Origin of the sequence: Thiobacillus sp. (genome assembly GCF_013693775.1) — a bacterium.
Taxonomy (GTDB): domain Bacteria; phylum Pseudomonadota; class Gammaproteobacteria; order Burkholderiales; family Thiobacillaceae; genus Thiobacillus.
The window spans coordinates 57,672-288,357 of the sequence record NZ_CP059257.1; the positions used below are offsets into that span (position 1 = coordinate 57,672).

General features: G+C 60.9%; 201 protein-coding genes, 5 tRNA genes and 18 pseudogenes (2 of these 224 only partly in view). 136 read left to right on the forward strand and 88 right to left on the reverse strand.

Features of this window, described 5'->3' with window-relative positions; all coding sequences use genetic code 11:
• From epsG to HZY77_RS00355, 13 genes are all read left to right on the forward strand, one after another.
• Positions 1 to 714 carry the 3' portion of a chain length determinant protein tyrosine kinase EpsG gene (gene epsG, locus HZY77_RS00295; RefSeq protein WP_296817703.1) on the forward strand. Its footprint begins 171 nt before the window's first position, so 714 of the gene's 885 nt are visible here — the last part of the coding sequence; the start codon falls outside the window, past its left edge; it ends in the stop codon at positions 712 to 714.
• Between the two features lie 58 nt (positions 715 to 772).
• Positions 773 to 1,999 carry a polysaccharide polymerase gene (locus HZY77_RS00300; protein WP_296817704.1) on the forward strand — a complete coding sequence of 409 codons (1,227 nt, stop codon included), beginning with the start codon at positions 773 to 775 and terminating at the stop codon, positions 1,997 to 1,999.
• Complete coding sequence (locus HZY77_RS00305; protein ID WP_296817706.1) at positions 1,989 to 2,912, forward strand: glycosyltransferase family 4 protein; 924 nt, start codon at positions 1,989 to 1,991, stop codon at positions 2,910 to 2,912. The genes HZY77_RS00300 and HZY77_RS00305 overlap by 11 nt, the downstream gene beginning before the upstream one ends.
• Positions 2,913 to 3,126: 214 nt before the next feature.
• Positions 3,127 to 4,161 carry a glycoside hydrolase family 5 protein gene (locus HZY77_RS00310; protein ID WP_296817708.1) on the forward strand — a complete coding sequence of 345 codons (1,035 nt, stop codon included), beginning with the start codon at positions 3,127 to 3,129 and terminating at the stop codon, positions 4,159 to 4,161.
• Positions 4,162 to 4,287: 126 nt separating this feature from the next.
• Positions 4,288 to 6,051 (forward strand): glycosyltransferase, encoded by a 1,764-nt coding sequence (locus HZY77_RS00315; RefSeq protein ID WP_296817710.1) that lies wholly within the window; start codon positions 4,288 to 4,290, stop codon positions 6,049 to 6,051.
• Between the two features lie 121 nt (positions 6,052 to 6,172).
• Complete coding sequence (locus HZY77_RS00320) at positions 6,173 to 7,675, forward strand: oligosaccharide flippase family protein (protein ID WP_296817712.1); 1,503 nt, start codon at positions 6,173 to 6,175, stop codon at positions 7,673 to 7,675.
• A gap of 14 nt (positions 7,676 to 7,689) precedes the next feature.
• Positions 7,690 to 8,817: an acyltransferase family protein gene (locus tag HZY77_RS00325; RefSeq protein WP_296817714.1), complete on the forward strand. Its 1,128-nt coding sequence runs from the start codon at positions 7,690 to 7,692 to the stop codon at positions 8,815 to 8,817.
• Between the two features lie 84 nt (positions 8,818 to 8,901).
• Positions 8,902 to 9,648 (forward strand): WecB/TagA/CpsF family glycosyltransferase, encoded by a 747-nt coding sequence (locus tag HZY77_RS00330; protein ID WP_296817716.1) that lies wholly within the window; start codon positions 8,902 to 8,904, stop codon positions 9,646 to 9,648.
• 59 nt (positions 9,649 to 9,707) lie between these two features.
• Entirely contained in the window at positions 9,708 to 10,952 is a 1,245-nt protein-coding gene (locus HZY77_RS00335) for a lipoprotein-releasing ABC transporter permease subunit (RefSeq protein ID WP_296636670.1), read from the forward strand.
• The gene (gene lolD, locus HZY77_RS00340; RefSeq protein ID WP_296817718.1) at positions 10,945 to 11,625 is read left to right on the forward strand and encodes a lipoprotein-releasing ABC transporter ATP-binding protein LolD; all 681 of its coding nucleotides are present in this window, start codon (positions 10,945 to 10,947) and stop codon (positions 11,623 to 11,625) included. The genes HZY77_RS00335 and lolD overlap by 8 nt, the downstream gene beginning before the upstream one ends.
• An 11-nt stretch (positions 11,626 to 11,636) precedes the next feature.
• Positions 11,637 to 13,979 (forward strand): DNA internalization-related competence protein ComEC/Rec2, encoded by a 2,343-nt coding sequence (locus HZY77_RS00345; protein WP_296817721.1) that lies wholly within the window; start codon positions 11,637 to 11,639, stop codon positions 13,977 to 13,979.
• Positions 13,972 to 16,113, forward strand: coding sequence for a bifunctional (p)ppGpp synthetase/guanosine-3',5'-bis(diphosphate) 3'-pyrophosphohydrolase (locus HZY77_RS00350; RefSeq protein WP_296817723.1), 2,142 nt, complete (start codon positions 13,972 to 13,974; stop codon positions 16,111 to 16,113). Before HZY77_RS00345 ends, HZY77_RS00350 begins: the two co-directional genes overlap by 8 nt.
• Positions 16,114 to 16,142: 29 nt before the next feature.
• Positions 16,143 to 16,550: a hypothetical protein gene (locus HZY77_RS00355; RefSeq protein ID WP_296817725.1), complete on the forward strand. Its 408-nt coding sequence runs from the start codon at positions 16,143 to 16,145 to the stop codon at positions 16,548 to 16,550.
• 15 nt (positions 16,551 to 16,565) lie between these two features.
• Here the strand turns inward: HZY77_RS00355 and mnmH are convergent, their stop codons facing one another.
• The 3 genes from mnmH to smpB form a co-directional block, all read right to left on the reverse strand.
• On the reverse strand, positions 16,566 to 17,603 hold the full coding sequence (mnmH, locus tag HZY77_RS00360) for a tRNA 2-selenouridine(34) synthase MnmH (RefSeq protein ID WP_296817727.1): 1,038 nt from the start codon (positions 17,601 to 17,603) through the stop codon (positions 16,566 to 16,568).
• 221 nt (positions 17,604 to 17,824) lie between these two features.
• Positions 17,825 to 17,998, reverse strand: a complete 174-nt coding sequence (locus tag HZY77_RS00365; RefSeq protein ID WP_296817728.1) for a hypothetical protein — start codon at positions 17,996 to 17,998, stop codon at positions 17,825 to 17,827.
• Positions 17,999 to 18,122: 124 nt separating this feature from the next.
• A complete protein-coding gene (gene smpB, locus HZY77_RS00370; protein WP_296817730.1) occupies positions 18,123 to 18,566 on the reverse strand; it encodes an SsrA-binding protein SmpB in 444 nt (147 codons plus the stop codon).
• Between the two features lie 53 nt (positions 18,567 to 18,619).
• On the opposite strand from smpB, the pseudogene HZY77_RS00375 reads away from it, so the two are divergent.
• Positions 18,620 to 19,053 (forward strand): annotated as a pseudogene (locus HZY77_RS00375) (type II toxin-antitoxin system RatA family toxin).
• Positions 19,050 to 19,366, forward strand: a pseudogene (locus HZY77_RS00380) (RnfH family protein). The pseudogenes HZY77_RS00375 and HZY77_RS00380 overlap by 4 nt, the downstream one beginning before the upstream one ends.
• A gap of 63 nt (positions 19,367 to 19,429) precedes the next feature.
• Here the strand turns inward: HZY77_RS00380 and HZY77_RS00385 are convergent.
• Positions 19,430 to 19,750 (reverse strand): hypothetical protein, encoded by a 321-nt coding sequence (locus HZY77_RS00385; protein ID WP_296817732.1) that lies wholly within the window; start codon positions 19,748 to 19,750, stop codon positions 19,430 to 19,432.
• Between the two features lie 226 nt (positions 19,751 to 19,976).
• Here HZY77_RS00385 and guaB point away from each other — a divergent pair, with 226 nt between their 5' ends.
• The 4 genes from guaB to HZY77_RS00405 all read left to right on the forward strand — a co-directional run bounded on the left by guaB (position 19,977) and on the right by HZY77_RS00405 (position 25,291).
• Positions 19,977 to 21,437 carry an IMP dehydrogenase gene (gene guaB, locus HZY77_RS00390; protein ID WP_296817734.1) on the forward strand — a complete coding sequence of 487 codons (1,461 nt, stop codon included), beginning with the start codon at positions 19,977 to 19,979 and terminating at the stop codon, positions 21,435 to 21,437.
• Between the two features lies 1 nt (position 21,438).
• Positions 21,439 to 22,149: an SIMPL domain-containing protein gene (locus HZY77_RS00395; RefSeq protein ID WP_296817736.1), complete on the forward strand. Its 711-nt coding sequence runs from the start codon at positions 21,439 to 21,441 to the stop codon at positions 22,147 to 22,149.
• 26 nt (positions 22,150 to 22,175) lie between these two features.
• A complete protein-coding gene (guaA, locus tag HZY77_RS00400; RefSeq protein ID WP_296817738.1) occupies positions 22,176 to 23,738 on the forward strand; it encodes a glutamine-hydrolyzing GMP synthase in 1,563 nt (520 codons plus the stop codon).
• Between the two features lie 296 nt (positions 23,739 to 24,034).
• Positions 24,035 to 25,291 carry a tyrosine-type recombinase/integrase gene (locus tag HZY77_RS00405; RefSeq protein ID WP_296817740.1) on the forward strand — a complete coding sequence of 419 codons (1,257 nt, stop codon included), beginning with the start codon at positions 24,035 to 24,037 and terminating at the stop codon, positions 25,289 to 25,291.
• On the opposite strand, the gene HZY77_RS17675 is transcribed toward HZY77_RS00405, so the two are convergent.
• Positions 25,269 to 25,493 (reverse strand): AlpA family phage regulatory protein, encoded by a 225-nt coding sequence (locus tag HZY77_RS17675; RefSeq protein ID WP_363154585.1) that lies wholly within the window; start codon positions 25,491 to 25,493, stop codon positions 25,269 to 25,271. The genes HZY77_RS00405 and HZY77_RS17675 overlap by 23 nt on opposite strands.
• Before the next feature lie 358 nt (positions 25,494 to 25,851).
• Here HZY77_RS17675 and HZY77_RS17680 point away from each other — a divergent pair, with 358 nt between their 5' ends.
• From HZY77_RS17680 to HZY77_RS00450, 9 genes and pseudogenes are all read left to right on the forward strand, one after another.
• Positions 25,852 to 26,031 (forward strand): ATP-binding protein, encoded by a 180-nt coding sequence (locus tag HZY77_RS17680; RefSeq protein ID WP_363154076.1) that lies wholly within the window; start codon positions 25,852 to 25,854, stop codon positions 26,029 to 26,031.
• A 2-nt stretch (positions 26,032 to 26,033) separates the two neighbouring features.
• Positions 26,034 to 26,489, forward strand: a complete 456-nt coding sequence (locus tag HZY77_RS00415) for a helix-turn-helix transcriptional regulator (RefSeq protein ID WP_296817742.1) — start codon at positions 26,034 to 26,036, stop codon at positions 26,487 to 26,489.
• A gap of 17 nt (positions 26,490 to 26,506) precedes the next feature.
• Positions 26,507 to 26,770 carry a hypothetical protein gene (locus HZY77_RS00420; protein WP_296657319.1) on the forward strand — a complete coding sequence of 88 codons (264 nt, stop codon included), beginning with the start codon at positions 26,507 to 26,509 and terminating at the stop codon, positions 26,768 to 26,770.
• A gap of 352 nt (positions 26,771 to 27,122) precedes the next feature.
• Positions 27,123 to 27,221, forward strand: a complete 99-nt coding sequence (gene hemP / locus HZY77_RS00425; protein ID WP_296657470.1) for a hemin uptake protein HemP — start codon at positions 27,123 to 27,125, stop codon at positions 27,219 to 27,221.
• Positions 27,222 to 27,301: 80 nt separating this feature from the next.
• Positions 27,302 to 27,847 carry an iron transporter gene (locus tag HZY77_RS00430; protein WP_296817745.1) on the forward strand — a complete coding sequence of 182 codons (546 nt, stop codon included), beginning with the start codon at positions 27,302 to 27,304 and terminating at the stop codon, positions 27,845 to 27,847.
• A 20-nt stretch (positions 27,848 to 27,867) separates the two neighbouring features.
• Positions 27,868 to 29,409: a carbohydrate porin gene (locus HZY77_RS00435; RefSeq protein ID WP_296657325.1), complete on the forward strand. Its 1,542-nt coding sequence runs from the start codon at positions 27,868 to 27,870 to the stop codon at positions 29,407 to 29,409.
• Between the two features lie 18 nt (positions 29,410 to 29,427).
• Positions 29,428 to 29,787, forward strand: coding sequence for a cupredoxin domain-containing protein (locus HZY77_RS00440; RefSeq protein WP_296820767.1), 360 nt, complete (start codon positions 29,428 to 29,430; stop codon positions 29,785 to 29,787).
• Positions 29,788 to 29,844: 57 nt separating this feature from the next.
• A pseudogene (locus tag HZY77_RS00445) lies at positions 29,845 to 30,614 on the forward strand (FTR1 family protein).
• Positions 30,611 to 32,014: a 4Fe-4S binding protein gene (locus HZY77_RS00450; protein WP_296657332.1), complete on the forward strand. Its 1,404-nt coding sequence runs from the start codon at positions 30,611 to 30,613 to the stop codon at positions 32,012 to 32,014. Before HZY77_RS00445 ends, HZY77_RS00450 begins: the two are co-directional and overlap by 4 nt.
• A 21-nt stretch (positions 32,015 to 32,035) precedes the next feature.
• Here the strand turns inward: HZY77_RS00450 and HZY77_RS00455 are convergent, their stop codons facing one another.
• The 12 genes from HZY77_RS00455 to HZY77_RS00510 all read right to left on the reverse strand — a co-directional run bounded on the left by HZY77_RS00455 (position 32,036) and on the right by HZY77_RS00510 (position 45,906).
• Complete coding sequence (locus HZY77_RS00455) at positions 32,036 to 34,369, reverse strand: heavy metal translocating P-type ATPase (RefSeq protein WP_296817750.1); 2,334 nt, start codon at positions 34,367 to 34,369, stop codon at positions 32,036 to 32,038.
• 48 nt (positions 34,370 to 34,417) lie between these two features.
• Positions 34,418 to 34,621, reverse strand: coding sequence for a zinc ribbon domain-containing protein (locus HZY77_RS17685; protein WP_363154079.1), 204 nt, complete (start codon positions 34,619 to 34,621; stop codon positions 34,418 to 34,420).
• 199 nt (positions 34,622 to 34,820) lie between these two features.
• Positions 34,821 to 35,159, reverse strand: coding sequence for a P-II family nitrogen regulator (locus tag HZY77_RS00465; protein ID WP_296817755.1), 339 nt, complete (start codon positions 35,157 to 35,159; stop codon positions 34,821 to 34,823).
• A 56-nt stretch (positions 35,160 to 35,215) separates the two neighbouring features.
• Positions 35,216 to 38,302: a CusA/CzcA family heavy metal efflux RND transporter gene (locus tag HZY77_RS00470; RefSeq protein WP_296817757.1), complete on the reverse strand. Its 3,087-nt coding sequence runs from the start codon at positions 38,300 to 38,302 to the stop codon at positions 35,216 to 35,218.
• Between the two features lie 10 nt (positions 38,303 to 38,312).
• Entirely contained in the window at positions 38,313 to 39,542 is a 1,230-nt protein-coding gene (locus HZY77_RS00475) for an efflux RND transporter periplasmic adaptor subunit (protein ID WP_296817759.1), read from the reverse strand.
• 32 nt (positions 39,543 to 39,574) lie between these two features.
• Positions 39,575 to 40,885, reverse strand: a complete 1,311-nt coding sequence (locus HZY77_RS00480) for a TolC family protein (RefSeq protein WP_296817761.1) — start codon at positions 40,883 to 40,885, stop codon at positions 39,575 to 39,577.
• A gap of 82 nt (positions 40,886 to 40,967) precedes the next feature.
• Complete coding sequence (locus tag HZY77_RS00485) at positions 40,968 to 41,327, reverse strand: hypothetical protein (protein ID WP_296768651.1); 360 nt, start codon at positions 41,325 to 41,327, stop codon at positions 40,968 to 40,970.
• 169 nt (positions 41,328 to 41,496) lie between these two features.
• Positions 41,497 to 42,120: a Spy/CpxP family protein refolding chaperone gene (locus tag HZY77_RS00490; RefSeq protein WP_296817764.1), complete on the reverse strand. Its 624-nt coding sequence runs from the start codon at positions 42,118 to 42,120 to the stop codon at positions 41,497 to 41,499.
• Between the two features lie 55 nt (positions 42,121 to 42,175).
• Entirely contained in the window at positions 42,176 to 42,418 is a 243-nt protein-coding gene (locus HZY77_RS00495; protein WP_296817767.1) for an SHOCT domain-containing protein, read from the reverse strand.
• Positions 42,419 to 43,142: 724 nt separating this feature from the next.
• Positions 43,143 to 43,538, reverse strand: a complete 396-nt coding sequence (locus HZY77_RS00500) for a DUF302 domain-containing protein (protein ID WP_296768661.1) — start codon at positions 43,536 to 43,538, stop codon at positions 43,143 to 43,145.
• A gap of 32 nt (positions 43,539 to 43,570) precedes the next feature.
• Positions 43,571 to 45,487 carry a cation-translocating P-type ATPase gene (locus tag HZY77_RS00505; protein WP_296768662.1) on the reverse strand — a complete coding sequence of 639 codons (1,917 nt, stop codon included), beginning with the start codon at positions 45,485 to 45,487 and terminating at the stop codon, positions 43,571 to 43,573.
• Positions 45,487 to 45,906 carry a metalloregulator ArsR/SmtB family transcription factor gene (locus HZY77_RS00510; protein WP_363154084.1) on the reverse strand — a complete coding sequence of 140 codons (420 nt, stop codon included), beginning with the start codon at positions 45,904 to 45,906 and terminating at the stop codon, positions 45,487 to 45,489. Before HZY77_RS00510 ends, HZY77_RS00505 begins: the two co-directional genes overlap by 1 nt.
• A gap of 195 nt (positions 45,907 to 46,101) precedes the next feature.
• Between HZY77_RS00510 and HZY77_RS00515 the strand changes: the two genes are divergently transcribed.
• On the forward strand, positions 46,102 to 46,950 hold the full coding sequence (locus tag HZY77_RS00515) for an undecaprenyl-diphosphate phosphatase (RefSeq protein ID WP_296817769.1): 849 nt from the start codon (positions 46,102 to 46,104) through the stop codon (positions 46,948 to 46,950).
• Positions 46,951 to 47,602: 652 nt separating this feature from the next.
• On the opposite strand, the gene HZY77_RS00520 is transcribed toward HZY77_RS00515, so the two are convergent.
• Both HZY77_RS00520 and HZY77_RS00525 read right to left on the reverse strand, forming a co-directional pair.
• Positions 47,603 to 48,988: a heavy metal sensor histidine kinase gene (locus HZY77_RS00520; protein WP_296817771.1), complete on the reverse strand. Its 1,386-nt coding sequence runs from the start codon at positions 48,986 to 48,988 to the stop codon at positions 47,603 to 47,605.
• Positions 48,985 to 49,677, reverse strand: coding sequence for a heavy metal response regulator transcription factor (locus HZY77_RS00525; RefSeq protein ID WP_296657384.1), 693 nt, complete (start codon positions 49,675 to 49,677; stop codon positions 48,985 to 48,987). Before HZY77_RS00525 ends, HZY77_RS00520 begins: the two co-directional genes overlap by 4 nt.
• A 169-nt stretch (positions 49,678 to 49,846) precedes the next feature.
• On the opposite strand from HZY77_RS00525, the gene HZY77_RS00530 reads away from it, so the two are divergent.
• From HZY77_RS00530 to HZY77_RS00545, 4 genes are all read left to right on the forward strand, one after another.
• Positions 49,847 to 51,532: a copper resistance system multicopper oxidase gene (locus tag HZY77_RS00530; RefSeq protein WP_296817776.1), complete on the forward strand. Its 1,686-nt coding sequence runs from the start codon at positions 49,847 to 49,849 to the stop codon at positions 51,530 to 51,532.
• Positions 51,533 to 51,562: 30 nt separating this feature from the next.
• A complete protein-coding gene (locus HZY77_RS00535) occupies positions 51,563 to 52,570 on the forward strand; it encodes a copper resistance protein B (protein ID WP_296817779.1) in 1,008 nt (335 codons plus the stop codon).
• Between the two features lie 148 nt (positions 52,571 to 52,718).
• Positions 52,719 to 53,081, forward strand: a complete 363-nt coding sequence (locus HZY77_RS00540; protein WP_296657393.1) for a copper-binding protein — start codon at positions 52,719 to 52,721, stop codon at positions 53,079 to 53,081.
• 218 nt (positions 53,082 to 53,299) lie between these two features.
• On the forward strand, positions 53,300 to 53,962 hold the full coding sequence (locus HZY77_RS00545) for a cytochrome c (protein ID WP_296817781.1): 663 nt from the start codon (positions 53,300 to 53,302) through the stop codon (positions 53,960 to 53,962).
• 282 nt (positions 53,963 to 54,244) lie between these two features.
• Here HZY77_RS00545 and HZY77_RS00550 read toward each other — a convergent pair.
• From HZY77_RS00550 to HZY77_RS00565, 4 genes and pseudogenes are all read right to left on the reverse strand, one after another.
• Positions 54,245 to 57,386: pseudogene (locus HZY77_RS00550) on the reverse strand (efflux RND transporter permease subunit).
• A complete protein-coding gene (locus tag HZY77_RS00555) occupies positions 57,383 to 58,873 on the reverse strand; it encodes an efflux RND transporter periplasmic adaptor subunit (RefSeq protein ID WP_296657400.1) in 1,491 nt (496 codons plus the stop codon). Before HZY77_RS00555 ends, HZY77_RS00550 begins: the two are co-directional and overlap by 4 nt.
• Complete coding sequence (locus HZY77_RS00560) at positions 58,870 to 60,159, reverse strand: TolC family protein (RefSeq protein WP_296657404.1); 1,290 nt, start codon at positions 60,157 to 60,159, stop codon at positions 58,870 to 58,872. Before HZY77_RS00560 ends, HZY77_RS00555 begins: the two co-directional genes overlap by 4 nt.
• A 117-nt stretch (positions 60,160 to 60,276) precedes the next feature.
• On the reverse strand, positions 60,277 to 60,516 hold the full coding sequence (locus HZY77_RS00565) for a hypothetical protein (protein ID WP_296657407.1): 240 nt from the start codon (positions 60,514 to 60,516) through the stop codon (positions 60,277 to 60,279).
• Between the two features lie 312 nt (positions 60,517 to 60,828).
• On the opposite strand from HZY77_RS00565, the gene HZY77_RS00570 reads away from it, so the two are divergent.
• From HZY77_RS00570 to HZY77_RS00625, 13 genes are all read left to right on the forward strand, one after another.
• The gene (locus tag HZY77_RS00570; RefSeq protein ID WP_296657474.1) at positions 60,829 to 61,242 is read left to right on the forward strand and encodes a DUF411 domain-containing protein; all 414 of its coding nucleotides are present in this window, start codon (positions 60,829 to 60,831) and stop codon (positions 61,240 to 61,242) included.
• 28 nt (positions 61,243 to 61,270) lie between these two features.
• Positions 61,271 to 61,717, forward strand: coding sequence for a hypothetical protein (locus HZY77_RS00575; RefSeq protein ID WP_296817783.1), 447 nt, complete (start codon positions 61,271 to 61,273; stop codon positions 61,715 to 61,717).
• A gap of 63 nt (positions 61,718 to 61,780) precedes the next feature.
• Entirely contained in the window at positions 61,781 to 62,008 is a 228-nt protein-coding gene (locus HZY77_RS00580) for a thioredoxin family protein (RefSeq protein WP_296657411.1), read from the forward strand.
• Positions 62,009 to 62,035: 27 nt separating this feature from the next.
• On the forward strand, positions 62,036 to 62,407 hold the full coding sequence (locus HZY77_RS00585) for a cytochrome c (RefSeq protein ID WP_296817786.1): 372 nt from the start codon (positions 62,036 to 62,038) through the stop codon (positions 62,405 to 62,407).
• Positions 62,404 to 63,387 (forward strand): YncE family protein, encoded by a 984-nt coding sequence (locus HZY77_RS17690; protein ID WP_363154090.1) that lies wholly within the window; start codon positions 62,404 to 62,406, stop codon positions 63,385 to 63,387. The genes HZY77_RS00585 and HZY77_RS17690 overlap by 4 nt, the downstream gene beginning before the upstream one ends.
• Positions 63,388 to 63,467: 80 nt before the next feature.
• On the forward strand, positions 63,468 to 63,782 hold the full coding sequence (locus HZY77_RS00590; protein WP_296817788.1) for a hypothetical protein: 315 nt from the start codon (positions 63,468 to 63,470) through the stop codon (positions 63,780 to 63,782).
• Positions 63,783 to 63,825: 43 nt separating this feature from the next.
• A complete protein-coding gene (locus HZY77_RS00595) occupies positions 63,826 to 64,203 on the forward strand; it encodes a periplasmic heavy metal sensor (protein ID WP_296817790.1) in 378 nt (125 codons plus the stop codon).
• A 97-nt stretch (positions 64,204 to 64,300) separates the two neighbouring features.
• A complete protein-coding gene (locus HZY77_RS00600) occupies positions 64,301 to 64,537 on the forward strand; it encodes an SHOCT domain-containing protein (protein ID WP_296817792.1) in 237 nt (78 codons plus the stop codon).
• 59 nt (positions 64,538 to 64,596) lie between these two features.
• Positions 64,597 to 64,878: a hypothetical protein gene (locus tag HZY77_RS00605; protein WP_296657425.1), complete on the forward strand. Its 282-nt coding sequence runs from the start codon at positions 64,597 to 64,599 to the stop codon at positions 64,876 to 64,878.
• 81 nt (positions 64,879 to 64,959) lie between these two features.
• Positions 64,960 to 65,241: a hypothetical protein gene (locus tag HZY77_RS00610; RefSeq protein ID WP_296817794.1), complete on the forward strand. Its 282-nt coding sequence runs from the start codon at positions 64,960 to 64,962 to the stop codon at positions 65,239 to 65,241.
• Positions 65,242 to 65,336: 95 nt separating this feature from the next.
• Positions 65,337 to 65,720, forward strand: a complete 384-nt coding sequence (locus tag HZY77_RS00615; protein WP_296817796.1) for a hypothetical protein — start codon at positions 65,337 to 65,339, stop codon at positions 65,718 to 65,720.
• Between the two features lie 58 nt (positions 65,721 to 65,778).
• Positions 65,779 to 67,908 carry a copper-translocating P-type ATPase gene (locus tag HZY77_RS00620; protein ID WP_296817798.1) on the forward strand — a complete coding sequence of 710 codons (2,130 nt, stop codon included), beginning with the start codon at positions 65,779 to 65,781 and terminating at the stop codon, positions 67,906 to 67,908.
• On the forward strand, positions 67,892 to 68,374 hold the full coding sequence (locus HZY77_RS00625) for a YHS domain-containing protein (RefSeq protein ID WP_296657435.1): 483 nt from the start codon (positions 67,892 to 67,894) through the stop codon (positions 68,372 to 68,374). Before HZY77_RS00620 ends, HZY77_RS00625 begins: the two co-directional genes overlap by 17 nt.
• Positions 68,375 to 68,732: 358 nt before the next feature.
• Here the strand turns inward: HZY77_RS00625 and HZY77_RS00630 are convergent, their stop codons facing one another.
• The 22 genes and pseudogenes from HZY77_RS00630 to HZY77_RS00735 all read right to left on the reverse strand — a co-directional run bounded on the left by HZY77_RS00630 (position 68,733) and on the right by HZY77_RS00735 (position 94,006).
• Positions 68,733 to 68,960 (reverse strand): DUF2274 domain-containing protein, encoded by a 228-nt coding sequence (locus tag HZY77_RS00630; protein ID WP_296657440.1) that lies wholly within the window; start codon positions 68,958 to 68,960, stop codon positions 68,733 to 68,735.
• The gene (locus tag HZY77_RS00635; protein WP_296817800.1) at positions 68,957 to 70,231 is read right to left on the reverse strand and encodes a TrbI/VirB10 family protein; all 1,275 of its coding nucleotides are present in this window, start codon (positions 70,229 to 70,231) and stop codon (positions 68,957 to 68,959) included. Before HZY77_RS00635 ends, HZY77_RS00630 begins: the two co-directional genes overlap by 4 nt.
• 2 nt (positions 70,232 to 70,233) lie before the next feature.
• Positions 70,234 to 71,238, reverse strand: a pseudogene (gene trbG / locus HZY77_RS00640) (P-type conjugative transfer protein TrbG).
• A gap of 9 nt (positions 71,239 to 71,247) precedes the next feature.
• Positions 71,248 to 71,955, reverse strand: coding sequence for a conjugal transfer protein TrbF (gene trbF / locus HZY77_RS00645; RefSeq protein ID WP_296817802.1), 708 nt, complete (start codon positions 71,953 to 71,955; stop codon positions 71,248 to 71,250).
• A gap of 26 nt (positions 71,956 to 71,981) precedes the next feature.
• Positions 71,982 to 73,343 carry a P-type conjugative transfer protein TrbL gene (trbL, locus tag HZY77_RS00650; RefSeq protein WP_296817804.1) on the reverse strand — a complete coding sequence of 454 codons (1,362 nt, stop codon included), beginning with the start codon at positions 73,341 to 73,343 and terminating at the stop codon, positions 71,982 to 71,984.
• A gap of 3 nt (positions 73,344 to 73,346) precedes the next feature.
• Positions 73,347 to 73,610: an EexN family lipoprotein gene (locus HZY77_RS00655; protein WP_296657458.1), complete on the reverse strand. Its 264-nt coding sequence runs from the start codon at positions 73,608 to 73,610 to the stop codon at positions 73,347 to 73,349.
• A gap of 9 nt (positions 73,611 to 73,619) precedes the next feature.
• Positions 73,620 to 74,309, reverse strand: a complete 690-nt coding sequence (gene trbJ, locus HZY77_RS00660; protein WP_296817806.1) for a P-type conjugative transfer protein TrbJ — start codon at positions 74,307 to 74,309, stop codon at positions 73,620 to 73,622.
• A 33-nt stretch (positions 74,310 to 74,342) separates the two neighbouring features.
• Entirely contained in the window at positions 74,343 to 76,781 is a 2,439-nt protein-coding gene (trbE, locus tag HZY77_RS00665; RefSeq protein ID WP_296817809.1) for a conjugal transfer protein TrbE, read from the reverse strand.
• Between the two features lie 10 nt (positions 76,782 to 76,791).
• Positions 76,792 to 77,076 carry a VirB3 family type IV secretion system protein gene (locus HZY77_RS00670; RefSeq protein WP_296657476.1) on the reverse strand — a complete coding sequence of 95 codons (285 nt, stop codon included), beginning with the start codon at positions 77,074 to 77,076 and terminating at the stop codon, positions 76,792 to 76,794.
• 11 nt (positions 77,077 to 77,087) lie between these two features.
• Positions 77,088 to 77,419, reverse strand: a pseudogene (locus HZY77_RS00675) (TrbC/VirB2 family protein).
• Complete coding sequence (trbB, locus tag HZY77_RS00680; RefSeq protein WP_324778807.1) at positions 77,416 to 78,432, reverse strand: P-type conjugative transfer ATPase TrbB; 1,017 nt, start codon at positions 78,430 to 78,432, stop codon at positions 77,416 to 77,418. The pseudogene HZY77_RS00675 and the gene trbB overlap by 4 nt, the downstream one beginning before the upstream one ends.
• Positions 78,429 to 78,917: a CopG family transcriptional regulator gene (locus HZY77_RS00685; RefSeq protein WP_296767740.1), complete on the reverse strand. Its 489-nt coding sequence runs from the start codon at positions 78,915 to 78,917 to the stop codon at positions 78,429 to 78,431. Before HZY77_RS00685 ends, trbB begins: the two co-directional genes overlap by 4 nt.
• Positions 78,914 to 80,905 carry a conjugal transfer protein TraG gene (locus HZY77_RS00690; protein ID WP_296817811.1) on the reverse strand — a complete coding sequence of 664 codons (1,992 nt, stop codon included), beginning with the start codon at positions 80,903 to 80,905 and terminating at the stop codon, positions 78,914 to 78,916. Before HZY77_RS00690 ends, HZY77_RS00685 begins: the two co-directional genes overlap by 4 nt.
• 290 nt (positions 80,906 to 81,195) lie before the next feature.
• The gene (locus tag HZY77_RS00695) at positions 81,196 to 81,438 is read right to left on the reverse strand and encodes an EexN family lipoprotein (protein WP_296661586.1); all 243 of its coding nucleotides are present in this window, start codon (positions 81,436 to 81,438) and stop codon (positions 81,196 to 81,198) included.
• 41 nt (positions 81,439 to 81,479) lie between these two features.
• Complete coding sequence (locus HZY77_RS00700; protein ID WP_296817813.1) at positions 81,480 to 82,385, reverse strand: LysR family transcriptional regulator; 906 nt, start codon at positions 82,383 to 82,385, stop codon at positions 81,480 to 81,482.
• Between the two features lie 265 nt (positions 82,386 to 82,650).
• On the reverse strand, positions 82,651 to 84,171 hold the full coding sequence (gene ilvA / locus HZY77_RS00705; protein ID WP_296817815.1) for a threonine ammonia-lyase, biosynthetic: 1,521 nt from the start codon (positions 84,169 to 84,171) through the stop codon (positions 82,651 to 82,653).
• Between the two features lie 121 nt (positions 84,172 to 84,292).
• Complete coding sequence (locus tag HZY77_RS00710; protein ID WP_296817817.1) at positions 84,293 to 85,975, reverse strand: tannase/feruloyl esterase family alpha/beta hydrolase; 1,683 nt, start codon at positions 85,973 to 85,975, stop codon at positions 84,293 to 84,295.
• A gap of 294 nt (positions 85,976 to 86,269) precedes the next feature.
• Complete coding sequence (locus HZY77_RS00715; protein ID WP_296817819.1) at positions 86,270 to 86,854, reverse strand: carbamoyltransferase C-terminal domain-containing protein; 585 nt, start codon at positions 86,852 to 86,854, stop codon at positions 86,270 to 86,272.
• Complete coding sequence (locus HZY77_RS00720; protein WP_296817822.1) at positions 86,761 to 88,089, reverse strand: carbamoyltransferase N-terminal domain-containing protein; 1,329 nt, start codon at positions 88,087 to 88,089, stop codon at positions 86,761 to 86,763. Before HZY77_RS00720 ends, HZY77_RS00715 begins: the two co-directional genes overlap by 94 nt.
• The gene (locus HZY77_RS00725; protein WP_296817823.1) at positions 88,082 to 90,211 is read right to left on the reverse strand and encodes an iron-containing redox enzyme family protein; all 2,130 of its coding nucleotides are present in this window, start codon (positions 90,209 to 90,211) and stop codon (positions 88,082 to 88,084) included. Before HZY77_RS00725 ends, HZY77_RS00720 begins: the two co-directional genes overlap by 8 nt.
• A gap of 36 nt (positions 90,212 to 90,247) precedes the next feature.
• Positions 90,248 to 91,729, reverse strand: a complete 1,482-nt coding sequence (locus HZY77_RS00730) for an MFS transporter (protein WP_296661592.1) — start codon at positions 91,727 to 91,729, stop codon at positions 90,248 to 90,250.
• A 1,353-nt stretch (positions 91,730 to 93,082) separates the two neighbouring features.
• A complete protein-coding gene (locus HZY77_RS00735; RefSeq protein WP_296817825.1) occupies positions 93,083 to 94,006 on the reverse strand; it encodes a phytanoyl-CoA dioxygenase family protein in 924 nt (307 codons plus the stop codon).
• 26 nt (positions 94,007 to 94,032) lie between these two features.
• Between HZY77_RS00735 and HZY77_RS00740 the strand changes: the two genes are divergently transcribed.
• From HZY77_RS00740 to HZY77_RS00750, 3 genes are all read left to right on the forward strand, one after another.
• The gene (locus tag HZY77_RS00740) at positions 94,033 to 95,268 is read left to right on the forward strand and encodes an ISL3 family transposase (RefSeq protein WP_296820769.1); all 1,236 of its coding nucleotides are present in this window, start codon (positions 94,033 to 94,035) and stop codon (positions 95,266 to 95,268) included.
• A gap of 250 nt (positions 95,269 to 95,518) precedes the next feature.
• Positions 95,519 to 96,934 (forward strand): PLP-dependent aminotransferase family protein, encoded by a 1,416-nt coding sequence (locus HZY77_RS00745; protein WP_296661595.1) that lies wholly within the window; start codon positions 95,519 to 95,521, stop codon positions 96,932 to 96,934.
• Positions 96,935 to 97,192: 258 nt separating this feature from the next.
• Positions 97,193 to 97,420, forward strand: a complete 228-nt coding sequence (locus tag HZY77_RS00750; RefSeq protein WP_296661596.1) for a hypothetical protein — start codon at positions 97,193 to 97,195, stop codon at positions 97,418 to 97,420.
• A gap of 5 nt (positions 97,421 to 97,425) precedes the next feature.
• Here the strand turns inward: HZY77_RS00750 and HZY77_RS00755 are convergent, their stop codons facing one another.
• The 9 genes and pseudogenes from HZY77_RS00755 to HZY77_RS00795 form a co-directional block, all read right to left on the reverse strand.
• Entirely contained in the window at positions 97,426 to 99,384 is a 1,959-nt protein-coding gene (locus tag HZY77_RS00755; RefSeq protein ID WP_296661597.1) for a relaxase/mobilization nuclease and DUF3363 domain-containing protein, read from the reverse strand.
• Positions 99,385 to 99,701: 317 nt separating this feature from the next.
• On the reverse strand, positions 99,702 to 100,226 hold the full coding sequence (locus HZY77_RS00760) for a S26 family signal peptidase (RefSeq protein WP_296661598.1): 525 nt from the start codon (positions 100,224 to 100,226) through the stop codon (positions 99,702 to 99,704).
• A complete protein-coding gene (locus tag HZY77_RS00765) occupies positions 100,223 to 100,756 on the reverse strand; it encodes a DUF2840 domain-containing protein (protein ID WP_296661599.1) in 534 nt (177 codons plus the stop codon). The genes HZY77_RS00760 and HZY77_RS00765 overlap by 4 nt, the downstream gene beginning before the upstream one ends.
• Complete coding sequence (locus tag HZY77_RS00770; RefSeq protein ID WP_296817827.1) at positions 100,753 to 100,998, reverse strand: chromosome partitioning protein ParB; 246 nt, start codon at positions 100,996 to 100,998, stop codon at positions 100,753 to 100,755. The genes HZY77_RS00765 and HZY77_RS00770 overlap by 4 nt, the downstream gene beginning before the upstream one ends.
• A pseudogene (gene parA, locus HZY77_RS00775) lies at positions 100,995 to 101,631 on the reverse strand (ParA family partition ATPase). The gene HZY77_RS00770 and the pseudogene parA overlap by 4 nt, the downstream one beginning before the upstream one ends.
• A gap of 273 nt (positions 101,632 to 101,904) precedes the next feature.
• Positions 101,905 to 102,729: pseudogene (locus HZY77_RS00780) on the reverse strand (replication initiator protein A); the annotation flags it as partial.
• Positions 102,730 to 102,756: 27 nt separating this feature from the next.
• A pseudogene (locus HZY77_RS00785) lies at positions 102,757 to 103,050 on the reverse strand (helix-turn-helix domain-containing protein); the annotation flags it as partial.
• Positions 103,051 to 103,157: 107 nt separating this feature from the next.
• Complete coding sequence (locus HZY77_RS00790; RefSeq protein ID WP_296817829.1) at positions 103,158 to 103,931, reverse strand: DUF2285 domain-containing protein; 774 nt, start codon at positions 103,929 to 103,931, stop codon at positions 103,158 to 103,160.
• A gap of 210 nt (positions 103,932 to 104,141) precedes the next feature.
• Positions 104,142 to 104,486 (reverse strand): annotated as a pseudogene (locus tag HZY77_RS00795) (DUF2958 domain-containing protein).
• Positions 104,487 to 104,789: 303 nt separating this feature from the next.
• Between HZY77_RS00795 and HZY77_RS00800 the strand changes: the two are divergent.
• A complete protein-coding gene (locus HZY77_RS00800; RefSeq protein WP_296661606.1) occupies positions 104,790 to 105,077 on the forward strand; it encodes a helix-turn-helix transcriptional regulator in 288 nt (95 codons plus the stop codon).
• A 42-nt stretch (positions 105,078 to 105,119) separates the two neighbouring features.
• Here HZY77_RS00800 and HZY77_RS00805 read toward each other — a convergent pair whose 3' ends face one another.
• The 4 genes from HZY77_RS00805 to radC all read right to left on the reverse strand — a co-directional run bounded on the left by HZY77_RS00805 (position 105,120) and on the right by radC (position 108,892).
• On the reverse strand, positions 105,120 to 105,467 hold the full coding sequence (locus tag HZY77_RS00805) for a DUF2958 domain-containing protein (protein ID WP_296767732.1): 348 nt from the start codon (positions 105,465 to 105,467) through the stop codon (positions 105,120 to 105,122).
• A gap of 523 nt (positions 105,468 to 105,990) precedes the next feature.
• Positions 105,991 to 106,296: a DUF736 domain-containing protein gene (locus HZY77_RS00810; RefSeq protein WP_296767730.1), complete on the reverse strand. Its 306-nt coding sequence runs from the start codon at positions 106,294 to 106,296 to the stop codon at positions 105,991 to 105,993.
• Positions 106,297 to 107,034: 738 nt separating this feature from the next.
• Positions 107,035 to 107,862, reverse strand: coding sequence for a DUF932 domain-containing protein (locus HZY77_RS00815; RefSeq protein ID WP_296817831.1), 828 nt, complete (start codon positions 107,860 to 107,862; stop codon positions 107,035 to 107,037).
• Positions 107,863 to 108,427: 565 nt separating this feature from the next.
• Complete coding sequence (gene radC, locus HZY77_RS00820) at positions 108,428 to 108,892, reverse strand: DNA repair protein RadC (protein ID WP_296653371.1); 465 nt, start codon at positions 108,890 to 108,892, stop codon at positions 108,428 to 108,430.
• 531 nt (positions 108,893 to 109,423) lie between these two features.
• On the opposite strand from radC, the gene HZY77_RS00825 reads away from it, so the two are divergent.
• The 3 genes from HZY77_RS00825 (at position 109,424) to HZY77_RS00835 (ending at position 111,373) form a co-directional block, all read left to right on the forward strand.
• Entirely contained in the window at positions 109,424 to 109,897 is a 474-nt protein-coding gene (locus HZY77_RS00825; protein ID WP_296817833.1) for a hypothetical protein, read from the forward strand.
• Positions 109,894 to 111,105 (forward strand): XRE family transcriptional regulator, encoded by a 1,212-nt coding sequence (locus HZY77_RS00830; RefSeq protein ID WP_296817835.1) that lies wholly within the window; start codon positions 109,894 to 109,896, stop codon positions 111,103 to 111,105. The genes HZY77_RS00825 and HZY77_RS00830 overlap by 4 nt, the downstream gene beginning before the upstream one ends.
• A 19-nt stretch (positions 111,106 to 111,124) precedes the next feature.
• Entirely contained in the window at positions 111,125 to 111,373 is a 249-nt protein-coding gene (locus HZY77_RS00835) for a hypothetical protein (RefSeq protein WP_296653361.1), read from the forward strand.
• A 1,396-nt stretch (positions 111,374 to 112,769) separates the two neighbouring features.
• On the opposite strand, the gene HZY77_RS00840 is transcribed toward HZY77_RS00835, so the two are convergent.
• Both HZY77_RS00840 and HZY77_RS00845 read right to left on the reverse strand, forming a co-directional pair.
• Complete coding sequence (locus HZY77_RS00840; protein WP_296653356.1) at positions 112,770 to 114,065, reverse strand: hypothetical protein; 1,296 nt, start codon at positions 114,063 to 114,065, stop codon at positions 112,770 to 112,772.
• A 29-nt stretch (positions 114,066 to 114,094) separates the two neighbouring features.
• Positions 114,095 to 114,406, reverse strand: coding sequence for a helix-turn-helix transcriptional regulator (locus tag HZY77_RS00845; protein ID WP_296817838.1), 312 nt, complete (start codon positions 114,404 to 114,406; stop codon positions 114,095 to 114,097).
• A 92-nt stretch (positions 114,407 to 114,498) separates the two neighbouring features.
• Between HZY77_RS00845 and HZY77_RS00850 the strand changes: the two genes are divergently transcribed.
• From HZY77_RS00850 to HZY77_RS00935, 18 genes and pseudogenes are all read left to right on the forward strand, one after another.
• On the forward strand, positions 114,499 to 114,909 hold the full coding sequence (locus HZY77_RS00850) for a hypothetical protein (protein ID WP_296653350.1): 411 nt from the start codon (positions 114,499 to 114,501) through the stop codon (positions 114,907 to 114,909).
• 163 nt (positions 114,910 to 115,072) lie between these two features.
• Positions 115,073 to 116,152, forward strand: a complete 1,080-nt coding sequence (locus tag HZY77_RS00855; RefSeq protein ID WP_296653347.1) for a type IV toxin-antitoxin system AbiEi family antitoxin — start codon at positions 115,073 to 115,075, stop codon at positions 116,150 to 116,152.
• Entirely contained in the window at positions 116,152 to 117,048 is an 897-nt protein-coding gene (locus HZY77_RS00860; RefSeq protein WP_296817840.1) for an antitoxin, read from the forward strand. Before HZY77_RS00855 ends, HZY77_RS00860 begins: the two co-directional genes overlap by 1 nt.
• 120 nt (positions 117,049 to 117,168) lie before the next feature.
• On the forward strand, positions 117,169 to 117,915 hold the full coding sequence (locus HZY77_RS00865) for a Hachiman antiphage defense system protein HamA (RefSeq protein WP_296817842.1): 747 nt from the start codon (positions 117,169 to 117,171) through the stop codon (positions 117,913 to 117,915).
• A 14-nt stretch (positions 117,916 to 117,929) separates the two neighbouring features.
• Entirely contained in the window at positions 117,930 to 121,439 is a 3,510-nt protein-coding gene (locus HZY77_RS00870; RefSeq protein ID WP_296653339.1) for a DEAD/DEAH box helicase, read from the forward strand.
• A 326-nt stretch (positions 121,440 to 121,765) separates the two neighbouring features.
• A complete protein-coding gene (locus HZY77_RS00875; RefSeq protein WP_296653336.1) occupies positions 121,766 to 122,239 on the forward strand; it encodes a MerR family transcriptional regulator in 474 nt (157 codons plus the stop codon).
• Entirely contained in the window at positions 122,236 to 125,199 is a 2,964-nt protein-coding gene (locus HZY77_RS00880) for an N-6 DNA methylase (protein WP_296817843.1), read from the forward strand. The genes HZY77_RS00875 and HZY77_RS00880 overlap by 4 nt, the downstream gene beginning before the upstream one ends.
• A 47-nt stretch (positions 125,200 to 125,246) precedes the next feature.
• Positions 125,247 to 125,861, forward strand: a complete 615-nt coding sequence (locus HZY77_RS00885) for a hypothetical protein (protein WP_296817845.1) — start codon at positions 125,247 to 125,249, stop codon at positions 125,859 to 125,861.
• A 381-nt stretch (positions 125,862 to 126,242) separates the two neighbouring features.
• Positions 126,243 to 127,485: pseudogene (locus HZY77_RS00890) on the forward strand (TIGR03862 family flavoprotein).
• Entirely contained in the window at positions 127,469 to 129,127 is a 1,659-nt protein-coding gene (locus HZY77_RS00895; RefSeq protein WP_296817847.1) for an NAD(P)/FAD-dependent oxidoreductase, read from the forward strand. Before HZY77_RS00890 ends, HZY77_RS00895 begins: the two are co-directional and overlap by 17 nt.
• A 107-nt stretch (positions 129,128 to 129,234) precedes the next feature.
• The gene (locus HZY77_RS00900) at positions 129,235 to 129,591 is read left to right on the forward strand and encodes a metalloregulator ArsR/SmtB family transcription factor (protein ID WP_296817849.1); all 357 of its coding nucleotides are present in this window, start codon (positions 129,235 to 129,237) and stop codon (positions 129,589 to 129,591) included.
• A complete protein-coding gene (locus HZY77_RS00905; RefSeq protein ID WP_296817851.1) occupies positions 129,588 to 130,061 on the forward strand; it encodes an ArsI/CadI family heavy metal resistance metalloenzyme in 474 nt (157 codons plus the stop codon). Before HZY77_RS00900 ends, HZY77_RS00905 begins: the two co-directional genes overlap by 4 nt.
• 87 nt (positions 130,062 to 130,148) lie before the next feature.
• Positions 130,149 to 130,520: an arsenate reductase ArsC gene (locus tag HZY77_RS00910; protein WP_296817853.1), complete on the forward strand. Its 372-nt coding sequence runs from the start codon at positions 130,149 to 130,151 to the stop codon at positions 130,518 to 130,520.
• A gap of 17 nt (positions 130,521 to 130,537) precedes the next feature.
• A complete protein-coding gene (locus HZY77_RS00915) occupies positions 130,538 to 131,035 on the forward strand; it encodes an arsenate reductase ArsC (RefSeq protein WP_296817855.1) in 498 nt (165 codons plus the stop codon).
• A gap of 28 nt (positions 131,036 to 131,063) precedes the next feature.
• Positions 131,064 to 132,152 carry an ACR3 family arsenite efflux transporter gene (gene arsB, locus HZY77_RS00920; protein ID WP_296817857.1) on the forward strand — a complete coding sequence of 363 codons (1,089 nt, stop codon included), beginning with the start codon at positions 131,064 to 131,066 and terminating at the stop codon, positions 132,150 to 132,152.
• Positions 132,153 to 132,168: 16 nt separating this feature from the next.
• Positions 132,169 to 132,609, forward strand: coding sequence for a hypothetical protein (locus tag HZY77_RS00925; protein ID WP_296817859.1), 441 nt, complete (start codon positions 132,169 to 132,171; stop codon positions 132,607 to 132,609).
• Between the two features lie 13 nt (positions 132,610 to 132,622).
• A complete protein-coding gene (locus tag HZY77_RS00930) occupies positions 132,623 to 133,546 on the forward strand; it encodes an MBL fold metallo-hydrolase (protein ID WP_296817861.1) in 924 nt (307 codons plus the stop codon).
• A 224-nt stretch (positions 133,547 to 133,770) separates the two neighbouring features.
• On the forward strand, positions 133,771 to 137,727 hold the full coding sequence (locus tag HZY77_RS00935) for a DUF1631 family protein (RefSeq protein WP_296817863.1): 3,957 nt from the start codon (positions 133,771 to 133,773) through the stop codon (positions 137,725 to 137,727).
• Positions 137,728 to 138,137: 410 nt separating this feature from the next.
• Here the strand turns inward: HZY77_RS00935 and HZY77_RS00940 are convergent.
• Positions 138,138 to 138,213: transfer RNA gene (locus HZY77_RS00940), tRNA-Thr, on the reverse strand.
• A gap of 1,240 nt (positions 138,214 to 139,453) precedes the next feature.
• Between HZY77_RS00940 and HZY77_RS00945 the strand changes: the two genes are divergently transcribed.
• Positions 139,454 to 140,173, forward strand: coding sequence for a hypothetical protein (locus tag HZY77_RS00945; protein ID WP_296817865.1), 720 nt, complete (start codon positions 139,454 to 139,456; stop codon positions 140,171 to 140,173).
• 802 nt (positions 140,174 to 140,975) lie between these two features.
• On the opposite strand, the gene HZY77_RS00950 is transcribed toward HZY77_RS00945, so the two are convergent.
• Positions 140,976 to 141,302, reverse strand: coding sequence for a helix-turn-helix transcriptional regulator (locus HZY77_RS00950; RefSeq protein ID WP_296817867.1), 327 nt, complete (start codon positions 141,300 to 141,302; stop codon positions 140,976 to 140,978).
• 129 nt (positions 141,303 to 141,431) lie between these two features.
• On the opposite strand from HZY77_RS00950, the gene HZY77_RS00955 reads away from it, so the two are divergent.
• The 6 genes from HZY77_RS00955 to HZY77_RS00980 all read left to right on the forward strand — a co-directional run bounded on the left by HZY77_RS00955 (position 141,432) and on the right by HZY77_RS00980 (position 148,845).
• Positions 141,432 to 142,367: a hypothetical protein gene (locus tag HZY77_RS00955; protein ID WP_296817869.1), complete on the forward strand. Its 936-nt coding sequence runs from the start codon at positions 141,432 to 141,434 to the stop codon at positions 142,365 to 142,367.
• An 897-nt stretch (positions 142,368 to 143,264) separates the two neighbouring features.
• The gene (locus HZY77_RS00960) at positions 143,265 to 143,570 is read left to right on the forward strand and encodes a hypothetical protein (RefSeq protein ID WP_296817871.1); all 306 of its coding nucleotides are present in this window, start codon (positions 143,265 to 143,267) and stop codon (positions 143,568 to 143,570) included.
• 132 nt (positions 143,571 to 143,702) lie between these two features.
• Complete coding sequence (locus HZY77_RS00965) at positions 143,703 to 144,005, forward strand: type II toxin-antitoxin system Phd/YefM family antitoxin (protein ID WP_296817873.1); 303 nt, start codon at positions 143,703 to 143,705, stop codon at positions 144,003 to 144,005.
• A 15-nt stretch (positions 144,006 to 144,020) separates the two neighbouring features.
• Positions 144,021 to 144,413, forward strand: coding sequence for a type II toxin-antitoxin system RelE/ParE family toxin (locus HZY77_RS00970; RefSeq protein WP_296817875.1), 393 nt, complete (start codon positions 144,021 to 144,023; stop codon positions 144,411 to 144,413).
• A gap of 5 nt (positions 144,414 to 144,418) precedes the next feature.
• The gene (locus HZY77_RS00975; RefSeq protein WP_296817878.1) at positions 144,419 to 147,388 is read left to right on the forward strand and encodes an SNF2-related protein; all 2,970 of its coding nucleotides are present in this window, start codon (positions 144,419 to 144,421) and stop codon (positions 147,386 to 147,388) included.
• Positions 147,388 to 148,845 (forward strand): AIPR family protein, encoded by a 1,458-nt coding sequence (locus HZY77_RS00980; protein ID WP_296817880.1) that lies wholly within the window; start codon positions 147,388 to 147,390, stop codon positions 148,843 to 148,845. The genes HZY77_RS00975 and HZY77_RS00980 overlap by 1 nt, the downstream gene beginning before the upstream one ends.
• 3 nt (positions 148,846 to 148,848) lie before the next feature.
• Here HZY77_RS00980 and HZY77_RS00985 read toward each other — a convergent pair whose 3' ends face one another.
• Positions 148,849 to 150,084 (reverse strand): ISL3 family transposase, encoded by a 1,236-nt coding sequence (locus HZY77_RS00985; RefSeq protein WP_296820769.1) that lies wholly within the window; start codon positions 150,082 to 150,084, stop codon positions 148,849 to 148,851.
• 144 nt (positions 150,085 to 150,228) lie between these two features.
• On the opposite strand from HZY77_RS00985, the gene HZY77_RS00990 reads away from it, so the two are divergent.
• Together HZY77_RS00990 and HZY77_RS00995 are read left to right on the forward strand one after the other, a co-directional pair.
• A complete protein-coding gene (locus HZY77_RS00990; RefSeq protein ID WP_296817882.1) occupies positions 150,229 to 150,516 on the forward strand; it encodes a hypothetical protein in 288 nt (95 codons plus the stop codon).
• Between the two features lie 75 nt (positions 150,517 to 150,591).
• A complete protein-coding gene (locus tag HZY77_RS00995) occupies positions 150,592 to 151,338 on the forward strand; it encodes a phage Gp37/Gp68 family protein (RefSeq protein WP_296817884.1) in 747 nt (248 codons plus the stop codon).
• Between the two features lie 115 nt (positions 151,339 to 151,453).
• Here HZY77_RS00995 and HZY77_RS01000 read toward each other — a convergent pair whose 3' ends face one another.
• Positions 151,454 to 152,707 (reverse strand): IS256-like element ISMaq7 family transposase, encoded by a 1,254-nt coding sequence (locus HZY77_RS01000; RefSeq protein ID WP_296816209.1) that lies wholly within the window; start codon positions 152,705 to 152,707, stop codon positions 151,454 to 151,456.
• A gap of 103 nt (positions 152,708 to 152,810) precedes the next feature.
• Between HZY77_RS01000 and HZY77_RS01005 the strand changes: the two genes are divergently transcribed.
• The 6 genes from HZY77_RS01005 (at position 152,811) to HZY77_RS01030 (ending at position 162,830) form a co-directional block, all read left to right on the forward strand.
• Positions 152,811 to 154,007 carry a three-Cys-motif partner protein TcmP gene (locus tag HZY77_RS01005; RefSeq protein ID WP_296817886.1) on the forward strand — a complete coding sequence of 399 codons (1,197 nt, stop codon included), beginning with the start codon at positions 152,811 to 152,813 and terminating at the stop codon, positions 154,005 to 154,007.
• Positions 154,004 to 155,677, forward strand: coding sequence for a site-specific DNA-methyltransferase (locus tag HZY77_RS01010; RefSeq protein WP_296817889.1), 1,674 nt, complete (start codon positions 154,004 to 154,006; stop codon positions 155,675 to 155,677). The genes HZY77_RS01005 and HZY77_RS01010 overlap by 4 nt, the downstream gene beginning before the upstream one ends.
• Positions 155,674 to 158,469, forward strand: coding sequence for a TrlF family AAA-like ATPase (locus HZY77_RS01015; protein ID WP_296817891.1), 2,796 nt, complete (start codon positions 155,674 to 155,676; stop codon positions 158,467 to 158,469). Before HZY77_RS01010 ends, HZY77_RS01015 begins: the two co-directional genes overlap by 4 nt.
• A 13-nt stretch (positions 158,470 to 158,482) precedes the next feature.
• The gene (locus tag HZY77_RS01020) at positions 158,483 to 161,230 is read left to right on the forward strand and encodes a DEAD/DEAH box helicase family protein (protein ID WP_296817893.1); all 2,748 of its coding nucleotides are present in this window, start codon (positions 158,483 to 158,485) and stop codon (positions 161,228 to 161,230) included.
• A gap of 233 nt (positions 161,231 to 161,463) precedes the next feature.
• Complete coding sequence (locus HZY77_RS01025) at positions 161,464 to 161,769, forward strand: hypothetical protein (protein ID WP_296817896.1); 306 nt, start codon at positions 161,464 to 161,466, stop codon at positions 161,767 to 161,769.
• A 128-nt stretch (positions 161,770 to 161,897) separates the two neighbouring features.
• Positions 161,898 to 162,830, forward strand: coding sequence for a site-specific integrase (locus tag HZY77_RS01030; RefSeq protein WP_296817898.1), 933 nt, complete (start codon positions 161,898 to 161,900; stop codon positions 162,828 to 162,830).
• A gap of 19 nt (positions 162,831 to 162,849) precedes the next feature.
• Here HZY77_RS01030 and HZY77_RS01035 read toward each other — a convergent pair whose 3' ends face one another.
• Positions 162,850 to 163,065, reverse strand: a complete 216-nt coding sequence (locus tag HZY77_RS01035) for an AbrB/MazE/SpoVT family DNA-binding domain-containing protein (RefSeq protein WP_296817900.1) — start codon at positions 163,063 to 163,065, stop codon at positions 162,850 to 162,852.
• 325 nt (positions 163,066 to 163,390) lie between these two features.
• Between HZY77_RS01035 and HZY77_RS01040 the strand changes: the two genes are divergently transcribed.
• Together HZY77_RS01040 and HZY77_RS01045 are read left to right on the forward strand one after the other, a co-directional pair.
• Positions 163,391 to 163,834, forward strand: coding sequence for a hypothetical protein (locus tag HZY77_RS01040; RefSeq protein WP_296817902.1), 444 nt, complete (start codon positions 163,391 to 163,393; stop codon positions 163,832 to 163,834).
• A 443-nt stretch (positions 163,835 to 164,277) separates the two neighbouring features.
• Positions 164,278 to 165,378, forward strand: a complete 1,101-nt coding sequence (locus HZY77_RS01045) for a hypothetical protein (RefSeq protein ID WP_296817904.1) — start codon at positions 164,278 to 164,280, stop codon at positions 165,376 to 165,378.
• A gap of 214 nt (positions 165,379 to 165,592) precedes the next feature.
• On the opposite strand, the gene HZY77_RS01050 is transcribed toward HZY77_RS01045, so the two are convergent.
• The 4 genes and pseudogenes from HZY77_RS01050 to gltX form a co-directional block, all read right to left on the reverse strand.
• Positions 165,593 to 166,009 (reverse strand): hypothetical protein, encoded by a 417-nt coding sequence (locus HZY77_RS01050; protein WP_296817906.1) that lies wholly within the window; start codon positions 166,007 to 166,009, stop codon positions 165,593 to 165,595.
• Positions 166,010 to 166,056: 47 nt separating this feature from the next.
• Positions 166,057 to 166,176, reverse strand: a pseudogene (locus HZY77_RS17695) (DUF6499 domain-containing protein); the annotation flags it as partial.
• Positions 166,163 to 167,311: a site-specific integrase gene (locus HZY77_RS01055; protein ID WP_296817908.1), complete on the reverse strand. Its 1,149-nt coding sequence runs from the start codon at positions 167,309 to 167,311 to the stop codon at positions 166,163 to 166,165. The pseudogene HZY77_RS17695 and the gene HZY77_RS01055, both read right to left, overlap by 14 nt.
• Before the next feature lie 249 nt (positions 167,312 to 167,560).
• Positions 167,561 to 168,964, reverse strand: a complete 1,404-nt coding sequence (gene gltX / locus HZY77_RS01060; RefSeq protein WP_296817911.1) for a glutamate--tRNA ligase — start codon at positions 168,962 to 168,964, stop codon at positions 167,561 to 167,563.
• Between the two features lie 110 nt (positions 168,965 to 169,074).
• On the opposite strand from gltX, the gene HZY77_RS01065 reads away from it, so the two are divergent.
• From HZY77_RS01065 to HZY77_RS01075, 3 genes are all read left to right on the forward strand, one after another.
• Positions 169,075 to 169,149 (forward strand) — tRNA-Val (locus HZY77_RS01065).
• Positions 169,150 to 169,290: 141 nt separating this feature from the next.
• Positions 169,291 to 170,733: a DEAD/DEAH box helicase gene (locus HZY77_RS01070; RefSeq protein ID WP_296817913.1), complete on the forward strand. Its 1,443-nt coding sequence runs from the start codon at positions 169,291 to 169,293 to the stop codon at positions 170,731 to 170,733.
• 42 nt (positions 170,734 to 170,775) lie between these two features.
• Entirely contained in the window at positions 170,776 to 172,302 is a 1,527-nt protein-coding gene (locus HZY77_RS01075; RefSeq protein WP_296817915.1) for a class I SAM-dependent methyltransferase, read from the forward strand.
• Between the two features lies 1 nt (position 172,303).
• Here HZY77_RS01075 and HZY77_RS01080 read toward each other — a convergent pair whose 3' ends face one another.
• The 3 genes from HZY77_RS01080 to HZY77_RS01090 are packed head-to-tail and all read right to left on the reverse strand — an operon-like array spanning position 172,304 to position 175,023.
• The gene (locus HZY77_RS01080) at positions 172,304 to 172,801 is read right to left on the reverse strand and encodes a hypothetical protein (RefSeq protein ID WP_296636125.1); all 498 of its coding nucleotides are present in this window, start codon (positions 172,799 to 172,801) and stop codon (positions 172,304 to 172,306) included.
• 52 nt (positions 172,802 to 172,853) lie between these two features.
• Positions 172,854 to 173,600 (reverse strand): DUF4197 domain-containing protein, encoded by a 747-nt coding sequence (locus HZY77_RS01085; protein ID WP_296817917.1) that lies wholly within the window; start codon positions 173,598 to 173,600, stop codon positions 172,854 to 172,856.
• Positions 173,601 to 173,625: 25 nt separating this feature from the next.
• Positions 173,626 to 175,023 carry a PhoH family protein gene (locus HZY77_RS01090; protein WP_296636131.1) on the reverse strand — a complete coding sequence of 466 codons (1,398 nt, stop codon included), beginning with the start codon at positions 175,021 to 175,023 and terminating at the stop codon, positions 173,626 to 173,628.
• Positions 175,024 to 175,192: 169 nt separating this feature from the next.
• On the opposite strand from HZY77_RS01090, the gene HZY77_RS01095 reads away from it, so the two are divergent.
• The 10 genes from HZY77_RS01095 (at position 175,193) to HZY77_RS01140 (ending at position 181,962) form a co-directional block, all read left to right on the forward strand.
• Positions 175,193 to 175,639 carry an HIRAN domain-containing protein gene (locus tag HZY77_RS01095; protein WP_296817919.1) on the forward strand — a complete coding sequence of 149 codons (447 nt, stop codon included), beginning with the start codon at positions 175,193 to 175,195 and terminating at the stop codon, positions 175,637 to 175,639.
• 39 nt (positions 175,640 to 175,678) lie between these two features.
• Positions 175,679 to 176,368 (forward strand): tRNA (adenosine(37)-N6)-threonylcarbamoyltransferase complex dimerization subunit type 1 TsaB, encoded by a 690-nt coding sequence (gene tsaB, locus HZY77_RS01100; RefSeq protein WP_296817921.1) that lies wholly within the window; start codon positions 175,679 to 175,681, stop codon positions 176,366 to 176,368.
• Positions 176,365 to 176,832 carry a ribosomal protein S18-alanine N-acetyltransferase gene (gene rimI / locus HZY77_RS01105; protein WP_296817923.1) on the forward strand — a complete coding sequence of 156 codons (468 nt, stop codon included), beginning with the start codon at positions 176,365 to 176,367 and terminating at the stop codon, positions 176,830 to 176,832. Before tsaB ends, rimI begins: the two co-directional genes overlap by 4 nt.
• Positions 176,826 to 177,488: a uracil-DNA glycosylase gene (locus HZY77_RS01110; protein ID WP_296817925.1), complete on the forward strand. Its 663-nt coding sequence runs from the start codon at positions 176,826 to 176,828 to the stop codon at positions 177,486 to 177,488. The genes rimI and HZY77_RS01110 overlap by 7 nt, the downstream gene beginning before the upstream one ends.
• A gap of 34 nt (positions 177,489 to 177,522) precedes the next feature.
• Positions 177,523 to 178,575 carry a class I SAM-dependent methyltransferase gene (locus tag HZY77_RS01115; protein WP_296817927.1) on the forward strand — a complete coding sequence of 351 codons (1,053 nt, stop codon included), beginning with the start codon at positions 177,523 to 177,525 and terminating at the stop codon, positions 178,573 to 178,575.
• 37 nt (positions 178,576 to 178,612) lie between these two features.
• A complete protein-coding gene (locus HZY77_RS01120) occupies positions 178,613 to 179,245 on the forward strand; it encodes a LemA family protein (protein WP_296817930.1) in 633 nt (210 codons plus the stop codon).
• 7 nt (positions 179,246 to 179,252) lie between these two features.
• Positions 179,253 to 180,215, forward strand: a complete 963-nt coding sequence (locus tag HZY77_RS01125) for a YgcG family protein (RefSeq protein WP_363154123.1) — start codon at positions 179,253 to 179,255, stop codon at positions 180,213 to 180,215.
• Entirely contained in the window at positions 180,121 to 180,600 is a 480-nt protein-coding gene (locus HZY77_RS01130; RefSeq protein WP_363154125.1) for a TPM domain-containing protein, read from the forward strand. Before HZY77_RS01125 ends, HZY77_RS01130 begins: the two co-directional genes overlap by 95 nt.
• Positions 180,601 to 180,609: 9 nt before the next feature.
• Positions 180,610 to 181,017 carry an NfeD family protein gene (locus HZY77_RS01135; protein WP_296817934.1) on the forward strand — a complete coding sequence of 136 codons (408 nt, stop codon included), beginning with the start codon at positions 180,610 to 180,612 and terminating at the stop codon, positions 181,015 to 181,017.
• Between the two features lie 15 nt (positions 181,018 to 181,032).
• Positions 181,033 to 181,962, forward strand: coding sequence for a stomatin-like protein (locus HZY77_RS01140; RefSeq protein WP_296636162.1), 930 nt, complete (start codon positions 181,033 to 181,035; stop codon positions 181,960 to 181,962).
• 8 nt (positions 181,963 to 181,970) lie between these two features.
• On the opposite strand, the gene lplT is transcribed toward HZY77_RS01140, so the two are convergent.
• Positions 181,971 to 183,188 (reverse strand): lysophospholipid transporter LplT, encoded by a 1,218-nt coding sequence (gene lplT, locus HZY77_RS01145; protein WP_296817936.1) that lies wholly within the window; start codon positions 183,186 to 183,188, stop codon positions 181,971 to 181,973.
• Between the two features lie 160 nt (positions 183,189 to 183,348).
• Between lplT and HZY77_RS01150 the strand changes: the two genes are divergently transcribed.
• From HZY77_RS01150 to HZY77_RS01160, 3 genes are read left to right on the forward strand one after another with little or no spacing between them, the layout of a single operon-like run.
• A complete protein-coding gene (locus HZY77_RS01150; protein ID WP_296817938.1) occupies positions 183,349 to 184,293 on the forward strand; it encodes a LysR family transcriptional regulator in 945 nt (314 codons plus the stop codon).
• Positions 184,293 to 184,481 (forward strand): DUF2281 domain-containing protein, encoded by a 189-nt coding sequence (locus HZY77_RS01155; RefSeq protein ID WP_296817941.1) that lies wholly within the window; start codon positions 184,293 to 184,295, stop codon positions 184,479 to 184,481. Before HZY77_RS01150 ends, HZY77_RS01155 begins: the two co-directional genes overlap by 1 nt.
• Positions 184,457 to 184,660 (forward strand): hypothetical protein, encoded by a 204-nt coding sequence (locus HZY77_RS01160; protein ID WP_296817943.1) that lies wholly within the window; start codon positions 184,457 to 184,459, stop codon positions 184,658 to 184,660. The genes HZY77_RS01155 and HZY77_RS01160 overlap by 25 nt, the downstream gene beginning before the upstream one ends.
• Before the next feature lie 13 nt (positions 184,661 to 184,673).
• Here HZY77_RS01160 and HZY77_RS01165 read toward each other — a convergent pair whose 3' ends face one another.
• Entirely contained in the window at positions 184,674 to 184,982 is a 309-nt protein-coding gene (locus HZY77_RS01165; protein ID WP_296817945.1) for a DUF2007 domain-containing protein, read from the reverse strand.
• A gap of 18 nt (positions 184,983 to 185,000) precedes the next feature.
• Positions 185,001 to 185,411: a transcriptional repressor gene (locus HZY77_RS01170; protein ID WP_296817947.1), complete on the reverse strand. Its 411-nt coding sequence runs from the start codon at positions 185,409 to 185,411 to the stop codon at positions 185,001 to 185,003.
• 154 nt (positions 185,412 to 185,565) lie between these two features.
• On the opposite strand from HZY77_RS01170, the pseudogene hisD reads away from it, so the two are divergent.
• The 12 genes and pseudogenes from hisD to HZY77_RS01230 all read left to right on the forward strand — a co-directional run.
• A pseudogene (gene hisD, locus HZY77_RS01175) lies at positions 185,566 to 186,858 on the forward strand (histidinol dehydrogenase); the annotation flags it as partial.
• A 27-nt stretch (positions 186,859 to 186,885) separates the two neighbouring features.
• Complete coding sequence (hisC, locus tag HZY77_RS01180) at positions 186,886 to 187,950, forward strand: histidinol-phosphate transaminase (RefSeq protein ID WP_296820771.1); 1,065 nt, start codon at positions 186,886 to 186,888, stop codon at positions 187,948 to 187,950.
• A gap of 30 nt (positions 187,951 to 187,980) precedes the next feature.
• Entirely contained in the window at positions 187,981 to 188,568 is a 588-nt protein-coding gene (hisB, locus tag HZY77_RS01185; protein WP_296817949.1) for an imidazoleglycerol-phosphate dehydratase HisB, read from the forward strand.
• Between the two features lie 28 nt (positions 188,569 to 188,596).
• Positions 188,597 to 189,283: an imidazole glycerol phosphate synthase subunit HisH gene (gene hisH, locus HZY77_RS01190; RefSeq protein WP_296817951.1), complete on the forward strand. Its 687-nt coding sequence runs from the start codon at positions 188,597 to 188,599 to the stop codon at positions 189,281 to 189,283.
• A 30-nt stretch (positions 189,284 to 189,313) separates the two neighbouring features.
• Positions 189,314 to 190,071 (forward strand): annotated as a pseudogene (gene hisA / locus HZY77_RS01195) (1-(5-phosphoribosyl)-5-[(5-phosphoribosylamino)methylideneamino]imidazole-4-carboxamide isomerase).
• A gap of 16 nt (positions 190,072 to 190,087) precedes the next feature.
• Positions 190,088 to 190,843: an imidazole glycerol phosphate synthase subunit HisF gene (gene hisF / locus HZY77_RS01200; RefSeq protein WP_296817953.1), complete on the forward strand. Its 756-nt coding sequence runs from the start codon at positions 190,088 to 190,090 to the stop codon at positions 190,841 to 190,843.
• Complete coding sequence (hisIE, locus tag HZY77_RS01205) at positions 190,840 to 191,541, forward strand: bifunctional phosphoribosyl-AMP cyclohydrolase/phosphoribosyl-ATP diphosphatase HisIE (protein WP_296817956.1); 702 nt, start codon at positions 190,840 to 190,842, stop codon at positions 191,539 to 191,541. The genes hisF and hisIE overlap by 4 nt, the downstream gene beginning before the upstream one ends.
• Entirely contained in the window at positions 191,534 to 191,872 is a 339-nt protein-coding gene (locus tag HZY77_RS01210) for a histidine triad nucleotide-binding protein (RefSeq protein WP_296636198.1), read from the forward strand. The genes hisIE and HZY77_RS01210 overlap by 8 nt, the downstream gene beginning before the upstream one ends.
• A gap of 18 nt (positions 191,873 to 191,890) precedes the next feature.
• Positions 191,891 to 192,103 carry a Sec-independent protein translocase subunit TatA gene (gene tatA / locus HZY77_RS01215; protein WP_296636201.1) on the forward strand — a complete coding sequence of 71 codons (213 nt, stop codon included), beginning with the start codon at positions 191,891 to 191,893 and terminating at the stop codon, positions 192,101 to 192,103.
• 79 nt (positions 192,104 to 192,182) lie between these two features.
• Positions 192,183 to 192,662, forward strand: coding sequence for a Sec-independent protein translocase protein TatB (gene tatB / locus HZY77_RS01220; protein ID WP_296817959.1), 480 nt, complete (start codon positions 192,183 to 192,185; stop codon positions 192,660 to 192,662).
• Positions 192,659 to 193,477: a twin-arginine translocase subunit TatC gene (gene tatC / locus HZY77_RS01225; protein ID WP_296817961.1), complete on the forward strand. Its 819-nt coding sequence runs from the start codon at positions 192,659 to 192,661 to the stop codon at positions 193,475 to 193,477. Before tatB ends, tatC begins: the two co-directional genes overlap by 4 nt.
• Before the next feature lie 149 nt (positions 193,478 to 193,626).
• The gene (locus HZY77_RS01230) at positions 193,627 to 194,829 is read left to right on the forward strand and encodes an ammonium transporter (RefSeq protein ID WP_296817962.1); all 1,203 of its coding nucleotides are present in this window, start codon (positions 193,627 to 193,629) and stop codon (positions 194,827 to 194,829) included.
• A 5-nt stretch (positions 194,830 to 194,834) separates the two neighbouring features.
• Here HZY77_RS01230 and HZY77_RS01235 read toward each other — a convergent pair whose 3' ends face one another.
• The 5 genes and pseudogenes from HZY77_RS01235 to hpnC all read right to left on the reverse strand — a co-directional run bounded on the left by HZY77_RS01235 (position 194,835) and on the right by hpnC (position 199,755).
• Positions 194,835 to 196,070 carry a serine/threonine-protein kinase gene (locus HZY77_RS01235; RefSeq protein WP_296817964.1) on the reverse strand — a complete coding sequence of 412 codons (1,236 nt, stop codon included), beginning with the start codon at positions 196,068 to 196,070 and terminating at the stop codon, positions 194,835 to 194,837.
• 13 nt (positions 196,071 to 196,083) lie between these two features.
• Positions 196,084 to 196,825: pseudogene (locus HZY77_RS01240) on the reverse strand (SDR family NAD(P)-dependent oxidoreductase).
• Complete coding sequence (gene hpnE / locus HZY77_RS01245) at positions 196,822 to 198,009, reverse strand: hydroxysqualene dehydroxylase HpnE (RefSeq protein ID WP_296817967.1); 1,188 nt, start codon at positions 198,007 to 198,009, stop codon at positions 196,822 to 196,824. The pseudogene HZY77_RS01240 and the gene hpnE overlap by 4 nt, the downstream one beginning before the upstream one ends.
• A gap of 85 nt (positions 198,010 to 198,094) precedes the next feature.
• Complete coding sequence (hpnD, locus tag HZY77_RS01250; protein ID WP_296820774.1) at positions 198,095 to 198,940, reverse strand: presqualene diphosphate synthase HpnD; 846 nt, start codon at positions 198,938 to 198,940, stop codon at positions 198,095 to 198,097.
• 2 nt (positions 198,941 to 198,942) lie between these two features.
• Entirely contained in the window at positions 198,943 to 199,755 is an 813-nt protein-coding gene (gene hpnC / locus HZY77_RS01255; RefSeq protein WP_296817969.1) for a squalene synthase HpnC, read from the reverse strand.
• 109 nt (positions 199,756 to 199,864) lie between these two features.
• On the opposite strand from hpnC, the gene HZY77_RS01260 reads away from it, so the two are divergent.
• The 9 genes from HZY77_RS01260 (at position 199,865) to HZY77_RS01300 (ending at position 208,519) form a co-directional block, all read left to right on the forward strand.
• Positions 199,865 to 199,947, forward strand: a tRNA-Leu gene (locus HZY77_RS01260).
• A 49-nt stretch (positions 199,948 to 199,996) separates the two neighbouring features.
• A complete protein-coding gene (tig, locus tag HZY77_RS01265; RefSeq protein ID WP_296817971.1) occupies positions 199,997 to 201,223 on the forward strand; it encodes a trigger factor in 1,227 nt (408 codons plus the stop codon).
• Between the two features lie 70 nt (positions 201,224 to 201,293).
• Positions 201,294 to 201,950, forward strand: coding sequence for an ATP-dependent Clp endopeptidase proteolytic subunit ClpP (gene clpP, locus HZY77_RS01270; protein WP_296636709.1), 657 nt, complete (start codon positions 201,294 to 201,296; stop codon positions 201,948 to 201,950).
• A 13-nt stretch (positions 201,951 to 201,963) separates the two neighbouring features.
• Positions 201,964 to 203,238 carry an ATP-dependent Clp protease ATP-binding subunit ClpX gene (gene clpX / locus HZY77_RS01275; protein ID WP_296817972.1) on the forward strand — a complete coding sequence of 425 codons (1,275 nt, stop codon included), beginning with the start codon at positions 201,964 to 201,966 and terminating at the stop codon, positions 203,236 to 203,238.
• A 117-nt stretch (positions 203,239 to 203,355) separates the two neighbouring features.
• Positions 203,356 to 205,773, forward strand: a complete 2,418-nt coding sequence (lon, locus tag HZY77_RS01280; RefSeq protein ID WP_296817974.1) for an endopeptidase La — start codon at positions 203,356 to 203,358, stop codon at positions 205,771 to 205,773.
• A 146-nt stretch (positions 205,774 to 205,919) separates the two neighbouring features.
• On the forward strand, positions 205,920 to 206,192 hold the full coding sequence (locus HZY77_RS01285) for an HU family DNA-binding protein (RefSeq protein ID WP_296636700.1): 273 nt from the start codon (positions 205,920 to 205,922) through the stop codon (positions 206,190 to 206,192).
• A gap of 61 nt (positions 206,193 to 206,253) precedes the next feature.
• Positions 206,254 to 206,329, forward strand: a tRNA-Val gene (locus HZY77_RS01290).
• Positions 206,330 to 206,387: 58 nt separating this feature from the next.
• Positions 206,388 to 206,463, forward strand: a tRNA-Asp gene (locus tag HZY77_RS01295).
• 160 nt (positions 206,464 to 206,623) lie between these two features.
• Positions 206,624 to 208,519 carry a SurA N-terminal domain-containing protein gene (locus tag HZY77_RS01300; protein WP_296817976.1) on the forward strand — a complete coding sequence of 632 codons (1,896 nt, stop codon included), beginning with the start codon at positions 206,624 to 206,626 and terminating at the stop codon, positions 208,517 to 208,519.
• Positions 208,520 to 208,583: 64 nt separating this feature from the next.
• On the opposite strand, the gene fabI is transcribed toward HZY77_RS01300, so the two are convergent.
• Positions 208,584 to 209,363 (reverse strand): enoyl-ACP reductase FabI, encoded by a 780-nt coding sequence (fabI, locus tag HZY77_RS01305; protein WP_296817978.1) that lies wholly within the window; start codon positions 209,361 to 209,363, stop codon positions 208,584 to 208,586.
• 74 nt (positions 209,364 to 209,437) lie between these two features.
• Between fabI and HZY77_RS01310 the strand changes: the two genes are divergently transcribed.
• The 4 genes and pseudogenes from HZY77_RS01310 to HZY77_RS01325 all read left to right on the forward strand — a co-directional run bounded on the left by HZY77_RS01310 (position 209,438) and on the right by HZY77_RS01325 (position 216,251).
• Positions 209,438 to 211,594, forward strand: coding sequence for an ABC transporter substrate-binding protein (locus HZY77_RS01310; protein ID WP_296817980.1), 2,157 nt, complete (start codon positions 209,438 to 209,440; stop codon positions 211,592 to 211,594).
• Positions 211,594 to 212,571, forward strand: a complete 978-nt coding sequence (locus tag HZY77_RS01315; protein ID WP_296817982.1) for an ABC transporter permease — start codon at positions 211,594 to 211,596, stop codon at positions 212,569 to 212,571. The genes HZY77_RS01310 and HZY77_RS01315 overlap by 1 nt, the downstream gene beginning before the upstream one ends.
• Positions 212,568 to 213,987, forward strand: a pseudogene (locus HZY77_RS01320) (ABC transporter permease). The gene HZY77_RS01315 and the pseudogene HZY77_RS01320 overlap by 4 nt, the downstream one beginning before the upstream one ends.
• The gene (locus HZY77_RS01325) at positions 213,984 to 216,251 is read left to right on the forward strand and encodes an ABC transporter ATP-binding protein (RefSeq protein ID WP_296817985.1); all 2,268 of its coding nucleotides are present in this window, start codon (positions 213,984 to 213,986) and stop codon (positions 216,249 to 216,251) included. Before HZY77_RS01320 ends, HZY77_RS01325 begins: the two are co-directional and overlap by 4 nt.
• Here the strand turns inward: HZY77_RS01325 and HZY77_RS01330 are convergent.
• Both HZY77_RS01330 and gloB read right to left on the reverse strand, forming a co-directional pair.
• Positions 216,180 to 217,739, reverse strand: coding sequence for a LysM peptidoglycan-binding domain-containing protein (locus tag HZY77_RS01330; protein ID WP_296817988.1), 1,560 nt, complete (start codon positions 217,737 to 217,739; stop codon positions 216,180 to 216,182). The two genes, HZY77_RS01325 and HZY77_RS01330, sit on opposite strands and share 72 nt — an antisense overlap.
• A 72-nt stretch (positions 217,740 to 217,811) precedes the next feature.
• Entirely contained in the window at positions 217,812 to 218,582 is a 771-nt protein-coding gene (gene gloB, locus HZY77_RS01335; RefSeq protein WP_296817990.1) for a hydroxyacylglutathione hydrolase, read from the reverse strand.
• Positions 218,583 to 218,611: 29 nt separating this feature from the next.
• Between gloB and HZY77_RS01340 the strand changes: the two genes are divergently transcribed.
• The 5 genes and pseudogenes from HZY77_RS01340 to HZY77_RS01360 all read left to right on the forward strand — a co-directional run bounded on the left by HZY77_RS01340 (position 218,612) and on the right by HZY77_RS01360 (position 223,542).
• The gene (locus HZY77_RS01340) at positions 218,612 to 219,349 is read left to right on the forward strand and encodes a methyltransferase domain-containing protein (RefSeq protein WP_296636094.1); all 738 of its coding nucleotides are present in this window, start codon (positions 218,612 to 218,614) and stop codon (positions 219,347 to 219,349) included.
• A pseudogene (rnhA, locus tag HZY77_RS01345) lies at positions 219,339 to 219,784 on the forward strand (ribonuclease HI). Before HZY77_RS01340 ends, rnhA begins: the two are co-directional and overlap by 11 nt.
• Positions 219,785 to 219,795: 11 nt before the next feature.
• Positions 219,796 to 220,499, forward strand: a pseudogene (gene dnaQ, locus HZY77_RS01350) (DNA polymerase III subunit epsilon).
• Between the two features lie 107 nt (positions 220,500 to 220,606).
• Positions 220,607 to 221,452 carry an ABC transporter substrate binding protein gene (locus HZY77_RS01355; RefSeq protein WP_296817992.1) on the forward strand — a complete coding sequence of 282 codons (846 nt, stop codon included), beginning with the start codon at positions 220,607 to 220,609 and terminating at the stop codon, positions 221,450 to 221,452.
• Entirely contained in the window at positions 221,452 to 223,542 is a 2,091-nt protein-coding gene (locus HZY77_RS01360) for an EAL domain-containing protein (protein WP_296817994.1), read from the forward strand. Before HZY77_RS01355 ends, HZY77_RS01360 begins: the two co-directional genes overlap by 1 nt.
• Before the next feature lie 23 nt (positions 223,543 to 223,565).
• Here the strand turns inward: HZY77_RS01360 and HZY77_RS01365 are convergent, their stop codons facing one another.
• The 4 genes from HZY77_RS01365 to mfd all read right to left on the reverse strand — a co-directional run bounded on the left by HZY77_RS01365 (position 223,566) and on the right by mfd (position 228,504).
• A complete protein-coding gene (locus tag HZY77_RS01365) occupies positions 223,566 to 223,766 on the reverse strand; it encodes a cation transporter (RefSeq protein ID WP_296817996.1) in 201 nt (66 codons plus the stop codon).
• 96 nt (positions 223,767 to 223,862) lie between these two features.
• Positions 223,863 to 224,171, reverse strand: coding sequence for a flagellar biosynthesis anti-sigma factor FlgM (gene flgM / locus HZY77_RS01370; RefSeq protein WP_296636078.1), 309 nt, complete (start codon positions 224,169 to 224,171; stop codon positions 223,863 to 223,865).
• A gap of 77 nt (positions 224,172 to 224,248) precedes the next feature.
• Complete coding sequence (gene serB, locus HZY77_RS01375; RefSeq protein ID WP_296817998.1) at positions 224,249 to 225,103, reverse strand: phosphoserine phosphatase SerB; 855 nt, start codon at positions 225,101 to 225,103, stop codon at positions 224,249 to 224,251.
• Positions 225,104 to 225,111: 8 nt separating this feature from the next.
• A complete protein-coding gene (gene mfd / locus HZY77_RS01380) occupies positions 225,112 to 228,504 on the reverse strand; it encodes a transcription-repair coupling factor (RefSeq protein ID WP_296818000.1) in 3,393 nt (1,130 codons plus the stop codon).
• Between the two features lie 87 nt (positions 228,505 to 228,591).
• Between mfd and ppa the strand changes: the two genes are divergently transcribed.
• On the forward strand, positions 228,592 to 229,140 hold the full coding sequence (ppa, locus tag HZY77_RS01385; protein WP_296818002.1) for an inorganic diphosphatase: 549 nt from the start codon (positions 228,592 to 228,594) through the stop codon (positions 229,138 to 229,140).
• Positions 229,140 to 229,691 carry a metallophosphoesterase family protein gene (locus HZY77_RS01390; protein ID WP_296818004.1) on the forward strand — a complete coding sequence of 184 codons (552 nt, stop codon included), beginning with the start codon at positions 229,140 to 229,142 and terminating at the stop codon, positions 229,689 to 229,691. The genes ppa and HZY77_RS01390 overlap by 1 nt, the downstream gene beginning before the upstream one ends.
• 62 nt (positions 229,692 to 229,753) lie before the next feature.
• On the opposite strand, the gene HZY77_RS01395 is transcribed toward HZY77_RS01390, so the two are convergent.
• Positions 229,754 to 230,686 carry the 3' portion of an HD-GYP domain-containing protein gene (locus HZY77_RS01395; protein WP_296818006.1) on the reverse strand. 276 nt of this gene lie beyond the right edge of the window, so only the last 933 of its 1,209 coding nucleotides appear in the window; the start codon falls outside the window, past its right edge; the stop codon is at positions 229,754 to 229,756.

Sequence of the window (230,686 nt, forward strand, 5' to 3'; positions counted from 1 at the left end):
ATCAGGCTCGGGTTTATCAACGAACTCGACCTTCGGCAGGCGCTTTCGCAACAGTTTTCCATTCCCATCATCGCGCCCGATGACGCCCATTTCAGTGCCGATCTGGTTGCTGCTTACCGGCCCGCCGGCAGTCAGATAGAGCAATTACGCACCATGCGTGGCCAGCTGATGCTGCGTTGGTTTTCAAAGGGGAATAGAGCCCTGGTTGTTGCGGGCATCGATGCAGGCGACGGAGCGAGCTATCTGGCCGCCAATCTGGCCGTTGTGTTTTCCCAGCTCGGCGAACGGACGTTGTTGATCGACGCGGATCTGCGCAGGCCGCGACAGCACACCTTGTTTAATCTCGGAAACCGCCCTGGCTTGTCCGATTTTCTGGCGGGTCGCTGCGACGCCTCGGTTGCGGCACGCATTCCCGCNTTTCCCCGGCTTGCTGTAATGACCGCGGGCGCCGTGCCGCCGAACTCGGCCGAGTTGCTGGCGCGTCCCGCTACGGCACCTCAGTTGGAGACCTTGTCGAAGAATTACGACGTGGTGTTGATCGATACGGCTGCGGCGACCGAGGGCGCCGACGGCGTGATGCTTGCGGCGCATATGGGCGGGGCGCTGCTGGTACTGCGCCAAGACCATACTCGGCTATCCGCAGCTGCGGCATTCCGCACGGACTTAGAGAGTAGTGGCGCGGTTCTGGTGGGGACTGTGCTGAATCAGCATTAGCAGACTCATGCGATTCATCCCGCACTTCCCCAAGAGCTCAGCGTCCGGTGCCAACAGGATGGAGTCGACCAAGCTGGTGTCGGTGATCTTGTTCGTCAGCGTGATTTACCAGGCAATGCTTGCGGTGATCCACACACATCTTCACCACACGTCGGCAATGGTTGTGGCACTTACCGAGTTCTTGATCTATCTCGGGTGCGTCCTAGTCCTGGCGAGGCGCATCAAGCTTGAGTTCGTCACGATCGCGGTGCTGGTGTTTGCCTATCTCGTGCTCTTGTCGATTTTCCGGAATGCACTGGAGCTCAAAGGATTCAGGGATATCGCCATTCCACTGCTCTTTTTCTGGCTTGGCCGCCATGTGGCCGACATCCGATATACCGATCGGATTTTGAGAATCGTCGTCATTACCGTGGTGCTGGTAGGGCTCTTCGAGTTGTTTTTCCTGCCTCAATACACGAGCTTGATGAATGTCTTTTCCTATTACGTCAGCACGGGTACCGTCACCATCGACACCAATTACATCAGCGATAGCGCGCTCAACCTGAACGGTTTGCGGCCGGAAGGCATCGGCCGCACGATTCTCCCTTCGCTACTGGGTCCCCATCGCGTTTCTTCAGTATTTCTGGAGCCGGTGTCCTTGGGCAACTTCGCCGTCATTGTGGCCGCGTGGGGCCTGTCCAAATCGACCGCTGACTACAAGAACATGTTGTTCTTTCTATTGTCCGCAATCGGTCTGATCACGCTCAGCGATTCCCGCTATGGATTGATCGTGGTGACGTTGTTGATCGGCATGCGCGTCGTCGCGAAAGGACGTGCCAATCGGGTTGTCATCATTCTGCCGTTCATCGCGATCGCGGCGCTGCTGCTCATCGGATCGTTTTATAAGGGCGGGCTTGCGGACAACGTGATGGGCCGTCTTTTCTGGACAGGCGGCACCTTGTTGACCTTCGATGTTCCCAAGCTATTCGGCGTACGNGGGTTCGACATTCCTTATGGCGACATGGGTTACGCCTATCTCCTGTCTCGGTGGGGCGTGCTGCTGTGTCTGACGCTGTGGGGCGCGTTATGGATGATCAAGATGAAGGACGCGTGCGGAGAACGTTTCCGGGCCTATGCGGCCTTGTATATCTCCCTGATCCTGACGGTAAGCGGAACCTCCTTTTTCGCTCTTAAGACAGCTGGACTGTTGTGGTTCCTGGTCGGCGGCTGCGCGAAGACAGCGCCGCGTGTCTACCAAACCGATAGGCGGAAAACCGTTGAAAGCGAGTTGAACTATGCCACTTAAGGTCGCGCATGTAGTGCGCCAATACTATCCGTCGGTAGGCGGGATGGAAGATGTGGTGCAAAGCATCGCGCAGCACCAAATGAAGCGGCATGGCCATTTGCCGGTCATCGTGACGCTGGATCGTTTGTTTCGAAACGCGGACCAGCCTCTGGCCGGCGAAGAAGTGATCAACGGGATTCCAGTGGTCCGTTTGCCGTATCGGGGGCCCAGCCGATATCCCTTATGCCCTGGCGTTCTCGATCGCGTGCGGGACGCAGATGTGATCCATGTGCACGGCATCGATTTCTTTTTCGATTTTCTGGCGGCAACGCGGCCGATCCATCGCCGTCCCATGGTGGTCTCCACGCATGGCGGATTCTTTCACACCCGTTTTGCCGCCACGCTGAAGAAAGTCTATTTCAATACGGCTACCAGGTTGTCATCCACTGCATACGACCGGGTTGTCGCGACCAGCGAAAACGATGGGAGGATTTTCAACGCCATCGTCCAATCACCCAAGAAAATCGTCATCGAGAATGGCGTCAACATCGAGAAATATGCGGATCGATCGGCACGCGAGCTGACCCCGACGCTGATCTATTTCGGCCGCTGGTCGGAAAACAAGGGGCTGCTGGAAATCATCGAATTCTTCCGCCAGCTGGCAACGCGGCAACCTGGGTGGAAACTGATTATCGCGGGGCGTGAGTACGACCATACCGAGGCCGAGCTCGCGGAGCGTATTCGTCAACACGGGCTTGCCGATTCTGTCCGATTGGCAGCCAACCCTTCCGATCAGGAATTGGCATCGCTGATCGGGCAGTCCAGTTATTTCATTTGTCTGTCGCATCACGAAGGCTTCGGCATCGCGCCGATCGAAGCGATGAGCGCCGGATTGACGCCCGTGTTAAGCGATATCCCCCATTCCGGAACCTGATCGAACAAGTGGGTCAAGGCTTGCTGCTTGACACGCGCCAGCTCGCGAGCGGGGTCAACTCCCTGTTAACGCTTCACGAGCAGGGCGAACACGACTATCTGCCTAGACGGGAATTTGTCCGGTCTTCTGTCGAACGTTACAGCTGGAAATACGTCGCTGACCAATACGTTGATATCTATCGATCCCTGGTTGACCCAACCTTGAGGAAAGCCATATGTCGATAAAGACCACACGCAGGATCAAACAAACCGTATGCCTGCTAAGTGCGTTTGCCACCACCGGGTGGGCCGTGTCGGGTATGGCGACAGGTTGCGAGTCGGGAAATGTACTCAAGGGCGTGAATTTGTCGGGCGCGGAGTTCAACGGCACCAAGCTGCCGGGCATGCTTTCCAAGGACTATATCTATCCCAACCAGGCGGAGTTTGCGTACTTCTCTTCCATCGGAATGAACGCAGTTCGCTTGCCGTTCCGCTGGGAGAGGGTTCAGCCAACTCTATTGGGAGAGCTCGACGCAGCTGAACTGAAAAATATCTCGGATGCCGTGGCGTTGGCCAAGGCGAAGGGGATGTGCATCATCCTTGACGTCCATAACTACGGGGCCTATCGCGGCAATGTCATAGGCACGGAAGAGGTGCCAGTCGAGGCATTCATCGACTTGTGGACGCGGCTGGCGACTCATTTCGCCGACGCTGGCACCGTCGCGTTCGACCTGATGAACGAGCCCGCCAAGCTGCCCATCGAACAATGGGCCGATGCGGCGCAACGCACGATTGTCGCGATTCGGAAAACGGGAGCNAAAAATCTCCTGCTGGCTTCAGGCGGACGCTGGAGCGGCGTACACGAGTGGGAAAAGACAATTGGAACGACCTCGAACGCATCAGCTTTCGCGAAGTTCAAGGATCCGCTGAGTCGCACCCTGCTGGAAGTCCACCAATACGCCGACGCCAACTATTCCGGCACTGGCAGGACTTGCGTGCCAGTCGAGAAATTGTCGCCTATGTTCGACGACATCACGCAATGGGCAAAGACCAACAATCAGAAACTCTTTCTGGGTGAGTTCGGCGTGCCATCCGGTCCGGAGTGCCTGGCTGCGTTGGATGCGATCCTCGGACATATGCAAGACACGAGCGTCTGGCGTGGGTGGACGTACTGGGCGGCGGGCAGCTGGTGGGGCTCGTATCCATTTAGCATCGAACCGCACAACGGACAAGATGCGCCGCAAACCGCCATATTGAAGAAATACCTATGAAGCCGTGTGCCATGGAACCCCCTTATTTCTCTCCGCTCCGCCGTGCTGGTGCGGTCGGTGCGCTGTTCCGCCGCGCCGTCGCAGTATGTTCGGGCGGGTTAATCCAGTCTTCCGGAGGATGACGCCATGCTCGTTAAAGATACTCGCGCCTGGCAACCGCTGAGGGACGCGCTCGACGCGTTGGAGGCGGACGCCCCAGGTGCGATCAAGTATGTTCCCAATCAGGGCAATGCCGGCGATGCTTTGATCGCCGCTGGAACCTGGCAATTTTTCGAGGACTGCCAGATCGCTCCCCGCTACTCGTCCACGCGCGACATCGTTGCCGGAGACACGGCAATCTACAGCGGCGGTGGCAATCTGGTTCCCGAATACGATAATTGCCGCGATTTTCTGGAGCGCTGTCTGCAGGTCGGCGTAGCGCGTGCGCTCGTGCTGCCGCACTCCATACGCGGCCATCAGGATCTGCTCCGGCGCCTTGACACGCGCTTCACGCTGGTATGCCGCGACCTCGAATCGCTGGCGCGCGTGAAAGCCACGGGAACAAGGGCCGAGGTGATGTTCGCGCCCGACATGGCCCTCTATATCGACCCGGAGCGGCTCTTCGCGCGGTGTAGCCGCTATGGCGGTCTGCGCATGTGGGCCCGGTTTGCACGTTACGGCCAACTGCACACCTATGCTGGATGGCGGATGGCGCTGCGGCGCCTGCGTCCTGCGCTNGGGGGCGCCCTGTGCGTGATACGGGCCGATGCGGAAGCCACGTTCGCCGAACCCGGTGATCCACGTCGCGATGTCCCTAGTTTTTACGGTTCCCAATACCGTTTCCGCGAGGAATCGGATCTGGTGAGCCGCGACCTGCTGGCGTTTGTGAAATCTGCCTATTTCGTATGGACCAATCGTTTGCACATCGGGCTGGCCGCCGCGCTGATGGGTTGCAACGTACGTTATCTGGATAACGCCTACGGGAAGATTCGCGCACTCTACGACGCATGGCTCAGTCATCTGCCGTCGGTGCGTTTCGAAGGCGAAAAACAACGCACACCGAAGTTTTCCCTGGTCATGGGCACCCTGGGCCGCACGCAAGAAATCGGTCGTTTTCTGGCGTCGCTGAAGAGACAAGACTATCCCGCCGTCGAACTTGTCATCGTCGATCAGAATCCCGACGACAGACTGTTGCCCTTGATCGAAGCGTATCGCCCGTATTTTCCAATCGAGCGCGTCGTCTCGCCCAAGGGGCTGTCGCGCGCGCGGAATGCTGGACTGCAGCACGTCACCGGAGATCTTGTGGCCTTTCCCGACGACGACTGCTGGTATCCCGACGGATTGCTGTCCTATGTCGCGTCCCGCTTCGAACTCGACGCGGGCCTCGATGGTCTGACCGGGCGCTTCGTCGACGAGAACGACCGTACCGAGGGGCGCTGGCTCGGACGTTCGCAAGTCCTCAACCGCTATACCGTGTGGCGCGGTGCCATTTCGTTCAGCATTTTTCTTCGTCGCGGGTTGGTCGAATGCATCGGACCTTTCGACGAGACGTTGGGCGTGGGCGCCGGCACAGCCTGGGGAGCGGGCGAGGAAACGGATTATCTCTTGCGCGGCCTGCAAGCCGGCGGCCGGATCATGTTCGATCGCGAACTGGTCCTGCGGCATCCGGTGAAAACCCGTACGTTCGACGAGGCCGCGCGCGAACGGCAAGGCCGCTACGAAAGCGGATTTGGACGTGTGATTCGCCGCGCCGGATTTCCAGCCTGGTACTTCCCCTGGGTCTGTGTGCGTACTCTGGCCGGCTCGCTTGTCGCCTTGTTCGCGGGGCGGCCAGCTCAGGCGCGTTTCAAATGGCATAGCGTGCAATCCCGCATTCGGGGATGGCGTGCCGGGGCGGATTCGGTCGCGTGAAGATTTTCGCTCTCACCGCCTCTTGCTTTAGATCGATGGCGCTGCGCTTTTCCATCAGCCCGGCCGTGCGCGAAATCGCGGCGAGGACTCCCATTCCGCCTCGCACCACGGGGGCACAGGCATGATTGCATGGAAAGGCCAGTCGGCTTGGTCCATCGCGGATAACTTCGCGCAACAGGCGTTGTCCTTTGCGATCTTCGCCGTGCTCGCCCACTGGTTGACGCCCCATGAATTCGGCCTGCTCGCCATTGCCCACCTGATGGTGCAGTTTGTTCGCATGACGCTGCTTGATGCGATCGCGATGCCGGTCGTGCGCGGCGTCGACTCGAACGATGCATTGTTCGACTGGCTGTTCACCCTGTGCACGATCGTGTCGCTGGTGCTGGCGGCCGTGATGGCGCTCGCGTCGCCTCTGCTGGTGCGCTTTTTCGGAACGCCCGAACTGATGCCGGTACTGCTGGGCATGAGCCTCGTCATCGTCTTGTTTGGATTGGTTCGAGCCCATGAGGCCCGATTGCTGCGCGAAGGCAACTTTCGCCTGCTGGCGATCCGTTCCCTCTGCTCGGTGAGCGCAGGNGGAGTGGTGGCGTTGTTGATGGTCTACCAGGGCGCGGGGGCGATGGCGCTCGTGGCGCAACAGCTCGTCGCAGGCGTCGTCGCGCTTCTGATTGCGGTCGCGGCCGAATGGCGCACCTGGCGGCCGCGCTGGTCGTGGTCGACTGCGTTGATCCGCAGACATGCCAGCGAGATGAATAAGGTGAGCGCGTCGGCATTGTTGAACTACGCCAATACAAGCGGAGATGCTGCGCTTGTCACGGTGCTGCTCGGTCCCTACGCAACCGGTTTATACAATCTGGCCAAACGCGTGCTATCGGCAGCGTATCTCGTCATCGGCGCGTCACTGGGACGCGTCAGCGTCTCCTTGTTTGTGCAGCAACAACGCGATCCGGCGGCCTTGCGACAAATTTATGGCCGTATGCTGGCCATGACGCTCTTGTTGCTGGCGCCGGTTTATACCATCGTCACCGCCCTGGCCGAACCGATGGTCGTCATCGTCTTTGGCGAGAAATGGCGCGCCAGCGCGGCCTTGTTCGGCTGGCTGTCGGTCGCTTACATGGGGCAGGCGGTTTTCGCGCTCGGCCAGAATCTTTCGTTCGCAACGGGCCAAACCTCACGTGTTCCCAAACTCGCACTCGCGCAGATGTTGTTGGCGACGACGCTGGCATGGGTGCTGGCGCGCACGAACGGTGCGACGGGTGTCGCCGCCGGTTTTGCCCTGGGCAGCGTGGCGGGAATGGTGGCAATGAAGTTCGCGATCGGCCGACAACTCGGCATGTCCTTGCGCAGCTTCGTGGTGACGATCCTGCCTGCGGGAGCGGGCGCAGCCCTCAGCGCCATCCTGATACATCTCTTGCCGTTGACCGGCATGGACGTCACGGAATGGTCCTCGCTGATTATTGCCGGCATGACCGGTTTAGTCGCCTATGGCGCCGGTGCCGGAGCGGTTCGTCGGCTGGCCGGTTTCGAGCGGGGTTCGTCAGGATTCCCTATGCGTCGCGGGTTGGAAAATCGCGCTCCCGGCGAGGATGAGCGCACAGGGAAAGTCTTGGGGCACCCCTCGTAAAGGGATCGAAAGCGATGGTCAACGCAAACATGAATCCTGAATCGGTTTCGGAAATGCGGACGGGAAGGCTCACGCATGTAGACACGATGAAAGCCATCGGGATGGTGTTGGTCGTCGTCGGACATGCCCCGGGTCTGGATCCGTTCATCAAGCATGTGATCTACAGCTTCCACATGCCGCTGTTCTTCTTTATTTCCGGACTGCTTTTGACCGAAGCCAAATTGGCCCTGCCCTATAGAGCGTACTTCTCCGCCTTGTGGAAAGGACTTGCACTGCCCTACCTGTTCTTTTTCGTGGTGTCCTATCTGTATTGGCTGCCGACGCATGACATGGCGGCGAGCGCCGTCAAATACGTCGGGATGGACTGGCAAGCACCCCTGATGGGCATTCTGGTCGGCAACGGCGACGCACTGTTCGTGAATGTCGTGCTGTGGTTNTTTACGTGTCTTTTCACGACCTCGTTGATTTTCTTCGCTGCGAGGAAATATTTTTCGGCAGCCTTTCTGCTGGTCGCGCTGAATGGCCTGGGCGTTGTTTTTGTCCTTCTCTACGATCGGTCCTGGCCGCGTCTGCCATGGGGACTGGATAACGCGGTCGTGGCTATCGCATTTTATTCGGCCGGCCATTTTTTCCGCGGATATCAAAAGGCGACGTCAGATAGGATTTCCAAGACCGGCGCACGAATTCTTGCGTTCCTGATGCTGGCCGCGGTTGCATTTGTCGCGAACATCAATGGCAATGTCGATTTGAACACGCTCCAGTTTGGCAGCCACCGGGCTCTGTATTTTCCAGGCGCTTATCTGGGAATTTTCGCGCTGTTCTACTTCTCCATTGCGCAGCCGGCCACGCGTGTTTTCCGATGGTTATCTCAAAACACCATCATTATTTTTCCCACCCATTTATTGATGTTCAGCGTGTTCACCGGCATCGCCGTCGTGGTGTTCGGCTTCCCTCGCGACTTCAAGGAATCTTCTTTTATCTGGACGTTGCTGTTCCCCACAGCAGCGTTGTTGTCGAGCTATCCAGCTTCAGTGTTCATACGGCGNTTTTTCCCTTTTGTTATGGGCAAAGGACGAACGAAGCACGCCCTTCCGCAAGACATCCAAAGCATCGAATTCGGGAGCCTGCCCGGGAACCGCTAACGAGGATGTCCGAGCCGCTGAAAGCGGCAACCTGAAATTCCGGGCCATGCGCAATGCGCGCATGTTCACGAAAGGAATTTGACCATGTCAACACAAGAGAACGTTCGAATAGGCGGTTTTGCCATTCGCAAAACCACGTCAGCCGACCTTGCAGCGCACTTGCTCATGCGACGGCAACAAGGCGAGCAGGTTGCGTTATTNTTTGCGAATACCAACTTCATTGTGCAATGCCGGGATTTGCACGTGCGAATGGCGCAGGAGGGAATTGTCATCGTCAATGATGGTGTCGGCATGGATATCGCTGCTAACTTGATGCAGGGCGAACACTTCGAGGAGAACCTGAATGGTACGGACTTTGTGCCGTTCCTGTTCCGCCAGTCGGCCACGCCGCTCAGGGTATTCATGATAGGTGGAAAACCTGGGGTGTTGCGGCAAGCCGCGTTATACGCAACGCGGCAACTGGGCCAGATAGTGGTGGGCATGTGCGATGGATACCGGTGCGTTAAAACCAAGCAGAATCTGCTGGAAACGATCAACCGGGCACAGGCCGATATCTTGCTGGTGGCGCTAGGCAATCCGATCCAGGAGAAATGGATACTAGATTATCGTCGGCACTTGAATGTCCCTATTCTGGCTGGGGTGGGGGCATTGTTCGATTTCTGGGGCGGCGATAAGCCCCGGGCGCCGATTCTTGTACAAAAGATGCGAATGGAATGGTTTTTCCGTTTATGCCTGGAACCGAACCGGCTGGCGCAACGCTATACGGTGGATATAGCGAAATTCCTGAAATATTGCTATCAGTATCGTTTGGACGATCGACCGCGGGGGTAGGCTGACGAGCGAAAAAGCAGCTATGGCATACTTCGGGTATTCCGTCCGCGAGTCATGCCTTGCTTCCTTTTGAGCTCTTGATCGGCCTGCGCTATACCCACGCCAAGCGCCGCAATCATTTCATTTCCTTCATTTCCATCGTCTCCATGGCAGGCATCGCGCTGGGCGTGATGGCGCTGATCGTGGTGCTTTCCGTGATGAACGGTTTCCAGGATGAGTTGCGGACACGCATTCTCGGTGTGGCGGCACACCTCGAGATCAGCGGGTCGGCCGATCACTTGGCCGACTGGCGCAATGTGCTGGAACAGGCCAAACAGAACAAGGAAGTGCTCGCCGGCGCACCCTATGTCAACGCGGAAGGCATGCTGGCCAACGGCGACATGGTGCGTGGCGCCATTATCCGCGGCGTGCTGCCGGAACTCGAAAGCCAGGTAGCCGATTTTTCGCAGCACATGAAGGTGGGCAAGCTGACCGATCTCAAGCCGGGCGGATTCGGCATCATCCTAGGCGCGGAGCTGGCGCGCGCGCTGGATGTGGTGCCCGGCGACAAGCTGGTGCTGCTGACCCCGCAGGGCAACATCACGCCGGCAGGCGTGATGCCGCGTGTCAAGCAGTTCACCGTCATCGGCATCTTCGAGGCCGGCATGTTCGAATATGATTCTGGCCTCGCCCTGATCAATCTGCAGGACGCGCAGAAGCTGCTGCGCATGGGCGACGACGTGTCGGGCGTGCGGCTGAAACTCGATGACCTGTTCCGCGCGCCGTTCGTGACGCGCGAACTGGCGAACAGTCTCACCGGTCATTATTACCTGACCGATTGGACGCAAAGCCATGCGAACTTCTTTCGCGCCGTGGCGATCGAGAAACGCATGATGTTCCTGATCCTGCTGCTGATCGTCGCAGTGGCGGCCTTCAACATCGTCTCCACCCTGGTGATGGCCGTGACCGACAAGCAGTCCGACATCGCCATCCTGCGCACACTTGGAGCCAAGCCCTTGTCGATCATGGCCATCTTCATCGTTCAGGGTGCGTTCATCGGGGTGTTCGGCACGCTGCTGGGGGTGGCGAGCGGCGTACTGCTCGCGCTCAACGTCGAAACCGTCGTGCCTTTCATCGAGCACATGGTCGGCATGGACCTGTTCCCGGCCGACGTGTACTACATCAGCAAACTGCCGTCCAAACTGGTATGGAGTGACGTGGGCATCATTGCCGGTGTCTCGCTCTTCATCAGTCTGGCCGCGACGCTGTACCCAAGCTGGCGCGCTTCGCGCATCAATCCGGCGGAGGCGTTGCGCTATGAGTGAGATCGTGCTGCGCTGTAGCGGATTGGGCAAGACCTTCCGGCAGGGCAAGGTCGATGTACAGGTACTGGGTGATGTCGACTTCGAAGTGAATGCCGGAGAGTCGGTTGCCATCGTCGGGTCCTCGGGTTCGGGCAAGAGCACGTTGCTGCATCTGCTGGGCGGCCTTGATGTACCAACGCGTGGCCGCGTGGCGCTGCTGGGGCAGGATCCGTTCGCCATTTCCGAGGCGGCGCGCTGCCAGCTGCGCAATACCGCGTTGGGGTTTGTCTACCAGTTCCATCACCTATTGCCGGAATTTTCCGCGCTGGAAAACGCGGCCATGCCATTGACTATCCGCCGTATGGAGCATGACCAGGCCATGGCCCGCGCAACCGAGGTGCTGAACGAGGTGGGCCTGGGGCATCGGCTTGTCCATCGTCCCGGCGAACTGTCCGGTGGCGAGCGCCAGCGCGTCGCCATCGCGCGTGCGCTGGTCACTCGGCCCGCCTGCATCCTGGCCGACGAGCCGACCGGCAACCTCGACCGTCATACCGCCAATGCCGTATTCGACCTGATGCGCGAACTCAACCGCAAACACGAGACCAGCCTGGTTGTCGTGACCCACGACGTCGAACTTGCCGCGCGCATGGACCGCCAGATCAGGCTGGTCGACGGGATGCTGCAAGTCCTCTGAGCGTTCGCGCGATGCGGATCACCCTCATCGCGTTCTGCTTCGGTGTCTGGCTGCTGCAGCAACAGGCGACACTACCTTCTGTCCGCTGGCTGGGGCTGCTTCCGTTGTTGTCAGCAGCGGTGTGGCTTCCACGTTTCTCCGGAGAGGTACCTGAAACGCTGCGCCGTCTGGCAGTGGTGTTGCTGGGGGTGGCGTTGGGATTTACATGGGCCGCATGGCGGGCCGACCTGCGCCTCGCCGATCGTCTGCCGGACCACTGGCAAGGGGTGGACCTTGCCGTGGTGGGCGTGGTGAACGATCTGCCTCAGGTTGATGCGCGAGGCGAGCGCTTCGTGCTGGATATCGAGCGCACCCTGACGCCCCATGGCCCGGTCCTGCATCGCATCCAGCTTGCGCGCTACTGGCCCCGAGANGGNGCGCGCAATCCGACCGTGAAGGCGGGCGAGCGCTGGCAATTCACAGTACGGTTGAAGCGGCCCTACGGTACGCACAATCCGCACGGTTTCGACCTCGAGGCCTGGATGCTGGAACGCGACATCGCCGCCTCGGGATATGTACGCGAGAATCCCTCTCCCCGGCGTCTGGATGCGCAGGCAGCTACGCCTGCCGCGTGGATTGCCGCTACGCGTGCCGCCATTCGCGAGCGGATCGCTGCCACCTTGGGCGACGCACCCTACGCCGGCGTCATCGCAGCCCTGGTGGTCGGTGACCAGCGCAGCATTCCGCATGACCAATGGCGCGCCTTCACCCGGACCNNGGGAAACCACCTGCTTTCCATCTCTGGTTTGCACGTCACCATGATTGCCGCCCTGGCCGGTTGGGCGGTGGCGTTTGGCTGGCGGCGCTGGCCGCGCGCGGCAGAACGTCTTCCGGCGCGGCAGGCGGGGCTGCTGGCTGCCGTATTGGCGGCGTATGCGTATGCCTTGCTCGCGGGCTTTCAGGTACCGGCGCAGCGTACGCTGTTCATGCTCGGCGTGCTGGCGCTGGCATTCTGGGGACGGCGCGAACCGCGGCCATTCTCGGCGCTGACATGGGCCCTGTTCGTGGTCTTGCTGATCGATCCCTGGGCGGTGTTGTCGGCCGGTTTCTGGCTGTCGTTCGGCGCCATGGCAGCGATCCTGTGGGCGACGTTCGGGCGTGTAGGGCAAGCGGACAAGCTGCGCGCCTGGGTGACGGTGCAGGGCGCAGTCACCCTGGCGCTGGCACCGGCCCTGCTGTTGCTGTTCCAGCAGGTGTCGTTGATTTCTCCGCTTGCCAATGCCGTCGCCATTCCGGTCGTCAGCTGGCTGGTGACGCCGCTGGCCTTGTTGGGGGTGATCGTGCCGCCGCTGTGGCATCTGGCCGCCTGGTTGATGGCCTGGCTTGGCCAAGGGCTGATCTGGGCCAGTGAACTGCCGTGGGCGGTGGTGTCGCGACCCGTGCCGGAANNGGGGGCGCTGTTGCTGGCGGTGACGGGTACGCTGTGGCTGTTGTTGCCGCGCGGATTTCCGATGCGGGCGATGGGCGGGCTGCTTTGGCTGCCGCTGATCTTCCCGCTGCGAACGAGCATTGCACCCGATACCTTTCAGGCTGACGTGATCGACGTGGGCCAGGGTACGGCCATCCTGATCCGCACGGCTGAGCACGCGCTACTCTACGATACGGGCCCGGCGTTTGCCGGCAGCGACGCAGGCGAACGCATCGTCGTGCCGTATTTGCGCACATTGGGCATCGGGAAATTGTCCGGTGTCATCGTCTCGCACGACGACAACGATCACAGCGGTGGCTTGCGATCGGTGTTGCGCGATATTCCGACAGGCTGGTTGTTGCACGGTTTGCCGACGACGAGCCCGCTTTTGACGACAGCCCCGTCGCCGTCCCATTGCCATCGCGGTCAGCACTGGCAATGGGACGGCGTGCGTTTTGACATCCTGAATCCACCTGTCGCGGCGTATACAGAGCCCGGCCGCCGGGACAATGATTACAGTTGCGTGCTGAAAGTCAGCCGGGGCGGCCGAAGCCTGTTGATCACAGGGGACGCCGAACGGCGTGGCGAACTCGAATTGCTGGAATCCAGCACGGATATATTGGCAACGGTATTGGTGGCCGGGCATCACGGCAGCCGTACTTCGTCGCTGGCCGAGTTCGTCGAGCAGGTGCATCCGCGCTATGGGGTTTTCACGGTAGGCTATCGCAATCGTTTCGGCCATCCCCATCCGCAGGTCGTGGCGCGGTTTCGCGCGCTGGATGCGAACATTCTGCGCAGCGATTCTGGNGGGCGCATCAGCCTGACGTTTGGCGAAGCCGGGGTGGTGGCCTCAGAATATCGACCATCTCATCGCCGCTACTGGCATACCGCTTTGCTTGATGAATGATACTGTCCGCCCCCGCTGCTATGAAGCCACCGATCTGGAATCGGCCCGGCAGGCGCTGGCACGCGTGCTGCCGGTGGCGGAAAACGATCTGCCCTGGCGCGCGCTGGGGTATGTCCATGCCCAACTGGGCAGCACCCCGGCATTTGCACACAGTGTAGGAGCGGCCTTGATCGTGGCCGAATTGCGGGTTGGGGCCGATGCCGTCGCTGCCGCTTTGCTGCATGCCTGTCTGGGCGATACTGCCGATTTCGATACCACTTTCGGCACGGCTGCCCGGCTGGCCCGCGGCGTGGCTGCGATGGCCCGCATCGAGACCTTGGCTGCCAGCGCCACCGACAAGCGCGTCGACCCGCATGCCCAGCTCGAGGCCTTGCGGCAGATGGTGCTGGCGATGGTGGAGGATATTCGCGTCGTATTGGTCAAGCTGGCGGAACGCACGCATGCCCTGCGCTGCGCGGCGAGCCAGGACGCCGCGACGCGCGAGGCACTGGGCCAGCAGGCGCGAGAACTCTTCGCCCCGCTGGCCAACCGGCTCGGCGTGTGGCAGATCAAGTGGGAAATGGAAGACTGGGCGTTCCGCTATCTGGAACCCGATACCTACAAGACCATCGCCACGCAGCTTGACGAAAAGCGTGCCGACCGCGAGGCCTACATCAAGGGCATTATCGAACGCTTGCAGGCCGAACTCGCGCTACATGGCATCGAAGCCGAAGTGAGCGGCCGGCCCAAGCATATCGCCAGCATCGTCAACAAGATGCGGCGCAAACGGCTGAGCTTCGAGCAACTCTACGACATCCGTGCGGTGCGCGTGCTGGTCAAGCACGAGATCGACTGCTACACCGTGCTGGGCCTGGTGCACAACCTGTGGCAGCCGATCCCGGGCGAATTCGACGACTACATCTCGCAGCCGAAGAGTAACGACTACCGTTCGCTGCACACCGCCGTCATCGGGCCGGAGGACAGGGCACTCGAAGTGCAGATCAGAACCTTCGACATGCACCGGCATGCCGAACTCGGCGTTGCCGCGCACTGGCGCTACAAGGAGGGCGGCCGCCAGGACGCACTGTACGAGGAAAAGATTGCCTGGCTGCGGCGCATCCTGGAATGGAAGGACGACGTTGCCGACAGCAGCGAGTTTACCGAACAGTTCAAGACCGAGCTGTTCCAGGACCAGGTCTACGTGCTGACGCCGCAGGGCAGGGTCGTGGCGCTCGACCGGGGTGCCACGCCGGTGGATTTCGCCTACGCGCTGCACACCGATCTGGGGCATCGCTGCCGTGGCGCCAAGGTCAACGGTGCGATGGTGCCGCTCAACACGGTGCTCGACAACGGCCAGCGCGTCGAGATCGTCACGGTGAAGGAAGGCGAGCCGAGCCGTGACTGGCTCAATCCGGCACTGGGCTACCTGGTTACCCATCGCGCACGCTCCAAGGTGCGCACCTGGTTTCGCCAGCGCGATGTCGGCGAGCAGGTGAGCCTCGGTCGCAGCCTGCTGGAAAAAGAGCTCAAGCGCCTGGGCGTGGGCGACACGAATCAGGAGAAGCTTGCGCAGCGGCTCAAGTTCGGCAAGGTGGAGGAGTTCCTGGCTGCGCTCGGTCGCGGCGATGTCGGCCAGCGCGATCTGGTCAATGCCTTGCAGGAGCCGGGCAAGCCTTCGCCGGCGCTGACGCCCACCGCCAAACCGCGTGCGCGCGCCCGATCGGGCAATCCCGTTACGATTCCTGGCCTGGGCGACGTGCCGCTGACGCTGGCCCGTTGCTGCAAGCCGCAGCCGCCCGACGACATTGTCGCCTACACCACGGTCGGGCGCGGACTGACCGTGCATCGTCACGACTGCGCCTCGCTCAAGCGTGCCAATCCTGCCCGCATGCTGCCGGCGGAATGGGTGCTCGACGCAAATGCCGCCTTCGAGGTGGATATCCGCCTCAAGGCCTTCGACCGGCAAGGCCTGCTGCGTGACGTGTCCGACGTCATCGCCAAGGACAGGCTCGACGTGCTGCGCGTGAATACCGACAGCCGCGGTGAATATGCCTATATGCAACTCACGGTGCGGATCAGGGAACTGCAGCAGTTGTCGCGTTTGCTGGCGCGCCTGCAACATGTGCAGAACGTAATCGAGGTGGCGCGTGGCTGAGCGCTCATTGTTGGCCTGGAAACACGGGTATGTCTGAACCGCTCGATGAAGCAGTTCACATGCAGGCGCGAACTCCCTGGTGGCGCAACTGGAAGGTGATGCTGCCGTTGTGGTGCGCGATCGGCGGACTGGTGTGGGTGGGGCTGCATTTCAATGTCGACCGCAGCGTGATCGCCGCCAGCGTAGTGGCCGTGGGGCTGATCTCCAATGCCTTTGTCTGGCTGCTGGGCGTCATCGCGCTGGTACCGGTGATTGGGCCGGTCATCGTCAAGATACTGTCGATCGGCTTTATCTGGCTGCTCAACGCGATCGGCTATCTGGTGTCCTACGTTGCCATCCGGCGCGGCTATTCGAAGGACGTCCTGACCTATCGCGGGCTGACCATCGCGATCATCATCGGCATCGTGATCGGTTTCGTGCTCGGGAAGCTGCTCTAGGGCGGAGGAAGATGCCTAGGCGGCGGCCAGAATCGTGCGCGCCAGTTGCTGCAGCCCACTGGCCGACAGGTCGTCCGTGTGGAAGAGCTGATCAGAAGGCGAAGCTGCGTAGTTTTTCGCGAGCGATTTGAGATAGCTCGGGTCGTAATGCTGGTCGAGCAGGGCAGTCACCAGTTCGGGCCACGCCCGTTCATTGGCCAGTGTCTGCCACGTCGCCACAGTCTCGTTGCCGCGCAAGGGAGTGAGGTAGGCGAGTTGGCGATTGATCGTCCCGGNGTCGTGCAGGAAATGCATGTAATCCTCGGTCAGCAACCGGACCCGTGCTGGCAGGGGCACTTCCAGCCGCAGGCAGGTACTGGCGCGCATGGCGGTGATCAGCGCGTCGGGGACGCGCAGCGCGCCGATCTTCTTGCTTTCCGATTCGACGAATACGGGGCGCGCCAAGTCGAAGCGGCTCAACGCGAACCAGATCGCGCTTTCGAAGCNTTNTTGCGATGGCTGAGGCTGATCCGGGAGCGCGCCCAGCAGCGAACCCCGATGTGCCGCCAGCGCCTCGAGATCGAGTACCTGGGCGCCTGCGTCAGCCAGGGCCTGTAGCAGACGACNTTTGCCGCTGCCAGTCGGGCCGCATACCACGCGATAGGTCAACAGCGCCGGCAGGCGGTCGAGCTCGGCCACCACATGACGCCGATAGGCCTTGTAGCCCCCTTCGAGCTGCACGGCGCCAAAGCCGATTTTCTGCAGGACATGCGTCAGCGAACCGCTACGGCTGCCGCCGCGCCAGCAATAGACGAGCGGGCGATACGATTTGGGCTTGTCGATGAACCAGGCGTCCAGATGGTTCGCGATGTTGCGCGAAACCAGTGCCGCGCCCACCTTCTTGGCCTCGAACGATGATATCTGCTTGTACAGCGTGCCCACACGCTCGCGCTCGGCGTCGTCCAGTACCGGCAAATTGACTGCGCCAGGAATATGGTCCTCGGAAAATTCGCCGGNGGAACGGACGTCGATGATGTCAGTGTAGGCGGGAAGGTCAGCTACGGTGACAGGCAAACTGGACTCAACTTTCGGGGAAAAACGAGGGAACGGGCTGGATGGTCGCCATTGTCACATGGCTGTCGCTGCGGTGGCAAAGCCTGATCCGTCCACGGCCAGGAAGGGGAGGCCACGAATCGATCGTGAGAGGGACGATATGGGAGAAAACGCGGGAGAGGCCTCGGCTATAACCGGGGACAGGATAAACGTCTTGACGCGCAGCGCGCCAAGACGTCGGATCAGACGGATTTCAGTGTTGCGGGTTTGCGATCTTCGGCACGCCGGCTCGTCGTCTTGCGGCGATCGGCCATGATCTGGGGCGGCAATGCAGCGTCACGCGGGGCAACCCGACGGTCACCCAAACGGCGTTCCAGCGGGATGAACTCGACGTCGTAAACGGGAAGAGCCGACATGGGATTTCCTTGGTTGTCGATATGTTGACAATTGTAGTCGACAATTCGACAGGAGCACAAGGGAAGTCCCGACCGATAAGCGGATTATTTCATCCGTTGGTCGGCGCTATATCCCGTATCGACGTTAGCTGGCGCGAATGAGGCGCTGCTTCTCGCGTTGCCATTCGCGCTCTTTTTCCGCCGCACGCTTGTCGTGTTGCTTCTTGCCCTTGGCCAGCCCGATTTCCAGCTTGATGCGGCCTTTCGAGTAATGCATGTCGAGTGGCACGAGCGTGAAGCCGGCGCGTTCGGTCTTGCCGATCAGCTTGTTGATTTCCGCCGCGTGCAGCAGCAGTTTGCGCGAGCGCGTGGGGTCGGGGTGGATATGGGTGGAGGCGGTGGGCAACGGACTGATGTGGCAGCCGATCAGATACACCGCGCCGTTCTTGACGACGACATAGGCCTCCTTCAGTTGCACCCGGCCGGCACGGATGGCTTTCACTTCCCAGCCTTCGAGCACGAGGCCGGCCTCGTAGCGCTCTTCGATGAAATAGTCGTGAAAGGCTTNTTTGTTGTCGACGATGCTCATGGCGGACGGCCTTGCGTACAATGCCTGATTTTACAGGGCTTCCTTGATTTCACATGGCGCGAGTGGAAAAAAGCGTGCTGGTGGCGCACACGCCGGAACGCATGTTCGACCTGGTCGACCGGGTCGAGGACTACCCGACCTTCCTGCCCTGGTGCGGCGGCACGACGCTCAAGTGGCGTGACGAGACCACCACCGTGGCGACCATCCATATCGCCTACCTGGGGTCCGTCACAGCTTTACCACCGAAAACACCAAGACGCGCCCGCACGAAATGCGCATCCGCCTGCAGGAAGGCCCTTTTTCCCATCTGGAGGGCGACTGGACCTTCGTGCCGCTCGGTGACGACGCCTGCAAGGTAATGTTCCGTCTCGACTACACGTTTTCCAGCCGCGCGCTGGAAACGGTGCTGGCGCCCGTGTTCGACCACATTGCCCGCACCCTGGTCGACGCCTTCGTGCATCGGGCAGATGAGGCGTGGGTATCATGAACGAGACGCCGATACACGTCGAAGTCGTCTACGCCCTGCCGTACGAACAGCCGATTTTGCAGGTGAGTCTTCCCGAGGGCGCGACGGTCGAGGACGCGATCCGCGCCTCCGGCGTGCTCGATGCGCACCCGGAAATCGACCTCGCAAAAACAAGGTCGGCATCTTCAGCAAGCTGGTGAAGCTGGACGAGAAGGTGCGCGACCGCGACCGCGTCGAGATCTACCGCCCGCTGATCGCCGACCCCAAGGAAGTGCGGCGCAAGCGCGCGGAGGAAGGCAAGGCCACCAAGAAGGGCGGCGGCGACGCCGCCTGAACGCGGCAGCCGGAAAGCAAAAGGCCTCCCGCAGGAGGCCTCTTGCCGGTCGGGCTGGTGCGATCAGTCGCCGATTTTCAGCAAAGGATAATTCAATTGGGCAATGCCCAGCTTGACTTGTTCCTGGGCGCGTTTGGATTGCTTGATCACGGTTTCGCTGTCGCCCTTTTCGGCGGCGGCCTGGGCGGCCTTCAGGGCGTCATCGGCAGTGGTCCAGAGTGCGAATTTGGCGTTGGCCTCCTTCACGGCGGCCTCGGCGGCGGCGAGTGCGGCCTTGGCTTCGGCGCTGAGCGTGGGCTTGGCGGGTTCGGCAGCCTGCTGGGTGGCACAGCCGGCGAGGGCGATCAGGGCGGCGGAAGTCAGGGCAAGCAGAACTTTGGACATTGTTTTATCTCCTCGGGTTGTTTGGCATTAGGGCCTGGACTGTCGCTCCATCAGCCCTGCAGGTTGACGCTGGTGCAAAGTTAGTCGCATCGGACAGCGGAGTCAACCGCTCGCCGCCGATTCGGCTTGGTAGATTTCGACCAAGGCGCGCCGCCCGCCGGGGCGGCCGGTTTGTGCGGGCATGGGCGGGGCGCGTATAATTCCGCTTTGCGTCCAAGGAAAACCCATGCGTGTTCTGCANAAAGCGCTGACGTTCGACGACGTCCTGCTCGTTCCCGCCCATTCCACCGTTCTTCCNCGCGATGTCAGCCTCGCCACGCAACTGACCCGCAGCATCACCCTGAATTTGCCGCTGCTTTCTGCCGCCATGGATACGGTGACCGAAGCGCGACTGGCGATTGCGCTGGCTCAGGAAGGTGGCATCGGCATCATCCACAAGAACATGAACGCCGAAATGCAGGCCGCGCAGGTCGCCGCCGTCAAGCGCTTCGAATCCGGCGTGGTCAAGGACCCGATCACCGTCGCGCCGCAGATGACCGTGCGCCAGGTGCTGGAGATTACCCGTGCGAAGCGCATTTCGGGCCTGCCGGTGATCGATGGCGGCAAGGTAGTCGGCATCGTCACCAACCGCGACCTCCGCTTCGAAACCCAGCTCGACCAACCTATCGCCAACATCATGACGCCGAAAGAGCGGCTGGTGACGGTGAAGGAAGGTGCCAACCGCGACGAGGCGATGGCCCTGCTGCACAAGCACCGGCTGGAGCGCGTGCTGGTGGTCAATGATGCGTTCGAACTGCGCGGCCTGATCACCGTCAAGGACATCCAGAAATCCAGCGAGCACCCGCTGGCGTGCAAGGACGCGATGGGCCGTCTGCGCGTGGGCGCCGCTGTCGGCACCGGCGAGGGCACCGAGGAACGCGTGGCCGCGCTGGTGGCCGCCGGGGTCGACGTGATTACGGTCGATACGGCGCATGGCCATTCCAAGGGCGTGCTCGAGCGGGTGCGCTGGGTCAAGCAGAATTTTCCCGAGGTGCAGGTCATCGGCGGCAATATCGCCACCGCGGCAGCTGCCGCAGCACTGGTCGAGCACGGCGCTGATGCGGTCAAGGTCGGCATCGGCCCCGGCTCCATCTGTACCACGCGCATGGTCGCCGGCGTCGGCGTGCCGCAGATCACCGCGGTCGCCAACGTGGCCGATGCCCTGGCGGGCAGCGGCGTGGGCGTGATCGCCGATGGCGGCATCCGCTATTCGGGCGACATTTCCAAGGCGCTGGCGGCCGGCGCCAATTGCGTCATGCTGGGTGGCCTGCTGGCCGGCACCGAGGAAGCGCCGGGCGATATCGAGCTGTTCCAGGGCCGTTCCTACAAATCCTATCGCGGCATGGGCTCNCTGGGCGCCATGCAGCAGGGTTCCTCCGACCGCTATTTCCAGGACACCGANAAAAGCGCCGAGAAGCTGGTTCCCGAAGGCGTCGAAGGCCGCGTGCCCTATAAGGGCAGCGTGCTGGCGGTGATTCACCAGCTGATGGGCGGCCTGCGCTCCAGCATGGGCTATCTGGGCGTTTCGAGCATCACCGAGATGCACGCGAAGGCCGAATTCGTCGAGATCACCGGCGCCGGTATCCGCGAGTCGCACGTGCACGACGTGCAGATCACCAAGGAAGCGCCGAATTATCGCGTCGAGTGACATGAGCACGCGGCGGATCATCGAAGCCCTGCTGCTGGCCGCAGGCATGGTCGCGGGCGCCTGGGTGCTGGGGCAGTCCCTGCTGCAGTTCAAGCAGGCCGATCGCAGCGTCGAGGTCAAGGGACTTGCCGAACGCGAAGTCCCGGCCGATACCGCCATCTGGCCGGTTGCATTCAGCGAAGCGGACAACGATTTGCCCAAGCTGTATCAGGCCCTGCAGGAAAAGAACGCGAAAATTGCCGCCTTCCTGCAGTCGAGCGGCTTCAAGCCTGACGAGATTTCAGTTTCGGCGCCGTCGATCACCGACCGCCAGGCCCAGGATTACGGTAACGCCCAGCTGGCAGAACGCCTGCGCTACAGCGGCAAATCGACGCTCACCGTCTATACCCGTCAGGTCGATCGCGTGCGTGAGGCGATGGCGCACCTGGGCGAGCTCGGCAAGCAGGGCATCGCGCTCGCCCCCGAGAACTACGAAAACCGCACGCAGTTCCTGTTCACCGGCCTCAATGCGCTGAAACCGGCCATGATCGAGGAAGCGACCAAGAATGCGCGTATCTCGGCTGAAAAATTCGCCAAGGATTCGGACAGCCGTCTGGGCAAGATCCGGCGAGCCAATCAGGGCCAGTTCTCCATCGAAGACCGCGACGCCAGCACGCCCTACATCAAGAAAGTGCGCGTGGTGTCTTCGGTCGAATACCGCCTCATCGATTAATCCTCACCGGGCCAGCCCGGCCAGCTATGCACCAGAAAATCCTCATCCTCGATTTCGGCTCCCAATACACCCAGCTCATTGCACGCCGCGTGCGCGAATCCGGCGTGTATTGCGAGTTGCATTCCCATGACGTGACCGAAGCATTCATCCGCGACTTTTCCCCTGCCGGCATCATTCTCTCTGGCGGTCCGAATTCGGTTTACGAGGAAGAAACACCGCGGGCGCCACAAATCGTGTTTGAACTGGGCGTGCCCGTACTGGGAATTTGCTACGGCATGCAGACCATGGCGGCTCAACTCGGCGGCAAGGTCGAAAACGCCACCAAGCGCGAGTTCGGTTACGCCGAGATCCGTGCGCGTGGCCATACGGCGCTGCTGCGCGACATCCAGGATCGCGTCAACGACGAGGGTCACGGTCTGCTCGACGTGTGGATGAGTCACGGCGACAAGGTGACCGCATTGCCGCCCGGCTTCAAGGTGATGGCGAGCAACGCCGCCACGCCGATCGCTGCGATGGCGGACGAGGACCGCAAGTTCTATGGCGTGCAGTTCCACCCCGAAGTCACCCACACGCTGCAGGGCAAGACCCTGCTCAACCGCTTTGTGCGCGACCTGTGCGGCTGCGCAGGCGACTGGAACATGCCCGATTACGTCGATGAAGCCATCGGCAAGGTACGTTCCGAAGTCGGCAGCGACGAGGTTATTCTGGGCTTGTCCGGCGGCGTCGATTCCTCGGTGGTCGCCGCACTGCTGCACCGCGCCATCGGCAAGCAACTCACCTGCGTGTTCGTCGACAACGGCCTGCTGCGGCTGAACGAGGCCGAGCAGGTGATGCAGACCTTCGCCGCCAACCTTGGCGTCAAGGTCATCCACGTCGACGCGCGCGAGCGCTTCATGAACGAACTCGCCGGCGTGACCGACCCCGAACAGAAACGCAAGATCATCGGCCGCGAATTCGTCCATGTGTTCCAGGAAGAGGCCGAGAAGCTGCCCAAGGCCAAGTGGCTGGCGCAGGGCACGATCTATCCGGACGTCATCGAATCGGCCAGCGCCAAGACCAAGAAGGCGCACACCATCAAGAGCCACCACAACGTCGGCGGCCTGCCCGATACGCTGCATCTCAAATTGCTGGAACCGCTGCGCGAACTGTTCAAGGACGAAGTACGCGAGCTGGGCATCGCGCTCGGCCTGCCGCACGACATGGTCTATCGGCATCCCTTCCCCGGTCCCGGTCTGGGTGTGCGCATCCTCGGCGAAGTCAAGCGCGAATACGCCGACCTGCTGCGCCAGGCGGATGCCATCTTCATCGACGAATTGCGTGCAAGCGGCTGGTATGAGAAAACCAGTCAGGCCTTCGCCGTGTTCCTGCCGGTCAAGTCAGTCGGCGTGATGGGCGACGGCCGTACCTACGACTATGTGGTTGCATTGCGAGCCGTCGTCACCAGCGATTTCATGACCGCCCACTGGGCCGAGCTGCCCTACACCCTGCTTGGCAAGGTTTCCAACCGCATCATCAACGAAGTGCGCGGCCTCAACCGTGTCGTCTACGACATCAGCGGCAAGCCGCCGGCAACGATTGAATGGGAATAATCCAGGCTTCTTCACGGGCTATCGGCGACTATCGGGAAGTTGTATTAACTTATTGATTATTATAAGTATATGTCACGACATCTATCGGTAACGATTGCTGGTAACCAGAGCAAAGTGTCGGTCAATCTGACGGTAGCCAAAAGCGGTCTCTAAGGATTAGAATTTCTACCGTCAAGCCGTTTTGGCGCATGACGGTAAAAAATCAAGCGAAAAGCTAGATTTCATGCGGGTTACGGGCGGGTTGTCATTCTGAATGTTTGTGACGGTAAAACCGTTGCGCACAAGGGAGAACACCGATGCTCACCGATACCGCACTGAAGAACCTCAAGCCCAAGAGCGCTCAATACAAGGTGGCCGACCGGGACGGCATGTACGTGACTGTCTCACCGGTCGGCACCGTCACCTTCCGTTACGACTATCGCCTCAATGGGCGCCGCGAAACTCTGACGATCGGCCGCTACGGGCCAGATGGCTTGTCGCTGGCCAGGGCGCGTGAGCGCTGCCTGGAGGCCAGGCGTGCCGTGGTTGAAGGGCGGTCGCCTTCGCAGGAGAAGCAGCGCCAGAAGCGCCGGCTTGCTGAGGCCAAGACCTTCGGCGAATTTACCGCCAGGTGGGCCGCCGAGGCGCGCATGGCCGACAGCACGCGATCCATGCGCAAGAGCATCCTCGATCGCGACATCCTGCCGGTTTTCCAGAATCGGCTGCTGACCGAGATTACGGCCGACGACCTGCGTGGGCTGTGCAACAAGGTCAAGGGCAGNGGGGCGCCGGCCACGGCGATCCACGTCCGCGATATCGTTAAACAGGTCTATGGCTTTGCCATTCTGCATGGCGAGAAGGTGGCCAACCCCGCCGACGACGTTGGCCCGTCGTCGATCGCCACCTTCGTTCCGAAGGACCGCGCGCTGTCGCCGAGCGAGATTCGCATCATGCTGTCCCAGATGGAGCATGTCGCGTCGTACCCCACCATCAAGCTCGGCCTGCGGCTGATTCTGCTCACCCTGGTGCGCAAGAGCGAGTTGATCCACGCGACGTGGGACGAGGTGGATTTTGAGAAGGCGCTATGGAGCATCCCGAAGGAACGCATGAAAGCGTCCAAAGCCCATAACATCTACTTGTCGCAGCAGGCGCTCGATATCATGGTCGCCCTGCGCACCTGTGCCGGCGGTTCGCGCTACCTGATTCCGTCGCGCTACGACGCTGACAAATGCATGTCCAACGCCACACTCAACCGGGTTACGCAACTAATAGTCGAACGCGCGAAAACGAACAGCCTGCCGCTGGAACTCTTCACCGTGCACGACCTGCGGCGCACGGGTTCGACCATCCTCAACGAGCTCGGCTTCAACAGCGACTGGATCGAGAAGTGCCTAGCACACGAAGACGGTCGCTCGTCGCGAGGCGTCTACAACAAGGCTGAATATGCCGAGCAGCGGCGTCACATGCTGCAGGAATGGGCCGACATGATTGACGCGTGGACCGCAGGCAAGTCGCACACTCCGACCTTGCTGCCGCCATCGATGAAGGTGCTCACGACGCAGGCCTTGCTTTGACAGGGCGACGCTTGCGTTGGCGTACATCGGGCGAGGGCGCCCGCTTCAGTTGATCAGAGTCTGAGGCCTGCCGCCGCGCGGCTATCCAGGCCTCCACCTCGGCCAGGTCCCACACCACGCAGCGCGCCGTCAGATTGAAGCGGCGCGGAAATTCTCCGTGTCTCTCCATATCGTAGATTGTCGTGTCGGCCAGCGGCACCATTTGACGCAACTCAGTGCGTCGAATGGTGCGTCGGAGGCGAAGAGGGTTTTTGGGCGGTAGATGCGGTAACTTGTCGTCCTCGGCGCGACAATCGTCATGCACGGTACGCTCGTGAACGGTTGCTCGCTGTGATGGGTTGTCATTCATGGTCGAGTCCAGGGTAAAAGGTAGCGACTGAAGCGTTACGATGTTTCACAGACATATGCTGACTATCGAAGCCACGATCAACAACCAGCTGCGGCGAAGCAGGGCGTACGACTACGCAATTCCATGGATAGGCACCTTAAACCTTTTGGGCCTTGGCTGTTCGGCGAGACCTTGTAAAAATCTATAGCGATGTGATTTGAAGCCATATGTTATGAGGCCATGCGAACACGAACATTACCGTGTGCCCGGGAGCCATGATGGCGGAAGCGGCCTGGGTCTGGCAATTGTGCGTAATATCGCCGAACGTCTGGGTGGAACCGTCAGACTTGAAGATCGGTCGGACAGGACGGGATTGGTTTTTGTCTACCGTCAACGTCTGTCCCCTATCTAGTCGTGCGCGCCCCCAAAAATAAAGAATCCTGTTTATCGGCAAGCGAAAACCTAAGTATTGCCACAGGACTCATGCTGACGCTATATATAGAAAGGAAGACCATGGCGATTCGGAAGGATATGGCGCTCGCTAACCGAATCAAAGACGCCAGGATTCGCGCAGGACTGAGCCAAGCCGAACTCGCCAGGCGATGTGGTGTTTCTCCGTCTCTGCTGTGCAACCTTGAAAACGGAAAGATCAAGTCATTACGCCATTCCACACTGCTTCAAATGTCAAAAACTCTTGGGGAATCGCCCGAGTGGCTCACCTTCGGGAATGGTCACACCAAGCCATCCTCTACCCGCTCGAAATTCGAGCATGACTTCTTGGTGGATTTTCATAAGCTGTCTGCGGCGGAAAGGAAGATTGTGGCCCGCATGGTCCATAGCTTGGTGATGGACAAACTGGTACAAAAATGAAAAGGGCAGCATTCCGAATGTCAGCCCAGAAGGCAGACCGCCAACTCCTGGGTTCAGGTGAGAGGCAGGCTGAGCCGTACGGCCAGCCGACCTCCAGGCGTATCGGTCAGTTCCAGTCTTCCGCCATGGGCGTGCGCGATCGCCTTGACGAGCGCGAGGCCGCCGCCTCGCTTTTCTTCACTGATGATCCGGAGCCGGTCGAAATCCACCACAGCGAGTTCTATGTCCTTTCCACCTATGACATGCCGGTGATGGGAGCGACGTTGCCGTCCCAGTCTTGAGTATATTCGGCGCTTTCCCGGACACGCGGCTTCGCGTCGTCGTTCCTATTGCCAGGCAGCCGTTAATGGCTGAATAGATGCATACGGCATCTTGCCGGAATGCGGCCGTACGAAGTCCTTCACGGAGTCTATCTGGCTCTCGGTCTGCTCCGGGATCTCCAGAGCCTTTGTCTTCTTCACCTCCATCGCGCACATCATGTTTGATCGCTATCTCAAACTTCACATGCCTATTGTTGCAAACACGAATCATTCCTGTTATAGTTTACTGATGCAGAATAGTCGCATCACACAAAGCGCGCCAGAATCTAGCCAAAGCAAGGCGGACCGACAGCCGGAGTCCATCTCTTCGGAGATGTTGTTCCAGGGATCGCGCGCATTGGTGATCGAGCATGACAACGAGCGCTATGTCCTAAGGATCACACGCCACGGCAAACTAATTCTGACGAAATAATCCGATCAGCCAGCCAACGGGTTTCTCTTACCCCTGTAGCAAGCCAACGTTTACTGAACCTTGGAATAGGGAGAAACCCCATGCATTTTCGTAACCTCGTTGCCCCCATTGCTCTGGCTGCATTGACGGCCATCCTCCCGGCGACCGCCCTGGCCGTGGAATACCCGATCGGCACGCCTCAGCAGCGCAATGGAATGGAACTCGGCGCCGTCTATCTGCAACCAGTCGAAATGGAACCGGAAGGCATGATGCGCCCGGCCAAGGATTCCGACGTGCACCTGGAAGCTGACATCCATGCCCTGGCCAACAACCCCAACGGCTTTGACGAAGGTGCATGGATGCCCTATTTGACGGTCAAGTACGAAGTCACCAAGCAGGGCGGTAACGANAAAATCAGCGGCGATTTCATGCCCATGGTGGCCAACGACGGCCCGCATTACGGCGACAACGTGAAGCTCATGGGGCCGGGCAAATATCATGTCAAGTACACCATCTATCCGCCTTCTGCCGGTTCGCATTTCGGTCGCCACATCGACCGCCTTACTGGCGTGCGCCCCTGGTTCAGGCCCTTCGAGGTGGAGTACGACTTCACCTATGTCGGCATCGGCAAGAAGGGCGGGTACTAAGCGTGTCGCATTCTTTTGCCATGAAACCTTTGGCGCTCGCCGCTGCGCTGTTTGCCGCGCTGCCGGCCCATGCCGCCTCTTCGGAGGCCGACTTGACGAAGCTTATCCAGAAGCTCAACGAGCGCCTGGATAATCTCGAAAAACGCAATGCCGAACTGGAGAAGCAAATCCAGGCCGACCACGCTGCCAAGGTGCCAGCCGACATCGAGAAGCGTGTGCAATCCCTGGAACAGGCCCAGGAACAAGTGAACAAGGCGCTGGATAGCGACGAGATCAGCCAGTATGAACCCGATCTGACCTCGCGTCTGAAGGCGGCGGAGAAGGACGTGCTGGAAACCAGGAAAGCGGTCAAGCGAACCGAAGGCCTGGAAGGGCTGAAAGTCGGGGCGAGCCTGACCACCGTGGCGCAGATGCCATCCGGCCTGCCCAAGGGTACCGCTGACGGCAACAGCCAGCTCAACTATCGTGCCGATGTCACCGCCGAACTGCCGCTGGAGCCCTTCGGCAACGTGGATCAAAAGATATTCGCCCATTTCCGCATGGGCCAAGGGCTGGGTCTCAATAGCCCCTTCGCCAACCTGGGCGCCTTTGCCAGCGCGCCCAATGCCGTGGCATTCCGCGCCAGCGGCGCCAGCCCGGACGACTCCGTGGCGATTCTCGGCCAGGCCTGGTACCAGGCCGCTATCCCGCTGCCTTTTGGCGGCTTCAAGCCGCGCTCCCGCGAAACCCTTGAGCTCACCTTCGGCAAGATGGATATCTTCGGCTTCTTCGACCGGAATGCCGGTGCCAACGACGAAAGCCGCCAGTTCCTGAATTCCATTTTCGTGCACAACCCGCTGCTGGACGCGGGCAGACAGGTCGGCGTGGATGCCAACGGCTTCCAGCCGGGCTTCGTGGCTTCTTATCTGAACGAGACCCGCAAGCCCCAAACCTGGCGCGTGTCCCTTGGCGTGTTCGGCACCGGCGTGGGCGCCAATTACCAGCGTTTCTTTTCATCCCCGCTGATCATGGCCCAGGCGGAGACCTCGCTCAGGTTCTTCGACGGCCTGACCGGCAACTACCGCCTGTATGCCTGGCAACAGGGGCAGGGCACGGAGCTAGACGGCTCCACCGCATCGCAAGGCGGCTGGGGCATTTCCGCCGACCAGCGTTTGGGCGACGGCGTGACCCTGTTCGGACGTTACGGCCAGATGGCCAAGGGCAAGGTGCCCTTCGACCGCGCCCTCACCTTGGGAGCCGAGTTCAACGGTTCCTACTGGGATCGGGGCGCCGACGCCATCGGGGTGGCCGCTGGCTGGCTGCAGGCGAGCGACGATTACCATGCTGCCGGCGGCACCCGGGATCTGCTTGGCAACGATAACCCGGCCGATGCCTCCACCTTCACCGACAATATCAACTTCACNCCCAGCGGCGCGGAAAGGGTGGCTGAAATCTACTATCGCTACCACATCACTAACCAGTTCGAGCTTTCNCCCGATTTTCAGTACGTTTGGAGAATGGGCGCCAACCCGGCCGCCAGCAACGCCATGGTGCTGGGATTGCGTGCTCAACTTTCATATTAAGGGCATCACGTGAACAGCATGACATTGCGTTTTTCTGCGTTCGTTGGCCTCGTTTCCGCCGCCCTCGCGGCGGCGGTTTTTCTGCTCGCACCTGCGCAAGCGGGCGCGGCGGAATTGCCCGCCTATACCGTGGTGGCCAAGAACGGGCGGCTGATCCCCAACATCCTTAACGTGCCTGCCGGGGTGCGCTTCAAGATTGTGGTGCGCAATGAAGGACGCGACGCGATCGAGTTCGAGAGCCTGCAACTGAGGAAAGAGAAGGTACTCGCGCCTGGCGCCGAATCCTTTGTGGTGATCGCCCCGTTGAAGCCCGGCGAGTATGACTTNTTTGACGAATTCCATCCCGACACCGGACGTAGCCGCATCGTCGTGAAATAAAAGGAGTGGCATATGGGTAATGCGCTTTTCATCGTCTGGCGGGAAACCATCGAAGCGATGCTGGTGATCGGCATTCTGCACGGATGGCTCAGCGCCCGTCCCGACGCCCGCGCCGGCTTTCCCTGGCTGTGGGGCGGAATCGCGGCAGGCCTGGGGCTTGCCCTGTTCCTAGCCGTAACGATCATGGACATCCAGTCGTGGGTGTCGGCAAATGCGCTCGAATGGTTTCAGGCTGTCATGCCGCTCGTCGCCTGTGGCCTAATTTTCCAGATGGTCTGGTGGATGCGCCGCCACGGCGCCGGTCTGAAAAGGAACTGGAAGCCGGCATGGAAAGTGCCGCCGATCGGGCCAACTGGCTGGGCATTGCGGTCCTGGCTGCGGTGGCGGTGGGACGCGAAGGCGCGGAGACGGTGGTGTTCCTCTACGGCGCGGTCAAGGGCAGCGCGAATGCCGACATTGCCCTGGGTAGCGCGACCGGTTTCCTGCTCGCCTTGGCTGCCTATTGGCTGCTTTCCCGCGGCAGCCGGTTTGTTTCGTGGCGCGCCTTTTTCCGCGTCACGGAAGTGATGCTCCTGCTGCTTGGCGGGGCGCTGCTGGTGGACGGTGCGGAAAAACTCGTCGGGCTGGAAGCGCTGCCGCCGCTGGCAGATCCGCTGTGGAACACGGCATTCCTGCTGGACGACAGTACCCGGGCAGGCGGGCTCGTGGCCGCCTTCACCGGTTACCGGGCGGCGCCATCGGGCATGGCCTACGCATTGCTCGCGGTCTACTGGGCACTTGCCCTTGGCGTGCTACTCAAATTGAAACCGATGAGGCGCAAGGCATGAATGCAGCGACAGGGCAAATCGCGGCCTCTGGCCCCGGCACCGGCCGGCTCGCCCGTCTGGGGCTCGCCATGCGACGCTACCGCAACGCCATCATCGTTGCGCAATGGCTCGTGGTGCTGGGCTATCTCATGCTGGTGGCCGTGCCGGCTTTTCTGCCCCTGCCGCCGGACCAGGCCCATATCTGGAACAACCTGACCCGCTTCGCGCAGTTCGCGTTCTGGGGCATCTGGTGGCCCTTCGTCATTCTTTCCATCATGGCACTGGGCCGGGTGTGGTGCGGAGTGTTGTGCCCGGAGGGTGCGCTTACCGAGTGGGTTTCCCGGTTCGGCCTGGGGCGCGGCATCCCGCGCTGGATGAAGTGGGGAGGGTGGCCGTTCGTGGCCTTCGTCATGACCACCGTGTTCGGGCAGATGACCAGCGTTTACGAATACCCGAAGCCCGCCCTGCTTATCCTGGGCGGCTCGACCATCGCGGCCATTGCCGTGGGGCTGATCTGGGGACGCGAGAAACGGGTCTGGTGCAAGCATCTGTGCCCCGTTTCCGGCGTGTTCGGCCTGTTGGCGAAGATCGCACCCGTCCACTTCAAGGTCGATCAATCCGCCTGGGACGCGGCGCCTGCCGGCCATCGCACCAGCCGCCAGCATGTTATCAACTGCGCCCCGCTGATCAACATCCGGCGCATGGAAAGCGCCTCGGCCTGCCATGCGTGCGGCCGCTGCGCCGGGGAACGGAACGCGGTGCAACTCGCCCTGCGTTCGCCCAATGCCGAAATACTCGGCCATCCCAGCGTCCCCGGAAACAAGGCCAGGGAGATGAACGATTGGCCTGCGCGCTTGCTGGTCTTCGGCATGCTGGGCGTGGCGCTCGGAGCCTTCCAGTGGAGCGCTTCTCCCTGGCTGGTGGCCGCGAAACAGGCTGCGGCAGGGTGGCTGGTAGACCACGAGGTCTGGTGGCCGCTCAACGAGGCAGGACACTGGTGGCTGTTCACCTACTACCCGGAGGCGAACGACGTCTTCACCTGGCTGGACGGCGGCATCCTGCTCGCCTACATCGCCGCCGAAACGCTCGTCGTCGGCGGCTGGGTGTGGGGCTGGCTCAAGCTGGCCGGCATGCTGACTGGAGTGCCTTGGCAGCGGCTAGCCCATGCACTCATCCCGTTCGCCGGGACGAGCGTTTTCGTGGGCTTGAGCCAGCTTACAACCTCCCAGCTGGCTGGCGAAAGGGTGATCCTGCCTTGGGCCAATGACGCGCGTATGGCGCTGCTGGTGCTCTCCGCCATCTGGAGTGCGAATCTTGCATGGCGTCTGGCGAAGCGTAACGGCGCCGCGGGCGCGTTGGGAATATTGGTGGCCGCAGCTTTTCCGCTTGCCGCTTGGAGCACGCAGTTTTTCGTCTGGTGATCGCCGACGGGCATCAACGAATCAATCCGCCTGATCCTCGTAGGCCAACAGACGCAAGGCATTGATCACCACGACGATGGTCGATCCCTCATGGATCAGTACCGCCAAACCAATCCCGGCCCAGCCGAACAGGGTGGCGGGAATCAGCAGCGCCACCACGCCCAGCGAGACGAACAGGTTCTGCCGGATGATGCGCCGCGATGCGCGGCTCAGGGCCACGGCGAAGGGCAGCCTGGAGAGATCGTCGGCCATCAGCGCCACGTCTGCGGTTTCCAGCGCCACGTCGGTGCCGGCGCCGCCCATGGCGATGCCGACCGTGGCGCGTGCCATGGCCGGGGCGTCGTTGACCCCGTCGCCGACCATGGCTACCCGCCCGTAGCGCTGCCCGAGTTCCTCCATGGCCGTGACCTTGTCTTCCGGCAGCAGTCCTGCGTGCACTTCGTCCAGACCCACCGCATCGGCGATGGCCCGGCCTACGCTTTCGTTGTCACCGGTGAGCATGATGGTCTTGCGGACGCCGATCCGGTGCAGGCGCGCCAGGACCTCGCGCACGCCTGGGCGCGGCGTGTCGGCCAAGGCTACGATGCCGAGGAACTGACCGTCGGCCTGGATTAGCATGATGGTTTTGCCTTTGGTGCCGAGACGTTCGACATGCTGAAGAATCACCCCGGGGATGGGTTCTCCGTCGAACAACCCGGCGTTGCCGACGATCACCTTTTNTCCGTCGAATTCGGCGCGTAATCCTTTTCCGGTCACGGCTTCGACCTCGCCGGCTTCGCCCCAACTCAAACCCCGCCGCTTCGCCTCCGTCACCACCGCCTGCGCCAGCGGATGGGCGCTGCGGCTTTCCACGGCGGCGGCGATTTTCAGCAATTCATCCGCGCTCCCGCTGACGGCGACGACGTCGGTCACCTTGGGCTTGCCGATGGTCAAGGTGCCGGTCTTGTCGAAGGCGACGGCCGTCAGCACGCCGAGATTTTCCAGATGGGCGCCGCCCTTGATCAGCACGCCGCCGGCCGCGGCGCGGGCGATGCCGGACAGCACCGCCGACGGGGTGGCGATGGCCAGCGCGCAGGGGGACGCCGCCACCAGCACCGCCATGGCGCGGTAAAACGATTCGGCGAAGGGGAAGCCGAACAGCGGCGGCAGCACGATGAGCAGCGCGGCGCCCGCCAGCACCAATGGCACGAAGATGCGCTCGAAGCGGTCGGTGAAGCGCTGGGTGGGGGATTTCTGCGTCTGCGCCTCGGCCACCATCGTGACCATGCGCGCCAGCGTGCTCTCGCGCGCCAGTCGGGTCACCTCGACCACAAGCGCACCCTCGCCGTTGACCGTGCCGGCGAACACCTTGTCGCCCGGCTGCTTGTCCACCGGCATGGATTCGCCGGTGACCGGGGACTGGTCCACCGCCGAGTTGCCCGAGGCCACCTGGCCGTCGGCGGGAATGCGCTGCCCGGGTTTGACGACTACCCGGTCGCCACGCAGCAGCGCTTCGACCCGCACTTCGGCCTCCGCACCGTCCCGCTGCACGATGGCGGTCTTGGGCGCGAGCTTCGCCAGTGCCTCGATGGCCTTGCGGGCACGGTCCATGGCCATGTGCTCCAAGGCGTGCCCCAGACTGAACAGGAACAGCAGCAGCGCGCCTTCTTCCCAGGCACCGAGCGCCGCCGCTCCGGCTGCCGCGACGATCATCAGGATGTCGATATCGAAGCTGCGGCTCTTCATGCTCTGCCAGGCGTCGCGCAGGGTGTAGAAGCCGCCCGCCGCGTAGGCACCCAGCAACAGCCCGAGCGAGAGCGTGTGCGGTGCACCGGCGAGACCCGTGAGCCAGCCGGCCAGCAACAACAGGCCGGCTACGCAGCTGAAGATCAGCTCGCGATGCTCGACGAACCAACCGGCCTCATGGCCTGTCTCCTCCAGCACGGCATAGCCGAGCGCCTGGATGCGCCGGACGATCGCCGGGCGCGCAATTTTCTCGCTGTCGAATTCCAGCCGCAGGCGTTCGGCGGCGTAGCTCACCGAAGCCTCCAGCACGCCGTCCGTGCGTTGCAAGGCATGCTCGATCACGACAGCGCAGGTGGGGCAATCCATGCCGTCGATGCGCAGGCTCTCGTGGCGAAACCGGTCACTGATCTTCGCGCCGGACGCCTGCGCCAGTTCGCGTACCCGACCCACGCTGAACTGCTGCGGGTCGTAGTGCAGGCACAGGCGGGCGCCGCCGTCTTCGTGAACCAGGTGTACTTTTCCCAGGCCCTCGGCTTGCAGTAAATTGGTCAGCCGCGCCACGCAGGCGTCGCGCTCATCGGGGATTTCCGGCAAGACCAAGGACAGCTCCAATTCAAGTTTTTCGGCCATGTTGCCGCTCCTCAAGAATCAAACGATCACAGCGGGATATGTGCTGCGTTACTGCCGGGGTTTGCCGCATTGGCCGCAAAACTGTGCGTCCGCTGTCAGTTCCGCGCCGCAGCCGGAACATTTGGCGGCCGCGAGGAAGCGCCGCATTGCCGGCAGAAGCGCGCATCGCGCGTATTGGCGTGCCGCACTTGAGGCAGGTGATTGCCGGGCTGCTGTCTTGCGGATAGCCTGGATTACCCCCATAGCCCCCATGCCTGGAACCGCCGTGATGGCCGCCCCGGTAGCTGCCGTGGTGGCCGCCGAATCCGCCCCGCATCAAATTGCCGAACATGCGTTCAAGGAATCCCATGATTTACTCCTTCAATAGTTGATTGAGATAGATAAAAATCCGATTTCGCTTACCGGGTTCAGGACGTGGGCACAGGCCATGACCTGAAACCCGGTTCGCTCATTACATTGCCGCGACAGGGATTGCCCTGACAACGTCGGTCACGAATATCCACCCTGGATCGGCCTGACCGGTGCGGGCGGTGCGCGCGATGATGCCCACCAGTTCGTCCACCTGATGGTCTTCACAGACCAGTTCCAGCTTGGATTCGTGAATGACCTCTTCGGCCAGTTCGATGGAGTAGTGCTGCTCCCTCGCGTCTACCGCCTTCAGCAGGCTCTGCACGGGGACGACGGTGAGATTGCGGCAGCCGGCGTTCGCATTGCATTGCCCCGAGTCCTTGAGGGCGCGAATCACGTCGCCGATACGGTGGTTGTGGACGTAGGCCTTGATTTCTTTCATGCGTTTTCTCCTGTCTGATGATTGCGTGCGGCCTCTTCAGGCCGCACGTTTCCGGTTTACTTTGCTTGTTTGCGTTCGCGGCGTTGTTCCACCCATTCGTACATCAACGGCAGCAACAGCAGGGTCAGCGCGGTCGAGGTGAACAGCCCGCCCACCACCACCGTCGCCAGCGGCCGCTGGGTCTCCGCGCCGACGCCGCTGGACAGCAGCATCGGCACCAGGCCGAAGATGGCGATGGAGGCTGTCATCAGCACCGGCCGCAGACGCAGTGCGGCGCCTTGCTTGACAGCTTCTCTGATTGAGAGTCCCTGTCGTCGCTGGTCGTTGAGGAAGGACACCAGCACGATGCCGTTCAGCATCGCCACCCCGAACACCGCGATGAAGCCGATCGCCGAGGGCACCGACAAGTACTGCCCGGTGACGAACAGCCCGATCACACCGCCGATGGTGGCGAACGGCACGTTGGCGATGATGAGCGTGGCGTAGGTGAGCGAATTGAACGCGGTGTAGAGCAGGATGAAGATCAGCCCGATGGTAAGCGGCACGATCACGGCCAGTTTGGCCATGGCGCGCTGCTGGTTCTCGAAGGCGCCGCCCCACTCGACCCAGTAGCCGGCCGGCATCTTCACTTCGCGTTGGATGCGCGCCTGCGCCTCCTTCACGAAGCTGTCCACGTCGCGTCCTTTGACGTCCATCTGGATCACGGCATAGCGTTGCAACTGCTCGCGCCGCACGAAGGAATAGCCTTCGTCCAGTTCCACCGTGGCCACTGCGGACAACGGCACCAGCGCGCCCGCGCGGGTGCGGATCGGGATGTTGCCGATGGCTTCCACGCTGTTGCGGAAATCGGGCGCGAGCCAGACCTGGATGTCGAAGCGCTTGACGCCGTCGATCAGGGTGGACACGGCCTTGCCGCCGATGCCGGCCTGCACCACCTCCAGGATGTCGTCGGCGTTGAGCCCCAGGCGCGCCGCCGCTTCGCGGTTGACCTTTATCACCATCTGCGGCTTGCCCTTGTTGGCTTCCAGCGCCAAATCGGCCACGCCGGGCACTTTTTCCAGGGTGGATTTGAGCTCGGCGGACAGCCGGTCCAGCGTGGCCAGGTCCTCGCCATAGAGTTTCAGCGCCAGCGTGGCGCGCACCCCGGAAATGAGCTCCTCGACGCGCATCTGGATCGGCTGCGTGGCGGCGATGACGGCGGTCGGCACCCGCTTCTCCAGCGCTGCCTGCATCTCCTGCGTCAACTCGGGAAAGGAAATCGGCTCAGGCCATTGCTCGCGCGGCTTGAGGTCGACCAGGATTTCCATGTAGTTGACGTCTGCAGTTTCGCCTTTCTCCGCGCGCCCGATCATGGCGACGGCCGATTTCACCTCCGGGAAACGCTTGAGCGCGGTTTCGATACCTTCGGAGATGCGGATCGACTCGTCCAGCGAGGTGGACGGGATACTGGTGACGCGGAACATGATGCCGCCTTCCTGCAGGGTTGGCATGAACTCCTTGCCGAGGAAGGGAAACAGCGCGAACGTTCCGATCAACAGGGCTGCCGCGCCGCCAATGACCTTGCGCTTATTCTCCAGCGCCCAGTCCAGCAGCGGGAGATAAAGCTGCTTGGCCCAGCGCACCACGAAGGTGTCCTTCTCCTCCTTGGGCTTGAGGATCAGCGAACTGAGAACAGGCACCAAAGTCATGGTGAGCACCAGCGAGCCGATCATGGCGAAGGTGATGGTGAGCGCCATGGGTTTGAACAGCTTGCCCTCCAGCCCGGTCAAGGAAAACAGCGGCAGGAACACCACGATGATGATGAGGATGGCGAAGGCGGTGGGGTTGATCACTTCGCGCGCCGCTTCCAGGATCACGTGGGTCTTGTTGACCGTCTGCCCGACCTTGTGGGAGAGCAGGCGGAAGCCGTTTTCCACCATCACCACGGCGCCGTCCACCATCATGCCGATGCCCACCGCCAGCCCGGCGAGCGACATCAGGTTGGCCGACAGCCCCCATTGCTGCATCAGGATGAAGCTGATCAGCATCGCCAGCGGCAGCGCCAGGATCACCACGATCGCGGAGCGCACCTCGCCCAGGAACAGGAACAGGATGATCGCCACCAGGATGGAGCCTTCGACGAGGGCGCTCTCGGCGGTCTTGACCGCCTTCTCCACCAGTTCGGTGCGGTCGTAGATCGGATTGATCGTCACCCNCGCGGGCAGGGCCTGCTGCACGGTCTTGAGTTTCTCTTTGACAGCGTCCACCACGTTCTTGGCGTTCTCGCCGATGCGCTGCAGGGCCATGCCGAGCACGACTTCACCACCATCCTTGGTGACCGCGCCACTGCGCAATGAAGGCGCTTCCTTGACCTCGGCCACGTCGCGCACATAGACGGGCGTGCCTTCCCTTTCGGCAACGACGATGCTGCCGATGTCCTGGGTGTTGGCCACCAGACCCAGTCCGCGCACCAGATACTGCTCCTGGCCCAGGTCGACGTATTGCCCGCCCACCTGACGGTTGTTGGCGGTCAGGGACTCCATCACTTCCTTGAAGGTCAGCCCGTACTTGATCAGCCGTCGCGGATCGATCAGCACCTGGTACTGCTTCTCGTCGCCGCCCCAGGACGTCACATCGTCCACCCCGGGCGCGGTGCGCAGCACCAGCCGCACGCTCCAGTCCTGCAGGGTGCGCAGGTCCATCCCGGAAAGTTTCTTGTCGGCCGATTCGACGGTGTACCAGAACACCTGGCCCAGGCCGGAACTGTTGGCGCCCAGCACCGGTTCGCCGTAGCCTTCCGGGATGCGGCCCTTGGCTTCCTGCAGCTTCTCGCTTACCAGACGGCGGGCGAAATAGATGTCCACGTCGTCCTTGAAATACACGCTGACATAGGACAACCCGAACAGCGACACCGAGCGGATTTCCTCCACCCCCGGCAGACCGGCCATCACGCCTTCCACCGGAAAGGTGAGCAGCTTCTCCACATCCTCGGCCGCCAGCCCAGGCGCCTCCGTGTAGATGTTCACCTGCACCGGCGTCACGTCGGGGAAGGCGTCCACCGGCACTTCGCGCCAGGCCTTCACGCCCAGCATCACCACCAGCAGAAAGGCCACCAGCACCAGTACCTTGTAGCGCAGGGAGAGATCGACAATTTTGTTCAACATGGCCGCCCCCTCAATCCGCGTCGCCGATTTGCGACTTGAGCAGACGGGCTTTGAGCGCGTAGGCGCCGCTGGTCACGACCGACTCGCCAGCCGCGACACCGGACCTGATTACGATCCGGCCCTGGATGCGCTCGCCAACTTCCACTGCGCGCGGCACGAAGCCGCCATTTTCGGCCACGAATACGGTCGGCTGGCCTTGCACCAGCAGCACCGCATCCTCCGGCAGCAGCAGCGCTTTCGCGCCCGAGCCGGTCTGGATCGCGGCCGTCGCGAACATTTCAGGCTTGAGGCGGCCGTCAGGATTCGGTACCTCCACCCGTGCCTTCACGGTGCGGCTGTCCTTGTCCACCACGCTGCTGATATAGGTGAGGCGGCCTTTGAATACCTCGCCCGGATAGGCTGATACGGTGACGCTCGCCTGCATGCCCGGCCTGATCTTGGCCAGATCTTTCTCGAACAGGTCGGCCTCGATCCACAGCGTGGAAAGGTCGGCCACGGTAAACAGCGACTGGTCGGGCGGGGCGAGTTCGCCGAGTACCGCTTTCTTCTCGATGATCGTGCCGGCGAAGGGCGCGGTAAGCGGGAAGACGGAACCGGAGAGGTTTTCCGGGTTGACGCCCATCATGCGCAGCCTGTCGGCGGCGGCACGCAATGCGGCCCGTGCTTNTTCGTGCTCGGCGCGGGCGCGCAGATAGTCCTTCTCGGGGATGATGCTGTCGGCATTCAGCCGCTGGGCGCGCGCGAAGCCGGCCTGCGCCACCGCCGCCTCGCTCGCCGCCTGCAGATAGGCCGAGCGCGCCTCGCCCAAATCGATGCTGTCGAGCATCGCCAGTGCCTGGCCCGGTTTCACCCGGTTGCCCAGGCTGGCATTCACCTTGATGATGCGACCCGGCACCCGCGGGGCAACACGAGCAAGCCTGTCCTGGTTGGCCTGGATGGTGGCGGTGACCACGATCTGGTCGGCCTTTTCCTGGAGCTCCAGTTTCTGTACCTTGATGCCCGCTTGATGGATCTCCGCGTCACTCAGATCGAGCAGTTTCCCGGCGGATTTTTCTCCCGGTTTTTCTGACGGGGATTCTTGCGCGCCCTGGTTTGCGGGTTCCGTTTTTCNCGAGACGTTTTTCTCCGGTGCCGGTTTGTCGCCGCACCCTGCAAGTAAAGTTGCCGACAGGCTGCCGGCCAGGAGCAGCGATGCCAGTTGTTTCAGGCCGCGTCTTTGTTGGCTGTGTGAGTTTTCCATGTCATGAGTTCCTGAATTCTTGAATGTCTTGTTCAGCGCGTGGCGGGCGTGGACTGCCAGCCCGCCGCCGCCTCCAGCGCCACTTGGGTCAGGCGCAAGTCGGTGCGGGCGTCGAGCAGGTCGCGCTGCCCGTCCAGCACCTGGCGGTTGACCAGTAACAGTTGCAGCAGGCCGATTTCGCCTGCGCGAAAGGAAATGGCGGAGAGACGCCGGTTTTCCTGCAGGCTGGGCAGCACCGATTCCTTGAGCCGATCTACCCGTACTTTGAGGTTGGTGAATCGTTCCCACAGGGCGATTACCTGGGCGCGCACGTCGCGGTTCGTGGCTTCGCGCTCGATCCGGGTCTGGGTGAGTTCCGTGGTCGCCCGCCCGATGCCGCCCGCGTTCCGGCGGAACANGGGAAGCGGCAGGGAAGCACTCAAGCCGACGATCTTTTCGCGGGCATCGAATGGCCCCTCCCGCCCGGTGCTGAGTCCAACCGTGACGTCCGGGTAGCGTGTCGCGCGCTCAAGGTCGAGGCGGCTCTTCGCCGCCTGTTCCCGATGGCCTAGCGCCTGCAGGACGGGCCGGCCTGCAGCAGCGTTCAGCAGGTCTTCCAGGGAGTAGGGGACGGCGGCCGGATCAAGGGCGCCCTGTACCTGCGGCAGCTCATCAGGTGGCAGTTGCAGCAAAGCGGCCAGCTCCGCGCGCGCCTGGACGAGTTGCTCATGCAGCAGCGCCACTTGGTTGCGCGCCCGTTCCGCTTCCACGCGGGCGAGGTTGCCGTCGAGCCGGCTGTCCTCTCCCGCTGCGACCCGCTTGCCGACGGCTTTGGCGGCGTCTTCGATGAGGTTGAGCGTCGACTCCTCGGTCTGGATGCGCGACTGCAGGCTCAGCACCCGCACGAAACGACTCTCCACTTCGGCGCGCACCTGCCGCCGGGTTTCCGCGATCACCTGCCGGGTCGCGGCCAGCGATTGCTCGGCTGCGGCCCGCCGGTCGCCTTGCTGGCCCGCGATTTCGAAGGTCTGGGCGAGCCCTACGTTCCACTCGCGGTTGACTTGGGTGGGATTCGAAACCTGCGGGACTTCCTTGCGGCGCCGCTCCACGGAGACCTGCGGGTTGTTCCACAGCGGCGCGCGCGCATCGCGCAGCTCGCCTTCTGCTGCGGGGATGGCGGCCTGGGCCGCGCGCAGCGTCGGGTTGGCCTCCTCGGCGCGCTGCCACGCACCCTCCAGGGTCAATGCCGCGGGGTCTGCAAACGCGACGGGGGACAATAAAAACCAGACCAACGATGCCGCGGCTGCACGGCACACCGGCCGCAACCCGCTCCGGGCGTTGCGGCATAAAAATGAAAACCTCATGCTCATTCCTTTCCAAGGCGAACACGACACCCAGCCGAAGGCGGATGCGTCTTCGCAACACAAAAATCAATGCGTTTGGAAACTAGGAGATGAGTCGCGGCGGCCGGAAAAGGCCTTCGTGGGCAGGTTCGGGAATGAACCGGGAGTTGTGGGAGGAGTAGCCTTCGACGGGCTCTGAAGACAAGCTTGGCGCCTGGCCGAACAGCCCGAGGAAATGCCCCACTTCGTGGCACCAGTGGGTACATACCGCCTTGGCTTTAGGAAACTCGCCATGACCATGGCCCGCTTGCAGGGATGGCTGCATCATCTCCGCCGGGCCGGTTTCTTGCCCGGCGAAAAACGCATCGGCCACCGCGGCGCGGTTGAACGTCCAGCCGGCCGCATTGATCAGCAAGGTGACCAGCAGGAAATACAGGAGTCGGCGTGCGGCTGCGGGATGCATGTTGCTATCTTATCTGCTTGCGTTCTTTGTGTGGCTGTTTTCTTGATTGCCCACTGTGGCGTAGGGGAATAGCTTGGCACTCTTATGGCATCCTCGTTTAAGTGATGCGCGATCCGGGTGAGGTAGGGGACCAACCCTTCAACACCCGGACCGTCCAAGGCGCCCTGGCTTAATCCCAATCCCACATGTCGTGGCCGTAACCGTAGCCGCGCTGCATGCGCTGCATCCTTTCCCGCTGTTCCTTGGTCAGAACGGCGTTCATCCGTTTCTGCGCATCGGCCCGGGCATTGAAGACCTGACGCTCGAGGTCGGTGGTTTTCCGGTACGCCTGGTCGAGCGCGGCGGGGTCCGCGCCGGAGGAATACATGTCCTGCAGCTTTCGTCTTTCCTCGAAAATCTGCTGCATCAGGGGCGCTTCTTNTTTGGCGAGATCGTCGCGAATCTTGTCGATCTTTTCAGCCTGCTCCTTCGTCAGGTCGGGTCCCCCGGAATAAGGACCTCCATATCCATAGCCACCCATCATTCCAGGACCCATGCCATAGCCACCCATCATTCCGGGTCCCATGCCATAGCCGCCCATCATTCCAGGACCCATGCCATAGCCGCCCATCATTCCGGGTCCCATGCCATAGCCACCCATCATTCCAGGACCCATGCCATAGCCACCCATCATTCCAGGACCCATCATCATTCCGCACCCATAGCCCTGGCAAGGGTATAGCGCTTGCTGCGCAAAAGCCGCGGGGGCCGTGAGCGAAAGCACTGTTAGTCCAGCCAACACGATCTTTTTCATGCTGTTTCTCCTTCGGTGATCCAGTGACACGTAACGCCCACGCAAGCATGGGCACCTAGCCACGCTTCAAGTCGTCGCGTTTCTCGATAAATTCCTCGCGATCGATTTCTCCCCGAGCATATCGTTCTTCCAGCACGTCCAGCGCTCCTTGCCTGCCATCGCGGGCGCCCGGGTTCGGACGACGGATACCGTCCCCGAAAANATATTTGAGCCCCAGCGCGATGAGCAGGATCGGCACCAGCCAAAACAGAATCATGCCGAACCACCCCATCCCCAACCCATNGCCGTATTCCCACATCGTGCAGATCTCCAGAGCTTGGTTCCGCCGCACACGCTATTTTTGGTCCGCGCTGTGCCGCTGCAAAANATCGACGATCTCGTTAGTCGTCGTCTCGTCCGGGACGATTTTCCCCATCGCGGTCATGTTGCTGCGCATCCGGCCGACCACCGCCGGCCACTCCCGCGCGATGTGTTGCCGCGGATCCGGCAGCGCGTGGCATTGGACGCACGTCGCGCTAAATGCCCGACCCTCCCGTGTGTTCAGGTCCGGAAATTCGCCTGCATCGATGGGCTTCTGGGCATGCCTCTGCAAATATCCCAGCAGGATCTCCAACTGCACCGGATCGGGAGCCGCAACGCCCATCATCCCTCCCATCATCTGCATGCGCATGTTCATCCGGCCCAGCACCTGGGGCCATTCCGAGGCGGTATGCAGGCCTGGACCCGGCAGGTTGTGACATTGCATGCAGAACTGCTGCAGCAGGCGCGCCCCTGACGAATCGGACTCGGGCAGGCGGGCGGGGTCCATCCNCGGAGGCAGCGTGCCCCNCATCATCCGTTGCATCATGTTCCGGTGCATGCCCATTCCACCCATCATCCCCATCCCACCAGCCAGGATCGTCGGTTCGCTGGAAGCAAGCTCGCCTGCGGATGCCGCAATCGGGGCAGCCAGGCACGCCGCAACGGCTGCGCCCAGCGCCAGGATCGAAGCCCCTTTGCCTATCTGCATGATGTCTTCACTCTTACAGGGCCTGCATGACCCGCTCCAGCTTTTGCCTAACCTCGCCGGCCAATTGATGCACTTCCGCCTTGTTCACCAGATCCAGCACTGCGTTTGGATCCATGAATTCCACCTGCACCTTGCCCGCATCGTCCTGGCGCACCACCACGTTACAGGGCAGCAGGAGGCCGATCGAGGGCTCGGCGACGAGCGCCCGGTGCGCCAGCGGCGGATTGCACGCGCCGAGGATTCGGTAGGGCGGCATATCCTGATTGAGCTTCTTCTTCAGGGTCGCCGCCACGTCGATGTCCGTGAGCACGCCGAAGCCTTCCTTCTGCAGTTCCTGGATGACCTTCTCGATTGCTGCGTCGAACGACGAGGCGACTGTCTTGCCAAAACCGTACTGGGTGGTGCTCATGCGTTTACTCCTTAGTGAAAAACAAGAACAGTTCAGGTCCTGAGCATGCGCAGGCCGCTTGCGATCACCACGAACTCGCTGATCTCGTGCGCGAGGACCGCGACCGGCAGGGTGAAATAACCGCTCACCGCGCCGGCGATGAGCGAGCCGATCACCACCACGGACAGCGCCAGGTTTTGCAGCACCACACCCCAGGTGCGGCGGCTGAAGCGGATGAGGTAGGGCAGGCGCGCCAAGTTGTCGCTCATGAGGGCCACATCGGCCGTTTCCAGGGCGACATCGGTGCCGGCGGCCCCCATGGCGACGCCCACGTGGGCGGCGGCGAGCGCCGGTGCGTCGTTCACCCCGTCGCCCACCATCAACACCTTGCCGTAGCGGGCCTCCAGTTCGGCGACCTTGCGCGTCTTGTCCTCGGGAGTGAGCTCGGCGTGCACCTCGTCCACACCCACCTGTTCGGCAATGGCGGCGGCGGCAAGCGGATTGTCGCCGGTCAGCATCACCACCCGCTCGATCCCGGCGCGCTTCAGTTCGGCGATGGCGCTTGCCGCCTCGGGGCGCAACGGGTCGCTGATTGCGAACAAGGCCTGGATTGAAGAATCGGTCCCGAGCATCACCACGGTCTTGCCCTGGCTTTGCAGGCGTTGAACCTGGTCCATCGCGTCGGCAAGCGGAACAGCCAGGTTGGCGAATAGTTTGGGGCTGCCAATGTAGAACCGCCGACCGCCCACTAACCCTTGGGCACCGGCGCCCGTTAGGGAGCGGAAATCCTCGGCGTGCACCGGTTCGAGGCCAGCCGCGTGGGCGCGGCGCACGATGGCCTGAGCCAAGGGATGCTGCGAGCGTGATTCCAGGGCCGCGGCGGTCTCCAGCACCTCACGCTCGCCGTGCCCCCAGAACACGCGCACGTCAGTGACCTCCGGGCGGCCGATGGTGAGCGTGCCCGTCTTGTCGAGCGCCACGACCTTCACCCGTGCCAGATTCTCCAGATGGACGCCACCCTTGATGAGCAGGCCGTTGCGGCCAGCGGTGCCCAGGGCCGCGACCAGGGTGATCGGGATCGAGATCACCAGGGCGCAGGGCGCCGCGGCCACGACGAAAACGGTGGCGCGGGTCAGCCATTCCGCCCAGGGCAAGCCAAAGAGCGGCGGCAGGAGGGCGATAGCCACGCCAACTGCCAGCACGGCGGGGCTGTAGCGCTTGCCGAAGCGCTCGATGAAGCGCTGGCTGCGCCCCTTGCTGGCTTGCGCCGCTTCCACGAGGTGGATGATGCGGGAGAGGGTGTTGTCCGCGAACGCCTTGGTCGCGCGCACCGTCAGAGCGCCTTCCCCGTTGATGCTGGCCGCGAATACCTTGCCGCCCGGGGATTTCTCCACGGGAACCGATTCTCCCGTCACCGGCGCCTGGTTGACCGCGGAATGGCCGTCGATCACGTCGCCGTCGGTGGCAACCGACTCGCCCGGCAGGACGATGAAGGTATCTTCCACCCGTAACTGTTCGACGGGGATGCGCGACTCCCGGCCGTCCCGGCGCACCAAGGCGGTCTTCGGCGCCAAGTCCATCAGCGCGCGCACGGCATGACGCGTGCGCTCCGCGGTGTAACCCTCCGCCGCCTCGGAGATCGAATACAGGAAAACCAGCGTGGCGGCTTCCAGCCACTGTCCCATCACGCCGGCGACAAGGGCCGCGACGGACATCAGCAGTTCGATGCCGACTTCGCGCTCCTTGACCAGTTCCTCGAGCGCCTCGCGGCCGAAGTAATAACCACCGATAAGGACCGCAGCCACATATAGCAGGACTGCGGCGGCGTGGGGCAGCCCCAGGTAGCCTCCAATAAAGCCCAGCGCGAGCAGAACGCCGGCAGTGGACGACGTCACGACCTGCGGGTTTTTCCACGGCGGCGGCATTGCCATTCCAGGCGCAGACAGAGACGCGGAACACGAGCACGCCATCACTCGCCTCCCGCCGCCAGTTCGGGCGTCTGGATGCCGATGCGGCAGCGGCCGTCTTCCCGCAGGCACATTCGCTGGCGGAAGCGCTCGACATCGCGAGCAAAGCCCCCATCGACGTCCGGCAGCACCTGGAGCGCCTCATATAAGCGGTCGAGATAGGGGATGCCCTCAACCAGTCGGTGATAGACCCAGCGGCCTTCCTTTACCGCAGACAGCAAACCCGCCTGCCGCAGCACCTTAACGTGGCGCGAGAGCTTGTACTGGGGCTCCAGGAGACTATCCACCAATTCGCAAAGGCAGGCCTCCTCGTCTGTCTCGGCCAATAGCCGGACGATCCGGACTCTGGTCGGATCGGCGAGTGCCTGAAATATTTCCTGGGGTTTTACCTGAACTGTATGCATAGATGCATGATAATGCATGTATGCATACAGTTCAAAATAGGATTTAGATACTGTGAACGATCGACTTATAACCGGCGCTTACGAGTACTGCGAACACGTCCACCCATGTGGTCTTCCGTTCGAACCAGTGGCGACAACTAAGGCAACAAGAATTCGGGGTATCCCATCGATCAACGGCCGATACACCCCACTCAATCATTAGGAATCCCCTGTATGGACTTACTACAGATATTGATCCTCGCCATTGTTCAGGGTGCGGCAGAACTCTTGCCGGTCTCGAGTTCGGCTCATGTGATCGTGGCCGAGAAGTTGATGGGGCTGGACCCCACCGTGCCAGAGATGACGCTGTTGCTGGTGATGCTGCATACCGGCACGATGTTCGCGGTCATCGTCTACTTCTGGAAGTCCTGGCATACCACTTACTTTTCTTCAGCCCAGGCATTTCGCACCAACGCGCTTCGTGTAGTGGTCGCGACGATAGCGACCGGTGCAGTGGGACTGGCCCTGCTGCAACTGATCAAGCACGTGGTCGCTGGCAACGTGCCCGGATTTGAAATTGAACATCTGTTTGGCAACGCCAGGTTGATGGCTGCCGCGCTGGCCGCAGCCGGTGTGCTGATCATCGTATCGTCGCGTTTCCCCGAGCGCACGGACAATGATGATTTGTCGCTGCGCAGCGCGGCATGGATCGGCGCAGTGCAGGGCCTGTGTCTGCCGTTTCGGGGCTTCTCCCGTTCGGGCGCCACCATCTCGACCGGCTTCGCCTTGGGCGTAGGCCGCCGACGAGCAGAAGAGTTCAGTTTCGCGCTGGCGGTGGTGCTGACCCCCGCAGTGATCGTCAAGGAAGCGTATCGACTTTACCAGGCGCAGGGCGCTGCCATGGCCGTGCATGCAGGCGGGCTCATGCAACTCGTTGGCCCGAGTTTGATCGGCATGGTATTGAGCTTCCTGGCGGGATTGGTGGCGCTACGCTGGCTGTCGCGCTGGCTGGAACAGGGCCGTTGGCANTTNTTTGGCGCCTACTGCCTGTTGGCCTCNCTGGCGGTGCTTTGGGTGGGGTAAATCTTGCCAGCGATTCTGATGCGGCCATCAAACGAAACTCAACCCAGTAAGAACAACCTTCTTGGTTCGAGGTAGGGCAGCCGCCAGCCCAATAAACTAACAGTGATCTGGAGGGTGTCGAACTGGTCAGCCGCACAGCTGGATTCCTGGTCAACGGCTGGTGTACGACTGCGAAGCAGACCCGATTACAGCATGATGCCACCGACAGCTAGGGCCGATTATGCAAAGTGAAATGTGATAACGAACTGGAAACGCCGATGCGCAGAGGATGGAGTAGTCCATTGTGAACTTTGCATAATCACCAAGCTATAAGGTTGGACACTACGAGCAAGGTGGACGATAACGATGGAGCTTGGCTGGCGTTCACAAAGCAAAAGGATAGGACTTCACACCGGCAGGTCAGTATGGCCGGGGATACACCAAGATCTGCTGCAGAGTGATGCGGCTCATAACCGACCGCTGTGCGTGACATCGCAGTTCAGATCACAAGCGAAATTATGCCAAGCGTTCCTCGCCGTCAGTTGGCGCAAGGCCGCGCCCAGAAAGCGTTCTGAAATTGCCGTCTTGTAACCATAAACGGATAGCCGATGTCCGCTTTGTGAAATGTGGCCTAATGGTCCTCTGACAAGAAGCGGACATTTGCATCGTTCCATCACGTAGGTAAAGTGATACGAAACCGCGTCGCTTCGTTGGTGGAGGTGACGGAAATTGAGCCGCCATGCGCGCTAACGATGGATTTGACAATTGCCAGGCCCAGGCCGGCGCCATCGCCCTTGCGTTGACGCGAAGGGTCGACGCGGTAGAAGCGGTCGAACAGTCTTGGCAGGTGCTCTTCCGGGATTTTCGTGCCGGGGTTCTCGACGGATAAGATGGCTTTATCCGCGTCGCTTTGTAAGAACACCCGCATGGTTTGCCCGGGCGGAGTGTGCCGTATGGCGTTCGATATTAGGTTACTGAGCGCGCGTCGTAACATCAGCCGATCGCCGGAGGCGGTAGCAGACCCTGTCTGGGTCAGCGAAACAGCGCGTTCTTCTGCCCAAGCCTCGAAATAGTCAAACAGGTCCTGTGTCTCATTGGCCAGATTTACCTTTTCCACGCCCGGTTTGATAAGGCGGTTGTCGGTCTGGGCAAGGTAGAGCATGTCGCCGACCATCTGGGCCATGCGTTCATATTCCTCCAGGCTGGAATAAAGAATTTCCTTGTACTCATCCTTGCCGCGTGCGCTGGAGAGTGCCACCTGTGTCTGGGTCATCAGATTAGAGATGGGGGTNNGCAGTTCGTGTGCGATGTTGGCAGAAAACTCGCTGAGGCGTCGGAAGGAGTCATCCAGGCGAGTCAGCATGGCGTTAAACGCGGTCGCAAGAGGCTTGAGTTCAGTAGGCAAGCCTGTAGTCGGCAGACGATCCGACAGGCGCTCGGCGGAAACGCCCGCCACCATGTCGGTGACCTCGCGCAAGGGGGCAAGTCCCCATCGGGTGGCTATCCAGCCCAGGCCGGCTGTGGCGAAAGTGGCCAGGGTGATGGCAATGGCCAAGACCGACTTGAACTTGTTCATGAAGCGCTCATGGTGCTCGATGTCCTGCGCCACGACCACGGTGTAGTGCGTGTCGCCGCCAGCGCTGATCGTCACAGCCATGCTGCGGAAACTTCTCCNCGCCTGTGCCCATTCCTGCAGAGCGCCTGGCGCACAGCCTTTGGACTGGATTTGGCAGTCTTGCAACAGCGGGCGCGGGAAATCAGTCCCCGACGTAGCGAACCAGATTCCTCCCGCCGCATCCGTCACGACCACCGCAAGACCCGNGTGTCCGACCAACGCGTCGTCCAGTTGCCGAGGCAGTAGGTCTAAGCGCTTCTGGCTATAGGCATGTTTGAACAAATTCTGGATGAGTTCCAGCTTGCCCGTGAGTTCGACCCGATCCTCTTCCTTGAGATGGCGTTCCACCACTTGCGTCAAGAAGAACCCTGTTGTCAACAATACCAGGGAGGCTGCAGCGGCAANAAGCAGGCTGATACGCGTGGTCAGTGACAAGGTTTTCATGCGGTGTTGCCTTCCTGGGGAGGCTCCAGCACGTAGCCCATCCCGCGCACGGTATGGATGAGCTTGTGATCGAAACCCTCGTCGATCTTGACACGCAGCCGGCGCACAGCGACATCGATCACATTGGTGTCGGAGTCAAAGTTCATATCCCAGACCTGTGACGCAATCAGGCTGCGCGGCAACACCTCACCCTGTCGGCGCAGGAACAATTCGAGCAAAGCAAATTCCTTGGCCGTGAGTTCGATCTTGTTGCCTGCCCGCATGGCGCGCCGTCGCAGCAAATCCAGTTCCAAATCGGCCGCCTTGAGGACGGTGGATTCCAGGCTGGAATGTCCCCGTCGTACCAGGCTGCGTACCCGGGCCAGCAGTTCGGAAAAGGCAAAGGGTTTCACCAGATAATCGTCGGCCCCCAATTCCAGCCCCTTGACCCGGTCCTCAACCTGGTCGCGCGCGGTCAGGAACAGCACCGGCATTTCAACCCCGGCGCGGCGCACACCTTCGAGCACCTGCCAGCCATTGAGACCGGGAAGCATCACATCCAGGATCAACAGGTCGTAGTGGCCAATTTGTGCGAGTTCCAGCCCCTCCCATCCATCGCGAGCCAGATCCGTAACGAAGCCCGCCTCGGTGAGGCCTTGCTTCAGGTAATCACCTGTTTTGGGTTCGTCTTCGACGATGAGTATTTTCATGGATGGGGCGTCCGGGCGGATGCAAGCATCCTGCCACAGCTCACACACTGCGTGGAGCGCATTACAGATTTGTAATTTATCTGTCAGTTTGATGTTGGGCGCGTGCCTGCAATATGCGGGCATTGCCTGGATGGGCAAAACCTTATTTCAGAATGGAGAGCAGCCCTACATGAAACCTCTTGCCTCACATTACCTGTCGGTTCCGGATTTGCCGCGCCGCCGATTCGTTCAGGGACTTGCTGCNGGGGGCATCCTGCTCGGCCTGCCGGCGATCATCAAGCCGGCCTGGGCAGGCACGGTCGGTACCACGACAGGTGGCGCTCCGGTACTCGGCGGCACGGAATTTGATCTCACGATTGCGGAAACGCCGGTCAATTTCACCGGCGCACAGCGCATCGCCACCACCATCAATGGTTCGCTTCCCGCGCCCACGCTGCGCTGGCGGGAGGGAGATACCGTGACCATTCGGGTTACCAACCGGCTCCCGGTTGCCAGCTCCATCCACTGGCACGGCATCCTCCTGCCATTTCAAATGGACGGTGTGCCGGGCATCAGCTACAAAGGCATTGCCCCAGGGGAAACCTTCACCTATCGCTTCAAGGTGCAGCAGACCGGCACCTACTGGTACCACTCGCATTCCGGTTTTCAGGAACAGACCGGCCTGTATGGCACCATCGTCATTGAGCCGGCTGGCGGCGAGACGATCCGTGCCGATCGTGACTATGTGGTGCAGTTGTCGGACTGGACCGACGAAGACCCGATGCGGGTCTTTGCCAAGCTCAAGACGCAGAGCGACTACTACAACTTCAACCAACCCACGGTGGTCGACTTCTTCCGCGACGTCGCCAGGGTGGGACTGTCGACCGCGCTCGACAAGCGTCGCATGTGGAACCAGATGCGCATGAGTCCGACCGATCTCGCCGACGTCTCAGGCTATACCTACACCTATCTGATGAACGGCACGACTCCGGCTGGCAACTGGACCGGGCTGTTCCGTCCAGGCGAAACAGTGCGGCTGCGCTTCGTCAACAGTGGTGCGATGACCTTCTTCGACGTTCGCATACCGGGGCTCAAGATGACTGTGGTCCAGGCCGACGGCCAGGACGTCGATCCGGTGACGGTGGATGAGATTCGCATCGGTGTGGCCGAAACCTACGACGTGATCGTCACGCCAAAGGATGAGGCCTACACGATCTTCGCCCAGTCGATGGACCGTACCGGCTACGCGCGCGCNACGCTGGCGCCGCGTGCCGGCATGGCGGCGGCGGTGCCCGCGCTGGACAAACCGCAGCCGCTTGAAATGGAGGACATGATGGGCGACATGACTGGCGTGNNGCGCGCGCACCATGCCAGGACTGAATACGGCCCGAGCGTGGACATGCGCGTGGACACGCCCCGCACCGACCTCGACGANCCGGGCGTGGGCCTGCGCGACAACGGCCGTCGCGTCCTGACCTATGCCGACCTGCACACGGTCGGCGGGCCCCTTGATCCGCGGGGTGCCGAGCGCGAGATCGAACTGCATCTCACCGGCAACATGGAGCGTTACACGTGGTCGATCGACGGAGTCGAATTTGGCAGATCGACACCTGTGCACTTCCGTCACAACGAGCGCCTGCGCGTGGTATTCGTCAACGACACCATGATGACCCATCCCATGCACCTGCACGGCATGTGGAGCGAGTTGGAAAGCCCTGACGGGCGCTTCCAGGTGCGCAAGCACACCATTGCCGTACAGCCGGCTCAGCGCGTGAGCTTCCTTGTCACCGCCGACGCCCTGGGCCGGTGGGCCTGGCATTGCCACCTGCTCCTGCATATGGATGCCGGCATGTTCCGTGAAGTGGTGGTGGCGTAAGCCCGGCAAATGAAAATCAGAGGACATACGATGGTGAACAAGCAGATCAAGACTATTGCCCTTGCCGCGATGTTGGCATTGGGGATCTCGCCCGCCTGGGCACAAGACCCGGGAGCCCAGGGAATGGCAGCCGGAGGGACGGAGGCGATGCCAGGCATGGCCCAGGGCAAGATGGATCACGGCACCATGACGGGAATGGGGCAGGGCGACATGTCGGGCCCGGCGCAGGACATGGGGCAGGACATGAGCAATATGAGTTCCGGCGGCAGTATGGACTCCGGTTCGATGGACATGCAGGGTGGCCCGGCGCCAGTCGACGCACGCGACCCGCACGCCTATTCCGGCGGCTATACGCTTGAGTCGGGGCCCTATGCACGTCCTGGCCCGCGTGAGCTGCGCATGGCTGATGAACACAACTTCGGCGCATTGCTGATCGATCGACTGGAGCGTGTCTATACCGACAATGGCGACTCAACGGCCTATGACGCGCAGGCCTGGTTTGGCCGCGATTACGATCGCCTGGTGCTCAAGGCCGAGGGCGACGTAGCGCGGGGCCGTCTGCAGGATGCCCGCACCGAAGCGCTCTGGGGGCATGCGGTGGCCACGTTCTGGGATACGCAACTCGGCGCGCGCTGGGACAGTGGTGTGGGGCCGGACCGTGGCTGGCTGGCGTTCGGCATTCAGGGGCTGGCGCCCTACTGGTTCAACGTCGATGCAACCGCCTATGCGGGAAACGGCGGACGGACTTCGCTGCGCTTGGGCGCGGAGTATGAACTGCTGCTGACGCAAAAGCTCATCTTGCAGCCGCGCGTCGAAATGAATCTGTATGGAAAGCAGGACACGGCGAGAGAGATCGGTAGTGGCCTCTCCGACGCCACCGCCGGACTGCGTCTGCGTTATGAATTCACGCGTCAGATTGCTCCCTATGTCGGAGTCGAATGGGCGCGTAAGTTCGGNGGGACGGCGGATTTCGTACGTGCCGCAGGTGAAGACACCCAGAATACGCAGCTTGTCGCGGGACTGCGCTTCTGGTTTTGACTTTCGATTGTTCACCCGGGCCGGCACGGGAATTTGCTTGCTTGATGCCCGGTCATTATGTGGCCAGGCATCAAGGGCAGTATCGAGGTAAACGTGAGGTAATGCGCGAGCCGGTTTCAGCAACGCAACATAAAGAGGAAACACAATCATGATCAAGAAAAGCATACTTGGGTTAGGCCTGTTCGGAATTGTTGGAACGGGCGTGGTGGGAATCGCGCATGCCGTACCGGACGGCGCGGTTGCGCCCATCCATCTCGCCGCTGCAGACACCGCGGAGACATCGACCGTGTCCGCTATTGGCGTGGTGCAGCAGACCCGTCCGGAACAGGGCAAGGTCAAGATCAGCCATGAGGCCATTCCGGCGCTGGACTGGCCACCGATGACCATGTTCTTCCGCGTCAAGGACAAGGCGGTGCTGGAGGGCATCGCCGCCGGCGACAAGGTGCGCTTCGAGCTGGAGAAGGGCGCTACGGGACTGGAAATCACACGCATGGAAAAGATGGCCAAGTGAGTGGACGTCGCCGAACCCGTTGTTTGGCCGCGGCCGATCTGGCTCGCGCCGACGGCGAGAGGACGGGCGTGACGTGCCGGGTTGCCCGCGTGCGTTTCTAGTTCGATTGACTATCCCGGCAAGCGAGATACGACGGGGATGGACACAGGCTAAATTCTCCTTCGAGGTGTATACAGCGAGTTGTCCCCGCCGATGAACCCATTTTCGGCGGTTTTTACGTGGTTTCAGAGGAGAAACCAGATGAAACGTTTTTGATGGGGGCGCTGACCACGCTGGCGATTGGCGTAGCACTCGGCGCTGCGGCCGTTTATTCCGGCTTGTTCGATGTGGCGGCTGATAGGCCGCACAGCCGGTTCGTGTATCACATGATCGAGACGGCACGCGAACGCTCCATCGATCGCCATGCGCGTGATCTTGCGGTACCTGGTAACCTGGCCGACACGGAGCGCGTTCGCCGTGGAGCGGGAAATTACGCTGCCATGTGTGCGGAGTGCCATCTAGCGCCTGGTAAGGCCGATTCTGAAATTCGAATGGGTTTGTATCCGCAACCTCCCGACCTGACACGCCATGAAGACGAGGGGGCTGCAGATATGGCCGCGCGCCACTTCTGGATCATCAAACACGGCATCAAGGCATCCGGTATGCCGGCCTGGTCCAAGGGCGGGATCGAGGACGAAGCTGTCTGGGACATAGTGGCTTTCATTCAGAAAATGCCCACGCTCTCAGCAGAGCAATATGTTGCGCTAGTTGAGTCGAGTGAAGGCCATTCGCATGGCGGGCTGTCTCCTGCGGAAGACAGGCACGTTGATAGCGCGCACATTCCATCGGCGGGAAATGAAGACAGCCATGAACACGCACATGCTGCCAGTCACGAACACTGATTCTGAATATTCAGAATCGCGGCCACGGCAACACGTTCTAAGCACTAATCAATGGCCTCTGGATCGCCACGTCACTTCGCTCCTCGCGATAACCGAATAAATCAGCGTCTCCCTAAGGAAGCCCTGAATAAGTCGTCACCCCGGCGGTGCGTGGTTGTTACAGCTTTAGCTGTTTACAACCACTGCCTACCCTTTATGGGTGAAGGCCGGGTTCCAGTTGTTTGATTTGACTGGATTCCGGCGTACGCCGGAATGACGATTACGGACTTTTTCAGGGGCACGCTAAGGAAATACAGATTTGTTCGCAAAGTTGCGGCGCCGCATCAGCCGGTACGCAGCCGGAATCACGAAAAGGGACAGCAGTGGCGCAGTAATCATGCCGCCCACCATGGGCGCGGCGATGCGGCTCATGATTTCGCTGCCGGTGCCGCTGCCCATCAAAATTGGCATGAGGCCGGCAATGATGACCGCCACCGTCATGGCCTTGGGCCGCACGCGCAGGACAGCCCNCTCGCGGATGGCGTCGATCAGGGTCGCCTCGGTCTCGTTGCCGTCGGTGATTCGCCTGTGCCAGGCCTGCTTCAGGTACAGCAGCATGATCACGCCGAACTCGGCCGATACGCCGGCCAGCGCAATGAACCCGACGCCGGTGGCGACCGACAGGTTGTAGCCGAGCAGGTACAGGAACCACACCCCGCCGGTGAGCGCGAAGGGCAGCGTGACCATGATGAGCAAGGCTTCGTCGAAGCGCCTGAAGGTGAGATACAGCAGCACGAAGATGATGAGCAGCGTGGCCGGCACGACCAGCTCCAGCCGCGCATTGGCCCGTTCCATGAACTCAAACTGCCCCGAATAGGCCAGGCTCATGCCGGGTTCGAGCTTGACCGCGCGCGCCACGGCGGCACGCAGGTCCGCCACCACCGAAGCCAGGTCGCGGCCGCGCACATCCACATACACCCAGCCCGAGGGGCGGGCGTTCTCGCTCTTGAGCATGGGCGGGCCATCCGACACTGCGACCCGCGCCACCATGCCCAGCGTGATCTGGCTGCCCAGCGGGGTCACGATCGGGAGCTGCGACAGCCGCTCGACGGTATCGCGCCATTCGCGCGGGTAACGCAGGTTGATGGGGTAGCGCGCCAGCCCCTCGACCGTCTCGCCGATGTTCTCGCCGCCGACGAGCCCGGACACGACCGCTTGCACGTCGGCGATGTTGAGGCCGTAGCGGGCGGCCGCAGCGCGATCGATATCGACATCGACGTAGCGGCCGCCGGTGAGCCGCTCGGCCAGCGCGGATGAGACGCCGGGTACCGTCTTGGCAACCTGTTCGACCTGCTGCGCGATACGGTCGATGTCCGCCAGATTGCTGCCCGAGATCTTGACGCCGATCGGGCTCTTGATGCCGGTGGCGAGCATGTCGATGCGGTTGCGGATGGGCGGAATCCAGATGTTGGCGAGCCCGGGCACCTTGACCGCGCGATCCAGTTCCTCGACCAGCTTGTCCGGGGTCATGCCCGGCCGCCATTGATCGCGCGGCTTGAACTGGATCGTGGTCTCGAACATCTCCAGCGGCGCCGGGTCGGTGGCGGTTTCGGCGCGGCCGGCCTTGCCGAAGACATGCGCCACTTCGGGCACGGTCTTGATCAGGCGGTCCGTCTGCTGCAACAGTTCGCTGGCTTTCTGCGCCGACAGCCCCGGCAATGCCGACGGCATATAGAGCAGATCGCCTTCGTCCAGCGGCGGCAGAAATTCGCCGCCGAGCCGGCTGATCGGCCACGCCGCGGTGATGAACAGCAACGCGGCCACCGCGAGCGTCGTCTTCGGCCGCGCCAGCACCGCATCCAGCAGCGGCCGATAGGCGCCGATGAGCCAGCGATTGAGCGGATTACGCGCTTCATCCGGGACCTTGCCGCGTATCCAGTAACCCATCAGCACGGGAATCAGCGTCACCGACAAACCAGCGGCCGCGGCCATGGAATAGGTCTTGGTGATCGCGAGGGGACCGAACAGCCGGCCCTCCTGCGCTTCCAGCATGAACACCGGCACGAAGGAAATGGTGATGATCAGAAGCGAGAAGAACAGTGCGGGGCCGACCTCGACGGCGGACTCGGTCATGACCCGCCAGTGCGCTTCGCCCTGGAGAGACTGGCCGGGATGTTCTCGCTTCCACGCCTCGACATGCTTGTGGGCGTTTTCGATCATGACGATGGCCGCATCCACCATCGCGCCGATGGCGATCGCGATGCCGCCCAGCGACATGATGTTCGCGTTCACGCCCTGGTAGCGCATGGCGATGAACGCCGTCAGCACGCCCAGCGGCAACGAGACGATGGCCACCAGCGACGAGCGCACATGCCACAGGAACAGCGCGCATACCAGCGCGACGACGATGAATTCTTCGATGAGTTTGTGGCTGAGGTTTTCCACCGCGCGGTCGATCAGCTTGCTGCGGTCGTAGGTCGTGACGATTTCCACGCCCTTCGGCAGGCTGGCCTTGAGCTGTTCCAGCTTGGCGTGCACCGCCGCGAGGGTTTCGCGCGCATTCTTGCCGCTGCGCAGAATGACCACGCCGCCCACCGTTTCGCCCTGGCCATCCAGCTCCGCGATGCCGCGCCGCATTTCCGGCCCCAGTTGGATGGTCGCCACGTCGCCGAGCAGGACCGGCACGCCGTTCGCCAGCCTGAGCGGGATGGCCCGGAAGTCGGCGAGCGATTTGAGGTAGCCGCTGGCGCGCACCATCAGCTCGGCTTCGCCGAGCGTCAGCACCGACCCGCCGCTCTCCTGATTCGCCTTGCCGATGGCGTCCTTTACTTCGGCTTGCGTGATGCCGAAGGCGGCAAGCTTCACCGGATCGAGCACGACCTGATACTGCTTGACCATGCCGCCCACCGTGGCCACTTCGGCCACGTTCGGCAGGGCCTTGAGCTCGAATTTCAGGAACCAGTCCTGCAAGGCGCGCAGCTGTGCCAGATCATGGCGCCCGGTCTTGTCGACGAGCGCGTATTCGTAGATCCACCCCACGCCGGTGGCGTCCGGGCCCAGGCTCGAGCGGGCCGTGGCCGGCAAGCGCGACTGGATCTGGTTGAGGTATTCCAGCACGCGCGAACGCGCCCAGTACAGGTCGGTACCGTCCTCGAACAGCACATAGACGAAGCTGTCGCCGAAGAAGGAGAAACCGCGCACCGTCTTGGCTCCCGGCACCGACAGCATGGTGGTGGCCAGCGGGTAGGTGACCTGGTTCTCCACGATCTGCGGCGCCTGGCCGGGATAACTGGTGCGGATGATGANCCTGCACGTCGGAGAGATCGGGCAAGGCATCGACCGGCGTCGTCTTGACCGACCAGATTCCCCAGGCGGTGAGGAACAGCGTGCCCAGCAGCACCAGAATGCGATTGGCAACCGACCAGCGAATCAGCTTGGCGATCATTGCCCGCCTCCTGCCCGCTCGATGCGTTCGACGACCAGCCCGTCGTCGGTCTGGCGCACGCCGACGCGCACCCGATCCCCCACCTTCAGACCCTTGGCGAGTTGGGGATTGGCAAGCGGGAACGCCATGGTCATGCCGGGCATCGATAGCGTCTTGAAGGGGCCGTGCGCGAGCGTCACGCTCGTGCCGGACAATTCCTTGATGACGGCATCGGCTTCGTGTAGCGCAACCGGTGCCGGCATCGCTTCGGCCGACTCGGAAGTGCTTGAGATAATCCCCTGCAGACTCGCTTCTGAATCAATCAGAAACTGGCCGCTGGCGACGATTTTCTGGCCTTCGCCGAGACCGGACACAATCACCGTGTCGGTACCGGACTCGGGGCCAAGGACGACCTCGACCGGGCGATAGCGTCCTTCTGCTTCGGCCACGATGACCAGCGCGCGGCGTCCGGTGCGGATCACCGCTTCGGTCGGCACTAGCAGCGCCGATTCGCCGACCGCTCCTTTGAGGCTGACCTGGGCCGTCAAGCCCGGCCGCAGGCGTCCGTCCTTGTTGGGTAGTTCAACCCGAACCCTGAGCGCACGCGCGGCATCGTTCAATGTCGGCAATAACGCAGTGACACGACCCTGTACCGGCTTGCCCGGAAAGGCGGCAAATTTTGCTTCGGCGGATTGCCCGATCAGAACGGCCCCGGCCTGGGCTTCCGGCACCGACACATCGAGCCACACCGTGCTGATGCCGTTGACGCGTGCCAGCGTCTGTCCCGCCATCAGCGTCATGCCGGGGCGCACGTCGAGCGTCTGGATCACGCCGGCACGCGGGGCGGTGATCGATATGCGATTTCTGACCTTGCCGGTTTGAACCACTGCCCGTATCAGACTTTCGGGCATGCCGCCCAGCAGCATTCGCTCGCGCGCCGCATCTTCCAGCGGCGCGTCGCCCACGGCCTTGAGCGCCAGATACTCCTGTTGCAACGCAGCCCATTCCGGCACCAGCAGTTCGGCGATGAAGGCACCGGATCCGACCACATCATTGGGTGCCAGTCTGGCCACGCGTTCCACGAATCCACCTGTGCGCGCTTGCACGATGGCAATATCGCGCTCGTTGAAGTTGACAATTCCGGTCGCCACCACGTTCAAATCCAGCGGGGCGCGCGTGACCGTGGCCAGGCGAACGCCAAGGTTCTGCGCCACACCCGGATCGATCTTCACGGTCGAGGCATCGCCGCCTTCGTCGGCATATTTCGGCACTAGTTGCATGTCCATGAAGGGCGACTTGCCGGGCTTGTCGAATTTTTGCGTGGGAACCATCGGGTCGTACCAGTACAGCACGCTGCGGCCGTCTTTCGCTGCGGTGGCAGGCATAACCTTCTCGTCCGCCGGCACATGGTTTCTTTCCCACCACAAGCCAGCCGCCGCGCCAACGGCGAGCAGCGCAATCACGGTGAAGAGAACCAGCGCTGTTTTATTAATCGTTTGGCGGCTCATTGTTTTTCTCCGGACAAAGTGGGTTCGCCATAGGCGTAATGAAGGCGGGCAGCCACCTCCTTGCGCTCGCCTTCGAGCGCGATGGCCATGAGTTCGGCATCAATGCGTTCGCGCCGCGCCATCACCAGATTGACGAGTTCGCCTTTGCCACCGCGCCAGTCAGCCAAAGCCAGATTCACTTTCTCGCCGGCCAGCGGCAGCAACACCTCGCGCTGTCGCCTGACGGCCTTGTCGAGGCGCTGGTACTCGGCAAAATCCGCTTCCAGCATCGACGCATGTTCGCGCATCACCGCTTCGCGTTCGGCGTCGAGTCCTTCTCGTTCGGCAAGCCTGGCAGCAATTTTCGGGTCCTGCCGGGTGGCGGCAAACACCGGCAGATCAAAACTCACCTGCACAGTGGCCATGTCGCCGAATTGCGCGCCGCGCTTCTGGTACGCCAGCTCCAGCGCCCAGTCCGGCTTCTTGTCCGCGCGAGCTTCGGCTACTTCGGCGTCCAGCACTTGTGCCTTGGGATCAAATATCGCCAGTTCCGGATGCCGGTGCAGCGCATGGGCCAGCGCATCATGGGCGATTGGCCAGTCGGGCGCGGCGCCCTCCAGTGGCGCATCCGCGCGTGGGCCTACCCAGCGTTTGAGCGCAGCGATGGATTGCTGGCGGCGCGCGACGAGTTCATCTCGCCGCGCGTCGATCATTGCAGCCTCCTGGCGCGCAGACACTGCCTCCATCGCACTGCCCTTGCCCCCGGCTATGCGTGCACGCACCGCAGCATCGAACAGGCGGTTCTCGCCGTACAGCCCATCGATGAACGCGAGCTGGTGTTCGACCGTATCGCGCGCAATCCATGCTGCCGCCGTTTCCCGCAACACGGTGAGGCGGGTAATGCGGATTTGCGCTTCGCTCAGCGCAATCCGCCCACGCGCAACTTCAACGCGTGCGCCGCGCTTGGCATTATTGGGAAATTCCTGCATGACGCCGATGCGTTGCATGGTCATCGGTTCGCTGGACAGGCTGAAACGATCAACGCCCTCGACGGGTACGTTATCGAGCCCCAAGGTCAGTTTGGGATCGGGCAACTCGCCAGCTGGAATGGCCGCTTGCCGGGCAGCATCGACCTGCGCTGATTCTGCCCGGAGCGTGGGTGTTTCCCGCACGGCCAACGCCAGTGCGGCATTGAAAGAGAGCGGCTCGGCGAACGCCGTGCTGACGAGGCTCGCCAGCCCCAGCAGCGTAGTCACGCAGCACAACGGGAACCGACTCAAGCGGTCGGCTGATTGGGAAATACGCATGTTTCCAACTCCTTACGCGACAGCGCACATCAAGCAGGCCAAATCAGGCTTGATGGCGCCAGATATCCGCACTGACGTCTGATCAAACAGACGCAGCGCAGCACTCGGCACAAGAAATCAGAGTTGGGTGGGTGGCCGCCAGGTGGCGGCAGGATCAAAGGAAAACGTGATGTCCGCAAAGCGCGGGAAACGAACGGAAGACGCTGGGTTCTGGGGTAAAACTCCCTGTTCCATAATCGGGAAAAACTGTCCCATCGATTGGCAGGGTTGGGCAGGCTTGCAGGGCTTACCGGTTTTTGCAGCGGTTTTTGCGTCGTTGCAGCAATCGTGCATTGCACCCGCATCCGTCATATTCATCGTGGCGGACTCCATCGGACAATGCCTCTTGGGAAGCGCCAAGTTCGCGTATCCCTGAATGGGAAGCGCAACAGAAAGCAAAATGAATAGAAATGTCCGAATTAGGCGCATGGCTGAAATCTAATGTGAACCGCTCTGCCACGCAAGCAATATTTGGTCCGTTGGTAAGAATCTATTATTAAGCCATGCGACATGACGCGAGGGTGACAAATTTGTAATCCGTAAGTCAGGCTGGTGTAGGCAACCGTCTTCCATACTGCAGTCATTCTCAGGCAAGGGGTCCGTGTGAAGACTGCATTTCTCCAATTCCTTCTGATCGGGAGCTTCGCGACCTCGGCGCTGGCTGCCTCCGAGGCCCCCATAGTGGATGTTTACAAGAGCCCCTCGTGCGGCTGTTGCGGCAAATGGGTGGACCACATGAGAGCCAACGGATTCACCGTACGCAGCCACGACACCAACGACGTAGTGCAGCAGAAATACCGGCTCGGCGTGCCGTATGGCTACGGTTCTTGCCACACTGCCGAGGTCAACGGCTATCTGGTGGAAGGCCACGTACCGGCCAGGGACGTCAGGCGCCTGCTGAAAGAAAAGCCCACGGCCCGCGGCTTGGTGGTGCCCGCCATGCCCATGGGTTCGCCTGGCATGGAGCAGGGCAACCGCAAGGATCACTACGACGTTCTGCTCGTAAACCTGGATGGCACCACCCAGACCTATACCCGTTACTGAACCCGCCGTGACATGCAGGAGATCGATCGTGAAACCTGTCCTGAACATGCTGCTGACATCGACCGTGGCGATGGTGACCACCGCCATGGCCGGGCAGCTATCCATGCCCCCAAGCTTCACCGTTCAGTCGGATCCCGAGACGGTACTGCGGGCCTATCCACTTGGCCTCATCACCAAACAGGCTGCCTTCAGCCACCACGGCAAGGCGATCCATACCGTGATCCTGCCCAACGGCAAGGAAGGCTGGGTGTACGAGGTGGGGATCAAAGACGCCCGGACTTACGAGCACCCGACAAAGCAAAAGCACACCGTCTATGAAACCGAGCCGGGGAATGGTGTGCGCACCTATACCCTGGAGTTCGACAGCAANGGGGTGGTCATCGACGTGCTTTACAACGAGCAAGGACGACAAGACGGCCTCACTGCCCTGCAGGTCCAGCGCAGGTTTCGCGGCGAGGCGCCAGTCAAGCATTGACGGGCTCGGTATCGAGAAATTCGGCGTGTTCAGCTCGAAGTTTGCATGAAGGAGGAGATTTTCATGGACGTCAAGATTGTTGCGACCAAGAGTTGCAGTCACCGCCTGAGTTTGCAGCACGAACTCGATGAGCTGGGCATTCCATTCGAGGTGCTGTTTGTCGAGGAGCACCCTGGCGTGGTCGTAACCCACAGCATTCGACATTCGCCGAACCTCCTCGTGAACGACGAGGTCGTTTTTCGGGGGCAACCCACACCACTTGAATTACGGCAATTCTTCAACAGGGTCTGATCGGTCGATCACCAAGGAGGCTGGGCGATGCGAGATTCCATGGATAAGGTCCGCCACTGTCTGATTTGCGCAGCACTTGTCAGTCTTTCAGCAACCGCCAGCGATCTTCACCATGGTCAACTGGTCTACAACGGAACGTGCATCGCCTGCCATGGCAGCGATGGGACCGGAGGTCTCCCAGGCGTCCCGGACTTGACCGGAAAAACCGGGCTTCTATCGCAAGACGATGCAATCCTTCTCGGGCGGATGGCTGACGGTTTCCAGACGCCCGGCTCATCCATGGTCATGCCTCCAAAGGGCGGTAATCCCGCCTTGACCGACGCGGATTTGAAGGCCGTCCTGAAGTACATGCGTAATGAGTTTCAGCAAGACCCGCAAACAAGGAGAAAGACCCAATGAACGCAAAGAAACTTGTTCTGGCGCTGCTGTGTCTTGGTTGCGGGACATTCGCCATGGCCGCGCCGACTGCCTACATTCCATTAGGCTCGGCCAATCAAGTGATCGCCGTTGATGCGGCAAACGACAAGATCATCCGCAGCTATTCCGGGGTGGAGAATCCGCATGGGCTGGTGGCGACGCCCGACGGCGACTATCTGGTGGCGGGAAGCCTGAAGGAGACCCCGGTCCCCGCAGGCGCGCCATCGGATACGCCCAACAGCAAACTGTATGTGATTCATCCCGAGCACGGCCATGTCATGGCCGAGATTCCGGTGTCTGGTTGGACTCACCATGAAGCCGTGACGCCTGACGGCAAATATGTGATTTCCACGCATCCGACGCGCGGTGGAATCAGCGTCGTCGACGTGATCAACAACAAGGTTTACAAGACCATCAAGACCGGCCCCTCGCCGAATTACACGCTGGTGACGAAGGACGGAAAACGCGCCTATGTGAGCAACAGCGGCAACGGAACGCTCAGCGAGATCGACCTCAGCAAGTGGGAGGTGACTCGTTCACTTGANAGCCGGGCCGACGCCGGAGCATCTGGTCTTTTCCCCCGACGAAAAACGATCTACGTCTCCAACGACCGTGCCGGTACGGTTTCCGTTGTGTCGGTCAAGGAAGGCAAAGTCGAGGCGACCTACAAGATCGGGAAGCGAGTACACGGTTTGGACATCGGTGACGACGGAAAAACGCTTTTCATCAGCAGCCGCTCGGATGACAAGCTGGTGGCCCTCGACACCCAAACCGGCGAACAGCGCGTCCTGACGCTTTCTCCTGAGCCCTACCATCTCGACAAGATTCCGGGAACCGGAAAAGTGTATGTCTCCAGCGGCAAGGCGCCAATCATCTGGGTGGTGGACCAGAAGACGTTCACCGTCACGGACACGATCCGGTTGCCAGCCGGAGAAGGTCACCAGATTGCGGTAATCAGGTGATATGCAGTCAGGGCGCATTCTGGCCTGCAGAGAAGTTCAGTCGTTTTTCCAACAGCAAGTTGAATGAACAGGAGCTGTAAATGAACAAATCCATGAAAACCCTACTGGCATCTTCCATCGTTGCCTTCGCATTGATGGGAACAGCAGTGTCCGCCTCGGCGGCGGAGCCTACGATGCCCAATCAACAAATGATGATGCAAGGTCAGGCACAGGGAAGCGCCATGCCCGGTTCGATGCCAGGGTACGGGCCGCGTGGTGGTATGGGCATGATGGGAGGCGGAGGCTACGGGCCCGGGATGATGGGTGGGGGCATGGGCCCGGGCTATGGCATGGGGCCCATGGGCATGATGGGCGGAATGATGAACATGATGGGCGGGGATGCCCCATGGGCATGATGGGGGCGACATGGGGCCGGGCATGAGCGGATATGGCCCCGGCATGATGGGTGGCGGCATGGGCTATGGCATGGGGCCGGGCATGATGGCTGGCTGGGCCGGAGGAATGGGGCCGATGGCTACGCTCGATCTGAGCGATACGCAGACCGCCCAACTGGAGAAGATTCAGACCGAATCGATGAAGAAGCAGCGCTCGCTCATGCGTCAGATGTGGGAAGCGCAGGAAAAGCTGGGTGATTTGTTCGATGCGGAGAATCGCGACCCGGCGGCGATCGGCAAGGCCTACGGCAAACTCGCGGACGTGCAGCGCCAGGCGCTGGAAGCACGAATTGAAGCCGGGAATAAAGCCGCCGCCGTCTTGACCAAAGAGCAGAAGGCGCAAATGCGCCGTGGCTTTGGTGGGGGCATGATGGGTTACTGAGCGTATTGCAATTGGCGCAACAGAAACCCGGTTTTGCCGGTCGCACTGGCGGTCGGCAAAACCGAAAATGGTCGGATGTGAGTACAGGAGAACACCAATGATGGGCGGTTATGGCATGACAGGCGGTTTCGGATTCGGCGGGATTTTCATGATCCTGTGGTGGGTACTCATCATCGCCGGCATTGTCGTGCTGGTGAAATGGCTGGCCACATCCTTCGGGACGGGTGGCCGGAGCGGTGGTGAGAAAGCGCTGGATCTCCTCAAGGAACGCTATGCGCGCGGAGAGATCGACGAACAGGAGTTTCAGAAGAGGAAGCGCGACTTGAGCCAGTAGCGAGGAAGCCCGGGGGCATGAATGCTGCGGCTGTGAAACGTGTTTTGGAGAGTAAAGGAATGAATCGTAAGAATGGATTCTGGATCGCCTTGTGGGTGATTCTCGTCGTCATTACGGGATTCTTCGCGTTTGGCTATAGCCCCGGCGGCATGGGCTACGGGCCGTGGCATGGCTGGGGCCGTATGGGCGCATGGGGCGATGCTTATCGGGCGGACGGTGCTCAAGCCTGGTATGGCATGGGTCCCGGAATGATGGGTGGATCGGGGTATGGAATGCAGCCAGGGACAGGTGGCGGATACGGGCCATGGATGATGGGCCAGTATGGCGGTGGCATGCCATGAATGGGCGCGGGTATGGGGCCTGGCATGGCTGGAAGTTACACCATGATGCCTTGGGCTCCTCCTGACCTGACGTCTGAACAAGTGCAGAAGATTGGCCAACTGCAGACCGAGTCGGAGGCGCGCAATCGCGGCCTCATGCAGCAGGGTTGGGAAACGCAGGCCCGGCTCAATGGACTCTATACGGCAGACAAGCGGGACTGGAATGCGATTCGCACCGCTTCGCGGGCCTTGTTTGACCTGCAGCGCCAGCAAATGGATGCGATGCTCGACATGCAGCAGAAAATCGATGGCCTGCTGACCGATAGCCAGCGCCAGGAAATGGCGCGTGCCTGGCGCGGTTATGGATGGATGGGAGCAAATTAACATGCTGCCTTGGATAACCGGAACGCAGGCACCTTCTCTGTGTGCCGGGACATTCTCGTTTGGCGCCATGTCAGTAGGCATGCCGGGAACACAACATGAGTGAGACTCGAGAAAAGGGACAGGCGGACAAGGGGCCATTCGACGTCTCTCGAAAAATCCCGCTCGTGCCAGTTGCCACGGAGAAACTGCAGGATGCTGTCCGTCAGCTTACCGCGCTCGATCCAATTCTTGATGCACATATTGACCGGCGCGGCCATCTACGGATTTCCTACGCGGCCTCGCATCTCGACATTCGGGATATCGAGACATTGCTCGACAAGGCCGGCATCTCACATGCATCCGGTTCCTGGTGGCGACTGAAGTCGGCGTGGTATCGCTTTCTGGATGGAAACGCCCGCGCCAACGCCCATTCCCAAGGAGGCGCATGCTGCAACCGCCCCCTGCGGCATCCGGCAGCAGCCGCGACGCAGGCAAGATAGGATGAACAGAATGCCTAAGCAGAGGCCTATCCCGTTGGGTAGATGAGAAGGAGCCTTCATGGAAGGACAAGCCGATCATCGTCATGCACCTGGCATGGCGCATGCGCATCCTGCGCATGGCGAACATGCGGCCGGCATGCACGGCAATCCAGCAGCGCACGGCGCGCATCATGACCACCACGCCCACATGGTGGCCGATTTCAGAAAGCGCTTCTGGATTTCCCTGCTCCTCACGTTGCCGATCCTGGCCCTGTCGCCGGGCCTGTGGGGCATGCTCGGTTTGGCGGCACCGCTTGCTTTTCGCGGCGACGCCTATGTTCTGTTCGGTTTCTCCAGCATCGTGTTTTTCTATGGNGGATGGCCGTTCCTGAAGGGGTTCGGAGAAGAACTCAGGAAGCGCCAGCCCGGCATGATGACGCTGATCGCGGTGGCGATCAGTGCCGCGTACTTNTACTCCAGCGCCGTCACCTTCGGCCTGTCCGGCATGGGCTTCTACTGGGAGCTGGCCACCCTGATCGACATCATGCTGCTTGGCCACTGGATCGAGATGAAGTCGGTACTNGGGGCTTCCGGCGCACTCGAGGCGCTGGTGCGGCTGCTGCCATCCGAGGCGCACCGCCTGCAAGCGGATGGAAACACAGAGGATGTTTCAGTCGACGACATCACGCCCGGCGACAGGCTCTTGGTGAAGCCGGGCGAACGGGTGCCGACCGACGGCATCATCATTTCTGGCCAGACCAGTCTGGACGAATCCATGCTCACCGGGGAATCGAAACCGGTGGAAAAAGGCGAGGGAGCCGAGGCCATCGGCGGTTCAGTCAACGGCGAAGGCGCGATTACCCTAGAAGTCAAGAAAACCGGCGGGCAGACTTATCTGGCACAGGTGATGGACATGGTGAGTCGGGCTCAGGAGTCGCGCTCGCGTACTCAGGACCTGGCCAATCGTGCCGCGGTGTGGTTGACCGCCATCGCCCTCGGTGGCGGCTTCGCCACGCTGTTCGTGTGGCTGGCGCTGGGACGGGATTTCGCTTTTGCCATGGAACGCGCCGTCACCGTGATGGTGATCGCCTGCCCCCATGCTCTTGGACTCGCCGTGCCGCTCGTCGTCGCGGTGAGCACCAGCATGGCCGCATCCCACGGCTTGCTTATCCGCGACCGTGCGGCGTTCGAGCGGGCCCGCAATCTGGGCGCCGTGGTGTTCGACAAGACCGGCACCTTGACCGAAGGGCGTTTCGGGGTAAGCGACATCGTGCCGCTGGGCACTCTGGACGAGGCCGCCTGCCTGCGCTTGGCGGCCGCACTGGAGAACCAGTCGGAGCACCCCATTGCAACGGGTATCGTGCGCATGGCGAAGGAGCGTCAGGTGGAGTGGCCGCAGGCGGACAATTTCACCAACCTGACGGGCCGGGGTGCGCAAGCCACGGTCGAAGGCCGGGACGTGAAAGTGGTGAGCCCCGGCTATCTGCGGGAACAAGGCATCCGGGTGGCACATCCCAGGCTGGAGGCATTGGCCGCCGAGGGCAAGACCACCATCTTCCTGCTGGTAGACGGCGCTGCCGCCGCCGTGTTTGGCCTGGCCGACGTGGTGCGTCCGGAATCGAAAGCCGCCATTGCGCAACTCAAGGCCATGGGCATCCAATGCATGATGCTCACCGGCGATTCGCAAGCTGTGGCGCAAACGGTTTCGAAGCAGCTGGGCCTGGACGATTTCTTCGCCGAAGTGCTGCCGGAACAGAAGGCGCTGAAAATCCGCGAAGTGAAGGCGCGCGGCCTCACCGTGGCGATGGTCGGTGACGGCGTGAACGATGCGCCGGCGCTGGTGGAATCGGATCTCGGCGTTGCGATCGGCGCGGGCACCGATGTGGCCATCGAGGCGGCCGACATCGTGCTGGTGAGCAACAATCCGCAGGATGTCGCGGCGATTCTCGGGCTCTCGCGCAAAACCTACGGCAAGATGATCCAGAACCTGATCTGGGCCACCGGTTACAACACCTTTGCAATCCCGCTTGCAGCCGGGGTCGCGGCCTATTGGGGGCTGCTGATGACCCCGGCAGTNGGGGCGGTGTTCATGTCGGCCAGCACGGTCATCGTGGCGATCAATGCCAAGCTGCTGGGGCGCGGCGGCATGGTCCCTTCCGTAGCGGAGCATGACGGATACACAGGAGGACAGCATGGACGACACCATTGAAGACCCTGTCTGCGGTATGCAAGTCAGCCGGGATTCCTTTGCCATGGAGCATTTGGGCATCCATTACGCCTTCTGCTCGCAGCAGTGTCAGGATCGGTTCAAGGCGAACCCGCATCTTTATATCGGTGTTCCAGGCAAGCAGGCACCCAAACAGAAGGGCCTTGAAGTCATCAAGCAACGGCGTTTCCGCCTGGAACAGCCGTTGACCGATGAGGAGGTGGCCATCCTTGCCAAAGAGTTGGGTGCTATGATGGGCATCCAGTCCATGGAAGTTACTGGCGACACCCTTTCCATCACCTATGACTTGTTGCAGGCGACCGCCGAACAGATTGAAGCGCGCATCGGAGAAGTCGGNGGGCTGCTCGGAACAGGATGGGCAGAGCGTTTGCAGCGCGGCTTTGTCCATTACGTTGAGGAATGTGAGGCAGGCAATCTGGAAGTCACGCCGCATCGAGGGCATCACTAGACTGCGTTGTGTGCCGACGTCTTGGCCCTAACACCAACTGTAGGCAGGGAGACTCGGTACGAAGATTGTCTGCGTCAAAGCAGGGAGGCAGGAGTCGGCCCGTCCACCCTAGAGCCAGAAGGCTGAAGTGGACTACCCCGGGTTCAGTAGGCATTCCGGGCCTATGCATCGCCTCGAAAGCCAGCAGACTTTGATCTGCTCTATACATGTTTTCTCCATCAGCCGGGCAGTTGCTGGCTGCGTCGCAACGGCCGATGTAAATGCGATACTGTGATGGTGACCTTCCCGGGATCTATCGAAAACTCACCCAAGCGTAGGTGGGCGTATCCCGATCGTGCCTGTGCGGTGTCGCTGTGAATCACTCCTTCCTGGACTTCCTGAATCCCCGATCCCGCGACATGAACGCTTCAAGCATATGCGGGATCAATGTCGCAACCTCAACCGGCTCGCCATAGGTCTGAGCATGCAGCGCGGCGTAGCGCTCCAGCTCTGTCTTCAACACCACGCTCAAGATGATGGTCATCTTTACCGTCTCGGTCTTCGGCAGCGGCCCCAGCCGCAGCAGCTTGCTGGTGGACTCAGTCATTGCGACGCTCCCCTCTGGAAGAACAGCGGCTGGTACGGCCGCAGGATCAGATCCTTGTTCACCATGACCCGCACCGGGAAACCGGGCCGGATGGTGAGCGTCGGCTGGATACTCACGTTGCGTTTGGTGACTTCCTGGCCGACCTGGTTCACGGTGTCCTGCGCGCTCTGGCGAACGGCGATGGTGACGCTACCGGTGCCGCCGTTGTTGCTGGGTGCTGCCAGCTCGGCACCGACTCCAAGCAGCGTGGACAACGCCGCACCTGCAAGGATGCGATCCCAATGCCAATCGACGCCATCCTCCAGCCCGGCATAGCCCGCCGGGTCGATGCCGGGCAATCGGTCGAGCGAAATCGACGAAGTATCGGGCAGGATCAGCCGCGTCCACACTAGCAGCACGCGCCGCTGACCGAATGAAACCTGACTGTCGTAGCGGCCGATCAGCCGCGAGCCCTGCGGAATCAGCAGGAAACGACCCGTAGCCGTATCGTAGACCGCTTCCGTCACATTGGCGATGACCTGCCCCGGCAGGTCGGAATTGATCCCCGTCACCAGCGCCGCCGGAATAATGGTGCCCGCCATCACCTGGTAGGGCGAGGAGGACGNGTGCAGGCTGGCCGAATTGCCGGTGACACTGTCGCCCTCATTGGCGACGAAGGCCTGTTTATGCGCCTGCTGGTTCTGCACCGCCGTCGGATCGGCAGGCTGTGTGGATACCGCTGCCATCGGATTGAACGGCTGATTGCCCGAGACGGACTCGGGCATGGCCATACTCGCAGTGGGCGACGGTGATGCCTTCACCGCACTGCTGCTCCGAAAGAACACGGCAGCGCGTGCTGCCTCCTCGGCATCGCCTGGCTGCGCCATGTGCCCGGACTGCGCGGGATGGGTGTACCCGCCGGTGTTGGCATTGTGCTGCGCATGCACGATGGCGGGCCCCAGGTCACCCGGCAACGGCTCGCCCAATACAGGTGCTAGTTTTGGTGGGAGCGGCAGCTTGGAATAGTCCGTTGGCAACTGGTCGAGGTGATCGGTATGCGCGACGCGATCCACGTTGTACAGCTCGGTGGCGTGATTGCGATCACGTTGGTGCGGTTGCAAGGACCATAGCGTAGCCCCCAGGATGATCGCGCCCAGTGTTCCCGCGAGCACGACCAGCATGCGCCGGTTGAGCCGCGTGACCGGACGCGGCGGCGCGCGCAAACTCAAGGTGTCCGGGTCGACCTTATTCGTCCCGTCGGGTGGAGATTGTGGCGTGGCTGGCGTGCTCATGTTCAATGACTCCGCGCCGTGCTGACCACGCCATCGGTGCGCTCGATGCGCACCACAGCGGCCTTGTCCGTGCCCAGCCGCAACTCAGCCGCACCGAACAGCCGATCCACCACGTAGTAGGGAGAACGGAAGCGGTAGTTGACGAGCTGGCCATCGCCCTGCTGCCCGATCACGAACAGCGGCGGCAGCTCGCCCTGCGCGATGCCGGCGGGGAACTGGATATAGACGCGCTCGCCATCATCGAACGCACGCAGCGGTTTCCACGGCGGACTGTCGCCGGTGATCGCGTAGCGGAACCTGATCTGTTGCAGCGACAAGCCCGAGTCCACCGGCGCCGCCGCTTGGGCCATCTGCGCCCGTTTCTGTAACGCCAGCATGCGGTCCTTCGGGTAATCCCACGAGACGGAGGCCATCCACGCCTGCGGCGTCGACGACAGTTCGAGCAGGTAGGTACGGCGGTTGGTGGTGATGACCAGATTGGTCTTCAAGCCGACGCGCGTGGGCTTCACGAGTATGTTCACGCGCAGACTGGCACCTGCGCCGCTGGTCGTGTCGCCCACGATCCAGCGCACCGTGTCGCCGGCCGAAACGGTCACCAGTTCCTCGCCCTGCTGCAAGGTGATGACGGTGACACGACCGGGACTCGTATAGAGCTGATACAGCGCGCCATCGCTGTAGGGCCAGACCTGGATCGCGTTGATGTAGCCCTCTCGGCTCGGTGGCACGCGCGCTTCGTCGTTGGCGCGCGCCACATCGGCCTTCCCGTCGGGTGNGTTCGGCGACCGGCTTGTCCTCGGGCGTATTACCCAAAGGTTTCAACTGCCCGGGTAGCGGCAGGGGTTTGGGTACTTCGACCACCTCGATGGGCTTGGGCGGCTCCGGCAGCGNNCGTGCGCCGCGATGGGGTCGTCCAGCGTGATGTCCGGCGGCGGTTTGCCGTGCGTGGCGCAGCCGGTGAGAGTTGCCAGGGTGGCACTCAGGATCAGTGGCAATAGGGAATGACGGATTGNGGGTTTTCATGGATGTGGGGTTCCTTCGGTTGCGTCGTATTCACGGCTCCAGGACAGGCCGTTGACATAAATGCCCAGCGGGTTCTTGCGCAGCTGCGCTTCGGTGCGCGGCGGTTGCAGCACGATGGACAGCACAGCCGTCCAGCGCTCGGTGCCAGAGAGCGAACCATTCACATAGGTGCGCTCGATCCAGCGCACCTGGAACGACGACGGGCTGGCGCGCACCACGCTGGTGATCTCCACTGCTGTCGAGGCCTGTCCTACGCGCGCGAACGGATCGTTGCTGCGTGCATAGTCGTTCAGCGTGGCCGCGCCTGTATCCGTGGTGTAGGTGTAGGCTTCGAGCCAGTTCTGCCGCACCACGATGGGGTCGATCGACAGCGAGCGCACGTCGGTGAGGAAGCGCGCCAGGTGGTAGGCGATCTGCGCGTCGTTCGGCTTGTACGGCGTGGCCGCTTCGCCGACTGCACGCACCTGACCGCCGGTGGCCACTTCGACCACATAGGGCGTGACGATGGACTGCGCCGAACGCCACACCAGCCCGCCCGCCATCAGCAAGGCGAGCGACAGGCAGCCGAAGGCCATCAGCCGCCAGTTTTTCGCCTGCACGCGCGCACTGCCGATGCGCTGGTCCCAAACCTGCGCGGCGGCCTGATAGGNGGTGACGGGCTCGGGCGTGTCCGAGTAGCGCACCTGCGGTCGTTTGAATCGCATGGACTGATCTCCGTTAGAGTTGATCTTCAAGGGTTCGAATCGTCGCGCAGGCTCGGGCTGGCGCCGCCGCCGCCGTGATCGCCTGAGCGCAGGGTGTGTGCCGCCGTGGTGGCTGCATGGCTCACTTGCTGTTTGCGCCGCATTCGGCTGGCCCAGGCAGGCTCTGCCGCAGGGGGCTGGCTGCGGCCGTATCGGCCGATTCGATAGCACTGTCTGCCGCCGCAGGCGCAGCGGCCTCCGCGACGAAGTTCGCCACNGCGGTCCTTGACCGCTTTTGCACCGGCTGCGACGCGCTGGCCGACCGCACCAGCACCGCTCCTGGCCACATTGGCGAGGCCAGCCCCTGCGGCACGAACACCACCCGACCCGGAAGCCGCAGCACCCGTCTGGTAGGCAGACTTCGCGCCGCTGGCCATCGCGCTGCTTGCACGTCCGGCCGATGCCGCTCCGCCGATGGCGGCGCGTGTCGCACCCGGCACCATGCGTGCACCGGCCGCTACCGCCGCACCCCCGGTGGCAATAGCCGCACCCCGGCCACCGCCAGACCCGCCGCACCCAGCGCCGTGCCGGCCGCCGCNACCGGCGCCGAGCTGCGGTGCGCCTGAAACAAGACCCGTCGCAATCCCCGGCCCGAAGATCCCGAGTCCCAGCATCGCCAGCGAAGCGAGCATGATGGTCAGCGCCAGGTCGATCGAGGGCGCGGTGCCGGGCGGTGTCTGAAACTGTGCAAACAGTCCGGTGCCGATGCCGACGATCACCGCCAGCACCAGTACCTTGATGCCAGACGACACCACATTGCCCAGCACCCGTTCGGCGAGGAACGCGGTCTTGTTCCACAACGCGAACGGCACCAGCACGAAGCCCGCGAGTGTGGTCAGCTTGAATTCGATCAGCGTGACGAAGAGCTGCACCGCGAGCACGAAGAAGCTCACGATCACCACCAGCCAGGCGAGAAACAGCACCGAGATGACATCGAGGTTCGCGAACACCTCGGGGAAGCCGGTAAGGTTGCTGATCTGCGCCATGATCGGTTGCGCCGCATCGACGCCGACCTTGGCCAGGTGGCCCGGATGCAGAAACTGTGCCTGGCTCAGCGTGGAACCCGACGCCACCATCCCGAGTCCGGCAAACGAATTGAACAGGATGCCTGCCAGATTGTTGAAGTTGCCGATGATGAAGGCGAAGGCGCCGACATAGAGCGTCTTCTTGATCAGCCTGCCGATCACGTCTTCGCCGCCCATCGCCCAGAACAGCCCCGCCAGCGTCATGTCGATCACCACCAGCGTGGCGGTGAGGAACGCCACCTCGCCATGCAGCAGGCCGAAACCCGAGTCGATGTAGTGCGAGAAGACATCGAGGAAATGGTCGATGACCGACAGGTTGTTCATGACTCAGTCTTTCGGTGCAGAAGCGGGTGCAGCCGGTGGCGTTGGCGTGTATGGCGTGCCGCTGCCCATGAAGCGCCGCCGCGTGGCCTCACTCGCCTTGTTGCACAGGGCGTCCCCCACCTTGTCGTGGTCGGCCTTGCACTGCGCGTGGACTTCCTTCAGGCGCGCAGGGTTCGCCAGCAGCGATTCAACGGTGTCGGTCGGTGCCGGCTTGTTGCACGCGGCGAGCAGCAGGGTGCAGGCGAGGGTGGTCAGGATGGTTTTCATATGAGTTCCTCAGTTGCCGTAGAAGTTGACGGGAGATGGCGTATAAGGTGTGCCGGTGCCATGGAAGCGGTTGCGTACCTCGGCGGCACGCGCATGCACCGCGACCTGACGCGCCTGTTCGAGGGCGACGGCGCGGTCTTGCGTAAGCTGGAGTTGTTGCGCCTGGATCGCCTGCCGGGCCTGCAGGGCCAGTAACTGGTTCGTCGCTTGGGTGGCCTGCAAGGCGCCCACCGCCGACTGGCTGTTGTTCACGAGGTCGCTCAAGGTCTGCTCGTCGGAAGCGAAGTTCTGTACCGACTGCGACTGCACCTCGGCCGCGGTACGCAGTGCCTCCAGTGCGTTCTGCCAATGCTGGCTGGCGTCGAGCGCCATCTGGTTTGCCGGGGTCGATGCGGTGTAGGCAGCGGGATAGAGCTGCGCGAACTGGGTCTCCATCTGCGTCAGGTTCAATGACAGCCCCTGCGCCTGCTGCAGCAACTGGTTCGTCGCGGACAGCGCAGATTGCAGTTGATTGAGCGCGCTGAAGGGGAGACTGGTCAGGTTCCTCGCCTGATTGGTCAGCATTTGCGCTTCGTTCTGCAGCTGCTGGATCTGGTTGTTGATCTGTTGCAGAGTACGGGCGGCGGTCAGGATGTTCTGCACGAGATTGGCCGGATCGATCACCACCCATTGCGCCTGTGCTGCGGGCATCACGGTCATGAGAATGGCGGCGGTGATGGCAAGCAGGGTTTTTCATGACGGATTCTCCTTGGGAACGGACGGGACGAACGGGAACGACGGGATCAGGTCGGCGGCCCAGGCTAGGCCGCGATGGCGCAGCCAGGCGGCGGCGAAGTCCGCAGGCGGCACCGACGCGGAAACGGCGTCGATGTCGCGCTGGTCCTCAGGTCTAGCCGCACCGGCAAACGCCAGCGTCACCGGCCCGAGCCCCAGATCGAAGACCCGATTGCCGAGTCGTGACTGGTAGTAGTAATCGCGCTTGGGCTGGGCCTGCGCCACGATCTCGATCTGCCGCGCATTGAGGCCGAAGCCTTCGTAGATGACGCGAATCTGCGGCTCGGTCGCCTGCGGATTGGGCAGGAAGATGCGGTTCACGCAGCTCTCGATAATGGCGGGCGCAATGCTGGAATCCTTGATGTCCGCCAGCGACTGCGTCGCGAAGATCACCGACACGTTCTTCTTGCGCAGCGTTTTCAGCCACTGGCGGATGCGCGCGGCGAACACCGNGTCGTCGAGGAACAGCCAGGCCTCGTCGAGGATCAACAATGTCGGGGCACCGTCGAGGCGTTCCTCGAAGCGCGCGAACAGGTAGCGCAGTACCGCCAGCGATGCCGCCTTGCTGTGCATCAGTTCTTCCATCTCGTACGCTTGCACGTCGGCGAAACCGAGCCGGTCATGATCGGCATCGAGTAGCTTGCCGTGCGCGCCACCCAGCACATAGGGTTGCAGCGCTTGGCGCAGTGCGTTCGATTGCAGCAGTACGGATAATCCGGTCAGCGTGCGCTGATCGAGCGGCGCGCTGGCGAGACTGTTCAGCGACGACCATACGGACTCCTTCTCGTCCGGCCCGACAACCACGCCTTCGTGAATCAACAGGCCCTGGATCCACTCGGCCGCCCACGCCCGGTAGCTGTCCTGGTCGATGCGGGCCAGCGGCTGGAAGGCGATGGCGCCGTCCGCGCCCAGGTCGTAGTGCTCGCCGCCGAGCCCCAGCACGGTGGCGCGAATCGAACGCCCCATGTCGAAGGCGAAGATGCGCGATCCGGCATAGCGGCGGAACTGCAAGGCCAGCGTCGCGAGCAACACCGATTTGCCCATGCCGATGGGGCCGACCACCAGCGTGTTGCCGACGTCGCCGATGTGCGTGACCAGCCGGAACGGCGTCGCGCCATCGGTGCGCGTCACGATCAGCGGCGGGCCGTCGAGGTGCGCATTACGCTCCTGCCCGGCCCACACGGCGGAGACCGGCATCATGTGCGCGAGGTTCAGGGTCGAGACGATGGGCTGGCGCACGTTGGCATAGGCGTGTCCCGGAATCGATGACAGCCAGGCATCGACCGCATTCAAGGTCTCGGGGATCGTCACGAAGCCACGGCCCTGAATGGTTCGCTCCACCGCGCGCAGCTTCTCGTCGGCAGCGGTCGCGTCGGAGTCGAGCACGGTGACGGTGGCCGTGACGTAGCCGAACGAAACCTGATCGCTGCCCAGTTCCTGCAAAGCGGCATCGGCATCGGACGCCTTGTTCGACGCATCGGAATCGACCAGCTGGCTCTCCTGCTGAAAGATGGTCTCGCGCAGCAGCGCCATGATGTTCTTGCGCTTGGCGAACCACTGGCGGCGCAAGCGTCCCAACTCGCGCTCGGCCTCGGCCTTGTCGAGGCACANAAAGCGTGTGCTCCAGCGGTAGGCAAAGCCCAAGCGGTTGAGGTCGTCGAGCAGACCCGGCCAGGTCGAGGTCGGGAAGCCACGCACTGACACCACGCGCAGATGTTGGCTCCCGAGCATCGGTGCGAGGCCACCCGTCAATGGCTCATCGGCCAGCAGCGCATCAAGGTGCATCGGCACCTCGGGCACCGCCACCGGATGCCGACGGGTGGATACGCAGGCATGCAGGTAGGTCAGGGTCTGACCATCGTCGAGCCAGGCGATCTCCGGCATCACCCCTTCAAGCAGGCCGAAGACGCGTTCGGTCTCCGACACGAAGCCCTCCAGCCGCTCGCGCCAATCCACGCCTTCGACCTTGCTGTTCTCGTACAGCAGCTTCGCGGCGCGGGCCGTCGATTCCTCGGGTGGCAGGTACAGCAGCGTCAGGTGGTACGCGCTCTCGAAGTGGCTATCGGCCTCCTCGAACGCGGCGCGGCGCTCTTCATCGACCAGCCAGGACAGTGGCTCGGGGAACGTGGAATCCGGATAGTCCGCCGCTTCGCGCCGATCGGCCTCGACGAACAGTGCCCAGCCCGAACCAAGCCGGCGCAGCGCATTGTTCAGCCGCGCCGAGGTCGCGACCAGTTCGCCCTGTGTCGCGCTGTCCAGATCCGGCCCGCGAAAGCGTGCCGTGCGCTGAAACGAACCATCCTTGTTCAACACGACGCCGGGCGCGACCAGTCCGGCCCAGGGCAGCCAGTCGGCCAGTAACGCGGGGCGCTTGCGGTATTCGGCGAGGTGCATCATGGGGTCGTCCTCACACGTCCAGCAACTGCCGGTGCTTGATGTGCCGAGCGAAGACCGCCATGAACTGCGCATCCACTCGCGCGCCCCACACGGCCAGCGAGTGCCCGACGATCCACAGCACCATGCCGGGCAACCAGAGTTGCAGCCCGAGCCCAACGGCCGCGGCCAGCGTGCCGTTGGCAATCGCCACGGTGCGCGGCGCGCCACCCAGCAGAATCGGTTCGGTCAGCGAGCGATGCAGCGGAATCTCGAAGCCATTCGCGAAGCTCGCTGTATTAGTGGTTGGCGCATTCATGCCAGCCGCGTTCATGCGATCACCGCTCCACCCGTGAAGCTGAAGAAGGTCAGGAAGAACGACGATGCGGCGAACGCGATCGACAGGCCGAACACGATCTGCACCAGCTTGCGAAAGCCTCCGCTGGTGTCGCCGAACGCCAGCGTCAAGCCGGTGGTAATGATGATGATCACCGCGATGATCCTGGCCACCGGCCCCTGGATCGAGTCCAGCAGGGATTGCAACGGCGCTTCCCATGGCATGTTCGAGCCTGCGGCGTGTGCGGAATGGCGATGGCCAGCAACAATGCGGCGAGGGCTACGAACTGCAAGGCAGGTTTTACGGAAATACGTGAAGTCGTCATGACGGTTCTCCAGGGGTTGAGGAAAGGGATGGGAAGAACGGCATCAGCTCGCTACTGAGCTGGTAGCCGTGACTGTCGAAGCCGGTGACACAGGCGATTTCCTGCACGCGGCGTGCATGGCCGCGTCCGGCGATGTAGACGATGACGTTGACCGCTTCCGCGATCAGCGCACGCGGTGGCGTCACCGCGACTTCGAGAATCAGCTGTTCCAGCCGCAGCAGCGCGCCTGCGGTGGAACCGGCATGGACGGTGGCGATGCCGCCTGGATGGCCGGTGCCCCATGCCTTGAGCAGGTCCAGCGCTTCGGCGCCGCGCACTTCACCGACGACGATGCGGTCCGGGCGCAGCCGCAGCGTCGAGCGCACCAGCTCGGCCATGGTCACGACACCCGCGCGGGTGCGCAGCGGGACGTGGTCGCGTGCCGTGCATTGCAGCTCCACCGTGTCCTCCAGCACGATCACGCGGTCACCGATGGCGGCGATTTCGTCGAGCAGGGCGTTCGCCAGCGTCGTCTTTCCGGTGCTGGTGCCGCCTGTGATCAGGATGTTCTGGCGTTCGCGCACCGCGGTGCGCAGGAATGCGGCCTGAACGTTTGTCAGGATGCCGTCGGCCACGTAGGCGTCGAGCCGGATCAGGCCGACCGCGCGCTTACGCATCGCGAAGACCGGCCCCGGCGTCACCGGTGGCAGCGCACCCTCGAAACGTTCGCCCGTCTCCGGCAACTCGGCTGACAGCAGCGGCTTGCCCGCATGCACTTCGGCGCACACATGCGCTGCGACCAGGCGGATGATGCGTTCGCCATCGGTCGGGGTGAGGCGGATGCCCAGCGGTTCGCGGCCGCTGCCCAGCCGGTCCACCCACAGCAAACCGTCCGGGTTCAGCATGACCTCCACTACGTCGGGGTCATCCAAAGCCCTGGCGATGTCTGGCCCCATGGCCGTGCGCAGCATGCGCACGCGACGCTCCTGCGCCAGCGAGACCGACACGTCATGATCACGCAGTACGCAGCTCATGATGGGACTGCTCCTGATTCGTCGTCGGCAGGCGCTTCGCTCGGGTTGGTTTTGTCGTGGGTGAAGAGCTGGCTCTGATCGGGCTGGATTTCCTCGACCACATCCTTGACCAGGCTGCGTCCGCGCAGCAGGTGCCGGCCGAGCTGTTCGATGAACTGCTCGAAGCGCGCACGGCCCTGGGCGCGTGCCGCTTCCTGATGCGCTTCCGGCACCGGCGTGCTGACAATGAGGAAGTAGCGTACATACAGCGCCAGCGTCTCGATCAGGATGTTCTGGTCGCGTTCCAGTTTGTCCAGCTGGCGCGACAGCCGGTCCAGCCGTTTGGCGATGGCGGCCTCGCGCTGGTCGCCGGAATCCGGTGACAGGAACGAAGCCAGCGCGGCGGCGACGATCGATGACTTGGACAAGCCCTTCATGGTCGCCAGTTCGTCGAGCCGCCTGGCGTGCTCGGGTTCGATGAAGAGGTTCAGGCGGGTGCGGCTCATAGCGCGATCCCGTCGTCAGGATCCAGCGCCGCCAGCCGCGCCGTACGTTGCAGGCGCGGATCGAGCTGGGCGGGCAAGGGCAGCGGCAGGTCGTCGTCATCGAGGAGAATCAGATCGTCTGCCGCGTGTTCGGGCTCCGGTGTGACCGAGACTTCGGCCAGTTCCGGCTGCTGCTGGTGACCACCGTCGTCGATGGCCTCACCGTGTGCGGGAANGATCAGACCAGGAATCGGTGCGTCGGGGATAGCCCGTCCGCTCCAGTCGTCGGACCGTGGCGCCGGACCATCGGCATAGTGACCCAGCGCAAGTTGGGGTGGCGCCTGGATGCGCGTCTTGAAATTCGCATCCAGGTAGTAGCGAATTTTCTGGGCCTTGATCGNGGGATGGCCGGACACCATCACCACCTCGTCATCGGGCGGCAACTGCATGACTTCGCCGGGCGTGAGCAGCGGCCGTGCGGTTTCCTGCCGCGATACCATCAGGTGACCGAGCCACGGTGCCAGCCGGTGGCCCGCGTAGTTGCGCTGTGCACGCAGTTCGGTGGCGGTGCCCAAGGCTTCCGAAATGCGCTTGGCGGTGCGTTCGTCGTTGGTGGCGAACGTGATGCGTACGTGGCAGTTGTCGAGGATAGAATGGTTCTGCCCGTAGGCCTTGTCGATCTGGTTGAGCGACTGCGCGATCAGGAAGGCGCGCAGGCCGTAGCCCGCCATGAAGGCCAGCGCCGACTCGAAGAAATCCAGCCGACCCAGCGCAGGAAACTCGTCCAGCATCAGCAGCAACGTGTGGCGGCGGGCGATGCCATCGCTGCCGTCGAGCGATTCGGTGAGGCGCCGTCCGATCTGGTTGAGGATCAGCCGGATCAACGGCTTGGTGCGGCTGATGTCCGAGGGTGGCACCACCAGGTACAGCGACACCGGATGATCGGCATCGATCAGGTCGGCGATACGCCAGTCGCAGCGTGAGGTCACTTCGGCTACCGTGGGATCGCGGTACAGGCCGAGGAAACTCATCGCAGTGGACAGCACGCCCGAGCGTTCGTTGTCGCTCTTGTTGAGCACCTCGCGTGCGGCTGATGCGACCACGGGATGCGGTGCATCGCCGAGATGGGTTGTGGTCATCATCCGATGCAGCGTCAGCTCGAAGGGTGAGGCCGGATCGGACAGGAAGTTGGCGACGCCGCGCAGCGTCTTGTCCTCGCTGGCGTAGAGCACATGCAGGATCGCGCCGACCAGCAGGGCATGCGAGGTTTTCTCCCAGTGGTTGCGCCGCTCAAGCGCACCTTCTGGGTCGACCAGGATGTCGGCGATGTTCTGCACGTCGCGTACTTCGTGCATGCCGCGCCGCACTTCGAGCAGCGGGTTGTAGGCGGCCGATTTCGCATCGGTCGGGTTGAACAGCAGGCAGTGCGAGAAGCGCGAGCGCCAGCCGGCGGTCAAGTTCCAGTTTTCGCCCTTGATGTCGTGGATGACGGTAGAGCCGGGCCAGGAGAGCAGGGTGGGGATGACCAGGCCTACACCCTTGCCGGAGCGGGTGGGCGCGAAGGCCATCACATGCTCGGGGCCTTCATGGCGAAGGTAGTCGCCGTCCTTGCGGCCGAGGAAAACCCCGACGGGTTCGGTCAGGCCGGAACGCTGGATTTCAGCGGGGAGTGCCCAGCGTGCCGAACCGTAGGTCGTGACCAGCTNTGATTGCCGTGCGCGCCACACCGACATGGCGATGGCCGCAATGGCGCCGGCGAAGCCGCTGCACGCCGCGATGGCACCGCCGCGCAGGAAAATGTCGGGCGCATAGGCGTCGAAGAAGTACCACCATTCGAACAGCCGCCATGGGTGATAGACGGGCGTTCCCAGCAGGTCGAACCACGGCGCACCAAGGCGTAGCTGGTAGCCCAGTTGCGCGGCGGTCCACTGGGTGGCACCCCAGGTTCCCGCGATCACGATCCCGAACACCGCCAGGATCTGACCGAACAGCACACTGGTTCCCTGCATCACGACCTCCTGAAGCGCACTCCAAACAAGACGCGGACAAGCACGTGCCGCATGCGTCAGATTGGGTGTCGAATCAGTGCCGGTCAAAGACCGTTATCGGAATAGCGGAGACGGAGAAAACAAGATTTCATGCACCGTAGAAATCGATGGGTCAGTGGCAAAGGGCAGCGCGTTTCGGCGTGTATGGCGGTCCTCCGGAAAAATACATTCGGATGCCAACGAGCAGGCGCACGAACTCGTCTCTATCGGATTCTTCCGATCGAGACGGGATGCGGCGGCGCGATCGCGGGTCAGTCTTGCGGAGCTGGCTGCGGTGTGTACTTGCCTTTGCCGTCACCCATGAAACGTCGGCGGAAGGCCTCGGCCGCGGCGTTGCAAGTGGCATCGCCCATCTTTGAGTGGTCCTCCTTGCACAGACGCCGCACCTCCTTGAGCCGTTCCGGATTGGCGACCAGCGATTCGGCGGTATCCGTGGGGACGGGCTGCCCGCATGCGGTGAGTGCGGCGGCTGTAATAATTATTATGTGCTTCATCTTTTGTCCTCCCAGGCTTTGGCACGATGAAACCCGGCGCGTCATGTTGGGTTGTCGCGTGCCAGTGGTTTGGCCGGATTGGCTCGGTCGATAAAACGACTCAACTGGTCGGATGGATCCACGTCGGGCCGCAGCAAGTAAGTGGTCAGCCTCGGCGAGCGCCCGGCCAATGGGCGCGCGACGACTTCCTGGTGGCGGCATACGGGGAGGTGCGAGGCGCTGGCCAAGCCCAGGCCGTAGCCCGCAGCCACCAGTGTTATCATCAAATCGAGGGTGGCAACATGCTCCGCCACGATGGGTTGCGTATTCGCGGCACGCAATACGCCCTCGATTTGCCGGCAGTAGCCTTCGCAGCTTTCCGGCTGGCACAGCACCAGGGGATATCGCAACACTTCTTCCAGTGGGATGCGTTTGTGCGCCAGCAGCGGATGACGTGCGGGAACGGCGACGACGAGCGCGTCGCTCCATACCGGCTCGGCGATGATGCCTTGACCCACATCGTCGAACTGCGCGAAACCCGCGTCGTACAAACCACTGCGCAAGCCCTTCACCTGCTGCGAGAGCGGTTTTTCAAACAGGCGGATTTCCACCTCCGGTTCTTCTTCCCGGCATTGGGCTAGTACTGCGGCAAGCCGTGGCTGAGCGACGTTATCAGACAGCGCGATACGCAGAATGCCGCGATAGCCGGTGGCGGCCGCTTTGACGCTCGCCTTGGCTTGATCAATTGTTATGAAGACGCGCCGGACATCCTCCAGAANAACCTGCCCAGCCCAAGTCAGGCGGGTGCTGCGTGTGGTACGCTCGAACAACTGAGCGCTCAGGGCGTGTTCCAGTTCCTTGATAGCGCGCGAGAGCGGCGACTGCTCGATGTGCAGACGTTCGGCCGCGCGGGCGAAGTGGAGTTCTTCGGCCACGGCAACAAAATAGCGGAGGTGTCGCAGCTCCAAGGCTAGGATCCGTTCCAGCTACATCAAGGCAAACGGCTGAATGCCATCGATGGTGGGACTAGGGATTGTCTTCCAAGCGCCCATGATTTGCTCATCCCTGGCGCTCGGGGAAACACTGATTTAAAAATCGCATTGTGGCAATGCATTCAATGGCTTGGGACAATTGCGGCTGAAGCGCAGGGACCTACGTGTCGGTTTCACTCGGTCTGATGGCCTGAATCTTTCCTTATCCAAACCACACCCGTGTGCATAGATCAGTGTCTCCTTAAAGGAACAAACGGTACACCGTATTCTGGCTCTCCTCCAATAATGGGTAGCCGAGCGCCCCGAGAAAATGGCCAAATTCCGCTTGGTCGGTTTGCGGCACCTGCAAGCCGACCAGGATCGAGCCGGAATCGGCACCATGGTGTCGGTAGTGGAACAAGCTGATGTTCCAGTTTGTCGCCAATGTCGAAAGGAACTTCATCAGCGCGCCCGGCCGCTCCGGAAACTCAANGCGAAACAGGCGCTCATTCTCCGCAAGCGGTGAACGGCCACCGATCATGTAGCGTACATGCAGCTTGGCAAGTTCGTCGCCGGTTAGATCGATGGCCGCGAAACCATGTTCTCTAAACGTCCGGGCGATCTCGGCCGATTCGCCGCGCTGGGAAATCTGCACACCAACGAAAACATGAGCGGTAGATTCATCGGCGATACGGTAATTGAACTCGGTTACGTTGCGCGCGCCGATTAGTTCGCACATGTGTCTGAAGCTACCGCGCGCCTCTGGTATCGTCACTGCGAACAGTGCCTCGCGCTCTTCCCCGACCTCCGCGCGTTCGGCGACGAAGCGCAAGCGATCGAAGTTCATGTTGGCGCCGGAGGTAATCGCAATGAGTGTCTCTCCCACAAGGCCCTCACGCTCCGCGTATCGCTTCATGCCGGCCACGCTTAGCGCGCCCGCAGGCTCAAGCACGCTGCGCGTGTCTAGGAACACGTCTTTGATCGCCGCACACAGCGCGTCGGTATCGACAGTGATCACTTCATCGAGATAGGCCGTGCACAAACGGTACGTTTCTGCTCCGACTAGCTTGACCGCCGTGCTGTCCGAGAACAGGCCGACTTCCGTCAATGCTACACGATGCCCGGTAGCCATCGAACGCGCCATAGCGCTGGAATCAACGGTCTGTACGCCGATCACTTTGATTCCGGGGCGCACGGCTTNTACGTAGGTCGCCACGCCCGCTGCCAGTCCCCCGCCGCCGATCGGTACGAAGATCGTGTGAATCGGCCCTTGGTGCTGTCGGAGAATTTCCATGGCCACCGTACCCTGCCCAGCGATCACCTCTGGATCATCGAAAGGATGAACAAAGGTTAATCCACGCCGCTCTTGCAGTTTCGCCGCGTACGCATAGGCGTCGCTGTATGACTCCCCAGCTTGGATGATCTCGACCGTCGGCCCTCCGTGCAGCCGCACAGCATCGATTTTGACGCGTGGAGTCGTGACCGGCACGACGATAGTGGCAGCGACGTTGAGGCGGGCTGCCGCATAGGCGACCCCTTGGGCATGATTCCCCGCCGAGGCGGTGATGACTCCGCGCGCTAGCACGTCCAGCGGCATGTGCACCATCTTGTTGTACGCCCCTCGAAGCTTGAAAGAGAAGACAGGCTGGTTGTCCTCGCGCTTGAGCAACACGGAATTGCCGACGCGCGCCGAGAGATTGCGCGCTGAGTCGAGGCTGGTCTCGACAGCGACGTCGTAGACCCGTGCCGTGAGGATCTTCTTTACGTAGTCGTTCTGGCTCAATGGTTGTTCCAGTTCTGGTCGAACTGGCGAATCAATTGGAACTAGACATAGATTCACGGTGTTTTCCTTGCGTACGTTTGAGGACGACGTGCTCGCGCTGCTCCCAACACATTGGTTCTGTTCAGCCACCAGGAACGGGAGATAAGTTCGTCGATGTTCTGACCTGCTCAGCTGGCGGAACACACTCGAAACTGCTGGCGAGACGTCGGTCTCCCGCGCCGTTATAGTGCAGAGACGCTGGATAAACGCACGCCGGGCGTTCGAAGCGGACACCTGCCTCCGGCCTGTCATCGGCATATTTTGTGGCGACGAAGTGCGTGGGCCTCTTGCCGTGCTCGACCCAGGCCTGCAGGGCACTGATCACGTCGCGGTCAGGGCTATATTGTGTGGGAGGGGAGGAGCCGCCCAGCGTTGTTGGTCCTGGTCCGAAGCCGCAATGCCCCATGCCGGGCACCATGACTAAAAGCAGAGACTGCTGGGCCTTGGCTACGCCACCTTTACGCGCCGCGACGGCATTGAAATAGTCGATCGGGCGGGTCGGGGCATTCGTGGCATCGGCCCATCCCTGCGTTATGATCAGCTTTCCGCCACGTGCGGTGAAAGCTGAGATATCGGGGTTCGTAGCATTGACGATTGACGAGAGGCCTTTATCGACCCGCGACGCGTCCGCGCCAAAGTCGAACGTCGTCCAGTCCCACTCCGGATTTCCGAACACCGCGCTGGCCAGCAAAGGTTGAGCGTAGTAGACCGCGAGATGGCTTTGAATCGCCTCCCAGCCGCTTTCGCTACCAGGCGCAAAACCTGGGTAGATCACCTCCCCGGTCACGGAGTTTCGAACGGNGGAATAGAGCCGCTTGGCCTCCTCCACCTGTTTTGCGCTCAGGCACCCGCTGCCGTCGTCCCTACCCTTGCATTGCAATTGAGCTGGATCGAAATGACATTGAGAAGGATCGTCGAGAAAGCCGTTCTCGAGTCCTGGTGTTCCACCGCAACTTCTCAATGCCGCGCGATTGAGCAGGGCAAGCGCATCCTTCGTCAACCGGGCATCAGGTTGACGCGCGGGAAGCATGGCGCCCCACAAAAAGCTCTCCATCAATTGGCCGTAGTAAATGCCAGGCGACCGAGCGTCGACCCCGTCGTAATCTGACGAAAAGTTCTGGACCTCCTGCATCGCTTCGACGCCGCCGCAACCGCTGAAGTAGGAGTACTCCGGGCCACGGCCGTAGTAGGCATTCATGATTGCCTTGGCTGCGACTGTCATCGAATGAACGGAGAGATGGGCCCAGTTGCTCAGAGAGGTTGGATCGGCAGCCCAATCGAGGCGCTTTCCCGGCTCTCCAGATCCACTCCCTTTATATCCCGTGTCTCCACTTACCGTGGCAAAGCCGCGCCCTGTCCCTGTTGTTAATGCACGGTAGTCGATAAAGCCGCCGAATCCGCTCTTGCCGGCCCCAAGCAAACGACCGTTCCAGTCCAGTGGCATCCACACTTCGATGCCGAGTTTCTGCTTTGGCTCAGTCGATACTGTCGCCACAACACGGCATAAGGACACCTGGGTCGTAGTGATGCTTCCATCCACGTTTGTAAAACGGGTGCGGGACGGCAAGGTATGAGCGAGCTCGATTCGTGTGTCGGGTATAGCGGCCTGACGCAGCTTTGCGCAGCGCGCTGTTGGCGATTCGCCTGCCGTCGCTGGCATGCAATGTGCGGCCAGATTGAGAACGATAGCCGTCCACGGTGCTAGTGACCAACGCGTCGGTCGTTTTGTGATACTGCTAAACATGCCGTTTTTCCCCATTTTCATTTATGTGTTTGCGCGCCCGGTGCCATCGGATGACTCACGCCTCGCGCGTCGCATCGAACCGAAAAGGGCTGGACGTTTGACGTTGCGTTCCCATGGCGACGGTCTTTCCCCGTTTGTGTATTGGCTGGAAGAACGCGCGAGATCGCTTGCCGATCCCAGGTCGAGTCGCGGGCATGAAACCGTCGACCGAAACGCGAGCTCCCGGCCAGCCGCCGCCACGCCCAGACGGGGAGAAGAACAAAGCTAAACAGAAGTAGTGTGATCACTCGATGCATGTCGTATGGCCTCCATCGTCTAGTCGAGGGGAATTTCTGCGCGCCAGTCGGTCGTCTCGGACAAGGCGCCCTGCTCGGATTTAAATAAGACGCAGGAGCCGAGCACCAGAACATCGATCTCGGTGCGCATGAAACAGCGAAATGCCTCCTCGGGTGTGCACACAATGGGCTCGCCCCGTACGTTGAACGACGTGTTCACCAGCACGGAGCAGCCTGTACGTGCGCGGAACGCCTTGAGAAGGCGGGCATAGCGGCTATTGCGGGATTCAGTCACCGTTTGCACGCGCGCCGAGAAGTCGACGTGCGTGATGGCAGGAAGGTCCGATCGGATGTCATTGATGCAACCCAGTGAGCGGCGCGGTGCGCCTTCTTCTCGAATGGCAGCAGTCACCGGAGCCACGACCAGCATGTAGGGGCTCTCGTTCTCCATCGAAAAATAGGCGTGCGAATCTTCCTTCAGCACGGACGGAGCGAATGGACGAAACGATTCCCGGTATTTGATCTTGAGATTCATGGTTCGCTGCATGTTGGCGTTCCTCGGATCGCCAAGGATTGAGCGAGCGCCAAGGGCGCGGGGCCGAACTCCATTCTTCCCTGAAACCACCCCACCACCTTTCCGGCGTCCAGTGCCGAGACGACTGTGTCGAGCAACGGGGCTTCCGGAAGTTGCACATAGCGATGCCCGTGTGATTCCAGAAAGGCGACGATGGCCTCATCGGAGAACTGAGGCCCGAGATAGGCGCCACTCATCGCGTCGTCGCTATTCACCGGAGGGCGGCCATCCAGTCTGATCGACGTGTCTAGCGCCGCGCCGAGAGCGCACCCGGCATCCCCTGCGGCTGGCTGTACCCATAGCCTCTTGAAGAGTCCGGACCGATCGATACCGCCGTTGGAGACGCAATTCAGTGCGACGCCCCCAGCGAGGCAGAGATTGGACATACCGGTCATCGTCTTGGCCGCCTTGACGAGCCCTAGAACTGCTTGATCCGTAACGACCTGTATCGAAGCCGCAAGGTCGCATTCCCGCTGAGTTAGCGGTGCTTCGGGCGATCGGGCGGGGCCGTCGAACAGGCGTTCGAAGGCCGGCCCCGTCATACGGTGTCCGCGCAGGAACTCGAAGCAGTCCAGATTTAGTGAAAATGAGCCGTCGTCGCGAAGGCGCACAATCTGGTCGACAATGAGGCTCGCGTAGCGCGGCTCCCCGTAGGGCGCGAGCCCCATGAGCTTGTATTCGCCAGAGTCCACTTTGAATCCGCAGAATTCAGTGAAGGCGGAGTACAACAGTCCCAGCGAATGCGGATATGAGATCGAATCTACGAGTTCGAGCTGGTCATGGTCGCCGCGCCAGACCGTCGTAGTTTGCCATTCTCCGACGCCGTCGATACAGACAACCGCGGCTTGGTTGAATGGCGACGCGAAGAACGCCGAGGCAGCGTGTGAACGGTGATGCGGAATGGCGATCGCGCGCGGCCCTCGCCCAAGGCCTAGCTGATCTAGCTCACGGTCCACGGTCAGCAGGACGCGGCGCTTCCACTGGAGCCATTTTGGGAGAACCCGGGTAAACGTGCGAAAACCACCGGGACCGGCGCTCGCGAATGAGGACAGCATTCGCCGGAACTTTACTTCCGACTGTTCGTAGTAAGTGATCGAAGCAAGGTCCGAAAGCTGCAAGCCCGTGGCTTCGAGGCAATAGCGTATGGCATTCCTTGGAAATGCACTGTCGTGACGCTTGCGTGTGAAGCGCTCCTCCTGGGCGGCGGCGACGGGAACACCATCCACGATCAATGCGGCGGCACTGTCGTGATAATAGGCGGAGACTCCGAGATGGGCTTTAGACATATGAGGGCTCCCGCGCTACCATGGCTCGCCAAGGGCGCTTCTGTTGTTTGAAGAAATCGAGTTCGCTACTGCGACCCGTAACAGGGGACAGGGCTTCGAATCCAGCGCGGATACGTTCCCATTCCTCATCCGGGTCAACGAATTGCGACGCAAGCGCCATATGGGCGTCGATAGCATCCGCCGCCCATGCAGAGTGGCCGGTAGAGACGTTGTCGATCGTGTTGTGCATATCGACGAACTGCGTCGAAANACCGTAGTGCTTCAAGATTTGGCGCGCCGACCGGTAGCTGCCACCCACCCCGGAAAGCTCCATTGCCAGATTGAGGCCGAGTATTTCTGGCCGAAGTGTGACGGGTAGTTTTCCCAGACACAGCCAGAAGACAGGGAGCCTCAGAGACTCGCTACGCAAACGTGGGTCGTATGGAAATTGTGGCGACCCCGTCGGCGGAAGATCGATGTCCATCGATAACAGCAGGGCGCGATAAATCCGTGGATGGTTGATGGACAGGTTGCCGTTACCTAGCTCGTCCCAAAAGATGCGGAAGAGCGGAGAACCAACCCTATCCGACGCGTAATCCACCTCGCTGAAGCCTTGCAGCCAGGCGCCATCGATCAAGGTCAGCGGAGCCAACTGCACTGTCTCTTCCACGAGCTGCTCGCGACTTGGCATCGATTGCGTTTTCGTCCGTTGAAAGGCCTCGTCGTGTGACGCATGGGTGTCGAGAAGCCACGCCCTGAGGAGGCCGTGTTGCCACGTCTCCGGCAGGGAACGTTTTGACAACCCAATGGACCTGCGTGCAGCGCCCAGCCAGAACTGGGCGTATTCCAGCGCGAAGCGACGCGTCCTCGGCGGTAGCGCGCGTCCCTGCAGAAGATGGTAGGCCTCCCGAATATTGGAGGGCACCGCACCGAGCATGAGATCGCCACATTTGATGGACTGTTGGTGCACAGGCGTTATCGCCAACGGCGACGCTGGTTTGATCGAAGATGGTGCCGGCACCAAAGACAAGATCCATCGCCGAATCACCGCGATGTCGTCGGGCTCGAAAATTCGAAACATGCGGCCTTGCGACGAGAGTAGGGAACCGAGCAGGGGACTGCGCTCCGGGTCGCCGCGTCGGATCAGGCGGCTTCTCGCGATTGCATCGATCAGCGGACGCGGATCTTCGATCGCCTCAGTAAACCACTGGCTCAGCGGCTTGCCCTCGAGATCGAACCNCTGATGGTAGATGGCCGCCTCGCGTGCACGCCCCTGTATTAGCCTCTCCATTGCAAGCGTTGNGTCGTCTACGTGTTTGAGGGCAGCGACAAAGTCATCCGTGTCTGCCGTCACGGCATTGATCACCCACAGTATCCCTTCCATGACACGCGCCCGCCGTTCCCTTCGAGAGGCGTGATAATCGAGAATGTGGCGCGAGAGGGAGAGCGGCGTATGTCCAGACGGCAGAGCGTCAGTTTGGGACGCGGATAAATTCAGGCGCCTCCAATGGGGCCCGGGAAGGTGATGAGCGAGGACACGCCAGACTGGCAACAATCCGATCGTGCGCAGCGCATAATCGACGCCGGCGATCTCCGGTTCGAACGCTTCGCTGCAACGGCTCAGCGCGAGCATGATGGCCGGAAACCGAAAGACACCATCGCTGAGTTCCCGGTCTGCCGCGATGTCGTGGGGGCGGCCTGCTGCGGTTACGAGGCCGGCCTTTCGGGCAAGATGGCGGAAACCGTCTGTCCTCGACATTTCGGCCAGGCCGACGCCCACATCGTCCGCGAGCAACGCCAGTGATTTCAGTTGGACGTCGTCCTCGAAATTGCCCGGGCGGCTCAGCCCCTGTAACCATCGGCCAAGCACAGACGCAAGGGGAGCGCTGTGGGCAATCGTGCAATGGATCGCGCGCTTCGTCCGGTCGTCATCGCACATTGACTCGACCGTCGCCCTAAGCAAGACCTCGCTGTCGCGGGCCCTGCCAGTGAGCACATCGCACAGGGCATCGACGTCGTGGCTCGCCCTGGTTGGACCGGTCTCAAAGTTCCCCAAACCCGTGCGATCGATCAGGTCCCGAAGGTTGCTCGATTCGACAAACAGTTCGGGGTTCAGGCTCAGTGTGTAGATGTCCCGCCACATTTGTGCAATACCGTTAACAAAGGTTTTTGAGGGAGTTCACGGCCGACCCCGCTGGGGTCCGGTTTGGCCGTTCGTAGCGCCGCCAATGGAGGCGGAAGGGTCCGAGCCATACTCACGACGAATACCCTGCCAGACCATGATCCAGGCGGATGCGAGCAGGATGACCGAGGCGGACGCGGCAATGCGGAGCCCGGGGACGATGTGATCGTCGCCGCCTGCGATGAGGCTTCCAAACACCGCCACGCCGATCGCGCCCGCGGCTTGACGCGCAGCGTTGAGCACCGCTGATGCTGTGCCTGACCACGTCGGTTCTACGCTGGATAAGATGGTCGCTGTCATCGCCGGTACCACGAGCGCCGCTCCGCCGGGAATTAGCAGAAACGGCACGATCATTGACAGATAGGAGCTTCCGGCGTCGAGCCGCACTAGGAGACCGTAGCCGAAAGCCCCCAGCGCGCAGCCGAGCAGCATTGGCAACCGTGCACCAAAGCGGCTGTTCAGCCAGCCGCTGACGAGGTTGGCAATGACAGATGTCGCAGTCAGTGGAACGAACGCAAGGCCGGCCTGCATGACGCTGTAGCTCCTGACGTGCTGCAGATAAAGGCTCAAGACGAACACGAGGCCGTAATAGGTAAGATTCACCGCCATACCTAGCAGCACGGCCTGACTAAAATGCGGCAGGCGGAAGAAACGCAGCGGCAACATGGGATGCGTTGCCCGCGCTTCGACGAACACGAAGGACACCGCACTGGCGAACGCGAGGCAGAAGCCGCTCAGTACGGCCGGATGCCCCCATCCTTGCGCCCCTGCCTCGATCGTGGCCCCACAAAGGCTGGTCAACGCCAGCACGGCCAACAGCTGGCCTGGAAGATCGAGCGGGCGGGTTGTGCGCAGCGTCTCCGTAAGACGCCAGGTCATGCCGATGCCCAGAGCGCATAGCGGCAGGTTCGCGAGAAATATGCTTCGCCATCCGAAGCTATCAAGCAGGATGCCGCCGACCACAGGGCCCACAGCAATCGACCCGCTCCCGGCGGCCGTCCACAAGGCTATGGCGCGCGCGCGCAGCTTTCGGTCGTGGGCGCAGGCATGGTTGAGCAAAGCGAGTGAAGGCGGGACCAGCAGCGCGGCGCCTAACCCCTGTACCGCTCGAGCGGCAACCAATTGAGCAACCGAGGTTGCCATGCCGCACGCAGACGATCCCAGACCGAATACGGCGAAGCCGATCAGGTAGGCCCGTTTGGCGCCGAAGCGGTCGGCCACGGTACCAGCCGACAGCAACAGCACGGCGAACGCCAGAGTGTAGGCATCCACGACCCATTGCAGCCCGTCAAGAGGGCTGTCGAGAGCCACGCCGAGTTGTTTGAGCGCGACATTTACGATGGTCACGTCAAGTTGCACGACCGCGAACCCGAGTCCCGTGGCGGTCACCGTCCATGTCATTGACGGCCGCCGACGCCCTAACGCCGACATGGCGGGCCAGTGGTCGATTTGGTCGATGAGGTCATCGTTCGCCTTCACGTTCAGTATGTTTCCCTTTAGCGGGGCCCAGATAGATCACGAGGCTCCGTTTTTGAATCGATGCGTAACGGCTGTCTCAAAACATGGGGTAAATTGAAGCGTCCTTCCGCTTGTCGCTTTTTTGCTCTCGATCCCCAAAAGCCGAAGAAAAGAACGCCATATGGTTTTCATGTCAGATTTCCTTGATTCAATTCACGGAGAAGAAGTTTTGCCACCACGTCAGAGCCCTCGTCAGTAAGGTGAATGCGATCGACAAAGAGCCACTGATCAGGTCGAGCGGCTTGCGCCAGCACTGATGTAAAGTTGATGAACCTGACCCNCATTTCTTTCATGCCTAGCTGCAGGTGTTCACTGAACAGGCGATGAGTCTCTACAGAGCAAACGTCTCGGTATGTCTCTCGGAACGAGCCTTGGGTATCGAGCTCGGCGAAGATGGCCTGCTCCTCGACAGAGCCGGTGGGACGAACCCAGTTTGCTAGGGGCTGAAGCACATAGGTCAGTCGGGCACCCAGCGCGTCGCATAGCATTCGCCACGAGTTCAAATGCCGTAAGATTAAGTCGGAGGTGTAGATGACCTGCTCGTCGACCGGGAGGACAGTCCCTGACATTGCGCGCTGACCGCCCTNTTTGAACCACGGCAGGCCGGTCGCCCGGGTACCGGTCAGGCGATCGAAGAACTGTTGGCTGAAGANAAACCCGCCGTGCTCTCCACGCAAATTCGATGGAAGCCCGGACAGCACGAGATCATTGAGCCCGGAGAAAATAACGACTTCCTTCACGGGCGGCAGCCGGTGGCGATAGAGCAGAAACTGGAAGAGCTCCTGCATGGAGTTGAAAGCGCGCCCGCCGAAGTTTATCCACCGCTCCGGCCGGGGATCGTTTTCCGTGAGCCGCGATGAGAGGGTATGCCGATCGGCGGTGGCCCCAGTGCCGAACACAGTGGAGCTGCCCACGAGCAGACGAACCGGATCCTCTGTGTTTAGCGTCGTGGCGGAGTATCGAGCGTTGCGGGCTTCGCTGTACCGAAATCCGGAGTCATCCGTGGACACTATATCCGTCCTGAAATTGGTCGGGTGGAAATACATGACGTATGGCAACCAGCCGAGGTTGTCCGGGTCCATGAATTCGCCGACATAGCCCTGCATTTGTGGCGTGAGTTCGGAAACTGCAGACATCGGTGGACCTTTTCAGGGCCAAATCAAAAGCCCGTTAAATATGAAGACGCCCAACATGCGCGGCTCGAAAAGCCGGCGTGGTGGTCACGAAAGGAGGCGCTTTCCCGCCCGCAGCCCTATGGCTGGAAGAAGCATTCACAGTTGGTGAATCTCTTTGGCCAAATTGCGGCAGCAACGGCTAGGGCTCGGGGCGCAGCTCCTTCATGGTCCCGCTTTCGATCCGTGCCAGCATTCGTCTGACCATCTCCTGTACCGGTTCATCGTCGTGCCGCGCCGGCACGAACTCAGGATGTCTCGCATTGATGTCTTGGCTCTTGCGTGTCCACGTCTCCCAGCCGTTGAATGGTATTGAGGTGTTCGCATTGAACGAAGGCCAGGCGCGATATTTGTTGACGCCCGTGACGGAAGCGCCACGAACCAGGATGGGGTTTAGATAGAGTGCCTCGTTCGCGATGGTCGTCGAGGTGTTGATGTACGCCATATCGAGGCCGCACCGACGTTTTGACGATCGGTTTGCCTCCGATCCATGGATGATATAGGGGTGATGCACCGACACATCCCCGGGCTGCAGTTCGATGTCGACTGCATTGTGGACGTCGACGTGTTTGTCTTCCATCGAGGTCATGAGTAAGTTGGGTGTATCCCTTCTCAGCACTAACTTTTGCAGGGGCAGCTTGTGAGAACCAGGGATGACGCGGAGGCAGCCGTTTTCGGTCGTGCTTTCATCGATCGCCAGCCACAACGAGGTTGCCTCCATTGGAGACAGGTTCCAGTAAGCGCCGTCTTGATGCCAAAGAACAGCATGGCCGTCGAGCGGGGGCTTGCAGATGTAGTGAGCGGTGAAGCAGGCAAGATCCGAACCGAGGATGAGTTCGGCGATATCGAGCAGGCGCTCGTCTGTGACCAGGCGAACCCAGAACGCATCATCCCGCATTAGCGGATGATGAAGGTGTTCAGGGCGAAACTCGGGAAACCTTTTGCGAAGCCAGAGGAAATGTTCCCTCGCTTCGGAGAGAAGGTCTGGATCGATGACGTTTCTGAAAATTGTGAAACCATTTTCTTTATGCCTCTCTTGAAATCCGAGTGGGTAAGCTGACGTCATATTGACCAACCTGGATGAGTGAATTCATGACTGCCAAGCTGTTTGAAACTGCCCTTGGAATTGCCCCGCCGTGGACGGTGGCGTCGGTCGACTTCGACGAGTCGGCCAGGACCTTGACCGTGCTGATTGACTTCAAGGCTGGCAGCCGCTTCAAGGTCTCGGGCCATGAAGGCGTGCATCCGGTGCACGACACCGTGACCAAGACCTACCGGCACCTGAACTTCTTCCAGCATGAGTGCCATCTGCAGGTGCGCACGCCGCGAGTGAAGCTGCCCAATGGTTCGGTGCGACTGGTCGAGCCTGACTTTGCCGGGCGGCTGAATGGCTTCACGCTGCTGTTCGAAGCCTTCATCCTGATGCTGGCGCGCCAGATGCCGTTTGCCGCCGTGGCGCGCATCGTGGGCGAATCGTCCCACCGGGTGCTGGCGGTGTGCCAGAAGTACGTGGAGATGGCCTGCGGCCTGGCGGATCACTCCGGTGTCACGGCGCTGGCCATTGACGAGACCTCGCGCGCCCGAGGCCACAGTTATGTCACCCTGGCCGCAGACGCCGAGGCCAGGCGCGTGCTGTTCGTCACGGAAGGGCGCGACGCCCAGACCATTGCGCAACTGGCCGAGTATCTGGGCGACCATGGCTGCCCGGCCGGGAACATCGCCTCGGCGAGCATCGACATGTCGCCAGCCTTCATCGCCGGAGTCAGCCAGCATCTGCCCAATGCCCGCATCACCTTCGACAAGTTCCACGTCATCGGCCACGCCAGCACGGCGGTGGACAAGATGCGCCGCATCGAGCAGCGCACCGACAAGTCCCTCAAGGGCATGCGCTGGACGCTGCTCAAGGATGCCTCCCGGCTCAAGCCCGAGGCTGCTGCCGATCTTGACGCACTGATTGCCAGGATGACTGTCAAGCGCACGGCGCGCGCCTGGGTCTACAAGGAGCAACTGCGCGAAATCCTTGATCGCAAACAAATCAACGTCGTGCGCGCCATGCTGGAACACTGGTGCACTTGCGTCATGCGCTCCAAGGTCGAGCCGATGAAGGAGGTTGCCCGGATGATCCGATCCCATCTGGAAGGAATCGTGGCCTGGGCTCAGACACGGCAGACCAATGGATTTCTGGAGGCGATCAACGGCTTGTTCCAGGCCGCCAAGCGGCGTGCCCGTGGCTTCACCCGCATCGACACAATCAAAACCGTCATCTTCCTGATCGCCGGCCGTCTCGATTTCCACGCCATTAACCCTCATGCAGAACAACCCACTTGAAATTCAACAGAGCCTTCTTTATATTCCTGCAGATTACACAAATATTGGTTCCTCTTACTTACGTCGATCATATTTTCGTCCCCACGGTACTCAGAAAAGTCGTCAAGCAGCGGCATCGATTGGCAGCAATTATTGGTGCGCCGCAATGGTGCGAACATGTACGGTTCGTGGTATTTTTGTCAGTACTGTTCAGCCGAAAAAGAAACACTTCCAATGCCCTGGTCCGTGCCGTCCTCAAAGAGTATTTAGCGTGAAGGTCGACATCGAGCTTGACCGCAGCAGCGGTATTCCGCTTACTGATCAGATTGTCGACGGCATCGTTCGATGGTTACAGCGTGGCGTGGCCAGTTCTGGTGTGAAGCTGCCGTCGATTCGGCAGTTCGCAACCGATCAGGGCGTCAGCCGTTACCCAGTAATTGATGCTTATGATCGCTTGGTCGCACTCGGCTACATCGAATCTCGGCCCGGCTCCGGGTTTTACGTGGCAAACCATCGCAAGCAGCATGCAGCTGCGGCACTGGGTCTTGCAGATCCACGCCGCGCCGAGGACGAATCGGAACACATCCTCGAACAGCTCAACCACCCCAGCGACTCGCTAAAACTTGGTAGCGGATTCATCCCGGACGCATGGCGCGATAAGGAGGGTCTCGGAAGAGCGATCCGCCATGTGTCGCGTGTAGAGAGTACGAATCTAGTCGATTACGCGACGCAACGCGGTTCTTCCGCACTGTGCGCGCATCTTCTACACCGTGTTGCACAGTTGGGTATCGAGGCGCAGCCCTCGCAGATTTTGCTAACCCAAGGTGCCAGCCAAGCTCTTGATCTGCTGATTCGTTACATCCTCAAGCCGGGTGACACGATGTTCGTGGAGGACCCGGGCTACTACAGCCTATACGGTCTGCTCAAGCTGCATGGAGTCAATCTTGTTGGGATTCCTCGCACACACACCGGACCGGACCTCGATGTTCTGCAAGCGCAGTTGAAAAGGCATCGCCCCAAGCTTTTCTTCATCAACACGGTGTTTCACAACCCGACGGGTACGACCGTCTCACCGCAGGTCGCTTTCCGCCTGCTGGAGATGGCACGCGAGAACGGAATAACGATAGTTGAAGATGACATTTACGCCGACTACCAGGCGACGCCGACCGAACGTCTCGCGACACTCGATCAGCTTGAGCACGTCATCTACATAGGCGGGCTATCGAAAACCCTTTCGTCTTCGTTGCGGGTCGGCTACGTGCTCGCCTCGTCCACAATTATCAAGGACCTAGCCGACATCAAGATGCTGACGAGTCTTGGAAACTCGCGCTTTTCCGAAGCGGTCGTGGCCACGATGCTCGAACGCGGCACGTACCGAAAGTATCTAGAGAAACTACGACTGCGGATTCAATGCGCGATGGGATCAACGATTCAGGTGCTAGAAGGCTGTGGCTGGGAAGTATTCGAGAAGTCTGGCGGCGGTACGTTTATCTGGGCACGCCTGCCCCATATTGCTGATTCCGCTCGCTTGGTTGAGTGTGGCGCGCCGCTCGGNGTGACAATCGCGCCCGGCAAGTATTTTCGACCGCATTCCGAAGAATGCCCCTGGATTCGCATCAACGTTGCATTTTCTGGCGATCCGCGTGCACGAACGTTCTTCGAGACTGCAGCTTTGCTCAAGCCCTAAGAGGGGAGGGGGATAGAGTCCAAGGTGCAGTCGCCTGTCGCTATGGTGCACCAGGGCATCGAATGTTCTGGTTGCTAGTTGTAGAGTGCTTGCTCCAAGATGTCTAGGGCGAAGTCCGTTCGCATGGAGTGACTGTTCCGCCCCCGATGCGCCTGACGTACACATCGATCACAGACGCTACCAAAGATATCCTGCGCACCCTGTTTGCGGCCCTTGTTGACGGCTCATACGGTACGGCACCAATGCCACCATGCATTGATGCACGCGAAAGCGCAGCTAGTTGCCGTCGTCGATGAGCGGCTCCACCGTTTCGCCGAGGGCCTCGAGGAACGACGCTTCCATGGTGCGGCTGTGGAACATATGGGAGTGTTAGTGAATGGGCGGTCATCACGCGGTGGACTGCTGATCGAGTTCGCGAACATACGAGCACCTGAAATAGCGCTGACGCAGACCATGCTGCTGAAGCCAAAAACCGAAACCGCATGAGCGTATCAGCAAATGGATGCACCACGATGTCGCCCAATCTGCCACGATACTCCGCCGCCGCGCACCGTTGCGGCGATCTGTTGCCCCAACCGTTGCTCGATAGACGGCTTCCACGGAACCAGGCTGAACCCCAAGCCGTCATCGAGCATCGCATAGCGCCCACTGGCGAGCGTAACGTTGCGCCGGTAGATGCCCACCACGGGTTGCCCTTCGGACACCGGCCGATGCTCCAGGCCTGTTTCGGCGGTAATGTCCTTAGCTGCCTGCGTCAGTTCCCGCTTGCGCAGCGTGCCCAGCAGGTTCCGGGCGAGGATCACGCGCTGCCCGTGCCGCTCGGCCAATCCCTGTTCGGCCAGGAAGTCGGCGCGCTGCTGCATCGCCTGCTTGGCCTCGCCGCCAAAGCCCAGGTCCCCGAACCCCTTGCCACCGCCGATCAATTGCTGGTCCAGCCAAGTCGCACCGATGATGCGGGCCTGCCGCTCAATCGGCAGGTGCGATTTCAGCTCTACCGCGACGCTGCCGCCCAGGCGCTGCACATCGTACTGACGGCCGCGTTCGGCCAAATCATTGGGCACACGCCAGACGCCTTCGGCTTCGCGCTCCACAATGCCGGCGCGGCGCAGAGCTTCGAGCCTCCGCACATGCGCCGCTACCACCTCACGCGGATCACGGTCGGGCGTGGCCTGACCTTGTGAGACGGCCAAATGATGATCGGTGCGGTACACGCCATCGACGGCCAGTCCGATGATGTTCCGGTCGGCCGCACGCACGTCGGTCGAGCCTTTCACCTCCACCACGGCGCCGGTCGGATAATGCTCCAGCTCCGATCGCGTCGGTAGCCCAACGTAGTATGCCTTGCCGTCCGTGCCATCGACGATCAGATAGCCTTTGTCATGCAGCTCGTCCGCCAACCCCTTGCCGACAACGCGACCGACGATGGAGCGGCCATCTTCGCTGGGCTGGAACACGGCCAGATCGCGCTGCCGGCCGCTCATGGCGCGCTGCATGGTGCGGATGATGTCGCCACGCTCGCCCATGGTCCGTAGTGTGGATTCGGCGTCTGGGTGGATAGTCCATGTCCCAGGCTGCTGCACGCTCGCCAGGCCCATGCGCTGCAAATGCTGCAGGCGGCCGATCAGCATTTGCCGCTGGCGTTGCAGCCGCGGCTCGGCCAGCTTCTCCGAACGCACAAAACCATCTACGGCCAAGCGTTGCAAGGTGCGGTCCAATCCCGTCCACCGCTCCTGATCGACTTCGCGCTGCATGGCGCACTGGATCTCCAGCTCGGTACGCGGCCCCAGCCATTCGGTCGCCAGCTCTGACGCCCGCCGACGCATCCCCTCGGCGATGTAGTCGCGGGAAATGATGAGATCTTTGCCTACGTCGTCCTTCCCGCGCAGGACGACGTGCGTGTGCGGGTTGTCGGTGTTCCAGTGATCCACCGCCACCCAGTCCAGCCGCGTGCCCAGGTCGGCCTCCAGACGTGCCATCAGATGCCGGGTGTAGGTGCGCAGGTCGTCGAGCTGTTCCGCGTCTTCCGGCGAGACGATGAAGCGGAAATGGTGCCGATCCTCGCGCCCGTGTTCCTCGAAAGCGGCGGTGTCCGCCGCGTCGGTTGTCGGGCCGTAGGCATGGCCCGGCCCGCTTTGGCTATCCACCCCTTCGCGTTCGATGTAGCGCAGGTGCGCGGTGGTCGAACGCGGCCCAGCCTTGGCCAGATTGACCAGTCGCGCCTTGATCATCACGCGACGGGCGCTTGGCGTGAGCGAGGCCCCGGCGAAGCGGGCCGCGACATGGCCGCGCCCCAGCCGGGAACCGGGCCGATGGCCGACTTTGCCGACCGTCTTGCCGAGTTCGGCGCCGGCCTTGTTGGTCTGCCGCATCACCTTGTTGATGAAGGCATCGCCGCGCTGTCTCGGCGCACTAGGTCGCGCCCGGAAACGGTCGTCGTCTTGATTGCTCATGTGGTGTCTCCATCCAAGATCGGCGCAGTCCAGCGAGTGAAGCACGCGCCTTCGCCAATGCCGGTGCGGCATTGCGCACTCGCGGCACGCCGCTGCCCCTTGGCGCGTGCCGCGCCACTCCCATGTGCAGACAAGGTTTTCAAGCGGCCGGGTGCCGCGTCCTTTTATCTTGCCCTCCGTCTTTTCCGATCGCTGGCGCGACCGGCCTCGACGGGCGGGCTGCGATGGTCTGCACGGGTGAAGCACCGCAACCGCAGGCTGTGACGCAAGCGATGTGCAGTGGGGCTGCACGAAGAACGGCATGCCGCGCTGCACGTTCATGGCGTGTCCCACGTCCATAACGGCTGCGCGCTGCCGATCACGGCGGAGACAGCAATGGGACCGAAGTAGCGGCTGTCGAATGACGCCGGATTGGTTGCGCTGAGCAGGAACAGCTCGCCGTCGCGAAGCGGTCGGCACTGCTGCCAGGCTGACAGTGGACGGCCACGCCCATCGACGCTATGGACGCCAGCGACCGCCACGTCGTCGATGCGAACGATGTGCTTCTCGATGCACACCTGCTGCGGCGACATCGCGCCGATGCGCTTGAGCAGCGGGATGCGCTCGGGCAGGTAGCCGCGCTGCGCAGCCAGCGCGGCGGCGTCTGCCGGAAGCCGGGCGAGCACGATGCTGTCGACGTGCAGCGAGTCGGGCGGGCTGATGCGGTACCAGCCGCGTGGCACGCTGTCACTCGGGTTGTAGACGAGGCGCGCAACGGGCGCATGGTCGGACGGCCAGGCGAGCGCAGCGATGCCAAGGACGGTGAATAGTACGACGGCCCAGCGATGGACGCGAGTGTTCATCGCAACACCTCGCCCGCGAGGTAGGCCGCGTGCCGTTCTGCGGTGTAGACCGGCAGTGGCAGGCGCGCAGTCAGCCGGTTGCCCAACGTGCGCCAGTACGCGGGCGACACCGCTGCCGGATCGATGCCGAGCGTTTCGATGGCGTCGATCTGTGGCAGCACTGACTGCACGTGCTGTTCGCCTTCGGCGCGCAGCAGCAGACGCGCGCCCGGTCGGATTCCTGCGATGCGCTGAATGTCATCGAGCGGTGAGCAGGCCTGCAAAATCATGAGCTGCCAGCGCGTCGTACCATAGTCGTTGGACTCCCAGCGTACGCGGCAGAACACAGCCGCCGGTGTGAAGATCGCGCTGCGCCGCCAGCGGTCCAGTCGCAGCTCGCGCAGCGGATGACCGAAGCGCAGGTAGAGGTTGGTCCGGTGTTCGACGAAAGCCAGCGACACGCGTGTCAGTGGCGTGTCGTTCGCAACGCTCGATAGCACGGTGCGCGGTGTGGGAAGGCTCTCGCTCGCGGCCTGTTGGACCGCGTTCATTGCGGCTTCTCCGGGAATTCATCTTCTAGCAGTGCACGCAGCATTTCTGCCACAGTGAGGCCGCGTGTGAAGGCCTCGATCTTGATGCGGGCGCGCAGCGCCGGCGTCACGTCGAGGGTCAAGCGGGCGGTGTAGAGATCGGTTTTTCCGATGTCTGCACCATCGCCCTGGCGCACCCAGGCATCGGCATTCGGATTGGCTGGCGGACGCGCACCGATGGCGACGCGTTTCCCATTCTTCATGGCGCCATCCTCAATACTTCAGCGGCGAGCGCCGCGATCTCGCGCGCAGCATTGCTGTCTGCGTCGAGTTCGCGGGCGAGCTGACCCTGGCCACGCTGTCGGCGAACACGATACGCTGGCGAACCTCCGACAGCAGCGATGGCAAAGGTTGATCGGTGAGCGCATTGCGTGCCTCGCGCCCGATCACCGTGGTGCTGACCCGCCGGTTGATGACGAAGGCCGCGCGCAGCGCTGGCCGGAACACCTGCGCTTCGCGAATCAGCGACACCATCTCGGCGCTGGCCCATACGTCGTAGGGACTGGGCTGAACGGGAATCAGCACCAGGTCCGCCGCGAGCAGCGCGGAGCGCGCGAGGGCGGCAATTCGGGGTGGGCCATCCATGACGATGTGATCGCAGCGCCTGGCCAGTTCTGGCGCTTCCTGATGCAAGGTTTCCCTTGCCAGACCTACGGCGCCGAACAGTCTTGGCAAACCATTCTGACTGCGGCGCTGGGTCCAATCGAGTGCCGAACCTTGCGGATCGGCATCGAGCAGGATCACCGAACTGCCTTGCATGGCCAGCTCACCCGCGATGTGCGTGGCGAGTGTCGTTTTGCCGACCCCACCTTTTGGTTGAGCAGCGCGATGATCATGATGCGCTGCCTTTCGCGCGCCGGTTTATCCACAGCGCGCGGGGTCTTTATCGTTAGTTTTATAGATTCAAAGTTAGAACCTAAGTTAAGAGACACCGAAATCCGCGCCGAAGAAGGTGTTTCGGTCGATCCGTACTCCTGATGGCACGACAGCACTGCGCCTGATAGCACGAGGATTTCTACGCCTGATAGCACGAGCGGATTCACCGCTTTTCCACNAGGCACGCTGATGACACCCTGGCTGGCACCAAAGCTGCCACCGGGTCGAAGCGGTGCCGTGGACGGCACGGCGCGGAAGGTCAACACCTCCGGCCCATGCCTCGGCCGCAGGATGGCGAGCGCGTAGCCCGGCANGGGTTGCCGCGCCACGATGCGGCGCAGGTCGTAGGCGAAGTCGGTGAAGCGCGCCAGGCTCCCGGACTTGCGGTGCAGGTGCGGGAAATCGAAGCGCCAGCCGTCGCGCTGCCAGCCGCCATGCTTGCGCACTAGGCGGTACAGCCAGCGCTCGATGCCGCCGGTCAGGCGGAAGTAGTTGGCGTCGATGGTCAATACCAGGCTCTCTTCGAGCACACCGGCATAGAACCAGTCCGGCAGGATCAGCTCGATGCCCAGCGGCCGGCCCAGGCCGTCGGCGCGTTCCTTCCACTCGTTGATCCACGAGAAGCGGTGCAGACGCCGCGCATTGGGTTGGCGAATGGAGGTGGCCACGCTGGTGGACTGCAAGCGATCCAGGGCAGCCTTGAGACGCTGATAGTCGCGCAGCGACGTGCCGCGACCGATGAAGCGCAGGATTTCGTAGGGTGTGGCCGCCATCAGCCGAGACGAGCGAATGCCCGCATCGCGCGCCTCGACGATCTGGCTGGCCGCCCAGATCAGAATGTCGGCATCCCAGATGGTCGCCAGGCCATGTTCGGCCGTGCCTTCTACGCGCACGGTCACGTCGCCGGCGCGAAAGTCGATTGGCACGATGCGCTTGCTCTTGGCGAGCGAGAAGAATGGATAGGCCATCAGGTCCTGCACATCGCGCGCCGGCAGCTCGCCCGAGAAGGCATGGAACAGTTCGAGCTGCTCGCGCTGCAGGTCGCGCCCGATGGTCATCGGTGATGGTGCCCATCGCCGATCAGCGCGAGCCGGGCGGCGCGCGGCGTGTTGTTCGGTGTACTGTGGATCGGAGGTCATCTCGAAGCTGCGCGCGTCGGCCCATGCTTCGAGGTCGGCGATGGCGTACATCACGCGCCGGCCGAATTTGCGAAAGCGCGGCCCGCCGCCGATGACGCGCTGTTTTTCCAGCGTGCGCGGCGACAGCCGCAGGAACTCGGCGGCTTCGTTGTTCGTCAGGTAGCGCGCAGACTGCGTGGTCTGGGCAGACTGCGGGATGGCAGCGGGTACGGGATACGGCCGTAACGGTGCGGGTCTCATGGCATGGGCCTCCATCGGTCAAGATCGGCGACGAAGCAATCGCCGCCGGATGGAAGCAGTCTCGGGAAAGTCAGGCGTTGTGCGCAGGGACGTTCTGCGCCGCCGAGCTAACGTCCCCGTGATGCGCTGCCGGGTTGCAGTAGGCGGCGGTAGCCGCCGTCCATGAGCGTCTGCCCGCGCCGGGTCAGACGGCGAACCTGGGCGCGCAGATCGCTGTCGTCGTACCAGCGTTCGGCGACGGCGGTGATGCCGTACAACACTTCGGCCACGCCGCGCTGCGAAGCACCAGCCAGCGTGCCGTCGAGCGCCTGCAGGGTCCGCATGTGGAGTATTGACGTGCGACCTGGTCGACCTGTGGCGAGGGCGGTGCGCTCCATCGTTGCGGGATCGAGCGCTGCCAGCTCGGCTTCGATTACGCGCCAGCGCTCGCGAAGCTGGCAACCGGCGCGGACGGCATAGGCGTAAGCCATGCCGTCTTCCAGCGCGGGAGAGATCGCCATGCGCAGCATGCGGTCGACGAGCTGGGTGGTCAGCACCAGGCGCTTGCCGTCGTGCGTCAGGTGCTTGCGGCCGGGGATGCGCCAGAGCTGGAACAGCAGCGCATCGGTCGTTGGATCGGCATCCGGATAGACTTGGACGACCGAGGAGGGATCAGGGAACCAGTCGGGGTGCGCGTCGCGCGCATCGCGCGTGGGGTCTTCCAGCAGGCGCAAGCACCAGCGATGCGCCTCGTACTGAGGACGGCGTCGGTGGCGTTGCCAGACGCGCCGGTATTCCGGGTTGCGCCGCAGATATTCCCAAGCCAGCGCGGGTCCGTCCAGATGCAGGACGTACAGGTATGCAGCGCTTGGATGCCAGTGAACGGCGCTCGAATCGGCCATGGCGAAACCTCCTTTCGGATGGAAGGAAATCAATCGACAAGGTGGCCGACAATGGGCCGGGCATTCGCACTATTTGCGACTGCATTGCGCCGTTGCTGTACTGAGTGGCGATCAATGCAAAAAGGTCTGGACCCAGACCCAAGAAGACGCAATGCGAACCGTTGTGGCATCGCACGGTGTGGCCCGTCAGCGACGGGCCATCGGGGTCGATCAATCGTTGATCGATCCGTCGGCCCGAGCCAGCCGAGCGTATTCAGACAGCCGTCGCCTTGGCGTGAAATGCAGATCGCGTGCGACGGCCAGATTTCGTGGCCCGCGAATGCTTTCCAGGACGGAGAGCTGAACGTGGCCGAGTTCCGGCGTGCCCATCCCGAGGTCGATCAGGCCGAAAGCGGTGTCGCCATCGCCGGGATCGAGTTCGGTCAAAGCCAGGTCGCGTGCGCGTCCAGAGTGAACAGCTTGACGACCGGCAACGGGTCGCGCTTCTCGCCGCGCGGCGGCGGCGCCGTTGTCCAGTAGTTGGGCGCGTTGTTCGTCGGTGATGAGTGGTTTCATGGTCGCTGCGCGCAAGTGGCCACGATCAACGGGCGTTGGTTTTGCGCAAACGTGCTGATGCGCCAAAGCGTGACTGTGAAAATGCGCTTCTGCGCCAAGTCGCCAAAGCGTATTCCACCGAATCCGTGGATGCACGAATCGGCGAATGCGTAGGCACGGAACCTATGATTTCAGCAAAAACGGTTTTCAGCATAGACACACCCGTGGCAAGTTCCAGCAGGGAAGATTGTCAAATGAACACTATAGATTGTAGCCCTATAGGGCGCCATCAGGTGTCATCGTCGTTTTACAAGAAACGATTTGATGACATCGAAGAACTCATTTCCTGCGGCGCTCAAGATGGTCAGAAAAGCCCGTGGCCTCAGCCAGGAAGCTTTCTCGGACGTGTCGAGCCGCACGTACATGAGTTCGCTCGAACGCGGCCTGAAAAGCCCGACCTTGAGCAAGGTCGCCGAGCTGTGCGAGGTCATGGACGTGCATCCACTCACGCTGCTGACGCTGGCCTATGGCGGCGACAGCAAGGGGGTGGACAAGCTCATCGAGCGCGTGCGGCGCGAACTGGCTGCCCTCCAGGCCGAAAAGGACAAATAGGCGAGAAAAGGGCGCTGCCAAGCGGCAGCGCCCGCGTGACGACTACGTCACGATGCGCTCCGCGAGCCGCGCTTCGCGCGCATACGCACTGATCGGCTTCGAGGCTGTAAAGTGCAGATCCCGCTCGACCGGAAGCCCGAGTCGGCCGCGTACGGATTGTAGTTCGGCCAAGCTCACATAGCCCAGTTCCGGGAAGCCGTGCCCCAGGTCGCAGAGCCCGAAGGCATGGTCGTGGTCATCCGGGTCGATCTCGGTGAGCAGCCAGGTCGCGTCCGCGTCGGGGGTGAACAGCTTGACCACGGGCGGTGGGTCGAAGTCGTCGTTGTCGAGGGACTGCCGGCCGTTGGCCAAAAGTTGTGCGCGTTGTTCGTCGGTGATGAGCTTCGTCATGGTCTTCTCCTTGGAAGGATTCAGGGCGGGATTGCCCGGAACCGCGACAAGCACGGCGCAGCGCAGCAGTCAGGGTTGTAGACGGCCGCAGGACGCCAGCGTGCAAGGCACGCGCAGACCTTGGNCGGCGAGAACGCTGTGATAAGGTGAAGGGAACAGCAAGCCAGCCCCCANNACTGTTGCCCGCTACAGCAAGCGAAGCGCGCAGGCGTCAGTGATGGAAGCCGAAGGGGCGAGACGCCAAGGGTGGCTCGATGCGCAGCACGACAGCGCGCCCCGGCATCAGCCGGGGGACGCACGGAATTTCGNNATCCCTTAAAATATCGAAACCGATTTCCTGTAANAACAACGGATGCACAAAGCCGGCTCAGCGCATTGACTGAGTTCCACGAAATCGCAAAGTCGTGAAAGCGGCTTGCCGCCGATGCACGAAGCCGCAATTACGCTTTTACAGAAATGCGTCCAACGCGGATGCTGAACTCGAAGCGCCCCGCCGCTTGGCGGGGCGCGAATGGAGTGATGATCAGTCGCCCTTGCTACGCGACCAGATCAGGTTGTGCGCGCCGTCCTCGCCTTCGACCAGGCGGGCATAGATGGTCGCCGGAAACGACGGATCGTCGAGGGTCGCCGACAGGTAGGGCCGCTCCGCCTTGCTGATTTTCTTCCATGCCGCGCCGATCTCGAAGTTGCCGGCGACGATGCGGTAGTCCGGGGCGTTCTCGCTTTCCTTGGCGTTCGGAATGAATTTGACCTTGACGTTGAGCGTCAGGGTGCGAACCGTGCCGGTGAAGCTGTCGTTCTGTGCGGTGAAGGTGCCGATGTTTGCCATGATGAATCTCCTTTTGGTGGTGCAAGGTCGCGCCCATCGCGGCCTTGTCGGTGATCCGAAGGGCGAGGTACGGGCGGGCTGCATCGCGCAGCGGCCGCAACGCAGTGGAGGACCGGTAGGAACAAGAAATTTGTTTCGCGAGGAAGGCACGCAGTGCCGGGGAAATTTGTTGAGCCGGACGGTTGCAGCCATGAAGCCCGAGGCGCAGCCGGTGCCTCGCCAGGATTCACGACAAGCCAAGGCCGCCGTTGGGTGTGATCCTCACCGAAAGGCAGCATGGCTCCGGCATCCCTGCACAGAAGCGTCGCCGGCACGCACCCCATCGCAGGCAAGGTAAGTTCCGAATCACCAAGGATGAAAGCTCCTCGCGCATTGGCGCGGGCGTGATCGATCGCGGCGTGGTTAGGTCTCGGCATGGTGGACGGCTTGTCGGTGAGCCTCCGTTGTTTATGGCAGGCTGCCCGCCAGCGTCGGGTAAGGCGCGTGATTGCACAACCCGGCGCGGCCGGGAAACGCCAGGAAAATTTCTACGGGATATTCGGATTGCTCAACCAAAAGCATGGCGAACTAATTGGACGGATGAACAAAAACAGGGATGGCTAAAGTCATTTCGCCATCGGGCAGTCGCTTTCCGACTGTTGCCGCGCCGCCCGGACTGACAAGGCCGGGCGGCGCGGCGGCGTTGTATGCCTCCGCCGTTGCGTTGTACCGAAGTGATGGGGCAAAGCCCCTCGGATGTCAGCCTTTGAGCCGCTTCATCTCTTCGGCCAGTATCCACAGCGCCCGGTTGACCTTGACGTTCTGGTCTATGCCCTGGATGGCGCGGGTGCGGTTCCTGCGTCCGTTGGCCGTGCGTGTGGACAGGCCACCCCGCACCAGATTTTCCTGCACGCGGTTGAACGTGCTCCACAGGTCGGGCCGGTCGTCGTCCCGGCGTCGAGGCCGCAGCAATTGTGTTTCCGTGATGGGCGCAGGCTTGACCGGGTCATCGTATTTCAGCGACAACGCAGCGCGGGCAAATGCCTCTGATTCTCCGAGGTTGAGCGTGATGGCGGCCATATCTTCCCGACGTTCCCGCACCAGTTCGAACCNCTCCAGCACATCGTAGGCACCTTCGATCACCTGGCCGATCACGTCGCCCTTGTGCGGGATGCGCAGGTCGGCCACGGTGTCGCCGCACACCAGCCCATTGCTGCATACGAAACGGAACATTCCCGCCAGCATCTGATAGCTGCTGGTGCCGTCGTGCGAGTTCAGCAAAATGATTTCGTTGGCCTCTGCGCCGTTGATCTGCGCTGCGTGGCGCAATCGCAGCATGTGCTTGGTGTGTTCGCGCTTGTCGTTATCGCGCACGCGCGTCTGGCACACCATGAACGGCTGGAAGCCTTCCTTGCGCAGGGCACCCAATACCTCGCCGGTCGGGATGTATGTGTAGCGGTCGGATCGGCTCTGGTGCTTTTCCTCCGCGAAGATGGAAGGGGCTGCGCTGCGAATCTGATCATCCGATAACGGATGGTCGGCGCGTAAGATGGGTGTAGCGTTTGCGAAACGGGAACTGAGTTGCATGGTATTTCTCCAGTGGTTACAGGTTGTGGTTTCCAAGCTGACCGGATTCCAAGATTCGGAGCCCGGTGTTGGCTTTGGTGGGTTCGGCGCAGTGACCTGGGCTGGTCGCCATTGCCGCCGTCTTTCCTGAGTTCATCGCCCGCGAACAACCGGGTCAGCGAGGGTCTGGCGGTCAAGGAGGAATGCGCAGGGTGGTGCGGCCCGCAGCGCAGCGAGGACACGGCCCTGCGCGCCTTGACGGACAGGCACCGCTGGCTACGGTCGCGGGGTTGGTGATGAAGGAGAGGGAAAGACGGATGACCGGCCTACGGCCAGATGAGCGACGGACCAACGCCGCGCGGCGAGCGCCGCTGCGTGCCACAGGCACGCCTTAATGGGAGTGGACAAAGCGCGCAGCGCGAAAACAGCATCGTGCACAGGCCGATCAGGCGCCGCCTGTTCGGCGGTCTTTGGGGCGCCAAGCCTGCGCGGCGGGGTGGGCGTCAGCCGACCCCTGGAGGCAAGCGCAGCGCGCAGCTTTTTCGCCAAACGAGGACACAGCAAAAAAGGGGCGATGCCCCCAGAGCTACAACAGCCCACGTTCGGCAAACGACAGGATGGCGCTACCGGCGACGATCAGGTGATCCAGCACCCGAACGTCCACCAGCGCCAGCGCAGACTTCAGCGTCTGTGTCAGCATCTCGTCGGCGCGTGAGGGTTCCGCCACACCCGACGGATGGTTGTGCACCAGGATCAGCGCCGCCGAGTTGCGCGCTAGCGACTCCTTGACCACTTCGCGCGGATACAGCGATGTCTGGCTCACCGTGCCGCGGAACATCTCGACGTAGTCGATGACGCGGTTCTGCGCATCCAGATGGATGACCGCGAACACCTCGTGCTCCAGCGTCCCAAGCTTGATCCGCAGGAAGTCGCGCACCATCTGCGGTGAACTTAGCGCCTCGCTGCCGCGCATCTGAGCGGTCAGCACCCGCAGTGCCGCCTGCAGCACCTCGTCGGCCTGGGCCGGACGGTGACGCCAGCGGCCAACCACAGGGCGGACGCGCAGCCCTTGAGGGCGAGAACGACGTGGTACGTTGAAGGGAACAGCAAGACCGCCACCACACACCGCCCCCTTTGCCGTTGGCAAGCGCAGCGCGCAGGCCCTCAAGGGCCGGAGGCGTCAGGGATCAAAGCCGAATGGCCACGATTCGGCACGAAGCGTGGGGTGCAGCAAGCCCGCGAGCCCGACGGCGGTACGCCGAGACGTAGAGAAGTGATATAGGTTTTTTCAGTCCAGTAGCCGGTGTATTGAACAGGCATCGAAACGGAGCAGCCGTTTACCACTTTTAAACGAAATTTAATTGGTGTATATTCCTCTTAAGCGAAATCAGCCTCGGGCCGTTCATATGACTATCACCCCTAAAGATTCGATTCCTGACTTGCTGGTACGAAACATCCCACGCAGCTTGATAATGGGAATTGATGAGGCCTTGTCCGCGGCGCGCAGCGTGCCTATGCCTCTGCCAAGGGGATGGATGATGGCCATCTACCGCACGTTGTCGGTCAAATGCGGCATTTCCACATGAATGAGTCCTTCCAGCGAGCGCTTATCGTTGGAGATGCTTCGCCGAGTGCGATTCGGGGCAATGGCATTGTGACAGGACGGACTGGCATCTTTACGTTAGCCAGATTCAATATCCCTGAAGGATTCTGGATTAACGGGCGGCGGAGCCATACCCGTAAACAACTGTCGCTGGCAAACAAGGCAATCGAGCCTTTGGTCCAGCCGGAATTATTTGAAGCTTACACACCGCCATCTGAGGCGGTGGCATTCTTTGTGGCTTGCTTCCCAGGGTCGCTGCAATATCGGCCTGAGTCGCCGGTTTCCATCCAGGTCGCTGTGCCTGATCGATACATGCGCGGTTGGCTATTTCGCGAACAGATCGATGTCTTTGTGCAACGCTACGAACAGAAGCCCGCGATTCAGGACGACCTCGCAACGCCGAAGTTGAAGAAAAATATCGGGAAGCAAGGTACGGGTGGAACTTCGCCATGAGCCGTGGCGGCATTCAAGGCTTCCAGAGNGGTCGTCTCAGCCAGATACTGGCCGCGCGCCGCCTGAGCCAAGTGCAACTGGCGTCGCTTGTAGGAGTTTCGCCAGCAACAGTTAGCAAGTGGCGTGCAGGTACCCAAGCGCCTGAGCGCGACGCATTGGAGCGTCTTGCAAGCGTCGTCAATGTCACACCGGAATGGTTTACCCGCCCGCCGACACCAAAGGTCTCATTGCCATTGTTTCGCAGCAACGCATCTGCGCATGTTGCTGCCCGCGCGATGCTTGAGGCCCGATTNGAATGGGGACAAGACATTGCTGTAGCTCTGTCAGAGTTCGTCGACTATCCGGTTCTGAATTTGCCCAGCCGACTGTTTTCTGATCCGGAAGAGATTACGTCAGAGGAAATCGAACTTGCAGCTAGTGAGTGCCGCGATCTATGGCGGCTTGGTCGATCGGCTGTTCAGGATCTTGCACTTGCGGTTGAGGGCGCCGGTGTCGTTCTGATCCGTGAAGAGACTGGCATCGCGCAAATCGAAGGTTTGTCGGCGTGGAGTGAGGTGCTTGATCGTCCNTTTGTGTTGCTCTCCGCTGATAAGGATAACGGGTATCGCAGCCGTTTCGATCTGGCCCATGAACTTGGTCATTTGGTTCTTCATCGACACATTCCGCGACCGACTGAGCGTGATCGCCACAAGCAGTTGGAACAGCAAGCGCACCGATTCGCGGGCGCGTTTCTCCTGCCGGCTGAAACGTTTGCCACCGAAGTACGCATGCCTGTCACGCTGGATGATTTGTTGCTGTTGAAGCGCCGCTGGGGTGTTTCTGTCGGTGCGATCGTAATGCGACTTCGTGCATTGAAGATTTTGGACGAAGAGGGTGCTCAGTCACTGTTCAAGCGGCGCTCCGCGCGCTGGGGTGCCAAATCCGAGCCAGGCGATGGTGATAGGTCACCAGAGCGGCCGCGTCTGCTGCACCGTACCATCGATTTGTTGGTCGATGAGAACGTCATGCCGATGGATGCAATTCCCAGGCATATCGGGTTGGCTGCACATGACATCGAGTCACTGGCCGGGCTACCGGAAGGTTANTTTCAAGGCAAGGGCAAGGTAGTTCAGCTTGCACGCATGCGCAGTGCGCCAGTGAGTTCCGGGGATCGACCGGCGATGGATAGTAGTACGGTGCTGCCGTTCCGGTCCCCTCCCAAAGCTTGATTCACCACAGGAGATCGACATGTCGAAAAACACAAAGCAAACGTCTTCTCGCATCGCTACGCTGGCGGCGGAGACCTTGCAAAATGAGCGCGCCTCCCAGACAGCCAAGAGCCTCGCAGCGTCGGCGCTTGCGCAGCGCAACGGTAGCAAACAGACCGGGGCGGAGATGGAAGACCTGGCTGCAAAAGTGCTTGCCAGTAAGCACTATGCAGACGAAACGAAGGAACTGGCTGCGTCAGTTCTGAGTCAGTCGAACAAGGCTCGCTGATTTTCGTGCGGCGCAGCCGAGTATGTTGAGCGTTTGCCTGTACGCTTCCCTAATGGGCAATCGCTTCGTCGGGGCCATGCCGTGATGATTGAACGGCCGCGACTACTGCTCGATCGCCACTCAGAACAGCCTCGACCAAAGTGACGAGCGCTGCGGTTGTGTCGGCGTACGCGCCTATATAACCCGATTGAATGAGATCGAGAAACGCGCCCTGACGGATGTAGCGGCCACCGAGTGTGTTGTAGCTGATCCGAAATGCCCCGTGCGGTCCTTTGCAGGATGGGTCCTGCAACAGGCGTTCATAGTGATCAATTGGCGTGATGATGCTGCCGTTGGCCAAACTGCCATTGCGCCGCACGAACTTCAGGTAAAACACGGCGGGATTCAAACGGTATTCGAGTGGTCCCGCCGCGTGTGTGGCGGCGAAGGCGTGCATGCGCCGCACCTCATCGGCCATCTTCGAGTCGGGACGGTAGAGCCAGTCGGTGGGTTCGCCCAAGCGTCCATTCGGCTCCAGCATCTTGTACTGCACCATCACGATGTTTTTCTTCGTGAGGTTGAGGTAGATGAGATCCACGCCGAAGACATGCTCCAGGTCACGTCGGTTGGCGGTGAATACTTCAAGTTTGTCGGCACCTTTCTCAAACAAGGCGCGCCCGGTGATATGGCTCACCGAGAGCGTATAGCCAGGGACAGCGCGTGCATCATGTTCGATCACTGAGTCTTCCATCAGAGGTACGCGCGCCAGCGCCGTGGATTGCGATTCGACCAAATCAATACGACTGGCACGGTCGCTGGCTGCCAAGCCGAACGCTTTGAGTGCGGTCTGCACAGCATCCTCTTGCACGGCAGCGAAATTAGCGTAGCGCTTGGGTGCTGTGAGGGATTCGGCCACCGCGCGAATCGGCCCTTGGTTCGCCGAAATTGCCACGAGCGCATCAATTAGAGCGCCGCTCAGCTTTGGCGATAGCACGAGTACATCCGCTGAAGACCGCAATTTCTTTTGCAGTTGTGTCGCATGGGTTGTGCCATTGAGCAGCGCTGACACGGCTTGCTCCGTATCGGGCGCCATGCTGACCGCACGCTTGATCTTGATGCGCGTCTCCAGCGTGGTGACCGGACTGCGTGAACTGACAAGACCGATGTAGGCAAAGTGTTCGATCTTTTCAGGGGTGGCCCATTCGGAGAGTTTCCCAANAATCAGGCAGATCGTGGGCGTCTTGATGTCGGCACACAGTTCATGTGCGCGCGCCAGCGTGAACTCGTTCAGTCCACGCCGCGAGGCATGGAGCTGACCGCTGTCGTTCTCGTCCAGGCGAAGAATCACGCAAGGCTTTGTCTGCACGTGCTGCCGTAGCGCGTCGAGCCATGTTCGGTCTTGAGAGCTAGGCATCGGTTAACCAATCTCCGCAATAGAAGTACCGCCGCTGTCATGGCTGCGCTGCAGGTCGGAAACTACCTTCATCAATCGATTGATCGGTTCGGCCAGGCGTTTGGGTAATACGCGGTGCTGCGTATGAATTTTCTGGTCGGCAATCCAGCGATGCGCGACCCAGACATCGTCCTCGGGATGGTCGTTGTCCACGCCATTGCGGTATTTGTAACCCACAAGCGCATCGGCGTGCGACAACAGTAGCCGTGCCATCGTCATGTGAAAGCGATGGGCCTGCAGGTCTGCGGGGCTCTTAGGGCGCGGGACGGTCAGACGCAGGCATTGATGGTTGTTGAACTGTTCCCAATCGGGGCCGACCACCTGGCCCGCATGCTCCAGCATCTTGCGCGACTGTTCGCTCTTGCCGTTGACGATGGCGACGGCTACCGAGCCGCTTGGGTAGTCCAGTGTCTTCGCTAGTAGCTTCATCCAGTTCATCAGCTTGCGCAAGGTGGCATCGTCTGCAAACATCAGGTACTGGTGCCGTTGTTCCCTGTCTAGAAACGTCGGCAACTGGGCGTAAAGCGGATATAGAAGATCGTGGAGGTAGATGTAAGTTTGTCGGCGGCCCTGCTCGTGGCTGCGCGTTGTAGCGGTCAATGCCTGTTCGGCCCACTGCGCATTGATGTCGTCCACCGTCATCTCGGTAATGTCGATGGAAATGAGTGCAAAGCCCAGTGATTTGCCGATCAGGGCTTTTCGCCCGTCGAAGGCGTGTCCTAGTTCGATTTCAACACCACCGAGCACCATGGGCTCGGTCTGGATCGGCGGCCCGAGTACCGCGATGTCGAGACGAAACCGACTACCGAAGGGTGTATTCAGTGTGTGTTCGGTAACGACCTGATCGGCGCCGAGCAGCAGATTGCCCTCTAAGGGATAGTCCGATGCCTCGGCGTCCTTGAACGCCCACGGCATCGCAAGACCAGCCGCAAGCCGGCGCGCCAACTCGGCGGCGATCAACTCCTTCGCGCGCCGGTGTTCGGGACTCTCATGTACGGCGTGCTGCCGGCTGGTTTCTTCTTCTTCGAACTGCGTCTTGATGTCGTAGGTCTTCTCTGCGGGTAGTTGGCGGAAGTGGGAGCGCCTACGTAGCTTGTCGTTTTCGAAGGAGGGGCTTACCCAGGTCACCATCTGATGGATGGCACCAGGCGCGACCAAGGGCCATAGTTTACGGGCGTGCTCGCGGCTACGGACCTCGCGCGCGGTGATGCGTGTTTGAAAGAGACCTTTTCGGGAAAAGACGACGACCGCTTCATCCATAGTCGAACTGCCTTCTCGCTCGCATCTCGCTATCTGCTGCCCAATAGAAGGGCTGCGAGCAGGCCCAAGCCTATGGCGACGGCCGCAGGGTTGTCGGGCTTCTCGGCGATGACGGCAACTCCTTGCAAGCTCAATTGTGTTTCGTATTGATCTGCCAAGCTCAGAACTTGCGCAGGTTGAAGGTGTAGTTGTGTGCTGATGTTACGCAACTGCGACAGATTGAGTACTGATTCGCCGGACTCCAGCCTCGAATAGGCCGATTGTGATAGGCCAAGCGCCTCCGCGATGGCGCCTTGCTTGATGCCACGAATCTCGCGCTGCTGCGCGAGTATCTTACCCACCAGGGAGGGTAGGTAACAACCGGCCGTGGATGGGGGATTGACTCCTTGCGCATGTATGCGTTTAATGCAAATATGTTTAACGAGAGGATATCATGATCCACACCAATAATCAGCAAGACATCTGGGGACTTCCTGCCGGTACGGTCATTCGTGTACGCCATGGTTGGTACGACCATGTGGGGTTACTCAGTGATCACCATATCGAGGGCGAGAGAGGTGTTCTAGCATTTTCGGCCCAAGAGCAGGGCTTTGTGGAACAGGCGTTCCACGCATTTGCGCAAGGACGCCAAGTGAGGATCGATGGCTATCCAGGGTCGCTTCCGCCGGCCATCGTCATGCACCGTGCCCGGTTGAAGCGAGGGCAGAAATATTCGTGGGCCGGTTTCAACTGTGAGCACTTCGCTCATTATGCGCACGGGTTGCCGATCGAAAGTCCTCAGTTGCGACAATGGGCGTTCTTGGGGAGCGTGTTTAGTCTTCTGGTTTTCGCAGCACGCGCCTGATGCGCAAAGGCCATGAGCGGGAGACCGACGGCAAGAACGACTTGATTTTGTGAAACCCGAGAGCGGTACTCGCATGGCAAATTCGCTGGTCAGCGAATATTGCTTTCTTGTCGAATATTCGGTATTGTTGCATTATTCGCTGTACAGGGAATAATGGCTGGCCATGATCGAATCGCACGCTGCCGAACAAGCCATGATCGAGCAGTTCCTGGAATCACTCCGGGAGCTGCCGGACGCGCATGCCGAGTTGGATTCACTGGAACCCGCTGTGCAGGCCGCCGACCGACTCGACGCCAAGATCGATCTGCACGTCGCCGGCAAGTCGATCGTCTTGCTGGTCGAAGTAAAGAAGACGGTTTACCCCCGAGATGTGCGCCAGGTGTTGTGGCAATTCAAGTCGCTGCACCACGGCCAATATGCCGACGCACAGTACCTGCTCATTGCCGAATCCCTTTCGCCTGGGGCGAAGGAACTGCTCAGGGCCGAGCGTATCGGCTATTACGACAGCGGCGGAAGCCTATTCTTACCGGCCTCCGGCGCCTTCGTCTTCATCGACAAGCCACCTCCGAAGACCTTGGAAAAATCGGTGCGGTCGTTGTTTTCAGGGCGGCGCGCCCAAGTGCTGCATGCGCTTTTGATCAATCACGAGGAATGGTTCGGTGTCACCGAGGTGGCCGAGAAGGCACAGGTGGCGCCGTCAACCGCTTCCGATGTGCTGGGTGAGCTGGAGCGGTTCGACTGGCTGGTATCGCGTGGGCAGGGGCCGAGCAAGGAACGCCATCTTCGTGAACCCGGTGCATTGCTCGACGCCTGGGCCAAGCAGCTTGCCACGCAGCGCGTACCGGCACTACGTCGCTACTACGTGCCAGGCCTAAAGTTCGATGCCCTGATCGAGCGGCTCGGCCAGGTCTTCGATGCGTATCAGGTCAGTTACGCTGTGAGCCACGAAGCCGCCGCACAGCGCTATGCCCCCTTTCTATCCGGTATCTCACAGGTGCGGACCCGGTTATTACCCGGCGCTGGGGCCGACACGGCGATGGCCGAACTGGATGCACGCGTCGTCAATGAAGGGGCGAACCTCGCGGTCATCGAGACGAAATCGGCGGGAGAACTGTTGTTCCGCCAGCAAGTCGGCGGTGTTTGGCTGGCGAGTCCCATTCAGGTTTATCTCGATTTGTTGCGCGGCGAGGGCCGGACCAAAGAGATGGCGGAGCACCTGCGTCGAGAAAGGCTAGGTTTCTAATGGCCAAACCCGCGACGCTCGATGGCTACAGCGATCAGTACACGCTCGACTGCGAACGCGTTCTCGTGACGCTGCTGCGCGGGCTCGGGCCTTGGAAGGACTCCGTCTACCTAGTCGGCGGTCTCACTCCGAGGTACTTGGTCGCGGCCAGGCCGCCGGTGGTGCCAGCACATGCGGGCACGCTCGATGTCGACATCGTGATTGACCTGCAAATCCTGGCCGATACCGAGGCGTATCACACGCTTGAGGATAACCTCAAGAAGATGGGCTTCGAGCGGGCCGAAAACAGCGCCAGGACAAAGCTCTCCTGGCGTTGGCAGACCCGCACGGAACACGGTGCGCTGATGGTGCTGGAACTGCTGGCGGATGCGCCGGACATCGCCGGCGGCAGGGTACAGCCGTTGCCGACCGAAGGCACGATCTCGGCACTGAACATTCCTCATTCGTCCATCGTCTTCGACCTTCACCAAGTTACCGAGATCCAAGCCGAACTGCTCGGTGGCAACGGCATCGCCACGGAGCAGATCAAGCATGCCAACCTGGTCAGCTTCACCTGCCTGAAGTCGTTCGCGTTCGACCAGCGCTTCGAGCGCAAGGACGCGCACGACCTGATCTATTGCATTGAACATGCACCCGANGGGGCGAAAGCCGTCGCCGAGGCCTTCCGCAAGGAGCTGGCAGGTAAGCACGGCGACGTGGTCAAGGCTTCTCTGTCAATCCTGCGCGACCGTTTTGCGCAGGACGACAAGACCGAAGGCTACCGCAAGGATGGTCCTGTGTCGGTCGCGAAGTTTGAGCTTGGCGAAGGCGACGAACCCGAACTGCGCGAGGCGAGGGCGTTGCGGCAGCGCGAGGCAAGCGACGTGATCGAGCAACTTCTCGGACGGATCGGATAGGGACTGTGTGATGATCAAAGAGATATTCGTCGGCATTAACAAGCATCGCCGAGCTCCTGAAACCGGCTCGCCCGTAGCTCGTGTCCGCGATCTCTTTTCTCGCTGACCGGGAGAAAAAGCGTGGTGCAGTTCAACGATTGGTGCGTTTCAGTCGACGAGGCGGTCGGGAACCACTTCCGCAGAGTGATGACCGGACAGGCGGCAAGCCTCTCAACGGGGGTCCAGGCGACCGCGGCCATTGTGCCAGGGCACTATGCGTCAGAAGAGCAGGTGGCGCGCGCTCTCGCGCGTCTCGGCAAGCCGGCTGCGGCAGCGTTGATCCAGGGCATGCTCCCAACAACGAAGGCGATCCGTTCCGGCGACCTTGGCGAAATCTACGCCACGGAATGGATCGATGCGCATAGCGGCGGCTATCGCGCCCCGATCAAGCGCCTGCGCTGGAAAGACCATCGCAATATGGCGATGCGCGGCGACGACGTGATAGGCATCCTTCTGGATGCCCAAACCCAACGCCTTCATTTCTTGAAGACGGAAGCCAAGAGCCGCGTCACGCTCACCGCCCAAGTCCTCACGGAGGCGCGGGCCGGCCTGGACAAGGATGGCGGACTGCCATCCGCGCACGCGCTATCCTTCATTTCGGCCCGACTTCTCGAACTAAATAATCTACCGCTCGCCGACGCGATCGATGATGCGCTGCTGAAGCACGGCATCCCGCTGCAAAATGTCCGGCATCTGCTTTTCACCTTTTCCGGCAACGCGCCGGACGCCATGCTAACCGCTTCTCTTCAGGCCTACCCTGGACCAATCAATCAGTGGGGGTCGGCCTGCGCGTCGAGGGCACGCCGCCTTTATCGGCGCAGTCTATGATCGAGTAATCGCCGATGCCAACAACGCCTGAGGCAATCGCAGTAGGCATCGCCGAAGCGGCAACGGCTGGTTTTCGCGGCCGCCTCCTAGCGCGCGGTCAGGCGCGAGCGATCATCTGGCGTGACGGGGTTCTCCCGCCAGATGCCCCGGCCTTTGCGCCGCAGCTCAGCTTTGACCTGCATTCTTATGGGTACGCCCTTTTCGGGTTGGGCCTTCGCCTGCGTGAACTCGGTGGGGAGGCCGCGCTGGCGCGAACTGCCTTTGAGCAGGCCGCCGCCGCCCTTGAGGCGGTGATCGCAAAAGGCAATCGCGAGGAGGTGGATCGCGACTTCCACTTCATCATGGCAGCGGCGAGCTATCATCTCGCGCATCTCTCGGCTCGCGCTTTCTCGCTGCTGACGCTCGTCGAAGCCGATGAGAATTTCGCGCCAACCGAACGGGTTCTTGCGTTATTGATGCGGCGGAACTTTCGCGAACTTCGCGCCAGCGTGCTTGACTTCCGCGCCTCCGGCAAAGGCAGCGACGCGCGAATCGCGGCGGGAATTCAAGCCAGCCTCAATCAAATCGAGGCGGCGGCTGAATTGACGGATGGCAACGATTTTCTCTTCGAAGGCTTGGATACAGCGCTAGTCGACACCTTTATGTCGGCGATGGCTCTATTCCTGATCGCGCTCGAACGTGGCGAGCAACCGCTGCTTGACCAAGCGCTGGAGCGACTCCGTACGGGGCTTTCCATCTGTAGCGAGATGAACATGCTTCCGCAATGGTGGGTGTATCGCATCGCCATCCACCTTCTTTCTGACCTCTGGTCGAGCACTTTCCATGAAAGGGTGCCGCTCCAACCAGTGGGTGGCGAGGCGGCCGACTGGCCTCGACTTCGCGAGCTTTTCATCGCCCTGTTGCAGCAGCGCTCTAAAGCCGAGGTGGATCTGTGGCCTTCTCAGATCGAGGCGGCTATCCGCGCGGTTGACCGGTCGGATGATCTGGTTGTCTCGCTGCCCACCAGTGCCGGCAAAACACGTATCGCCGAACTATGCATCTTGCGCTGTCTGGCCAGCGGAAAGCGAGTGGTCTTTGTCACGCCGCTGCGCGCGCTGTCCGCCCAGACCGAAACGACGCTGCAGCGGACCTTCGGCCCGCTTGGGAAGACGGTCTCCGCACTCTACGGCAGCATCGGGGTTAGCGGCTTCGATGAGGACGCGATCCGCGAGCGCGATATCGTTGTCGCGACGCCGGAGAAGCTCGACTTTGCGCTTCGCAATGATCCATCCCTTCTCGATGACGTCGGCCTGCTCGTCTTCGACGAGGGTCACATGATCGGCCTCAACGAGCGCGAGGTCCGCTACGAGGTGCAAATCCAGAGGCTTCTTCGTCGTGCGGATGCGCATGAACGGCGAATCGTGTGCCTATCGGCGATTCTCCCCGACGGCGACCAGCTCGATGACTTCGCTGGATGGCTGCGCCGCGACCATCCGGGCGGCCTGATAAAGCACGACTGGCGTCCGACGCGGCTGCGGTTCGGCGAGGTAGTTTGGGCATCGCCTACTGCGCGCCTGAATCTGCGCGTTGGCGAAGAACGGCCCTGGGTCCAGCGGTTCCTCACCGGATCGGCGCCGCCGACCTGGGTGCCGCCCAAGCGTCGTCGAACTAAGCTATTCCCGTGCGATCAGCGCGAGCTCTGCCTGGCAACGGCTTGGCGGCTTGTCGAGGATGGGCAAACAGTCCTTATCTTCTGCCCGGAACGGCGCAGCGTCGAGCCGTTTGCTGGAGTGATCGTCGATCTTCATGGGCGCGGCGCGTTGCGCTCGTTGCTGGAGGCAGATACTGCTGTGCTCAACACCGCGATTGCGCTTGGCGAGGAATGGCTCGGGCCGGATAGCGCCATCCTCAAATGCCTGCGCCTCGGTGTGGCGCTGCACCATGGCGCCTTGCCAACAGCCTACCGCAAGGAGGTCGAGAGCCTGCTGCGCGACAACGTTCTCAAGGTCACCATTTCGTCACCGACTCTAGCGCAAGGTCTCAACCTGTCGGCTACGGCCGTGGTTATGCATTCCCTCCATCGCGCCGGCGAACGGATTGAGATATCCGAGTTCAAGAACGTGATTGGACGGGCCGGACGGGCCTATGTCGATGTGGAAGGCATCGTACTCTTCCCGATGTTCGACGAAATTGCAAAGAAGCGGAGAAACTGGGAATCGCTCATAAACGATCTCGGTGCGCGCAACATGGAGAGCGGGCTGGTGCAGCTAGTCGCGGCGCTGCTGTCCCGGATGAACGCTCACATCGGTGGAGACCTGAACCAGCTCATCGAGTATGTCGCGAACAACGCTACAGAGTGGACCTTCCCTGAGGTCGCGAACGAGAAGCCCGAGGACCGTGAGCGCGCCCTTGCGAATTGGGAACGGCACGTCGCAACGCTCGACACGGCTGTCCTCAGCCTCATCGGCGAAAATGATATTCCGGACGATGGGATCGAGGCCGCGCTGGACGATATCCTGCAATCATCTCTCTGGCACCGCCGACTTCTGAGGCAGAACGAGCAGGTACAGCAGGTTCTTAAGGCGGGCCTTGCTTCGCGCAGTCGGCTTATCTGGAATCAATCGACCGCCGCGAGCCGCCGAGGCTATTTCCTGGCTGGCGTCGGGTTGGAAACCGGACAGGCGCTGGACGCCATCGCAGCGGACGCCAACCTTCTTCTGATTCAGGCCAATGGAGCCATCCTGAATGACGATGCCGAGGAGGCGATCGCCACGATTACGGCTATCGCCGAACGCGTCTTCGCCTTCTATCCCTTCACGCCTGATCCCATGCCGGCCAATTGGCGCGACATCGTCCGCGCTTGGCTTCTCGGCCAGCCTCTCTTCGGCATCGCTGCCGGTCTAGAGTCGGAGACACTGCAGTTCATTGAAGGTGGACTCGTCTATCGTCTGCCGTGGGCAATGGAGGCTCTTCGCGTTCGTGCGGCCGCCAACGGCGACACCATCGATGATTTTCCACTCGATGTCTATGAGCTCGGTTTGGCAGTGCCTGCCGTGGAAACCGGAACGTTAAACCGCTCCGCGTCCATCCTCATTCAGGCGGGGTATAGTTCAAGGCTCGGCGCTATCAAGGCCGTCATCGACACCGGTGCAACCTTCCGGACGGGCCAGGAGCTTCGGCAGTGGCTCAGTTCTGAAGCCGTCGCCGCATGGAGCGCACAGCCCGATTGGCCGACCCCAGAGACAAAGGCGATGTGGACGGAGTTCGCGCAAAGCTTCAACCCGCGCGACAGCCGAACCTGGGCGGATCGTCGGTACAGGGCAGCCGTGACATGGTTTGGCGTCCCGCCGCCGCCCGACACGCCCGTCCATATCCATCACTGGGCCGGTCAGCCCAGCGTGCTCTCGGCTGATGGTACGCCGCTGGGCACAGTGCAGGCCGCGCTTAATCCCGGAAGGGCGGGTCTAGTGCGCGCTCAAGTTTCTCAAGATGTGAGCAAGATCGAACTCGCATATCTTGGGCCTGACGACCTGTCTGGCGCCTAACATGCGCGAAGAACAACTTGCGGACGTACCTGGTGAAAGCTAGTGGTCGTGAGGTGAAGACGGTGAACTGCCATACGGGCAGTGGTGGTCGGTCGCCAAACGGAAGGTTCCTGAAGTTCTAGGAACTGCGCAAGCGAGTGACGGGTTCCCGATCCGATCATGTCATGTCTTACTTGGGGACGTGGCAGCTCCGTCGCCCACCGTTGCAAACCTAGCCGTGCCTATTGCAGGCAGAGGCGGCGGATACGGCAGCCGCCTTGATTCTCGTTGCGGGTAACTGCTTCATATGCAAGAATACACAGGTTTTCTAGTTGTCGACAACGGAAATGCCTACAATCATAGCCATTCAGTACACTCAGGATCAGATGCGCGCCCTTACTGGCGTGTCTGTAGAGACGGTGCGGCATTGGCGGAAGACTGTTCCGTACTTGGCAACCAAGACAGGGAAAGCGGCACGCTTCAGTTTTGCCGACTTGCTGGGTTTGGCCGTCACAAACGAACTGGTGAGGTCGCTAGGTGTCCATATTGGCACGGTGAGTTCCGGCGTGGATGCGCTGTTCAGGCTGCTGGCTGACGCCAGTGCCCAAGTACTGGATGGTGGCGTTGTGCTCGTTACAGCGACTGGGGCCAGTTTTCATGAATTGGGGACTTGGAGCGTTGGTGCCGGGGCTCAACCGGCCTTTGCTATCCCGCTCACCCCGCTGATCGCGCGACTTCAGCAGCATATGCTGCCTGTCATGCTGGTACCAAGCCAAGTAGCATTACCTTTTCCGCCTGAAGCCATCAGGAGCAGGGCGTGAACAGTGCAACGCTCGAACAGGTACTCGCGGCAACTGGCTACTTACCGGACGGTCAGCCCGCAGCCGGACTTCGGCTTGGCGCCGAGGCGCAGTCGTCACGGCGTGGCCGCGTCTTCACTCCCGACGCGCTCTGGCGTAGCGCATCGTCGCTGACCATCTATTTCAAGTTCGAGCAGAGTGTGCCTTCCGAGGATTTAGTCAGCCAGTGGCGGCGAGAAGTGTGGAATGAAGGGTTCGCGCCGTTGCTGTGGGTTATTTCTCCGCAACGCATCGACCTGTACAACGGTTTTGGCGCGCCTGTGAAGGATGGCGATGCGCAGAGGCACTTGATCCGTCGCTTCGAAAACATTGAGAAGTCTCTTCAGCAGTTGGACGAGCTGGCCGGCCGATTGGCGATCGAGACGGGTCAATTCTGGACACAGGTGCCAACCGTCGATCGCAAGACCAGTGTTGATCAGAGGCTTCTGTCCGACCTTGCTTCTCTTGAGCACGATCTCGTCGATGGAAAATTGGCACGAAGTGCGGCTCAGGCCTTGATCGGGCGGGTGATCTTTACCCAGTACCTGATCGATCGGCAAATTGTCAGTGCCACACGTCTGAAAAGGGCGTGTGGGTATACGGTCTTACCGGCGATCCTGCGGGACAGGTCTGCGACAGCACAGCTGTTTGCCTGGTTGGCTCAGACCTTCAATGGCGACATGTTNCCCCCTTCGTCGGTGGAGACGACGCCGGCCACCCATCATTTGAAGCGCGTCGCTGAGTTCCTGGAAGCGGTTGATCCTCAAAGCGGCCAGCTCAATTTCTTTCCTTATCAGTTCGATGTGATTCCCGTTGAACTGATTAGCTCGATCTACGAACAGTTCGCGCATGCCGAACCAGGCATAGGCGGGCAACGCACCGAGGCGTTACGAAACGGCGTGCACTACACGCGACTGTCCGTCGTTTCCTTGGTCCTCGATGAGGTAATGGATGGACTGTCGGGACAGGAGTCTGTACTAGATTTGACTTGCGGATCTGGCGTTTTCCTGGTCGAGGCGTTGCGGCGCTTGGTCTATCTACGTACCGAGGGACAGCCACCTACTCGGGAAGTAATCCGCTCAACGTTGTATGAACAAGTGTATGGGGTAGACATCAGCGAAGCTGCCATTCGCGTGGCAGCATTCAGTTTGTACTTGGCTGCGCTTGAACTGGACCCCGATCCCCAGCCGCCGCAGTCTCTGAAGTTCCGGCCTCTGATTGGCAAGACGTTGCTTATTGGCGACGCTCGGAGCGTAGAACGTCATGCTGATGGAAAGGCCGTATTAACGACGCCCACCGGCTTAAAGCAATTCGATTTGATCGTAGGCAATCCGCCTTGGAGCTTCAAAGGTCAGGCAGGAACTGAAGTACGGCGCAAGACTAGAACTGCGGGCGTCCCTGCGCAGCCGCGNGGNGAAGGTTTGGACTTCGTGTTGCGGGCGACAGAGTTCGCGCATGACCAGACTCGCTTCGGCGTCATTCTCAGCGCAACACCGTTTTTTAGCCGCAGCGGTACAGGCATGGCGGCGGCTCTGCACCTCATGCGCGCGTTGGCCCCCGTCACACTGGTTAACCTGTCCAATTTGTGCAGTTGGCTCTTCGCAACCGCAACGATGCCAGCTGTGGTGCTCTTTGCGCGTCACCGCCCGAAGCAGAGAGCAGATCAGGTGACGGTCGTTCAGATTCCCTGGACGCCCAGCGGTGCCAGAACCCATTCGTTCGAGGTGGCCCCAAGCGATGTCATCGAGTTGAGCCTGGAGGAGATCGAGAGGCAGCCGCTCAAGTTGAAGGCTGCTGCCGTAGGCCGCCGCCGTGATCTCTTGCTACTGGCGGAATTGACATCGACACACCAAAGTCTGAGTGACCAGTTCGCGTTGCTTGATACTAAGTTCAGTGATGGATTGACTCAAGGCAAGCCAGCGAAGCAGACGCGTGACGCGAGCGAAATGAAGGGCCTGGAATTCCTGCAGACCAACGACATGCAGCACTTCCATATTCCCAACAATTTGCCGATATACGACCAATCGTCGGCTCAGTGGCCACGCTCACGTGACACGTACCGAGCCCCCTTGTTGATCGTCAAAGAGATGGTGGTAGGGCACCCGCGAGCTTTGGTTGCGGTCGCCAATCGTGATGTTGTGTTTACGGATTCTTTCTTCGCTGCGTCATTACCTTCGAGCCACAAGCAATCGGCGCATCTGCTCGCTGCAATCTTGAGTTCCGCGCTCGCATCGTGGTTCTTCGGCTTGACGGCCTCCGAATTCGGTATCTATAAGCGAAAGTTGTTGATGCGCGATGTCGGGTTTCTGCCGGTTCCTGATTTGCGTGCCTCCGCAAAGTCTCCGGCTGGACGGCGCTTGCTGGACTTGGAGAAGGTGCTGCGAAAGCAGGAGATTGGCGCACAAGAGTGGAACGCCGTGGATGAGGCAGTCTTCGATCTCTACGAGCTTAGTGACGCTGACCGCGTTGTCGTTCTAGATGGGCTTCTGCGCGCTGGATGGCAGTGGGAGGATGGTCGTGAGGCCTCCGTAGTCCCGTCGGATAGTAGATCCGAAATGGTGGCGTATGCCCAGACTTTCCTGTCTGTAATGAATGGTTGGTTCTCGGCCCGCAATAAGCGGCACATGCGCGCCGAAGTGATGGATCTACCGAGNGGGGCGGCCCTGCGCGTCGTGCGCTTTGTCGTGGAAGACGGGCCAGGCGAGGCGACTATAAGTTTAGTGAACCCTCAAGGCGAATTACACGACATGCTTACGCGAATTGGTCAGCGCTTGAAAGTAAAGATTGCGACCGCCCTCAGCGCCGAGCGAGAGCTACGCGTTCACGGACGCAATGAGCTGGTGATTATCAAACCGGCAGCTCGACGTCACTGGATGCGCGTTGCAGCTCTGGAGGATGCCGATACGGTCGTCGCGGAGAGCTTCTTAGGGGGCGACGTTTGAGGATTCCGTATGAGACTCCTCCTGCACTCGGCAGAGAGTTCATCGAGTTGGCGCCCGAGGTTGTTGCCGCAATTCTGCTAACGGTCAATGCGGGTTGGCAGCAAGCGGATACAGCCGTAGATGTGAATACCGACGCTGGCGAGGTGCTCATGACAGAACGCCTGCGCGACGGGATGCGCAATGCGCTGAAGAACTCTTCATGGAAGCTTATTGTGCTGCCCGGCACCGAATCTCGATCAAAAAGCACTGTGGTGTTGCCGGACGGGCGTACCGACATTCCGTTAATGATGATCGAAGTTTTCTTGCGTACCCAGGAGCATGATCCTCATGCGATTATTGAATGCAAGCGGATCGCGGGCTCAGACAGGCATCTATGCCGTGAGTACGTCGTCGAAGGTATCGACAGGTTCGCCAGCGGAAAATATGGTGAAAACCATGCTGTTGGATTCATGGTCGGCTACGTCCTCTCTGGTACGGCGAGAGAGGCAGCTGCAGGCATCAATGCATATCTGACACGAGTCTCTCGAACAGGGGACCACCTTGAGTCGACTGTGATAGTTGACACCAACACCTGGTTCAGCCGACATACGCGTGTAAAGCCGTCTGATCCGATTGGCTTGCACCATACGTTGCTCGGAGTGGCTAACGTGGCGGGAGGCTAAGCCGGACTTGGTTGGACATGACCATCCCCCATGCCAGCAAGGGTTTATTTTTTGACGGTATAAGTGACGGTAAAGTGTGATGATAAGAGCAACGAAAGCTAGTGCCCATGAGGGTTTTAAGGCCTCTGAAACAATTGAGTGGGAGTAACGTTCTTGAGCCGCTGGGCGAGGGGCCCCGCGCAGCGGATCGACCCGGCGAAAGGACGTGCCCGCGACACGCTGGCCATGGTTTATCAGCGACTTATCAGAGCGGGTTTGTTTGAGGCGTTGGGTGAGGGGCCCCGCGTAGCGGATCGACCCGGCGAGGAAGGCTGCCCGCGACGCGCTAACCGTCGCCATTCGACACGCTTTCAGAGCGGACCCTTTCGAGCCCCGCAACCCATGTCAAATGTCGCTGTAATTGGTGGCGGCCCCGCCGGCCTGATGGCGGCGGAGATCCTTTCACAGGGCGGCGTGCAGGTCGACCTCTACGACGCGATGCCATCACTCGGCCGCAAATTCCTGCTGGCCGGTGTGGGCGGCATGAACATCACCCATTCCGAGCCATTCGACGCGTTCCTGTCGCGCTACGGGGCGCGTGCGGCTGGCATCCAGCCACTGCTCGGAGCCTTTTCCCCTGGAATGCTACGTGAGTGGATCCACGGGCTCAGGATCGAGACCTTTGTTGGCTCGTCAGGCCGCGTTTTCCCAAGGATATGAAGGCCGCACCGCTGTTGCGTGCATGGTTGCATCGCTTGCGTGAATCGGGGTGCGATTCCATGTGCGCCATCGTTGGCTGGGCTGGGTCAACGATGGCGCACTGCGTTTCACAAGCCCAAAGGGTGAGCTGGACGTATGCGCCAACGCTGTGGTGCTGGCGCTCGGCGGCGGCAGTTGGGCGAGGCTGGGATCTGATGGCGCATGGGTGCCGTTGCTGGAGCAGCGCGGGGTTGAGGTCGCCCCCTTGCTGCCGTCGAACTGCGGTTTCGACGTGGCGGGCGGCTGGAGCAAATATTTGTGTAGCCGTTTCGCCGGCCAGCCGCTGAAAACCGTGGCATTGCGCTTCCGCGATGCGACCGGCCGTGTACATCAGCGTACGGGCGAACTGATGCTGTCGGACACCGGCGTCGAAGGCAGCCTGGTCTATGCCCTGTCGGCCCCGCTACGCGACACGATCATTGCACAGGGCGCAGTTACGGTGCAGCTCGATCTGGCGCCCGACAAGCCGCACGAGCGGGTCATCGCCGAAGTCGCCCACCCACGCGGCGCACGTTCACTGTCCAGCCACCTGCAAAGTCGCGCTGGCATCAAGGGGGTGAAAATGGCGTTGCTGCGCGAACTGCTGCCGGTGGAGCAATTGAACGACCCGGTGAAGCTCGCCCACGCGATAAAATCGCTGCCGCTTACGCTTAGCGTACCGCGCCCGCTTGACGAGGCGATCAGCAGTGCAGGCGGCGTGCGCTTTGAGGCGCTCGACGATACGCTGATGCTGCGCAAGCTGCCCGGTGTGTTCTGCGCGGGCGAGATGCTTGACTGGGAGGCGCCCACCGGCGGCTATCTGCTGACCGCCTGTTTGGCCAGCGGCCGCGTGGCGGGGCAGGGCGCTTTGAATTACTTACGTACACACCATGCTGCGACTGACTGAACTGAAACTTGCACTCGACCACCCTCCCGAGGCCTTGCGTGCGGCGATCCTGAAGCGCCTCGAACTGGCGGAGAGCGATCTGCTCGGTTTCAGCATCTTCAAGCGTAGCTACGACGCGCGCAAGAAACACGCGCTGTTGCTGGTCTACGCGGTCGATGTCGAAGTCAAGAACGAAGCGGGACTGTTGAAGAAATTTCGCAGCGACCGTCATGTCGCGCCGACGCCGGATATGGCGTATCACTTCGTGGGCCATGCGCCGGAGAATTTGGCTGAACGTCCGATCGTGGTCGGCTTCGGCCCCTGCGGCATTTTCGCCGCGCTGGTTCTGGCGCAGATGGGTTTCAGGCCCATCGTTCTGGAGCGCGGCAAGGCGGTGCGCGAGCGTACCCAGGACACCTGGGGGCTGTGGCGCAAGAAGGTGCTCAACCCGGAATCCAACGTGCAGTTCGGCGAGGGTGGGGCAGGCACGTTTTCCGACGGCAAGCTCTATAGCCAGATCAAGGATCCCAAGCATCTCGGGCGCAAGGTGCTGGTCGAGTTCGTCAAGGCAGGTGCGCCAGAGGAAATCCTCTATGTATCGAAGCCGCACATCGGCACCTTCCGCTTGGTCGGCATGGTCGAGACCATGCGTCACGAGATCGAGGCGCTGGGTGGTGAAATCCGCTTCCAACAGCGTGTCACGGACTTGCTGATCGAGGACGGCCCCAATGGTAAAAATATCCGTGGCGTGATACTCGCCAGCGGCGAGATGCTCGCCAGCAACCACGTCATTCTCGCGCTCGGCCACAGCGCCCGCGATACCTTCGAGATGCTGCATGCGCGGGGCGTCACCATGGAAGCCAAGCCGTTTTCAATCGGCTTCCGCATCGAGCATCCGCAGTCTCTGATCGACAAGGCGAGACTGGGGCCGAACGCCGGCAATCCGCTCCTCGGCGCGGCAGATTACAAGCTGGTGCACCACGCGAAGAACGGCCGTTCGGTATACAGCTTCTGCATGTGCCCCGGCGGCACCGTGGTGGCGGCGACGTCCGAGTCCGGTCGCGTGGTGACCAATGGCATGAGCCAGTATTCGCGCAACGAGCGCAACGCGAACGCCGGCATCGTCGTCGGCATCACGCCCGAAGACTATCCGGGCGGACCGCTGGCCGGCATCGAGTTGCAGCGCAAGCTGGAGTCGCGTGCGTTTGAACTGGGCGGCGGCGGCTACGAGGCACCCGGTCAGCTGGTCGGCGATTTTCTCGCAGGCAGGCCGTCCACCCGGCTCGGCGTCGTCGAGCCTTCCTACAAGCCAGGCGTGCATCTGACGGACCTCGCCTCTGCGCTGCCGGATTACGCGATCGAGGCCATCCGCGAGGCGCTGCCTGCGTTCGACCAACAGATCAAGGGCTTCGCGATGAAGGATGCCGTGCTGACGGGCGTCGAGACGCGGACCTCATCGCCGCTGCGCATCACCCGGGGCGACGATTTCCAGAGCCTCAACGTCAAAGGCCTGTATCCGGCGGGCGAAGGGGCGGGTTATGCCGGCGGCATCCTGTCTGCCGGCGTGGACGGCATCAAGGTTGCCGAGGCAGCGGCGCGTAACATGCTCGGTCTGGAATCGGCGGAATCTGGCGCGCAATCGGGGCCTGGCTGCGGCTACTGAGCCGGCGTTCAGAGCCAGGCAAACCGCCACCCGACCTTCCAGCGGCAAGCTGAAATAGGGGTAATGGGTGCTTGCTTTTGTTTCCATATTTCGACTATTATTTAAAAATGGAAACAAAAGACGCCGTGACCGCTTTGGCAGCCCTGGCCCAGGATTCACGCCTGGCCATCTTTCGCGCGCTGGTCCAGGCCGGTCCGGCCGGCCTCGCCGCCGGCCGCATCAGCGAGCTCACCGGCATTCCGCCATCCTCGCTGTCGTTCCATCTGAAGGAGTTGTCGCACGCCGGCATGGTGGATTCGCAGCCGTCCGGACGCTTCGTCATCTACACCGCTAACTTCACAACCATGAACGCGCTGCTCGGCTTTCTTACCGAGAACTGCTGCGGCGGCAATCCCTGCTCGCCGGTCTGCACGCCAGCCTGCGAATCAGAACAATCCCGACCCACCGAAAAGGAGCCAATATGAAACGCCTCCATGTACACGTCGCGGTCGCCGACCTCGCCGCCAGCATCCGCTTTTATTCTGCGATGTTTGCCGCCGAGCCGACCGTCACCAAGGACGATTACGCCAAATGGATGCTTGACGACCCGCGGGTGAATTTCGCCATTTCTGCTCGCGGCGCCACACCCGGGCTCAACCATCTGGGCGTGCAGGTCGAGTCTGCAGACGAACTGGCCGAAATGAGCGAACGCCTGCAGAAACTGGACACCGAGGTGGTGGAGGAAATGGGCACCGCCTGCTGCTACGCCAAATCGGACAAATACTGGGCGACCGATCCGCAGGGCATCGCCTGGGAAACCTATCACACGCTCGACAGCATTCCCGTGTTCGGCGGGCAGCAGGAAGGCGAATGCTGTGTGCCTGAGCCCGTCGTGGCGAAGATTCCCGGTTGCATCCCAGTCAAGGCCAAACCGACCACAGGCGGTTGCTGCTGAGTTTCATTTTTACAATCCAAGGACCCATCGTGGCTGAAAAATTACACCGTACTGGTGCTGTGCACCGGCAATTCCTGTCGCTCGCAAATGGCAGAAGTGCTGCTGAACCATGACCTTGCCGGCCAGGTGCGCGCGCTGTCCGCCGGTACCCGCCCGCAGCCGAAAGTGGCCGACGGCGCCATCGCGGCGCTGAAGGCGGCGGGTCTCAAAACCGATGGCCTGCATCCGAAGGACATCGACGCCGTGATGAAAGAGGACATTGATCTGGTGGTCACCGTATGTGACAACGCAAAGGAAGCCTGTCCGATCTTTCCGAAACCTATTCCAGCCATCCACCTGCCGTTCCACGACCCGCACGGCGAGCCGCTTGAAAGCTTCCTCGCGGTGCGAGACGACATCCGTACCCGGCTGGTTGCGGCCGTGCGCGAGAAGCTCGGCCTGCAAACTGCTGTAGCCTGAATCGACGGGACGCTGCCATGGCCGAACCGGTCTTCAACGTATTGTTCCTGTGCACCGGCAACTCGGCGCGTTCGATTCTCGCCGAGTCATTGCTCAACCAGTTGGGCAAGGGACACTTTCGGGCATTCAGTGCCGGTAGTCGGCCGGTGGGGCGGGTCAATCCGTTCGCGCTGGAATTGCTGGAGAAAAATCATTTCCCGACCGGCGAGCTTCGCAGCAAATCATGGGATGAGTTCGCGCAGCCCGATGCGCCGCCTCTCGATTTTGTCGTCACAGTATGCGATAACGCCGCAGGCGAGGTCTGCCCGGTATGGCCGGCACAGCCGATGACCGCGCACTGGGGCATCCCCGATCCGACTGCGGTCGAAGGCAGCGACGATGTCAAACGTCATGCCTTCGTCGAGACGATGAGCCAATTGCAGCGCCGTCTTTCCTCTTTCGTCAGCCTGCCGTTCCATACGCTCGACAACATGAAGCTGCAACAGGCCGTACGGGATATCGGGCGGACGGTATGAGCGCGCCAACTTTGATGGAGTTCGCTCAATGAGCGCACAGTGCGAAGTGACCGGCAAGCGCGCCGCTGGTGCGCCGATGAGCGTGTTCGAGCGTGGGCTCACCCTGTGGGTGGCGTTGTGCATCGTTGCCGGCGTGCTGCTTGGCCAGATGTTGCCGGCGCCGTTCCAGGCGCTGGGGCGTATGGAAGTGGCGCAGGTGAACATTCCGGTCGGCCTGCTGATCTGGGTGATGATCATCCCCATGCTGATGAAGATCGACTTCGGTGCCCTGCATCAGGTGAAGTCGCACTGGAGGGGCATCGGCGTCACACTGTTCGTCAACTGGGCGGTGAAGCCGTTCTCCATGGCACTGCTGGCGTGGCTGTTCATCCGCCATCTCTTTGCGTCCTACCTGCCGGCCGAGCAGCTCGACAGCTATGTCGCCGGCCTCATCCTGCTGGCTGCCGCACCGTGTACCGCGATGGTGTTCGTGTGGAGCCGGCTGACCGGCGGCGACCCGTATTTCACCTTGTCGCAGGTGGCGCTCAACGACACCATCATGATCGTCGCCTTCGCGCCCATCGTCGGCTTGCTGCTCGGTTTGTCGGCAATCGTGGTGCCATGGGACACATTGCTTACTTCGGTGGTGCTGTATATCGTCATTCCGGTGGTGCTGGCGCAGCTGTGGCGCAAGATCCTGCTCAAGCGCGGGCAGGCAACATTCGACGCGGCGATGGCGCAACTCGGCCATGCCTCGATCCTCGCGCTGCTGGCCACCCTGGTGCTGCTGTTCGCCTTCCAGGGTGAGGCGATCATCGCGCAGCCACTGATCATCGCACTGCTGGCCGTGCCTATCCTGATTCAGGTGTTCTTCAACTCGGCACTGGCCTACTGGCTCAATCGCAAGGTGGGCGAGAAGCACAGCGTTGCCTGTCCGTCGGCGCTGATCGGTGCCTCCAANTTTTTCGAGTTGGCGGTGGCGGCGGCAATCGCGCTGTTCGGTTTCCAGTCGGGTGCGGCGCTTGCAACGGTGGTCGGCGTGCTGATCGAGGTGCCGGTGATGCTGCTGGTGGTGAAAATCGTCAACCAGAGCAAAGGATGGTATGAAAGCGGCTTGCCTGCGCGACGGATTCAATAACATTCAATGGGATGCCATGCCTAAATTCCTGCTTGCACCGCTTGTCCTCTCCGGACTTCTGGTCGTATCCCATGCCCTTGCCGAAGGCGACAGCCGTATCGCGGTCGAGATGCCGACGATGATGCAGGATCACATGCGCGCGAACATGCGCGACCATCTGCTCTCCATCAATGAAATCCTGGGTTTGCTGGCTGTCGGAAAATACGATGCCGCCGCCGATATTGCCGAGAAACGCATTGGCATGAGTTCGCTCGAAGCACACGGGGCGAGCCATATGGCCGGCTTCATGCCGAAGGGTATGCAGGACACGGGTACGGCCATGCACCAGGCCGCCAGCCGCTTTGCCGTGACAGCCCAGGAGGCCGGTGTGACCCGCGATCTGCCTCGTGCCCTGGACGCGTTGAATCAGGTCACCATGCAATGCGTGGCCTGCCATGCCGGCTATCGTCTGAAATAGGAATTTGTTGGATATGCGTGCGCTGTTCACACCACTTCTCATCGTTCTCACCCTGATGACCCCTGCCGCCCAGGCTTTTCAGCTCAAGGCCGAACGTGTCGTCGACAATGTCTACGCCCTGATCGGCCCGCTGGGTCAGCGCAGCGCCGACAACGATGGGCTCAATGCCAATTTCGGTTTCGTCGTCACGCCCGAGGGCGTCATCCTGATCGACACCGGGGCCAGCCGCCTGGGCGCCGAAAGGATCGCGGCCACCATCAGCGAGGTGACGGACAAGCCGGTGCGCTGGGTCATCAATACCGGCAGCCAGGATCACCGTTGGCTGGGCAACGCGTTTTTCGCCGAAAAGGGTGCCAAGGTTATCGCGCTCACCCGAACCGCCGCCACCCAGGCCGAATTCGCGACGCAACACATGGCGTCGATGAAACGCTTTCTCGGCGCGCGCATGCAGGGTACGAGGCCGCTGCCCGCACCCAACACCCTCGCGGGCAATTCGGCTACGCTGGAACTGGGAAGCGAAACGCTGGTGTTGGCCTACACCGACGCGCATTTTCCAGGCGACGCCTGGGTCTGGCTACCCAAGCGGCGCGTGATGTTCAGTGGCGACCTGGTCTTTGTGGATCGTCTGCTGGGCGTGCTGCCCTGGTCGAGCGTGAGGAACGGTCAGCGGGCCTTTCGCGAATTGGTTGCCCTGCAACCGGCGCACATCGTTCCCGGTCACGGCCGGGTCTGCGATCTGGCACAGGCGCAGCGCGAGACCGGCGACTACTATGACTTCCTGGCCGACAAGGTGGGGGCCGCCGCACGCGAAATGGAACCGATGGAAGCGACCCTGGACCGTTATGCTGACCTGTCTGCGTTCAGTCGCCTGGAGAACTACGGCGATCTGCACCGGGCCAACATGAATCGCGCATTCACCGAATTCGAGTCGCAGTAACTCGGGATAGACGGACGGCCGCCGCATGCATGACGGCCGAGCAACTGCTGGCGGCCGGCGCCTCCGTTTCTTAAAGCCTTCTGACTTTTATCCGTAATTACACGTAGCGGTTTAATAGCATCTTGCACCGTGTTTGCAGAACATGCGGTTGTCCGATGGTTCTGCGGATACTTGCATGCTGCAACCTTCGGCTCGGCATGGCCAGCTTCAACCCTACAAAGATAATGGCGCATTCAACTTTCGGAGTGGTCGGCAAGGAAAAACGGCGTTTTGCGCGGCAGCCTACGTTGCAGACCGCGCACGTCCGGTTCGGCGAAGGTCCGGCCATCCCATCCGAGATTCGGGACTACTGCCAGAACGGCCTGTACGTGGCTTTTCTCGAGGAAGGAGTACAGGACGCTGCACTGCCTTCGCTGGTTGGGACGTCGGTACGGGTGGAATTCTCGGTTGCCGGCTCGGCAACTTACGGATGCAATGGCCGTGTCGCTCGCGTTTCNCCNGGCGGGATCGGGGTATTCGTTGCGGCCATGCAGGAAGAGGCGCTGCATGCCCTGCGCAGGGCGAACGCGCGTCTGGTCCTAACCCGCCCCACCCAAGGCAGCGCCAAGCTGAATCCACATCAGACACAGGCACTGCAACAGGAATGCACCAATCTCTTCCGCAGCTTCCTCAATGCCGTCATGCAGGACTTTTTCCAGTGGGCGGTGGAGCGTCTGGGCCAAGCGGGACAAGACGAGTCCAGTTTCCTGGAACGTTCGCGCTACGACTACGGTGCTCAGGAACTGATGCAGCGCCGCAGCCGGATCGAGGACGATTTCTACAATGCCATTCGCGACCGCATACAGGATATCGGACCCGTTCAGGAAACGTCCTGCGGGGCGTCCGCAGACAATCCGCTCGCCCTGGTCGAGGAAGCGGAGTTCGAGGACTGGCTGAATCTGTCGTCCGTCATCCGGCAGGTCGAGGCGGACGTCGCCCTCCCACTGGGCACGTTCGAGCAGCGCTATAGCCTGTTGGCCGGCATCCCGATCGATCGGAAGAACAATCCTTTCGGTCCGGAAATGATCGGCCGTACCTTCCAGATCGCCATTCAGGGACTGGATTTTTCCAATCCCATGCGGACGGTACTTTACAAAGCGCTTGGGCAGGCCATATCAGGCCATGCCGCGGCGCTTTACCAGCAACTCAACCAGACCCTGATTGCCCTGCAGCCTGCTGAAACGGTCAAGCCCGTACACGCATCCGGCTCGGCGACATCGATATCCAAACCGCCGGCAGCCGCAACCCGCGGTGACGGCAGCGCCCGGCCCAAGCCGGATCTGGCCGAGATCGCCGATACGCTGAATGCGCTGTACAAGCAGGACCAGACCGGCATTGCCCAGACGCCAGAGAGCGCCGAGTACAGCCTGGACCGTATTCTGGCCGGTCTCGAGCAGACCCAGCGGCGCACCTCGCAAGCGGCGGTGAGCCTGCTGCCGGCACAGGCTCTCTATCCGGGTGGCGCCGCCATGTCGCAGGCTGTGCGCCCCGAGGTACTGCAGGTGGTGAACCGTCTGCAGCAGGCAGCCCGGCAGCTGGCCGGCCGTGTGGAACCGTCGCCGCAGGCCGGCGGGACGCAGCACAATGGCGGCGCTGCGCTGCCGGAGGCCCGTTTGCGCGATCTGCTGCTTGCCCTGGATGGCCTGCCGATGGCAGGCCAGCCGGCAGCCGGCATGCCATCGTTGGCCGATCAGCTCGCCGCGCGTATCGCCTCTGCCGGNGGAAATGCCAGCCGGCTGGCATCGACCCATCGGCAGATCCTGGATACCACGGCCGATCTGTTCGCGCGGGCGCGGGCGGATGTCGTNCCCCGTTCGGATATCGAATCGCTGGTGAAGCGGCTCGAACGCCCGCTGCTGAAGCTGGCGTTGCAGGATACCCATTTCCCCAATTTGCCCGATCACCCGGCTCGCCAGGTACTCGATCTCATCGAGCAGTACGCGGTGGCGGCAGACGACAAGGGTAGATTCTTCGATACCAAGCTGCAGCGGTTCCTCTATTTGCTGGTAGACCGCGTGTGCAGCCAGGCCGACAACGATCCCGGCATTTTCGGGATGGTTCGCGACAGTCTCGAGAAAGTGCTGTTGCCGATCCTGCAGATTCGCAGGACACGAGTGGCGCGCCTGCAGGAGGCCTGCGAGGGCAAGGAGCGGATTCGCACGGCACGTACCCGAGTCAACGCGGCGCTCGAGCAGCGCCTGGCCGGACGAGAAGTGCCCGGCATGCTGCTGCGCCTGCTGGATGCCGGCTGGCGCCAGTATCTGGTGTTGCTGGAGATGCGCCAGGGCGCGCAGGGGGATGCATGGAATGCGGCGCTGGCCGTGCTCGACCAGTTGTTCGAGCGGTTTGATCCCACGCCTGCGGATACACCGCGCAGCACCGAATCGGCGCAGACGTTGCTGGCTGAAATCGAGCGCGCTCTGGCAACGGTCAATGTGGATGCCAAACTGCTCGCTGCGTTCATGAACGAACTGGATGCCAGCCTGACCGACGGCGCAACGCAATCTGTTCCGGGACGGGCAATGGTTCGGGTGCCCCCGGGCCGGCTGGCCTCGTCGGGCGAACGGGGCGTCGTGCCCGCGCATCGCCAACTGGCGGATCGCCTGCGGGTGGGCGACTGGTGGGATTTCAGCGTGGACGGCAACCGGATACCGATGCAGCTCATCTGGATCAGCCAGCCGCCCGCGAACTGCACCTTTGCCAACCGATCCGCTACCAGCAAGACCGATTTCACCCTGGCCGAACTGTCCCGGCAGATGCAGCGTGGAACGGCCAAGCCGGGCAAGGATCTGGACCTGCCGCTGATCGAGCGTTCGGAGCAGTCCCTGTTCGACGATACCTATCAGAGCGTGATGCAACAGGCCATGCACGATCCAGTGACCGGACTGCTCAACCGCAAGGGCTTCCTGCAGCACCTGAACCGGATGGCGATACCGGACCAGGCGGACAGGACGCATGCCGTCGGCATCATCGAGTTCGATCAGTTCCGCATGATCGTCAACACCTGCGGCGAGGACGTCGCGGANAAATTGACCCGCAGCCTGGCCCGCGAAGTCGGGGCGCATATCGGCCCCGACGCCATACTGGCTTCGTTTCGCGACGACACCTTCGCGCTCATGCTGCCCAACTGCAAGCGGGTCGAAGGCTGCAATGCCATCGACAGCCTGCTCGACCGGGTGAAGGACTACTCGTTCCAGCACGGGCAGCACAGTTACAGCATTGGCTTCAATGTCGGCATCACCGAGTTTGCCCCGGACCGGTTCAGCGCGGCCGAGGCGATCCGGCGTGCCGATTCGGCCTGCATCACGGCAAAATCGCAAGGCCGCAACCGGATGCAGATCTATGACCAGGCCAGCCCCCAGTTGCAGTCGCAGGAATCCTTGATGGATTGGGCGGGCCGGATCGATTCCTTCCTCAAAGGCAGCGGGCTGCATCTGCGCTGCCAGCAAGTGATGCCGCTCGTCGGNGGTAACACCCGGCTGCCCTATTACGAGGTGCTGCTGGGGATCGAAGGCGAGGGGGTGGAAATCCTGCCAGGGCATTTCATCCCGGCCGTGGAGCGGCTGCAGCGCGCGCACGAAGTGGATATCTGGGTGATGCGGAACGTGTTCGAATGGATCGCCGCCAACCGGTCGGAATTTGCCTCCGTAGGNGGCTTCGCCATCAACCTGTCCGCCACGTCGCTCAGCAATCCCGAGGTAATGCGCTACCTGCAGGAGATGCTGCCGGTCAGCGATTTTCCCACCGAGAAGATCATCTTCGAAATCACGGAAAGTGCCGCCATCGAAAGCTACGGGGCCGCGCAGGATTTCATCCGGGAAATACGCCGCTACGGCTGCAAGTTCTCGCTTGACGATTTCGGCAGCGGATTCACGTCCTATGCCCACCTGAAGAATCTGCGTACCGATACCCTCAAGATCGACGGCAGCTTCGTCAAGGACATGATGCAGAATTCCAGCGACTTCGCCATGGTCAAGTCGATGAACGACATCGGCCATTCGTTGGGACTGCTCACGGTGGCCGAATACGTGGAGTCCGAGACGACGCTGGAGGCGCTGCGGGAAATCGGTGTCGACTATGTCCAGGGCTACGCCATCCACAAGCCGTGCCGCATCGATGACATCTTGTCGATGGCAGCCTAGACGGGGGCCGGCCAGAAAAACGCCGCTCATTGAGCGGCGTTTTGTTACAACTGGTGCCGGCGATCGGAATCGAACTGACGACCTTCGCATTACGAATCAGCCTCAGTGGGTTGGCAGTGATAACCCGGGACACTCCCGGATCAATGAAATCAACGACCTCCGGCACCAACTGAGCTTTTAATTATCCCTCAGAATCGCACGTTTTCATAGTCGCTGTGCCATGAGTGTGCCACGGAAAATCGGCGCGGATCAATCCGACAGCCGTTGAGCCTGCTGCTGTCGGGGGCCTGCAGGCCATCATCAGCGAAGCCGTTACCGCGATCAAGAATCGTCTTGAGAGCGTCTGATCGCATGACCACGACGCACAAAAGGAAAGGGGCCCTCTTTTGACGGAGAGCCCCTTCGGGAGTTGGTGCCGATGACCGGAATCGAACTGGTGACCTACGCGTTACGAGTGCGTTGCTCTACCAACTGAGCTACATCGGCGTTGCCTCGAACCTTGTTCGGTGCAGCCTCGCAGTATAGCAACAGTTCGCTGGTGAGTGGAAGTGCTTTGTGCTGTTGCTTCCCGTTAACGGCGCGGCCAGATCATCTCGCCCACGCGGCAGCAGATGAAGGGGTAGCGGTTTACGGTGAACAAGGTCGCGTCCTCGGCGTCTTGAGTGCCAACGAAGAACAGCCAAGCCTTCTCCGGCTGACCGGTCTTGCCCTTCACCGCATCCTTGGCGATCTCGATTTCCTCCCGCAAGGTGTTGCGCTGCCTATCGGTCCACTCAGCCCACATCACGCGAACCTTGTAGAACCTCGTAGGGCGCTTCTCGCCCTTCGGCCACTCGCCGGCGTCCAAGGCCCAATCAATGTAGGTGTTCGTCTCGACTGCTGAACCCCAACGCAGTGCAGCGCAGAACAATCGCGTTGGAGNGTTGTTGCGCTTCGATCCCGAAGAAGCCAAGGCCACGAAACACCCCGCATAGGTCGTGCCGGGACAGCCCGGAATTTCAAGCGGCAACTGTGCCCGGTCGTTGGGGAAGTCCATGAAGACACGACAAACTGGCCGGATGGTCTTGACTGTGTGGCCGTGATACGCCGCGCCGCGCTCACCGTTGGCGCGGGTTCTCGTGCGGCCTGTGCCATCAACGGCGCCGGGCACATCCCCACCAGCCGTAACCGGGCGCTCTTCATCAAAACGAAGGCGATTCGGGAAGGGCACTGGGAAGCCCTCGGGCGTACCGACCTTCTCGCTCTTAGCCTTCTTGACCAGCTTTTCCACGCCATCGACACCGCACGGCTGGATGTGCTTGTTGTCCATCGGCGTGAAGTACGGGCGCTTCTTGTTGATGTTCTTCCGGTACGAAGCAGGAAAGACCTGAATGCCGCATCCAGGGCACTCGTAGGCCTCCTTATCTACGACTTCCAAATCCCAAAGCTGCTCCGCGTCGATGATGTCGCCGGTGCGTTTGTCTCGGGCACTATCCACTGATTCCCTCCCTTCGGTTTCGGCAGGCCACGGATTGAGCGCAGCCCCAAGCTTGTGTCTGGCGAAGTTATCAGCACGTTGATCCATTCGCGCTAGGCGGTTAGCTTTTGAAAACGCGTCAACCGGCTTGCCAGTTGACGGCGGCACCAGCAGCGTTCGCTGCGCATCCCCAACCCCGCCGCTTTCCGGACAACATAGCCATGCTGATTTCGCAGCAAGGAGGGCGGCGCTTTGCCAAGGAGATTTCACGTGGCTCTCAAACTCGTCACCCAAGCCAACTTGACCGACTGCGGGCTTGCCTGCGTTGCCATCGTCGCCGGTAAGTCACTGGAAACAGTGTTGCGCGTCGCCATCAAGGAATGCGGATACCCCAAGGACGGCCCGCACACCACCACCGACGACAGCCTTTTCAAGCTGCTCGATCACTTCGGGATCAAGTACGGCAAGAAGCAGAAAGTGAAAACCGTTGAAGCCCTGCCCCCGGTCGCCATCATGGAAACCCGCAAGATGCCATCGACCGGCAATTCGCATCTGGTGGTTTTCGAGCGCACGCCCGAAGGCGATGAACATGCCCTTGATCCCGGCTGGTGGCTCAAGCAGCAGATTCGCAGCGATTGGAACCGGATCAAGCTCGACACGTTCATCCCGATCTACCTTCCCGAGCCTGCCACCAAGACAAGCAAGAAGAAAACCGCAGAGCCTCCCACAGCAACCGAGGCGGAAACATCTGCCAGCCAATCACCTGCCAAGAAAGCCAAACCGCCCAAAAGCAAGGCAAGCGGCAAGAAGTCAACAGCAAATACCGCCACCAATTCGGAACAAGAACCCACCGTCAAGGATGCCCAAGGCGATGCACAGGCGGAAGCAAGCACCCTTGTTCAGCCAGAGGAAACAGGTACCGCTCTCATCGTTGGCGACGAAAGCAAGGCGGACAACACACCAGCGCAGGAGCCCGGTGATGTGGCCTGACGGGATGTTGCTCCAGTCACTTCAGCGTATCGAGTTGATTGATCCGTGGCGCATGTCTGGTGGCATCGTCGGCAAGGTTGAACGTAGCTTGCTGGCGGGGGCTATCGCTCTGCACTTCGAGCAGGTAGCGGCCGTCTTCACGTCACCGCTGCGCTATTCGCGTTGCCAGCGCGGCACCGCTGTCGATGCGCTGGGCGACGGCGCACTGTCAGACTTGGGCTATCGCCTCACCATGCTGGAAGCCGAGGACGCAACCCGCTGGGTGCTGCCGTGCTCACTGAGTCGGCTGACCGTCGATGCTGAAGACTGGCTCTCGCCGCCACAGTCAGGCCAGCCGCTACCGTTGCTGCTCTCGACAACCTTGACAGACACCGATGATCGGCCATCAGTGGGGCTTCGGCTGCTGCGCGGTGGCTGGCATCAACTGACCTATCGCCCCGATCTTGACGGCTGCATTGAATTCTCGCCGGCGGGGCATCACTTTCACCCCGCAGAGCCTGTCACCGTCCCCAGCCCAGAAGCGGAGTTTGGTTGGTTGCATCCGGCCAGCCCATACCCGTTTGCACTGGATGACAGGTGTTGGCGCAGCGCCCANCCCCGCGATTGGCCGTGGCCTTTGCAGCGGGCTTGGCGAAGTCAACCAACTGATGGGCAATACCGAGAGGCGATGCGGCGCGCGCTGCTGGCCCGCTTTGCACAGCATGACAGCCTGCGAGAAAGGCTTTTCGCCATGCGGCTCTCAGTCAGTGTGGAAGGCGTGCCGGATGGCCTCATTGAAGAGGTTGCTGCCGACTTACAGGCACTACACGGACAACGGGCCGTTGATGTTGTCCAGTAGCGCGTGAATCTGCCGCCGCACGGAGGGGTCGGCTTTGCTGTAACGGTAGATCAGATCAGCAATCTCGTCCTCGTCGGCATAGAAGAAGGCGACAGGTACCCTCAACACGTTGGCCAGGTTCCTCGCCGTCAGCAGATCAGGCTTGTGAACGCCCAACTCGTAACGGTTGATCCGCGTGCTGGCCACGAACTGGTCTATGCCTGCTTCGATGCCGAGGCTCTTCTGTGATAGCCCAGCGGCCATGCGTGCCTGCTTGAGCCTCTTGCCCCATTGCTCGTTTTCTTTTTCCATCTCGCGCCCAAATGGCTACGAGATTCGTATGTGTCATGTATTCTAGATACTACGAAGATCGTAGTTTTGAGCCCCGTGCACCTCAATCCTGAACATCAAGTGTCAATTCACAAGGAAGGAATTCAAAGAATGCAGTACAGCCCCTCATGCCAAACCAATAGCGCCGGAAAGTCTGAATCGGCCCATTTGAAGATCAACAGCGTCACCCGTGCCGTGGCTGTCCTTGCCTGTGCCGTCGGCTTGACCGCCTGCTCATCGAAGCCGGAGACGGCAGACATCCAGAAGGACCTGGCCGAGGCCTACGCGTGCCCGGTCATTGAGCTTTCCGATGTCAAGAAGGCGGACGGGGCCGAGGCCGACGGCAAGCTGTATGACGTGTCCTTCACGCATACCGTCAGCGTCAAAGGTGGCGCCGACGCCGCAGCCAAGCTCTTCTCGGAGTGGGCCTATCTCGAAGCCCAAGTGCAGCCGACGCAGATTGCATTGGACAAGGCGCTATTTGATGCCGACGTGCGGGCAGCGCAAGGCCAGCTTCCCGATGGCCGGAATGCCGATCCCGAAGTTCGCCGCTTGACGCAGGCCAAAGAGCAACTGGCAACCAGACTGGCAAGCCTGATGCCCTGCGAAACCATCGAAGCAGTGACTCGCTTGCAAGTGATGCGAAGCGCCGCCGAAGAGGCCGCCAAGTCTGGTCAAAGCCAGATTGCCGTGCCGGTCGCCATCAAGGTGCGTGGCACGGGACGCATGGGCAAAGCCGAAAGCGGCTGGCACTTTGCAGGCATGCCTGCCTTCAGCACAGTCGAGATCGTGACTGCGAACGCCACCTATCCCCGCTTCAAGGCTGAGGCCACCGCGAACACCAGCGCGCCCACCGAGGCCCGCAGACTGGTTGGTAAGGTGCGCGCAGGCAACACCGATAGCTGTCTTGAAGTCTCCGCATCGGGGATGCCAAGTGCTACACCTTGCCGGGCGAGCCGGACGTGGCGTCGCGCATTTTCAGCGCCTGCCAAGACGGTGCCATGTGCGCAATCACGGGGCAATTCGATGACAAGAACGAAAAGCTGATCCAGTTCAGCAAGGCCGAAAAGGTTGCGCCATGAGGCCCGCCCTGACGGGCTGGGCTCGAATGCGCCGCGCAGCCATAACGAGGTTGCTGCTCACGGCTGCGTTGTCCTCAGTTTCGTTCTTGTGCCACGCCGAAGGTACCTTGCTCAAGGTTCCCACCCGCGAAGGCGTGACCACGACCCTGTTCTGGGAGCCGGCACCGAACGCCAAAGCCACCGTGTTCCTGTTCCCCGGTGGNGGTGGTGGCTTCGGCAAGGTCGAGGACGGCAAGGCTATTGGGCAGAACTTCCTCGTTCGCTCCGAGCCCTTCTTCATCGCCAATGGCTTTAACGTAGCCATCTTTGGCCGCCCCAGCGACTCTCAGGACTTGGACTACGCCGACCGCATCAGCGATACGCACATGGCCGACGTGCGCAAGGTGCTGGAGTTCGTCAAGAACAAAGCCGATGCGCCGGTCTGGATTGTTGGCACCAGCCGGGGCACGATTTCAGCAGCGGCGACGGCGATCAACCTGCAAACCGATATTGCGGGCGTGGTGCTGACCTCCAGCGTGGTCAGCTACAAGAAGCCGGGGGCGGTGCCTAAGCAGGACTTGGATCGAATCAAAGTGCCTGTGCTGGTACTCCACCACGCCAAGGACGCCTGTCCCCACTGCCAGCCTTTCGAGGTGCCAGCCATCCTGCGCGGGCTAAAGAACGCTCCCGTCAAAAAGGAAATCATGGTCAGCGGCGGCGAGAACCCCACGGGCAACGTCTGCGAGGCGCTGCACTGGCATGGCTACATCGGAATGGAGCGCGAGGCGGTCGATCTGATTGCCGAATGGATCAAGAAGCCGGTGAATTGATAGCCGTCCAGGCAATTTTGTGGCTCAACACAACACCACAGAAGGAGCCTTTCATGATTACAACCACCATTGCCGAGTTGCAGTCCGCTCTACGCTTGCTTGCAAACGACATCGCCGTCTCGGTTCCTTGGGATGCATTGCATAAATGGGCTGGTAGCAACCCTCTCGCAGTCGAACACTACGCACAACTGCAAGGTCTCTGGAACGAGGTCTGGTGGGAGGCGAACCGTGCTACCCCAGCACCAGCCGTGTACCTCTATCACGGGTCGGCAAAGTTGACGCTGGTGCGGGAGAGCACGCTTGACGACCCGCCCGCAGTGGCGCTGCAGGACTTGGCGTGCATCTCGGTGCCCCAATGACCTGAGCCATTGAGCTTGCGCCTCCCACATAGAGCCGGCGCCCCACGTCTGGGGCATCGGCTTTTGTCTTCCAAGCTCATTTCAGAGCGCGTATGATGTGCAGTACTTTGTACAAAACCTGAGGAGCCAACCATGGCCATTTCTGCCGGTGACGTAATTCCGCTGTCGCAAGCCAGGGCGAACCTGTCTGAACTGGCCGACCAGGTGAAGGCTGGGGCCGAGAAGATCATCACCAAGAATGGTGAGAGCTACGTGGCCATCATCGACGCCCAGCGGCTGGACTACTACCACCAACTTGAGCGCGAACGCATTCACCTGCTGCTGATTGACGATGCGAGCAAAGGCCTCGCGGATGTTGCAGCGGGCAAGGTCAAAGACGCGCACAGCACTTTGACCGCTATCAAGCGCCGCCGCGTTGCCAAGGCTGTTGGATAAGAACGGCCTCGAATCGTGACAGCCAAGCACACCGTCAAACTCACGGGCAACTTCGAGCGGAATCTTGAGGAGCTTGAGGCATTCTTGGTTGAAGCCGAAGCTCCGCACGCCTTCGATGCTTTGCTGGACGAACTGATAGATACCGTCATTCCAAATCTGGAGAGCTTNCCCGGAATGGGGCGTTTGTTTCTGGAACGGCCTGCACGCTCGATTGAGGTTGCAAACGGCATTGCTCGCCTGACAAAGCAACTTGGCTCTCTCGCCAAGGACGGCGAGTTGCGCGAGTACGTGATGACGCGTTACCTGCTGTTGTATGCGCGGATCAAGGGTTCTGTCTACCTGCTTTCGATCCGCCATCAACGGCAGCTTTCCTTTGACTTTCAGGCGCTGTGGCCGACAGGGAACTGATTTCCATGATCCAAAGCCACTCCTTCACCCCGCATCAGCTAGCGTATTTCGCCCATCAATTGACGCGAAGGGCTGCATCGGACTCCATGGATCGCATGGCGGGTGCTCTNTTGGACGCGCAAGTCGATCTGAACCCTCACCAGATTGACGCGGCGCTGTTTGCCACGAGCAACCCGCTCTCCAAAGGAGCCATTCTTGCGGACGAGGTGGGTCTCGGAAAGACGATTGAGGCAGGGCTGCTGATTGCTCAGCGGTGGGCTGAACGCAAGCGCAGAATCCTGGTTATTGCGCCAGCTAACCTGCGCAAGCAATGGCACCAAGAGCTGGCTGACAAGTTTGGAATTGCCGCAGCGGTACTTGAAGCCAAGTCGTACAAGCAGGTACTTAAAGAAAGGGGTGGTAATCCCTTCGATGCGCCACAAGTCCTCATCACTTCGTACCAATTCACCAGCGGCAAGGCCAAGGAAGTTCAGTCGGTGCCCTGGGACTTGGTGGTCATTGACGAAGCGCACCGGCTACGCAATGTCTACAAACCCGACAACAAGACGGCTCGCACGCTGAAAGATGCCTTGGTGTCCGCTCCGAAGGTTTTGTTGACTGCTACGCCCTTGCAAAACTCCCTGCTCGAACTGTACGGGCTGGTGAGCTTTGTGGATGAAAAGGTTTTTGGCGACTTGGATAGCTTCAAGAGTCAATTCGGGTCGATCAAGGATGCAGCAAGCTTCGACGCTCTGAAACGCCGGATTGAACCCGTCTGCAAGCGCACGCTCCGGCGACAGGTCGAGGCCTATGTCAAATACACCAAGCGCATTCCATTGCTGCAAGAGTTCGTCCCAGGTGCCGACGAAACAAACTTGTACAACCTTGTCTCCGAATACCTACAACGAGACTCCCTATTCGCGTTGCCCAACAGCCAGAGGCAACTGATAACTCTTGTGCTGCGCAAGCTGCTCGCATCAAGCACATTTGCGATTGCAGGGGCACTGGACACACTTGCAAAGCGCCTGCGTCAAACCTTGGACGAGAAGTCGGCAAGTCTTGATCTTGCGGACGAGTTGGACAACGACTTTGAAGGCTTCGATGAGCTGGCAGAAGAAGTCGAACGCATCGAAGAGCAAGAAAGCCAAGCGGGGAAAAAGGCCAAGACCGAGCAAGAGATACTCGCCATCAAGGCAGAAATCATTGAGCTGGAGTCATTCAGGGATTTGGCGGTCTCAATTGCAGAAAATGCCAAGGGTCTGGCCTTGTTGCAGGCCCTCAAGGTGGCTTTTGAAAAACTTCGGGATTTGGGTGCAGAGCAGAAGGCAATCATCTTCACGGAGTCACGCCGTACACAAGATTACTTGCTGACCTTGCTTGGCAAGACTCCTTATGCACCCGGGGTTGTGCTCTTTAATGGCACCAATAACGATGCCCGATCCAAGGAGGTATACGACGCTTGGATCAAGAAGCATGCGGGCACCGACCGAATCAGCGGCTCACGATCTGCCGACACCCGTGCCGCGTTGGTGGAGTACTTCAAGGAGCAAGGCAGCATCATGATTGCCACGGAGGCAGGTGCGGAGGGCATCAACCTTCAGTTCTGCTCCATGGTTATCAACTATGACCTGCCATGGAACCCGCAGCGGGTGGAGCAACGGATTGGCCGTTGCCATCGCTACGGGCAGAAGCATGATGTCGTTGTAGTGAACTTCCTCAACAAGGAAAACGAGGCCGACCGGCGCGTGTATGAACTTCTGGCGTTGAAGTTCAAGCTGTTCGATGGGGTGTTTGGGGCCAGCGACGAAGTTCTAGGCGCGGTCGAATCCGGTGTCGATTTTGAGCGACGTATTGCTGAGATTTACCAGACATGTCGTCACCCCGAGCAGATTCAATCGGCTTTCCAGCAATTGCAAGACGATCTTGCTGGCGAGATCAGCGATGCCATGCTGAACGCCCGCAAGGCGCTGCTCGAAAACTTTGACGTAGACGTACAGGAGCGGCTGCGCCTCCGCGATCAAGCTGCCCGCGCGTCGCTGGGCAAGCTCGAACGCATGCTGATGCGTTTCACGCAGGCCGCATTAGGGGCGAACGCACGCTTCGATGAAGATGGAACGGGCTTCCTGCTAGACAGCACACCGGACTTTGTCGGCGGTGCACCGAAGCAAGAAATTCAACTCGGACGTTACGAGTTGCCGAGGCGAACCGAAGAGGCTCACATCTACCGGCTGCAACACCCGCTTGCGCAATCGCTGATTGACTATGCCAAAGGTCAAAAGCTAGTGCCTGCCAAACTCCGCATGCACTACAACAGCTATGGGGCGCATATCGCTGTGGTCAAACAGCTTATGGGGCGCTCCGGTACCGCAGTCGTCAGCTTGCTCAGCGTGGAGTCATTAGGCGCGAAAGAAGATCACTTGCTGTTAGCCGCGCAGGACGATACAGGTGCGATACACGATGCCGAGACGGTTGAAAAACTGCTCTCGGTTCCCGCAATTGCCAGTGCTTTGCCTCCGGCTAGTCCGCAGCCGAATGCCGATGCTGTTGCCGAGTTGGGTCAGCCGGGCCTCGACTTCAATGCTGCCTACGTACCGCTATCGCCTGCACTGGAGCAGGAAATCAACCGACAGAAGAGCATCGTGCTCTCAGGATTGGAAACGCGCAATCTGGCGGCGTTCACGCAAGAGACGGACAAGCTCGACACTTGGGCCGATGATCTGAAGGTCAGCCTTGAGCGGGAAATCAAGGAACTCGACCGCCGCATCAAAGAAGCCCGCACCTTGAGCAAAGGCGCAGCGACTCTAGCCGAGAAGCTGGCAGCGCAGAAAACTCAGCGTGATCTTGAGGCTCTGCGCGACCGGCGGCGGCGCGAACTNTTTGACCGTCAGGATGAAATTCAGGCAAAGCGCGATGGCCTGATTGACGAACTGGAAAAACAACTAAAGCAGAACATTACTGCTACCCGGCTTTTCGCCGTGGAATGGGAGGTTTATTGATGGCGGCCTTGCCCACCAACTTTTTGAATATTCTCAAGGACAAGCTTGAGAAGGACTTCGTTCCGCACCTGCCTGAACTTCTCAACAAGGAGCGGCCGAAGGCCGATCAGGACAAGAAGCAGCTTTCCCGAGCCTTCAGCGGTTTCGTCCTGCACAAGATGTTGAACCTTGGTATTGCTGACGCCGCACAGTCCGTGGTCGATGACTTCGACGACAACGGCCTCGATGCAATCCACTACGAGGCTACGAGCAAAACGCTCTATCTAGTGCAGACCAAGTTCCGCGAGCGAGAGCAGTTCGATGAGGGCGATGCCATTCGTTTTCGTAGTGGCGCTGACCTGTTGCTTGGTCAGCGTTACGACCGCTTCAACGCAAATGTCCAGTGCCGCAAGGATGAACTGGATGACGCCTTCGATGAAGCCGAACGCATTCAATTGGTTGTTGCTTACATCGGAACGGGCTTTTCAGCACATGCCAACGCTGCGCTGAAGGAATTGACCGAAGACGAAGACCACCATGAAATCGGGCGCTTGCAGCCTGACATTGCAGAGTACGGCCCGGATAAGGTTCAAGCCGATCTTTTGGCCGAACAAAGCGTCGGCGTGGTGAACGACAGCCTGCGATTGACCAAGTGGCAGCACCTCGGCGGGCACCGCGATACGCACATCGGCGTGGCGCTGGTCTCTGATCTGGTGGCGCTGCACAAGAAACACAAGAAGGCGCTGTACGAACGCAACATCCGGTACTTCCTCGGATCACGTGAATCGGATGTCAACAGGTCGATTCAGGACACCTTGCGCACCGCTCCGGATGAGTTCTTCTACCTGAACAACGGCATCACCGCTTTGGCCGATCAGGTTGAGGCGCCACAAGGCACTAAGGCCACCAAGCGATTGCGCCTGCGCGGCCTGTCTGTCATCAACGGTGCACAGACGATCTCATCAGCAGCAGAGTTCGTCGCTCAGAACCCGCTTTCCGATATTTCCAATGCCAAGGTGTTGGTGACAATCATCAAGGCCGATTCGGAGGGCAAATTCGGACGCTCCGTGACGCGGGCGCGAAATCATCAGAACCCCGTTTCGACCGGCAACTTTGCGTCTCTTGACCCGCGGCAGGAAGAGCTACGCCGCGAGCTGGCCTACCTTGGTTACAGCTATCACTATCGGCCCGAGGCAACGCCTCGCAACGCTGATGGGTCGGCCAACATCATCACCATCGAGCAAGCCATGAAGGCCTTGGCCTTGTTCGAGGTCGATTCGCGCTATCCATACTGGCTCAAGAACGAAATTTCCCGGTTCCAAAACGCGGAGTCCAGCGAGTACCAATCGCTGTTCACGCAGACGCTGACGGGAGCGCAACTCGTCAACAAGGTGAAATTCTTCCGCTTTGTTCGAGATGTGCTTGCCGCCAATGCCGCCGCGACAAGAGGGGCAGAAGGGCTTTTCTGGCTCTGTTGAATTTCAAGTGGGTTGTTCTGCATGAGGGTTAATGGCGTGGAAATCGAGACGGCCGGCGATCAGGAAGATGACGGTTTTGATTGTGTCGATGCGGGTGAAGCCACGGGCACGCCGCTTGGCGGCCTGGAACAAGCCGTTGATCGCCTCCAGAAATCCATTGGTCTGCCGTGTCTGAGCCCAGGCCACGATTCCTTCCAGATGGGATCGGATCATCCGGGCAACCTCCTTCATCGGCTCGACCTTGGAGCGCATGACGCAAGTGCACCAGTGTTCCAGCATGGCGCGCACGACGTTGATTTGTTTGCGATCAAGGATTTCGCGCAGTTGCTCCTTGTAGACCCAGGCGCGCGCCGTGCGCTTGACAGTCATCCTGGCAATCAGTGCGTCAAGATCGGCAGCAGCCTCGGGCTTGAGCCGGGAGGCATCCTTGAGCAGCGTCCAGCGCATGCCCTTGAGGGACTTGTCGGTGCGCTGCTCGATGCGGCGCATCTTGTCCACCGCCGTGCTGGCGTGGCCGATGACGTGGAACTTGTCGAAGGTGATGCGGGCATTGGGCAGATGCTGGCTGACTCCGGCGATGAAGGCTGGCGACATGTCGATGCTCGCCGAGGCGATGTTCCCGGCCGGGCAGCCATGGTCGCCCAGATACTCGGCCAGTTGCGCAATGGTCTGGGCGTCGCGCCCTTCCGTGACGAACAGCACGCGCCTGGCCTCGGCGTCTGCGGCCAGGGTGACATAACTGTGGCCTCGGGCGCGCGAGGTCTCGTCAATGGCCAGCGCCGTGACACCGGAGTGATCCGCCAGGCCGCAGGCCATCTCCACGTACTTCTGGCACACCGCCAGCACCCGGTGGGACGATTCGCCCACGATGCGCGCCACGGCGGCAAACGGCATCTGGCGCGCCAGCATCAGGATGAAGGCTTCGAACAGCAGCGTGAAGCCATTCAGCCGCCCGGCAAAGTCAGGCTCGACCAGTCGCACCGAACCATTGGGCAGCTTCACTCGCGGCGTGCGCACCTGCAGATGGCACTCATGCTGGAAGAAGTTCAGGTGCCGGTAGGTCTTGGTCACGGTGTCGTGCACCGGATGCACGCCTTCATGGCCCGAGACCTTGAAGCGGCTGCCAGCCTTGAAGTCAATCAGCACGGTCAAGGTCCTGGCCGACTCGTCGAAGTCGACCGACGCCACCGTCCACGGCGGGGCAATTCCAAGGGCAGTTTCAAACAGCTTGGCAGTCATGAATTCACTCATCCAGGTNNTGGTCAATATGACGTCAGCTTACCCACTCGGATTTCAAGAGAGGCGCTTTTCTACAAGCACGGTGCCTTTGTGGTGGCTGCCGTCCTGGCTAAGCGTTGTCGCACCCGAGTCAATGAACCGGATGTGTTGAAGCAGACACAGCTCAATGCGCTACTGAGCGCACCTCTCGATCAATGCCGGCAGGGCTGCTGGGACAAGGCTCGTCCGTTGGTTGGTCAAGGGCGCAGCGTGTTGTCGTACTTTCAGAATCAGGGCAGTACGGTACGTTTACTGGACGGCTGCATGTCTGCAATCTACGGGCTTGAACAAGCAGAGGCGTATCAGGCGGTAAAGCAGGTCACAGATCGGAGAGAGGCCTTTCCACAGGAAAGAGTCTTCCGTTATCTGACAACCCAAGCCCCGCAGATTTGAGATGCTGACAGGCACACTAAAGAGATTATGTGATTCGCTCCTGCGTCAAAGAGAGTGGAATCGGAGAAATTTGAAATGACACAGCTAAGCCGAATTGAATGGACTGAGGCAACTTGGAACCCCACGGTGGGATGCACCAAGATTTCNCCCGGTTGCAAGAATTGCTACGCGGAGGCAATGGCAAAGCGATTGCAGGCGATGGGTACGCCTGGATACGCAAATGGCTTCAAGCTCACCGTTTTGCCGGAGAGGTTGGAAGAACCATTGCGCCGAAAGAAGCCGACGGTGTATTTCGTAAACTCCATGTCAGACCTGTTTCACAAGAGCGTATCTGATGAGTACATCGAGCAAGTTTTTGATGTCATTCAGCGTTGCCCAAACCATACCTTTCAGGTTCTCACGAAACGTGCGGAGCGGCTTGCCTCTTTCTTTAAGCATCGGGCTGTTCCAACCAATGCGTGGATTGGCGTATCGGTTGAAGATAAAGAATACGGTGTTCCTCGAATCAATCACCTCCGAAAAGTCGATGCGAGAATTCGCTTCCTTTCAGTGGAGCCGCTCTTGGATGATGTTGGCGAACTCGATTTGACGGATATTCATTGGGTCATCGTTGGCGGCGAGTCTGGCCCCAAAGCACGTCCGATGAAGCTCGAATGGGTCGAGAGTATCCAGCAGCAATGCGTAGAGCAATCAGTACAGTTCTTCTTCAAGCAATGGGGCGGCTGGGGCGCTGATGGCAAGAAACGCTCGAANAAAGCCAACGGAAGGCTGCTTGACGGTCGGACGTGGGACGACATGCCCGAACTTTCATCTCACGTCTAAGGGCTTCTATGTCGCGCAAACCATACAACTGGAAGAACGGGCCCGATTTCATTCAGCAACACAGTGTCGCCAAGCACAGGATATTGGAGTTATTGTCAAATCTGGTGTATGGGCATCAAGCCGCGTTCCTGTCTGATTGATCCTGTACTTGCTCGCCGTCCTTGAACTTCACGTTGTTGACCACGAGGGCCAGCAGATCAAATCCCTTGATCCGTTTCCAGCGCTTCTGCGCGGTTTCCAGTAGCTTGTAGACCATCGCCAGCGTGGTCTCTCGGGAGCCGCAGTTCCGCGCTCTCTTGCTTCTCAGGCGCACCGTCGAAAACGTCGATTCGATCGGATTGGTCGTCCGGATATGGATCCAGTGTTCTGCCGGGAAGTCGTAGAAGGCCAGCAGCTCCTCACGATCCTTGCGCAGCCGTTCCATGGCGCCGGGATACTTCGACTCGAAGCGAACCAGAGTCCGGTCAAAGGCCTTGTGTGCGTCAGCCCGCGTCTCGGCCATCCAGATCTCATGCAGCGCCGCCTTGACTTTCGGTTGCACCGACTTTGGCAGCGCGGACAGGATGTTCGCCGTCTTGTGCACCCAGCAGCGCTGATGGCGGGTGTCCGGATAGCACTTGGCCAGTGCTTTCCAGAAGCCCAAAGCGCCGTCGCCGATGGCCAGCTTCGGGCTGGTCGTCAGGCCCCGGGCCCGCAGTCCCGACAGCAGTTCTGACCAGCTGGCCTCCGACTCTCGGTAGCCGTCCTCAACCGCAACCAGCTCCTTGCGCCCATGCTCCGTCACGCCGATGATCACCAGCAGGCAGAGGCGGTCATCCATGCGCACGTTGCTGTATACGCCGTCGGCCCACCAGTACACGTAGCGGCTTTGGCTCAAATCTCGCTGACACCACTCCCGGTGCTCATCGATCCAGTGCTGCTTCAAGCGACTGATGGTGTTGGCCGACAAGCCCCTGGCCTGATCACCCAGCAACGCGGCCAGTGCCTCTTGGTAATCGCCGGTGCTCACACCCTTCAGGTACAGCCAGGGAAGCACTTCCTCCACACTCCGGGCTCGCTTCAGGTACGGCGGCAGCAAGGTGCTGTTGAAGCGAACCCCGGAACCACTCCGATCCCGTACTTTCGGCACCTTGATGTCGACATTGCCGATGCCGGTCTGGACAGTACGCTCAGGCAAATAGCCATTGCGCACGACGGCCTGACGGCCATCCGGGAGCCGGTGCTCGGCATGCTGATCCAGAAGCGCCTGAAGCTCGGCCTCGACGGCCTGTGCGATCAGCTCCCGTGCCCCAGTCCGCAGCAGCTCGGTCAGCGGATCAATAACGTCTTTTTCTGGTTGTGGAAGAGTCTTCAGGGTAGACTTGGCCATGGCGTATCACCTTCTGTTGGTTGTTGATCTGGCGTGATCAATCAACAGGATACGCCATCCTTTCTACCTTCCCGTACACCAGAAATGACCATAACTCAGGATATTGCAGTCCTACCTTGCGGCTTATTTCAAGACTTTGGTCAGTTCGCCAAACCAAGATTTGTTGCGCTTGACGCTGGTTGATGGCTTCGCTGGTGGCGGCCTCTATGTTCACAACGATACTCGTGAACTGGTGAAAGGATCGCCGTTCATATTTCTTAATGCGACACGCGAAGCGGAATATCTGATTAATAAAGATCGCAGAAAGCCTGTGCGCCTGGAAGTTGACTATTTTTTTGTGGAAGCCGACAAGCATGCCCACTCCCATTTGGACAAGGTGCTGCGTGACGATGGGTACGGGACACAGATCGGCAACACCATTCACCTGCAACATGCAAAATTTCAGGATCAGGCCGATAGCATTATTGAATTTGTGAAGCGCAAGAGCCCAAGGAATGGGCGTTCAATCTTCGCACTCGATCAATACGGTTACAAGGAAGTTCCGACCCAACTGATTCAGAAGATATTTGCGAAACTGCCAAGCGCCGAGGTCATCTTGACCTTCGGCGTGGATTCCTTCCTGAACTATGCAAGTGATGGAAAGCTCACGCAATCGCTGCTGGATGAGATTGGAATCCCGGACGTTCTGAACGGCCGCTCGATGGAAGACATCAAGTCATCTGAACGCGACTGGCGTTTGTTTATCCAGAGTGGCCTGTATCGCACGCTGGTCACTCGATGTGGCGCCAAGCATTTCACGCCGTTCTTTATTCGGAACAACAAAGGGCACGGTGACTATTGGTTGATTCACCTCTCGCAGCACCACAAAGCGCGCGATGTCATGACTGAGGTGCATTGGGACAACAACAACTATTTCATCCACTACGGCGGCGCAGGTCTGGACATGTTCCAGATGGTGGGTTACGACCCTGACCATGACTCTGACCACAAGAATCAAAACGTGTTGGGCTTCGAGTTTGATGATGTGGCGCGGACGGCCAGCATCAGCGCACTCAACGAACAGATTCCGAAGCGGGTGTATGCCAATGACGAAGGCGTGAGCTTTGGGATTCTGTTTGCCACGACTTGCAATGATTCCCCGGCTTCTGCTGCGATTTATAGAGAGTCAGTCGGATTTCTAATTGAAGAGAAGGTGATTGAGGTGGTCAGTGAGGATGGCGTGAAACGCCGGTCGGCTCAGCAGATCAAGGCGAATGACCAGATCATTGCACCACAGCAACGCGGATTATTTACGCTATGACGAAAAGACAAAAACTTGAACTGACGTGGATTGGTAAAGATGCAAGGCCAAAGTTAGAGCCACGTATATTGCTCTCTGACCCCGCACATAGCTATCACGCAAGGTTTCGCGTTTCTGAAGAAGATAGCTTCGATAACCACCTGATATTTGGCGACAACTTGCTGGCCCTGAAAGCTCTTGAGCAAGATTTTTCCGGCAAGGTGAAATGCGTATTTATTGACCCGCCATACAACACAGGTAGTGCGTTCGCACACTACGATGATGGGCTTGAGCATTCAATCTGGTTGGGGTTGATGCGCGACCGTTTGGAAGTTATTAGGCGGCTGCTTTCAGATGATGGTTCCTTGTGGATCACAATAGATGACAATGAAGCGCACTACCTCAAGGTGGTATGTGATGAAGTATTTGGGCGAGCTTGCTTTGTCACTGCATTTATTTGGAAGAAGGTTGATAGTCCAAACGACAATAAAGGGGCGTTATCTCCGGATCACGAATATATTCTTTGCTATACNAAAACCCCTGGCGGCGCTCGGTTTCGTCAAAAGCAAGATGAATCTATTCTCAATGCATATCGGCAGCCTGACACTGAGTCGGACAGGCCGTATCGAGATCGACTGCTAAAGAAGAATGGGAAGAACAGTCTTCGATCAGATCGTCCTTCAATGTACTTCCCGATTAAGGGGCCAGATGGTGTGGACGTTTATCCTGTTCATGATGATGGACAAGAAGCCCGATGGGCAATGGGGCANAAAGGTGTAGATGAACTGGTAGCAAAAGGCGAACTTGTCTGGAAGCAGCGTGAATCCAATGGTGTAACTCGTTGGGTGCCGTACACCAGGGAATATGCACCGGATTCCCCTTCTCGCCCATGGCCAACGATATGGTCGGACTTGGATACGACGCGACAAACAAAAGCGCATCAAAAAACAGTATTTGGAGATATTCAGCAGTTCGATACACCAAAGCCTGAAAATTTGATTTCTCGCATTCTCGGAATATCGACAGACCCAGGTGATCTTGTCTTGGATTCATTTGCTGGATCGGGTACTACAGGGGCTACTGCCCACAAAATGGGGCGTCGTTGGATTATGGTTGAATTAGGTGAGCATTGTCATAGTCACATTATTCCGAGACTGAAGAAAGTAATCGACGGAGATGACAAAGGGGGAATTACGGATGCGGTCGGATGGCAAGGCGGCGGCGGCTTCCGTTATTACCGTCTTGCGCCCAGTTTGTTGCTGCAAGATCGTTGGGGCAACTGGGTCATTAACAAGGAATACAACGCCGAGATGCTCGCGGCGGCGATCTGCAAGCTGGAAGGCTTCACCTACGCGCCCAACGACGCCCACTACTGGCAGCACGGCTACAGCACCGAGACAGACTTCATCTACGTCACAACGCAGACGCTCAACGCCGACCAACTACAGGCTTTGAGTGACGAGGTGGGCGAAGGACGTAGCCTGCTGGTGTGCTGTGCGGCCTATCGTGGTTCGGCGGAGCGTTTTGCCAATCTCACGCTCAAGAAGATTCCGAAAATGGTCCTGAGCAAGTGCGAGTGGGGCCACGACGACTACAGCCTGAATGTTGAAAATCTGCCGATNGCAGCAGAAACCAAAGTTGAGCCGCCGCGTCAAGGGGGCTTGTTCGGCGATGGGGAGGATCATGCATGACCCACAGTTACCCCGGCTCGCGCTGGTGGAAGTTCGATTTCCACAATCACACGCCCGCGTCCTTGGACTACCGGGGCGACAAGGCCATTACGCCGCGCCAGTGGCTGCAAGGCTATCTGGACAAGGGTATTCAGTGCATTGTCGTTACGGACCACAACACAGGTGGCTGGATTGACAAGCTGAAAGCGGAACTGGCAACGTTGCAGCAGCAAGATGCCGCTACGTGGGGCGGCATGACGATCTTTCCGGGAATGGAGTTGTCGTGTAGCGGTGGCGTGCATCTGATGGTGATTCTTGACCCGACCAAGGGCACCTCGGACATTGACGCCGTCCGTGGCAGCGTTGGTTATACAGGTACGCCGGGTGACAGCGATGCAGTGACCAGCCAAAGCGTCGAGCAAGTTATCCGTGCCATCCAGTCAGCGGGAGGGGTTGCCTGCGCCGCGCACGTCGATCAACCAAAAGGCTTGCTGACCTCACTGACCGATCACAACACCCTTCGGCCCATTTTCAAGTTGTTGGATGCCATCGAGATCATTGATCCGGCAGCAAGCTGTTTGCAACCGCATTCTGCTGCCCTGGCTAACTTGGCATCTGTACTCGGTTCCGACAGTCATCAACCCAGTGAAATCGGCCGAGGCTACACGTGGGTGAAGATGTCAGACCCTTCCATCGAGGGTTTGAAGCTCGCGCTGCTTGATCCTGAGTCAGCTATTCGCCGTAGCGACCAAAGCACCTACTACCCGCAACAACTGAATCATCCGAAGATTAAAAGCATCACGGTTGAGAAGTTGCGGCTACGTCAGAAAGACCCGCTGACGATTCACTTCAACCCCAGCTACAACGCCTTGATTGGTGGCCGTGGTAGCGGCAAATCCACCATACTGGAATGCCTGCGCTTGGGGTTGGCACGCGAAAACGAACTCTTGACCGGGCGTTCTGACGGGGCGCTCAAGCAATCCTTCGAGAACTTCAAGAAAGANAAAACGGGCCGCAATCAGCCAGGCATGATGCTCCATGACTCTCGTATCACGGTCGAGGTGTCCAAGGGCCAAGGCGATCTCGAAGAGCGATTTGAGTACCGTTGGATGAAGGGTGCTGATGCCAAGTTCGCGGTGTCGGTGCGGCGCTGGGATAACGACGCTTGGCAGACAACGCAACTGACCGAAGAACAAGCCCGCAGCAACTTTCCTGTGAAGCTCTTCAGCCAGAAGCAGATCCTCGCGTTGGCCGATAACCCGCAGCATCTGATTCAGTACATCGACGATGTGTTNGGGGGCAGTAAGGAGGCTTGGGAACAAGGCTTTGCCGTCAAGCGCGAGGCCGTAAACGTTGCCAGAAAACGTGTTCGCACGTTGGAGGCTGAGATTGCTCAAAAGCCTGCTATCGAGCTTCAGTACAAGGAGGCTTCGCGCAAAGCTAAGGTCTTTGCATCGTCGAACTTTGGCGATGCCCTCAAGGCGTACCAGCGTGCAGGCAAGCAGCAGCGGGCGGTACAGGGATTTTTCAAGCAGCTTGGCGAGGATGTTCAGTCTCTGCAAACCAGTACAGCCGAAGCAGCGAGTCTGAAGAATCTGGCACTTACCGACTTCGAGGCCACGACTCCCGCCGAACAAGCGGAGAAGGCGGCGACGGAAGCCTTGACCCAAAAGCTGGTTTCTAGCTTTGACCAGATCACGGCCTTGGTCGCCAGTATGCAGGCAGACCTTGCGGCAGCGCAGGTGGCCAGTGATGCGAGCACATGGCATCAAGAAAATAAAGTACATCTGGATGAGTACGCACGCATCGTGGCGGAACTCAAAGCTCAAGGCATTACCAATGCCGAGGATGCATCTCAGGCTGTGGCGCTCGAAGAGAAGCTAAAGAAGCAGTTGGATCAGTTCAACACCGTCAGCACCGATCTTGAGCAAGCGCGGAAAGCCGTTGTGGATGCTCAAGCCGAGTTGCACCAGGAGCGCCAAGGGTTGACCGCGTTGCGACAGGACTTTCTCAATCAAGTTCTGGTGAATGTGCCTGCATTGAAGATCACACTGAACAGCATGGCTGACGCGGAAGCCGGTGCCACCAGTCTGCGTGAGATTCTTCGCATTGAAACGGAAGGTACTTTCGCCAAGGAAATCTATGGTGAAACAGATGACGATCCGCCCAAGCCGTGCGGCATGGTCTGGGACTTGGTGAATCCGGCCTTGGCGTCGTCTGTGCCTGAGCGGTTGCAGGAGATCAAGCAATCTCTTGAAGAGATGAACGAGCAGGTGCTGAACACCAAACTGCACGGAAAGTTTGTCAAAAAGCTGAAGGACATGAAGCCGGAGGTCGCTTCGGTGGTCTTTGACGAATTGGCGGCGTGGTTCCCCGAAGATGCCGTTGATCTTCAGTACAAGCGTGACGAATCAAGTTCGTTCCAGAGCCTTCAGCAGGCATCGGCAGGCCAGAAGACCGCTGCAATCTTGTCATTCCTGTTGGCACACGGTAGCGAGCCGCTGCTGATGGACCAGCCCGAAGATGACTTGGACAACGCGCTGGTCTCGCAATTGGTGGTGGCCCAGCTCAGGAATAACAAAAGTCGCCGCCAACTGATTGTCATTACCCATAACGCCAACATCGTCGTGAACGGCGATGCCGAGCTGGTCATGCCAATGGAATTCGTGGGCGGCCAGATCGTGAACAACACGGCGGGTGGGCTACAGGAGAGGAATGTGAGAAAGAAAGTCTGCGAAATCATGGAGGGCGGGGAAAAGGCCTTCGAGCAACGCTACAAGCGGATTCTGAAAGATATGGAGCGCACGGCATGAGTACAGAAAAATCGTGCGCACGGTGGCTGGGCGCCTGAGCCTGCGCGAGCCGCAGACCGTCAGCTTGGAGCGACTGCACACTGCATTAGAGTCTGTGCCCGCGTTGCGTGACTCGAAAGCACGCTCGCCGGAAGAGTTGAAGGCCATGCAGGAAGCTCTGAAAGCTGAGTTTCCGAAGCTGACAGATTTCGAGCGGGACTTTCCATCCTTGTGCTTTGCGCTGGCGACAGGTGTCGGCAAGACGCGCCTGATGGGGGCGTTCATCAGCTACCTACACGCCGCCTACGGCTACAAGCACTTCTTTGTGCTGGCCCCAAACCTCACGATCTACGACAAGCTGATCCGAGATTTCAGCGAAACGACCGGGCCGAAGTACGTCTTCAAAGGCATTGCGGACTTTGCCGTTGAAGCACCCGAGGTGATTACGGGCGAGACCTACGAGCAAAAGGGCGACTTGGTCTCACAGGCGATTGATGCGCCCGTTCAGATCAACATCTTCAACATCTCGAAGATCAATTCGGAAGTTCGCGGCGGCAAAGCGCCGAAGATCAAGCGGCTTTCTGAGTACCTCGGTCAAAGTTATTTCGAGTACCTGGCTGGTTTACCAGACCTTGTGCTCATCATGGACGAATCGCACCGCTACCGTGCCAGTGCCGGAATACGGGCACTAAACGAGCTGAAACCGTTGCTGGGCCTTGAACTGACGGCGACGCCATTTACCGAAGGGACNAAAGGCCCAGTACCGTTCAAGAACGTGGTGATGGACTACCCGCTGGCGCTAGCAATCGAAGACGGTTTCGTCAAAGAACCGGCCGTGGTCACTCAGCAGAACTTCAACCCCTCCGATCACAGCGCGGAGCAGTTGGAACGCATCAAGCTCATGGACGGCATCCGTGTTCATGAAGAAACCAAGGTGCATCTGCTGACCTATGCAGAGCAGACAGGCCAGAAGCCCGTGAAGCCCTTCATGCTGGTGATCGCCCGCGATACCACCCATGCTGCCGCACTGTTGGGCACGATAGAAGGCCTGTTTGATGGGCAATACAAGGGCAAGGTGATTCAGGTCGATAGCAGCAAATCAGGCGCAGAAGAGGAAGAAATGATCCGCCGTCTGCTGCTGGTAGAGAGCTACACCGAGCCGACCGAGATCGTGATTCACGTCAATATGCTGAAAGAAGGCTGGGACGTGACGAACCTCTACACCATCGTGCCTTTGCGGGCCGCCAATGCTCGCACCTTGATCGAGCAGTCCATTGGTCGTGGTCTACGTTTGCCCTATGGTCGCAAGACTGGCGTTGAGGTGGTGGATCGCCTGAACATCATCGCGCACGATAGGTTCAAGGAAGTCATCGACGAGGCAGGCAAAGGTGACTCGCCGATACGGCTGAAAGAGTTGAAGTTGGAGCCGACCGATAACAACGGAAGCCGGTTGACTAGCCTTTCAGTGCCATCCAACACATCAGTGATGCTCGGAATTTCTGGCGTCAAGGGTTCCGGTGCGGATGGCGCGGCAGTTGTCTCCTCAGGATATGGGCAAGGTGCAAGCGGCTCGGCCCAATCACCTGCGGTAGTTTTCACCGGCGAAGAACGCCGAATCGCTATGGTGGCCATGGATGCCGTTGCGGAGTTGGGCAAGGATCGAACCCTTGTACCCACCAGCACGGCGTTAGGTACAGCCAGCGTCCAAGAGAAGCTGACCCAATTGGTCATGGAACGACTGGTGCCGCAACAAGGCGAGTTGCTGGACACCATGTCCTCCAACGCCGAGGCTGTGGCCGAAGTGGTGAAGAAGTCGGTCGAGGTCTTTATCGACCAGACCATCGACATTCCGCGCATTACTGTTGTGCCGATTGGTCCGGTAAAGGGCGGCTATCGTAGCTTCACGCTGGATGTGTCGCGGATGAACTACCAAGCGACAGACCAACAACTGGTGTCGCAAGGTCTGCAATCAGGCCGTCAACTGACCTACGGCGAGGCCGCCGTGATCGAAGAGACCCGCCTTGAAGACTACATCGTCCGCGAACTCATCAACTACGACGACGTGTCCTATGACGATCATGCTGATCTGATCTATGAACTCGCTGGTCAGGCTGTGGCGCATTTCCGCAGCAAGCAGCCTGACGACGCGGCGGTTCACAACATTTTGGGCAACCATGGGCGTGCTATTGCGGAGATCATCCATCTTCAGATGGCAAAGCACTATGAGGAAGATTCAGCCGGTTCTGAGGTCATCGTCAGCCAAGGCTTCATGCCTTTGAAGCCCTGCGCCTTCACGGCGAAAGATGATGTTAAGCCTCTGCATTGGGCACCTGACGACAAGCGCACCATCGGTCAGTATGTCTATGGCGGCTTTCAACGTTGCGCCTACGCGTTTCAGAAGTTCCATTCGGACACCGAGCGCATCTTGGCCACTGTGCTGGAACGCGAAGCACGCCGCTGGTTCCGCCCGGTGTCGGGCCAGTTCAACATCTATTACCGGTCTGGCGTGAATCAACCTGAGTACATCCCTGATTTCGTGGTGGCGTTAGAAGACATCACGCTGATGATCGAGACGAAGAAGGCCAAAGAAGTTTCTGAGGCCCAAGAGTCCGAAACCGACGTTAAGGCGAAAGCGGATCAAGCCGTTGTCTGGTGCAAGAACGCTTCTGATTACGCGCTCACGGTCGGCGGAAAGCCTTGGGTATATCTATTGGTTCCGCATGATGCAGTGGCACCAAACGTCACCCTGCAGGGTTTAAGGTCGCGTTTTCAGATGAGCTGATTAAACGAGGTTTCTGGACAATTCATCCACGCAAAGTTATTTCGAGCTGGTTCTGTTTGAGGGTGCCTGATAAATTTTAAATAGCACGGCGCATGGCGCGCCGTGCCACGCCGCTCATCAGTCAAGCGCGAATTCCTCACCAAAAGCCAAGGTGCTAGCCCACCTTGGCTTTTTCATTTCTGGTGTTCGGTATTTGCGTTTGAAGGCGGCCCATTCAACACTGGAGAAATATCATGTGCAAAGCAAATCAGGCTGCCACAAAAGATTCAAAGCCGAAATTTTCACTGGGCCATATTACGGCCACGCGAGGCGTCTTTGAGCATCTCGAACGTCATGGCGTTAATGCCAGCGAATATCTAGATCGCCATGTTCGGGGCGACTGGGGCGATATTCCGCCAGAGGATGCCGCCGAAAATGAGTTCGCCGTCAATCGCCGGTTGCGCTTGCTTTCCAGCTACATGATTGCTGGTGAGCGAGTCTGGATTATCACTGAGGCTGATCGAAGCGTATCTACGCTACTTTTTCCGAGTGAGTACTGACGGAAAGGTGAGTAATTACGTCCGATGAGAAAGTTTGGCCGCACGCAACGTGCGGCTTTTTCAACGCTTGGCGTCGGCACATTCAATATGTGTCGGCGTCAGCGGCAACCGAAAAAGCGAGTGAACCAATGAGCAAAAACACACCTTCCAAGCCGGATAATGGCAAGCCGCTGGAGGAAATGACGGCTGCTGACTTTGAGCGTGCCTCCCGCGCTGCCTCCACGCGCAGGGAGAATGCCAAGGACCTTCGATACTTCGTGCAGCAGGGCGGCGCATTACCGGCTTCNCCCGCCGTTATGGTGGCTTGGCTGACCAAAGTTGCCAGCCAGTTAGCCCCAGCCACTATTCAGCGGCGCATGGTATCGGTGGGGCAATGGCACAGAGAGAACGGCTATCCCTCGCCGCTGGATGATCCGCAAGTCAANAGGGTATTCTCCGGCATTGGCCGCACGGTTGGATTAGCGCAGCGCACCGTGGCTCCGTTGGTGCGGGATGACTTGCTGGCGGTGCTGGCGGCTGTCGAGCGGCAGAAGCCAATGCGAGCAGCCAGAGACGCAGCTTTGCTACTGGTGATGTTCTGCGCAGCTTTGCGGCGGGGCTCTGCCATCAATGTGCAGGTGGAAGACATCACCGAGCATGAACTCGGGATCGACTTGATTCTGAGGCGCAGCAAGACCGATCAGGCGGGCAAGGGCTTGGTTGTCAGCATCCCATATGCCCAAGGATCAAAATGCCCGGTTAAGGCCATCGCAAAGTGGCGCGCGCTTTCTGGAATCACCACCGGCTATCTGTTCCGCAGCGTCAACAAGCACGATCAGATCGGGGATGACAAGCTGCACGCCGACTCCGTGTGCCGGATCGTCAAGCATGCCGTCAAACTCGCCGGTCTGGACGAAAGTAAATACAGCTCTCATTCCGCACGAGCAGGATTCGTGACCTCCGCCGCCTCCGCACAGATGCCGTTGGCCGAGATTGCGCAGGTCACCAAGCATAGAGGGATGCAGAGCCTGCAACGCTACCTGCGCGTGGTGGATCAGCGCAGGACGAAATCCTTGCTTTGAGGGAGCGGAGGTGGCGCGATCACCACTCCGCCGCCTCTGGTTCAGCGGGAACTTCCGATGTTTGGTCAGCCCCTGCAGCGTCAGCAGGAATGCACTTCTTCGGGATGATCTGAATCGTTCCGTCATCCCTCAAGCGGATGCGCACCCAATCGCCAGCAGCAAGGCCCGCCGACTCCATCAGCGCAGACGGTATCCGGCAGCCCACCGAGTTGCCCCACTTGGTCAGTTTCTGCATCTTGCACCCCGTGTAAACGATGTATAGCCATGAAATTGTCGGAGTCGTCGGCGCGGCGACGCCATGACGCGAGCCGTCGTTGCGCCGAGCTGATCGGTGTCAGCGCGGGCACATCGGCTGGAGTGAGGGGGCGCTCTATCCGGTACCGAAAAACCGCCCAAAGCCAAGAATTCTCCTAACTGAGAGCACGGTGCTTTCAGTCTTTTGGAGGTTCTATGGAAATCGAACACAGCGAAACGATACGCCCTTTGGTTGAGGCGCCTTTCTTCGAGAGTAGCGACAGTCCGCCACTCTTTATTGCATACATGCGCGAAGTAGGGGCGTCATGCTTAGCTACCTTACGCCGTCGAGGCCCGATGCAGAATCAGTCCGCATCACAGCAAGCCGCTCTGAAATGACGATTGATGAGTTGAAAACGCAGGGCGCGGTAAATATGGCAACGATCGAGACGCTTCGTGCAGTGGGGAGGGAGATTCTTAACCGAAATATCGACACCTTCATCGTGACGCGCCAGATCAAGCCGCTGACGAAGAATCGTGCTGAACGCCGCAAGCGTCGCAAGGACGATTCGGAGGAAAGCGACAACACATTCGCTTTGTCCAAGGGCTGGCTGACTATCCCGCAGGCGGCGAAACGCTTTCCTTTCACGGAAGGGGCTATCCGTCACATGATTTTTCAGGCTGAAGCCTACGTCAGAGTGAAAAGCGTCCGTCGAAAGCGAGTTCGACCAAGAAGAAACCCCACGTCCCCGATGGCTTCATCGACGTGATTGTGAGGATTCCCAATAAGCGGCGGGTTTTTCTCGATGAGAAGAAGTTCGCCGCATGGATGGCTCAGTCGCAAGGTGTTTAAGCCAGTCCGAAAAAACCACTCATTAATTAACCAGCGAAGCTGCTGAGTCGTCATTGATTAATCGCTAGTGCCAGCTTATAGCCCTAGAGATGATGATGTGATTACCAGTCTGGAGCTTATAGGCTTGATGGTCTGTATCCCCGTTGTGGGTTGCGTGGCCTTCGCGTCCGCTACGGACATACGGCCAGATGCCCCAGCATGGCAGCTTCGCGCTTGGAGTTCAAAAATGTCTGATCGCGTGATTTTTATTTTGAAGAATGTGACTGCGGCTATTCGCGCCGCGTTCGCAGTGAAAGTTGAAAATTCGGAATCGAGTAAAGGCCCCATCAAGGTGGCCGAGCCTTCGGCTCTCTTTCGAATGTGTCTTATTCGGTTGAGTCCAAAGGTGACAGTAACCACGGCGAGGCCGTCGATCTGAAGATCGAAGTCGCCGCATCTACTGTTGTTGGCACCAACATCGTCTTGAATAACAACCCGTTTGAGCTGGTCAACACGACCCTCATGAACATGAACGTGAATCTGAAGCGGGCCGGATTCGCATCGGGTGAACGTATGCCCTTGAGTGTGGCCGCTGCGGAGTTGCAGAACGCTGAGTTCACGTACCTCTATTTGCGCGAGAATAGTGATGCGGCCCGAGACCTGTTGACGAAGATTAGCTTCCGTGTCCACGCCATTCACGGCGAAAAGGCGCAATCCGTGATCTCGTGCGACCGGGAGACGATTTATGCCAATCAGTTGCCAGAGGGGATGATTCGCGTCTACATCAAATGGGTGAAGGCCAAAGGAACTGTTTTGGAGACTGAAGATCCGACGGCCCGCGCTGAGTTGGAAGATTTGACGCCTGTACTGGTGCGGATTGAATACGTTGTGAACGGGCGCACCATCGGCAAAGGGATTTCAAGCCTTGACGGCAAACGGACGTTCAACCGCCGTGTTTCTAGCTGGCAGCATGAATCGCAGAGCCCCGATGACTGGAATCAGTCCCCGGCAAAGGCTGTATTCGGGTTCGTGCGTAAGGCGCTGTGGCTTGACCGCCCACTTGCTAGTGAAGCCGTTGCCCCCGAAAGTCTTGATATTTTGAAGCCGTATGCTGAGGTCTTGGCCTGGTACTTTGCTGGCAATGATCCGCAGGAGCATACGTACTTCGCGCACCTTGACAAAGAAAAGCGCAGCAAACGCTTCTCGGCCTGCAAGCAGGAAATCTACAAGGCGGGCCAGTTTGACATCACCATCCCGTGGGAAAAGGCCAAAATCCTCGCTGTCGATGGTTTGAGCGAGATTCTCACATTCGAGAACCGCTTTCGTATCCCGCTGTGGCTTCGCCCGCATACTTTCACGCCGGAGGGGTGGCGAAAGCCAATGAGAAGCTGTCTGCGCTGTACTCGGGCAAAGAGGGGGTGCCAACGTCGAGGACGGCGAATGGGAAGTGTCCCGCCCCGCAGACGAGATCGATTTCGGTGAGCCGAACCGCAAAGGCCCGCCCAAGCCCACCTCTGCAACGCCCGCTTTTCAGCGCGCCAAGCCCGGATTCGGTGTCAGTCGCTGACGATGCAGCGTTCCCAAATTCGGGGCTACGTCTTGCCGGCTTTGCTGCGGTCTTCGATGTAGTCCCGAGACACGAGTTTCAGATAGCCTTTTTCCTCGATCAATGACTTGGCCCGCTGCCGTAGGTCATTCACCTTTTTCGGGCTGCATCAGGATCGCCTCGCTCTGAAAACGCATCCGGGTCTAGCACCTTCGCTGCCTCTGTTGGGGTAGCGCCGCCATAGGTCAGCGCGTCATAGACACGCAGCGCCTCGAAGAGGCCCCGGCGATTGACGCGGACATCAGCAGGTTTCAGCCCGAATTCCTGCATGTAGTTCAGCAAGACCTCGCGGGCTGCCCCCAACTGCGCCTCTATTGCTGACATGCCCGCCGTCGTCACGTTGTTCAGGTCGAACACCAAGGCGACCTCGTGCTGCTTGAGCACCACCCGGTATTCTTTGTCTCCATCCTCGGCCGCTTCGTACTCCCGGAACGCCTCGCTGAGCCAGAGGCAGCCGCTCGGGCTGAAATACCCTTCCTTGTACGGCTTGAACTCCCCAGCCCCCAACTGCGTGCCATCCGCTGCTTGGCCCCCGCAGAGGCCTCGGCAAGTTCATCGCATTGACGCTGAAACTCCGGGTTTCGACGCAAGAACTCCCATGCCCAGACCCGGAATGGCCATGCTTCCGGTGCCTTGGGGTAGGACTCCGGCTTTGTCCAGTCAGGCCGTGCCATCGTCGGCCTCCTTCGGCTTCGTGGGCGAAGCGCCAAGCCGTGACTGGTGCATCTTTTCCAGCACCTTGGAGATGTGGGCTTTGCTCAGGTGCGCGTATCGCTTCACCATCTGAAGGTCTTTGTGGCCCAGCACTTCGGCGATTTCCGGGGCTGTTGCGCCCTCCATCGCCAGATAGCTTGCCGTGGTGTGGCGTAGGTCGTGGAAGCGGAAATGCTCGATGCCCGCACGTTCCAGCGCCGTTTCCCAAGACTTGCGCATCTGCACCGGACGATCCTTCGTGCGCGTACTCGGGAACAGCAATGCGGCCGAGTTGACCTTGCCGTGGTTGGCCTTCTTGTGTGCGTCGCGCAAGGCCCGAACCGTTTCAAACGCCTTGCCGGCCAGCGGTACGCCTCGGGGCTCGCTGTTCTTGGTCTGTTCGAGCAGCACCAAGGCAGTCGTATTGCCCTCAAACAGCACGTTGCGCCACCGCAAGGTCATGATCTCGCTGTAACGCATGCCGGTGCCCACAGCCACCTCCAACACGGTCAGAAGGTAAGGGTTCTCAGATCTAGCGGCTTGCGTGCGCAGGCGCTCCAGCTCATCGGCGGACAGATACCGAATTCGGTTGTTGCTGACCTTGGGCTTCTTGACCCGTGACATGGGCGACTCTGCCAGCCATTCCCATTCCTTCACCGCCACATTGAAAACGTGGGACAGAAGCGCCATGTAGCGGAGTACCGTGGCCGGTGTCCGCTTTTTCTCTTTGCCAGTTGGGGTGACGAACGGTTGGCTAAGCAACTCGTCTCGGCACTTTCCGATGAGGGCTGGCGAAACGTCTTGAAGGTTATAGCGACCGAGCTTTTCTTTCCACCAAGTGAGCTGTGGCCCTTGGTCACGCACCCGCTTGGGTTTCAAGGGAATCAGAACGTTCGTCCGATATTCCTCGATAAGCTCGCTCATCAGGCGCTTTTGAGCTACCTTTTGCGGCAGGAGTCGGCCGTCGTTGATTTCGGATTCGGCCTTTTNTGCCCAGTTCTCGGCGTCAGTCTTCTTGTCGAAGGTCTGAGTCAAGGGCGGATGGCCGCTGATACGAATTTGAACGTGGTAAGAAACCTTACCTTTGCTGCTGATGCGTTTTCTGATGCTTGCCATGTCGTGTCCCTCTTACGCCAGCAGCGTGGAGATGGCACGTCGGCGCATCGTTTCGAGTGTCCCTGACTGTCGCGGCGGTTTGTTCAGACTGTGCCGCCAGTGTGCCAGAAACGAAAAGCGCGCCAACCGGCGCGCTTAACTTGTTGATTTTGCTTGTGTTTTTCAGTTTGTGAGCGTTGCATTACGAATGCGCTGCTCTACCAACTGAGCTACGCCGGCGAAAAACAGCGCGCATTATAGCGGAATCGATCAGGCTTGTGCGGCGTGCAGCCCCACTTTCAGCCGTTCGATCACCTTGTCGCGGCCGATCAGTTCCAGGGTGGCGTCGATCGCCGGCGTCTGTGGCTCGCCTGTCACCAGCACACGCACCGGCATTGCCAGTTTGGGCATCTTGAGGCCATGCGCGGTGAGCGTTTCCTTGAACGCGCCGCTGAGTGCGCTGCGTTCCCAGTCCAGGGATTCCAGCCGGGCAAGCAGGTCGGCCAGTGCCGGCAGCACCTCGGNGGTGACATGCTGGGCCAGCAGTTCCGGTGTGGGATGAAGCGTGCGGTAGAACAGCGTGGCGGCGTCGGCCAGTTCTTCGATGGTGGCGGCGCGTTCCTTGACCAGCGCGCACACGGCCGCGAGGTCGGGGCCGTCGTCCAGTCCGGCGCCGTTGCGGATCAGGAAGGGGCGCGTCAAGTCGGCGAGTCGCGCGTCGTCGGCCGCCTTGATGGTCTGCTGGTTGATCCAGCGCAGTTTCTCGGTGTTGAACTGCGCGGCCGACGGCGTGATGTGGTCGAGGTCGAACCACTGCACGAATTGTTCGCGGCTGAAGAGCTCGGCGTCGCCATGCGACCAGCCGAGCCGGGCCAGATAGTTGATCACGGCTTCCGGCAGGTAGCCTTCCTCGAAATACTGCATCACCGACACCGCGCCGTGGCGCTTGGAGAGCTTGGTGCCGTCGTCGCCGAGGATCATCGACAGATGCGCGTACTGCGGCACGGTGGCGCCGAGCGCCTTGAGAATGTTGATCTGGCGCGGGGTGTTGTTGACGTGGTCGTCGCCGCGGATGACGTGGCTGATCCGCATGTCCCAGTCGTCGACCACCACGCAGAAGTTGTAGGTGGGCGTGCCGTCGGCGCGCGCGATGATGAGATCGTCGAGCTCGGCGTTGGCGAACTCGATGGTGCCCTTGACCAGGTCTTTCCAGGCCACCGTGCCCTCAAGCGGATTCTTGAAGCGTACCACCGGCTGTACGCCGGCCGGCGGCACCGGCAGCGACTTGCCGGGCTCGGNGCGCCAGCGGCCGTCGTAGCGCGGCTTCTCGCCGCGCGTACGCTGCGCCTCGCGCATCTCGTCGAGTTCCTCGGGACTGCAGTAGCAGTAATAGGCCTGTCCGGCCGCCAGCATCTGTTCGATCACTTCCTTGTAGCGGTACAGACGCTTGGTCTGGTAGAACGGACCTTCGTCGTGATTGAGGTCGAGCCAGGCCATGCCGTCGAGAATCGCCTGAACCGCCTCGGGCGTCGAGCGCGCGATGTCGGTGTCCTCGATGCGCAGGATGAACTGGCCGCCGTGATGGCGCGCGAACGCCCACGAGAACAGCGCGGTGCGCGCGCCGCCGATATGCAGGAAACCAGTGGNGGAAGGGGCGAAACGGGTACGGATCATGGCAGGGCCGGGCGGAAAAAGCGGCCATTTTACCGGACTGTGTTTAATGCGGCCGCTCGCCGCAAAATTGACCCCAGCCACTGGGTTGTGGTTTAATTCGCGCCGCTTCGGGGCAGTTAGCTCAGCGGTAGAGCATCGCCTTCACACGGCGGGGGTCACAGGTTCAAACCCTGTACTGCCCACCACCCGAACATTTCCCGTCCGGCTGCCAAGCCGGATCGCCCGCTTCCACCAATCGTTGCGGGTTTTCGATTGATCTCGCGATCACTGTCCGTCTGCCTCGATTGGTGTTGCCACAAGTGCAACAGGCCGTCGCAGGAAACCACATGACTACTGAAACAAGCTTTGCCAGCCTGGCGCTGGCCGAACCCATCTTGCGTGCCATTGCCGATGCCGGCTACACCACGCCCACCCCGATTCAGGCGCAGGCGATCCCGCAGGTCCTGGCTGGCGGCGACCTGCTCGCCGCGGCGCAAACAGGAACAGGAAAAACCGCTGGCTTCACCCTGCCGATCCTGCACCATCTGTCGACGCGCGCCGTGCAGGCCCAGAAGCCGGGGCGCCCGCGCTGCCTGATCCTGGTGCCGACGCGCGAACTCGCCGCGCAGGTCGAGGAATCGGTCAAGACCTACGGCAAATACCTGTCGCTCACCTCGATGGTGATGTTCGGCGGCGTCAACATCAATCCGCAGTTCAAGGCGCTGAAATCGCGCGTCGACATTCTGGTCGCCACGCCGGGCCGTCTGCTCGACCATCTGGGGCAGAAGACCGTCGACCTGTCCGGCGTCGAAATCCTGGTGCTCGACGAAGCCGACCGCATGCTCGACATGGGCTTCATCCGCGACATCAAGAAAGTGCTCGCCGTGCTGCCGAAGCAGCGCCAGAACCTGCTGTTCTCGGCGACCTTCTCCGACGAGATCCGCACGCTGGCCAACGGCCTGCTGCACAACCCCAAGAGCGTCGAAGTCGCGCGCCGCAACACCACGGTTGAGATCATCGAGCAGTCGATGCACCGNGTGCCGCAGGCGCACAAGCGGGACTTGCTGGCGCATCTGATCAAGCGCCACGACTGGCAGCAGGTGCTGGTGTTCACCCGCACCAAGCACGGCGCCAACAAGCTGGCCGAGAAGCTGATCAAGGACGGCATCACCGCCGCCGCGATCCACGGCAACAAGAGCCAGTCGGCGCGTACCAAGGCACTGGCAAGCTTCAAGGACGGCAGCGTACGCGTGCTGGTGGCCACCGACATCGCCGCACGCGGCATCGACATCGATCAATTGCCGCAGGTGGTGAATTTCGAGCTGCCCAACGTGCCGGAAGACTATGTGCACCGCATCGGTCGCACGGGCCGTGCCGGTACTACCGGCTCGGCATTGTCGTTGGTGGACGACGAGGAGATCGGCTACCTGCGTGATATCGAAAAGCTGATCAAGCGTTCGATCGTGCGTGTCGAGGTCGAGGGTTTCACGCCGCCGCCGAAATCCGAATTGATGTCCGACGAACGTCCCCCACGCCCGCCGCAAGGGCGCGGTGGCCAGCGCCAGGCGCAGAACGCCGGGCAGCGTCCGGGTCGGGGCGCCAGGCAGGCGCAACCGGGTAATCGCGGTGCGTCGGGCCGTGCATCACCCGGCGCGCCGGCAACGGGCAGCGCAAAACCCGCCACCCGGCCAGCGCCCAATCGGGCCGCACCGGATAATCAGTCGCAGCCGCGCAAACCGCGTCCGCAGGCCGCCCTGTTCTCGGCTAAACCCGGTTCGCGCGGGCATTGATCGGACTTGAGCGGCTTCGGCCGGGCTGGGACAATCGTCACCATGGATACGCTCGCCAGCTACGACGAACTGCCCTACGACAGCCTGCCCCTGCCTGAAACCCAGCCGGATTTCCTGGCTGCGGTTGCGACGTTGCATGGCTTCGATGCACCCGACCCGACGCAGGCGCGCATCCTCGAGCTCGGATGCGCGTCCGGCGGCAACCTGATTCCCCTGGCGTGGCGTTGGCCTGGGTCTGAATGCGTGGGCGTGGAATTGTCGCGCGTGCAGGCGGAGGCGGGGGCCGATTTCATTCGTCATCTGGGACTGTCCAATATCCGCATCGTGCATGGCGACCTTGCCGCGCTGCCTGCCGATCTGGGCGAATTCGATTACATCATCGCGCATGGCGTGTTTTCCTGGGTGCCGCCGGCGATTCAGCGCGCATTGCTCGACGTGTGCCGACGTCATCTGACACCGTACGGTGTGGCCTATGTCAGTTTCAATGTCACGGCGGGCTGGGCTCGGCTGCGGCCCCTGCGCACGGCGCTGATCGAACGTACAGCGGCCGATATGCCCGCACCCGCGCGTGTTGCAGAAGCCCGGCGTGTTCTGGCCGAACTGGAGCTCGAATGGACCGATCCAGTTCTGCTGAAGGAAATTGCCTATCTGAAATCAGCCGCGCCATCGTATCTGTTCCATGAATATCTCGCCGAATTCAATACGCCGACCCGGTTTTCCGAATTTTCCGCGCGGCTTGATGACCATGGCCTGCGCTACGTCGGCGAAGCCGGGCCGCGCCATGCGGTGGTCGAGCTCGAGGATGCCTGGGGCCTGGTTCCCGAAAGTATGGCCGGGCGCTGGTTGGATGCCGAGGCAGCACTCGATGAGGCCCATGTCATCCGCTTCCGCCGCGCATTGATCGCGCGCGCCGATGCGCCGTGCGCCCGGCCGCCGCAGGCTGCTGCGCTGGCTGGACTGGCGTTCCACGCGGATCTGCGCAGCGATGATGAAATCGATCTCGAGACAGCGAGCGAACAGGCGTTCGTCAATCCGGCAGGTGGCGCGTACCTGGTCGCCCATCCTGCAATGAAGGCGGCGGCAATGATCCTGTCGGCCGCCTATCCTGCCGCACTGGCCTATCCGGAATTGCTGGCGTCCACCCAACACGCGCTGGCCGACTATGACGCCGGGGACTTTGACGAGGCGGCTTTTCGGGATGCCTTGTTCCCCTTGGTTATGGCGCATGGCGTGACGCCCAGCGTGGATACAATGCCGTCCGTGACCGAGCCGGCCGACCGGCCCCGCGCACACGCCCTGGCGAGATTGCAGGCAAGCTCATCCGGCTGGGCGGCGAGCGGCGTACGTCATGTGGCGTTGGAACTCGATGAGCCCGGCCGCATTCTGCTGGGTCTGCTGGATGGCAACCGCACGCTGCACGAACTCGCGGTTGTTTTTCGAGACGTGTTGGCCGATGCGGGATATGAGCAGACGCTGGAAACCGTCCAGGCAATGACACACCGGCTGGTGTGGCTGTTTGCGCGTCAGGGTTTGCTGACGGAATCGCCNCGGTCGCCCGGGCCGCAATGATTCAACGAGGCGCCTGCCAGCAGTTGTTGCCGACCTGGACGGTCATGGAGAGTTGTTCGCTGTTGGCGTACAGCACGTATTTGAGTCCCAGATAATCCGAGCCTTTGCGCCAGAACATCGCCAGCAGGTTCTTCTCGCCGCTGGCGACGACGCTGGTGTAGGGAATGACCTTGAGCGGATTGCCGTACAGGTTGGAGTAGTTCGACGCGATGGTGACAAAGTGGCGGAAATCCGGCTCGATTTCCTGGTCGAATGCCACCAGCTTGTCGTTGCAGAAGGTGAACAGGAAGCGGCGGCCGGTCGGGTTGCCAGGCAGATCGTAGGCAAACAGACCGTCGTTGCCGACCGGCATGGTCTGGTCGAAATTCCAGGTCTTGAGTGCCTGTTGGACTTCGCTGCGGCTCATGCCGTTTCTGAATTCGCCGATCTCCCAGGCCTGGGCGGGCAGGCCGAACAGCAATCCGGCGAGCAGGCAGAAGGCTTTCGCACTAATTGTCATGGCGTGCGAGCAGGAAACGGGATGGGCGCTAGCATACCGCAGCACGGATGCGTCACTTGCCGCTGACGGCACCAAAGACCTTCTTCAACAAGTCGCTGCCGGCCTGCAACGGATTGGCACGGATGGCGGCCTCCTTTTCCCCGATCAGGGTATAGAGCCGGTCGAGCGCCTGCTGGGTGACGTACTGTTCGACATTGGCCTGCTTCTTGTCGAGCAGATTGAATTGTGCCGCCATGCCGGCATACTGGTTGTACTGCTGGGCCAGGCCGACTTTGTCGGTGTTCGCCTTGACGATGGGCTCAAAGCGTTCGACGAGCTTGGCCTCCGTTTTCCTGCGGAAGAAATCAGTGGCCGAGGTCTGGCCGCCCGTGAGGATGCCCTTGGCATCTTCCAATGTCATCTCCTTCACCGCACCGACCAGCAGGGTCTTGGCTTCCGGTACGGCGGCTTCTGCTGCACGGTTCATCGACAGCACCAGTTCGTCCGCTTGCTTGCCCATGCCGAACATACGCATGGCTTTTTCGGCTTTCTGCAGACTGGGCGGAAGTGGGATTTTCAGCGCGGCGTTGCCGAAGAAGCCGTCTTTCTGGCCGAGCTGGGCGACGGCGGCGTCGGCACCGCGGGTCAGCGCTTCTTTCAACCCGGCGTTGATGTCGGCATTGGAGAGCGTATCGACGCCGCTGGCGGTTGGCTGGCCGGCGGGTTGGCCGACGACGCCTTTCAGTATCCCGTTCCACTCGAAGGCATGGGCTGGCAAGGCCAGGGTCAGGCCGGCGGCCAGGATTATCCAGTGCTTCATGATGCGCCCCCTTTGTCGGATCGGGTTACAGGACTTCCGCAGCATAGTCGGCCAGACGCGAACGTTCACCCCGCTGCAGGGTGACATGGCCGTTGTGAGGCCAGCCCTTGAAATGGTCCACCACGTAGGTGAGGCCGGAACTGCCTTCGGTGAGGTAGGGCGTATCGATCTGGGAAATGTTGCCCAGGCACACCACCTTGGTACCTGGGCCGGCACGGGTGATCAGCGTCTTCATCTGCTTGGGCGTGAGGTTCTGCGCCTCGTCGATGATGAGAAATTTGTTGAGGAAGGTGCGGCCGCGCATGAAGTTGAGCGACTTGACCTTGATGCGCGAACGGATCAGGTCCTGCGTGGCTGCGCGTCCCCATTCGCCGGCATCGTCGTCGCTCTTGTTCAGCACGTCGAGGTTGTCTTCCAGCGCGCCCATCCAGGGCGTCATCTTCTCCTCCTCGGTGCCGGGCAGGAAACCGATGTCCTCGCCTACCGGTACGGTGACGCGGGTCATGATGATTTCAGTGTAGGTTTTCTTGTCAAGCACCTGGGCCAGACCGGCGGCCAGCGTGAGCAAGGTCTTTCCGGTGCCGGCCTGGCCGAGCAGGGTGACGAAGTCGATCTCGGGATCCATCAGTACGTTGAGTGCGAAGTTCTGCTCGCGGTTACGCGAGGTGATACCCCAGACGTTGTTCTTTTGGTGGCTGAAGTCGCGCACCGTGACCATCTCGGCCTGTTTGCCTTCGACTTTCAGTACCTTCGCGTAGAGCGGGTTGGGACCTTCCTGGAAGACGAATTCGTTCGGTAGCAGGCTGGTGACCAGCGGCCCTTTGATGCGGTAGTAGGTCTGGCCGTTGGATTGCCACGATTCCATGCCCTTGCCGTGCGTGTCCCAGAAATCGGCGGGCAGTTCGCGCAAACCGGCGTACAGCAGATCGGTATCTTCCAGCACCTTGTCGTTGAAGTAATCCTCGGCAGGAAGCCCCAGCGCACGCGCTTTGATGCGCATGTTGATGTCTTTCGACACCAGGATGACCTGGCGTTTGGGGTAATGGCGCGACAGGAACAGCACCACGCCGAGGATCTGGTTGTCGACCTTGCTGGTCGGCAGGCTCAGCGGGATGTCGCCGGTGATCGCCTGGGTCTGCAGGAACAGCCGGCCGGTGGCGGCGTTATGGCTATGCGGTGCGAGCGGCACGCCTTCTTCGATGCTGTCGAGCTTGCTGACGATCTCGTCGAGAAAACGGCTGGCCTGGCGGGCGTTGCGCGATACCTCGTTCATGCCCTTCTTGTGCTGGTCGAGTTCCTCCAGGGTGGCGATCGGCACATAGACGTCGTGTTCTTCAAAGCGGTACAGGCTGGTGGGGTCGTGCATCAGCACGTTGGTATCCAATACGAACAGCTTGGTCGGAGTGGCGGCTTTTCTCGGCATGTCGATTTCGTTGCTAAGGAGGACAGGAATGCATTCATCCTACCTCAAGCCGGAGCCTGCTTGTCCAGTCAAAAATTAAACGCAGGCCTCTGTCGGTCCGCGCGAATGGGATACCGTAATTCTCAGTAGAATGTTCGGCTCTCCAGCTCGGAACGACGGGAGGAACATGATGTGGAAACCCATCAGCGCAACGATACCCATCCGATTCGGATGGGTATCCGGCCACTCTGCCATCGTGTTTTTGCTTGCCTGGCTGTGGTCGCAGCCGCTTTGCGCCGAGGTCACTGCGCACATTCTGTTGCAGGATTCACCCCTTGCCGGGTTCCAGTATCATGCGGGCAGGGCGGTGTGGTCGCAGATGCGGGTGGGCGATGCGCTTGCCCTGGTGCGCGAACCGGACAATTCCCACGATGCCAGGGCGGTGCGGGTGGAATGGCAGGGCCACATGATCGGTTATGTGCCACGCCGCGAAAATGCAGATGTGGCGCGCCTGCTCGACCGCGGGCAGAAGCTTGCCGCACGCATTGTTCGCTTGTCCGATGTGCGCGATCCCTGGTCGCGGGTGCGCTTCGAAATATTGATCCCCATGCAACCAGGCGAGCAAAGGGAACCGTGAAACATCCGATTGTCTGCAGCAACCGGTAAAATCGCACGGATGAAATTGCTTGTTCTCGATACCTCCACCGAATGGTGTTCGGCTGCGCTGTGGCTGGACGGCCACATTCAAGCGCGCCGGATCCTGGCCGAACAGCAGCACAGCAGTCTGTTGTTGCCGATGGTGGACGACCTTCTGCGCGAATCGGCGGTGACCCTGCGTCAGCTTGACGGCATTGCCTACGGCGCCGGCCCCGGCTCATTTACCGGCCTCAGGATCGCCTGTGCGGTGACGCAGGGGCTGGCATTGGGGGCCGACCTGCCGGTGGCCGGGGTGTCCACGCTGGAATCGATCGCCGAGCAGACGGATGCGGAGCGGATAGTGACCGTGCTCGATGCGCGCATGGCCGAGGTCTACTGGGCAGCCTATCGGAGAGATGGCGCCGACTGGCACACGGTGAGCGAACCGCAGCTGGCGCTGCCCGAATCGGTGGCGGTGCCGGAAGAGGGCGATTGGGTCGGCGCAGGCAATGGCTTTGTCGCATTGGGCGAGGTGTTGCGTCCGCGTCTGGCCGCACGGCTGACGCGCATCGACGACACGCTGATGCCCGATGCCGCTGCGATGGCGCCGCTCGCTGCCCGCGTATTCGAGCGTGGCGAAGGTCAGGATGCGGCGCTGGCCGCGCCGATTTATCTGCGCGACAAAGTGGCGCTGACGGTGGACGAACGCCGCGCGAGGCGCTCTGCATGAGTGCCGTTTTCGAAATTGCGCACCACCTGCGGCCGATGACCGAGGCCGATCTGCCACGCATCCACCGGATCGAGCTTGCAAGCTACGAGTATCCGTGGAGCCCGGGCAATTTCGCCGACTCGCTGAGCGCGGGCTACAGCATGTGGGTGCGCGAGGCCGAGGGCGAAATCATCGGCTACTACGCATTGATGGCCGCAGCGGGTGAGGCCCATCTGCTCAACTTGACCATCGCCCCGATCTGGCGCCGGCATGGTCTCGGCCGCGACCTGCTCGAGCACTGCCTGGCGCGGGCCTGCGATCACAAGGCCACAAGCCTGTTTCTCGAGGTGCGAACCTCCAATGCCGCCGCCATCGCGCTTTACCATGGCAGCGGTTTCGTCGATCTGGCCGTGCGCCGGGGCTACTATCCAGCCCGCAACGGCCGCGAGGATGCGCTCATCATGAAGAAGGACCTGGCATGCTGAGCCGTGACGACGTGTTCAGCGAACTGGGCATCGGCCCCGCCTGGCGGTTGCGCGAGACATCGGCCACCCCCGCCATTGCACGTCCTTCAAGTGCCTACACCTGGGACCAGCTGGCCGAGGCCGTCGCACATTGCACTGCCTGCAAGCTCTCTGCCACGCGCACACAGGGCGTATTGGGCGTCGGCGACCGCAACGCGGACTGGCTGATCATCGGCGAAGCGCCTGGTGCAGATGAAGACCGGATAGGCGAACCGTTTGTCGGTCAGGCGGGCAAGCTGCTCGACGCCATGCTGGCCTCGATCGGCCTTCGGCGCGGCGACAACGTCTACATCGCCAACGTGCTGAAATCGCGTCCGCCCGGCAACCGCAACCCCGAACCGGACGAAGTCGCCGCGTGTCGCCCCTATCTGCTGGCGCAGATCGACCTCATCCAGCCCAAGCTCATCCTGGCGCTGGGGCGTTTCGCCGCGCAAAGCCTGCTCGACACCGACGAGGCGATCAGCCGCCTGCGTGGCAAGGTGCACCAGTTCCAGAACGTGCCCTTGGTGGTGACTTATCATCCGGCCTACCTGCTGCGTAACCTGCCCGACAAGGCGCGTGCGTGGGAAGACCTGTGCTTGGCGCGCCGCACGATGCAAGCCCTCGTCACTGCTTAACCGCTTACCGCTCACTACTCACCACTCATCCACAATGAAACTTTTGCATTCCGCACTGCGTTTTCGCGTCAATTACTTTTCCGATCTGGGCCGCCATCAGGTGGTGGTATGGATGCCGGGCGACACCCCGCCGGTCGACGCCCAGGTCGACGTCGGTCCGAAGATCGAGCACGAGGTGCCGAACGAAGTGTTCCGCAGCGATATTGCACCGTTGAAATTTGGGCGCTTCTATCCGTCCCAGCTGCTGCATGCCGACGATGCCCCGGGGCCGATGTTCCGCGTGATGAAGCTCAACGAGGCCAGCTTCGTCGCCAACTTCAGCCATCCGCTGCAGGGCCGCATCTTCAGCATCGACAGCGGCAAGAGCGATGTCTCGACCGAGCCGGTCGGCCAGGTCACTCAACTGCTGGAATGGAGCGGCATGGAAACGCAGATGCAGACGCCGACCGATTTCGAGGGCCCGGATGCGTTCCGCCGTGAGGACGAATTCCCCGATACCGAGTTCTACACGGTCGCCCGCAAGGTCACCCACGTCGACGCCGTGTGCGCGCGGCGTATCCAGGCGCTCTATCGCACCGTGCTGCCGGAGAATGCGCGGGTGCTCGACCTGATGGCGGGCTGGCGCTCGCACTTGCCGGATACCGTGCAGTCCGCGACCGGCCTGGGCCTCAATGCCGAGGAGCTCGACGACAATCCCCAGCTCGCCGAACGCATCGTGAAGGACATCAACGCCGATCCCAGGTTGCCCTTCCCTGGCGCCAGCTTTGATGCCGTGGTGTGCACGGTGTCGTTCGAATACCTGACGCAACCGCACAAGATCGTGGCGGAGGCCAGACGGGTGCTCAAGCCGGGCGGCATGTTCGTGGTGACGCTGTCGCACCGTTATTTTCCGCCCAAGGTGATCAAGCTGTGGACGCAGCTGCATCCGATGGAGCGCATGGCCTGGGTCGGCATGCTGATCAAGCAGGCTGGCTTCAAGAAGGTGGAAACCTATGTCGAGCGCGGACTCAGGCGTCCCAAGGACGACCGTTATGCCGACAAGCTGACGGAATCCGACCCTCTGTTTGCCACGTGGGGCGTGGCGTAGACTGCATCGTAACAATCCACCAATCTGGGAGGCGACAATGTTCAAATGGCTCAAGGCGTTCAAATGGATGCTTGCAGGATGCGTGGTACTGGCCTTGTCCGGCTGCGGCTATAACACGCTGCAAAGTTCTGACGAAGAAATCAAGGCTACCTGGGCCGAGGTGTTGAACCAGTACCAGCGCCGCGCCGACCTGGTGCCGAACCTGGTCAACGTGGTGAAAGGTTATGCGGCGCACGAGAAGGATGTGTTCATCAGCGTTACCGAGGCCCGCGCCCGTGTAGGATCGATCCAGGCGACGCCCGATCTGATCAACGACGAGGCCGCGTTCCAGAAGTTCATTGCAGCACAGGGCGAACTGACCGGCGCGCTCTCGCGCCTGCTGCTCGTTGCCGAGAACTATCCCCAACTCAAGGCGGATGGCTTGTTCCGTGATCTGCAGGCACAGCTCGAAGGCACCGAAAACCGCATCACGGTCGCGCGCAATCGTTACATCGCTGCCGTGAAGACCTATAACGTCACGGTGCGTTCCTTTCCTTCCAACCTGACGGCGATGGTGTTCGGCTACAAGACCAAGCCGACCTTCACGGTGGAAAACGAAAAAGCCATCGCCGTGCCGCCCAAGGTCGACTTCGGGTCGCCTGCTCCGGCCGCACCTGCAGGCGGCAACTGATCCCGGCATGATCAGGCTGCTCCGGACGCGTTTCGCGTTCGGTTTTCTGATTGCGATGCTGGCGCTGTCCGCCTGGGCACAGGTGGCGGTGCCTGAGCTGTCACGCCGCGTGACAGACCAGACTGCCACGCTCAGCGCCGATCAGGTTGCCGCGCTTGAAAGCAAGTTGGCCGCGTTCGAGGCGAAAAAGGGCAGCCAGATCGTGGTGCTGATCGTGCCCACGACGCAGCCGGAAGATATTGCCCAGTTCGGCATTCGCGTGGCCGATCAATGGAAGATTGGCCGCAAGAAAGTTGACGACGGGGTGATCCTGATTGTTGCCAAGGACGACCGAACATTGCGGCTGGAAGTCGGCTATGGGCTCGAAGGTGCGATCCCCGACGCGATCGCCAAGCGTGTGATTGCCGAAACCATCACNCCCTATTTCAAGGCGGGTGATTTCTATGGCGGCATCGATGCTGGCGTGCAGCAGTTAATGGGGTTGATCGAAGGCGAATCCTTGCCGCCGCCCAGCGCATCCGGACAGGGCGAGGGCGACGGCGCATTCGTCATGCTGATCGTCGGCGGCATGGTCGTGGGCTGGCTGCTCGCCACCTTGATGAGCCGCCCGGCAGCGGGCGGTATCGCCGCACTGGGCAGCGGCGTGGCCGGTGCCTTCCTGCTGGGGTTGACTCCCTTGCTGCTATTCATTGTCGTGTTCGTGTTTGCCGGCGTGGCCACNGGATTCCGCCGCGGCGGGGGCTGGTCGAGCGGCGGCGGTGGATGGGGCGGTGGCGGGTTTGGTGGGGGCTCGTGGGGCGGTGGCGGCGGCGGTTTCGGCGGGGAGGCGCATCAGGCTCATGGTGAATGTCAAACGCTGGCTCAGGCATCTGTTCATGCCGCCGTGGGCGTGGCGGCGCGTGTTTCCTCGCGCCACACTCGATGCGATCGAAGGAGCGATCCGGGAATCGGAAACGCGTCATGGCGGTGAAATCCGTTTCGCCATCGAGAACAGTCTGCCTGCTTCCTGGGTCTGGCGTGGTATGACGGGGCGCAAGCGTGCGCTCGAGGCGTTTTCCTTCCTGCGCGTGTGGGATACCGAACACAACAGCGGCGTACTGGTGTACCTGCTGCTGGCCGACCGCGACATCGAAATCATTGCCGACCGCGGCATTGCCGCGCGCGTCGACCCGTCAGCCTGGGGCGCGGTGGCCCAGGCCATGGAAATGGATTTTAGACGGGGCGAATTCGAGCATGGCGTGTTGGAAGGCATCCGGCAGATCAGCACGCTGTTGGCTGCACATTTTCCGCCCGGGAAACATAATCCGGACGAATTGCCGGACCGGCCCGTGATTGTGCCCAGTGGATACAAGTGAGGAGACGAGATGCAGGCGTACGCAGTGTGGTGGATTCTGGCGGCTGTACTGGTNGGGGTGGAGCTCGCCAGCGGCACGTTCTATCTGCTGGTCTATGGGATGGCCGCTGCAGTGGCCGGCGTGGCGGCCTGGCTGGGCGCCGGCATGGTGGCGCAGTTGCTGACGGCTGCGGTGATCGGTGCGGTCGGTACCCTGATGTTGCGCCGATGGAAACGCAACACCGACCGTCCGGAGTTCAGCGTGCAGGACATGGACATCGGCAAGACTGTCCAGATCGAGTCCTGGCAAGGGGATCGCGGCCAGGTCAAATATCGTGGCGCCGTATGGGATGCCGAAGCCGAGCCGGCCGGCGTGGACAGCACGCGCCCGCTGGTCATTCGCGCAATCAAGGGCAACACGCTGGTTTTAGGTAATTAATCGGGAGAACAATTCATGGATGCTGTCGCGCTGGTCATCGTCATCGTCATTGCCATTGTCGTCGCCAAGGGTGTGCGCGTGGTTCCGCAGCAGAACGCCTGGGTGGTCGAGCGCCTCGGCAAGTTCCACGCGGTGCTGGTGCCGGGCCTCAATCTGGTGATCCCGTTCATCGACACGGTCGCCTACAAGCACTCGCTCAAGGAAATCCCGCTCGACGTGCCGAGCCAGGTCTGCATCACGCGCGACAACACCCAGCTTGCGGTCGACGGCATCCTGTACTTCCAGGTGACCGACCCGAAGATGGCGTCCTACGGGTCGAGCGACTATATCTCGGCCATTTCGCAACTGGCGCAGACGACGCTGCGTTCCCTGATCGGCCGTATGGAGATGGACCGCACATTCGAGGAGCGCGAGGAGATCAACCGCGGCGTGGTGATGGCTTTGAACGAGGCTTCGACCAACTGGGGCGTCAAGGTGTTGCGCTACGAAATCAAGGATCTGACACCGCCGAAGGACATCCTTCACGCCATGCAGCGGCAGATCACTGCCGAGCGCGAGAAGCGTGCGCTGATTGCCTCGTCGGAAGGCCGCATGCAGGAGCAGATCAACATTGCCACCGGCGAGCGCGAAGCCGCGATTCAGCAATCCGAAGGCGACAAGCAGGCCGCCATCAACGTTGCCATGGGCGAGGCCGAGGCGATCAAGGCGATCGCGGTCGCCAATGCCGAGGCGATCGCCCGTGTGGCGCGCGCGATTGAAATGCCGGGTGGCATCCAGGCGGTGAATCTCAAGGTCGCCGAGAAATACGTCGAAGCCTTTTCCGGGCTGGCCAAAACCGGCAACACCTTGATCGTGCCGTCCAACATGGCCGACCTCAGTTCACTGATTGCAGGCGCGATGAGCGTGGTGAAATCGCAGACTCCGGAGCGTGTCAACCAGGCCTGACCTGGCCGTCAGTGCACGACGTCGTTGCGATGGCGCAGCCAGACCGTCGCCATCACTGTGCTGATGAACAGGCCGAATACCAGGACGATGGTGTGGATGTGCCAGTCGGCACGCACCATCAGGGCGTAGGCGCCGGTCAGCAGCAGGATGCTGATGTTCTCGTTGAAATTCTGCTGGGCGATGGAGTGGCCGGCTCCCATCAACAGGTGTCCGCGGTGTTGCAGCAGGGCATTCATCGGCACCACGAAATAGCCTGCCAGCACGCCTGCCAGCGTGAGTAGGAGCACGGCAGGAATCAGACTTTCCACCCAGATCAGGGCGATCGGCACGAAGCCAAGGAGGATGCCGGCCGGCAGTACGCTGATGGCGCGCTGCAGGCGGACGAATTTTCCGGCCAGGATCGAGCCGATGGCGATACCGAATGCGGAGGCGGCGGTGAGCTGGGTGGCCTGGTCCAGGCCGTATTTCAGGTTGAGCGCGGCCCAGGCGATGATGAGCAGGCGCAGTGTGGCGCCGACGCCCCAGAACAGGGTGGTGACGGCGAGCGACACCTGGCCGAGGGGATCGCGCCAAAGTAGCAGGAAGCTGTGCCCGAAGTCATGAAGGATATACAGCGGCGAACGATTGGGCAGTTTGTGGTCGATCGGCAGTCGTGGGATGAACAGGTTGATGAACGCGGCGCCGAGGTAGAGCCCGGTGATGACGACAATGGCAAATTTGGGCGCGATGACGGTCGCGGAGAGCCCGGCGGTCGCCAGGATGTGCTCGGCAAGATGCGGATTGATGAGCGCGCCGCCAATGATGGCGCCGAGCACGATAGCGGCAACCGTGGTGCCTTCCATCCAGCTGTTGGCGACGACGAGTTTCTCGCTGGGCAACAATTCGGTGAGGATGCCGTACTTGGCCGGCGAATACATGGCGGCACCGATGCCGACAATGGCATAGGCCAGCAAGGGGTGCAGCCCGGCCAGCATGGTCAGGCAGCCCGCGAATTTGAGCGTGTTGGCGATGAGCATGACGCGTCCCTTGGGGAGGGCGTCGGCGAACGGGCCAACCAACGGGGCCAGCACGATATAGGCGATGACGAAAACCGTCTGCAGCAGCGGCGAATACCATTCGGGCGCAGAGGAGAAAACCAGCAGACCGATCGCTGCGAACAGCAGGGCGTTGTCGGCCAAAGCAGACAGGAACTGCGCAAGCAGGATGGTGTAGAACGCGCGATTCAAGTGGCGTGGCCTGGATTACGATCGGCGCAACGCCATGCCGGCCCGAAGGGAGGGGGCGCAGGAAAAATCAATTGTTACAACAGCTTGGTTATGGGATGGTTTCAACACGGACGGGTTTGTGGTTGAATAAAAATCTTTTCTGACCCAAGGACGGGATTTAATGGCCGACCGCAGACTACAAGTATTCTACACCGTCGCCAAGCAGCTCAGCTTTACCAAGGCCGCCGATATTCTGTACATGACACAGCCTGCGGTGACCTTCCAGGTCAAGCAGTTGGAAGAACATTTCAATACCCGCTTGTTCGAGCGCAGCCATGGGAAGATCTCGCTGACCCCGGCGGGCGATCTGGTGTTGGGGTATGCCGAGCGCATTCTGGCCTTGACTGGCGAGATGGAAGCGCGTGTGGGCGAACTGACCGGACAGGTGACGGGGCCGCTGATGATCGGCGCCTCGACCACCATTGCCGAATACCAGTTGCCGCGCATCCTGGGCGAATTCAAGGAGCGCTTCCCACAGGTTCAGGCGCGCCTCACGGTGGCCAATTCGGAAACGGTGGCGGCGAAAGTGGCCGATCATTCGCTCGACGTCGGATTGATCGAAGCACCTTCCCACAATCCCAACCTGACCACGCTGGCGTGCTGCGAAGACGAGCTGGTGATGATCTGTTCGCCGCATCATGCGCTGGCCTCGCGTTCGAGCGTGAACGCGCACGACATCTCCGAACAGCCTTACGTGTCGCGCGAACATGGTTCGGGCACGCGTGAAGTGGTGGATGACTTCTTCAAGGACAATGGCGTCAACCCGGACGATCTGCATATCGAAATGGAATTGGGTAGCCGCGAGGCGATCAANGGGGCAGTTGAGGCCAATCTTGGCGTGGCCATCATGTCGGCATCCACCGTCACCAAGGAAATCCAGCTCGGCACGCTCGCCGCGATTCCCTTGAAGCCCAGGCTGACGCGCGAACTTTCCATGGTGTATGCACCGGAAAAATTCCGCAGCAAGCTTCTCGACGCCTTCATCAGCTTCGTCGAGAACAAGTTTCAGCAATGCAATGTCGATGTCATTCCGATGAAGCGGCCGGTCAAGGGGCGCAACCGCTGATGCGCGACAGCAAGCGTCTCGTGTCGCTATTCCGTTCGCTGTCGGAATCGCGGCAGCAGGCCTTGCTGGATTACGCGGAGTTCCTGGCGGGCAAGGAAGGGGCCGAAACCGCCAGCGCACCCCAGCGGAGCCGCTTCCGATTCCTCGGCCTGAAGAGGAAAACGTGGTCAAGGCAATCCAGCGCCTGATGCAGACCTACCCGATGCTGGAGCGCAATCAGATATTTCATGAAGCCTCAGCACAGATGACGCGTCATCTGGTGCACGGCGTGGCGGCCGTCGAGGCAATCGATGAACTGGAACGGATTTTTGCGCGCCAGTATCAACAGCATCTCGACGCCTTGAAGAAAGACGCGCAGCCGTCCTGAGCTTACGCAGCTTTTAGTCGGACAGCAGGCTTCCACATTGCCAGCAACTCAGGAAGTTGCCGGGGTTGCGCTCGCCGCAGTGCGGGCAAATCTTTTCCACACCGGGCTTCACGTTCAGAAAATCCACCAATACCTCGCGCGCCTGGCATTCCCGGGTGTCGTCCTCGACCCACACTTCGGGTTGTGCCTGCAGGAAGGGAACCTCGCCCAGCGCGCCCGCGGCATTGGCATTGAAGATATGGCTGACGATGCCGAGGCTGGACAGCGCGTCGACGACCAGTTGGGCATCGAGCAGAGTCGGGGCGATGTGGACCCGTTTCATCGACGGGCGAATAGAGGGTTACGCCTTGCGGCGGACACGCACGATCAGATCGATGCCTTCGGTCACCATGCCGGGCGGCAAGGGCGGCAGGCCGGAAATCTGGACATGAGCGGCATCGATGTCGGACAGCTTGCCGGTATCGACTTCGTAGAGGTGGTGGTGCGGACCGGTATTGGGGTCGANAAACACCTTGCTGGGATCGACGATGACTTCGCGTACCAGGCCTTTTTCCAGGAACAGCTTGAGGGTGTTGTAGACCGTGGCCTTGGAGGTCTCGGAGTGGCGGGTGTTGACGATCGCCATCACCTGATCGGCCGAGAGGTGTTCCTGTCGTGAAAACAGCGCGTGCGCAATCTCGATCCGCTGGTGGGTCGGATTGATGTCGTGGCTGCGCAAAAGGCCGGCCATGTTGTCGCGCGTGTAATGCATGCGCCTTATGATAAACACCAATCTGGACTTTGTCTAATTTCCGGAATGGGTATGAGTGCCATCCGGAAAAGCCCGTGCGAGCGCGGCGAAGCGTCAAAAACCGGTACAATTCCAGCCAGTCTTTCGCCTTTATTCTTTGTGAAGCAGGAATCCTGTGGTTACCCTCGCCCGCCTCGACAGCACAGCGCCTGATTTTCAGGCGCGTCTTGCCCGCCTGTTGCAATTCGACGATGCGGCCGACGCCGCCATCGAGCAGACGGTTACCACCATTCTGCTCGACGTGAAAACACGGGGCGATGCGGCGGTACTCGAATATACCGAACGCTTCGACCGCCTGCCGGCGGCCTCGGTCGCCAGCCTTGAGTTGAATACTGCGCAATTGCAGGCCGCACTCGCAGCCCTGCCGGCCGACACGCGCCAGGCGCTGGAGGCTGCAGCGGATCGCGTACGTCGCTATCACGAGAAGCAGATCCAGGGTTCGTGGACCTATACCGAGGACGATGGCACCGTATTGGGACAGAAAGTCACGCCGCTGGACCGCGTCGGGCTGTATGTCCCTGGCGGCAAGGCGGCGTATCCGTCGTCGGTGCTGATGAACGCGATTCCGGCCAAGGTGGCTGGGGTGGCCGAACTCATCATGGTGGTGCCGACCCCGGGCGGCGAGCAGAATCCGCTGGTGCTGGCCGCCGCCGCGATCGCCGGGGTGGACCGCGTGTTCACCCTCGGTGGCGCGCAGGCGGTGGCAGCGCTGGCCTATGGCACCGAGACCGTGCCGCAGGTCGACAAAATCGTCGGCCCCGGCAATGCCTACGTGGCAGCAGCCAAGCGTCGGGTGTTCGGCACGGTGGGGATCGACATGATCGCCGGTCCATCCGAGATCCTCGTCATCGCCGATGGCAACACGCCGCCGGAATGGGTCGCGATGGATCTCTTCTCGCAGGCCGAGCACGACGAGATGGCGCAGTCGATCCTGCTGTCGCCGGATGCGGCTTACCTCGAGGCGGTGGCGGCCGCAATCAACCAATTGATTGAAGAAATGCCGCGCAGCGAAGTGATCCGTACCTCGCTCACCAATCGCGGTGCGCTGATCAAGACGCGCGATCTTGACGACGCGGCCGCGATTTCGAATACGATCGCGCCGGAACACCTTGAGCTCTCGGTGGCTGATCCCGATGCGCTGCTGCCCAAGCTGCGCCATGCCGGTGCGATCTTCATGGGCCGGAACACCTGCGAGGCGCTGGGCGATTACTGCGCCGGGCCGAACCATGTGCTACCGACCTCGCGCACGGCACGCTTCTCGTCGCCGCTGGGCGTGTACGACTTCCAGAAGCGCAGCAGTCTGATCCATGTGTCGCAGGCCGGCGCACAGACGCTTGGGCAGATCGCTGCCACGTTGGCCTACGGCGAAGGCCTGCAGGCGCACGCGCGCTCGGCCGAATATCGCCTGACACATAAANNTGAGCCTGCTGTTTCCATGAGTCGTTATTGGAGCGCCGTAGTACACGGCCTGACGCCCTATGTGCCGGGCGAGCAGCCCAAGCTGGCCAATCTGGTCAAGCTCAACACCAACGAGAATCCCTACGGGCCCAGTCCGAAAGTGCTCGACGCTGTGCGCGCGGAAGCGGCCGACACGCTACGCCTCTATCCTGACCCCGGCTCGGACCGGCTTCGAGCCGGCATCGCAGCGTATCACGGCGTGGCGGCCGACCAGGTGTTCGTCGGCAACGGCTCCGACGAGGTGCTGGCGCATGCGTTCATGGCACTGCTGAAGCATGGCCAGCCGATCCTGTTTCCCGACATCAGCTATAGCTTCTATCCCGTGTATTGCGGGTTGTACGAAATCGACTATCGAACAATCCCACTGACGGACACGTTCGAGATCAGGGTCGACGATTATCTCGCGCCCAACGGCGGGGTGATTTTCCCCAATCCCAATGCACCGACCGGGCGCCTGCTTGCATTGGGCGAGATCGAGCGTCTGCTGACGGGCAATCCGGACTCGGTGGTGGTAATCGACGAAGCCTACATCGATTTCGGTGGCGAATCGGCAGTGAGACTGGTGGCCCGTTATCCGCAGTTGCTGGTCGTCCGTACCCTGTCCAAATCACATGCCCTGGCTGGCCTGCGTGTCGGCTATGCCATCGGCCAGGCGCATCTGATCGAGGCGCTCAACCGGGTGAAAGACAGCTTCAACTCCTATCCGCTCGATCGCTTCGCCCAGGCAGGGGCTTTGGCTTCGATGGAAGACCATGCCTATTTCGAGTCCATTTGCGCCAAAGTGGTGGCGACGCGTACCCGGCTGGTGGCCGGTATGGAAGCCCTGGGCTTCCAGGTTCTGCCCTCGGCCGCCAACTTCATCTTCGCTCGCCATCCGGCCCAAGACGGCGCTGTATTGGCTGCTGCACTGCGCGAGCGCAGCATCATCGTGCGGCATTTCCGGAATCCGGCCCGCATTGCGCCGTTTTTACGCATCACGGTCGGCACCGATTCACAATGCGACGCACTGCTTGCCGCGTTGAAAGCCATTGCGAACTGCTAGAATTCTTCTACAGCCTTATTTTTCGACGCCATGCGCACCGCTCAAGTCACTCGCAACACTCTCGAAACCCAGATCGCGGTCAGTCTCAATCTCGACGGTACGGGCGTATCCAAACTCGATACCGGGGTGCCGTTTCTCGATCACATGCTCGATCAGATCGCGCGCCATGGCCTGATCGACCTGGATATCCGGGCCAAGGGCGACCTGCACATCGATGCCCACCACACGGTGGAAGATACGGGCATCACGCTGGGGCAGGCTTTCGCCCAGGCGCTCGGCGACAAGAAGGGCATCCGCCGCTACGGCCATGCCTACGTGCCGCTGGATGAAGCGCTCTCGCGCGTGGTGATCGACCTGTCCGGTCGGCCGGGCTTGGAATACCACGTCGATTACACCCGTGCGCGCATCGGCGAATTCGACGTCGATCTGTTTCTCGAGTTCTTCCGCGGCTTCATCAATCATGCGGGTGTGACGCTGCATATCGACAACTTGCGTGGCATCAACGCGCACCACCAGGCCGAGACGATCTTCAAGGCCTTCGGCCGTGCGCTGCGGATGGCGGTGGAAGCCGACGCACGCATGGGCGACGTGCTGCCCTCGACGAAAGGTGCACTATGATCGCAACGCGCATCCTGGAGGCTGGGTTGTGAGCGTCGATATCGCCGTCATCGACTATGGCATGGGCAACCTGCGTTCGGTGTCCAAGGCCATCGAGCACGTCGCGCCCTCGGTCAGCGTGGTGGTGACGTCCGATCCGGCGGTGATCGCGGCTGCCGGACGCGTGGTGTTTCCGGGACAGGGCGCGGCGCCCGACTGCATGCGCGAGATCGATGCGCGCGGCCTGCGCCAGGCGATCGTCGACGCCGCCCGCAGCAAACCCTTTCTGGGCATCTGCATGGGGATGCAGGTGCTGTTCGAGCATAGCGAGGAAGGCGATACCGCCTGTCTCGGCATCCTGCCGGGCACGGTGCAGCGATTCCCGCACGAGGCGATGCACGACGATGCGGGCAACAAGCTCAAGGTGCCGCACATGGGCTGGAACAACGTCCATCAGGCGATGCCGCATCCCTTGTGGGTGGGGATCGAGGAGGGCGCGCGTTTCTATTTCGTCCATAGCTATTTTGTGCAGCCGACCGCGCCCGACGTGATCGCTGGGTTCTCGCACTATCCGTTTCCGTTTACCTGCGCGGTGGCGACAGCGAACATCTTTGCAGTCCAGTTTCATCCGGANAAAAGCCAGAATGATGGTTTGACGCTACTGGGCAATTTTGTAACCTGGAATCCGGGCGAACGCGATACCGCCTGCGATATGTCCGGCGCGGCCTGCGCCTAATTTTCTCCTGTACGACCCTGCTGATCAGCCATGTTAATTATTCCTGCGATCGACCTTAAAGACGGCCACTGCGTGCGCCTGGAACAAGGCGAAATGGACAAGGCCACCGTGTTTTCCGAAGACCCGGCCGCCACGGCACGCCACTGGAAGGAACTGGGTGCGCGGCGCCTGCATCTGGTCGACCTGAACGGTGCATTTGCCGGCAAGCCAGTCAACGATGTGGCGATTCGTTCGATCGTCGATGCGGTAGGCGACGAGATCCCGGTGCAGCTCGGTGGCGGCATTCGCGACCTCGCCACCATCGAACGCTATCTCGACGATGGCGTGCGCTATGTCATCATCGGTACCGCCGCGGTGAANAATCCTGGCTTCCTGCACGAAGCCTGTGATGCTTTCCCGGGGCACGTGATGGTCGGCCTGGATGCCAAGGATGGCAAGATCGCCGTCGAAGGCTGGTCCAAGATCACCGGCCATGATGTGATCGATCTGGCCAAGCGCTTCGAGGGGTATGGTGTCGAGGCTGTCATCTATACCGATATTGGCCGTGACGGCATGCTCACCGGAGTGAACGTGGACGCCACCCAGCGGCTGGCACAGGCGCTGTCGATCCCGGTCATTGCCAGCGGTGGTGTGACCAATCTCGACGATGTCAGGGCACTGTCTACGGTGGCCAAGGACGGCNNATCATCGGCGCGATCACCGGTCGTGCGATCTATCAGGGTACGCTCGACTTCGCCGAGGCGCAGAAGCTCGCCGACGAGCTGGCCGGTGGTGTGTTCGGGGTCTGATTCNGACAGGATAACCATGCTGGCAAAGCGCATCATCCCCTGTCTCGACGTCACCAACGGCCGCGTGGTCAAGGGCGTCAATTTCGTCGAGTTGAAGGATGCCGGCGACCCCGTCGAAATCGCGCGTCGCTACAACGAAGCGGGCGCCGACGAGTTGACCTTTCTCGACATCACCGCATCGTCCGACAATCGTGACCTGATCCTCCACATCATTGAAGCCGTGGCTTCGGAGGTGTTCATTCCGTTGACGGTCGGCGGCGGCGTGCGTGTGGTCGGGGATGTCCAGCGTCTGCTCAATGCCGGCGCGGACAAGGTCAGCATCAATACCTCTGCGGTCACCAATCCGCAACTGGTAAAGGATGCGGCCGATCGTTATGGCAGCCAGTGCATCGTGGTGGCGATCGACGCCAAGCGAGCCGGCGATCATTGGGAGGTTTTCACCCATGGCGGCCGCACGGCAACCGGGCTGGATGCGGTCGAGTGGGCGAANAAAATGGAAAATCTGGGTGCGGGCGAACTGCTGCTCACCTCGATGGATCGCGACGGTACCAAAAGCGGTTTCGACCTGGAACTGACCCGGGCGATTTCCGACGCGGTCGACATTCCCATCATCGCGAGCGGNGGNGTCGGCACGCTGCAACATCTCGTCGACGGAGTGAAGGAGGGCCGGGCCGATGCGGTGCTGGCGGCGAGCATCTTCCACTTCGGCGAATACGGGGTAGATGAGGCGAAGCGCTACATGAAACAGCACGGAATCGAGGTGCGCCTGTGAGCGACTGGCTCGATGCCGTCAAATGGGATGCGCATGGGCTCGTCCCGGCGATCGCTCAGGATGCCGCCAGTGGAGAAATCCTCATGGTGGCGTGGATGAACCGCGAGGCTCTTGAAGAAACGGCACGCACATTGCGCGGGGTGTACTGGTCGCGCTCGCGCAACAAACTGTGGCGCAAGGGCGAAGAATCCGGCCATGTGCAGAACGTCAGTGAAATCCGCCTCGATTGCGACAATGATGTGGTGTTGCTCAAAATCGAACAACTAGGCGGCATCGCCTGTCATACCGGGCGCCGCTCGTGTTTTTTCCAGAAGCTGGACAATGGCCACTGGGTGACGACTGCCCCGGTGCTGAAGAATCCCGACGAGATCTANCCGCAAATGAGCGATATCCTCGACCGCCTGGCCGATACGCTGGAAGCGCGCAAGCAGGCGTCGCCCGACAGTTCCTACGTTGCCAAACTCTACGCCAAGGGTACGGATGCCATCCTGAAGAAAATCGGCGAGGAAGCGACCGAGACTGTGATGGCGGCGAAAGACGGCCAGGCCGAAAAGATCATCTACGAAGTCGCCGATTTGTGGTTTCATACCCTGGTGCTGCTGGCATACAAGGGATTGAAGCCGGCGGATGTACTGAACGAACTGGCGCGCCGAGAAGGCTTGTCCGGGCTGACCGAAAAAGCGAATCGACATGAGTGACTGCATTTTCTGCAAAATCGCGGCCGGACAATTGCCAAGCGGGAAAGTCTATGAAGACGACGATGTCCTGGCTTTCCATGACATCCATCCGTTTGCACGGGTACATTTCCTGATCATTCCGAAAGCGCACGTCGCGACCCTGTCCGACTGCTTGCCCGAGCATCAGGCACTNCTTGGGAAGATGTTGTTGCTGGCGCCGCGTCTGGCCAAGGAACAGGGGCTCGACACGGGCTTCAAGACACTGATCAACACCGGCCGCGGCGGTGGCCAGGAAGTGTTCCACATCCATGTTCACGTATTTGGCGGGGGCGATCCCGTCAGGAAAAGTTAAATTTAAAGGAGACATTCCATGGGCGGCTTTAGCATTTGGCACTGGTTGATCGTTTTGGTAATCGTGCTGCTGATTTTTGGTACCAAGAAACTGCGTAATATCGGCAGCGATCTGGGAGGGGCGGTCAAAGGGTTCAAGGAAGGGATGAAGGAAGATGCACCCAAATTGAGCGACAAGGATGAGACCGGACATACCATCGATGCCGAAGTGAAAGACAAGCATCATTCCTGAGTGTGTGGCATGGCTAGGATCGGGCAACCCATCGCACCGATCTTTTCCTGCCCCGGAATCCTGACCCACAACACTTTCTATGTTCGATATCGGATTCTCTGAGCTCGTCGTCATCGGCGTGGTTGCGCTGATCGTCATCGGCCCGGAGCGGCTGCCCAAGGTCGCGCGTACGGCAGGGCACCTGTACGGCCGCCTGCAGCGTTATGTGTCGTCGGTCAAATCGGATATTGGCCGCGAGATCCAGCTTGATGAGTTTCGCCGTGCCGGCCAGAGTTTCAAGGAATCGGTCGAATCGGCCGCGTCGGGTGTCGAACAGCAGGCCACGGTGGTCGACGATTTTCTGCGCAAGGAAGCGAACAACGTCACCCAGGCTGTGACGGAGAGCGTGGCCAGTGTGAAATTCGCCGCCGTTGCGGAGCCTGCCTCGCAGCCACAGAGCGAAACCGAGCACGCGCTGCAGCAGAGCCTGCCGCTGGATGAGCCAGACCAGAATACCGGACGCGCGGCGCCGGCTTCGGCTGGGACGGTATCCAGCGAAAACGCGGGTAAATCTGCATGAGCGATACCGAAGACACCTTTATCTCGCATCTCATCGAAATGCGGGACCGGCTGCTGCGCGCGGTGCTTGCTGTCGTGATCATCTTTGTCTGCCTCTTCCCGTGGGCACAGGATATCTATGCGCTTCTCGCGCGTCCGCTTCTGGCGGCGCTGCCCAAAGGTGGGCAGATGATCGCCACCGAAATCACTACGCCGTTNTTTGTGCCGATGAAGGTCACCATGATGGCCGCCTTCCTGCTGGCCTTGCCGTGGGTGTTCTACCAGGCCTGGGCGTTCGTGGCGCCCGGGCTGTACCAACACGANAAACGCATCGGCGTCCCGTTGGTGATAGCCAGCGTCATTCTGTTCTTGACGGGTATGGCGTTCGCCTATTTTCTGGTGTTTCCGCTCGTGTTCCATTTCATTGTCAGCGTCACCCCTACTGGCGTGGCGGTGATGACCGATATTGGCAAATACCTCGATTTCGTGCTGACCATGTTCTTGGCCTTTGGCATCACGTTCGAGGTGCCGATTGCAGTGGTGCTGCTGGTCAAGATGGGCATGGTCTCGGTTGCCAAACTCCGCGAAATCCGACCGTATGTCATTGTCGGAGCGTTTGTCATCGGGGCGATCTTTACTCCGCCGGATGTCATTTCGCAATTCATGCTGGCGACGCCCCTGTGGATACTCTATGAACTGGGAATCATCGTCGCGGCCATGATCAGCAAGCCCAAACCCGAATCGGATTATTCGCCCATGTCCGATTCCGAAATGGATGACGAATTCGATCGTATCGAAGCAGGACAGGTTGATCCGGCATCTCGCAAGCAGGATTGACGCCCCATAAAAGAGCGCAATATTTCAAAATGCACCATTAGTGTGCGTAAATATTGTGTTGTCAATGCTTATTTCCTTTTGAATCAGATGCTTGATACATAGGAACGCAGTTTGCTTATTCCAGCCGGCATTCAATCGGGAGCTGGTGCATGGAAGCGTTGAAAACAGGCAGTGACGTGTTGTTCGTATTGCTGGGTGGCATCATGGTGCTGGCCATGCATGCAGGGTTTGCCTTTCTGGAGCTAGGCACCGTGCGCAAGAAGAATCAGGTCAATGCGCTGGTCAAGATCCTCACCGACTTCTCGGTGTCCACCATTGCCTATTTCTTCATCGGCTACAGCATCGCCTACGGTATCAGCTTCTTTTCCAGTGCGGAGGTGCTGTCCGCCAAAAATGGCTACGACCTGGTCAAATTCTTTTTCCTGCTGACCTTTGCGGCAGCCATCCCTGCCATCGTATCNGGGGGTATAGCCGAACGCGCACGCTTCAGCCCCCAACTGGCGGCTACCTTCGCTCTGGTCGGGTTGGTCTACCCGTTTTATGAGGGCATTGTCTGGAACGGCAACTACGGCATCCAGGACTGGCTGGCGGCGAGCGTCGGCGCCAAGTTTCATGACTTTGCGGGATCAGTGGTGGTGCACGCCGTNGGGGGCTGGATCGCCTTGCCGGCCGTGTTGTTGCTGGGCGCACGGCGTGGACGCTATACCAAGGATGGAATGATCTCCGCGCATCCGCCGTCCAATATTCCGTTCCTGGCGCTCGGTGCCTGGATTCTGACCGTAGGCTGGTTTGGCTTCAATGTGATGTCGGCACAGCTGATCGAGGCCGTGTCGGGCCTGGTGGCAGTAAACTCGCTGATGGCGATGGTGGGCGGCACGCTGACCGCCCTGGTGCTGGGCCGCAACGANCCGGGTTTCATCCATAACGGTCCGCTGGCCGGCCTGGTGGCCGTGTGTGCGGGCTCGGACCTGATGCATCCGCTTGGTGCCCTGGCCACAGGCGCGATCGCAGGCGCATTGTTCGTGTGGATGTTCATGGTGACCCAGAACAAGTGGAAGATCGATGACGTGCTCGGCGTATGGCCTTTGCACGGATTGTGCGGCGCATGGGGCGGGATCGCGGCCGGTATTTTCGGTGCCAAGGCACTGGGCGGGCTGGGCGGCGTCAGCCTGGTAGCGCAGTTGATCGGCACGCTGGGCGGCGTGACCGTCGCCGTGCTTGGCAGCCTGGTGGTGTATGGCCTGCTGAAACGGTTCGTGGGTTTGAGGCTGGATCCGGAGGCCGAGTTCAATGGCGCCGACCTCAGTATCCATAAAGTGTCGGCCACGGCGGAACGCGAGACCAACTGGTAACCGGCCTAGTTCTTCTGCTGTCGTTTCAGATAACGGCTGCGTTCTGCGCGTAGTTGTTCGAGCTGGCGATCGACCTGGACCACGTCGGGGTGCTGATTGGTGTACTTCAGCAGGAGCACGGTGCGCTTGATGCGCAGCTCAACCAGTTTCTTGTCGAGACCTGCGAGATAGGCATCCGATTCAGGGGGCGTGTTTGTCGTCGCATCGGACTCGGGCGGCGGTTGGTCTGCCGTGGTGTCATCGGTTGCGGGCGGGACCGCCTGCTGTACGGGGAGTTGGGGCGCGTGTGGGGGCGTTGCCAGGAAGTGCTCGATTACGATGATTCCGAGCCCGATCAGCAGGAATACGCCGATAGGTACGCCAAATGCAAGCACGCGCAACAGACGCGACACCCGGTTGGCAGACGGTACCGCTAGGGGCGAGGTCGCCGGAGTCGATGCCAATGACAATGCGTGGAAGGCGCTGACCAGCGTGCGGGCATCTGGCCGGGCTTCCGGCTTTTTGTTCAACATATGGGCCAGCAAACTGGCCAGGCCGGCCGATATTCTGGGGCGCAGGGTGGTGGCAGGTACCGGCGCTTCGTTGATGACCCGATAGACGATCGTGGGCAGGCTGTCGCCATCGAAGGCATAGTGGCCCGTCAGCATCTCGTACAGGACGGCGCCCAGCGAAANAATATCGGAACGCCCGTCCACTTCCCGCCCCATCGCCTGTTCCGGCGACATGTAGCGTGGCGAGCCAAGCATTTGCCCAGCCTGGGTGTGATCGCTGTTGACGAGATGGGCAATGCCGAAATCGGTCAATTTGATCTGCCCGCGTTTTCCGGTTACGACGACGTTGGCGGGCTTGATGTCGCGATGGATGACGCCGTGCTCGTGTGCGAATGCCATGGCTTCGGCCATCTGCATGGCGGTGTCGAGCGCCAGATCAAGCGGCATCGGCCCCTTGTCCATGAGATCGCGCAACGTCCTGCCGGGCAGGTATTCCATGGCGATATAGGCAAGCCCGTCGGCTTCGCCGACGTCGTAGATGGTCACGATATTGGGATGGGACAGGCGGCCGGCACTCTGCGCTTCACGCAAAANACGCGATTCCGCGTCGGCGCCTTCCTGCTGCAACTGGGCAATAGGCACCGTCTTGATGGCCACCGTTCGCTCGATCAGCGGATCGCGCGCCCGGTAGACTGTGCCCATCGCGCCCTGGCCGATTTCGTCGAGGATTTCGTAACGGCCGATTTTCATCACAACAGGAAAGTCAGGTCTGGCATTCCACGATCTGTCCGCGCACTGCGCGGCCGTCTTCGCCCATCAGATACAGATACCAGGGCATCAGATCGTCGACGCTGGGAAGAGTTTCGGGAGCAAGCCCGGGGTGAGTGCGCGCGCAAGGTCGTCGCCACCTGGCCGGGTATCAGGGTATTGATGCGCAGGTTTTCGTCCGAACTGAGTTCGTCGGCCCAGATGTGGGTAAGCGTTTCCAGGCCCGATTTCGCGATGGCATAGCCGCCCCAGTAGGCGCGGGGATGGTGGCCGTGGGTTTCGCCGGTGAATATGACCGAGGCATCCGACGCCTGCTGGAGCAGCGGCAGGCAGGCGCGGGTGAGCGCAAAGGGCGCGATCAGGTTGACCCGCATCAGGGTCTGCCACTGCTCCAGCGTTTGCAGGTGCAAGGGAGAGAGGTTGTAGAACTGATGGGCGCTGTGGAGCAAGCCGTCGAGCCGCTGCAGATGGTGCGTGATGGTGCCGGCGAGCGTTTCCAGGCTGCGGTCGTCGGCGACTGCAAGATCATACGGAAACATGGCGGGCTCGGGTCCGCCGGCGGCGACGATTTCGTCGTATACGGCTTCGAGTTTGGTTTCATCGCGTGCGAGCAGCGCGACAGTGGCGCCATGGCGCGCAAACGCCAGGCTGGCGGCGCGGCCTAGGCCGGAGCTTGCACCGGTGACGAGGATGACGCGGTCTGCGAGAAGATCGGGGCGAGGGAGATAGTCTTTCATAGCTGTTCGAGTAATGCGCCGGCCGATTGTACTCCGCTCTGTGTTGCGCTTTCGAGCGTGGCCGGATACGGCCCGGCAGTGTAATCGCCCGCCAGAAAAATGCGCGGGTGCGGGGTGTGGACGGGTGGGCGTGCCAATTCGGGCACGCAACTATAGGTTGCCTGTTTTTCGATGATGCGTTTGCGCCAGCGCGTAGGTCCGGGCTGGACGATCCGGCGCAACTGCGCTTCCGCCCGATCCAGCCAGTCAGCGGGCAGATTCGTGGCAGCGCTGGCCACGAACGCCAGCAAACCGGCCTGGCCATGGCTCTGGCCGCGATCGAACACAAACTGCGCCGGTCCGTTGGCCAGGGCGAACAGCGGCCTGGGCAGTCGGAAATCCGGATCGTATTGCATATAGGCAGTGGCAATGGGTTGATATTCATACCTTGCCACAGTATGACCAAGCGGCCCAAGCACCGGCACCTGCTTCGTCAGTGCGGGGAGATGTTGCGGTGCGACGGCCAGGATGACGTGGCTGAAGACGGACATGTCGCCCTGCGTACCCAGGGCGATGCTGTTCGGTGTGGCGTCGAGCGTGGTTACACGATGGCCCAGACGAAGGTCGCCACCGAGTTCGACCACCCGTGCGGCGGCCGGTGCGGGCAGCAGTGCTGTCAAATCGCGGCGCGGCAGTATCAGATCGCTATGGTGGGTACGTCCGCCGAATGCGGCGCGGACCACGCTGCGGAAAACCCGTGCGTCGGCCAGTTCGGGCGGGGTGTTGAGCGCGGACACGCACAAGGNGTGCCACAGCGCATTGCGCAATTTTTCCGGCTGCGTGCGGGTGAGTTGGCTGACTGTCAGCGGGGCTGGCGTTGCCGTGTCGCGCAGCATGGTGTGTGCCCAGTGCGCGGCGGCCAACTTCTCGCGCCAATTCAACCCGCGGGCACCGAGCAACCCCGCCAGCAAATGCAGCGGGGCGGGCAGGCGCGGGCAGGCAAGGCTGAACGCCTGCGGCTGTTCTAGGGTGAGCGGCAGACGCCACAGTGGTGTGACAGGATGCAGTCGTTCAATCAGTTGCAGCGATTGTTCGTACGCACCGAGCAGGATGTGCTGGCCGTTGTCGAGCGGCTGGCCTTCGAGTTCGANCGCGCGTGCGCGGCCACCCAGAATACGGCTGGCCTCGAACAGCGTGACGGCCACGCCGGCTTCGGCCAGTGTCAGGGCTGCCGAGCAGCCGGCCCAGCCGCCCCCACGACTGCGACACGGGGCTGGTCCAATTCAGTTGTCACGGAAACAGCCAGGTCTTGCTGGCAAGCCACAGTTTACGCAATGGCGTGAGCGAGACGCGCGCGCGCAAGACCGGGAATCCGGATTGCCGGATTTCGCTGAGCAGGGTGCGGTAGATTGCCGCCATGACCAGTCCGGGGCGCTGCGCACGCCGTGCGCCGGGAGGGAGTACGGCGAACGCACGACCATAGCAGGCCAGGGCACGTTCGTACTGGAACTGCATCAGGGCCTGAAATTCGGGCGTGTTGCGTCCGCTCAGCAGATCGGTTTCGTGTACGCCGAAACGTACCAGTTCGTCCTGCGGCAGATAGATGCGTCCGCGCCGCGCGTCTTCACCGACATCGCGGATGATGTTGGTGAGCTGGAACGCCAGCCCCAACTCGTGGGCGTAGCGGCGGATGTCGCGATCATGTTCGCCGCGCGTGCCGTCGAAGATCGATGCTGCGATTTCGCCGACCACACCGGCAACGCGATAGCAGTAGAGGTTGAGCGACTTGAAATCCGGGTAGCGTGTGTAGTCGAGATCCATCGCCATGCCGTCCACGACTTCCAGCAGCAAGGCCGGCGGGATGGCGCGGCCCTGCGGGGTGTCGAAGAGCGCGCGGGTTGCCGGGTGCTCCGGCGCGCCGTTGGCGAAACGGCCGATCTCGGCGCGCCACCAGTCGAGCTTGGCTTCGGCCACCTGGCGCTCGCGGCATTCGTCCACCACGTCGTCGAGTTCGCGGCACAGCGCATAGAACGCAGTGATCGCACGTCTTGGCTCGGGTGGCAGAAAGACGAAACTGTAATAGAAACTGGAGCCGCTCGCGGCGGCACGTTCCTGGCAATACTGGTGAACGTCCATATTCAAAACAGCCCGCGTCCGAGCATGATAAGCCAGTCCTNTTTGGTCAGTACCGGGCGATTGTGGAACACGCAGCTGGGATCGGCGTGCAATTTGCGCAGGATGGTTTCGCCGCCGCGGATGGTTACCCGCAGCTCGAGGCCGATGCGTCCCTTGAGCAGCCGACCGAGCGGCGCACCGGCCTGCAACATCTTTCGCGCGCGCTCGATCTGCTTGTGCAGCATCATGTGCCACAGGCCGTGCGTGTNCCCTCCGGCGATCTGTGCCTCGCTGACATGATGCGCCGCCAGTTCGTCCTGCGGCAGATACACGCGATCTTTCCGGTAATCGATTGCGATGTCCTGCAGGAAGTTGATCAGTTGCAGGCTGCTGCAGATGGCGTCGGAATAGGCCAGATGACGCGGATCGTGATCGCCGTACAGGTGCAGCATCAGGCGTCCCACCGGGTTGGCCGAGCGGCGGCAGTAGTCCATGACTTCGCCGAAATTGGCATAGCGCTNTTNTTCAACATCCTGTGCAAACGCTGACAGCAGGTCGCGGAACGGGGCCAACGGGATGGCATGCATGCGGATGGCTGCGGCCAGCGGGCCGAATACCGGATCGGTGGGTGTCTCGCCACGCTCGATGCGATTCAGTTCATCATGGTAGGCCGCGAGTTGGCGCAGCCGCTCGATTGGCGTGGAGGCGCCTTCGTCGGCGATGTCGTCCGCGCTGCGTGCAAACCGGTAGATGGCTTCCACCGGACGGCGCAGCCGTTTGGGCAGCAGCCAGGAGGCAACAGGGAAGTTTTCGTAGTGATCGACCGGCACCGGCAATAAAAAACGGAATGGGAATAATGACTTAGGCAGGATGCTGGGCGGGCTTGGGTGACAGCATCACTTTGATTATATTACACTTATCGGTTGATAGTTTTGCGGCCGAGCCGCGAGAGTGGCGGAATTGGTAGACGCACTGGATTTAGGTTCCAGCGCCGCAAGGCGTGGGGTTCGAGTCCCCCTTTCGCACCACAAGCTTATTGCCCTTCACCCAACCTCAATTCAGCCAGGAAGTATTTTGATGCAAGCAAATCTTGAAGTTCTCGAAGGACTGGTCCGTCGCCTGGACATCAGCGTGCCCATGGGGCAGTTGGAAACCGAGGTGCAAAATCGCCTCAAGCGTCTGGCACGCAGCGTCAAGATGGACGGTTTCCGCCCCGGCAAGGCGCCGTTGAGCGCGGTGGCGCGTCAGCATGGACCGGGCGTGCGTCAGGAAGTGCTGGGTGAGACCTTGCAGACGCGTTTCGGTGAAGCGGTACAGGCCCATCAACTGAAAATTGCGGGTTATCCCCATTTCGAACCGAAGACGGGGCAGGCCGACACAACGGAAATGACCTTCAGTGCCAGTTTTGAGGTCTATCCTGAAGTGAAGATCGGCGACTTGAGCACCGGCAAGATGAGCAAGCCCGTGGTGAACCTGAGCGACGCCGATGTCGCCAAGACATTGGAAGTCCTGCAAAAGCAGCGCCGTACGTTTGAGTCGGCGGATCGGGCTGCTGCGGAAGGCGATCTGGTCAAATTCGACTATCAGGGCACGGTCGATGGCGCGGCATTCGAGGGCGGCAAGGGCGACGATTTTGCCGCCGTGATCGGCGAAGGCCGTTTGCTGAAGGATTTCGAACAGAGTCTGACCGGCCTCAAGGCAGGGGACAGCAAGGGCTTCGACGTGACCTTCCCCACCGAGTATGCTGCCAAGGAGCTTGCGGGCAAGGTGGCGCATTTCGAGGTGCAGGTCAAGGACGTGCAGGCACCGGCGTTGCCACCGATTGATGCGGAATTCGCCAAGGCGCTGGGGGTCGAAGACGGAGACGTGGAGAAACTCAAGGCCGAGGTGAAATCCAATCTGGAGCGTGAAGCGAAACGTCGCGTACAGACGAAACTGAAAGAGCAGGCGATGGAGCTGCTGCTGCAGACAAGTACGCTGGATCTGCCGCAGAGCCTTGTTGTCATGGAAACCGAGCGCCTGATGAAAATGACCGAGGCAGATATGCAGTCGCGCGGGGTTCAGACCATGAAGCTCTCTGCCGATATGTTTACTGGACAGGCAGAACGTCGCGTGCGTCTAGGCCTGATCCTGGCCGAGATCGTGCAGGCGCACAAGCTGGTGGCCCAGCCCGAGCAGATTCGCAATCTGATCCAGGAACAGGCGCAGAGCTACGAGGAACCGGAGCAGGTTGTGCAGTGGTATTACAGAGCCCGGAACGGATGCAGGAGATCGAGTCCCTGGCGCTGGAAGAGAATGTGGTAGCATGGGTCGCAGGTCAGGCCCAAGTGGAAGACGTGACAACCTCTTTTGAAGAATTGATGGGACGTGCCTGATGCGTATTGATTTTGAACACGGTATTTCCAATTCGCAGCCCTTCGAGCCGCAGGGTTTAGGGCTGGTGCCCATGGTCGTCGAGCAAAGCGGCCGTGGCGAGCGCGCTTACGATATCTACTCGCGCCTGCTCAAGGAACGGGTGATTTTCCTGGTAGGCCCGGTGAATGACGCGACGGCCAACCTGGTGGTTGCGCAGATGCTGTTCCTGGAGTCGGAAAACCCCGACAAGGACATCTATTTCTACATCAATTCCCCAGGCGGTTCGGTTTCGGCGGGACTGGCGATCTACGATACGATGCAGTTCATCAAGCCGGACGTGTCCACCTTGTGCATCGGTCAGGCGGCTAGCATGGGCGCCTTCCTGTTGACTGCGGGCGCCAAGGGCAAACGCTACTGTCTGCCGAACTCGCGCGTGATGATTCACCAGCCGTTAGGCGGCTTCCAGGGACAGGCATCGGACATCGAAATCCACGCCAAGGAAATCCTCTATCTGAAGGCGCGTCTCAACGACATGCTGGCCAAGCACACCGGGCAGAGCATGGACGTGATCGAACGTGACACGGATCGTGACAATTTCATGAGTGCGGAACAGTCAGTGAAGTACGGGCTGGTCGACAAGGTGCTGACCAGCCGCATTGAGGCATCAGGCAATTAAGCAAGGAACTGGCATGGCGGACAAAGGCTCGGGCGACAAACTTTTATACTGCTCCTTCTGCGGCAAAAGCCAGCATGAAGTACGCAAGCTGATTGCTGGGCCGTCAGTATTCATCTGCGATGAATGCGTCGAGCTGTGCAACGACATCATCCGCGAGGAAATCCAGCAGGCGGACAACCAAAAGGGCGGTGCAGGTTCCGATCTGCCTACGCCGCACGAGATCAGCGGCATTCTGGATCAGTATGTGATTGGCCANGAGCCAGGCGAAAAAGCGCTGGCGGTGGCGGTTTATAATCACTACAAGCGTCTGCGCAGCAATTCGAGCACGGGCGAGGTGGAACTGGCCAAGAGCAACATCCTGCTGATCGGACCGACCGGCTCAGGCAAAACCCTGCTCGCGCAAACACTGGCGCGACTGCTGAATGTGCCCTTCGTGATCGCCGACGCGACCACGCTGACTGAAGCCGGCTACGTCGGCGAGGATGTCGAGAACATCATCCAGAAGCTGCTGCAGAAATGTGATTACGATGTCGACAAGGCCAAGCAAGGTATTGTTTACATTGATGAAATAGACAAGATTTCGCGCAAGGCCGACAACCCCTCAATCACCCGCGACGTCTCGGGCGAAGGGGTGCAGCAGGCCCTGCTGAAGTTGATCGAAGGCACCACCGCTTCGGTGCCGCCACAGGGCGGGCGCAAGCACCCGAATCAGGAATTCGTGCAGGTCGACACCAGCAATATTCTATTCATCTGCGGCGGCGCGTTCAGCGGATTGGAAAAGGTCATCCGCGGCCGTACCGAGAAAGGTGGTATCGGCTTCGGTGCGCAAGTCAAGAATGTGGACGAGACCAAGCGCGATGTCGAATTGCTGCATCAGGTCGAACCCGAAGATCTCATCAAATACGGCCTGATTCCCGAATTTGTCGGACGTTTGCCGGTTGTTGCGACTTTGGACGAGTTGGATGAGGCTGCCTTGGTTCAGATTCTGACCGAGCCGAAGAATGCGTTGACCAAGCAATTCATCAAACTTTTCAAGATGGAAGGCGTCGAGCTGGAGTTCCGGGAGGATGCGTTGAACGCCATTGCCAAGCGCGCACTGGCGCGTCGTACCGGCGCGCGCGGTTTGCGTTCGATCATCGAGCATTCCCTGCTCGACACGATGTATGACCTGCCTTCCCTCAAAGGGGTCAGCAAAGTGGTGGTGGACAACGGCCTGATCAGCGGCGACGGCAAGCCCTTGCTGATCTACTCCGATCAGGACGAGCGGCCGCTGGCTGCCGGAGCCTAAACCCAGATGGCTGATAGGGAACCTGTCAGCCATCTTGAATTCCAAACTATGCCCCCAATTGAGGATGAGCGTGGNTTGAGTGCCGCGCATCCTTTCCTTAACCCTTACCAGGAAATCATGATGAGCGACAACATATCCAAGGAACAGATCGACCTGCCGCTGTTGCCGCTTAGGGACGTGGTGGTATTNCCCCATATGGTCATCCCGTTGTTTGTCGGCCGCCCCAAATCGATCAAGGCGCTGGAAACCTCGATGGAGTCCGGCAAGAGCATCCTGCTGGTCGCGCAAAAGACCGCCGCACAGGATGATCCCACGCCCGAGGACCTCTACGACACCGGCAGTGTGGCCACCGTGCTGCAGATGCTGAAGCTGCCCGATGGCACGGTCAAGGTGCTGGTCGAGGGTAACCAGCGCGCCCGCGTGCTGGAAGTAACCGATGCCGGGACACATCTGGCCGCGCGTGCCGAAATCCTGCCCGCCGAGGGAGAGGAACTGGTGGAAGTGGAAGCCATGCGTCGCGCCTTGCTGACGCAGTTTGACCAGTACGTCAAACTGAACAAGAAGATTCCGCCTGAAATCCTGACATCGCTGTCGGGCATCGACGAGGGCGGCCGCCTGGCCGATACCATCGTTGCGCACCTGCCGCTGAAACTGGAACAGAAGCAGGAAGTGCTGGAGATGATCGGGGTCAACAAACGCCTTGAACATCTGCTCGGCCTGCTGGAAGGCGAGCTCGACATCCTTCAGGTGGAGAAGCGCATCCGCGGCCGTGTCAAACGGCAAATGGAGAAGAGCCAGCGCGAGTACTACCTGAACGAACAGGTCAAGGCGATCCAGAAGGAACTCGGCGACATCGAGGAAGGCGCCGAACTGGAAGAGCTGGAGAAGCGCATCAAGACGGCCAGCATGTCCAAGGAGGCCGAAGCCAAGGCCATGGGCGAGCTGAAGAAGCTGAAGATGATGTCGCCGATGTCGGCCGAAGCCACCGTCATTCGCAGCTATATCGAAGCGATGGTCGGCCTACCCTGGAAGAAGAAAACCAAGATCAGCAAGGATCTGGTGAAAGCCGAGAAAATCCTCGACCAGGATCATTACGGCCTCGACAAGGTCAAGGAACGCATTCTGGAATACCTCGCCGTGCAGCAGCGCGTGGACAAGGTGAAAGCGCCGATCCTGTGCCTGGTGGGGCCGCCTGGCGTCGGCAAGACCTCGCTCGGCCAATCGATTGCGCGTGCGACCAATCGCAAGTTCGTACGCATGGCGCTGGGTGGCGTACGTGACGAGTCCGAGATCCGCGGACACCGTCGCACCTACATCGGTTCGATGCCGGGCAAGATCCTGCAAAGCCTGACCAAGGTCGGGGTGAAGAATCCGCTGTTCCTGCTCGATGAAGTCGACAAGATGGGACAGGACTTCCGCGGCGATCCGTCGTCGGCGCTGCTGGAAGTGCTCGATCCCGAGCAGAACCACACCTTCCAGGATCACTACATCGAAGTCGAGTACGACTTGTCGGATGTGATGTTCGTCGCCACGGCCAACTCGCTCAATCTGCCTGCGCCCTTGCTCGACCGCATGGAAGTGATTCGTCTGTCGGGGTATACCGAGGACGAGAAGATCAACATTGCCGAGCGCTACCTGGTGCCCAAGCAGTTGAAGGTCAACGGCATCAAGGAGGGCGAACTCGCCATTGCCGAATCGGCCATCCGCGACATCGTGCGTTACTACACGCGTGAAGCCGGCGTGCGCAGCCTGGAGCGCGAAATCTCCAAGGTCTGCCGCAAGGCCGTCAAGGCCCTGCTGCTGAAGAAGCAGAGCAGCAAGATCTCGGTCACTTCGCGCAATCTGGAGAAGTATCTCGGCGTACGGCGTTTCAGTTTCGGTATTGCGGAGATGAACAACCAGGTGGGACAGGTGACAGGGCTGGCCTGGACCGAGGTGGGCGGCGAACTGCTGACCATTGAGGCGGTGTCGCTGCCTGGGCGCGGCAAGATGACCACGACCGGCAAGCTTGGCGAAGTGATGCAGGAATCGATTCAGGCTGCGCTGTCCGTGGTGCGTTCGCGTGCCCGCAAACTGGGGATACAGGAAGACTTCTACCAGAAGCGCGACATCCACATCCACCTGCCGGAAGGTGCGACACCNAAAGACGGTCCGTCCGCCGGCATCGCAATCTGCACCTCGATGGTGTCGATCCTCACCGGAATCCCCGTGCGGGCCGATGTCGCCATGACCGGAGAGATCACGCTGCGGGGCGAAGTATTGCCGATCGGCGGCCTGAAGGAGAAGCTGCTGGCGGCACATCGCGGCGGCATCAAGACGGTGCTGATCCCGCAGGAAAACGTCAAGGATCTGACCGAGATTCCGGACAACATCAAGAACAAGCTCGACATTCACCCGGTCAAGTGGATAGACCAGGTTCTTGAATTGGCGCTGGAACATGCGCCCGAGCCTTTGCAGGATGAACCTGAAGCGGACGCGCCGGCAATTGCCGTGCCGGAAGAAGACGGTACCGCCGCCGCGGCGCTCAAACACTAGGTATTTTCTGACCACTCGTCCGAATCCCGCGCCAGTCGCGGGATTTTTTGGAGACTGCCCGGAAACCGCTTGACACAAGGTTTTGCGGGTTGCTATAAAAGCGGCCACAGGGTTTTCCTGTGCCACTTGAGTGAAGGGGATAACACGTGAACAAATCCGAATTGATTGACGCCATCGCTGACTCGGCTGACATTTCCAAAGCGGCTGCGGGTCGTGCGCTGGACGCAACGGTCGAGGCAGTCAAGAAAGCGCTGAAGAAGGGTGACATGGTGACGCTGGTGGGTTTTGGCAGCTTCTACGTGGGTAAGCGTGCCGCACGTACTGGCCGTAATCCGCGTACCGGCGCAAGCATCAAGATCAAAGCCGCGAAAGTGCCGAAGTTCCGTGCCGGCAAGGGCCTGAAAGACGCCATCAATTAATAATAAAGTCCGCGGGTGCTTGGCAGGGTCGAAAAAATGTTGTAGAATTTTGGTCTTTGTCGGGTGCTTAGCTCAGCTGGTAGAGCGTCGCCCTTACAAGGCGAATGTCGGGGGTTCGAACCCCTCAGCACCCACCAGCCGGGTAAGAGAAAAATAAGCGGTCGAGTACTAGGCAGTCAGTTTTTAGCAACACAAGGAGTGGTAGTTCAGTTGGTTAGAATACCGGCCTGTCACGCCGGGGTCGCGGGTTCGAGTCCCGTCCACTCCGCCAACATCAAAAAGGCGAACGCGAGTTCGCCTTTTTCATTGCATTCCATGTCCTGGATTTTCTCGTACTCCATTCATGGCAACCATATTTAATCGCAACGGGGCGAGACGCGAAGCGCAAAGTGCGCGAAAATCCGCGCTGACGTTTTTCGGAGTAAAAGACCGTGCTCGAAGCAATCCGCAAGCATGCACAGGGTTGGCTGGCCAAAGCCATACTGGCCTTGATTGCAATCACCTTCGCCCTGTTCGGCGTGGACTCCTACATGAGGGGCGACAAAAGCGGCGGCATGGTCGCCGAGGTTGGCGATGTGGGAATTTCGCGTGAAGAACTGACACGGGAAATCCAGGCGCAGACCGATCGCATGCGCGGGGCGCTTGGCGCTGCGTTCGATCCCGCAGTCCCGGAGCGCGCCGATTTCCGCAAACAGGTGCTCGACAGCCTGATCGAACGCAAGGCCTTGTTGCTGGATGCGCANAAAAACAAATTCCTGGCGCCCGATGCGTATCTTGCCTCCGTGCTCGCACAGATTCCGGCGTTCCAGCAGGACGGCAAATTCTCCCAGCAGCGTTATGAAGCGGTCTTGCGCCAGAATGGCCGCACACCGGCAGCCTTTGAAAACGAGTTGCGCCAGGGATTCATGCTGGATGTCGTGGCCAGTCCGGTGACGCTCGCGGCCTTTCCGTCGAATACGTCGCTGACGCAGATTGCGCGCCTGGTCTCGCAACAGCGTGAAATCGCCTGGGCCGATCTGCCGGCCTCCACCGTGGCTTCGGACGTCAAGGTCACGCAAGCCGACGTGGAACGTGATTACGCGGCCCACAAAGCCGAATTTACCGAGCCTGAACAGATCCGCGCCGAATATCTGGTGCTGGACAAGACCAGCGTGGCGGCCGGTATCGCGGTGAGCGACAAGGAAGTAGCCGACTACTATGCGGCCAATGCGACGAAGTTTGGGCGGCCTGAACAACGCAGTGCAAGCCACATCCTGATTGCGGTGGATAAGAATGCCGACGCCGCAACGCGCGCCAAGGCCAAGGCCAAGGCGACCGAGCTGGTTCAGATCCTGCAGAAATCGCCGGAACGCTTTGCCGAACTGGCACGCACCGAGTCGCAGGATCCGGGCTCGGCCGCACAGGATGGCAGCCTGGGGAGCTTTGCTCGCGGCATGATGGTCAAGCCTTTCGAGGATGCCGTATTCAGCATGAAGCCCCACGAAATCCGGGGACCGGTCGAAAGCGATTTCGGTTATCACATCATCCGGCTGGATGGCATCCAGCCTGCCAAGCTGGCGCCGCTGAACGAGGTACGTGCCGAGGTCGTCGATGAACTGCGCAAGCAGCAGGCGCAAAAGGTCTTTGCAGATCTGGCTGACAACTTCGGCAACCTGGTCTATGAAAACGCGCAGTCCCTGCAACCTGCCGCTACAGCAGCCAAGCTCAGCATCAGGCAGAGCGACTGGATGAGCGTCAAGACGGCGCCGCCCCCATTCAACAATGCCACGTTATCGGCCGCCCTGTTCAGCCCCGATTCGATCAAGTCGAAGCAGAACACCGAAGCCATCGAGGTGCAACCCGGTATGCTGGTGGCGGCGCGGGTAATCGATCATCGGCCGGCCCGGCTGCGTCCGTTGACAGAAGTATCCGCGGCGATCGAGACCAGGCTGCGTGCCGAGCAGAGCGCTAAGCTGTTGGCCCAGAAGGGCGAGGCGACCATCAAGACGCTTGAAAAGGGCAATGAAGCGGGTTTGAACTGGTCGGCGTTCAAGGTGGTGGGGCGTCAGCCGTTTGCCGAGCTGGATGCAGCCGGCATCCAAGCGGTATTCCGGGCGAATACCGACAAGCTGCCGGCCTACACGGGGTTCGCACGGCCAGATGGCTCATATCGGATCGTGCGGATCAGTCGCGTGGTGGAGGCGGGCACACCGGATCCTGCGTTGCTGGCGTCGGTCTCCTTCGGCGTGACGCAGGCGCAGCAGCGCGCGGACATGAAGGCGATGCTGGCATTGATCACTGCAGGCCAGAAAGTCAAAATCCAGCCGAATGCGATCGAAGGTAGATGACGCGCGGTTGTATGGCAATAAAAAACGCGCCTTGTGCGCGTTTTTATTGGTCCACGGGGCGGGATTATTCTGCGCCTGCGGTCGAGTTGAACCCGGCGTCGACATAGGTGATTTCGCCTGTAATCCCCGACGCCAGATCGGATAGCAGGAAGGCTGCAGCATTGCCGACCTCTTCTATCGTCACGTTGCGGCGGAGGGGCGCATTCTGGGCGACGAGGTCGAGCTTCTCGCCGAAGTTGGCGATGCCGCTGCCGGCCAGCGTCTTGATCGGACCGGCCGACACCGCGTTGACGCGGATACCCTTGGGTCCCAGGCTTTGTGCCATGTAGTACACGTTGGATTCCAGGCTGGCCTTGGCCAGGCCCATGACGTTGTAGTTGGGGACCGATCGGATCGCACCCAGATAGGACAGGGTCAGCAGCGCTGCCTTGCGGCCTTCCAGCATGGGCAAGGCAGCCTTGGCCAATGCGGCAAAGCTGTAGGAACTGATGTCGTGGGCAATGCGGAAGTTTTCCCGGGTGACAGCGGAAAGAAAGTCGCCGGCCAGGGCCTCCTTTGGCGCAAACGCGATCGAATGAACCAGGCCGTCGAAGCCGTCCCAGTGTTTGCCGAGTTCCGCGAACAGTGCGTCGATCTGCTCGTCGCTGCCGACGTCGCAGGGAAACACCAGGCTGGAGCCGAATTCCTTGGCAAAATCGGTCACGCGATCCTTGATGCGATCACCTTGATAAGTGAAGGCCAGTTCGGCGCCTTCGCGCTTGCATGCCGAGGCGATACCGTAGGCGATGGAGCGGTTGGATATCACGCCGGTGATCAGCAAACGTTTTCCTGCAAGAAATCCCATGATGGTCTCGAAGAGTTGAGTTGCCCCGGATTATAACAGCTGACGTTGACGGCGCGCTTGGGTACACTGGCGCCATGGTGCGTATCGGGGCAATTTTATTGAGGATCAGCTTGCTGGGGATAGGCCTGCTGGCAGGCTGCTCCGACAGCTGGAACAATCCCTACCCCGACACCGATGCGCACGCCAATGTGTTGTACAGCGCGTTTTCCGAACGCCCCAAACATCTCGATCCGGCCCGTTCTTACAGTTCGAACGAAGCCGAATTTACCGGGCAGATTTACGAACCGCCCCTGCAGTACCATTTTCTCAAGCGCCCGTATACGCTGATCCCGCTGACGGCCGAGGCCGTGCCCAAGCCGCGCTATTTCGACGCGGCCGGCCAGCCGCTTGCCGATGATGCACCCGCCACAGCCATCGCCGAAAGCGTGTACGAGATTCGGATCCGTCCTGGCATCCGCTATCAACCGCACCCGGCATTTGCACGGGATTCCATGGGCCGCTTTCTCTATCATGCGCTGGACGTGGCCGCGCTGAAGGACAAGACGCAGATCAGCGACTTTCCGCAGACAGGCACCCGCGAACTCGTTGCGGCCGACTATGTCTACCAGATCAAGCGGCTGGCGAATCCCCGCTTGAGCTCACCTATTTTTGGGCTGATGTCGGAACACATCGTTGGCCTGAAAGCGCTCGGCGACACGTTGGAGAAGGTATCCAGGGCGCATCCCGGCATGGAGCTGAACTTGAATGATTTTCCGCTGGCGGGTGCGGAAGTGGTGGATCGCTATACGTATCGAATTCACATCAAGGGAAAATACCCGCAGTTCATCTATTGGCTGGCGATGCCGTTNTTTGCGCCTGTTCCGTGGGAGGCCGACGCCTTCTACGCGCAGCCGGGTATGGCGGACAACAACCTGACCCTGGACTGGCAGCCGGTCGGGACCGGCCCTTACTACCTGTCAGAGAATGATCCCAACCGCCGCATGGTGTTGACGAAGAATCCCTACTATCACGGCGAAACCTATCCCGAGGACGGTGATGCGGCGGATCGCCAAGCGGGTCTGCTGGCGGACGCGGGCAAGCCGCTGCCGTTCGTGGACAAGGCTGTGTTCAGTCTGGAAAAGGAAACCATCCCTTACTGGAGCAAGTTTCTGCAGGGCTATTACGACAGTTCCGGTATCAGCTCGGACAGCTTCGACCAAGCCGTGCAGTTCTCGGCAGGTGGTGATCCACGGCTGACCGACAGCATGCGCGAGAAGGGTATCCATCTCGTTACTGCGGTAGCGGCTTCGATCTGGTACGTGGGCTTCAACATGCTCGATCCGGTGGTGGGCGGTCANGGGGAGGATCGTCGCAAACTGAGGCAGGCAATTTCCATCGCGTTCGACTACGACGAATTCATTTCCATTTTCCTGAACGGCCGAGGTATTCCGGCACAGGGACCGATCCCGCCCGGGCTGTTCGGATACGTCGATGGCGTGGCAGGGCTGAATCCGTATGTGTACGAGGCGCATGGCAGCAAGATCGTCAGACGTCCCCTAGAGATGGCGAAGAAGCTGCTGGCCGAGGCGGGGTATCCCAATGGCCGCAACGCCAAAACCGGCGAGCCGCTGGTGCTCTATTTCGACACCATGGCAAGCGGCCCCGATACCAAGTCGCGGCTCGACTGGATGAAGAAGCAGCTCGACAAGCTCAATGTGCAGCTGGTCGTGCGCGGCACCGATTACAACCGTTTCCAGGACAAGATGCGCAAGGGCAACGCGCAGTTGTTCGAATGGGGCTGGAATGCCGATTATCCCGATCCGGAAAATTTCTTCTTCCTGCTGTATGGGCCGAACAAGAAAGTGGCCACCGGCGGCGAGAACGCAGCCAACTACGACAATCCCGAATTCAACCGCCTGTTCGAGCGCATGAAGGATATGGACAACGGCCCCGAGCGCCAGCAGGTGATCAATGCCATGCTCGAGATCGTGCGCCGCGATGCNCCCTGGATTTTTGCCTACTATCCAAAATCCTTCGGCTTGCGCCATGATTGGGTCCATAACGTCAAGCCCAACCTGATGGCCAACAATACGCTCAAGTACCGGCGTATCGACCCGGATCTGCGTGCCGCCCGGCGTGCAGAATGGAACCGTCCCGTGCTGTGGCCGATCCTGCTGCTGGTCGGCGGCGTGGTTGCACTCATTGCGCCGGCAGTGGTCGTCTGGCGCCGGCGCGAAAGGACGACTGCCTGATGTTCGCCTACATCCTGCGCCGTCTCCTCTATGCGATCCCGATCCTGATCGGGGTCAACCTGCTGACCTTCGCCCTGTTCTTCGTCGTCAATACGCCGGACGACATGGCGCGGCTGCAGCTGGGCGCCAAGCACGTGACGCAGGATGCGATCGAGCGCTGGAAGGTCGAACACGGCTACGACAAGCCGCTGCTGCTGAACGCCCAGGCGAGCGGCAGCGCGCGGTTCACCGACACGATCTTCTTCCAGCATTCGGTGTCGATGTTCGCGTTCAAGTTCGGAAATGGGGACGACGGCCGCAACATCAGCAACGAAATCCGCACCCGCATGTGGCCGAGCCTGGCGATCGCGCTGCCGGTGTTCGTGATCGGCCTCCTGGTCAATATCACCTTTGCCTTGCTGATGGTGTTCTTCCGTACCACCTATCTCGATTTGTGGGGCGTGGTGCTGTGCGTGGTACTGATGTCGATTTCATTCCTGTTCTACATCATCACGGGGCAGTATTTCATCGCCAAGCTGTGGAACCTGCTGCCGATCTCGGGCTATGCGGGTGGAATCGACGGCTTCCGGTTCATCCTGCTGCCGGTGCTGGTCGGAGTGGTGGCGGGCATCGGTAGTGGATCGCGCTGGTACCGAACGATTTTTCTCGAGGAGATCGGCAAGGACTACGTCCGTACCGCACGTGCCAAGGGCCTGTCCGAGGTTCGGGTATTGTTCCGCCACGTGCTGAAGAACGGCATGATCCCGATCCTGACCGGCGCGGTGGTGGTGTTGCCGCTGCTGTTCATGGGCAGCCTCATCACCGAATCCTTCTTCGGCATTCCGGGGCTCGGCAGCTACACGATCGACGCGATCCAGGCCCAGGATTTCTCGGTGGTGCGCGCGATGGTGTTTCTGGGCTCNTTTCTCTATATCGTCGGCCTGATCCTGACCGACATTTCCTATTCGTGGGTGGATCCTCGGGTGCGGCTGCAATGAGCTTGGTCACATCCCATTTCGTCCCTGTCCTGCTGTGGACCGACGCGCTCATTTTCATGCTGCTGATCGTATCGCTGGCAGCAGTGTGGTGGATCCGCCGTCACGCGCACTTGCGCGCCCCTGGGCGGCCGTGGCGAGGCGCCCCATGGCGATGGGTGCGGCGCTGGTGCTGGCCGTGTTCGTAGTCATCGGTCTGCTCGACTCGCTGCATTACCGCGAACGACTGGACGACAGCCCGCCAGACAGGCCTCAATATTCGGTCGAAGTGTTGTCTGTGTTCGACGCATTGGCAGGCAGATTGCGTACGCAGCAGGAAAAACCTATTCCGCTCCGCTGGCGATGCACTTGTACGCCAAGGAGTTCACGGAGCGGGGCGGCGCCACTGTTCGGGATTACCCGCGTCTGAAATATGGCGGTGCGCATCTGAAGCAGGCCGACGAGTATGGACCGGACATCGTCCGGCGCATACTCGTCGGCCTGTTGCAGGGCCTGGCGGGCAGTCTGTTGCTGTTCGGCCTGCTTGCGGCTTGGCAGGCGCGGCATGAGCGGATGAGGCTCGGGGGCTGGTTGTCTGCCTGGGCAACGGGTCACCTCGGCTGGCCTGGGCGGACAGTCGTGATCGTGTTGACGCTGATGCTGATACTGGGGGCGGTGATGGCCCGTCTGGCCGCAGGCTATCATGTCTTCGGTACCGACAAGGTCGGACAGGATGTGCTCTACATCAGCCTCAAGAGCATCCGCACCGGCCTGGTGATCGGCACCCTCACCACGCTGGTCACACTGCCGCTGGCGATCGTGCTGGGGATTGCGGCAGGGTATTTCCGGGGCTGGGTGGACGACGTCATCCAGTATGTCTACACCGTGCTGAACTCCATTCCAGGCGTCCTGCTGATCGCGGCAGCGGTACTCATCGTACAGGTTGCCATCGAGGCCCACCCCGATCTGTTCGACACCGCGGCAGCGCGCGCCGATGTCCGCCTGCTGGCCCTGTGCGTCATCATGGGTGTGACCAGCTGGACCAGCCTGGCGCGCCTGTTGCGCGGCGAATCACTCAAGCTCAGGACGCTCGATTATGTCGAGGCGGCACGGGCGTTCGGCGTATCGCACGCACGCATCATCAGCCGCCACATTTTCCCCAACGTATTCCACCTCGTGCTGATTGCGATCGTACTGGACTTCTCGGGCCTGGTTCTGGCCGAGGCCGTGCTCTCCTATGTCGGTGTCGGTGTCGATCCTGCCATGTATAGCTGGGGCAACATGATCAACGGCGCGCGTCTCGAACTGGCGCGCGAGCCTGTCGTCTGGTGGCAGTTGGGCGCGGCTTTTGTCTTCATGTTCACCTTGGTGCTGGCCGCCAACCTGTTTGCCGATGGCGTGCGCGATGCATTCGACCCGCGCCTGGAGGAACGGCGGTGAGCCCGCTGTTGCGCGTCGACAAGCTGGTCACCGGTATCGGTGCCGCGCGCGTGGTCGATGGCGTGTCGTTCGACGTTGCGGCGGGCGAAACCTACGCTTTGCTGGGCGAGTCGGGCTGCGGCAAATCGATGACCGCTCTGTCGCTGATGCGGCTGTTGCCGGATGGCGGGCGCATCCTGTCGGGCCACGTGCAACTGGGCGAAACCGATGTACTGGCACTGCCCGAGCGCGACATGCGGCGCGTCCGCGGCGGGCGGATGGCGATGGTGTTTCAGGAGCCGATGCTGGCGCTGAATCCCGTCATCAAGGTGGGCGATCAGATCGGCGAGGCGTTGTCCTTGCATCAGGGCCTCGACGGACAGGCTGCGCGCGACGCTGCACGCGCACTGCTCGATTCGGTGGGTGTGCCGGATGCGGCACGGCGGCTCGATAGCTACCCGTTCGAACTTTCGGGCGGGTTGCGCCAGCGAATGATGATCGCCATGGCGCTGGCGGGCGAGCCCAGCCTGCTCATTGCCGACGAGCCGACGACGGCATTGGACGTGACCATCCAGGCCCAGGTGCTCGACGTGTTGCGCAACTTGCGTGCGAAGCGCCGGATGGGCATGCTGCTGATCACGCATGACCTCGGCGTGGTGGCCGAGAACGCCGACCGCGTGGGCGTGATGTATGCCGGCGAATTGCTGGAGGAGGGTACGCGCGACGCCTTCTTCACGGCGCCGCAGCATCCCTACAGTCGCATGCTGTTCGAGGCCTTGCCGCGAACGGGCGATGCCGGGCGGTTGACCACGATCGCCGGCCAAGTGCCCCGGCTTGACGCGCATTTACGCGGATGTCGGTTCGCACCGCGCTGTCCGTTTGCCATCGCACGTTGCCGCGCGGAGTCGCCCGGCTGGCAGGAATTGGATGGACAGCGAGTGCGCTGCCATCTGGCGGGCAGCTTGCCGGCGGGCAGCGTGCGCGAACGTGTCGCCCATCCCGTGGCGGAACATCCNCCGCAGCCGCTTCTGCAGGTGGAAGGGTTGAAGGTGTTTTTCCCGATCCGGCGCGGCTTGATCCAGCGTACGGTAGGACACGTGCGCGCCGTCGATGACGTGGACCTGACGATCCAGGCCGGCCGCACGCTGGCACTGGTGGGTGAATCGGGCTGCGGCAAGACGACGGTGGGCAAGGCCTTGCTGCGGCTGATCGAGCCGACTGCGGGCACCATCATGCTGGGCGGCGAGACCATCACCGCGAAGAATGCACCCGCGCTGCGACGGCAGGCACAGATGGTATTCCAGGATCCGTTCAGTTCGCTCAATCCGCGTATGCGGGTAGTGGACACCCTGCTCGAAGGCATGGACGCGCTGGGTGTGGGCGCGCGCGGCGAACGGCGCGGTGCCGTGGCTCGGCTGTTGAATCAGGTCGGCTTGCCGGACGATGCAGGCGGCCGTTATCCCCATGCATTCTCAGGCGGGCAGCGGCAGCGCATTGCGATCGCACGGGCGCTTGCCGTGTCGCCGCGGCTGGTGATCTGCGACGAGCCGACCAGTGCGCTCGACGTGTCGGTGCAGGCGCAGATACTGAATCTGCTGAAGGACCTGCAGGCCGATCTCGGCCTGGCCTATCTGTTCATCACGCACAATCTCGCCGTGGTGGAATATCTGGCGCACGATGTGGCGGTGATGTACCTCGGACGTATCGTCGAGCAAGGTCGGGCCGGTGCGGTGTTGCGCACGCCACGCCACCCTTATACGCAAGCGCTGGTTAGTGCGGTGCCGCGCATCGAGCCGCACACCGGGCAGACTATCGTTCGCCTGGCTGGCGACCAGCCTTCGCCGCTCAATCCGCCGGTCGGCTGCCATTTCCATCCGCGTTGTCCGCACGCCAGCGCCGTGTGCCGGCAAACCTATCCGGCGCGAACCGATCTGGGCGGGGACATTGGGTGCGGTGCCACTGGGTGGCAGCGCAGGATTAAGTTTTCTGGAGACGGAGTATCAATTGAGCAGCAGCAAACACAGTCGAAATTTCTGGCTTGGCAACGGCGTCCTGGCCGTGGCGATGCTTACCCTGATGTTCATGGGGCCGCTCTCCAATGCGCTGGGCATCTGGGCCGCCGTGATGTGGATGGTGCTGGCTGCGATCGGGGTGGCGCTGTTGATGTCGGACAAGTCCGACGAACCGCCTGCATCGGACTGAGCCGACGGTTCTCAGGGCGCCCTGACGATGACTGTCTGACCCGCGCGGACCGTGCTGTGTTTCCTGAAAGCAGGATTCCATAGCCTGAAATCCGCCAGGCTGATGTCGAAACGTCGGGCGATGGCGCTCAGGGTGTCGCCAGTCTGAACGATATACCGGCTCGGTATGGCGGGTTTCGCGATGTGGGTGGCGGAGTAGGCGACGGATTGGAGGGACGCCGTCATCTGGACCGGTTGCGTGGACGGCAGGCGCAGGGTCTGGCCGGCCGTGAGCCGGCCGTCAAGGCCGGGGTTGGCGTCGCCGAGTTCGGCGACGGTCAGACCGTAGTGGCGGGCAATGCTGTACAGGGTGTCGCCGCGCTGCACCACGAGTTGGGTCGGATTGGATACGGCAGGCAAGGGGCTCTCGGCGCTTGCGGCTGCCATGCCCCGTTTCCTGACCGGCACCAGAATGACCTGCTCGCGCACCAGCTTGCCGCGCTTCAGATGGAACTGGTTGTGTTCTTCGAGGCTGGCAAGACTGACGCCGAGGCGTCTGGCAATGGTCTCGGGACGTTCGCCTTNTTGCGCAGGGTAGGGCTGCCAGGAATCCCAGCTTCCGGTTTCCAGATTGCGCTGGAAGGTGTCGGTCTTGGCGACCGGCACCAGCAAGTTGACCGGTCCGGCCGAGCGGATGAGCTTGCGTGGGAAGGCCGCGTTCAACGCGGCGAATTCATCGCTGCTCATGCCCGCCAGTCGCGCAGCGGAGCGGATGTCCATGCTGGCGGAGGGAACGGTGACCTGCTTGAAATAGGGCTGGTTGGGCAGCGTGTCGATGGCGATGCCATAGCGTGCGGGATTGCTGATCAGGTTCCTGATGGCAAGAAGTTTGGGGACATAATGCCGGGTCTCGCTGGGCAGCGGCAGGCTGGCGTAATTGGTTGGCAAACCTTGCTGGACATTCTTCTCGATGGCGCGGGCGACGCAACCTTCCCCGCAGTTGTACGCAGCGAGCGCCAGTTCCCAGTCGCCGAAATCGAGATAGAGCTTGCCCAGGTAATCGAGCGCGGCCTCGGTGGCGGCGGTGAAATCGCGGCGGCCGTCGTACCAGGTATCCTGCCTGAGCCCATAGAGCCGGCCGGTGGACGGAATGAACTGCCAGATGCCGGAGGCTGCGGAAGGCGATTCCGCCATGGGATTGAACGCACTTTCGACCATTGGCAGCAAGGCGATTTCCATCGGCATTGCACGGCGGTCGACTTCCTGGACGATATGGAACAGGTAGCGGCGGGACCGATCGAGCATGCGGCGCACGTAATCCGGCCGTGCTGCGTACCAGGCTTCGTGATCGGCCACGAGCGGGTTGCGTGCCGCATCGTCGTCGATCTTGAACCCGCTGCGGATGCGCTGCCAGACGTCGTCCGGGCTGGCGGCTTCAGTGGNGGATACGTGATCGGAGGACGGGTCGTCGTCGGTATTGCTGTTCCACTCCAGTGTCTGGATGCCGGCGCCGGGTTCCGCCGCGTGCACCGGCAGGGAAGCGAACACCGCAAGGACGGCCAGACTGAGCAGATTTATTTTGAATTCGGCCAATTAATTTGATTCCGGGCAAGTCGGTTTCCCGTACTCAACAGGGCTCCATCGTAAGTGGCAGGATGGGGACGGTCAACCGTCCCACGCATCCTTGGCTGCCCGGATCGCGCCGAATACCTCGGCCGGCGTGGGGTGCGGTCGATCCAGATAGCGACTCGCGAAGGCCGTCATATCAGGGTCGTGGAAACGCAGGAAGGGATTGGTGCGCTTCTCCAGCTGCAGGGTCGAAGGCAACGTGGGCACATTGCGGGCGCGCAGGGCACGATCGGCACGCTCGCGTTCAAGCAGCGCCGGATTGGCGCCGTCGATGGTTTTGGCAAAGTCAATATTGCTCAGGGTGTATTCGTGCGCGCAGCAGACCCGGGTAGTATCGGGCAGCGCTAGAATGGCATCGAGGCTGGCAGCCATGATCGCGGGGCTGCCTTCGAACAGTTNTCCGCATCCGCATCCGAACACGGTGTCGCCGCAAAACAGGCTGCCGTGACCGACATAGCTGATGTGGTCGAGGGTGTGGCCCGGGGTGGCCAGCACGTCGAAATGTAAAAGCGGTTCGACGATATCGACCGAATCGCCGCCGTGCAGGATGCGGGTCACCGCCGGAATACGCGGGTTGTCCGGCGCATAGACGGGGCAGTTATAGCGTTGACGCAGCAGGACGTTGCCGCCAGTATGGTCGCGATGATGATGGGTGATCAGAATGGCGGTCAGGGTGAGGCGATGGGCATCGAGGAAGGCGATCAACGGAACGGGATCGCCCGGGTCGACAGCGACGGCATGATGGCCGTCGTGCCAGATCCAGATGTAATTGTCCTCGAACGCGGGCAGGGGAATGAGAGTCAACATGATGGGGCAACCTGGCGGGAGAAACGACTATGTTATCCAAGCTGAATGCGGGATGGTTTGAAACGCCGCTCGGACAGCACTTGCTGTTTCGGGAACAACGCTATTTCGACCAGGCGGTGTCGGACGTGTTCGGCTTCAATGCGGTGCAGGTTGGCCTGCCGCAGATCGATTTCCTGCGCAACAGCCGGATCCCGCTGCGTGTGACATGTGCGGTCGAAGCNCCCGGACGGGTGCAGGCCGATCCCATGTTCCTGCCGTTCGAGAGCCAGTCGCTCGATCTGCTGCTGCTGCCCCATGTGCTGGAATTCAGTTCCAACCCGCACCAGGTGCTGCGCGAGGCCGAGCGGGTACTGCGCCCGGAGGGCCGGCTGGTGCTGGCCGGATTCAATCCGCGCAGCCTGTGGGGACTGGCGCGCAAGCTGCAGGGCGGCGAACGCGGCTATCCATGGAATGGCAGCTTTCTGAACATTTCGCGAGTGAAGGACTGGATGGTGTTGCTGGGACTCGAGGTGGCGGCGGGCAGCATGTGCTGCTACCGTCCGCCGGTCAACCGCGAGAACTGGCTGCGACGTCTGCGTTTCATGGAGCCGGCCGGCGACCGCTGGTGGGCCATGGGCGGCGGCGTCTATTTCCTGCAGGCGGTCAAGCGGGTGCAGGGCATGAACATCATCCTGCCGCAGTGGACGACGCCGGTGGCGCAGCGCTTGCTGTCGCCCGCGGCCAAGGTGGTCAATCTCAAACAGTATCGGGTCCGTCGTGAACGCTGACACCATTTTTATCTACAGCGATGGCGCCTGCAAGGGCAATCCGGGCGTCGGCGGCTGGGGCGCCCTGCTGGTGGCGGGGGACACCGCAAGGAGATCAGCGGCGGGGAGGCCAACACCACCAACAACCGCATGGAAATGACCGCGGTGATCCGGGCGCTGGAATCGTTGAAGCGGCCCTCCACGGTCGAAGTCCATACCGATTCGCAATATGTGCAAAAAGGCATCAGCGAATGGATGCCGGGCTGGAAGCGGCGCAATTGGCGTACCGCCGACGGCAAGCCGGTGAAAAACCAGGACCTGTGGCTGCAATTGGATGCGTTGAGCCAACTGCATCGCATCGAATGGAAATGGGTACGCGGCCATGCGGGCCATCCCGAGAACGAACGCGCCGATGCACTGGCCAATCTGGGCGTGCTGCAGGCACAACAACACTGAATATCGGAATCATGCGGCAAATCATTCTCGATACTGAAACCACCGGCCTCGATCCCAACCAGGGCCATCGCATCATCGAGGTGGCGGCCGTTGAAATGGTCAACCGCCGGCTCACCGGCAACCATCTGCACCGTTATGTGAACCCGGATCGCGACATCGACGCCGGCGCCATGCAGGTGCACGGCATCACGCCGGAATTCCTGCAGGACAAGCCGCGTTTCGCCGATATCGCGCAGGAGTTCGTCGATTTCATCCGGGGCGCGGAACTCATTATCCACAACGCCCCTTTCGATGTCGGCTTCCTCAACATGGAACTGCGCTTACTCGAAATGCCGCTGCTGACCACCTGGTGCGACGGCGTGACCGACACACTGGCGATGGCCAAGGCCCTGCATCCCGGTCAGCGCAACAATCTGGACGCCTTGTGCAAACGCTATGGCGTCGACAATACCGCGCGTACGCTGCACGGCGCCTTGCTCGACTGCGAGTTGCTGGCAGCGGTTTACCTGGCACTGACGCGCGGCCAGGAAAGCTTGTCGATCGGGCTGGAAGTGCGCGGCGAACGGGTTGCTCAGGCTGCCGCGCGGGTACGTCCCAAGCCTATTCTGTTGCAGGCGAGCAGCGAAGAGTTGGCTGCACACGCACGCCTGCTCGAAGCCATCGCCGGGGAAAGCAAAGGGCATGCCTGTGGGCTGAAGGGCAGGAGGGGATTTGACGTTTCCCGGGCGGGCGACCCGATGGCGTGCGCTCCAGCGTATCGTTCGACTNGGGGTGGCGTGCGTCTGCCTTGCCATCGTGTCGTCTCAGGCTGTTGCAGCCCGGGTGGCAGTGTTACTGAGCGACGATGCGACACCTTACCAGGAGGTGTATCAGGTCATCCGTGCCTATCTCGACGATACTCCGCACGAGGCTGTCCGGGTATATGCCGAGGGATTGACGCCCGCTGCGCTGAACGATGCTCGCCTCGTCGTGGCCGTCGGCGTGGGCGCGGCAGAGGCACTGGCCGCACTGCCCGAGCGNCCCCCTGTGCTGGCGATTCTGGTACCGCGAGCGTGGTATCTCAAGACAGGGCGTGCGCGCCTGGGAAGCAGCAGCCGTCGCGGCCTGTCGGCCATTTACCTCGATCAGCCCTTCGAGCGCCAGGCACTCCTGATCCGTCTGGCCTTGCCGGACGTGCGGCGCGTGGGCGTGTTGTTGAGCGCCGAGCAGAGCAGCGTAGTGAACGAGTTGGACAGTGCATTGCGCGCACAGGGGCTCAGTCTGGTCTATGCCACGCTGACGCCGGATGAGCGCCTGATCACCCCGCTGGAAGCGGTCTTGACGGAAGCCGATTTGCTGCTGGCGCTGCCGGACCCGCTGGTGTTCAACCGCAACACGGCACAAAGCCTTTTCCTGACATCCTACCGCTACCGCGATCCGGTACTGGGCTATTCGCGTTCGCTGACACGGGCAGGCGCGCTTCTGTCTTTGCATTCCAGCCCGGCACAAATCGGCCGTCAGGCTGCCGAATGGATCAGCAGCGCCATGCAGGGAGGAACGGTGCGCCTGCCGCCCCAGCCTACCCCNAGTTATTTCAGCGTTTCGATCAATGATCAGGTGGCGCGTTCGCTCGGATTCATCCTGCCGCCCGAAGCCGATCTGGAAAAGCGTTTGGAGGGGAGAAACTGATGGCACGGTCACTGGGAATACGGGGGCGTGTCATCGGACTGGCCATTGTGCCGGTAGCCATCATCGGTGTCCTGCTGATGTTCCAGCTCATCACGGGAAAAATCGATGATCTCGACCAGTCACTGCGCACCCGCGCCCTGGCCATTGCGCGCCAGCTGGCGCCAGCGGCCGAGTATGGCGTCGCCTCGGGCAATATCGAAGTGCTGCAGACGCTGCTCGAAAAAGCGGCGATCGAGCCGGACGTGCGCGGCGTGGCGGTGTTCTCCGAAAACGGCCAATGGCTGGCCCAGTTCGGTCTGGGCGTGTGGGCGAATCCGTTGGANAAACGCATGCCGACCGACCATATCTACCAGATTGAATACAAGGACCGGCTGGTCTATTACGCGCCGATCACGCGTACCGAGGTGGCGGTCGACGACTTCAATCCGGACGGCCGGGCTGCAGCGAAGGGGGCCCAGACCCGGCTGCTGGGCTGGGTGGGCCTGGACGTGTCGCGTAGTGCCACTATTCGAAGCCAGCGCGAGTCCATCCTGCGCAGCCTGGCGATCCTGCTGGTCGGTCTGGGCGTCAGCCTGTATCTGGCCTGGCGCATCGGTCGCCAGATTACCCGGCCGATCCTGTCCTTGACCCATACGGTCAGCCGTATCGGCGAGGGGCATCTGGACGAACGGGTTGACACGAGCGGGCAGGTCGAGCTGGGGGTGTTGCAGCGCGGGGTCAATCACATGGCCGCTCATCTGCAGGCCATGCAGGACCAGATGCAGGAGAAGATCGATCGGGCCACGGCGCGCCTGATTTATCAGGCCAGCCACGATGCGCTGACCGGGCTGATCAACCGCCGCGAGTTCGAGCAGCGCCTCGAGCGCACGCTGTTGACGGCTCTGCAGCAAGGCCGCGAACATGCGCTGTGCTACATGGATCTCGACCAGTTCAAGGTGATCAACGATTCCTGCGGCCATGCCGCGGGCGACGAATTGCTGCGCCAGCTGGCGCTGTTGCTGAAAGGCAATCTGCGCGAACGCGATACCCTGGCTCGCCTNGGGGGCGACGAATTCGCGCTGTTACTGGAAAACTGCAGCATTCCGGATGCGTTGGAAGTGGCAGATACCTTCCGCGCCGAGGTACAGCGTTTCCGCTTCAAATGNGGNGATCGCATTTTCTCGGTCGGCATGAGCGTGGGCATGGTGGCGATCAATGCCGAGAGCGGCACCGCGGCGAGTCTGATGTCGGCGGCGGATGCGGCGTGCTATGTGGCCAAGGATCGCGGACGCAACCAGATTCACCTGTACGAGAGCCGTGATTCCGACCTGGTGCGCCACCGTGGGGAAATGCAATGGGTGACGCGTATCCAGCGGGCATTGGAAGAGCACCGCCTGCGTCTGTCGTGGCAGGAGATTCGTCGTGCCGACGGCGTCGAGGAGCCGGTCCGCCATGTCGAATTGCTGCTGCGGATGATCGACGAGGATGGCAGCGAAATCCTGCCGATGGCGTTCATACCGGCGGCGGAGCGCTATTCCATCATGCCGGCCATCGACAGTTGGGTGATCGAGGAGACGCTGCGTCTGTGCCAGCGCTATCTGGAGAGTAAACGCGAGCGCAATTGCCTGTTTGCGGTCAACCTGTCGGGGGCGTCGTTGAAGGATCCGGCATTCCGCCGCATGTTGCTGGCAAGTCTTGACGAGAACCCGGCCTTCGGCCCGCATCTGTGCTTCGAGATCACCGAAACGGCCGCCATCGGCAATCTTGCCGTCGTCAACGAGTTTATCGAGGCCATGCGTGCGTTCGGCTGCAGCTTCGCGCTGGACGATTTCGGCAGCGGCCTGTCGTCCTTCACCTATCTGAAGAACCTGAACGTGGATTACCTCAAGATCGATGGCGCATTCGTGCGCGATATCGCCAACAATGCCATTGATCGCTCCATGGTCGAGGCGATTCATCGCATCGGCCACCAGATGAACCTGAGAACCGTGGCTGAATACGTCGAATCGGATCAGATCCTGGCGTTATTGCGACAGATNGGGGTGGATTACGTGCAAGGCAACGGAATTCACCAGCCCGAGCCGCTGGAAAACCTGTGCGGCCAGACCTGAAGCGCGACGGTCAGTTCAGTCGCTCACCCGAAGCCTGCGTCGACGATGGCCTGCACCATGGCGGCGCGCTCAACGCGGGCGGGATCGTATGTCACCCGTGCCTGGCCCGGCGTCAACGTGACAACCGCAGTTTGCACACCCGGCAGGGCTGTCAACACCTTGGTGACACTGTTGACGCAGCCGCCGCAGGTCATGCCGGTCACGGATAAAACGATTTCGTTCATGCGCTACCCCAAAAGAAGTTTCAGGGCACGATTTTATTCCAGTTGAAAAGCAAAAGCCCGCGGATTGCGTCCGCGGGCTTGCGATGGGGGCGGAAATCACTTCTTGCGCGGGCGCTTGCGCAGGGTTTCCTTGGTATGGTCGATCAGACGGTCGGCCACCACCTCGGCGTCGACCGCAAAGGTCCCATTGGCCAGTGCGGCCTTGACCGATTCAACTTTGCCCGCATCGGTGACGTCGACCGATGCCAGCTGGGACTCGAGCGAGCGGATGCGGGTGCTGGACTCGGTCAAAGTCAGCGAATCGCCGCTGCCAGCGGTGGGGGCTGAGGTTTTGCCGGCACCTTTGCCCTTGGCGGAAGACACTTTGCTGGCGGCGGGCGGGGTGATGCGCTTGTCGATTTTCACGGGGATTCCTGGTCGCGGGGGTCGATCTTATGACTGATTGGGCACTCAATGGTTTATCGGCGGCCCGCAGATTTTCTTTAGCCACTGCGTCCATTTTCGCCCAGCAGCGGGATCAGGCCGTCCAGACCCACCTGATTCAGTGCGTAAGCGGCCTGGGCGCGTACCACGGGCTTCGCGCGGTAGGCAATGCTGATGCCGGCTTCGGCCATCATTTTCAGGTCGTTGGCACCATCGCCCATGGCAATGACCTGTCCTCGATCCAGGCCCAGCTCGATGCGCACGCGATTGAGCCAATCGGCCTTGCCCTGGGCGTCGACGATGTCGCCGAGGACACGGCCGGTCAGTTTGCCGTCGGCCACCTCCAGCGTGTTGGCGGCGGTGTAGTCCAGCCCCAGTCGGGATTGCAGCCGTTCGGTAAAGAAAGTGAATCNCCCTGACACCAGCAGGGTCCGGATTCCGGCGGCGCGAATTGCCGCCAACAGGGTTTCCGCCCNCGGCGACAACTGCAGGCGCTCGTCATAGACGCGCTGCAGGGCCGACTGGTCGAGCCCGGTCAGCAACGACACCCGGCGGCGCAGGCTCTCGGCAAAATCGATTTCGCCGCGCATGGCCGCTTCGGTGATGGCCGAGACCTGGGGTTTCAGCCCCTGCATGTCGGCAATCTCGTCGATGCACTCGATGGTGATGAGGGTCGAGTCCATGTCCATCACCAAGAGGCCGAAGTCGTCGATGTGCCGTCCGTCCGGCACCCAGCTGCAGTCGAGAGAATTTTCCTCGCAAAATGCGGCGACCTCGGCATGCGGCCGGTCGTCGGCGGCCACCAGCCGGAACGCGGTGAGCGAAACAGCCTCGATGGCCGTGGCGCCGGTCAGTTTGGCGAGCTGTTTGAGGCTAGGCGTGGGGATGTCGCGTCCCTGGACGATCAGATTCATGCGGTGTGCTATTTCAGTAAATTGAACAGGGTAATGACGTTGGCGGCGCGTGCTTCGACGGCCGAATTGGCAGTCCAGCGCAGGCGGTTCTCGCCCGCCAGCTTGATATCGCGCCGGCTCTGGATAAGCTGGATGATGCGCCCCGGATCGATGGNGGGCTGGGGGACGAACTGCAGCAGGATGCTGTCCGCATTGGCGTCCACCTTCATGATGCCGAGCGGCCGAGCGGCCAGCCGCAGGCGGTGGGTGTCGAGCAGCGCGCGTGCGGGATCGGGCAGCTGGCCGAAGCGGTCGACCAGCTCTTCCTGCAGCTGGGTGAGCTCCTCCGGGTCGTGCACGCTCGCCAGCCGTTTGTACAGCACCAGACGCTCGTGGACGTCGGGGCAATAGTCGACCGGCAGCAGCGCGGGCATATGCAGGTTGATTTCCGACACGACACCCAGCGGCTGGTTCATGTCGGGTTCCTTGCCGGCCTTCAGGCTCGCCACCGCGCCGGCCAGCATGTCGTTGTAGAGCGAGAAGCCGACCTCGAGGATTTCGCCGCTCTGCTTTTCGCCCAGCACCTCGCCGGCGCCGCGGATTTCCAGGTCCTGCATGGCGAGATGGAAGCCGGAGCCCAGTTCTTCCATCAGCTGGATCGCTTCCAGGCGCTTCTTCGCCTGCGGCGTGAGGGTGCGGTCTTCCTCCACCAGCAGGTAGGCAAAGGCCTGGTGGTGCGAGCGCCCGACGCGGCCGCGCAGCTGGTGCAATTGGGCGAGCCCGAACTTGTCGGCGCGGTTGATGAGGATGGTGTTGGCAGTGGGAATGTCGATGCCGGTCTCGATGATGGTGGTGCACAAGAGAATGTCGTAGCGCTGCTGGTAGAAGTCGCGGATCACCTGTTCCAGTTCGCGTTCGCCCATCTGGCCGTGGCCGACGCGGATGCGCGCTTCCGGCAGCAGCTTTTCCAGCCGCTCGCGCATGGCTTCGATGGTGCTGACCTCGTTGTGCAGGAAGTACACCTGGCCGCCGCGCTTGAGTTCGCGCAGCACCGCCTCGCGGATCAGCCCGCCGGAAAACGACTGCACGAAGGTCTTGATCGCCAGCCGCTTCTGCGGGGCCGTTGCAATGACCGAAAAGTCGCGGATGCCTTCGAGCGACATCGCCAGCGTGCGCGGGATCGGGGTGGCGGTCAGCGTGAGGACGTCGACCTCGGCACGCAGTGCCTTCAGCTGTTCTTTTTGCCGGACTCCGAAGCGGTGCTCCTCGTCCATGATGACCAGTCCCAGCCGGGCGAACTTGACGTCCTTCTGGATCAGCCGGTGGGTGCCAATGACGATGTCGAGCTTGCCATCCTTCAGCGCCTGCAGGGCCTCGGCCTGCTCCTTCGCGGTGCGGAAGCGCGACAGCTCGGCGAGCTTCACCGGCCATTGGGAAANACGATCCGAGAAGTTGTTGAAGTGCTGCTCGGCGAGCAGCGTGGTCGGCACCAGCACCGCCACCTGGTAGCCGCCCATCACCGCCATGAAGGCGGCGCGCAGCGCGACCTCGGTCTTGCCGAAGCCGACGTCGCCGCATACCAGCCGATCCATCGGCTTGCCAGCCTGCATGTCGGCCATCACGGCGGCGATCGCGGCGGCCTGGTCGGGCGTTTCCTCGTAGCCGAAGCCTTCGGCAAAGGCCTCGTAGTCGTGCGGCGAGAACTTGAATGCGTGGCCTTCGCGCGCCGCGCGCAGCGCATACAGATTGAGGAGCTCGGCGGCCGTGTCGCGTGCGGCCTGCATCGCGCGGCGACGCGCCTTCTCCCACTGGTCGGTGCCCAGTTTGTGCAAGGGCGCCGNCCCTTCGCCGGCGCCGGAATAACGCGAGATCAGGTGCAGGTTGGCGACCGGCACGTAGAGCTTGTCGCCCTTGGCGTATTCGAGCTGCAGGAATTCGGTGTCGCCGTCGCCGAGGTCCATGTTGATCAGGCCGAGATACTGGCCGACGCCATACTGCGCGTGCACCACTGGATCGCCGGGCTTGAGTTCCGAGAGGTCGCGCAGCAGGTTGTCGATCTGCGTCGCGCGGGCCTCGCGGGCGCGACGGGTTTTCGGCGGGATGGCGTAGAGCTCGGTTTCGGTGATGACGGCGAGCGTGCCGTCGGAGCTGACGAAGCCTTCGGCAAGCGGGCCATAGGTCAGCAGAATGCGGTCGGATTTCAGCTGGCAGCCTGCCCAAGCCTCGCAGAGTGTTGCGTCGAGACCGTGTTCGGCGAGGTATTCGTGCAGGGTTTCCCGGCGGCCGGCAGACGGGGCGACGATCAGTACCTTGCCTTGGAATCCATCGATGAAGCCTTGAAGCTTGGCGACCGGATGCGCTTCGCGGCGGTCGACCGCGATCGATGGCACCGGGCGCGCCAGCCCGTCGTCGGCTTGCTCAATATCCAGCCGTGCGTAGTCCTTGGCCAGGCTGAAGAAGGTGTCGGTCGGCAGGAACAATTCGGCCGGCGGCAACAGCGGGCGATCCTTGTCGCCCGCCAGCAGGCGATGGCGGCCCTGTGCGTCGGCCCAGAACGCCTGCCCCGCCGGGTCGAGCGCGCCGTGGCTGACGAAGCGCGTGTGCCTGGGCAGATAGTCGAACAGCGTCGCCGTTTCGTCGAAGAACAGCGGCAGGTAGTACTCGATCCCGGCCGGCGCCAGACCGTTGCTGACATCCTTGTAGAGCTTGGACTTGGACGGATCGCCCTCGAAGCGCTCGCGGAAGTTCTGGCGGAAGCGGGTGATGCCGGCCTCGTCGAGCGGGAATTCGCGCGCGGGCAGCAGGCGTACTTCGTTGACCGGATAGATGCTGCGCTGGGTGTCGACGTCGAAGGCGCGCAGCGTCTCGATCTCGTTGTCGAACAGGTCGATGCGGTAGGGCAGGGCGCTGCCCATGGGGAAGAGGTCGATCAGTCCGCCGCGGATCGAGAATTCGCCCGGCGCGAACACCTGGTTCACATGGGTGTAGCCGCCCAGCGCCATCTGCGCGCGAAAGGCCGGCTCGTCGAGGACGTCCTTCTGCTTCAGGAAGAAGGTGTGGGCGGCGAGGAAGGCCGGCGGCGCCAGCCGGTACAAGGCGGTGGAGAGCGCCACCACCGCGATGTCGAACTCGCCGCGCGAAATCTGGTACAGCGTCGCCAGCCGCTCGGAAATCAGGTCCGGGTGCGGCGAGAAGGTGTCGTAGGGCAGGGTTTCCCAGTCGGGGAAGGCGCATACCCGCAATGCTGGGTCAAACCAGCGCAACTCCTCGGCCAGCCGGTTGGCGTCCCACGCACTCGCGCATACCACCGCCAGCGGCGCGGCATGGCGCGCCAGTTCGGCCAGATACAACGCATCGGCCGCGCCGGCGAGGCCGGACTGACGGTGGCCGGAAGGCGGGGAAGAAGGGGAGAAGAACGGCATGCGCAAATAGCGTGATTATATCGGGCGAGCGAAGCGCGGTGGGGGACGGGTATAATGGCCGGCTTTCCCGTTTTCAGCCTGAATACCATGAGCCTCGATCGCGTCAGCTCCGGCCGCAATCTGCCGGATGACTTCAATGTCATCATCGAAATCCCCGCCCACGGCGAACCGATCAAGTACGAAGTCGACAAGGAATCCGGTGCCATGTTCGTCGACCGCTTCATGTCGACCGCCATGCACTACCCCTGCAACTACGGCTACATCCCGCATACCCTGTCGGAAGACGGCGATCCCGTCGACGTGCTGGTGATCACCCCGATCCCGCTGATTACCGGCGTGGTGGTGCGCTGCCGTCCCATCGGCATGCTGAAGATGACCGACGAAGCCGGCGTCGACGCCAAGCTGTTGGCGGTGCCGGTCGACAAGCTGTGCGGTCTGTACAAGGGCGTCCACAAGCCCGAGGACCTGCAGCCGCTGCTGCTGCAGCAGATTGCCCACTTCTTCGAGCACTACAAGGACCTCGAGCAGGGCAAATGGGTCAAGGTCGAGGGCTGGGTCGGCATCGACGACGCTCGCGCCGAAATCCTCGCCGGCGTCGAGCGCTATCGCAACGCCGCGGACAAGCCCGCGTTCTGATGAAGGTCTGCATCCTCTCCGACTCGCACGACAACCGGCGCCTGCTCGGCGCCGCGGTCGAGCACGCCAAGGCGCACGGAGCGGAGGCGGTGTTGCACTGCGGCGACGTGGTCGCGCCGACCACGCTGCGCGTGCTGCAGAAATACGAGTTGCCGGTGCACGTCATCCATGGCAACAACACCGGCGACCTCTACAACATGACGCGGCTGGCCGCCGAGCCCAACAGCGTCATCCGCTATCATGGCCAGGACGCGGCCTTCACCCTGGCCGATCGCAATTTGTTCCTGGTGCATTATCCGCACTACGCGCAGGCGCTCGCCTGTACTGGCGACTATGACCTGGTGTGTTGCGGCCACGACCACAAGTCCAGCATCGCGCAGGTCGCCACCGTCAAGGGCGGCCACACCTGGCTGATCAACCCGGGAACCGTTGGCGGTGTCGGTGCGCCGCCGACCTATATCATGGCCGACCTCGCAGCCATGCAGTTCGAGATCGTCACGATCGAAGCCGCGCCGGCTTCAGTGTTGCCGCCCGTCACGCCGCATGTCTAGACAGCCTGCCTGAGGCCTTGCTGCCAGGTTGTAGTCGGGGTTTCGGTTGACGGCAAGCCTGATCAGGTTGCCCAGAGTTCGTCCAGATTCGTGATTCCCCATTTGGCCGCGTCTTCACGGCTGACAATCTTTTCCGTGATGGATGGGCGGGAAAGGTCGATCAATTCCGGCACGATGTAGGTTTGCGACTTGGTCGAGAAGAATACCTTGACGCGTGGCGCCAGCAGCGATTTTTCTGATTGCTCGACCACGACTGCCAGACGGCCTGACGCGAGTTTGACCAGCGAGCCGACCGGATAGATGCCGATGCTTTTGATGAATGCCTGAAAGACGTGCTCGTCGAAGTGTCCCTTGCTCCACTCGGTCATTTTCCGGATGGATTCAGCCGGGTCCCAGCCCGCCTTGTAGGGGCGATTGGAGGTGATGGCGTCATACACGTCGCACACGGCCCCCATCTTGGCGAAGAGACTGATTTCGTCGCTTGAGAGCCGGTCAGGGTAACCGCTTCCGTCGACTTTCTCGTGATGGTGCAGGCACACATCGAGCACGATGTCGCTGGCGGTATTGCCCTCGATCAACAGGCGGTGACCTTCGACTGGGTGGCTCTTGATGATACGGAATTCGTCGTCGGTCAGCCTGCCCGGCTTGTTGAGTACGTCCATTGGCATCAGGGCCTTGCCCAGATCGTGCATCAGGCCAGCCATGCCGGCTTCACGCACGTTCGTTTCATCCAGATCCAGTTGGCGTGCCAGCGACACCATCAACGCGCAAACCGCAACGGAATGCATGTACGTGTAGTCGTCGGCGGTCTTGAGGCGCGCCAGGCTGATCAGTGCGCCAGGGTTGCGTATCACGGACGAGGAAATTTCTTCGACCAGTTTGCTGGCATCCTCGGCACTGATGGCTTTTCCCATGCGGACTTCCCGGAACATGGAGACAACCGCCTTCTTGGCCTTGGCGCAAATCATGGCCGCACGCTGCAGCTCTTCGCTCAT

Coding starts and splice junctions, on each gene's coding strand:
- HZY77_RS01365 (WP_296817996.1), bottom strand. CDS start 223,766: ATGAACGAAATCGTTTTATCCGTGACCGGCATGACCTGCGGCGGCTGC.
- trbB (WP_324778807.1), bottom strand. CDS start 78,432: ATGAGCTGCGTACTGCGTGATCATGACGTGTCGGTCTCGCTGGCGCAG.
- hisB (WP_296817949.1), top strand. CDS start 187,981: ATGCGCACCGCTCAAGTCACTCGCAACACTCTCGAAACCCAGATCGCG.
- HZY77_RS00870 (WP_296653339.1), top strand. CDS start 117,930: ATGCCAACAACGCCTGAGGCAATCGCAGTAGGCATCGCCGAAGCGGCA.
- HZY77_RS00560 (WP_296657404.1), bottom strand. CDS start 60,159: ATGCGTATTTCCCAATCAGCCGACCGCTTGAGTCGGTTCCCGTTGTGC.
- HZY77_RS01025 (WP_296817896.1), top strand. CDS start 161,464: ATGTGCAAAGCAAATCAGGCTGCCACAAAAGATTCAAAGCCGAAATTT.
- HZY77_RS00500 (WP_296768661.1), bottom strand. CDS start 43,538: ATGAGCACCACCCAGTACGGTTTTGGCAAGACAGTCGCCTCGTCGTTC.
- HZY77_RS00790 (WP_296817829.1), bottom strand. CDS start 103,931: ATGGCCGATTCGAGCGCCGTTCACTGGCATCCAAGCGCTGCATACCTG.
- fabI (WP_296817978.1), bottom strand. CDS start 209,363: ATGGGATTTCTTGCAGGAAAACGTTTGCTGATCACCGGCGTGATATCC.
- HZY77_RS01120 (WP_296817930.1), top strand. CDS start 178,613: ATGTTCAAATGGCTCAAGGCGTTCAAATGGATGCTTGCAGGATGCGTG.
- HZY77_RS01035 (WP_296817900.1), bottom strand. CDS start 163,065: ATGCAGAAACTGACCAAGTGGGGCAACTCGGTGGGCTGCCGGATACCG.
- HZY77_RS00925 (WP_296817859.1), top strand. CDS start 132,169: ATGCCTAAATTCCTGCTTGCACCGCTTGTCCTCTCCGGACTTCTGGTC.
- HZY77_RS00605 (WP_296657425.1), top strand. CDS start 64,597: ATGAATCGTAAGAATGGATTCTGGATCGCCTTGTGGGTGATTCTCGTC.
- HZY77_RS00685 (WP_296767740.1), bottom strand. CDS start 78,917: ATGAGCCGCACCCGCCTGAACCTCTTCATCGAACCCGAGCACGCCAGG.
- HZY77_RS00835 (WP_296653361.1), top strand. CDS start 111,125: ATGTCGAAAAACACAAAGCAAACGTCTTCTCGCATCGCTACGCTGGCG.
- HZY77_RS00585 (WP_296817786.1), top strand. CDS start 62,036: ATGCGAGATTCCATGGATAAGGTCCGCCACTGTCTGATTTGCGCAGCA.
- HZY77_RS00850 (WP_296653350.1), top strand. CDS start 114,499: ATGATCCACACCAATAATCAGCAAGACATCTGGGGACTTCCTGCCGGT.
- HZY77_RS01110 (WP_296817925.1), top strand. CDS start 176,826: ATGCTGAGCCGTGACGACGTGTTCAGCGAACTGGGCATCGGCCCCGCC.
- HZY77_RS00305 (WP_296817706.1), top strand. CDS start 1,989: ATGCCACTTAAGGTCGCGCATGTAGTGCGCCAATACTATCCGTCGGTA.
- HZY77_RS00600 (WP_296817792.1), top strand. CDS start 64,301: ATGATGGGCGGTTATGGCATGACAGGCGGTTTCGGATTCGGCGGGATT.
- HZY77_RS00755 (WP_296661597.1), bottom strand. CDS start 99,384: ATGAGCAATCAAGACGACGACCGTTTCCGGGCGCGACCTAGTGCGCCG.
- HZY77_RS00950 (WP_296817867.1), bottom strand. CDS start 141,302: ATGGAAAAAGAAAACGAGCAATGGGGCAAGAGGCTCAAGCAGGCACGC.
- HZY77_RS00980 (WP_296817880.1), top strand. CDS start 147,388: ATGGCGGCCTTGCCCACCAACTTTTTGAATATTCTCAAGGACAAGCTT.
- HZY77_RS00670 (WP_296657476.1), bottom strand. CDS start 77,076: ATGAATGCGCCAACCACTAATACAGCGAGCTTCGCGAATGGCTTCGAG.
- HZY77_RS00555 (WP_296657400.1), bottom strand. CDS start 58,873: ATGAGCCGCCAAACGATTAATAAAACAGCGCTGGTTCTCTTCACCGTG.
- HZY77_RS00875 (WP_296653336.1), top strand. CDS start 121,766: ATGCCTACAATCATAGCCATTCAGTACACTCAGGATCAGATGCGCGCC.
- HZY77_RS00955 (WP_296817869.1), top strand. CDS start 141,432: ATGCAGTACAGCCCCTCATGCCAAACCAATAGCGCCGGAAAGTCTGAA.
- HZY77_RS17685 (WP_363154079.1), bottom strand. CDS start 34,621: ATGGGGGCTATGGGGGTAATCCAGGCTATCCGCAAGACAGCAGCCCGG.
- HZY77_RS00395 (WP_296817736.1), top strand. CDS start 21,439: ATGAGCACGCGGCGGATCATCGAAGCCCTGCTGCTGGCCGCAGGCATG.
- HZY77_RS00810 (WP_296767730.1), bottom strand. CDS start 106,296: ATGGCAAACATCGGCACCTTCACCGCACAGAACGACAGCTTCACCGGC.
- HZY77_RS00750 (WP_296661596.1), top strand. CDS start 97,193: ATGCACGCGAAAGCGCAGCTAGTTGCCGTCGTCGATGAGCGGCTCCAC.
- HZY77_RS00735 (WP_296817825.1), bottom strand. CDS start 94,006: ATGACGTCAGCTTACCCACTCGGATTTCAAGAGAGGCATAAAGAAAAT.
- HZY77_RS00525 (WP_296657384.1), bottom strand. CDS start 49,677: ATGAAAATACTCATCGTCGAAGACGAACCCAAAACAGGTGATTACCTG.
- HZY77_RS00910 (WP_296817853.1), top strand. CDS start 130,149: ATGGCAGAAGTGCTGCTGAACCATGACCTTGCCGGCCAGGTGCGCGCG.
- HZY77_RS00655 (WP_296657458.1), bottom strand. CDS start 73,610: ATGAAAACCATCCTGACCACCCTCGCCTGCACCCTGCTGCTCGCCGCG.
- HZY77_RS01140 (WP_296636162.1), top strand. CDS start 181,033: ATGGATGCTGTCGCGCTGGTCATCGTCATCGTCATTGCCATTGTCGTC.
- HZY77_RS00355 (WP_296817725.1), top strand. CDS start 16,143: ATGTCTGAACCGCTCGATGAAGCAGTTCACATGCAGGCGCGAACTCCC.
- tig (WP_296817971.1), top strand. CDS start 199,997: ATGCAAGCAAATCTTGAAGTTCTCGAAGGACTGGTCCGTCGCCTGGAC.
- HZY77_RS00485 (WP_296768651.1), bottom strand. CDS start 41,327: ATGCATCCCGCAGCCGCACGCCGACTCCTGTATTTCCTGCTGGTCACC.
- tatB (WP_296817959.1), top strand. CDS start 192,183: ATGTTCGATATCGGATTCTCTGAGCTCGTCGTCATCGGCGTGGTTGCG.
- HZY77_RS01080 (WP_296636125.1), bottom strand. CDS start 172,801: ATGACAATTAGTGCGAAAGCCTTCTGCCTGCTCGCCGGATTGCTGTTC.
- HZY77_RS01040 (WP_296817902.1), top strand. CDS start 163,391: ATGCTTAGCTACCTTACGCCGTCGAGGCCCGATGCAGAATCAGTCCGC.
- lolD (WP_296817718.1), top strand. CDS start 10,945: ATGAGTGAGATCGTGCTGCGCTGTAGCGGATTGGGCAAGACCTTCCGG.
- HZY77_RS00510 (WP_363154084.1), bottom strand. CDS start 45,906: ATGCATTATCATGCATCTATGCATACAGTTCAGGTAAAACCCCAGGAA.
- HZY77_RS00930 (WP_296817861.1), top strand. CDS start 132,623: ATGCGTGCGCTGTTCACACCACTTCTCATCGTTCTCACCCTGATGACC.
- HZY77_RS17675 (WP_363154585.1), bottom strand. CDS start 25,493: ATGGTGCCGCTGGCCGACACGACAATCTACGATATGGAGAGACACGGA.
- HZY77_RS00420 (WP_296657319.1), top strand. CDS start 26,507: ATGTCAGCCCAGAAGGCAGACCGCCAACTCCTGGGTTCAGGTGAGAGG.
- HZY77_RS00540 (WP_296657393.1), top strand. CDS start 52,719: ATGATCAAGAAAAGCATACTTGGGTTAGGCCTGTTCGGAATTGTTGGA.
- HZY77_RS00760 (WP_296661598.1), bottom strand. CDS start 100,226: ATGAACACTCGCGTCCATCGCTGGGCCGTCGTACTATTCACCGTCCTT.
- HZY77_RS01390 (WP_296818004.1), top strand. CDS start 229,140: ATGAAGGTCTGCATCCTCTCCGACTCGCACGACAACCGGCGCCTGCTC.
- HZY77_RS00805 (WP_296767732.1), bottom strand. CDS start 105,467: ATGACGAAGCTCATCACCGACGAACAACGCGCACAACTTTTGGCCAAC.
- HZY77_RS00565 (WP_296657407.1), bottom strand. CDS start 60,516: ATGAATATGACGGATGCGGGTGCAATGCACGATTGCTGCAACGACGCA.
- HZY77_RS00770 (WP_296817827.1), bottom strand. CDS start 100,998: ATGAAGAATGGGAAACGCGTCGCCATCGGTGCGCGTCCGCCAGCCAAT.
- HZY77_RS00825 (WP_296817833.1), top strand. CDS start 109,424: ATGAATGAGTCCTTCCAGCGAGCGCTTATCGTTGGAGATGCTTCGCCG.
- HZY77_RS00915 (WP_296817855.1), top strand. CDS start 130,538: ATGGCCGAACCGGTCTTCAACGTATTGTTCCTGTGCACCGGCAACTCG.
- HZY77_RS00985 (WP_296820769.1), bottom strand. CDS start 150,084: ATGACTGCCAAGCTGTTTGAAACTGCCCTTGGAATTGCCCCGCCGTGG.
- HZY77_RS00960 (WP_296817871.1), top strand. CDS start 143,265: ATGATTACAACCACCATTGCCGAGTTGCAGTCCGCTCTACGCTTGCTT.
- HZY77_RS00385 (WP_296817732.1), bottom strand. CDS start 19,750: ATGTCCAAAGTTCTGCTTGCCCTGACTTCCGCCGCCCTGATCGCCCTC.
- clpP (WP_296636709.1), top strand. CDS start 201,294: ATGCGTATTGATTTTGAACACGGTATTTCCAATTCGCAGCCCTTCGAG.
- HZY77_RS00365 (WP_296817728.1), bottom strand. CDS start 17,998: ATGTCGGCTCTTCCCGTTTACGACGTCGAGTTCATCCCGCTGGAACGC.
- HZY77_RS00895 (WP_296817847.1), top strand. CDS start 127,469: ATGCTGCGACTGACTGAACTGAAACTTGCACTCGACCACCCTCCCGAG.
- HZY77_RS01095 (WP_296817919.1), top strand. CDS start 175,193: ATGTGGAAACCCATCAGCGCAACGATACCCATCCGATTCGGATGGGTA.
- HZY77_RS01085 (WP_296817917.1), bottom strand. CDS start 173,600: ATGAAGCACTGGATAATCCTGGCCGCCGGCCTGACCCTGGCCTTGCCA.
- HZY77_RS00800 (WP_296661606.1), top strand. CDS start 104,790: ATGACATCGAAGAACTCATTTCCTGCGGCGCTCAAGATGGTCAGAAAA.
- HZY77_RS00740 (WP_296820769.1), top strand. CDS start 94,033: ATGACTGCCAAGCTGTTTGAAACTGCCCTTGGAATTGCCCCGCCGTGG.
- HZY77_RS00350 (WP_296817723.1), top strand. CDS start 13,972: ATGAATGATACTGTCCGCCCCCGCTGCTATGAAGCCACCGATCTGGAA.
- HZY77_RS01115 (WP_296817927.1), top strand. CDS start 177,523: ATGAAACTTTTGCATTCCGCACTGCGTTTTCGCGTCAATTACTTTTCC.
- HZY77_RS00905 (WP_296817851.1), top strand. CDS start 129,588: ATGAAACGCCTCCATGTACACGTCGCGGTCGCCGACCTCGCCGCCAGC.
- HZY77_RS01090 (WP_296636131.1), bottom strand. CDS start 175,023: ATGCCGAGAAAAGCCGCCACTCCGACCAAGCTGTTCGTATTGGATACC.
- HZY77_RS00695 (WP_296661586.1), bottom strand. CDS start 81,438: ATGAAGCACATAATAATTATTACAGCCGCCGCACTCACCGCATGCGGG.
- tsaB (WP_296817921.1), top strand. CDS start 175,679: ATGAAATTGCTTGTTCTCGATACCTCCACCGAATGGTGTTCGGCTGCG.
- ppa (WP_296818002.1), top strand. CDS start 228,592: ATGAGCCTCGATCGCGTCAGCTCCGGCCGCAATCTGCCGGATGACTTC.
- HZY77_RS00900 (WP_296817849.1), top strand. CDS start 129,235: ATGGAAACAAAAGACGCCGTGACCGCTTTGGCAGCCCTGGCCCAGGAT.
- HZY77_RS00580 (WP_296657411.1), top strand. CDS start 61,781: ATGGACGTCAAGATTGTTGCGACCAAGAGTTGCAGTCACCGCCTGAGT.
- HZY77_RS00615 (WP_296817796.1), top strand. CDS start 65,337: ATGAGTGAGACTCGAGAAAAGGGACAGGCGGACAAGGGGCCATTCGAC.
- HZY77_RS00840 (WP_296653356.1), bottom strand. CDS start 114,065: ATGGATGAAGCGGTCGTCGTCTTTTCCCGAAAAGGTCTCTTTCAAACA.
- trbJ (WP_296817806.1), bottom strand. CDS start 74,309: ATGACCGTGATGCCCGCAGCACAGGCGCAATGGGTGGTGATCGATCCG.
- rimI (WP_296817923.1), top strand. CDS start 176,365: ATGAGTGCCGTTTTCGAAATTGCGCACCACCTGCGGCCGATGACCGAG.
- HZY77_RS01130 (WP_363154125.1), top strand. CDS start 180,121: ATGCCGCCGTGGGCGTGGCGGCGCGTGTTTCCTCGCGCCACACTCGAT.
- HZY77_RS00595 (WP_296817790.1), top strand. CDS start 63,826: ATGATGGGTGGCGGCATGGGCTATGGCATGGGGCCGGGCATGATGGCT.
- HZY77_RS01165 (WP_296817945.1), bottom strand. CDS start 184,982: ATGAAACGGGTCCACATCGCCCCGACTCTGCTCGATGCCCAACTGGTC.
- tatA (WP_296636201.1), top strand. CDS start 191,891: ATGGGCGGCTTTAGCATTTGGCACTGGTTGATCGTTTTGGTAATCGTG.
- HZY77_RS00630 (WP_296657440.1), bottom strand. CDS start 68,960: ATGACTGAGTCCACCAGCAAGCTGCTGCGGCTGGGGCCGCTGCCGAAG.
- HZY77_RS17680 (WP_363154076.1), top strand. CDS start 25,852: ATGAGGCCATGCGAACACGAACATTACCGTGTGCCCGGGAGCCATGAT.
- HZY77_RS00765 (WP_296661599.1), bottom strand. CDS start 100,756: ATGAACGCGGTCCAACAGGCCGCGAGCGAGAGCCTTCCCACACCGCGC.
- HZY77_RS00855 (WP_296653347.1), top strand. CDS start 115,073: ATGATCGAATCGCACGCTGCCGAACAAGCCATGATCGAGCAGTTCCTG.
- HZY77_RS01000 (WP_296816209.1), bottom strand. CDS start 152,707: ATGGCCAAGTCTACCCTGAAGACTCTTCCACAACCAGAAAAAGACGTT.
- HZY77_RS00450 (WP_296657332.1), top strand. CDS start 30,611: ATGAATGCAGCGACAGGGCAAATCGCGGCCTCTGGCCCCGGCACCGGC.
- hpnD (WP_296820774.1), bottom strand. CDS start 198,940: ATGGACGTTCACCAGTATTGCCAGGAACGTGCCGCCGCGAGCGGCTCC.
- HZY77_RS00965 (WP_296817873.1), top strand. CDS start 143,703: ATGGCCATTTCTGCCGGTGACGTAATTCCGCTGTCGCAAGCCAGGGCG.
- guaA (WP_296817738.1), top strand. CDS start 22,176: ATGCACCAGAAAATCCTCATCCTCGATTTCGGCTCCCAATACACCCAG.
- HZY77_RS00465 (WP_296817755.1), bottom strand. CDS start 35,159: ATGAAAGAAATCAAGGCCTACGTCCACAACCACCGTATCGGCGACGTG.
- HZY77_RS00590 (WP_296817788.1), top strand. CDS start 63,468: ATGAACAAATCCATGAAAACCCTACTGGCATCTTCCATCGTTGCCTTC.
- hemP (WP_296657470.1), top strand. CDS start 27,123: ATGTTGTTCCAGGGATCGCGCGCATTGGTGATCGAGCATGACAACGAG.
- HZY77_RS00720 (WP_296817822.1), bottom strand. CDS start 88,089: ATGTCTAAAGCCCATCTCGGAGTCTCCGCCTATTATCACGACAGTGCC.
- HZY77_RS00505 (WP_296768662.1), bottom strand. CDS start 45,487: ATGGCGTGCTCGTGTTCCGCGTCTCTGTCTGCGCCTGGAATGGCAATG.
- HZY77_RS01155 (WP_296817941.1), top strand. CDS start 184,293: ATGCGCGACAGCAAGCGTCTCGTGTCGCTATTCCGTTCGCTGTCGGAA.
- hisC (WP_296820771.1), top strand. CDS start 186,886: ATGAGTCGTTATTGGAGCGCCGTAGTACACGGCCTGACGCCCTATGTG.